Origin of the sequence: Pseudomonas sp. HY7a-MNA-CIBAN-0227, assembly GCF_040310325.1 — a bacterium.
Taxonomy (GTDB): domain Bacteria; phylum Pseudomonadota; class Gammaproteobacteria; order Pseudomonadales; family Pseudomonadaceae; genus Aquipseudomonas.
This window is the reverse complement of record NZ_JBEOPT010000001.1, coordinates 1-230,686: the sequence shown is the minus strand read 5'-3', so window position 1 is coordinate 230,686 and position 230,686 is coordinate 1. Positions and strand designations below refer to the sequence as shown.

201 protein-coding genes, 1 tRNA gene, 1 other RNA gene and 3 pseudogenes (1 of these 206 cut by a window edge) are annotated in these 230,686 nt (G+C 59.8%); 101 read left to right on the top strand and 105 right to left on the bottom strand.

The features are described from left to right. On the bottom strand, positions 1–727 hold the 5' portion of the coding sequence (locus AAEZ06_RS01035) for a 2-hydroxyacid dehydrogenase (RefSeq protein ID WP_149410916.1). It extends 242 nt beyond the left edge of the window; the window shows 727 of its 969 coding nt (coding positions 1–727); it begins with the start codon at positions 725–727; its stop codon lies off the left edge, out of view. An 84-nt stretch (positions 728–811) separates the two neighbouring features. On the opposite strand from AAEZ06_RS01035, the gene AAEZ06_RS01030 reads away from it, so the two are divergent. The 7 genes from AAEZ06_RS01030 (at position 812) to AAEZ06_RS01000 (ending at position 11,456) form a co-directional block, all read left to right on the top strand. After that, positions 812–1,444 (top strand): LysE family translocator, encoded by a 633-nt coding sequence (locus AAEZ06_RS01030; RefSeq protein WP_149410917.1) that lies wholly within the window; start codon positions 812–814, stop codon positions 1,442–1,444. Between the two features lie 131 nt (positions 1,445–1,575). Continuing rightward, a complete protein-coding gene (locus AAEZ06_RS01025; RefSeq protein ID WP_149410918.1) occupies positions 1,576–3,258 on the top strand; it encodes a fatty acid--CoA ligase in 1,683 nt (560 codons plus the stop codon). Positions 3,259–3,592: 334 nt separating this feature from the next. Beyond that, a complete protein-coding gene (locus tag AAEZ06_RS01020) occupies positions 3,593–5,452 on the top strand; it encodes a DUF1302 domain-containing protein (RefSeq protein WP_149410919.1) in 1,860 nt (619 codons plus the stop codon). Positions 5,453–5,495: 43 nt separating this feature from the next. Next, the gene (locus AAEZ06_RS01015) at positions 5,496–6,860 is read left to right on the top strand and encodes a DUF1329 domain-containing protein (protein WP_350612500.1); all 1,365 of its coding nucleotides are present in this window, start codon (positions 5,496–5,498) and stop codon (positions 6,858–6,860) included. 190 nt (positions 6,861–7,050) lie between these two features. After that, a complete protein-coding gene (locus AAEZ06_RS01010; protein ID WP_350612498.1) occupies positions 7,051–9,789 on the top strand; it encodes a winged helix-turn-helix domain-containing protein in 2,739 nt (912 codons plus the stop codon). 54 nt (positions 9,790–9,843) lie between these two features. After that, entirely contained in the window at positions 9,844–10,485 is a 642-nt protein-coding gene (locus AAEZ06_RS01005; protein WP_149410922.1) for an MBL fold metallo-hydrolase, read from the top strand. 200 nt (positions 10,486–10,685) lie between these two features. After that, positions 10,686–11,456: a YiaD family glycine zipper/OmpA-like lipoprotein gene (locus AAEZ06_RS01000; RefSeq protein WP_350612496.1), complete on the top strand. Its 771-nt coding sequence runs from the start codon at positions 10,686–10,688 to the stop codon at positions 11,454–11,456. 55 nt (positions 11,457–11,511) lie between these two features. On the opposite strand, the gene AAEZ06_RS00995 is transcribed toward AAEZ06_RS01000, so the two are convergent. The 4 genes from AAEZ06_RS00995 to AAEZ06_RS00980 form a co-directional block, all read right to left on the bottom strand. Then, entirely contained in the window at positions 11,512–12,093 is a 582-nt protein-coding gene (locus AAEZ06_RS00995) for a BON domain-containing protein (RefSeq protein ID WP_149410924.1), read from the bottom strand. After that, positions 12,090–12,683 carry a phosphoheptose isomerase gene (locus tag AAEZ06_RS00990; protein ID WP_133099833.1) on the bottom strand — a complete coding sequence of 198 codons (594 nt, stop codon included), beginning with the start codon at positions 12,681–12,683 and terminating at the stop codon, positions 12,090–12,092. The genes AAEZ06_RS00995 and AAEZ06_RS00990 overlap by 4 nt, the downstream gene beginning before the upstream one ends. Positions 12,684–12,788: 105 nt before the next feature. Further along, the gene (locus AAEZ06_RS00985; protein ID WP_133099832.1) at positions 12,789–13,160 is read right to left on the bottom strand and encodes a YraN family protein; all 372 of its coding nucleotides are present in this window, start codon (positions 13,158–13,160) and stop codon (positions 12,789–12,791) included. Continuing rightward, complete coding sequence (locus AAEZ06_RS00980; protein WP_149410925.1) at positions 13,160–14,971, bottom strand: penicillin-binding protein activator; 1,812 nt, start codon at positions 14,969–14,971, stop codon at positions 13,160–13,162. The genes AAEZ06_RS00985 and AAEZ06_RS00980 overlap by 1 nt, the downstream gene beginning before the upstream one ends. A gap of 186 nt (positions 14,972–15,157) precedes the next feature. On the opposite strand from AAEZ06_RS00980, the gene rsmI reads away from it, so the two are divergent. The 18 genes from rsmI (at position 15,158) to lpxC (ending at position 34,705) form a co-directional block, all read left to right on the top strand. Next, positions 15,158–16,063 carry a 16S rRNA (cytidine(1402)-2'-O)-methyltransferase gene (gene rsmI / locus AAEZ06_RS00975; protein WP_178114381.1) on the top strand — a complete coding sequence of 302 codons (906 nt, stop codon included), beginning with the start codon at positions 15,158–15,160 and terminating at the stop codon, positions 16,061–16,063. Between the two features lie 94 nt (positions 16,064–16,157). Continuing rightward, positions 16,158–16,511: RNase P RNA component class A (gene rnpB, locus AAEZ06_RS00970), an RNA gene on the top strand. A 355-nt stretch (positions 16,512–16,866) separates the two neighbouring features. Continuing rightward, positions 16,867–17,322 (top strand): division/cell wall cluster transcriptional repressor MraZ, encoded by a 456-nt coding sequence (gene mraZ, locus AAEZ06_RS00965; protein WP_003171868.1) that lies wholly within the window; start codon positions 16,867–16,869, stop codon positions 17,320–17,322. Then, the gene (gene rsmH, locus AAEZ06_RS00960) at positions 17,319–18,266 is read left to right on the top strand and encodes a 16S rRNA (cytosine(1402)-N(4))-methyltransferase RsmH (RefSeq protein WP_371923849.1); all 948 of its coding nucleotides are present in this window, start codon (positions 17,319–17,321) and stop codon (positions 18,264–18,266) included. The genes mraZ and rsmH overlap by 4 nt, the downstream gene beginning before the upstream one ends. Then, positions 18,263–18,556 carry a cell division protein FtsL gene (gene ftsL, locus AAEZ06_RS00955; protein WP_133099829.1) on the top strand — a complete coding sequence of 98 codons (294 nt, stop codon included), beginning with the start codon at positions 18,263–18,265 and terminating at the stop codon, positions 18,554–18,556. Before rsmH ends, ftsL begins: the two co-directional genes overlap by 4 nt. Next, positions 18,556–20,298 (top strand): peptidoglycan D,D-transpeptidase FtsI family protein, encoded by a 1,743-nt coding sequence (locus AAEZ06_RS00950; RefSeq protein WP_178114386.1) that lies wholly within the window; start codon positions 18,556–18,558, stop codon positions 20,296–20,298. Before ftsL ends, AAEZ06_RS00950 begins: the two co-directional genes overlap by 1 nt. Beyond that, positions 20,298–21,761 carry a UDP-N-acetylmuramoyl-L-alanyl-D-glutamate--2,6-diaminopimelate ligase gene (locus AAEZ06_RS00945; RefSeq protein WP_149410927.1) on the top strand — a complete coding sequence of 488 codons (1,464 nt, stop codon included), beginning with the start codon at positions 20,298–20,300 and terminating at the stop codon, positions 21,759–21,761. The genes AAEZ06_RS00950 and AAEZ06_RS00945 overlap by 1 nt, the downstream gene beginning before the upstream one ends. Then, on the top strand, positions 21,754–23,124 hold the full coding sequence (locus AAEZ06_RS00940; protein ID WP_149410928.1) for a UDP-N-acetylmuramoyl-tripeptide--D-alanyl-D-alanine ligase: 1,371 nt from the start codon (positions 21,754–21,756) through the stop codon (positions 23,122–23,124). The genes AAEZ06_RS00945 and AAEZ06_RS00940 overlap by 8 nt, the downstream gene beginning before the upstream one ends. Continuing rightward, positions 23,124–24,206: a phospho-N-acetylmuramoyl-pentapeptide-transferase gene (gene mraY, locus AAEZ06_RS00935; RefSeq protein ID WP_133099825.1), complete on the top strand. Its 1,083-nt coding sequence runs from the start codon at positions 23,124–23,126 to the stop codon at positions 24,204–24,206. Before AAEZ06_RS00940 ends, mraY begins: the two co-directional genes overlap by 1 nt. Before the next feature lie 5 nt (positions 24,207–24,211). After that, positions 24,212–25,558 carry a UDP-N-acetylmuramoyl-L-alanine--D-glutamate ligase gene (murD, locus tag AAEZ06_RS00930; protein ID WP_149410929.1) on the top strand — a complete coding sequence of 449 codons (1,347 nt, stop codon included), beginning with the start codon at positions 24,212–24,214 and terminating at the stop codon, positions 25,556–25,558. Continuing rightward, positions 25,555–26,778 (top strand): putative lipid II flippase FtsW, encoded by a 1,224-nt coding sequence (gene ftsW / locus AAEZ06_RS00925; protein ID WP_149410930.1) that lies wholly within the window; start codon positions 25,555–25,557, stop codon positions 26,776–26,778. Before murD ends, ftsW begins: the two co-directional genes overlap by 4 nt. After that, positions 26,768–27,838, top strand: coding sequence for an undecaprenyldiphospho-muramoylpentapeptide beta-N-acetylglucosaminyltransferase (gene murG / locus AAEZ06_RS00920; protein ID WP_149410931.1), 1,071 nt, complete (start codon positions 26,768–26,770; stop codon positions 27,836–27,838). Before ftsW ends, murG begins: the two co-directional genes overlap by 11 nt. Continuing rightward, on the top strand, positions 27,831–29,288 hold the full coding sequence (gene murC / locus AAEZ06_RS00915) for a UDP-N-acetylmuramate--L-alanine ligase (RefSeq protein WP_149410932.1): 1,458 nt from the start codon (positions 27,831–27,833) through the stop codon (positions 29,286–29,288). The genes murG and murC overlap by 8 nt, the downstream gene beginning before the upstream one ends. Next, positions 29,285–30,253: a D-alanine--D-alanine ligase gene (locus AAEZ06_RS00910; RefSeq protein WP_149410933.1), complete on the top strand. Its 969-nt coding sequence runs from the start codon at positions 29,285–29,287 to the stop codon at positions 30,251–30,253. The genes murC and AAEZ06_RS00910 overlap by 4 nt, the downstream gene beginning before the upstream one ends. Before the next feature lie 4 nt (positions 30,254–30,257). Next, a complete protein-coding gene (locus AAEZ06_RS00905; protein ID WP_149410934.1) occupies positions 30,258–31,124 on the top strand; it encodes a cell division protein FtsQ/DivIB in 867 nt (288 codons plus the stop codon). Between the two features lie 15 nt (positions 31,125–31,139). Further along, the gene (ftsA, locus tag AAEZ06_RS00900; protein WP_133099818.1) at positions 31,140–32,399 is read left to right on the top strand and encodes a cell division protein FtsA; all 1,260 of its coding nucleotides are present in this window, start codon (positions 31,140–31,142) and stop codon (positions 32,397–32,399) included. Positions 32,400–32,484: 85 nt separating this feature from the next. Continuing rightward, entirely contained in the window at positions 32,485–33,681 is a 1,197-nt protein-coding gene (gene ftsZ, locus AAEZ06_RS00895; protein WP_350612488.1) for a cell division protein FtsZ, read from the top strand. 112 nt (positions 33,682–33,793) lie between these two features. Next, entirely contained in the window at positions 33,794–34,705 is a 912-nt protein-coding gene (lpxC, locus tag AAEZ06_RS00890) for a UDP-3-O-acyl-N-acetylglucosamine deacetylase (protein ID WP_029297841.1), read from the top strand. A 53-nt stretch (positions 34,706–34,758) separates the two neighbouring features. Here the strand turns inward: lpxC and AAEZ06_RS00885 are convergent, their stop codons facing one another. The 7 genes from AAEZ06_RS00885 to AAEZ06_RS00855 form a co-directional block, all read right to left on the bottom strand. Next, positions 34,759–36,261, bottom strand: coding sequence for a sensor domain-containing diguanylate cyclase (locus AAEZ06_RS00885; protein WP_149410936.1), 1,503 nt, complete (start codon positions 36,259–36,261; stop codon positions 34,759–34,761). Between the two features lie 87 nt (positions 36,262–36,348). Further along, complete coding sequence (locus tag AAEZ06_RS00880; RefSeq protein ID WP_149410937.1) at positions 36,349–37,842, bottom strand: sensor domain-containing diguanylate cyclase; 1,494 nt, start codon at positions 37,840–37,842, stop codon at positions 36,349–36,351. 105 nt (positions 37,843–37,947) lie between these two features. After that, positions 37,948–39,270 carry an OprD family porin gene (locus AAEZ06_RS00875; RefSeq protein ID WP_149410938.1) on the bottom strand — a complete coding sequence of 441 codons (1,323 nt, stop codon included), beginning with the start codon at positions 39,268–39,270 and terminating at the stop codon, positions 37,948–37,950. A 315-nt stretch (positions 39,271–39,585) separates the two neighbouring features. Further along, the gene (locus AAEZ06_RS00870) at positions 39,586–40,950 is read right to left on the bottom strand and encodes a heavy metal sensor histidine kinase (RefSeq protein ID WP_149410939.1); all 1,365 of its coding nucleotides are present in this window, start codon (positions 40,948–40,950) and stop codon (positions 39,586–39,588) included. Next, positions 40,940–41,617, bottom strand: coding sequence for a heavy metal response regulator transcription factor (locus tag AAEZ06_RS00865; protein ID WP_133099812.1), 678 nt, complete (start codon positions 41,615–41,617; stop codon positions 40,940–40,942). Before AAEZ06_RS00865 ends, AAEZ06_RS00870 begins: the two co-directional genes overlap by 11 nt. A gap of 9 nt (positions 41,618–41,626) precedes the next feature. After that, positions 41,627–44,722: a multidrug efflux RND transporter permease subunit gene (locus AAEZ06_RS00860; RefSeq protein ID WP_350612484.1), complete on the bottom strand. Its 3,096-nt coding sequence runs from the start codon at positions 44,720–44,722 to the stop codon at positions 41,627–41,629. After that, on the bottom strand, positions 44,719–45,885 hold the full coding sequence (locus tag AAEZ06_RS00855) for an efflux RND transporter periplasmic adaptor subunit (protein WP_149410941.1): 1,167 nt from the start codon (positions 45,883–45,885) through the stop codon (positions 44,719–44,721). The genes AAEZ06_RS00860 and AAEZ06_RS00855 overlap by 4 nt, the downstream gene beginning before the upstream one ends. 215 nt (positions 45,886–46,100) lie before the next feature. Here AAEZ06_RS00855 and AAEZ06_RS00850 point away from each other — a divergent pair, with 215 nt between their 5' ends. Then, the gene (locus AAEZ06_RS00850) at positions 46,101–46,343 is read left to right on the top strand and encodes a hypothetical protein (protein WP_149410942.1); all 243 of its coding nucleotides are present in this window, start codon (positions 46,101–46,103) and stop codon (positions 46,341–46,343) included. 108 nt (positions 46,344–46,451) lie between these two features. Here AAEZ06_RS00850 and AAEZ06_RS00845 read toward each other — a convergent pair whose 3' ends face one another. The 5 genes from AAEZ06_RS00845 to AAEZ06_RS00825 all read right to left on the bottom strand — a co-directional run bounded on the left by AAEZ06_RS00845 (position 46,452) and on the right by AAEZ06_RS00825 (position 51,047). After that, complete coding sequence (locus tag AAEZ06_RS00845; RefSeq protein ID WP_149410943.1) at positions 46,452–47,195, bottom strand: YkgJ family cysteine cluster protein; 744 nt, start codon at positions 47,193–47,195, stop codon at positions 46,452–46,454. Between the two features lie 107 nt (positions 47,196–47,302). Further along, complete coding sequence (locus AAEZ06_RS00840; protein WP_149410944.1) at positions 47,303–47,785, bottom strand: GNAT family N-acetyltransferase; 483 nt, start codon at positions 47,783–47,785, stop codon at positions 47,303–47,305. 3 nt (positions 47,786–47,788) lie between these two features. Further along, entirely contained in the window at positions 47,789–48,691 is a 903-nt protein-coding gene (locus tag AAEZ06_RS00835; protein ID WP_149410945.1) for a chemotaxis protein CheV, read from the bottom strand. A 193-nt stretch (positions 48,692–48,884) separates the two neighbouring features. Next, complete coding sequence (locus AAEZ06_RS00830; RefSeq protein WP_350612480.1) at positions 48,885–49,859, bottom strand: 2-hydroxyacid dehydrogenase; 975 nt, start codon at positions 49,857–49,859, stop codon at positions 48,885–48,887. Positions 49,860–50,078: 219 nt separating this feature from the next. Further along, positions 50,079–51,047, bottom strand: coding sequence for a LysR family transcriptional regulator (locus AAEZ06_RS00825; RefSeq protein ID WP_133099804.1), 969 nt, complete (start codon positions 51,045–51,047; stop codon positions 50,079–50,081). Positions 51,048–51,228: 181 nt separating this feature from the next. Between AAEZ06_RS00825 and AAEZ06_RS00820 the strand changes: the two genes are divergently transcribed. The 4 genes from AAEZ06_RS00820 to AAEZ06_RS00805 are packed head-to-tail and all read left to right on the top strand — an operon-like array spanning position 51,229 to position 55,995. Beyond that, entirely contained in the window at positions 51,229–52,740 is a 1,512-nt protein-coding gene (locus AAEZ06_RS00820) for an efflux transporter outer membrane subunit (protein WP_149410947.1), read from the top strand. Positions 52,741–52,750: 10 nt separating this feature from the next. Further along, positions 52,751–54,934, top strand: a complete 2,184-nt coding sequence (locus tag AAEZ06_RS00815) for an FUSC family protein (protein ID WP_149410948.1) — start codon at positions 52,751–52,753, stop codon at positions 54,932–54,934. Beyond that, a complete protein-coding gene (locus tag AAEZ06_RS00810; protein WP_149410949.1) occupies positions 54,924–55,124 on the top strand; it encodes a DUF1656 domain-containing protein in 201 nt (66 codons plus the stop codon). Before AAEZ06_RS00815 ends, AAEZ06_RS00810 begins: the two co-directional genes overlap by 11 nt. 10 nt (positions 55,125–55,134) lie before the next feature. Then, complete coding sequence (locus AAEZ06_RS00805; protein ID WP_350612479.1) at positions 55,135–55,995, top strand: efflux RND transporter periplasmic adaptor subunit; 861 nt, start codon at positions 55,135–55,137, stop codon at positions 55,993–55,995. A 29-nt stretch (positions 55,996–56,024) separates the two neighbouring features. On the opposite strand, the gene AAEZ06_RS00800 is transcribed toward AAEZ06_RS00805, so the two are convergent. The 16 genes from AAEZ06_RS00800 to yaaA form a co-directional block, all read right to left on the bottom strand. Continuing rightward, entirely contained in the window at positions 56,025–56,420 is a 396-nt protein-coding gene (locus tag AAEZ06_RS00800) for a nuclear transport factor 2 family protein (RefSeq protein WP_149410951.1), read from the bottom strand. Between the two features lie 54 nt (positions 56,421–56,474). Continuing rightward, positions 56,475–57,287, bottom strand: a complete 813-nt coding sequence (locus tag AAEZ06_RS00795) for an SDR family oxidoreductase (RefSeq protein ID WP_149410952.1) — start codon at positions 57,285–57,287, stop codon at positions 56,475–56,477. A 20-nt stretch (positions 57,288–57,307) separates the two neighbouring features. Next, complete coding sequence (locus AAEZ06_RS00790; RefSeq protein ID WP_133099795.1) at positions 57,308–57,772, bottom strand: multidrug transporter; 465 nt, start codon at positions 57,770–57,772, stop codon at positions 57,308–57,310. A gap of 204 nt (positions 57,773–57,976) precedes the next feature. Further along, positions 57,977–59,428: a mannose-1-phosphate guanylyltransferase/mannose-6-phosphate isomerase gene (locus tag AAEZ06_RS00785; protein ID WP_149410954.1), complete on the bottom strand. Its 1,452-nt coding sequence runs from the start codon at positions 59,426–59,428 to the stop codon at positions 57,977–57,979. A gap of 218 nt (positions 59,429–59,646) precedes the next feature. Continuing rightward, positions 59,647–60,300, bottom strand: a complete 654-nt coding sequence (locus tag AAEZ06_RS00780) for an alginate O-acetyltransferase AlgF (protein WP_350612478.1) — start codon at positions 60,298–60,300, stop codon at positions 59,647–59,649. A gap of 14 nt (positions 60,301–60,314) precedes the next feature. Next, positions 60,315–61,517 carry an alginate O-acetyltransferase gene (locus tag AAEZ06_RS00775; protein WP_350612477.1) on the bottom strand — a complete coding sequence of 401 codons (1,203 nt, stop codon included), beginning with the start codon at positions 61,515–61,517 and terminating at the stop codon, positions 60,315–60,317. Between the two features lie 11 nt (positions 61,518–61,528). Beyond that, complete coding sequence (locus tag AAEZ06_RS00770) at positions 61,529–63,061, bottom strand: MBOAT family O-acyltransferase (protein WP_133099790.1); 1,533 nt, start codon at positions 63,059–63,061, stop codon at positions 61,529–61,531. A gap of 98 nt (positions 63,062–63,159) precedes the next feature. Further along, positions 63,160–64,269, bottom strand: coding sequence for a mannuronate-specific alginate lyase (locus tag AAEZ06_RS00765; RefSeq protein WP_178114388.1), 1,110 nt, complete (start codon positions 64,267–64,269; stop codon positions 63,160–63,162). A gap of 14 nt (positions 64,270–64,283) precedes the next feature. Then, positions 64,284–65,759 (bottom strand): alginate O-acetyltransferase, encoded by a 1,476-nt coding sequence (locus AAEZ06_RS00760; RefSeq protein WP_149411061.1) that lies wholly within the window; start codon positions 65,757–65,759, stop codon positions 64,284–64,286. 11 nt (positions 65,760–65,770) lie between these two features. Continuing rightward, entirely contained in the window at positions 65,771–67,348 is a 1,578-nt protein-coding gene (gene algG / locus AAEZ06_RS00755) for a mannuronan 5-epimerase AlgG (RefSeq protein ID WP_371923850.1), read from the bottom strand. Between the two features lie 14 nt (positions 67,349–67,362). Beyond that, positions 67,363–68,850, bottom strand: coding sequence for an alginate export family protein (locus AAEZ06_RS00750; RefSeq protein WP_350612474.1), 1,488 nt, complete (start codon positions 68,848–68,850; stop codon positions 67,363–67,365). Next, entirely contained in the window at positions 68,847–70,247 is a 1,401-nt protein-coding gene (gene algK / locus AAEZ06_RS00745; protein WP_350612472.1) for an alginate biosynthesis TPR repeat lipoprotein AlgK, read from the bottom strand. The genes AAEZ06_RS00750 and algK overlap by 4 nt, the downstream gene beginning before the upstream one ends. 9 nt (positions 70,248–70,256) lie before the next feature. Continuing rightward, a complete protein-coding gene (locus AAEZ06_RS00740; RefSeq protein ID WP_350612470.1) occupies positions 70,257–71,426 on the bottom strand; it encodes a PilZ domain-containing protein in 1,170 nt (389 codons plus the stop codon). Positions 71,427–71,475: 49 nt separating this feature from the next. Further along, positions 71,476–72,957: a mannuronan synthase gene (gene alg8, locus AAEZ06_RS00735; protein ID WP_178114382.1), complete on the bottom strand. Its 1,482-nt coding sequence runs from the start codon at positions 72,955–72,957 to the stop codon at positions 71,476–71,478. A gap of 101 nt (positions 72,958–73,058) precedes the next feature. Then, positions 73,059–74,375, bottom strand: a complete 1,317-nt coding sequence (locus tag AAEZ06_RS00730) for a nucleotide sugar dehydrogenase (RefSeq protein WP_149410964.1) — start codon at positions 74,373–74,375, stop codon at positions 73,059–73,061. 821 nt (positions 74,376–75,196) lie between these two features. Next, on the bottom strand, positions 75,197–75,976 hold the full coding sequence (yaaA, locus tag AAEZ06_RS00725) for a peroxide stress protein YaaA (protein ID WP_350612467.1): 780 nt from the start codon (positions 75,974–75,976) through the stop codon (positions 75,197–75,199). Between the two features lie 120 nt (positions 75,977–76,096). Here yaaA and AAEZ06_RS00720 point away from each other — a divergent pair, with 120 nt between their 5' ends. The 5 genes from AAEZ06_RS00720 (at position 76,097) to moaE (ending at position 80,243) form a co-directional block, all read left to right on the top strand. Next, positions 76,097–77,221 carry a polysaccharide deacetylase family protein gene (locus tag AAEZ06_RS00720; protein WP_350612465.1) on the top strand — a complete coding sequence of 375 codons (1,125 nt, stop codon included), beginning with the start codon at positions 76,097–76,099 and terminating at the stop codon, positions 77,219–77,221. A 347-nt stretch (positions 77,222–77,568) separates the two neighbouring features. Then, a complete protein-coding gene (locus AAEZ06_RS00715) occupies positions 77,569–78,963 on the top strand; it encodes a PhoH family protein (protein ID WP_149410967.1) in 1,395 nt (464 codons plus the stop codon). A 115-nt stretch (positions 78,964–79,078) separates the two neighbouring features. Further along, entirely contained in the window at positions 79,079–79,552 is a 474-nt protein-coding gene (gene moaC / locus AAEZ06_RS00710) for a cyclic pyranopterin monophosphate synthase MoaC (protein WP_350612463.1), read from the top strand. Then, positions 79,549–79,791: a molybdopterin converting factor subunit 1 gene (gene moaD, locus AAEZ06_RS00705; RefSeq protein WP_149410969.1), complete on the top strand. Its 243-nt coding sequence runs from the start codon at positions 79,549–79,551 to the stop codon at positions 79,789–79,791. Before moaC ends, moaD begins: the two co-directional genes overlap by 4 nt. 2 nt (positions 79,792–79,793) lie before the next feature. Beyond that, positions 79,794–80,243, top strand: coding sequence for a molybdopterin synthase catalytic subunit MoaE (gene moaE, locus AAEZ06_RS00700; RefSeq protein WP_149410970.1), 450 nt, complete (start codon positions 79,794–79,796; stop codon positions 80,241–80,243). Between the two features lie 68 nt (positions 80,244–80,311). On the opposite strand, the gene AAEZ06_RS00695 is transcribed toward moaE, so the two are convergent. The 3 genes from AAEZ06_RS00695 to AAEZ06_RS00685 all read right to left on the bottom strand — a co-directional run bounded on the left by AAEZ06_RS00695 (position 80,312) and on the right by AAEZ06_RS00685 (position 83,816). Beyond that, positions 80,312–81,448 (bottom strand): NAD(P)/FAD-dependent oxidoreductase, encoded by a 1,137-nt coding sequence (locus tag AAEZ06_RS00695; protein ID WP_149410971.1) that lies wholly within the window; start codon positions 81,446–81,448, stop codon positions 80,312–80,314. 139 nt (positions 81,449–81,587) lie between these two features. Further along, positions 81,588–83,063 (bottom strand): ATP-dependent RNA helicase RhlB, encoded by a 1,476-nt coding sequence (rhlB, locus tag AAEZ06_RS00690; RefSeq protein ID WP_350612460.1) that lies wholly within the window; start codon positions 83,061–83,063, stop codon positions 81,588–81,590. 96 nt (positions 83,064–83,159) lie between these two features. After that, the gene (locus AAEZ06_RS00685; protein WP_149410973.1) at positions 83,160–83,816 is read right to left on the bottom strand and encodes an alpha/beta hydrolase; all 657 of its coding nucleotides are present in this window, start codon (positions 83,814–83,816) and stop codon (positions 83,160–83,162) included. A gap of 460 nt (positions 83,817–84,276) precedes the next feature. On the opposite strand from AAEZ06_RS00685, the gene AAEZ06_RS00680 reads away from it, so the two are divergent. The 9 genes from AAEZ06_RS00680 to AAEZ06_RS00635 all read left to right on the top strand — a co-directional run bounded on the left by AAEZ06_RS00680 (position 84,277) and on the right by AAEZ06_RS00635 (position 92,721). Next, on the top strand, positions 84,277–85,305 hold the full coding sequence (locus AAEZ06_RS00680) for an amino acid ABC transporter substrate-binding protein (protein WP_133099771.1): 1,029 nt from the start codon (positions 84,277–84,279) through the stop codon (positions 85,303–85,305). Positions 85,306–85,377: 72 nt separating this feature from the next. Then, positions 85,378–86,559 carry an amino acid ABC transporter permease gene (locus AAEZ06_RS00675; protein WP_149410974.1) on the top strand — a complete coding sequence of 394 codons (1,182 nt, stop codon included), beginning with the start codon at positions 85,378–85,380 and terminating at the stop codon, positions 86,557–86,559. 10 nt (positions 86,560–86,569) lie between these two features. Then, positions 86,570–87,667 carry an amino acid ABC transporter permease gene (locus AAEZ06_RS00670; RefSeq protein WP_350612457.1) on the top strand — a complete coding sequence of 366 codons (1,098 nt, stop codon included), beginning with the start codon at positions 86,570–86,572 and terminating at the stop codon, positions 87,665–87,667. A gap of 27 nt (positions 87,668–87,694) precedes the next feature. Beyond that, positions 87,695–88,459 (top strand): amino acid ABC transporter ATP-binding protein, encoded by a 765-nt coding sequence (locus AAEZ06_RS00665; RefSeq protein WP_350612455.1) that lies wholly within the window; start codon positions 87,695–87,697, stop codon positions 88,457–88,459. Between the two features lie 305 nt (positions 88,460–88,764). Next, on the top strand, positions 88,765–89,424 hold the full coding sequence (locus AAEZ06_RS00655; protein ID WP_149410976.1) for a FadR/GntR family transcriptional regulator: 660 nt from the start codon (positions 88,765–88,767) through the stop codon (positions 89,422–89,424). Continuing rightward, the gene (locus AAEZ06_RS00650; RefSeq protein WP_350612452.1) at positions 89,414–90,739 is read left to right on the top strand and encodes a CynX/NimT family MFS transporter; all 1,326 of its coding nucleotides are present in this window, start codon (positions 89,414–89,416) and stop codon (positions 90,737–90,739) included. Before AAEZ06_RS00655 ends, AAEZ06_RS00650 begins: the two co-directional genes overlap by 11 nt. A gap of 154 nt (positions 90,740–90,893) precedes the next feature. Beyond that, complete coding sequence (locus tag AAEZ06_RS00645; protein WP_149410978.1) at positions 90,894–91,364, top strand: nuclear transport factor 2 family protein; 471 nt, start codon at positions 90,894–90,896, stop codon at positions 91,362–91,364. 36 nt (positions 91,365–91,400) lie between these two features. Further along, complete coding sequence (locus AAEZ06_RS00640; RefSeq protein ID WP_149410979.1) at positions 91,401–91,700, top strand: GIY-YIG nuclease family protein; 300 nt, start codon at positions 91,401–91,403, stop codon at positions 91,698–91,700. A gap of 85 nt (positions 91,701–91,785) precedes the next feature. Beyond that, positions 91,786–92,721: a glutathione S-transferase family protein gene (locus tag AAEZ06_RS00635; protein WP_149410980.1), complete on the top strand. Its 936-nt coding sequence runs from the start codon at positions 91,786–91,788 to the stop codon at positions 92,719–92,721. A gap of 876 nt (positions 92,722–93,597) precedes the next feature. Here AAEZ06_RS00635 and AAEZ06_RS00630 read toward each other — a convergent pair. Next, positions 93,598–93,948, bottom strand: a complete 351-nt coding sequence (locus tag AAEZ06_RS00630; RefSeq protein WP_149410981.1) for a glutaredoxin family protein — start codon at positions 93,946–93,948, stop codon at positions 93,598–93,600. Next, complete coding sequence (gene yejK / locus AAEZ06_RS00625; RefSeq protein ID WP_149410982.1) at positions 93,948–94,952, bottom strand: nucleoid-associated protein YejK; 1,005 nt, start codon at positions 94,950–94,952, stop codon at positions 93,948–93,950. Before yejK ends, AAEZ06_RS00630 begins: the two co-directional genes overlap by 1 nt. 395 nt (positions 94,953–95,347) lie before the next feature. On the opposite strand from yejK, the gene AAEZ06_RS00620 reads away from it, so the two are divergent. Next, positions 95,348–95,629, top strand: a complete 282-nt coding sequence (locus AAEZ06_RS00620; RefSeq protein WP_133099761.1) for an HU family DNA-binding protein — start codon at positions 95,348–95,350, stop codon at positions 95,627–95,629. Between the two features lie 166 nt (positions 95,630–95,795). Here the strand turns inward: AAEZ06_RS00620 and rlmF are convergent, their stop codons facing one another. From rlmF to AAEZ06_RS00595, 5 genes are all read right to left on the bottom strand, one after another. Continuing rightward, positions 95,796–96,818 (bottom strand): 23S rRNA (adenine(1618)-N(6))-methyltransferase RlmF, encoded by a 1,023-nt coding sequence (rlmF, locus tag AAEZ06_RS00615; RefSeq protein ID WP_350612449.1) that lies wholly within the window; start codon positions 96,816–96,818, stop codon positions 95,796–95,798. Positions 96,819–96,998: 180 nt separating this feature from the next. Next, positions 96,999–99,845 carry a valine--tRNA ligase gene (locus tag AAEZ06_RS00610; protein ID WP_350612447.1) on the bottom strand — a complete coding sequence of 949 codons (2,847 nt, stop codon included), beginning with the start codon at positions 99,843–99,845 and terminating at the stop codon, positions 96,999–97,001. A 188-nt stretch (positions 99,846–100,033) separates the two neighbouring features. Continuing rightward, the gene (locus AAEZ06_RS00605) at positions 100,034–100,423 is read right to left on the bottom strand and encodes a DNA polymerase III subunit chi (RefSeq protein ID WP_149410985.1); all 390 of its coding nucleotides are present in this window, start codon (positions 100,421–100,423) and stop codon (positions 100,034–100,036) included. Between the two features lie 7 nt (positions 100,424–100,430). Next, entirely contained in the window at positions 100,431–100,859 is a 429-nt protein-coding gene (locus AAEZ06_RS00600; protein WP_149410986.1) for a DNA polymerase III subunit chi, read from the bottom strand. 164 nt (positions 100,860–101,023) lie between these two features. Beyond that, entirely contained in the window at positions 101,024–102,514 is a 1,491-nt protein-coding gene (locus AAEZ06_RS00595; RefSeq protein WP_350612444.1) for a leucyl aminopeptidase, read from the bottom strand. Between the two features lie 282 nt (positions 102,515–102,796). On the opposite strand from AAEZ06_RS00595, the gene lptF reads away from it, so the two are divergent. From lptF to tadA, 10 genes are all read left to right on the top strand, one after another. Next, positions 102,797–103,915, top strand: coding sequence for an LPS export ABC transporter permease LptF (gene lptF, locus AAEZ06_RS00590; RefSeq protein ID WP_149410988.1), 1,119 nt, complete (start codon positions 102,797–102,799; stop codon positions 103,913–103,915). Continuing rightward, the gene (lptG, locus tag AAEZ06_RS00585) at positions 103,908–104,987 is read left to right on the top strand and encodes an LPS export ABC transporter permease LptG (RefSeq protein WP_149410989.1); all 1,080 of its coding nucleotides are present in this window, start codon (positions 103,908–103,910) and stop codon (positions 104,985–104,987) included. Before lptF ends, lptG begins: the two co-directional genes overlap by 8 nt. Before the next feature lie 153 nt (positions 104,988–105,140). Further along, positions 105,141–106,940: a translation elongation factor 4 gene (lepA, locus tag AAEZ06_RS00580; protein ID WP_350612441.1), complete on the top strand. Its 1,800-nt coding sequence runs from the start codon at positions 105,141–105,143 to the stop codon at positions 106,938–106,940. A gap of 5 nt (positions 106,941–106,945) precedes the next feature. Further along, positions 106,946–107,800 (top strand): signal peptidase I, encoded by an 855-nt coding sequence (gene lepB / locus AAEZ06_RS00575; protein WP_149410991.1) that lies wholly within the window; start codon positions 106,946–106,948, stop codon positions 107,798–107,800. Between the two features lie 199 nt (positions 107,801–107,999). Then, positions 108,000–108,689 carry a ribonuclease III gene (gene rnc / locus AAEZ06_RS00570; RefSeq protein ID WP_149410992.1) on the top strand — a complete coding sequence of 230 codons (690 nt, stop codon included), beginning with the start codon at positions 108,000–108,002 and terminating at the stop codon, positions 108,687–108,689. Next, positions 108,682–109,584, top strand: a complete 903-nt coding sequence (era, locus tag AAEZ06_RS00565; protein ID WP_133099750.1) for a GTPase Era — start codon at positions 108,682–108,684, stop codon at positions 109,582–109,584. The genes rnc and era overlap by 8 nt, the downstream gene beginning before the upstream one ends. A 160-nt stretch (positions 109,585–109,744) precedes the next feature. Continuing rightward, the gene (recO, locus tag AAEZ06_RS00560; protein WP_149410993.1) at positions 109,745–110,434 is read left to right on the top strand and encodes a DNA repair protein RecO; all 690 of its coding nucleotides are present in this window, start codon (positions 109,745–109,747) and stop codon (positions 110,432–110,434) included. 52 nt (positions 110,435–110,486) lie between these two features. Then, positions 110,487–111,230: a pyridoxine 5'-phosphate synthase gene (gene pdxJ, locus AAEZ06_RS00555; protein WP_149410994.1), complete on the top strand. Its 744-nt coding sequence runs from the start codon at positions 110,487–110,489 to the stop codon at positions 111,228–111,230. 103 nt (positions 111,231–111,333) lie between these two features. Next, positions 111,334–112,713 carry a multicopper oxidase family protein gene (locus tag AAEZ06_RS00550; protein ID WP_350612437.1) on the top strand — a complete coding sequence of 460 codons (1,380 nt, stop codon included), beginning with the start codon at positions 111,334–111,336 and terminating at the stop codon, positions 112,711–112,713. Next, positions 112,713–113,210 (top strand): tRNA adenosine(34) deaminase TadA, encoded by a 498-nt coding sequence (gene tadA / locus AAEZ06_RS00545; RefSeq protein ID WP_149410996.1) that lies wholly within the window; start codon positions 112,713–112,715, stop codon positions 113,208–113,210. The genes AAEZ06_RS00550 and tadA overlap by 1 nt, the downstream gene beginning before the upstream one ends. Before the next feature lie 117 nt (positions 113,211–113,327). Here the strand turns inward: tadA and cmoB are convergent, their stop codons facing one another. The 6 genes from cmoB to AAEZ06_RS00515 form a co-directional block, all read right to left on the bottom strand. Then, on the bottom strand, positions 113,328–114,284 hold the full coding sequence (gene cmoB, locus AAEZ06_RS00540; RefSeq protein ID WP_350612434.1) for a tRNA 5-methoxyuridine(34)/uridine 5-oxyacetic acid(34) synthase CmoB: 957 nt from the start codon (positions 114,282–114,284) through the stop codon (positions 113,328–113,330). Beyond that, positions 114,281–115,024 carry a carboxy-S-adenosyl-L-methionine synthase CmoA gene (gene cmoA, locus AAEZ06_RS00535; RefSeq protein ID WP_350612432.1) on the bottom strand — a complete coding sequence of 248 codons (744 nt, stop codon included), beginning with the start codon at positions 115,022–115,024 and terminating at the stop codon, positions 114,281–114,283. Before cmoA ends, cmoB begins: the two co-directional genes overlap by 4 nt. 200 nt (positions 115,025–115,224) lie before the next feature. Next, positions 115,225–115,869 (bottom strand): lysoplasmalogenase, encoded by a 645-nt coding sequence (locus AAEZ06_RS00530; RefSeq protein WP_149410999.1) that lies wholly within the window; start codon positions 115,867–115,869, stop codon positions 115,225–115,227. A 1-nt stretch (position 115,870) separates the two neighbouring features. Further along, on the bottom strand, positions 115,871–116,263 hold the full coding sequence (locus AAEZ06_RS00525) for a protease inhibitor I42 family protein (protein ID WP_350612430.1): 393 nt from the start codon (positions 116,261–116,263) through the stop codon (positions 115,871–115,873). A gap of 208 nt (positions 116,264–116,471) precedes the next feature. Further along, entirely contained in the window at positions 116,472–118,892 is a 2,421-nt protein-coding gene (gene lon / locus AAEZ06_RS00520) for an endopeptidase La (RefSeq protein WP_149411001.1), read from the bottom strand. Positions 118,893–119,014: 122 nt separating this feature from the next. After that, positions 119,015–120,004: a GntR family transcriptional regulator gene (locus tag AAEZ06_RS00515; RefSeq protein WP_149411062.1), complete on the bottom strand. Its 990-nt coding sequence runs from the start codon at positions 120,002–120,004 to the stop codon at positions 119,015–119,017. Between the two features lie 346 nt (positions 120,005–120,350). On the opposite strand from AAEZ06_RS00515, the gene AAEZ06_RS00510 reads away from it, so the two are divergent. From AAEZ06_RS00510 to AAEZ06_RS00470, 9 genes are all read left to right on the top strand, one after another. After that, entirely contained in the window at positions 120,351–121,694 is a 1,344-nt protein-coding gene (locus AAEZ06_RS00510; RefSeq protein ID WP_149411002.1) for an amidase, read from the top strand. Between the two features lie 11 nt (positions 121,695–121,705). Next, positions 121,706–122,584, top strand: a complete 879-nt coding sequence (locus AAEZ06_RS00505) for a polysaccharide deacetylase family protein (RefSeq protein WP_003234086.1) — start codon at positions 121,706–121,708, stop codon at positions 122,582–122,584. A 29-nt stretch (positions 122,585–122,613) separates the two neighbouring features. Further along, positions 122,614–123,954 carry an MFS transporter gene (locus AAEZ06_RS00500; RefSeq protein WP_350612426.1) on the top strand — a complete coding sequence of 447 codons (1,341 nt, stop codon included), beginning with the start codon at positions 122,614–122,616 and terminating at the stop codon, positions 123,952–123,954. 12 nt (positions 123,955–123,966) lie between these two features. Beyond that, the gene (locus AAEZ06_RS00495; RefSeq protein ID WP_149411004.1) at positions 123,967–124,728 is read left to right on the top strand and encodes an SDR family NAD(P)-dependent oxidoreductase; all 762 of its coding nucleotides are present in this window, start codon (positions 123,967–123,969) and stop codon (positions 124,726–124,728) included. Between the two features lie 127 nt (positions 124,729–124,855). Beyond that, positions 124,856–125,605: an SDR family NAD(P)-dependent oxidoreductase gene (locus tag AAEZ06_RS00490; RefSeq protein WP_149411005.1), complete on the top strand. Its 750-nt coding sequence runs from the start codon at positions 124,856–124,858 to the stop codon at positions 125,603–125,605. Between the two features lie 13 nt (positions 125,606–125,618). Continuing rightward, on the top strand, positions 125,619–125,921 hold the full coding sequence (locus AAEZ06_RS00485; protein WP_149411006.1) for a hypothetical protein: 303 nt from the start codon (positions 125,619–125,621) through the stop codon (positions 125,919–125,921). Between the two features lie 98 nt (positions 125,922–126,019). Beyond that, positions 126,020–127,000, top strand: a complete 981-nt coding sequence (locus tag AAEZ06_RS00480) for a CobW family GTP-binding protein (protein WP_149411007.1) — start codon at positions 126,020–126,022, stop codon at positions 126,998–127,000. Then, entirely contained in the window at positions 126,997–128,169 is a 1,173-nt protein-coding gene (locus tag AAEZ06_RS00475) for an ABC transporter substrate-binding protein (RefSeq protein WP_149411008.1), read from the top strand. The genes AAEZ06_RS00480 and AAEZ06_RS00475 overlap by 4 nt, the downstream gene beginning before the upstream one ends. A 206-nt stretch (positions 128,170–128,375) precedes the next feature. Continuing rightward, positions 128,376–130,712 carry a putative bifunctional diguanylate cyclase/phosphodiesterase gene (locus AAEZ06_RS00470; protein ID WP_149411009.1) on the top strand — a complete coding sequence of 779 codons (2,337 nt, stop codon included), beginning with the start codon at positions 128,376–128,378 and terminating at the stop codon, positions 130,710–130,712. 117 nt (positions 130,713–130,829) lie between these two features. Here AAEZ06_RS00470 and AAEZ06_RS00465 read toward each other — a convergent pair whose 3' ends face one another. Together AAEZ06_RS00465 and AAEZ06_RS00460 are read right to left on the bottom strand one after the other, a co-directional pair. Then, positions 130,830–133,241 (bottom strand): glucose/quinate/shikimate family membrane-bound PQQ-dependent dehydrogenase, encoded by a 2,412-nt coding sequence (locus AAEZ06_RS00465; RefSeq protein WP_149411010.1) that lies wholly within the window; start codon positions 133,239–133,241, stop codon positions 130,830–130,832. Between the two features lie 415 nt (positions 133,242–133,656). Continuing rightward, positions 133,657–135,687, bottom strand: a complete 2,031-nt coding sequence (locus AAEZ06_RS00460; protein WP_350612421.1) for a TonB-dependent receptor — start codon at positions 135,685–135,687, stop codon at positions 133,657–133,659. A gap of 220 nt (positions 135,688–135,907) precedes the next feature. Between AAEZ06_RS00460 and AAEZ06_RS00455 the strand changes: the two genes are divergently transcribed. After that, positions 135,908–136,141, top strand: a complete 234-nt coding sequence (locus AAEZ06_RS00455) for a VF530 family protein (protein ID WP_149411012.1) — start codon at positions 135,908–135,910, stop codon at positions 136,139–136,141. Positions 136,142–136,157: 16 nt separating this feature from the next. Further along, positions 136,158–136,775 (top strand): annotated as a pseudogene (locus AAEZ06_RS00450) (Pr6Pr family membrane protein); the annotation flags it as partial. 73 nt (positions 136,776–136,848) lie between these two features. Here AAEZ06_RS00450 and AAEZ06_RS00445 read toward each other — a convergent pair. The 4 genes from AAEZ06_RS00445 to AAEZ06_RS00430 form a co-directional block, all read right to left on the bottom strand. Then, positions 136,849–137,616, bottom strand: a complete 768-nt coding sequence (locus AAEZ06_RS00445; RefSeq protein ID WP_350612419.1) for a siderophore-interacting protein — start codon at positions 137,614–137,616, stop codon at positions 136,849–136,851. After that, on the bottom strand, positions 137,613–138,185 hold the full coding sequence (locus AAEZ06_RS00440) for a PadR family transcriptional regulator (RefSeq protein ID WP_149411014.1): 573 nt from the start codon (positions 138,183–138,185) through the stop codon (positions 137,613–137,615). The genes AAEZ06_RS00445 and AAEZ06_RS00440 overlap by 4 nt, the downstream gene beginning before the upstream one ends. Before the next feature lie 191 nt (positions 138,186–138,376). After that, positions 138,377–141,466, bottom strand: coding sequence for a transglycosylase domain-containing protein (locus AAEZ06_RS00435; RefSeq protein ID WP_350612416.1), 3,090 nt, complete (start codon positions 141,464–141,466; stop codon positions 138,377–138,379). A 277-nt stretch (positions 141,467–141,743) separates the two neighbouring features. Then, on the bottom strand, positions 141,744–142,202 hold the full coding sequence (locus tag AAEZ06_RS00430) for an REP-associated tyrosine transposase (RefSeq protein ID WP_149411064.1): 459 nt from the start codon (positions 142,200–142,202) through the stop codon (positions 141,744–141,746). Between the two features lie 649 nt (positions 142,203–142,851). Between AAEZ06_RS00430 and AAEZ06_RS00425 the strand changes: the two genes are divergently transcribed. After that, positions 142,852–144,273: an amino acid permease gene (locus tag AAEZ06_RS00425; protein ID WP_149411016.1), complete on the top strand. Its 1,422-nt coding sequence runs from the start codon at positions 142,852–142,854 to the stop codon at positions 144,271–144,273. 64 nt (positions 144,274–144,337) lie between these two features. On the opposite strand, the gene AAEZ06_RS00420 is transcribed toward AAEZ06_RS00425, so the two are convergent. From AAEZ06_RS00420 to AAEZ06_RS00385, 8 genes and pseudogenes are all read right to left on the bottom strand, one after another. Continuing rightward, a complete protein-coding gene (locus AAEZ06_RS00420; protein WP_350612414.1) occupies positions 144,338–145,462 on the bottom strand; it encodes an OpgC family protein in 1,125 nt (374 codons plus the stop codon). A gap of 230 nt (positions 145,463–145,692) precedes the next feature. Further along, positions 145,693–145,977: a putative quinol monooxygenase gene (locus AAEZ06_RS00415; RefSeq protein WP_149411018.1), complete on the bottom strand. Its 285-nt coding sequence runs from the start codon at positions 145,975–145,977 to the stop codon at positions 145,693–145,695. 45 nt (positions 145,978–146,022) lie between these two features. Beyond that, on the bottom strand, positions 146,023–147,642 hold the full coding sequence (locus AAEZ06_RS00410; protein ID WP_350612412.1) for an FMN-binding glutamate synthase family protein: 1,620 nt from the start codon (positions 147,640–147,642) through the stop codon (positions 146,023–146,025). Between the two features lie 40 nt (positions 147,643–147,682). After that, a pseudogene (locus AAEZ06_RS00405) lies at positions 147,683–147,841 on the bottom strand (LuxR C-terminal-related transcriptional regulator); the annotation flags it as partial. A 70-nt stretch (positions 147,842–147,911) separates the two neighbouring features. Further along, positions 147,912–149,321 carry an ATP-binding protein gene (locus AAEZ06_RS00400; protein WP_149411021.1) on the bottom strand — a complete coding sequence of 470 codons (1,410 nt, stop codon included), beginning with the start codon at positions 149,319–149,321 and terminating at the stop codon, positions 147,912–147,914. Between the two features lie 2 nt (positions 149,322–149,323). Then, on the bottom strand, positions 149,324–151,129 hold the full coding sequence (locus AAEZ06_RS00395) for a DAHL domain-containing sensor histidine kinase (RefSeq protein WP_350612410.1): 1,806 nt from the start codon (positions 151,127–151,129) through the stop codon (positions 149,324–149,326). 10 nt (positions 151,130–151,139) lie between these two features. Continuing rightward, positions 151,140–152,084 carry a cytochrome-c peroxidase gene (locus AAEZ06_RS00390; RefSeq protein ID WP_350612754.1) on the bottom strand — a complete coding sequence of 315 codons (945 nt, stop codon included), beginning with the start codon at positions 152,082–152,084 and terminating at the stop codon, positions 151,140–151,142. A gap of 69 nt (positions 152,085–152,153) precedes the next feature. Then, a complete protein-coding gene (locus AAEZ06_RS00385) occupies positions 152,154–154,028 on the bottom strand; it encodes a putative bifunctional diguanylate cyclase/phosphodiesterase (RefSeq protein ID WP_149411023.1) in 1,875 nt (624 codons plus the stop codon). A 262-nt stretch (positions 154,029–154,290) separates the two neighbouring features. On the opposite strand from AAEZ06_RS00385, the gene nosR reads away from it, so the two are divergent. The 4 genes from nosR to AAEZ06_RS00365 all read left to right on the top strand — a co-directional run bounded on the left by nosR (position 154,291) and on the right by AAEZ06_RS00365 (position 157,751). After that, a complete protein-coding gene (gene nosR / locus AAEZ06_RS00380; RefSeq protein ID WP_149411024.1) occupies positions 154,291–155,637 on the top strand; it encodes a response regulator c-di-GMP phosphodiesterase, NosR family in 1,347 nt (448 codons plus the stop codon). 530 nt (positions 155,638–156,167) lie between these two features. After that, positions 156,168–156,584: an NUDIX hydrolase gene (locus tag AAEZ06_RS00375; protein ID WP_350612407.1), complete on the top strand. Its 417-nt coding sequence runs from the start codon at positions 156,168–156,170 to the stop codon at positions 156,582–156,584. 25 nt (positions 156,585–156,609) lie between these two features. Next, a complete protein-coding gene (locus AAEZ06_RS00370; RefSeq protein ID WP_149411027.1) occupies positions 156,610–157,248 on the top strand; it encodes a LysE family translocator in 639 nt (212 codons plus the stop codon). Further along, complete coding sequence (locus AAEZ06_RS00365) at positions 157,245–157,751, top strand: GNAT family N-acetyltransferase (protein WP_350612405.1); 507 nt, start codon at positions 157,245–157,247, stop codon at positions 157,749–157,751. Before AAEZ06_RS00370 ends, AAEZ06_RS00365 begins: the two co-directional genes overlap by 4 nt. 3 nt (positions 157,752–157,754) lie before the next feature. On the opposite strand, the gene metR is transcribed toward AAEZ06_RS00365, so the two are convergent. Further along, a complete protein-coding gene (gene metR / locus AAEZ06_RS00360; RefSeq protein WP_133099722.1) occupies positions 157,755–158,672 on the bottom strand; it encodes a transcriptional regulator MetR in 918 nt (305 codons plus the stop codon). A 182-nt stretch (positions 158,673–158,854) separates the two neighbouring features. On the opposite strand from metR, the gene AAEZ06_RS00355 reads away from it, so the two are divergent. The 5 genes from AAEZ06_RS00355 (at position 158,855) to AAEZ06_RS00335 (ending at position 162,401) form a co-directional block, all read left to right on the top strand. Next, entirely contained in the window at positions 158,855–159,874 is a 1,020-nt protein-coding gene (locus AAEZ06_RS00355; RefSeq protein ID WP_149411029.1) for an alpha/beta fold hydrolase, read from the top strand. Positions 159,875–159,934: 60 nt separating this feature from the next. After that, positions 159,935–160,588 (top strand): DsbA family oxidoreductase, encoded by a 654-nt coding sequence (locus tag AAEZ06_RS00350; protein ID WP_149411030.1) that lies wholly within the window; start codon positions 159,935–159,937, stop codon positions 160,586–160,588. A gap of 105 nt (positions 160,589–160,693) precedes the next feature. Further along, entirely contained in the window at positions 160,694–161,614 is a 921-nt protein-coding gene (locus AAEZ06_RS00345) for an arginase family protein (protein ID WP_149411031.1), read from the top strand. Continuing rightward, a complete protein-coding gene (locus AAEZ06_RS00340) occupies positions 161,611–161,991 on the top strand; it encodes a DMT family transporter (protein WP_149411032.1) in 381 nt (126 codons plus the stop codon). The genes AAEZ06_RS00345 and AAEZ06_RS00340 overlap by 4 nt, the downstream gene beginning before the upstream one ends. Before the next feature lie 17 nt (positions 161,992–162,008). Next, entirely contained in the window at positions 162,009–162,401 is a 393-nt protein-coding gene (locus AAEZ06_RS00335) for an EamA family transporter (RefSeq protein WP_371923851.1), read from the top strand. 64 nt (positions 162,402–162,465) lie between these two features. On the opposite strand, the gene AAEZ06_RS00330 is transcribed toward AAEZ06_RS00335, so the two are convergent. Next, the gene (locus AAEZ06_RS00330) at positions 162,466–163,230 is read right to left on the bottom strand and encodes a MipA/OmpV family protein (protein ID WP_350612401.1); all 765 of its coding nucleotides are present in this window, start codon (positions 163,228–163,230) and stop codon (positions 162,466–162,468) included. A 229-nt stretch (positions 163,231–163,459) separates the two neighbouring features. Between AAEZ06_RS00330 and AAEZ06_RS00325 the strand changes: the two genes are divergently transcribed. From AAEZ06_RS00325 to AAEZ06_RS00300, 6 genes are all read left to right on the top strand, one after another. Further along, a complete protein-coding gene (locus AAEZ06_RS00325; RefSeq protein WP_149411035.1) occupies positions 163,460–164,164 on the top strand; it encodes an MtnX-like HAD-IB family phosphatase in 705 nt (234 codons plus the stop codon). Then, on the top strand, positions 164,157–165,551 hold the full coding sequence (locus AAEZ06_RS00320) for an aspartate aminotransferase family protein (RefSeq protein ID WP_149411036.1): 1,395 nt from the start codon (positions 164,157–164,159) through the stop codon (positions 165,549–165,551). Before AAEZ06_RS00325 ends, AAEZ06_RS00320 begins: the two co-directional genes overlap by 8 nt. Then, entirely contained in the window at positions 165,548–166,435 is an 888-nt protein-coding gene (locus AAEZ06_RS00315) for an alpha/beta hydrolase (RefSeq protein ID WP_350612399.1), read from the top strand. Before AAEZ06_RS00320 ends, AAEZ06_RS00315 begins: the two co-directional genes overlap by 4 nt. A 65-nt stretch (positions 166,436–166,500) precedes the next feature. Beyond that, positions 166,501–167,625 carry a GNAT family N-acetyltransferase gene (locus tag AAEZ06_RS00310; RefSeq protein WP_350612397.1) on the top strand — a complete coding sequence of 375 codons (1,125 nt, stop codon included), beginning with the start codon at positions 166,501–166,503 and terminating at the stop codon, positions 167,623–167,625. After that, complete coding sequence (locus AAEZ06_RS00305) at positions 167,625–169,403, top strand: sensor histidine kinase (protein ID WP_350612395.1); 1,779 nt, start codon at positions 167,625–167,627, stop codon at positions 169,401–169,403. Before AAEZ06_RS00310 ends, AAEZ06_RS00305 begins: the two co-directional genes overlap by 1 nt. Continuing rightward, complete coding sequence (locus AAEZ06_RS00300; protein WP_350612393.1) at positions 169,393–170,790, top strand: sigma-54-dependent transcriptional regulator; 1,398 nt, start codon at positions 169,393–169,395, stop codon at positions 170,788–170,790. Before AAEZ06_RS00305 ends, AAEZ06_RS00300 begins: the two co-directional genes overlap by 11 nt. A 35-nt stretch (positions 170,791–170,825) precedes the next feature. On the opposite strand, the gene AAEZ06_RS00295 is transcribed toward AAEZ06_RS00300, so the two are convergent. The 11 genes from AAEZ06_RS00295 to AAEZ06_RS00245 all read right to left on the bottom strand — a co-directional run bounded on the left by AAEZ06_RS00295 (position 170,826) and on the right by AAEZ06_RS00245 (position 183,225). Next, a complete protein-coding gene (locus tag AAEZ06_RS00295; RefSeq protein WP_149411041.1) occupies positions 170,826–171,164 on the bottom strand; it encodes a GlpM family protein in 339 nt (112 codons plus the stop codon). Positions 171,165–171,173: 9 nt separating this feature from the next. Continuing rightward, positions 171,174–172,514 carry a two-component response regulator AauR gene (gene aauR / locus AAEZ06_RS00290; RefSeq protein ID WP_350612391.1) on the bottom strand — a complete coding sequence of 447 codons (1,341 nt, stop codon included), beginning with the start codon at positions 172,512–172,514 and terminating at the stop codon, positions 171,174–171,176. After that, positions 172,511–174,412 carry a two-component sensor histidine kinase AauS gene (gene aauS / locus AAEZ06_RS00285; RefSeq protein ID WP_350612389.1) on the bottom strand — a complete coding sequence of 634 codons (1,902 nt, stop codon included), beginning with the start codon at positions 174,410–174,412 and terminating at the stop codon, positions 172,511–172,513. Before aauS ends, aauR begins: the two co-directional genes overlap by 4 nt. A gap of 165 nt (positions 174,413–174,577) precedes the next feature. After that, entirely contained in the window at positions 174,578–175,312 is a 735-nt protein-coding gene (locus AAEZ06_RS00280; protein WP_133099706.1) for an amino acid ABC transporter ATP-binding protein, read from the bottom strand. After that, positions 175,309–175,980, bottom strand: coding sequence for an amino acid ABC transporter permease (locus tag AAEZ06_RS00275; RefSeq protein ID WP_133099705.1), 672 nt, complete (start codon positions 175,978–175,980; stop codon positions 175,309–175,311). The genes AAEZ06_RS00280 and AAEZ06_RS00275 overlap by 4 nt, the downstream gene beginning before the upstream one ends. Further along, positions 175,980–176,726, bottom strand: coding sequence for an amino acid ABC transporter permease (locus AAEZ06_RS00270; protein WP_149411044.1), 747 nt, complete (start codon positions 176,724–176,726; stop codon positions 175,980–175,982). Before AAEZ06_RS00270 ends, AAEZ06_RS00275 begins: the two co-directional genes overlap by 1 nt. Before the next feature lie 193 nt (positions 176,727–176,919). Next, positions 176,920–177,846 (bottom strand): glutamate/aspartate ABC transporter substrate-binding protein, encoded by a 927-nt coding sequence (locus tag AAEZ06_RS00265; protein ID WP_350612386.1) that lies wholly within the window; start codon positions 177,844–177,846, stop codon positions 176,920–176,922. A 327-nt stretch (positions 177,847–178,173) separates the two neighbouring features. Next, positions 178,174–179,712 carry a glycerol-3-phosphate dehydrogenase gene (gene glpD / locus AAEZ06_RS00260; RefSeq protein ID WP_149411046.1) on the bottom strand — a complete coding sequence of 513 codons (1,539 nt, stop codon included), beginning with the start codon at positions 179,710–179,712 and terminating at the stop codon, positions 178,174–178,176. A gap of 220 nt (positions 179,713–179,932) precedes the next feature. Then, positions 179,933–180,688 (bottom strand): DeoR/GlpR family transcriptional regulator, encoded by a 756-nt coding sequence (locus tag AAEZ06_RS00255; protein ID WP_133099701.1) that lies wholly within the window; start codon positions 180,686–180,688, stop codon positions 179,933–179,935. A gap of 95 nt (positions 180,689–180,783) precedes the next feature. Beyond that, positions 180,784–182,289, bottom strand: coding sequence for a glycerol kinase GlpK (glpK, locus tag AAEZ06_RS00250; protein WP_149411047.1), 1,506 nt, complete (start codon positions 182,287–182,289; stop codon positions 180,784–180,786). A gap of 78 nt (positions 182,290–182,367) precedes the next feature. Further along, on the bottom strand, positions 182,368–183,225 hold the full coding sequence (locus AAEZ06_RS00245) for an MIP/aquaporin family protein (RefSeq protein WP_149411048.1): 858 nt from the start codon (positions 183,223–183,225) through the stop codon (positions 182,368–182,370). A gap of 383 nt (positions 183,226–183,608) precedes the next feature. On the opposite strand from AAEZ06_RS00245, the gene ybaK reads away from it, so the two are divergent. Further along, positions 183,609–184,079 carry a Cys-tRNA(Pro) deacylase gene (gene ybaK, locus AAEZ06_RS00240; RefSeq protein WP_133099698.1) on the top strand — a complete coding sequence of 157 codons (471 nt, stop codon included), beginning with the start codon at positions 183,609–183,611 and terminating at the stop codon, positions 184,077–184,079. Between the two features lie 22 nt (positions 184,080–184,101). Here ybaK and AAEZ06_RS00235 read toward each other — a convergent pair whose 3' ends face one another. Together AAEZ06_RS00235 and argF are read right to left on the bottom strand one after the other, a co-directional pair. Continuing rightward, positions 184,102–185,208: an ABC transporter ATP-binding protein gene (locus AAEZ06_RS00235; RefSeq protein ID WP_149411049.1), complete on the bottom strand. Its 1,107-nt coding sequence runs from the start codon at positions 185,206–185,208 to the stop codon at positions 184,102–184,104. Further along, on the bottom strand, positions 185,205–186,125 hold the full coding sequence (argF, locus tag AAEZ06_RS00230) for an ornithine carbamoyltransferase (RefSeq protein WP_350612382.1): 921 nt from the start codon (positions 186,123–186,125) through the stop codon (positions 185,205–185,207). Before argF ends, AAEZ06_RS00235 begins: the two co-directional genes overlap by 4 nt. Before the next feature lie 467 nt (positions 186,126–186,592). Here argF and AAEZ06_RS00225 point away from each other — a divergent pair, with 467 nt between their 5' ends. Then, positions 186,593–188,701 (top strand): molybdopterin oxidoreductase family protein, encoded by a 2,109-nt coding sequence (locus AAEZ06_RS00225; protein WP_350612380.1) that lies wholly within the window; start codon positions 186,593–186,595, stop codon positions 188,699–188,701. Between the two features lie 117 nt (positions 188,702–188,818). Continuing rightward, positions 188,819–189,160 carry a Grx4 family monothiol glutaredoxin gene (gene grxD, locus AAEZ06_RS00220; protein WP_133099694.1) on the top strand — a complete coding sequence of 114 codons (342 nt, stop codon included), beginning with the start codon at positions 188,819–188,821 and terminating at the stop codon, positions 189,158–189,160. 172 nt (positions 189,161–189,332) lie between these two features. Here grxD and bfr read toward each other — a convergent pair whose 3' ends face one another. Beyond that, the gene (gene bfr, locus AAEZ06_RS00215) at positions 189,333–189,803 is read right to left on the bottom strand and encodes a bacterioferritin (RefSeq protein WP_149411052.1); all 471 of its coding nucleotides are present in this window, start codon (positions 189,801–189,803) and stop codon (positions 189,333–189,335) included. 199 nt (positions 189,804–190,002) lie between these two features. Continuing rightward, positions 190,003–190,221 carry a bacterioferritin-associated ferredoxin gene (locus tag AAEZ06_RS00210; protein WP_133099692.1) on the bottom strand — a complete coding sequence of 73 codons (219 nt, stop codon included), beginning with the start codon at positions 190,219–190,221 and terminating at the stop codon, positions 190,003–190,005. A gap of 324 nt (positions 190,222–190,545) precedes the next feature. Here AAEZ06_RS00210 and AAEZ06_RS00205 point away from each other — a divergent pair, with 324 nt between their 5' ends. Next, positions 190,546–191,148: a peroxiredoxin gene (locus tag AAEZ06_RS00205; RefSeq protein WP_350612377.1), complete on the top strand. Its 603-nt coding sequence runs from the start codon at positions 190,546–190,548 to the stop codon at positions 191,146–191,148. Between the two features lie 66 nt (positions 191,149–191,214). Here the strand turns inward: AAEZ06_RS00205 and rnt are convergent, their stop codons facing one another. Next, a complete protein-coding gene (gene rnt, locus AAEZ06_RS00200; RefSeq protein WP_149411053.1) occupies positions 191,215–191,886 on the bottom strand; it encodes a ribonuclease T in 672 nt (223 codons plus the stop codon). After that, entirely contained in the window at positions 191,883–192,929 is a 1,047-nt protein-coding gene (gene pyrC, locus AAEZ06_RS00195) for a dihydroorotase (protein ID WP_149411054.1), read from the bottom strand. The genes rnt and pyrC overlap by 4 nt, the downstream gene beginning before the upstream one ends. A gap of 156 nt (positions 192,930–193,085) precedes the next feature. On the opposite strand from pyrC, the gene AAEZ06_RS00190 reads away from it, so the two are divergent. The 3 genes from AAEZ06_RS00190 to AAEZ06_RS00180 all read left to right on the top strand — a co-directional run bounded on the left by AAEZ06_RS00190 (position 193,086) and on the right by AAEZ06_RS00180 (position 196,618). Beyond that, positions 193,086–193,994, top strand: coding sequence for a flagellar protein MotY (locus AAEZ06_RS00190; protein ID WP_350612375.1), 909 nt, complete (start codon positions 193,086–193,088; stop codon positions 193,992–193,994). Positions 193,995–194,122: 128 nt separating this feature from the next. Then, entirely contained in the window at positions 194,123–195,340 is a 1,218-nt protein-coding gene (locus AAEZ06_RS00185) for an argininosuccinate synthase (RefSeq protein ID WP_133099687.1), read from the top strand. 645 nt (positions 195,341–195,985) lie between these two features. Beyond that, on the top strand, positions 195,986–196,618 hold the full coding sequence (locus tag AAEZ06_RS00180; protein ID WP_149411805.1) for a response regulator transcription factor: 633 nt from the start codon (positions 195,986–195,988) through the stop codon (positions 196,616–196,618). Positions 196,619–196,695: 77 nt separating this feature from the next. On the opposite strand, the gene AAEZ06_RS00175 is transcribed toward AAEZ06_RS00180, so the two are convergent. The 8 genes from AAEZ06_RS00175 to metG all read right to left on the bottom strand — a co-directional run bounded on the left by AAEZ06_RS00175 (position 196,696) and on the right by metG (position 203,665). Then, positions 196,696–196,878 (bottom strand): PA3496 family putative envelope integrity protein, encoded by a 183-nt coding sequence (locus AAEZ06_RS00175; protein ID WP_149411806.1) that lies wholly within the window; start codon positions 196,876–196,878, stop codon positions 196,696–196,698. A gap of 107 nt (positions 196,879–196,985) precedes the next feature. Further along, on the bottom strand, positions 196,986–197,624 hold the full coding sequence (nth, locus tag AAEZ06_RS00170; protein ID WP_149411807.1) for an endonuclease III: 639 nt from the start codon (positions 197,622–197,624) through the stop codon (positions 196,986–196,988). Between the two features lie 25 nt (positions 197,625–197,649). Then, positions 197,650–198,156, bottom strand: a complete 507-nt coding sequence (locus AAEZ06_RS00165) for an Rnf-Nqr domain containing protein (RefSeq protein ID WP_256666153.1) — start codon at positions 198,154–198,156, stop codon at positions 197,650–197,652. Beyond that, entirely contained in the window at positions 198,149–198,760 is a 612-nt protein-coding gene (locus AAEZ06_RS00160; protein WP_149411809.1) for an RnfABCDGE type electron transport complex subunit G, read from the bottom strand. The genes AAEZ06_RS00165 and AAEZ06_RS00160 overlap by 8 nt, the downstream gene beginning before the upstream one ends. Beyond that, the gene (locus tag AAEZ06_RS00155; protein WP_149411810.1) at positions 198,757–199,743 is read right to left on the bottom strand and encodes an RnfABCDGE type electron transport complex subunit D; all 987 of its coding nucleotides are present in this window, start codon (positions 199,741–199,743) and stop codon (positions 198,757–198,759) included. Before AAEZ06_RS00155 ends, AAEZ06_RS00160 begins: the two co-directional genes overlap by 4 nt. Beyond that, positions 199,730–200,938 (bottom strand): electron transport complex subunit RsxB, encoded by a 1,209-nt coding sequence (gene rsxB, locus AAEZ06_RS00150; protein WP_149411811.1) that lies wholly within the window; start codon positions 200,936–200,938, stop codon positions 199,730–199,732. The genes AAEZ06_RS00155 and rsxB overlap by 14 nt, the downstream gene beginning before the upstream one ends. Then, a complete protein-coding gene (locus AAEZ06_RS00145; RefSeq protein WP_149411812.1) occupies positions 200,935–201,513 on the bottom strand; it encodes an Rnf-Nqr domain containing protein in 579 nt (192 codons plus the stop codon). The genes rsxB and AAEZ06_RS00145 overlap by 4 nt, the downstream gene beginning before the upstream one ends. Positions 201,514–201,613: 100 nt before the next feature. Then, positions 201,614–203,665 (bottom strand): methionine--tRNA ligase, encoded by a 2,052-nt coding sequence (gene metG, locus AAEZ06_RS00140; protein WP_350612370.1) that lies wholly within the window; start codon positions 203,663–203,665, stop codon positions 201,614–201,616. A 171-nt stretch (positions 203,666–203,836) separates the two neighbouring features. Between metG and apbC the strand changes: the two genes are divergently transcribed. Then, the gene (apbC, locus tag AAEZ06_RS00135) at positions 203,837–204,931 is read left to right on the top strand and encodes an iron-sulfur cluster carrier protein ApbC (protein WP_149411814.1); all 1,095 of its coding nucleotides are present in this window, start codon (positions 203,837–203,839) and stop codon (positions 204,929–204,931) included. Positions 204,932–205,416: 485 nt separating this feature from the next. Here apbC and fdxA read toward each other — a convergent pair whose 3' ends face one another. Together fdxA and mutS are read right to left on the bottom strand one after the other, a co-directional pair. Further along, positions 205,417–205,740, bottom strand: coding sequence for a ferredoxin FdxA (gene fdxA / locus AAEZ06_RS00130; RefSeq protein ID WP_149411816.1), 324 nt, complete (start codon positions 205,738–205,740; stop codon positions 205,417–205,419). Positions 205,741–205,882: 142 nt separating this feature from the next. After that, the gene (gene mutS / locus AAEZ06_RS00125; protein WP_350612367.1) at positions 205,883–208,474 is read right to left on the bottom strand and encodes a DNA mismatch repair protein MutS; all 2,592 of its coding nucleotides are present in this window, start codon (positions 208,472–208,474) and stop codon (positions 205,883–205,885) included. A 198-nt stretch (positions 208,475–208,672) separates the two neighbouring features. Here mutS and AAEZ06_RS00120 point away from each other — a divergent pair, with 198 nt between their 5' ends. The 6 genes and pseudogenes from AAEZ06_RS00120 to recX all read left to right on the top strand — a co-directional run bounded on the left by AAEZ06_RS00120 (position 208,673) and on the right by recX (position 212,759). Further along, positions 208,673–209,407, top strand: coding sequence for a LexA family transcriptional regulator (locus AAEZ06_RS00120; RefSeq protein ID WP_149411892.1), 735 nt, complete (start codon positions 208,673–208,675; stop codon positions 209,405–209,407). 588 nt (positions 209,408–209,995) lie between these two features. Next, positions 209,996–210,340, top strand: coding sequence for a phage holin family protein (locus tag AAEZ06_RS00115; protein ID WP_149411893.1), 345 nt, complete (start codon positions 209,996–209,998; stop codon positions 210,338–210,340). 58 nt (positions 210,341–210,398) lie between these two features. Then, positions 210,399–210,565, top strand: a pseudogene (locus AAEZ06_RS00110) (lysis protein); the annotation flags it as partial. Positions 210,566–210,646: 81 nt separating this feature from the next. Continuing rightward, positions 210,647–211,147: a CinA family protein gene (locus AAEZ06_RS00105; protein WP_149411894.1), complete on the top strand. Its 501-nt coding sequence runs from the start codon at positions 210,647–210,649 to the stop codon at positions 211,145–211,147. An 83-nt stretch (positions 211,148–211,230) separates the two neighbouring features. Continuing rightward, positions 211,231–212,283, top strand: coding sequence for a recombinase RecA (recA, locus tag AAEZ06_RS00100; RefSeq protein ID WP_149411895.1), 1,053 nt, complete (start codon positions 211,231–211,233; stop codon positions 212,281–212,283). Between the two features lie 8 nt (positions 212,284–212,291). Further along, positions 212,292–212,759 (top strand): recombination regulator RecX, encoded by a 468-nt coding sequence (gene recX / locus AAEZ06_RS00095; RefSeq protein ID WP_149411896.1) that lies wholly within the window; start codon positions 212,292–212,294, stop codon positions 212,757–212,759. A 65-nt stretch (positions 212,760–212,824) separates the two neighbouring features. Here the strand turns inward: recX and AAEZ06_RS00090 are convergent, their stop codons facing one another. Continuing rightward, positions 212,825–213,934 (bottom strand): LOG family protein, encoded by a 1,110-nt coding sequence (locus AAEZ06_RS00090; RefSeq protein ID WP_149411897.1) that lies wholly within the window; start codon positions 213,932–213,934, stop codon positions 212,825–212,827. Positions 213,935–214,330: 396 nt separating this feature from the next. Further along, positions 214,331–214,771 carry a PA3611 family quorum-sensing-regulated virulence factor gene (locus tag AAEZ06_RS00085; RefSeq protein WP_149411898.1) on the bottom strand — a complete coding sequence of 147 codons (441 nt, stop codon included), beginning with the start codon at positions 214,769–214,771 and terminating at the stop codon, positions 214,331–214,333. 193 nt (positions 214,772–214,964) lie between these two features. On the opposite strand from AAEZ06_RS00085, the gene AAEZ06_RS00080 reads away from it, so the two are divergent. Continuing rightward, complete coding sequence (locus tag AAEZ06_RS00080) at positions 214,965–215,675, top strand: tRNA-uridine aminocarboxypropyltransferase (protein WP_149411899.1); 711 nt, start codon at positions 214,965–214,967, stop codon at positions 215,673–215,675. A gap of 51 nt (positions 215,676–215,726) precedes the next feature. Here AAEZ06_RS00080 and AAEZ06_RS00075 read toward each other — a convergent pair whose 3' ends face one another. Then, on the bottom strand, positions 215,727–215,933 hold the full coding sequence (locus AAEZ06_RS00075) for a hypothetical protein (RefSeq protein ID WP_350612362.1): 207 nt from the start codon (positions 215,931–215,933) through the stop codon (positions 215,727–215,729). A 7-nt stretch (positions 215,934–215,940) separates the two neighbouring features. Between AAEZ06_RS00075 and erdR the strand changes: the two genes are divergently transcribed. After that, positions 215,941–216,591, top strand: coding sequence for a response regulator transcription factor ErdR (gene erdR, locus AAEZ06_RS00070; protein ID WP_149411900.1), 651 nt, complete (start codon positions 215,941–215,943; stop codon positions 216,589–216,591). A 75-nt stretch (positions 216,592–216,666) separates the two neighbouring features. Further along, a complete protein-coding gene (locus AAEZ06_RS00065) occupies positions 216,667–217,029 on the top strand; it encodes a diacylglycerol kinase (protein WP_149411901.1) in 363 nt (120 codons plus the stop codon). 6 nt (positions 217,030–217,035) lie between these two features. Here the strand turns inward: AAEZ06_RS00065 and AAEZ06_RS00060 are convergent, their stop codons facing one another. Continuing rightward, the gene (locus tag AAEZ06_RS00060; RefSeq protein ID WP_178114442.1) at positions 217,036–217,962 is read right to left on the bottom strand and encodes a LysR family transcriptional regulator; all 927 of its coding nucleotides are present in this window, start codon (positions 217,960–217,962) and stop codon (positions 217,036–217,038) included. 120 nt (positions 217,963–218,082) lie between these two features. Between AAEZ06_RS00060 and fpr the strand changes: the two genes are divergently transcribed. Continuing rightward, entirely contained in the window at positions 218,083–218,862 is a 780-nt protein-coding gene (fpr, locus tag AAEZ06_RS00055; RefSeq protein ID WP_149411902.1) for a ferredoxin-NADP reductase, read from the top strand. Positions 218,863–218,949: 87 nt separating this feature from the next. Here fpr and tsaA read toward each other — a convergent pair whose 3' ends face one another. The 6 genes from tsaA to rimO all read right to left on the bottom strand — a co-directional run bounded on the left by tsaA (position 218,950) and on the right by rimO (position 223,850). Beyond that, positions 218,950–219,645 (bottom strand): tRNA (N6-threonylcarbamoyladenosine(37)-N6)-methyltransferase TrmO, encoded by a 696-nt coding sequence (gene tsaA / locus AAEZ06_RS00050; RefSeq protein ID WP_149411903.1) that lies wholly within the window; start codon positions 219,643–219,645, stop codon positions 218,950–218,952. A 52-nt stretch (positions 219,646–219,697) separates the two neighbouring features. After that, positions 219,698–220,468, bottom strand: a complete 771-nt coding sequence (locus tag AAEZ06_RS00045) for an SDR family oxidoreductase (RefSeq protein ID WP_149411904.1) — start codon at positions 220,466–220,468, stop codon at positions 219,698–219,700. Between the two features lie 130 nt (positions 220,469–220,598). Continuing rightward, the gene (locus AAEZ06_RS00040; protein WP_133099659.1) at positions 220,599–221,060 is read right to left on the bottom strand and encodes a YehS family protein; all 462 of its coding nucleotides are present in this window, start codon (positions 221,058–221,060) and stop codon (positions 220,599–220,601) included. An 80-nt stretch (positions 221,061–221,140) separates the two neighbouring features. Beyond that, entirely contained in the window at positions 221,141–221,851 is a 711-nt protein-coding gene (locus tag AAEZ06_RS00035) for an rRNA pseudouridine synthase (protein ID WP_149411905.1), read from the bottom strand. 71 nt (positions 221,852–221,922) lie between these two features. Further along, positions 221,923–222,396 carry a GNAT family N-acetyltransferase gene (locus tag AAEZ06_RS00030; RefSeq protein WP_149411906.1) on the bottom strand — a complete coding sequence of 158 codons (474 nt, stop codon included), beginning with the start codon at positions 222,394–222,396 and terminating at the stop codon, positions 221,923–221,925. 113 nt (positions 222,397–222,509) lie between these two features. Next, positions 222,510–223,850, bottom strand: coding sequence for a 30S ribosomal protein S12 methylthiotransferase RimO (gene rimO / locus AAEZ06_RS00025; RefSeq protein ID WP_149411907.1), 1,341 nt, complete (start codon positions 223,848–223,850; stop codon positions 222,510–222,512). A 302-nt stretch (positions 223,851–224,152) separates the two neighbouring features. On the opposite strand from rimO, the gene AAEZ06_RS00020 reads away from it, so the two are divergent. Then, entirely contained in the window at positions 224,153–226,054 is a 1,902-nt protein-coding gene (locus AAEZ06_RS00020) for a potassium transporter Kup (RefSeq protein WP_149411908.1), read from the top strand. A 77-nt stretch (positions 226,055–226,131) separates the two neighbouring features. Here the strand turns inward: AAEZ06_RS00020 and AAEZ06_RS00015 are convergent, their stop codons facing one another. From AAEZ06_RS00015 to AAEZ06_RS00005, 3 genes are all read right to left on the bottom strand, one after another. After that, entirely contained in the window at positions 226,132–227,412 is a 1,281-nt protein-coding gene (locus tag AAEZ06_RS00015) for a virulence factor family protein (RefSeq protein ID WP_350612356.1), read from the bottom strand. Then, positions 227,412–230,054 (bottom strand): bifunctional lysylphosphatidylglycerol flippase/synthetase MprF, encoded by a 2,643-nt coding sequence (gene mprF, locus AAEZ06_RS00010; protein ID WP_149411910.1) that lies wholly within the window; start codon positions 230,052–230,054, stop codon positions 227,412–227,414. The genes AAEZ06_RS00015 and mprF overlap by 1 nt, the downstream gene beginning before the upstream one ends. A 268-nt stretch (positions 230,055–230,322) precedes the next feature. Beyond that, positions 230,323–230,399: transfer RNA gene (locus AAEZ06_RS00005), tRNA-Met, on the bottom strand. Between the last annotated feature and the right edge of the window lie 287 nt (positions 230,400–230,686).

The window sequence follows — 230,686 nt, the reverse complement described above, 5'->3', positions numbered from 1 at the left end:
CGATCAAGCCACCGCGCGCGGTATTGACCACGAACGCGCCGGGCTTGAGCAGCGCCAACTCCCGAGCGCCGATGAAGTGGCGGGTATGTTCGTTGAGGGGGCAGTGCAGCGTCAGGGCGTCGACTTGGGACAGCAGCTCATCCAGAGGCACCCGGTCGGCGCGGGCCGGACGCCCCGGTATTGCTCCCAGCACCACGCGCATGCCGAAGGCTTCGGCCAGGCGCGCCACGGCACTGCCCAACTCACCGTGACCGAGCAAACCGAGGGTTTTACCTTCCAGCTCGACGATCGGGTGGTCCAGCAGGCAGAACTGTTTTGCCTGCTGCCAGCGACCGGCGCTGACGTCCTTTTGATAGTCCTGCAAGCGCGTGGCGAGGTTGAGCAAAAGCATGATCGTGTGTTGCGCCACCGAAGGTGTGCCGTAACCCTGGCAATTGCTCACGGTAATGCCCTGGGCGCGGGCGGCGGCGAGGTCGACGTTATTGGTGCCGGTGGCGGCGATCAGGATCAGCTTCAGGTCGGGGCACGCTGCCAGGGTCTCGGCGTTGAGCAGGATCTTGTTACTGATTGCCACCTGAGCGCCGTGCAGGCGCTCGACAACTTGCGCAGGCGAGGTCTGTTCACAGAGTTGCAAGTCGCTGAAGGTTTTTCGCAACCCGCTCAGGTCAAGGTCTCCAAGGTCCAGGGAGCTGTAATCGAGAAAGACGGCGCGGCGATTGTTCGTCATCAACTGTACCTTTTGCGGCAGGGTTCAAAGGCGTAATCTGCCGAGCCTATCAGATGAAATAATCAGTTACTTCCTGGAGTGTGCATGTACCTCACCGAGTTCTTGACCGTCGCCCTTATTCACCTGCTGGCGGTGGCCAGCCCTGGGCCGGACTTTGCCGTGGTGGTGCGCGAGAGCGTGACCCATGGCCGGCGTGCCGGGACATGGACGGCGTTGGGTGTTGGTTCAGCGATTTTCCTGCATGTAGGCTACTCGTTGCTCGGTATTGGCTTGATCGTGTCCCAGTCCATCGTGCTGTTCAATGCGCTGAAATGGGCAGCAGCAGCTTACTTGCTGTACATCGGTTTCAAAGCCTTGCGTGCCCAACCGGCCAAGCCTGCGAGCGAAGACGATCTGCACCGTGAAGCGGGCGAGCGCACTGCGCGCGGGGCGTTTACCTCGGGATTTGTCACCAATGGCCTGAACCCCAAGGCCACGCTGTTTTTCCTGTCGCTGTTCACCGTGGTTATCAATCCCCACACGCCGTTGGCGATCCAGGCCGGTTATGGGGTTTATCTGGCAGTGGCGACGGCGATCTGGTTTTGCCTGGTGGCAATGCTGTTCAGCCAGCAGCGGGTGCGCGCCGGGTTTGCCCGCATGGGCCATTGGTTCGACCGGACCATGGGCGTAGTGCTGATTACCATTGGTGTGAAGCTGGCGTTTACCGAGATGAAATGAGGCGGTTGATGGCGCAAGGCTAGTATCCACAGGGTTCTGCAAATCATTCCTTTGGCTGATTTGAGCGGCGCGCAAGGTCTCTAAAGTGCAAATCCTTTAGCCCAGACCGTGCAGTCAGAAAAGGGATTCGTATGTTGCAGACTCGTATTATCCCGCCCGCCGAAGGCGCCTACCAATACCCGCTGTTGATCAAACGCCTGTTGATGTCCGGCGCCCGCTACGAGAAAACCCGGGAAATCGTCTACCGCGACAAGCTTCGCTACACCTACCCAACCCTTATTGAGCGGGTTGCCCGCCTGGCCAACGTGCTGACCGAAGCCGGGGTCAAGGCCGGTGACACCGTGGCGGTGATGGACTGGGACAGCCATCGTTACCTGGAATGCATGTTCGCCATCCCGATGATTGGCGCGGTGATCCACACCATCAACGTGCGCCTGTCGCCGGAACAGATTCTCTACACCATGAACCACGCCGAGGACCGCTTTGTGCTGGTCAACAGCGAGTTCGTCGGCCTTTACCAGGCCATTGCCGGGCAGTTGACCACCGTCGATAAAACCCTGTTGCTGACCGATGGTGCGGAAAAAACCGCCGACCTGCCCAACTTTGTGGGCGAATACGAGCAATTGCTGGCCGCCGCCAGCCCGCAATACACCTTCGAAGACTTCGACGAGCACTCGGTCGCTACCACCTTCTACACCACCGGTACCACCGGCAACCCGAAAGGGGTGTATTTCACCCATCGCCAACTGGTCCTGCACACCATAGGTGTGGCGACCATCATGGGCAGCGTCGACAGCGTGCGCCTGCTGGGCACCAACGACGTCTACATGCCCATCACGCCGATGTTCCATGTGCATGCCTGGGGCCTGCCGTACGTTGCCACCATGCTCGGCCTGAAACAGGTCTATCCCGGACGTTACGACCCGGAATACCTGGTGGAGCTGTGGCGTAAGGAGAAGGTCACGTTCTCCCATTGCGTGCCGACCATCCTGCAAATGGTGCTCAACGCCAAGGCCGCTCAGGGCGTGGATTTTGGCGGCTGGAAAATCGTCATCGGCGGCAGCTCTCTCAACCACTCGCTGTATGAAGCGGCCAAGGCTCGCGGCATTCAGTTGACCGCCGCCTACGGCATGTCCGAGACCGGCCCGCTGGTGTCGTGCGCGCACCTCAACGATGAGTTGATCGCCGGCACCGAAAACGAACGCACCACCTACCGCATCAAGGCCGGTGTGCCTGGCCCGTTGGTGGAAGCGGCGATCATCGACGGCGACGGTAACTTCCTGCCGGCTGACGGCGAATCCCAGGGCGAACTGGTGCTGCGGGCGCCGTGGCTCAGCGAAGGCTATTTCAAAGAACCGGAGAAGGGCGCCGAGCTGTGGGCCGGCGGCTGGATGCACACCGGTGACGTGGCAACCCTTGACGCCTTTGGCGTAATCGACATTCGTGACCGCATCAAGGACGTGATCAAGACCGGCGGCGAATGGATCTCTTCGCTGGCTCTTGAAGACCTGGTCAGTCGCCACCCGGCGGTACGCGAAGTAGCGGTGGTGGGGATTGCCGATCCGCAGTGGGGCGAGCGCCCGTTTGCCTTGCTGGTGGTGCGTGAGGGGCATGGAATTGGCGCACGTGAACTCAAGGAACACCTCAAGCCGTTTGTCGAGCAGGGCCATCTGAGCAAGTGGGCGATCCCGAGTCAGATTGCCATTGTTACGGAAATTCCCAAGACCAGTGTTGGCAAGCTCGACAAGAAACGTATCCGCATTGACATCATTGAATGGCAAGCTAATAACAGCACCTTCCTCTCCACCCTTTGATGCCCTTTGCCGTGCTCTTCGGAGCACGGCAAAGCTCTATCACAAGCCTTCGCCTTGTCATTTGCCGATTTTCAGCCATCCTCTCTCGCGTCAGCCCTCGCTGACATGGTGAAAGGACTGCGGCAGACGGGTTGGTGATGCAAATCACACTTTAGAGGGATCAAGCGGTACCCCCTGCTGGCTATAGTCCTTCCCAGAGTTTTTCAAGGGTGCAGCGCTGCGGGCCATGGAGGTTCGACGGTCGTCCGGCATTGGAATCGTTGTATTCCGGCCGTTACAAGCATGTTTTGAAAGGGCTCACTGCCATAACAATAATGCACATGGAGTAGCGTCGATGACCTCAGTAAACCAGTTCTGGCGCCGGGCGAGATTGCCCCTGGCTGTCAGTCTTGCCTCGACCCTCGCCGGGCCCGCATTCGGCGTCAGTTTCAACATCGGTGAAATCGAAGGCAGCTTCGATTCGTCCCTTTCCGTGGGGGCCAGTTGGTCCACGGCCAACGCCAACAAAGACCTGATCGGTGCCAACAACGGTGGCAAGGGGTTGTCGCAAACCTCCGATGACGGCCACTTGAACTTCAAGCGCGGTGAAACGTTCTCGAAGATCTTCAAGGGCATTCATGACCTGGAGCTGAAATACGGCGACACCGGTGTGTTTGTGCGTGGCAAGTACTGGTACGACTTTGAACTCAAGGATGAAAGTCGTCTGTTCAAGGACATCAGCGACAACAACCGCAAAGAGGGCGCCAAGTCTTCTGGCGGACAGATTCTCGATGCGTTCGTTTATCACAACTATGCGATTGCCGATCAGCCGGGTTCCGTGCGTTTTGGTAAGCAGGTGGTGAGCTGGGGTGAGAGTACTTTCATCGGCGGCGGCATCAACTCCATCAACCCGATCGACGTGTCCGCATTCCGTCGTCCGGGAGCCGAGATCAAGGAAGGCCTGATCCCGGTCAACATGTTCTACGTGTCGCAAACCCTGACCGATAACCTGTCGGCGGAAGCCTTCTATCAGTTGGAATGGGACCAGACGGTTACCGATAACTGCGGGACGTTCTTCTCCCAGCCGGATGTGGTGTCCGATGGTTGCGACAATAATCTGCGGGTGCTGAACAAGCGTTCGACCATACCTGGCGCCGCTTTGCCGACCCTCAACGCTCTCGGCGTGGACGTGAATAGCGAAGGTGTCCTGGTGCGTCGTGGTCCTGACCGTGATGCGCGCGATAGCGGCCAGTTCGGCGTGGCCATGCACTACAACTTCGAACCGCTGGACACCGAGTTTGGCGCGTACTTCATGAACTACCACAGCCGTGCGCCGATCTTCAGCGCGCATGGTGCTCCAGCATCGGCCTTCACCCGGCCACTGGGACCTTTGGCTGCATTGCGGCCGTTGATTGTCGCGGGCAGCTCCAACTACTTCATCGAGTACCCTGAAGATATTCGTCTTTACGGCTTGAGCTTCTCCACCACGCTGCCTACCGGCACCGCCTGGAGTGGTGAGTTGAGCTATCGGCCAAACGCGCCGGTCCAGCTGAGTACTACCGACATCCTCTTCGCCGGCGTCACACCGATCCCGGGTTATGGCAATGCCTCGGTATTGAAAGGCAGCCCAGGCCAGGACCTGCACGGTTACAACCGCAAGGAAGTCACCCAGTTCCAGACCACGTTCACGCATTTCTTCGACCAGGTCATGGGCGCCAGCCGCCTGACCACCGTCGGCGAAATCGGTGTGACGCATGTGGGTGGATTGGAAAGCAAATCCGAGGCCCGTTATGGCCGCGACCCGGTGTTCGGCCCCGGCACCCTGCCTGGTGGTTTCTGTAATGCCCTCAACAACTCCACCGCAGCGGGCGCAGGGCTGCCGAACGCAGCCGGCCTGAACACCAACTGTAACAACGACGGCTTCACCACAGCGACTTCCTGGGGCTACCGCGCTCGGGCCATCTGGGAATACCCGGACGTGTTTGCTGGGGTCAACCTCAAGCCAAGCGTGGCCTGGTCCCATGACGTCAAGGGTTACTCCCCTGGCCCTGGCGCCAACTTCGAAGAGGGTCGCAAGGCTGTCAGCCTGGGTGTCGATGCCGAGTACCAGAACACCTACACCGTCAGCCTGAACTACACCAACTTCTTCGGTGGCGACTTCAGCACTGTGGATGACCGCGACTTTGTCGCACTCAGCGCCGGCGTGAACTTCTAAGCACACTCTTTCAAGCAGCATGTATTTTCAGGAAGACCAGAACATGAAAATAACCAAAAGTCTGTTGCACGTGGGTGTGCTTGGGCTGTCGATAATGGCCGGCAGCGTCATGGCGGCGGTGTCGGCGGATGAAGCCGCCAAGCTGGGCACGAGCCTGACCCCGATGGGTGCGGAAATGGCCGGTAACGCGGCGGGTACCATCCCGGCCTGGAAGCCGTTGGCGACCAATGCCGGTGCTGTGGACGCGCGGGGATTCCTGGCCAACCCTTACGCCAGTGAGCAACCACAGTTCACCATCACCGCGCAGAACGTCGAGCAGTACAAGGACAAGCTGGCGCCGGGGCAGTACGCGATGTTCAAGCGCTACCCGGAATCCTTCAAGATGCCGGTGTATCCGTCCCATCGCGGCGCGACCGTGCCGGCAGAGGTGTTCGCCTCTATCAAGAAAAATGCTACCAGCACCAATCTGGTGTCCGGCGGCAACGGCCTGGAAAACTTCGAGAGCGCCGTGCCATTCCCGATTCCCAAGACTGGCGTTGAGGTGATCTGGAACCACATCACCCGCTACCGCGGCGGCAGTGTGACGCGTCTGGTGACCCAAGCCACGCCACAACCCAACGGCTCCTACAGCCTGGTGTACTTCCAGGACCAGTTCGTGTTCCGCGACAAGATGAAGGACTACGACCCGAAAAATCCGGGCAATATCCTGTTCTACTTCAAGCAGAAAGTGACCGCGCCGGCGCGTTTGGCTGGTGGTGTGCTGCTGGTGCACGAGACCCTCGACCAAGTGAAGGAGCCGCGTTCGGCGTGGGTCTACAACGCCGGTCAGCGTCGTGTGCGTCGGGCGCCGCAAGTGTCCTATGACGGGCCGGGTACTGCTGCTGATGGCCTGCGTACTTCCGATAACCTCGATATGTACAACGGTGCCCCGGATCGCTACGACTGGAAACTGGAAGGCAAGAAGGAAATCTACATCGCCTCCAACAGCTACAAGCTCGACGATCCGAAGCTCAAGTACGCCGACATCATCAAGGCCGGCCATATCAACCAGGACCTGGCTCGTTACGAGCTGCGCCGGGTCTGGCATGTGGTTGCTACCCTGAAGGAAGGCCAGCGTCACATCTACGCCAAGCGTGACTTCTACATCGACGAAGACACCTGGCAGGCAGCCGTGATCGATCACTACGACGGTCGTGGCCAACTGTGGCGTGTGGCTGAAGCTCATGGCGAGAACTACTACGACAAGCAAGTGCCGTGGTACGCCCTGGAAACCCTCTACGACCTGCAGTCTGGGCGCTACCTGGCCCTGGGTATGAAGAACGAAGAGAAGCAGGCCTATGATTTTGGCTTCACCGCCACCACCAGCGACTTCACCCCTGCGGCATTGCGCCAAGAGGGTGTTCGCTAACGTGCTCTAAACGAGGCCGCATCCTCGTAAAACGCCCCGACTGGTTCGGGGCGTTTTTTTTGCAGCTCTGAATATTTCTTGTTGTAGTTTTTTTCAGACAATTGTTGCAAAGATCTACAAAGCTGCAGCTTTTACCGCTAGTCTGCGGACATCTGCAATGCCGACCACAGCCTATTACAAGAGCCCGGCGATGACTGATCTGTCCCGAATTCAAGGGCCTGCCAGCGCGGTAATCCCGTCCCTGGAAGCGCGCTTCTATCGACCCCCACTGCCGGATGGCTATGTGTTGCGCCCTCGCCTGTGCGAACGGCTGAGCGCTGGCCTGCATGGGCGCTTGTTGCTGGTCAGCGCACCGGCCGGGTTCGGCAAGAGTTCGCTGGCGGTGGAGTTCTGCCAGAGCCTGGCGCCCCACTGGCAAAGCCTGTGGCTGGGGCTCAGCTCGCGTGACAGTGATCCGGGGCGTTTCCTTGAGCGTCTGCTCGATGGCTTGCAACAGTATTTCCCGCAATTGGGCGCCCAGGCCCTGGGCCTGCTGAAAATGCGTCAGCGCCATCAACCGTTCGCCTTTGAAGAATGGCTCGATGGCCTGCTCGATGAGCTGACGGTCCACTTGTCCACCCGTAAACCTCTGTTGCTGGTGCTGGATGACTACCATCTGGCCCAGGGCCCGGTGCTCGACCGTTGCCTGCAATTTTTCCTCAATCATTTGCCCGATGGCCTGCTGGTGCTGGTTACCAGTCGCCAGCGTCCGGATTGGCACCTGGCGCGCTTGCGCCTGTCCCGGCATTTGCTGGAGTTGCATGAGCAAGACCTGCGCCTGACCAACGATGAGTCCCTGGCCTTGCTCGACCGGCACAGCAGTTCATTGCGCGGCGAGGCGCTGGACAACCTGATCCGCCGCAGCGAAGGCTGGGTTGCTGGCCTGCGCTTCTGGTTGCTGGCGGCTTCCGAAGCCGGTAGCGACGGCGCCTTGCCCCAAGGCTTGCACGGCGGGGAAGGGCTGATACGTGATTACCTGCTTGAAGAGGTGATCGACTGTCTGCCGCCGGAGGTGCAGGGGTTTCTCTACGACACTGCGTCCCAGGAACGCTTTTGCAGCGAACTGTGTGACGCTGTGCGTGAAGCCCACGATAGCGCCGAGATCCTGCGTTACCTGCAAGCTCATCAGGTATTCCTGGTGCCGCTGGATGAGCAGGGCCACTGGTTCCGTTATCACCATCTGTTCTCCGACCTGTTGCGTACCCGGCGTGCGACCAATGCGGTGTTGCCGGCCGCCACTCTGCACCTGCGGGCATGTCGCTGGTTCAATACCCAGGGCTTGCTCGATGAGGCCGTGGAGCAAGCGTTGCGCGCCGGCCATCTGGATGTGGCGGCGAACCTGGTGCAAAACCTTTCCGAAGAACAACTGTTGGCCGAACAGAACGTTGGCATGCTCCTGCGCTGGAAGATGGACTTGCCCGACAGCTTGCTGATCAGCACGCCGCGCTTGATCGTGCTTTATAGCTGGACCTTGGGGCTTGCTTGCCAGTTGGATGCGGCGCAAGAGTTATCCAGCCACCTCAGCCGATTCCTGCCAGCACCGTCGGCCACCGCGCAGAAGTCGATGCTTGCCCAGTGGTTGGCGCTTAGCGGGATCATCGCCCGTGGGCGCGGTAACCGCGAGTTGACCCAGCTGTATTGCAACGAGGCATTGGAAAGCCTGCCGCAGAAGCGTTATGGCCAGCGGCTGATGTGCCTGTCGACGCTGTCCAACCTGGCCATCGTCGACGCCGACCTATGGCGCGCCCGTGGTCTGAATCGCGAGTCCCTGGAGCTGGCGCAACGGGTTGGTAATCCGCTGTTTGAGGCCTTGGCCCACTACGACCGCGCGCGCGTGCTGCAGGCGCGCGGCGAAATCCTGCGCTCTTTGGATGAGGTGCGCCAGGGCCTGCAGCGTCTGCAAGGCTTGGCACCCCAGCGACTGTATGCAGTGCGCGCGCGTCTGGCGTTGTACGAGGGATATCTGTTGCTGATGCGCTGCCAGCCTGAGGCAGGCCTGTTGCGCCTACGCGCTGGACTGGTCGAGGCCCGTGCCTGCCGGGATATCAGCGTGCTGATCGGCTATTGCGTAATCGCCAATCTTGAAGGCCATCGGGGGGATTTCCCCAAGGCCTTTGCCGAACTGGCCGAGGCTGAACGGCTGATGCATATCTGGGATGTGCCGCCGATCTACTACCTGGCGATGATCACCCTGATCAAATGCGAATTGTGGCTGGCCCAGGGTCGCACCGACCTGGCCGAAGCCTGGCTGACACGCCTGGGACAAACCTATAACGGTGGACAGGCTGCGGCGGCGCCGGAGTTTCATCCACACCTGCCACAACATATCGAGCTGCAACAAGCTGCACTGGACGCGATTCGTCATCAGCCCGCTGCCTCGCTCCAAAGGCTTGACGAACTGGCACAGCGGGCTCGACAGGACGGCCGACAGATGATCGATCTCATGGCACTGACCCAGCAGGCGCTGTTGCTGCTGGAGTGTGGTCAGGAACCTCTGGCCCGCCCGGTGTTTGCCCAGGCACTTGAAGCGGCCGCCGGAGGCGCATTGCAGCCCTTCCAGCCACTGTTTAAGCGTTATCCCGACTGGGCGCGGGAACAACTCGGCTACGCCCCCCATGACCTGCTGAACCAAAGCCTGCTGGCGTTATTGCCGGCCATCGTCCCTCGCGAACCCATCGAGGCTGCACACACCTGTGAAACCCTGAGTGTGCGAGAGCTGGCGGTGCTGCACCTGATCGCGCAAGGGTGCTCGAACCAGGAAATCAGCAATCAGCTGTTTATTTCCCTGCACACGGTCAAGACCCACGCCAGCCATATCAACAGCAAGCTGGGGGTTGAGCGCCGCACGCAGGCTGTGGCGAGGGCGCAGGAGATGGGGTTGTTGGGGTAGGTGTCGTGCATTTTGTGCCAGAATCGCCTCATCACAGCATACCGAGCCAACCCGATGTCCCAAGTGCCCGCCCTGATCCGCGAAACCTTCCCCGTCGGCCCGTTGCAGTGCAACTGCACCATCATCGGCGACCCCATCACTAAAAAGGCCATCGTGGTTGACCCAGGGGGCAACCATGAGCTGATCCTGGCGCGGCTCGATGCCTTGGGCCTGAAAGTGGTGAGCATCATCCATACCCATGCTCATCTTGATCACTTCCTGGCTTCCGGTCAGTTGAAGGAAAAGACCGGCGCCACGCTGCACCTGCACAAGGAGGATCAATTCCTCTGGGACAACCTGGAAATGCAATGCCAGATGTTTGGTGTGCCCTACACGCCGGTACCTTCGCCGGACCGCTGGTTGGCCGACGATGAGGAGTTGGCCTGTGGCTGCGGTGTGGCCTTGCACACGCCTGGGCATACACCGGGGTCCATGAGTTTCTGGTTTGCCGATGCCAAGTTGCTGATCGCCGGGGACACGCTGTTTCGGCGCGGCGTCGGGCGCACGGATCTGTGGGGTGGAGATCAGGCGACCATCGTGCGGTCCATCAAACAACGGCTTTACACCCTGGATGAGGACGCGACGGTGGTAACCGGCCATGGCCCGGACACGCGACTGGGGGATGAAATGCGTGAGAACCCCTTTGTCAGGGCTTGATGTTGAGAGGCGTTGTAGCAAAAAGGCAGGTCCGATTTTGTGAGCTTCTGCTACGGTTTCTGTAGCCACGCTTGCCCTGATTTTTTGTTACAGGACCGGAGCCGAACACGGAATTTTTACCGTTTGTCGTGTTCAAACCTCGACACAGGTCCATTGCCAATGTCCTCTGCATCATAGAATGCAAAAGTAGGAGCTTCTCCATGTTCACTTCGCGTCGTCTGCTTGTTGTTGCTACGGCTGTAGCCTTGTTGTCGGGCTGTGCTTCACCCAATCCTTATGATGGTAGCCAGGGACAGGCGAACGAGGGTTCGCAAGGCATGAGCAAAACCGCCAAGTACGGCGGGCTTGGCGCACTGGCTGGTGCGTTGGCCGGTGCGGCCATTGACCATAACAACCGTGGCAAGGGTGCGCTGATCGGCGCCGCCGTCGCCGGTATCGGCGCTGCAGGTTATGGCTACTACGCTGACCAGCAGGAAAAGAAACTGCGCGAAAGCATGGCCAATACCGGTGTCGAGGTTCAGCGCCAGGGCGATCAGATCAAGCTGATCATGCCGGGTAATATCACCTTTGCCACCAACCGTGCCGACATTGCTCCCAGCTTCTACCAGCCCCTGAATAACCTGGCGAACTCCTTGAAGGAGTTCAACCAGAACCAGATCGAAATTGTCGGCTATACCGATAGCACCGGCACTCGTCAGCTCAACATGGACCTGTCCCAACGTCGTGCGCAAAGCGTGGCGACCTACCTGACCTCCCAGGGTGTCAGCGGTGCCAACCTGTCGGCCCGTGGTGCCGGCCCGGATAACCCGATTGCCAGCAACGCCGACGTCAATGGCCGCGCGCAGAACCGCCGTGTCGAGGTCAACCTCAAGGCGATTCCTGGCCAGCAGTACGGCCAACCGGCACAGCAGCAACAAGCGCCGCAGCAGAACAACCAGTTCCAGGGCAATCCAGTAACCGCAAGCCAATAAAAAGGGCGCCGTGCAATCAATGCACGGCGCCCGTTTTCGTTGCGGCCCGGTTACATCAATCGATGTACTCGAACAACTTTACAATTTTCTGAACCCCGGATACGCCCTGCACCAGGTTGGTGGCGCGAGTGGCTTCCTGCTGGGTCAGCAGGCCCATCAGGTAAACGATGCCGTTATCGGTGACGACCTTGATCCGTGAGCCGGGAATCGCGCTATCGGTCAGCATCTGTGTCTTGATCTTGGTGGTCAGCAGCGCATCGCTGCTGATTGCCAGGAGCGTGATGGGTTGCAGTACCTGCAGCTCGTTGTGGACCTTTTTGACCCGTTGCACGGTGGAGGCCGCTTGCTCAGCCTGTGCCTTGAGGTCGGTGCGCGGAGTTTGTCCGGCGAGCAGCACCACACCGTTGAAGCTGGTCACGACAATGCGCGACGCGCCGTTGCCCAGATCCGGGCTGGCCTTGGCGACGTTGACGGCGACCTTGGTTTCGATCAACGAGTCATCGATCTTGCTGCCGAACGTACGGGTGCCCTTGTCATCGTTGATCGGTGTGTCGCGGCTCGCGGTGATTACCGAGCTGCAGCCGCTGATGCCGAGGCACAGCGTAAGGGCCAATAGGCTGAGACGGTTAACGGTCATTCTTCACTCCCAAACAGTTGGCTGTCGATCAGATCGCACAGGCAGTGGATCGTCAGCAGGTGGACTTCCTGAATACGTGCGGTGACATTGGCCGGGACGCGGATCTCCACGTCTTCGGGCAACAGCAGCGAGGCCATACCGCCGCCATCACGGCCGGTCAATGCTACGACAATCATTTCACGATCATGTGCGGCCTGGATCGCTTGAATAATGTTCGCCGAGTTACCACTGGTGGAAATCGCCAGCAGTACATCGCCCGGTTGGCCGAGGGCGCGAATTTGCTTGGAGAAGATTTCGTTGTAGCTGTAGTCGTTGGCGATCGAAGTGATCGTCGAGGTGTCGGTGGTCAGGGCGATGGCCGGCAGGCTCGGGCGCTCACGCTCAAAGCGGTTAAGCAGCTCGGAAGAGAAATGCTGGGCGTCGCCGGCCGAGCCGCCGTTGCCGCACGAAAGCATTTTGCCTTCGTTGAGCAGCGCGTTGACCATGACTTGGCTGGCTTGCTCGATGTGCGGTGCAAGTACGTCCATCGCCTGTTGCTTGGTATCGATACTGGCCTGGAAAAGCTGGCGAATTCGGGATTGCATGTCCATCTGTGTGACCTTAAGTAGCGCGGCTGTTTGGCACAAGAATGTGCAGCCCGCAAAGCAAAGAGCAAAAGTGTGCGGTGAAGATGTTCGGCCCGGCCTGAGTGCTGGTCAGCCGTCAAACGCGTTGCGCAGCCAGTTCAGATCGGCGGTTCCGTGCGGGGTGCTTTCTATGGCGACCACATCGAAACGGCAGGGGTAATCGGCCCAGCGACGCTCGCTCAGCAGGAAAAACTGCGCGGCGAGTATCAGCTTTTGACGCTTGCGCCCGTCGATACTGGCGAGCGCGCCACCCCATTGTGCGTGTTTTCTGTAGCGGACTTCGACGAATACTACTGTATCGCCGTCAAGCATGACCAGATCAAGCTCGCCGCGTTTGCACAACCAGTTCTGCGCCACCAGCCGCAGGCCCTGTTGTTGCAAGTGTTTGAGAGCTTGAAGTTCGGCGTCCTTGCCGCTTTGTGCGCTTGACCGCTGGGGCATCAGCGCGGGGTATCGGGCAGGCGTTGAACCTGGCCACTGACGAACTGTGCCCATGGCATCTGGCGTTCGACCCGCTGAGTCGGGGTCATGCCCAGGCTGCCGGAGAGGCCGTCAATGCGAGTATCCGGCAGTGCCTTGAGCTGACCCAGGCGTGGGGCCAGGCGGTAGGCGTCAACGCCCATTGCGTAGAGTCGGCCCAGGCTGCCGTTGGCCTGTGGCCATTGTGCGGCGACCTGATTGCGCAACGGGTCAGTGGTATTGAGCAGCCATGGCGTTTCGCAGAACAGAATGCCGTTCATGTCGAGGTACTGGTTCTTGTCGCCACTGGCGCTGAACACGTGGGAGGTGGCATACACCGGAACATCACCTGCGTACTGGAAGTTCAGGGTCGGCTTGATCTGCTGGGCTTGCTGCGGTGTTACGGCCAGGAAGATGAACTCGATGTCCTGGCGGCGCGATGGCTGCGCGGAAACATCGGTGCCGACGGTGCTTTGCAGGCTCTTGGCGCGACCTTCGCTTTGGCGCAACTGGAACAGATCGGCAATCTGCTGGGCCAGGGCGACCGGCTGGTCAACGTGTTCGACACCGATCACGGTGCCGCCATTGGCTTCCCAGTCCTGGCGGAAGGCCTTGAATACACGGTCACCCCATTCGCCTTTCGGCACCATGGCGGCTGCGCGGTGCAGGCCGTCGGCGCGGGCGCGGCGGGAGACTTCGCGGGCTTCGTCCTCGGCAGCCAGACCGAACTGGAACAGTTGCGCAGGACCTTGGTCACCCTCGCTGTAGTTCAGGGCGAGGGTAGTGATAGGTAATTGCGGGCGAGCATTGAGTTGCTTGACCAGCGGTTTCTCCAGCGGGCCGATCACTAGTTGCACACCGGCAGCCTGGGCCTTGCTGTAGAAATCATCGATGGAGGTCAGGCGCGAGCTGTCGTAAAACTCGATGATCGGTGGTTTTTGCCCGGCTTGTTCAGCCTGGTAGTGCGCAGCCATGAAGCCTTCGCGCAGAGCCTTGGCTACTGCGGCCAGCGGACCTTCCTGGGGCAGCAGCAGGGCGATTTTGTTCAGGGGCTGGCTGGCCAGTTCCTTGAGCTTGGTCAGCGGCAGCGGCAGTTGGATTGCAGCAGGGTGGCCAGGGTTCTGGGCGCGCCATGTGTCGATGGCGGCTTGCTGTTGTTCCAGAGTGCCGGCGCTCTTGACTGCAAGGGCGAGGCTGATCCAGCCGTCGAGCGTTGGGTTATTGGTCGCTTGCAGTTGCTCTGCAGGCAAGGCAGCAATCAAGGTCCAGATGGCTTCATGGTTGCTGCTGGCGGCGTCGCCGCTGAGCAGCGGGGCCATGTCGACACGCTCGCGAGCGGCGGCCAGGGTCTGGCCATCAGCTTCATAAGCGCGTGCATGCACGGTGCCTGTACGGATCTGTTGTTCCGGCGGCAGCTCCTTGAGGTTTTTCAGGCTCAGATGGTTCAGGGCCGTCAACGCCGCCTTGGGCTGGTTGCGAGTCATGGCCAGTTCTGCCGCCAGGGTGCTGGCGAACACCTGTCCCGCAGGCTTGAGGCTATCCAGTGGCACTTGCGCAAGGATCTGCGCGGAACGTCCGGGATTGTTCTGGTGAAAAGCCAGGTCCGCCGCGCTCAGGCGCAGCAGCGAGGCTTTTTCAGGCGTCTTGGCCGAAGCGGCCTGTTCGAGCAGTTGCTCGATACTGGCATCCGGAGTCCGTGGGAGGTCGCCAAGGCTGGACGAGGGCGAGCTGGCGCAAGCGGCCAACAGGGCAGCGAGGCAGAGGGCAGAGAACAGCCGCAGACAAGCGATCATGTAAGTGTTCCTGATACCGATCAAATTAGCGTGGAATTGTACCCAAGCACTGGCCGGGGCGCGATGTTACTGGCGTGAAACCGTCTATTTAGATCGTGTAAATATTGCCGGGCACTACCAAAGTCAACAAACAGGCCGGCCGCGAGCGATCCCGGTGGCGCATTTTTTTGACGTCTACGCGCTACAATGTGGCTTTTGCCAATCATCGAGGTGTGCGCTTTGACTGCTCCAGGTCCTTTGAATTCCACTGCTGGCTCGCTTTTTGTGGTGGCGACGCCCATTGGCAATCTGGACGACATCAGTGCACGGGCATTGAAAGTGTTGCGTGAAGCCAAACTGATTGCCGCTGAAGATACTCGCCACTCCCTGCGTTTAATGCAGCATTTCGGTATTTCCACACCGCTTGCGGCTTGCCATGAGCACAACGAGCGTGAGGAGGGTAGCCGCTTTATCACCCGACTGCTGGCTGGCGATGATGTGGCGCTGATCTCCGATGCCGGCACGCCGTTGATCTCCGATCCTGGCTACCACCTGGTGCGTCAGGCGCGGGCTGCTGGTATCAATGTAGTGCCTGTTCCGGGAGCGTGCGCGCTGATTGCGGCATTGTCTGCGGCCGGTTTGCCGTCGGACCGCTTTATCTTTGAAGGCTTTCTGCCGGCTAAGGCCGTAGGGCGACGGGCGCGTCTTGAATTGTTGAAGGAAGAGCCGCGCACCCTGATCTTCTATGAAGCCCCACACCGCATTCTTGAATGCCTGCAAGATATGGAGCTGGTGTTTGGTGGTGAGCGCTTGGCGTTGCTGGCACGGGAGCTGACCAAGACTTTCGAAACCCTCAAGGGCCTGCCGTTGGAAGCGTTGCGCGCGTTTGTCGAGGGTGACAGTAACCAGCAGCGCGGCGAATGCGTGGTGCTGGTGGCGGGTTGGTCGGCACCGGAAAGCGAAGATGCTGTCGGTAGCGAGGCGATGCGGGTCCTGGATTTGCTGCTTAAAGAGATGCCCCTCAAGCGTGCAGCCGCCCTGGCGGCGGAAATTACCGGCGTGCGCAAGAATGTGCTTTATCAAGCCGCGCTCGATAAGCAGAAGAGTGAATAGTTCCGCCGTTTAACCTGCGATACGTCGGAAGATGATGGCACTGCTGGCTTTAAAGCTTGTTCTGAAGGGCCCGTGCCGTTAATCTTCGCGGCGGAGAGTCGATTGGACAGTCGCTGCCCTCTATGAAAATTAGGGGGGGGAGGAAAGTCCGGGCTCCATAGGGCGAAGTGCCAGGTAATGCCTGGGAGGCGTGAGCCTACGGAAAGTGCCACAGAAAATAACCGCCTAAGTACTTCGGTGCCGGTAAGGGTGAAAAGGTGCGGTAAGAGCGCACCGCACGACTGGCAACAGTTCGTGGCTAGGTAAACCCCACTTGGAGCAAGACCAAATAGGGTTCCAAGGCGTGGCCCGCGCTGGAACCGGGTAGGTTGCTAAAGATGTCCAGTGATGGCCATCGTAGACGAATGACTGTTCAAGACAGAACCCGGCTTATAGATCGACTCTCCACCTTTTTCCCCTCTGTCCGACTCTCGGGCAGAAACCTGGTAGTAACGCAAGAATCCCTCCCTGCCAAATCGTTGGCAGATGCGTCTTCGTAATACCGAAAAAATCTTACTCTTAATAAATTACTTTAACTTCAATCTCTAGTTCTTTGAGTCACTTGTGGTTGTTGAGTCAAAACCGCCTTGGAACTCTCGTTTCTCTTCCTTTTACCTTCCTAAATCTCCGTTCTGTAAGGCTTTTCCTTTAATCCGCGCCTTGACGGTGTGGTAGGCGCATTCCTATAGTGTGCGCAAGTGGCGGAAAGTGGCACAAAGTGGGTTTTTTGAACGTAAAACGCTAAAAATGGGAGAAGCGCATCTGTGTTTCGCGGAGCTAACGCTATCAGTCTCGATGCAAAAGGCCGTCTCGCTATGCCGAGCCGGTATCGTGACGAGCTTATTTCGCGAAGTTCCGGACAGTTAATCATCACTATCGATGCCGTTGACCCTTGTTTGTGCGTTTACCCACTCGACGAGTGGGAACTGATTGAAACCAAGTTGCGTGCCCTGCCTTCATTGCGTGAAGAAAACCGCCGTCTGCAACGTTTGCTGATTGGTAATGCCGTCGACCTTGAGCTCGATGGCAGTGGTCGTTTCCTGGTCCCACCGCGTCTGCGCGAATACGCCAAGCTGGATAAGCGCGCAATGCTGGTAGGCCAACTGAACAAGTTCCAATTGTGGGACGAGGATGCCTGGGATGCTGTTTCTGCAGCGGACCTGGCTGCTATTCAACAACCGGGCGCCATGCCTGATGAACTGCGTGATTTGATCCTGTGACTATTGATAGCGGCTTTAACCACATCACCGTACTGCTTGACGAAGCCGTCCAGGCTCTCGCCGTACGCCCTGATGGTTGCTATTTAGATGGCACATTCGGGCGTGGCGGGCACAGCCGCTTGATACTCAGTCAGCTCGGTTCCGACGGGAAACTCCTCGGGTTCGACAAAGACCCTCAAGCGATTGCCACCGGGCAAGCGCTAGCGGCCGAAGACGGCCGCTTTGTCGTTGTGCAGCGCAGTTTTGCCGAGCTCGGTGCGGAAGTCGCTGAGCGTGGCATGGCAGGTAAGCTGGCCGGGGTCCTGCTGGACCTGGGCGTGTCGTCTCCACAGCTGGACGACCCTGAGCGCGGCTTCAGTTTCATGAACGACGGCCCGCTGGACATGCGCATGGACCCGACCCGTGGTGTCAGCGCCGCGCAGTTCATCGCCACCGCTCCAGTGGAAGAAATCGCCCGTGTGTTCAAGGAGTACGGTGAAGAGCGTTTCTCCGGTCGCATGGCCCGCGCCGTGGCCGAGCGCCGGGTAATCCAACCGTTCGAACGCACCGCCGACCTGGCCGAAGTGCTGAAAGTTGCCAACCCTGCGTGGGAAAAGGGCAAGAACCCGGCCACCCGCGCTTTCCAGGGGCTGCGCATTCACGTCAACAACGAATTGGGCGATCTGGAGACCGGCCTCGAAGCTGCTCTGGAATCCCTGGAAGTGGGTGGTCGCCTGGTGGTGATCAGCTTCCACTCCCTGGAAGACCGTATCGTCAAGCTGTTCATGCGTCGTCTGGTCAAGGGCGAAACCGATAACCTGCCGCGCAACCTGCCGGTACGTTTCGAAGCCTTTGTGCCGAAAATAAAAATCCATGGCAAAGCGCAGTTCGCCTCCGAAGCCGAACTCAAGGCCAACCCACGTGCTCGCAGCGCTGTCATGCGCGTCGCGGAGAAGCTGCGGTGAGCAAGCTCTTCGCCAAGCCCCTTCCGGGCGGCAGCTTCTTTATGTTGCTGCTGTTTATCGGCGTGCTGGTGTCCGCGATTGCGGTGTCCTATAGCGCCCACTGGAACCGCCAATTGCTTAACTCCCTGTACGGGGAGTTAAGCGTGCGCGACAAGGCGCAGGCAGAGTGGGGCCGGTTGATTCTTGAGCAAAGCACCTGGACGGCCCACAGCCGGATCGAAGTGCTGGCCGCCGAACAGCTGAAGATGCGCATTCCGGGCGCTGCAGAAGTTCGCATGGTGGCGCCATGATGAAACTCGAAGGCGCACTCTACCCATGGCGTTTCCGTGTGGTGCTGGGTTTGCTGGCACTGATGGTCGGCGCGATTGTCTGGCGCATTGTCGACCTGCAAGTGGTAGATCGCGACTTCCTGATCGGTCAGGGCGATGCCCGCAGCCTGCGTCATATTCCGATTCCTGCGCACCGCGGGCTGATTACCGACCGCAACGGCGAGCCTCTGGCCGTTAGTACGCCGGTGACCACCTTGTGGGCTAACGCCAAGGAACTGCAAGTCGCCAAGGACAAATGGCCGGAACTGGCCACCGCCCTGGGCCAGGACCCGAAAGCCCTGAAGGAACGCCTGGAAGCCCAGGCCAATAAAGAATTCATCTACCTTGTTCGAGGGCTGACCCCTGAGCAAGGTCAGCAGGTGCTCGACCTGAAAATCCCTGGTGTCTATGGCATCGAGGAGTTTCGGCGTTTCTATCCGGCCGGTGAAACCACTGCCCATATGGTTGGCTTCACCGACATTGATGACCACGGCCGCGAAGGCGTGGAACTGGCCTACGATGAATGGCTGGCCGGGGTCCCCGGCAAAAGACAGGTCATCAAGGATCGGCGCGGCAGACTGATCAAGGATGTCCAGGTCACCAAAAACGCCAAGGCCGGTAAGCCCTTGGCGTTGTCGATTGACCTGCGCCTGCAATACTTGGCCAACCGCGAGCTGCGTAACGCCATCATCGAGAACGGCGCCAAGGCCGGCAGCCTGGTGATCATGGACGTGAAGACCGGCGAGATCCTCGCCATGGTCAACCAGCCGACCTACAACCCCAACAACCGTCGCAACCTGCAACCGGCGATGATGCGCAATCGCGCCATGATTGACGTGTTCGAGCCGGGCTCGACCATGAAAGCTATCTCCATGAGTGCCGCTCTGGAAACCGGACGCTGGAAGCCCAGCGACAAGGTCGAGGTTTATCCGGGCACCCTGCAGTTGGGCAAGTACACCATTCGTGACGTGTCCCGCACCGAAGGTCCGGTACTGGACTTGACCGGCATCCTGATCAACTCCAGTAACGTCGGCATGAGCAAGGTCGCCTTCGATATTGGCGGTGAAGCCATTTACCACCTGGCCCAGAAGGTCGGCCTCGGTCAACCTACCGGCCTGGACTTCCCGGGTGAGCGCGTCGGTAACCTGCCGAACTACCGCGAATGGCGCAAGGCCGAGACCGCCACGCTGTCCTACGGCTACGGACTGTCGGTGACGGCGATCCAGTTGGCCCATGCCTTTGCCGTGTTGGCCAACAACGGCCGCATGGTGCCGCTGAGCCTAATCCATGTCGACGAAGCGCCAAAGGCGACTCAGGTCATCCCGGAAAACGTCGCCAAGACCATACAAGGCATGCTGCAACAAGTGATCGAGGCGCCGCGCGGTGTGTTCCGTGCCCAGGTACCGGCGTATCACGTGGCCGGCAAGTCCGGTACCGCCCGTAAAACTTCGGTCGGCATCAAGGGCTACGCAGAAAACTCTTATCGCTCGCTGTTCGCTGGCTTCGGCCCCATGAGCGACCCGCGCTACGCCATCGTTGTGGTCATCGACGAACCGAGCAAGGCCGGCTACTTCGGTGGCCTGGTCTCGGCACCGGTATTCAGCAAAGTGATGTCCGGCACCCTGCGCCTGATGAACATCACGCCGGATAATCTGCCGCCTACTCAACAAGCGAACGCCGGACCACCGGCCGCTGCTGTAAAAGCCAATGGAGGGCGCGGCTGATGTCTCTTAGCCTGAACAAAATTTTTGCCCACGCTGGCCGCGATCTGCTGATTCGCGAATTGACTTTGGACAGCCGTAACGTACGTGCCGGCGACCTGTTCCTGGCGGTGCCAGGCGGCAAGTTCGACGGCCGCTCCCATATCGCCGACGCCTTGCAGCGTGGTGCGGCAGCAGTGGCCTATGAAGTCGATGGTACTACCGTACTGCCAATTACCGATGTGCCCTTGATTCCGGTCAAGGGCCTGGCGGCGCAGCTGTCGGATATCGCCGGACGCTTTTATGGCGACCCGAGCCGTACCCTGAACCTGATTGGTGTCACCGGTACCAACGGCAAGACCAGCGTGACCCAATTGGTCGCCCAGGCTCTAGACCTGCTAGGCCAGCACTGCGGCATTGTCGGTACCCTGGGCACTGGTTTTTATGGCGCGCTGCAAAGCGGCCTGCACACCACGCCCAACCCGATTGCCGTCCAGGCGACCCTCGCCGACCTGAAAAAGGCCGGTGCCAAGGCGGTTGCCATGGAAGTATCGTCCCACGGCCTGGATCAGGGCCGGGTCACCGCCCTGGCCTTCGACGTGGCGGTGATGACGAACCTGTCTCGCGATCACCTGGATTACCACGGCACCATGGAGGCTTACGCTGATGCCAAGGCCAAGCTGTTTGCCTGGAATGACCTGAAGTGCCGGGTAGTCAATCTGGATGATGAATTCGGTCGGCGGTTGGCAGCACAAAAAAGTGAAGCACGCCTGATCAGCTACAGCTTGGAAGATTCCAGCGCGTACCTTTATTGCCGCGAAGCCCGGTTTGACGACGAAGGCGTGCGCGCCACGCTGGTGACGCCTCAGGGTGAGCACCACTTGCGCAGCACCTTGCTGGGTCGCTTCAACCTGAGCAATGTCCTCGCTGCCATCGGCGCCTTGCTCGGTCTGGATTACGCCCTGGACGAAATCCTGCGAGTGCTGCCCAAGCTCGAAGGGCCAATTGGTCGCATGCAGCGCCTCGGCGGCGGCACGCAGCCGTTGGTGGTGGTCGATTACGCTCACACTCCCGATGCCCTGGAAAAAGTCCTGCTGGCCCTGCGCCCCCACGCCAAGGGCAAGTTGCTGTGCCTGTTCGGCTGTGGCGGTGACCGCGATCGCGGCAAGCGCCCATTGATGGCCGAAGTGGTGGAGCGTTTGGCCGATGGCGTGCTCGTCACCGACGACAACCCGCGCAGCGAAGCACCGAGCCAGATTTTCGACGATATCCGCGAAGGATTTGTCGACGTCGCGAAAGTGACCTTTGTTGCCGGCCGCGGCGCCGCCATCGCCCAACTGATTGCCAGCGCCGGCGCTGACGATGTGGTGGTGCTCGCCGGTAAAGGCCACGAGGATTACCAGGAAATCAACGGCGAACGCCATGCCTTCTCCGATCTGGTAGAAGCCGATCACGCCTTGACTGCGTGGGAGGTGGCCCATGCTTAAAGCGCTCAAACTCAGCGAACTTACCCAGATTTTGTCGGCTCGTGTGCTGTCGGCCGATTGCAGCTTTGACGGCGTCAGCATCGACAGCCGGGCGATCAAGCCTGGGCAACTGTTCGTCGCCTTGGCCGGTCCTCGCTTCGACGGCCATGATTACTTGAATGACGTTGCTGCCAAAGGCGCTGTCGGCGCCCTGGTACAACATGAAGTCGCTGATTCGATGCTGCCGCAGTTGCTGGTGGCCGACACTCGTCTGGCCTTGGGCCAACTGGGTGACCTGAACCGCGCCGCCTTCGGCAATCCTGTCGCGGCCATTACCGGCTCCAGCGGCAAGACCACCGTCAAGGAACTGCTGGCCGGCATCCTGCGCACGCGCGGGCCAGTACTGGCCACTCGTGGCAACCTGAACAATGATTTCGGCGTCCCGCTGACCCTGCTCGAACTGGCCCCGGAACACACGGCGGCGGTGATCGAGTTGGGGGCTTCGCGCCTTGGCGAAATCGCCTACACCGTGGCCATGACCCGGCCCCATGTCGCCGTGATCAACAATGCGGGCACTGCCCACGTTGGCGAGTTCGGCGGCCCGGAGAAAATCGTCGAGGCCAAGGGTGAAATTCTTGAAGGCCTGGATGCTTCCGGCACCGCGGTGCTGAACCTTGATGACAAGGCTTTTGAGATCTGGCGTGTACGCGCCGCCGGTCGCAAGGTCTTGAGCTTCTCGGTGCGTAATGCCGCCGCCGATTTTCACGCATCAGGTATCACCGTCGACGCACGGGGCTGCCCGGCTTTCACCTTGCATAGCCCGCAAGGCGATGAACACGTGCAGTTGAATCTGCTGGGCAACCACAACGTCGCCAACGCACTGGCCGCTGCTGCTGCCGCTTACGTATTGGGCGTCTCGCTGTTCGGTATTGCTACCGGCCTTGGCGCGGTGCAACCGGTCAAGGGCCGCACCGTTGCGCAGTTGGCAACTAACGGCATGCGCGTCATTGATGACACCTACAACGCCAACCAGTCCTCGATCTGTGCCGCCATCGACCTGCTGACCGGCTTCGAGGGTCGCAAGGTGCTGGTTCTTGGCGATATCGCCGAACTGGGCGACTGGGCTGAACAAGCTCACCGCGAAGTCGGCGCTTATGCCGCAGGCAAAGTGGATGCGCTGTACGCCGTGGGATCGAACATGGCCTACGCCGTGAACGCCTTCGGGCCGGGCGCGCAGCACTTCGCTACTCAGGCCGAGCTGATCCAGGCGCTGAACGCCGCAGAACAAGACAAACACACCACTATTTTGATCAAGGGATCGCGCAGCGCGGTGATGGAAAACGTCGTCGCGGCCTTGTGTGGCTCAAGTATGGAGAAACATTAATGCTGCTGCTGCTGGCTGAGTATCTGCAACAGTTCCATAAAGGCTTCGCGGTCTTTCAGTACCTGACCCTGCGCGGGATTCTCGGGGTGCTGACCGCGCTGTCGTTGTCGCTGTGCCTGGGGCCCTGGATGATTCGCACCCTGCAAAGCCTGCAGATTGGCCAGTCGGTCCGTAGCGACGGCCCTCAGTCGCACCTGGCCAAGTCCGGCACTCCGACCATGGGCGGCGCTCTGATCCTCTCGTCCATTGGCATCAGCACCCTGCTGTGGGCTGACCTACATAACCGCTACGTCTGGGTGGTGCTGCTGGTGACCCTGCTGTTTGGCGCCATCGGCTGGGTCGATGACTATCGCAAGGTGATCGAGAAGAACTCCAAGGGGCTGCCAAGCCGCTGGAAGTATTTCTGGCAATCGGTGTTCGGTCTCGGCGCGGCGATCTTCCTTTACATGACCGCACCAAGCGCGGTGGAAACCACACTGATCCTGCCGATGCTCAAGGACATCAGCATTCCCTTGGGCGCAGGCTTCGTGGTGCTGACCTACTTCGTGATTGTCGGCTCCAGCAACGCAGTCAACCTGACTGACGGCCTCGACGGCCTGGCGATCATGCCGACGGTGATGGTGGGCGGCGCCCTGGGCATCTTCTGCTACCTGTCGGGTAACGTGAAATTTGCTGAATACCTGCTGATCCCATATGTCCCGGGGGCCGGTGAGCTGATTGTGTTCTGCGGCGCGCTGATCGGCGCCGGCCTGGGCTTCCTGTGGTTCAACACTTACCCGGCACAAGTCTTCATGGGCGACGTCGGCGCACTGGCGCTGGGCGCCGCACTGGGCACCATCGCTGTGATCGTCCGTCAGGAAATCGTCCTGTTCATCATGGGCGGTGTCTTCGTAATGGAAACCTTGTCAGTAGTGATCCAGGTGGCCTCCTTCAAGTTGACCGGTCGCCGTGTGTTTCGCATGGCGCCGATTCACCACCACTTTGAACTCAAGGGCTGGCCTGAGCCGCGTGTGATTGTCCGTTTCTGGATCATCACCGTGATTCTCGTACTGGTCGGCCTTGCCACCCTGAAGCTGAGGTAGAACGAGTGTCTCTGATCGCTTCTGACCACTTCCGCATCGTTGTCGGCCTCGGCAAGAGCGGCATGTCCCTGGTTCGCTTCCTGGCGAACCGGGGCACGTCGTTTGCCGTGGCCGATACGCGGGAAAATCCACCGGAGCTGGTCACGCTGCGCCGTGACTACCCGCACGTGGAAGTGCGTTGTGGCGAACTGGATGTCGAGTTTCTCTGCCGTGCCGACGAACTCTACGTGAGCCCCGGCCTGGCGTTGGCGACTCCAGCCCTACAAGCGGCAGCGGCCCGTGGCGTGAAGCTGTCCGGCGATATCGAGCTGTTCGCGCGTAACGCGAAGGCACCGATCGTGGCCATCAGCGGTTCCAACGCCAAGAGCACTGTTACCACCCTCGTCGGCGAAATGGCGGCTGCGGCCGGCAAGCGTGTGGCCGTGGGCGGCAACCTTGGCACCCCGGCGCTGGACTTGCTCAGCGACGACGTCGAGCTGTACGTGATGGAGTTGTCGAGCTTCCAGCTGGAAACCACCGACCAACTGGGCGCCGAAGTGGCCACCGTGTTGAACGTCAGTGAAGACCACATGGACCGCTACAGCGGACTGCCGGCGTATCACCTGGCCAAGCACCGGATCTTCCGTGGTGCGCGGCAAGTGGTGGTCAACCGCCAGGATGCCCTGAGCCGTCCGCTGATTGGCGAAGGTTTGCCGTGCTGGACCTTTGGTTTGAGCAAGCCGGACTTCAAGGCTTTCGGCCTGCGGGAAGAGAATGGCGAGAAATACCTGGCCTTCGAATTCCAGAACCTGATGCCGGTGCGTGAGTTGAAAATTCGTGGCGCCCATAACCAGTCCAATGCTCTGGCGGCGCTGGCCCTGGGGCATGCCGTCGGTTTGCCGTTCGACGCCATGCTCGAAAGCCTGCGCACCTTCACCGGTCTCGAACACCGCTGCCAGTGGGTTCGCGACCTGGATGGCGTGAGCTACTACAACGATTCCAAGGCCACCAACGTCGGTGCCGCACTGGCCGCCATCGAAGGCCTGGGTGCTGATATCGAAGGCAAGCTGGTGCTGATCGCCGGCGGCGACGGCAAGGGTGCCGACTTCAAGGACCTCAAGGCTCCGGTGGCTGCTCATTGCCGCGCCGTCGTCCTGATGGGCCGTGATTCGGACCTGATCGCCACTGCCCTGGGCGAAGCGGTGCCACAGGTTCGCGCGCAATCCCTGGATGACGCCATCGCCCAATGCCGAGCCCTTGCTCAGCCGGGTGATGCAGTGTTGCTGTCGCCAGCGTGCGCCAGTTTCGACATGTTCAAGAACTACGAAGAGCGCGGCCAGTTGTTCGCCCGCGCCGTGGAGGCCTTGGCATGACGCTCGATCTGCGCAACATCATCAAGCCATACCCGTCGCCGCTCATTACCGGGCGTGGCATTGATCTCGACTTCCCAATGCTCGTCGGGTGCCTGGCGTTGCTGGGCCTTGGCCTGGTGATGATCACTTCGGCGTCCTCGGAAGTGGCCGCCGTTCAGTCGGGCAACACCCTGTACCACATGCTCCGCCACCTGATTTACCTGGTGATCGGTTTGGGCGCGTGCATCGTCACCATGATGATCCCCATCGCCACCTGGCAACGCCTGGGCTGGCTGATGCTGATCGGTGCCTTCGGCTTGTTGGTGATGGTGATCGTCCCCGGCATTGGCCGCGAAGTGAACGGTTCGATGCGCTGGATCGGTTTCGGTGCGTTTAACGTGCAGCCGTCGGAAATCGCCAAGGTGTTCGTGGTGATCTACCTCGCCGGCTACCTGGTGCGGCGACAGAAGGAAGTGCGCGAAAGCTGGATGGGCTTCTTCAAGCCCTTCATCGTGCTGCTGCCCATGGCCGGCCTGTTGCTGATGGAGCCGGACTTCGGTGCCACCGTGGTGATGATGGGTGCGGCGGCGGCGATGCTGTTCCTGGGTGGAGTGGGCTTGTTCCGCTTTGCCTTGATGGTCGGGCTGGCAGTAGCGGCGGTGACGATCTTGGTTCAGGCGCAACCCTACCGGATGGCCCGTCTGATCACCTTTACCGACCCCTGGTCCGACCAGTTCGGCTCCGGCTACCAGTTGACCCAGGCCTTGATCGCCTTCGGTCGCGGCGAGTGGCTGGGCGTGGGCCTGGGCAACAGCGTGCAGAAACAGTTCTACCTGCCGGAAGCCCACACCGACTTCGTATTCTCGGTCTTGGCCGAAGAGCTGGGCGTGGTTGGCTCCCTGGCTACCGTCGCACTGTTCGTCTTCGTCTGCGTGCGGGCCATGTACATCGGCCTGTGGGCCGAGAAAGCCAAACAGTATTTCGCCGCTTATGTGGCGTACGGGCTGGCGTTCCTGTGGATCGGCCAGTTCCTGATCAACATCGGCGTGAACGTCGGCCTGTTGCCAACCAAAGGTCTGACGCTGCCGTTCCTCAGTTATGGCGGTAGTTCGCTGGTTATTTGCTGCGCCTGTCTGGGCTTGTTGCTGCGTATCGAGTGGGAGAGTCGAACCCATTTGGGCAGTGAGGAGATGGAGTTCAGCGAAAGCGACTTTGCCGAGGAGCCGACCCATGGGCGCTAACGTGCTGATCATGGCGGGCGGCACCGGCGGCCACGTGTTTCCGGCGCTGGCCTGTGCCCGTGAATTCCAGTCGCGCGGTTACAGCGTGCATTGGTTGGGGACCCCGCGCGGGATTGAAAATGAATTGGTACCCAATGCCGGGTTACCGCTGCATTTGATCAACGTCACCGGCCTGCGGGGCAAGGGCAAATTGTCCCTGCTCAAGGCGCCGTTTGTGTTGCTTAAGGCCGTATGGCAAGCACGCAAGGTGATCCGTGAATTGAAACCGGTCTGCGTGTTGGGCTTTGGCGGTTATGTGACGGGGCCTGGTGGTGTCGCGGCCAAGCTCGCTGGCGTGCCGGTGATCGTCCACGAACAGAACGCCGTCGCCGGGACTGCAAATCGCCTGTTGGTGCCGTTGGCTGCTCGGGTCTGCGAAGCGTTCCCCAATACCTTTGCTGCATCGGACAAACGCCGCACCACCGGCAACCCAGTACGTACCGAACTGTTTATGGAAATCTCCCGTCAGGCCCTGGCCGGGCGCAAGGTACATCTGCTGATTCTGGGCGGAAGCCTGGGGGCCGAGCCGCTGAATAAATTGCTGCCTGAAGCCCTGTCGCAGCTCCCGGTGGAACTGCGTCCCGAGGTCTTCCATCAGGCGGGCAAGAATCACGATGAAGTGACCGCTGGGCGTTACCGCGATGCAGGTGTCGAGGCCAACGTACAGCCTTTCATCAAAGACATGGCCCAAGCCTATGGCTGGGCCGACCTGGTGGTCTGTCGCGCAGGTGCGTTGACCGTCAGTGAACTGGCTGCCGCCGGTCTGCCGTCCTTGCTGGTGCCTTTGCCCCACGCCATCGACGATCACCAGACCCGCAACGCCGAATATTTGGCCGGGGAGGGCGCTGCCTTCCTGCTGCCGCAAAGAACGACTGGCGCCGCCGAATTGGCCGCACGCCTGACCGAGGTTTTGATGCAACCGGAACGACTCAATAGCATGGCGAGCACCGCAAGCCGCCTGGCCAAACCTGATGCAACCCGCAACGTGGTCGATATCTGCCTGGAGGTGGCCCATGGTTGAGAATCAAAAAGCCATGCCGCAACCGGAAATGCGCCGCATCCGTCGCATCCATTTCGTGGGCATCGGCGGCGTGGGCATGTGCGGGATTGCCGAGGTGCTGCTGAACCTGGGCTACCAGGTGTCCGGTTCCGACCTGAAAACTTCGCCGGTCACTGAGCGCCTGAAGTCTTTCGGTGCGCAGATTTTTATCGGCCACCGTGCCGAAAACGCCACCAATGCCGATGTGCTGGTGGTGTCCAGCGCTGTGAACACTTCCAACCCGGAAGTGGCCGCCGCCCTTGAGCGCCGCATTCCCGTGGTGCCTCGCGCCGAGATGCTGGCCGAGCTGATGCGCTACCGCCACGGCATTGCCGTCGCCGGTACTCACGGCAAGACCACCACCACCAGCTTGATGGCCTCGGTATTCGCCGCTGGCGGCCTGGACCCGACTTTCGTGATCGGTGGCCGGCTGAATGCAGCGGGCACCAATGCACAGTTGGGTACCAGTCGCTACCTGATTGCCGAAGCCGATGAAAGCGACGCCAGCTTCCTGCACCTGCAGCCGTTGGTGGCCGTGGTCACCAACATCGACGCCGATCACATGGCGACTTACGACGGGGACTTCAACAAACTGAAGAAAACCTTCGTTGAATTTCTCCACAACCTGCCGTTCTACGGTTTGGCGGTGGTGTGCCTGGACGATCCGGTGGTGCGCGAGATCCTGCCGCTGGTCAAGCGTCCGACCTTGACCTACGGCTTCAGCGAAGACGCCGACGTGCGCGCCATCAATGTGCGCCAGCAAGGCATGCAGACCTTCTTCACCGTGCTGCGCCCTGATCGCGAGCCGCTGGACGTGTCGGTGAACATGCCTGGTAACCACAACGTGCTCAACTCCCTGGCAACCATCTGTATTGCTAGCGACGAGGGTGTCAGCGATGAAGCCATCGTCGAAGGCCTGTCGTGCTTTGAAGGTGTGGGCCGGCGTTTCCAAGTCTACGGCGAGTTGCCGGTGGAAGGCGGCAACGTGATGCTGGTGGACGACTACGGTCACCACCCAACCGAAGTCGCCGCTGTGATCAAGGCCGTGCGTGGTGGCTGGCCGGAACGCCGCCTGGTGATGGTCTACCAGCCGCACCGTTACAGCCGTACCCGCGACCTGTACGACGACTTCGTCAATGTATTGGCCGATGCCAACGTACTGCTGCTGATGGAAGTCTATCCGGCCGGTGAAGAACCGATCCCTGGTGCCGACAGCCGCAAGCTGTGCAACAGCATTCGTCAGCGCGGGCAACTGGACCCGATCTACATCGAGCGCGGTGTCGACCTGGCGCCTATCGTCAAGCCGCTGCTGCGTGCTGGTGACATCCTGCTGTGCCAGGGCGCCGGTGATATCGGCGGCCTTGCCCCTAAATTGCTCGCCAGCCCGCTGTTTGCCGGCGCCGTGGCCGCACCACAGGGGAAGTCGAAATGACTACTGACTACGGCTCCCTGTTCTCCACCATCAAGCCAGCGGACTTTGGTCGTGTGGCTGTGCTGTTCGGCGGCAAGAGCGCTGAGCGTGAAGTGTCCCTCAAGTCCGGCAATGCCGTGCTGGAGGCGCTGCTCAGTGCTGGCGTGAACGCGTTCGGTATCGACGTGGGCGACGACTTCATGTCGCGCCTGCAGGCCGAAAAGGTTGATCGCGCCTTCATCATTCTTCACGGCCGTGGCGGTGAAGACGGCAGCATGCAGGGCCTGCTGGAGTGCCTGGGTATTCCTTACACCGGCAGCGGCATTCTTGCTTCGGCGCTGGCCATGGACAAGCTGCGCACCAAGCAAGTGTGGCACAGCCTGGGCATTCCGACGCCGCGTCACAGTGTTCTGCGTAGCGAAGAAGATTGTATTTGTGCAGCCAAGGAACTGGGCCTGCCTTTGATCGTCAAACCAGCCCATGAAGGTTCCAGTATCGGCATGGCTAAAGTGAACTCAGCCGCCGAATTGATTGACGCATGGAAAGCGGCCAGTACCTACGACTCGCAAGTGTTGGTGGAACAGTGGATCTGCGGTCCCGAATTCACCATCGCGACTCTTCGTGACCAGGTATTGCCGCCTATCGCATTGGGCACGCCCCACACCTTTTACGACTACGACGCCAAGTACCTGGCTTCCGATACCCAGTACCGGATTCCGTGTGGCCTCGATGCAACCAAGGAACAGCAATTGATGGACCTCACGGCGAAAGCCTGTGAGGCGCTGGGTATCGCCGGTTGGGCGCGGGCAGACGTGATGCAAGATGACCAAGGGAACTTCTGGTTCCTCGAAGTCAATACCGCACCAGGGATGACCGATCACAGCCTGGTACCCATGGCAGCTCGTGCGGCCGGATTGGATTTCCAGCAGTTGGTGCTGGCCATTCTGGCCGCCAGTGTCGCCAGTAACGAAGAGCCGAGAGATTAAGACCATGCAAGGCGCATCGCTTCGACATCAGCAACCCGCTCCCGGCCGCAAGCCGGTGCCGCGTGGTGCCAGCCGAATGGTGGCTAAAGAGCCGATGTCGGCGCGCCTGCCGAAAGCCAACTTTGGTTTTCTCAAGGCCCTGTTCTGGCCGGTGCTGTTGGTGGCGTTGGGTTTCGGTACTTATGAAGGTGCCCAGCGTCTGCTGCCTTACGCCGACCGGCCGATCACCAAGATCAGCGTGCAGGGCGACTTGAGCTACATCAGCCCTCAGGCGGTACAGCAGCGGATTGCGCCCTATGTGAGCGCGAGCTTCTTCACGATCGACCTGGCTGGCATGCGTGCGGAGCTAGAGCAAATGCCCTGGATTGCCCACGCCGAAGTGCGTCGAGTGTGGCCGGACCAAGTGACGATTCGCCTGGAAGAGCAACTGCCGGTGGCCCGTTGGGGCGAAGAAGCGCTGTTGAATAACCAGGGCCAGGCTTTTAATCCGCGCGAACTGGCCAATTACGAGCACCTGCCGAAGCTGCTCGGGCCACAACGGGCGCAACAACAAGTGATGCAGCAGTACCAGGCCTTGAGCCAGATGCTGCGGCCACTGGGTTTCTCCATTGCGCGACTGGAATTGCGCGAGCGGGGCAGCTGGTTTTTGACCACCGGGGCAGGCAGTTCCGGCCCGGGCATCGAGTTGTTACTGGGACGTGACCACTTGGTGGAGAAGATGCGCCGTTTTATCGCCATCTATGACAAGACACTGAAAGAACAGATTACGAACATTGCGAGCATCGACCTGCGTTACGCCAACGGCCTTGCCGTTGGCTGGCGTGAACCGGCTGCGCCCACGGCAGCGCAGCCCGCTGTCGCGAAGAATTAAGAAGAGGCAGGACCCATGGCAAACGTGCAAAGCGGCAAAATGATCGTCGGTCTCGATATCGGCACCTCCAAGGTGGTGGCGCTGGTAGGCGAGGTTGCGGACGACGGCACGCTGGAAATCGTCGGAATCGGCACGCATCCGTCCCGTGGCCTGAAGAAGGGCGTGGTGGTCAACATCGAGTCCACTGTGCAATCGATCCAGCGCGCCATCGAAGAAGCGCAGTTGATGGCCGGCTGCCGAATTCACTCGGCGTTCGTCGGTGTTGCCGGCAACCACATCCGCAGCCTGAATTCCCACGGCATCGTGGCGATTCGCGACCGTGAGGTCAGCGCTGCTGACCTGGAACGGGTACTTGACGCGGCCCAGGCCGTGGCGATCCCGGCCGACCAGCGGGTGCTGCACACCCTGCCGCAAGACTATGTGATCGACAATCAGGAAGGTGTTCGCGAGCCCCTGGGCATGTCGGGCGTACGTCTGGAAGCCAAGGTCCATGTAGTCACCTGCGCCGTAAACGCTGCACAGAACATTGAAAAATGCGTGCGCCGCTGCGGCCTGGAAATCGACGACATCATTCTCGAGCAACTGGCCTCCGCGTATTCGGTCCTGACCGACGACGAAAAAGAACTGGGCGTATGCCTGGTGGACATCGGCGGCGGCACCACCGACATTGCGATCTTTACCGAGGGTGCGATCCGTCACACCGCAGTGATCCCGATTGCCGGTGACCAGGTGACCAACGATATCGCCATGGCGTTGCGCACACCGACCCAGTACGCCGAAGAAATCAAGATCCGTTACGCCTGCGCCCTGGCCAAGCTGGCCGGCGCTGGTGAAACCATCAAGGTGCCGAGTGTTGGCGACCGTCCGCCGCGCGAACTGTCGCGCCAGGCGTTGGCTGAAGTGGTCGAGCCGCGCTACGACGAACTGTTCACCTTGATCCAGGCTGAGCTGCGCCGCAGCGGCTACGAAGATTTGATCCCGGCCGGCATCGTGCTGACCGGTGGCACCTCGAAGATGGAAGGCGCGGTGGAACTTGCCGAAGAAATCTTCCATATGCCAGTGCGCCTGGGCGTTCCCCATGGCGTCAAGGGCCTGGGCGACGTGGTGCGCAACCCTATTTATTCCACCGGCGTGGGCTTGCTGTTGTACGGCCTGCAAAAGCAGACCGACGGCATTTCCCTGTCGGGCATTGGCAGCCGCGAAAGCTACAGCAACGACGAGCCGAAAACGCCGTTGTTCGAGCGCCTGCAAGCCTGGGTGAAAGGTAACTTCTAGATTTACCGTGACACCGTTTCACTGTTGTAGATGCATCGATGCAAGTAGTAGGCGAAAAAACTAGAGAAATGAAAGGAGAGGGAACATGTTCGAACTCGTAGACAACATCCCGCAAAGCCCGGTCATCAAAGTGATCGGTGTTGGCGGTGGCGGCGGCAACGCAGTCAACCATATGGTCAAGAGCAACATTGAAGGCGTCGAGTTCATCTGCGCCAACACTGATGCCCAGGCGCTGAAAAGCATCGGCGCACGCACCATCCTGCAATTGGGCACAGGCGTGACCAAGGGCCTGGGCGCTGGCGCTAATCCGGAAGTCGGCCGTCAAGCCGCCCTGGAAGACCGTGAGCGTATTGCCGAAGTGCTGCAGGGCACCAACATGGTGTTCATCACCACTGGCATGGGCGGCGGTACCGGTACCGGTGCTGCACCGATCATTGCCGAAGTGGCCAAGGAAATGGGCATTCTGACTGTCGCGGTTGTGACACGTCCGTTCCCGTTCGAAGGTCGCAAACGCATGCAGATCGCCGATGAAGGCATTCGTCTGCTGTCCGAAAGCGTCGACTCGTTGATCACTATTCCCAACGAGAAGCTGCTGACCATCCTCGGTAAGGACGCCAGCTTGCTGTCGGCTTTCGCCAAGGCCGATGACGTACTGGCTGGTGCCGTTCGCGGTATCTCCGACATCATCAAGCGTCCGGGCATGATCAACGTCGACTTTGCCGACGTACGTACCGTGATGAGCGAAATGGGCATGGCGATGATGGGCACTGGCTGCGCCAGCGGTCCCAACCGTGCACGTGAAGCTACTGAAGCGGCCATCCGCAACCCATTGCTGGAAGACGTGAACCTGCAAGGCGCACGCGGCATCCTGGTGAACATCACCGCCGGTCCTGACCTGTCCCTGGGTGAGTACTCCGACGTGGGTAGCATCATCGAAGCCTTCGCTTCCGAGCACGCCATGGTCAAGGTCGGTACCGTTATCGATCCAGACATGCGCGATGAACTGCACGTGACCGTAGTTGCTACCGGCCTGGGTGCAAAAATCGAGAAGCCTGTGAAGGTTATCGACAATACCGTTCATACCGGCCACAACAGCCAGTCGGCTGCCGCTTCTGCGCCTTCGCGCCAGGAACTGCCGTCGGTGAACTACCGTGACCTGGATCGTCCGACCGTGATGCGCAACCAGGCTCAGGCCGGGGCTGCGGCGTCGACTCGCTTGAATCCGCAAGATGACCTGGACTACCTGGACATCCCGGCTTTCCTGCGTCGTCAGGCCGATTAATGGAATGTATCAGGGCTATGAAGGTGATTGGTGTTCAGCAAAGGTCTGGTCTGCTATTATCGCCAGCCTTTGTTGATACCAGTTCGCAATTTGCGCTGAAGCGGTCCAAGCCATGATTAAACAACGCACCCTGAAAAATATTATCCGTGCCACAGGTGTAGGTCTGCACTCCGGGGAGAAGGTATACCTGACCCTCAAGCCTGCGCCTGTCGACACCGGCATCGTGTTTGTTCGTGCCGACCTGGACCCTGTCGTGCAGATTCCTGCTCGCGCGGAAAACGTTGGCGAAACCACTATGTCGACCACATTGGTCAACGGTGACGTCAAAGTAGACACGGTGGAGCATTTGCTCTCGGCCATGGCTGGCCTGGGCATCGATAACGCCTACGTCGAGCTCTCCGCGTCCGAAGTCCCAATCATGGATGGCAGCGCTGGACCCTTCGTATTCTTGATTCAATCTGCCGGCCTGGAAGAACAGGACGCAGCCAAGAAGTTCATTCGCATTCTGCGGGAAGTGACAGTAGAAGACGGCGACAAGCGCGCCACCTTCGTCCCGTTCGAAGGCTTTAAAGTGAGCTTTGAGATCGATTTCGATCACCCGGTATTCCGTGACCGCACCCAAAGTGCAAGCGTGGATTTTTCCAGCACTTCGTTTGTAAAAGAAGTCAGCCGCGCCCGTACCTTTGGTTTCATGAGTGACATCGAGTACCTGCGCAAGCACAACCTCGCACTCGGCGGTAGCGTTGAAAACGCCATTGTGGTCGACGCGGATGGTGTACTGAACGAAGACGGTCTTCGTTATGAAGACGAATTCGTGAAGCACAAGATCCTCGATGCAATCGGTGACCTCTACCTGCTGGGCAATAGCCTGATAGGCGAGTTCAAAGGCTTCAAGTCGGGCCATGCACTGAACAACCAGCTCCTGCGCAAGTTGATTGAGCAGAAAGACGCTTGGGAAGTCGTGACCTTCGAAGATGCCAGCACCGCACCGATCTCTTACATGCGTCCCGTTGCGGCGGTGTAAGTAACAACTCTCTTTCCTTTTGTTTTTAAAGGCTGCCTGCGGGTGGCCTTTTTTTACGCCTGCGAATCGGCCTCGACGATACGGTTGCGACCGCCGTGCTTGGCCTCATAGAGGGCGCGGTCGGCACTGAGCAGCAGTTCTTCCAGCGATGCTGCGCTCCTTTTGTTCCAAGTGCTGAGGCCGATGCTCACGGTTATCGGCTGGGTATCTGCGGCCAACCGTGGCAAATACTCGATGCTGCTGCGGATATGCTCAGCGATCACCCCTGCACCACTGCTGTCGGTGTGGGGCAGAATCACAGCAAATTCCTCACCACCATAGCGGGCGGCCAAATCGGCCGGGCGCCGGATGTTGCTGTCGATCACCTGTGCCACGGCGCGCAAGGCTTCGTCGCCACCTTGATGGCCATGACGGTCGTTGAACGCCTTGAAGTGGTCGACGTCGATCATCAGCAACGCCAGGGGTTCGTTGGAGCGTTGCGCGCGCTCCCATTCCAGGCGCAGGCGCTGGTCAAGCGTGCGGCGGTTGGCCAGGCCGGTGAGGGCATCGGTGGCTGCCAGTTCTGACAGCACGCCTTCGGCGCGGTATCGCCGACGCAGTTCCATGCACAGCATCCAGGTCAGCCAGAGCAAGCCGAGACATAGCACGCCAGTTGCGCTGCTGATCAACAGCGCGGCACGTTTCCAGGGGGCGAAGATTTCATCGGACGACAACGCGACGGCGACGATCAGCGGCAAGGTGCCGACATTGGAGAAGGTATAGAGGCGCGGGTGGCGGTCGACGCTAGAGATGCCGGTGAAGCTGCCGTTACGTTCGCGCAATATGCGCGCAACGTTTGGTCGCGCGCTGAGGTCCTTGTCGATCATGTCCTGTTCCAGCAACGGCTGTTGGGCCAACAGAATGCCCTGGTGATTGATCAGGTTGATGGTGCTGTTGCTGCCAATATTGAGGCTGTTGAACAACTGGGCGAAGTACGACAGGCGCATGGAGGCTACCGCCACCCCGAGGAATCGCCCGTCCGAGGCGGACACCCGGCGACTGAAGGCGATGCGCCATTTGTCCTCGCACACACTGCAGGCCATAAAGGGGCGACTGATAAACAGCCCGCTGTCGGGATTCTGCTGGTGGGTCTGGAAATAGTCGCGGTCGGCGAAGTTGCCGGGCATGGGTGCCAGCAACGAAGAGTCGGCGATCACCTCGCCAGCCTTGTCCAGCAACAGGATGTCGCCCTTGTACGGCGCTGCCGCTGACCGGTCGAACAGTACCAAATGGCGGATGTTCGCCGACACATCCTGCAAGTCGCTGCGTTCGGTGGCGGCAATCAGGCCTTTGAGGGACATGTCGTAGAGCTCGACGTTACGCAGCACGTCGGCGTCGATCAGTTGGGTAATGTTACTCGCTGTGCGCTTGGCCGCCTGCAGGGCGTTGGCGTGTTCGCGAATCAGCAGGATGGTGACGATGGCCACAATCAGCAGGACCGTGAGGCCGCTGCCCAGGATCAACAGGAACTCCGGGCGGCGGCTAGGACGTGGTAGACGGGCAATGCTTGGGCTCATCAGGCGTACTTCTGCTTCGAGGATGCCTTTAGCGTAGTTCCTGATACATGCCCATGTGTGAACGTTCCTGTTGCATGGCAACGATCATCACAGACCCTGGGCGTCGACGATGCGATTTCGCCCTGTGTGCTTGGCCTCATACAGCGCCCGGTCGGCACAGAGCAGCAGTTCTTCCAGAGAGCCATGGCTGTTTTTGTCCGCGACGCTGATGCCGATGCTCACCGTGATCGGCAGGGTATCCCCAGCCACCCGAGGCAGGTGTTCGACGGCGCTGCGTATATATTCAGCAATGACTCCGGCGCCGTTGCTGTCGGTATGAGGCAGGATCACTGCAAATTCTTCGCCGCCATAACGGGTAGCCAGGTCAGCGGGGCGCCGCACACTGCTGGCAATGGCCTGGGCCACGTTGCGTAACGCTTCATCGCCGCCCTGATGGCCATGGCGGTCGTTGAAGGATTTGAAATGATCGATATCGATCATCAACAGCGCCAGCGGCTCCCCCGAACGTTGCGTGCGATCCCACTCCATACGCAGGCGCTGGTCCAGGGTGCGGCGGTTGGCCAGGCTCGTCAGGGCATCGGTGGCGGCCAGTTCCGACAGCACTTTTTCGGCGCGGTAACGGCGGCGCAACTCCAGGCGCAACATCCACGTCAGCCACAGGAGGCCTACGCACAACACTCCGGTGGCGCCACTGACCAGCAGCGCCGCGCGTTTCCAGGCGGCAAACACGTCCTCGCTGGACAACGCCACGACGACGATCAGCGGCAGCCGGCCGACGTTGGTGAAGGTGTACAGGCGAGGTGTGCCGTCGAGGCTGGAGACCCCACTGAAACTGCCGCTGCCTTCGCGCAGCATTCTTTTAAAGTTTGACCGTGAGCTGAGGTCTTTGTCGATCATGTCGCGTTCCATCAAGGGTTGCTGGGCGAGAAGAATGCCGTTGCTGTTTAGCAGGTTGATGGTGCTGCCACTGCCGATCGTGAGGCTGCTGAACAACTGATCAAAATACGCCAGGCGCATGGTGGCCACCGCTACCCCTGAAAACTCGCCATTGACCCCTTGCACCCTGCGGCTGAACGCGATGCGCCATACCTGCTCGCAGTCGCAGGGGACCTTGAACGGGCGGCTGATAAACAGCCCCGCATCGGTGCTCTGTTGATGGATCTGGAAATAATCGTGGTTGGCGAAGTTACGGGGTGTGGGGGTGAGCATCGATGAGTCGGCGGTTACTGCTCCGCTCTTGTCCAACAGGAGGATTTCGCCCTTGAAGGGGGCTGCCGTTGATTGGTCGAACAGTACCAAGTGACGGATGTCCGCCGACACCTGCGCTAAATCTTTGCGCGACGTAGCCGCGATCAGGCCTTGCAGGGCCAAGTCATAGAGTTCGACGTTACGCAGCACATCGGCGTTGATCAGTTGGGTGATGTTACTGGCTGAGCGCTTGGCCGCCTGCAGGGCGCTGGCATGCTCGCGAATCAACAACACAGCGATGATGACGATGATCAGCGTGACGGTGAGGCCACTGCCCAGAATCAGAAAAAGCTCCGGGCGTGCAGGACGACTATAGGTAGGGCGTTGATTCATCGGACTGACTTCGGCGACGACGATGCTGGCAGTCTAATTCGAAGCCGTGTGAATTAAGTCATTACCGGTGAAAGAAAGATTAGCGTGGTGGCGCTTTCGGTGGTTTCAAAACACATCAATCGGGTAATCCACAATCACCCGGTATTCATCCACGTCCCGGTCCACGGCCGAGTAGCCGTTGCTGCCACGGTTGGTCGCCCACTGCAGGCGCACGGCCAGATCCTTGGCTTTACCGCCTTGCACCACGTACTTCAAATCGATGTCCCGCTCCCAATGCTTGGCGTTCTTGCCATCGGCGCTGTACCAGGAGGCATAGCCACGGCTGTCGGGATCAACCTTGGTCAGGTCGGTCTTGCCGCTGGAGTAGGACACGGCCGAAGTCAGGCCCGGCAGGCCAAGGCCGACAAAATCGTAGGCGTACTTGAGCTTCCACGAGCGCTCGTTAGGGCCGTTGAAGTCCGAGTATTGCTGGGAGTTGTCCAGGTATACGCTGTCGCCCTGGGTGATGTAGTCGAACGGCGTATTGCCGTTGACCCGCTGGTAGGCAGCGGTGACGCTGTGATTGCCGACGCCGACAGTGAAATGCAGGCTGTAGGTGTTGTTGTCGATATTGCCCAGCAGGGCGTTGCCGGTGTCTTGCGTATGGTAGTAGTGCAAGCCGGGGTTAAGGCTTACCAGGTCGTTGACCGCGTAGGTGTAGTCCAGGTCGTAGTAGTACTGGTTCCATACGTCCTTGAGTTCGGAGGCGTAGAGGCTGCTGGTCAACCCAGGAACGCCGCTCCAGGCCACGCCGGCCCAGTTCAGATGCTGGCTGTCGTCGCCGCCCTGCAATGCGCCATAGCTGGTGCCGATGCGCTGGTGGCCGCTCTGGTTGTAGAGCTTGGTAAAGCTGGCCTGGCCGCCTTCGATCATCAGCCCGTCGAAGCTGTGGTTGGTCAGGCTCAGGCCACGAAAGGTCTGGGGCAGCATGCGTGTCATGCCGCCGGCGATCACCGGGTTGTTGAGGAACAGGTCGCCGGCTTTCAACTCGGTGTCGAAGGCGCGCATTTTCAGGGTGCCGCCCGCGGTGGAAAACGAGCCGGGTGCCTTGCCGTTGCCGCTGCCGTAAGGGAGGATGCTGGAGCCGTCGGTGCCGCCACCGCCGTCGAGCTTGAGGCCGAGCATAGCGTGGGCATCAAGGCCGAAACCGACGGTGCCTTGGGTGTAGCCGGATTCGAAGATGCCGAGAAACCCCTGGCCCCACTCCTTGCTGTCATCGGTGTGAGTGTCGCGACGGTCGCGGTTCATGTAGTAGTTGCGAGTGTTGATTTTGAAGCTTGAGCCTTCGACGAAACCGTCGGTGGGCGTGGTGTCTGCCGCGTGGGCGAAAGGGACGATAGTGGCAGCAATTGCGAGGAATAATGGGGTTAACGTCAGCGAGGTTTTCACCTGGTTGGAGCTCCTTTGGGTCAATCGAAACCGGCTAATGTTGTTGGGTTTGCCTGGCCTTTTTTACGGTCAAAAAAAAGCCGCTGAAGTCAGCGGCTTTAGGACAGATTCCCAGTGTAGAGCCCTGGAAATAAGTCGAGGGAAATCTGGGGAGGGCGGGTCAGCTGTCTTTGCCGTCGCGCTCGTCGATGCGATAAATTAGCGCAGGTGAGTGGCGGTATACAGAGTGTAACAAGATAATTACCATTGCCAAAATCGCAACAGTTGAACGAGGGCAGAGCTTTTGTAGCGAGCAGGCAAGCTTCCTCTCCACTGTTAGACCGGCAAGGTTATTCCGAAGGTATTGCCGCTGCTGTCACTGCGCACAAACACATCCCCGCCATGCATCAACGCAATCGCCTTGACGATGGCCAACCCCAGCCCATGATTGGCGCCGCTGTTGCTGCGCGAAGCATCCACCCGATAAAAGCGCTCAAACAAACGAGGCAAATGTTCGTTGGCAATCACCTCGCCAGGGTTGGTCACGCCAATCGCCACCTGATGCTCCAGCACCTCGATCTTCACTTCGATCATCTGCCCCGGCGCCGTGTGCTGCACAGCATTGCTCAGCAAGTTAATCAGCGCCCGGCGCAAGTGGGCCTTTTCGATATGCACTTGGGCGTCGCCGGTCACCTGCACCTGCACCTGGGCGTCTTCAAGGATGAAGTCCAGGTAATCCAGAGTGGTGGCGACTTCATCGGCCAACGAGCTGCTGATCAGCTTGGTGGCTTTGCTACCCTGGTCGGCGCTGGCCAAAAACAGCATGTCGTTGATGATCGAACGCAGGCGTTCCAGCTCTTCCAGGTTCGATTGCAGCACCTCGAAGTAATGCTCCGCCGAGCGCCCGCGGGTCAGGGCGACCTGGGTCTGGCCAATCAGGTTGGTCAGCGGCGAGCGCAGCTCATGGGCGACGTCGGCGTTGAAGGATTCCAGGCGTGAGTAGGCCTGTTCCACCCGCTCCAGGGTGGAGTTGAACGAGTTGACGAACTGCTTGAGCTCCGGCGGCAGCGGCGACAGTTGCAGGCGCCCGGAGAGTTTCGGCGGCGCCAGTTTTTGCGCTTCATCCGAGAGTTTGATCAGCGGCTTGAGGCCGATGCGCGCCACCCAGAAGCCGAATACTGACGCCAGCAGCACCCCGACAAACGCCAGGCTGACCAAGGCCGTCAGCAAGTGATGCTGGGTGGCACGGAAGTTCTCGGTGTCGATGGCGATCATGAAGCGCAGCGGCGGGCGCTGGTCCTTGGCGGGAAACTGGCTGACCAGCACCTTGAACGGGTAATCATGGCCCGGCAGGTACAAGTCGCGTTTGCCGGTCGGGCCCTCGGCGAAGGTGCGAATCTGCGCATCAGCGTTGCCATATTCGTAGGCCGGATCACTGCTCACCACCCAGAAACGGATGCGCTTGTCTTCCTCCCCCAACAGCTTGAGCTTGCTGTTGATCTTCACCCAGTGGTCCGGCGTACCGTAGCGCCCCAGGGACGATTCCAGCACGCTGTAGCGCGCATCCAACTCGGCGCCCGGCAACAGGTCCAGGCCCTTGTCCACCTGCTGATACAGCGCACCGCCGATCAACAGGAAGATCAGCAGCGCCACGAGGGTGAACATGCCGCTCAGGCGCAGGGCGATCGAGTTAGTCGACACCGCGGTTCTCCAGCACGTAGCCCATGCCGCGAATGGTGTGCAGCAGTTTCTGTTCGAACGGCCCGTCGAGCTTGGCCCGCAGCCGCTTGATCGCTACTTCGACGACGTTGGCGTCGCTGTCGAAATTGATGTCCCAGACCATTTCCGCAATCGAGGTCTTGGACAGAATCTCGCCCTGGCGCCGCGCCAGCACGCTGAGCAACGAGAACTCCTTGGCGGTCAGGTCCAGGCGAATGCCTGCGCGGCTGGCCTTGCGGCTGATCAGGTCGATCCACAGGTCGGCGATGGTGACTTGCACCGGCTCATGGCCGCCACTGCGTCGGGTCAGGGCTTGCAGGCGTGCCACCAGTTCCAGGAAGGAGAAGGGTTTGCCCAGGTAATCATCAGCGCCTTCACGCAACCCGCGAATGCGGTCTTCCACCCGCTCGCGCGCGGTGAGCATGATCACCGGGGTCTGCTTGCGGGCTCGTAGCGCGCGCAATACGCCGAAGCCGTCCAGGCCCGGAAGCATCACGTCGAGCACGATTACTGCGTAGTCACTTTCCAGGGCCATGTGCAAACCCTCGACACCCTCCCGGGCAACATCGACCGTATAGCCTTGCTCGGTCAGGCCGCGATGCAGGTAATCGGCGGTTTTTTCTTCGTCTTCAATAATCAGGACGCGCATGACCCCGCCTCAGTGTGTGGTCGCCAGCCCGAGAGCCGGTTTGGGTCTATGAAAGAATTTCTCAAGGTACAAGTATATGACCGGCGTGGTGAACAGCGTCAGCGCCTGGCTCACCAGCAGCCCGCCGACTACCGCGATCCCCAGTGGCTGGCGCAACTCGGCGCCGGGACCGGAACCCAGCATCAGCGGCACGGCGCCCAACAGCGCGGCGAGGGTAGTCATGATAATCGGCCGGAACCGCGTGACACAGGCTTCATAAATCGCTTCATCGGCCGGCAACCCGCGCACGCGCTGGGCTTCCAGGGCAAAGTCGATCATCAGGATGCCGTTCTTCTTGACGATGCCGATCAGCAACACCAGGCCAATCAGCGCCATGATCGAAAAGTCCTGGCCGAACAGCCAGAGCATGATCAGCGCGCCCAAACCGGCGGAGGGCAGGGTGGAGATGATGGTCAGCGGGTGCACGAAGCTTTCGTACAACACACCCAGGATGATGTAGACCGCCACCAGCGCCGCCAGGATCAGCCACGGCTGGCTGGCCAGCGAGCTTTGGAACGCCTGGGCCGCGCCCTGGAAGTTACCGATGATGCTGGCTGGCATGCCGATCTCGTTCTTCGCCTGGTTAAGCATAATCACCGCATCGCCCAAGGCCACGCCGGGCGCCAGGTTGAACGACAGGTTGGCGGCCGGGAACATGCCGTCATGGCTGATGGACAACGGCCCGACAGTCGGCGGATCGACCTTGGCTACCGCCGACAGCGGCACCATCTCGCCGCTGAGCGGTGAGCGCAGGTAGAAGTAATTGAGGCTTTCGGCCTTGCCTCGTTGCTGGGTGTCCAGTTCCAGTACCACCTGATATTGGTTGATCTCGGTCTGGAACTCATTGACCTGGCGTTGTCCGAAGGCGTCATACAGCGCCTGGTCGACATCGGTGGCGGTCAGGCCGAAGCGTGCGGCGGCCTGGCGGTCGATACTGATGTGGGTGATGCTGCCGCCCAGTTGCAGATCGTTGGATAGGTCGCGGAACGCCGGGTTGGCCCGCAGTTTTTCGGTCAGGCGCTGGGTCCAGGTATTGAGTGTCGGGCCGTCATTGCTCTTGAGCACATATTGGTACTGGCTGCGGCTGGGGCCGGAGCTGAGGTTGATGTCCTGGCCGGCCCGCAGGTAGAGGACGATGCCCGGGATCTTCGCCAGCTTCGGGCGAATGCGGTCGATGAACTGGCTGGCGGTCACATCGCGGTCACCACGGTCTTTGAGGGCGATCCAGAAGCGGCCGTTGGCGATGGTCTGGTTGCTGCCGGTCACGCCTACGGAGTGGGAGAAAGTCTGCACCGCCGGGTCCGCTTCGACAATCTCGGCCAGGGCCTTGTGCTTGGCGATCATGTCGGGGTAAGACACGTCCGCCGCTGCTTCGCTGGTGCCCAGGACAAAGCCGGTGTCTTGCACCGGAAAGAAGCCCTTGGGGATAAACACGTAACCGGCGACGGCCAGGCCCAGCGTCACGACGAAGATCCCCAGCATCAGCCGCTGATGGGCCAGGGCACGGCGCAGGTTTTTGGCGTAACCCGCCAGCAGGCGTTCGCCGAAGCCGGGTTTGTCGTGGGGGTGATGAGTTGGGGCGCGCATGAACAGCGCTGCCAGGGTGGGCGCCAGGGTCAGGGACACCACCACCGAAATCAGGATGGTCGAGGTGGCGGTCAGGGCAAACTCTTTGAACAATCGCCCGACCACGCCGCCCATGAACAGCAGCGGGATAAACGCCGCCACCAGCGAGAAGCTGATGGACACCACCGTAAAGCCAATCTCGCTGGCGCCCTTGATGGCCGCCTCGCGTTTGTCCAGGCCAGCCTCCAGATGACGGTGAATGTTTTCCACCACCACAATCGCATCGTCCACCACAAACCCCACGGCGATGACGATGGCCACCAGGGTCAGGTTGTTCAGGCTGAACCCCATCACATACATCAAGGCAAAACTGGCAATCAGCGACACCCCGAGCACACTGGAAACAATCATCGTCGCCGACCATTGGCGCAGGAACAGCGCCATCACCGCCACCACCAGCAACACGGCGATCAGCAGGGTGACTTCCACTTCATGCAAGGACGCGCGGATGGTCTTGGTGCGGTCCGACAGCACACTGACCTCCACCGACGCCGGCAGCATGGCTTCCAGGCGCGGAAGTTCCGATTGGATACGGTCTACGGTTTCGACGATATTGGCGCCGGGCTGGCGGGAAATCACCAGGTTGACCCCCGGCGTATCGCCGGACCAGGCCTGCACGTAGGCGTTTTCCGAGCCGTTGATGACTTTTGCTACATCGCGCAACTGAACCGGTGCACTGTTTTTGTAGGAGACGATCAGTTCGCCGTATTCCTCGGGGTGGAACAATTGGTCGTTGGTCGACAGGGTGGACACGCTGTTCTGCCCGTACAACGCGCCCTTGGCGAGGTTCAGGCTTGATTGCTGGATCGCCAGGCGAATGTCCGCCAGGGTCAGGCCGATGGCCGCCAGTTTGTCCGGCGATGCCTGCACGCGAATCGCCGGGCGTTGCTGGCCGGTAATGTTGATCTGGCCGACGCCATCGATCTGGCTGATCTGCCGCGCCAGCAGGGTTTCCACGTAGTCGCTCAGTTCGGTGCCGGGCATGTTATTGGAACTGACGCTGAGGATCAGCACCGGGCTGTCCGCCGGGTTGACCTTCTTCCAGGTCGGCAGGTTCGGCATGTCGCTGGGCAGCTTGCCGGACGCGGTATTGATCGCCGCCTGCACTTCTTGCGCAGCCGTGTCGATGCTCTTGTCGAGGGTGAATTGCAGGGTCAGCAGGCTTGAGCCCAAGGCACTGCTGGAAGTCATTTGGGTCATGCCGGGGATGGCGCTGAACTGCACTTCCAGTGGCGTGGCCACCGAGGACGCCATGGTGTCAGGGCTGGCGCCGGGCAGTTGGGCGCTGACCTGGATTGTCGGAAATTCCGCTTCCGGCAGTGGCGCGATGGGCAGGCGCGGGAAGGCAATCAACCCCAGCAGCACCAGGGCGAAGGTCAGCAGCAGGGTGGCGACCGGGTGGTCGACGCACCAGGCAGACACCGAGCCATGGCCCTTCATGGCTGTGCCTGCGCGTCGGCTGTCTGGATCACTTGCGGCGGTTCCTTGAGAACTTCAACCTGAGCCCCGGCCTTGAGCCGCGACTGACCATCGCTGACCAGCACATCACCGGCCTGCACGCCCTTGAGGATGTTGAGGTCGCTGTTCTGATAAACCACCTGCACCGGCACGACGTCGACCTTGTCACCGTTGATCCGGTACACGAAGTGCGAGTCCAGGCCGCGCTGGACTACGGTTGGCGGCACCACCAGAGCGTTCTTGTCGAGGGCGGTCTGGATCTTCACGGTCACCAGTTGCCCTGGCCAGAGTTTTTGCGTGGCGTTGTTGAACTCGGCCTTAGCGCGAATAGTGCCGGTGGTGGCGCTGATTTGGTTGTCGATCAGGCTCAGGTAGCCTTCGCCCAGCAGGTCACCGGTCTGGCCGTCGGTATCGGCGCCCATGTAGGCGTCGACACTGGCTGGCTGCTGCGCGGCGATCAAACCTTGCAAGGTCGGCAGCATCTGTTGTGGCAGGGAAAACTCCACGGCAATCGGGTCGATCTGGGTGACCGAGAACAGGCCTTGGGTGTCGCTCATGCGCAGGAAATTGCCTTCATCTACCGTACGAATACCGACGCGTCCGCTGACCGGCGAGCGAATCTGCGCGTACGACAACTGCACCTGAGCCGAATCAATTGCCGCCTGATTACCCTGGGCGGTGGCTTTCAACTGGTTGACCAGAGCCTGTTGCTGATCGTAAGTCTGCTTCGATACACCGTCGTCGACGCTCAGCAGCTTGTAGCGCTTGAGGTTGACCAGGGCTACTTGCAGCTGCGCCTGGCTTTCACCCAACTGCGCACGGGCCTGGTCGAGGCTGGCACGGATCGAGCGATCATCAATGGTCGCCAGTAAATCGCCGGCCTTGACCCGTTGGCCTTCCTTGACCAGGAGTTTGGTAAGAATGCCGTCGATTTGCGGGCGAATGACCACGCTATGCAGCGAAAGCACCGAACCGATACCGCTGACGAAGCGCGGGATGTCCTGTTGCGCGACGCTGATCACTCGAACCGGAATCGCCGTGGGCGCGATCAGCCTGGTCTTGGCTGGTCGGGTCAACACCCAGGCGACGATAGCCAGTACTACGAGGACGCCGACGATCAAGGCGGTTTTTCGTTGAATTCCCATGGGGTGATGGCGCCCGGACAGAAGATCGGAAGAATAAAGGTTCTTTATAGCCCGCTAACCCGGTCAGCAAAGTGACTGCTAACTGACGGTGCTGTCAGTAAAGAGCGACCATTCGTACAGGCAGTGGTTAAAGATCCCGGGCGCGCAGGTATACTGCCCGGCGGTGTGGTCCGCAAGCCGGGCCCACGTCATCTTTTGTACTCCCCGGAGCTTCCATGAATTCCCCGACACAACCTCCTGTTGAAAGCGTCGACATCGACGAACAGGCCAACCCTGACAGCGTTGATGGCGAAGCCAAGGCCGAGATCCCAGCCTTCAAGTTCCCGTTCAAACCGGGCGAATTGGCCGAGGCAAAGAAAGCCAGCCAACCTTGGTACAAGAACGGCGCCAAGAACGGTCATACCAAGAGCCCTGGCGTAGCTCCGCCCGGCACCCGTCGCTCGATGGGCAAACGCTAAGTTTTTTTGCCTTCGCAGGAGCACCGGGTAACTAAATGCATCGCTAGCGTTTGCCCGACCGGCGTATCACCGGCATTGGCGATGAAACCATCAGCCTCGCTGAAAGACCTAATCTGCCCGCAACGAAATAAACGCATAGTTGACTGGTACTTCAGTCGCAATCCGAGCCCCGGCATCCAGCAACTGCTCGGCAATATCCAACCCGGACACATGGAACACCCACTCATTGGCCATGGACGGCTGTTCAGCCGCCAACTCGAGCGCCTGGGCAAACGCGTCCATGTCCGGCAGGTAAGCGGTAAAACCATCGCCCTTGAGCGCAGTGGTGTGAATCCCCAGCAAGGTGCACACCGCTTCCTTGGCCTGGATATCGTCGCGGTCGGCCTGGCGTGAGCGGCGGATCAGCTCGGCCAGTCCCTGGTCCACCAACTCGCCACCGACAATCAGCGCCGGGCCCTGTTCCCAGGATTCGGGCGGGCAGTCCTTGGCGGCGGGGTTGAGCGGGATGTGCGGGTTGATCTCCATGGGGTAGATCCGGCAGACCAGTGGCCGGCGCTCATAGATGCGGCACAGCTTGTCTTCGTCAAGATTCCGGCAGGGACCGACGTTATAGGCAGCAAAGGTAATCGCCACATGCGCCTGGGCATTGCCGCTGGGGACAACACAGGAACGGCGTTGGGCATGTTCGCGTTGTTGTTCCGGCAGGCCCAGGCCATTGCCGAGGAAACCCTCCACCAGAACGATGACGTTACCGCCGTCCGCCGCCCACTGCCTGGCTTCGTCGAGGGTCAGGGGCACATGATGGTCAGTGCAGCATTTGCCGCAGCCGACACAGGAAAAGTGGGTGGTCATGAGGGTTCGGTCACCAGGCCAGGTTCAGGGGCTCACTTGGACGGTGACGGGTTTACACCTCTGTCCAGCGTCCAGGCCTTGTCCGAAGCAAGTTATGCGCCAGGCCTTTATTCCTCAGGGAGGAGGTCTCGCAGCACGAACACCATGCTCGCGCTTTCATACAGGCGCCGGGCCCGCACATTGGTTTCCAGCACCTTGAGATCGACGAAGCCTTCTCGGCGCTGCTGAAACACCTGGAACACCTGCTGCAACAAGGCCCGGCCCAGGCCCTGGCCTTGAGCGTTGGGATGGATCACCAGATTCTTGATATAGGCGCTGGTCCAGCATTGCGCCACGCCGACGATGCCGCTGGCGTTACTGGCGACGATGCACAGGGTCGGGTCGAACTCGGCGTCGGTGACGAACTGTTGGCACCACTGCTCAAGGGGGGCAACCCGACCACCGCCCTGTTGATAACCCAGGAGCAGCACGGCGTGGATCGCCGGGGCCAGTTCTTCGTGGTAGTGCTCCAGGCGAATATCTGCAGGCCATTGCGGCGCGGGCAGGGCGCCACGCAAGTCTCGGCGCAGCAACTGGAAATACTCGCCCATCGGTCAGAGGCCCTGTTGCGCCACGGTCTGCGCGGCGACCACCAGGCATTTGGTCAGCTCCGGCGAGGAAAACTTGGTCAACACCGCGTTGGCCCCGGCCAGTCGGGCTTTTTCGCTGTTCATGGCGCTGTCCAGGGAGGTGTGCAGCAGCACATAGAGGTCCTGGAAGTCCGGGGTTTCCCGCAGGGTGCGGGTGAAGGCATAACCGTCCATCTCGGACATTTCGATGTCCGATACCACCACGTTGATCTGTTCGGCGGTGCCTTGCAGCTCCAGCAGGCGATCAATGGCTTCCTTGGCACTGCGGGCGGTGTGGCAATGCAGGCCGAGGTTGCGCAGGGTATGTACCGATTGTTGCAACGCCACCTGGCTGTCATCAACTACTAGGATTCGTGCATGGCCCAGCACTTCGGCCTCTTCCATGCTCAAGTCGGTGGGCGCTACTTCAATCTGCACCGGGGCAATGGCGTGGATGACTTTTTCGATGTCCAGCACCTGCACCAATGCCCCGTCGACCTGGGTCACGCCGGTAATGAACGAACGGCTGCCACCGGAACCAAAGGGCGGAGGACGAACGTCGGTGGTCAGGCAGTGGACGATCCGGCTTACCGCTTGTACGTGCAGGCCTTGTTTGGAGCGGCTGACGTCAGTGACGATCAGGCAGCCGCCATCCGGGTCTTCCAGGGGCATTTCCCCCAGGGCCCGGCTCAGGTCGATCACCGACAACGCCGCGCCGCGCAGGGTGGCGATGCCTTTGACGTGAGGGTGAGACTCCGGCAGCTTGGTCAGCGGCGGGCAAGGGATGATTTCACTGACTTTCAGCAGATTGATGGCCATCAGCTTGCCGCTGCGCAAGGTAAAAAGCAGAAGTGAGAGTGAGTCTGCGCGGGCTTTGGTGGTGGACATAGAAACCTTCTGTGGATCAGGGATGACGATCTATAGGGGGTTATCGACTTGAGTGGCCCATGCTTTAGCATTAAAAGCGGGAGCTACTGGAACCCCGCAGTTGTCGAGCCCCAGCGAGGCTACGACGCACGCACCACCGCAATCATCGCACCCGACGCAAGCTGCTACGAGAGTAGCAGCGCTTCGAGGGAGCTTAGCCCTTCCACACCTGCGGGTTGACCAGATCTTGCGGGCGCTCGCCCAGCAGCGCGCTGCGCAGGTTATCCAGGGCGCGGTTGGCCATGGCTTCGCGGGTTTCATGGGTGGCCGAGCCGATATGCGGCAAAGTCACTGCGTTGCTGAGTTGGAACAACGGCGACTCGGCCAGCGGCTCCCGCTCGTAGACGTCCAGCCCGGCGCCGCGAATTCGCTGGTTTTGCAGGGCTTCGATCAGCGCGGGTTCGTCCACCACTGGGCCACGGGAGATATTTACCAGGATCGCGCTGGACTTCATCAGCCCCAGCTCGCGATGGCTGATCAAGTGTTTGGTCTTCTCGCTCAACGGCACCACCAGGCAGACAAAATCTGCCTCGGCCAGCAACTGGTCGAGGCTGCGAAATTGCGCGTCCAGCTCTTGCTCCAGCGCGGTCTTGCGGCTGTTGCCGCTGTAGAGGATCGGCATATTGAAGCCCAGGCGGCCACGACGGGCGATGGCCGCGCCGATATTGCCCATGCCGACTATTCCTAAGGTCTTGCCGTGCACATCACAACCAAACAACGGCGCCCCGACACTGGCTTTCCACTGGCCGGCCTTGGTCCAGGCGTCCAGCTCGGCCACTCGGCGGGCGCTGCTCATCAGCAGGGCGAAGGCCAGGTCGGCGGTGCTTTCGGTGAGCACGTCGGGGGTGTTGGTGAGCATGATCCCGCGTTCGTTGAAGTAGGCGACGTCGTAGTTGTCATAGCCCACCGAGACGCTGGAGACCACTTCCAGCTTTGTCGCACCTTCCAACTGTGCCCGCCCGAGCTTGCGGCCCACCCCGATCAGCCCGTGGGCGTGGGGTAGGGCTTCATTGAACTGGGCATTGATATCGCCGAGCTTGGGATTGGGGGCGATAACCTCGAAGTCCTGTTGCAGGCGCTCGATCATTTCGGGAGTGACACGGCTGAAAGCGAGAACGGTCTTTTTCATGGGAGGCGGGCTCATCAATACGGCTGAGAATGCCAAGCACGCTAACATTTATCCGGGCACTGCAAAACCACCGCAGGTGCGAGGAATAGGTGTTAAGACGAAAACTCAAGCAGTTGTCGAGCCCCAGCGAGGCTACGTCGGCCACACCACCGCCCCCAGAACCGAGCCGCTCCCAACGCAGCCTCGTTTCACTCGACAGCTGCTACAGGGGGTTGTGGATCAGTTACTCAAACGCGCCCCACCCAAACTCCCACTCAACTCATACGCCGCCAACTCCGCCTGGTGGGCCGCCAGAATCTCCGGCAACGAGCCGCGCAGGTATTCCACCCACGTCTTGATCTTCGCATCCAGGTACTGGCGCGATGGGTAGATGGCGTACAGGTTCAGCTCCTGGGAGCGGTAGTTGGGCATCACCCGCACCAATGTGCCGTTGCGCAGCCCTTCAATGGCCGCATACACCGGCAACAGACCTACACCCATGCCACTGATGATGGCGGTTTTCATCGCGTCGGCGGAGTTCACCAGAAAGGGTGACCGGTTGATGTTGACGCTCTCCTGGCCGTCCGGGCCGTTGAAGGTCCATTTGTCCAGTTGGATCACCGGGCTCACCAGGCGCAGGCAGGAATGGTTAAGCAAGTCGCCGGGCCGTTGCGCGCAGCCATTGGCTTTGACGTAGGCGGGCGAGGCACAAGCGATGCTGTAAGTTATCCCCAAGCGCTGGGACACAAAACCCGAATCCGCCAGTTCGCTGGCGAGCACGATGGACACGTCATAACCCTCGTCCAGCAGGTCCGGCACGCGGTTGGCCAGGGTCAGGTCGAAGGTCACGTCCGGGTGAGTGCGGCGATAGCGGGCGATGGCATCGATCACGAAGTGCTGGCCGATGCCGGTCATGGTGTGCACTTTCAACTGTCCGGAGGGCCGCGCGTGGGCATCGCTGGCTTCGGCTTCAGCTTCCTCGACGTATGCCAGGATTTGTTCGCAGCGCAATAAATAGCGCTTGCCAGCCTCCGTCAGGGCGATGCGGCGGGTCGTACGGTTGAGCAGGCGGGTTTGCAGATGGGCCTCAAGGTTTGAGACCGCGCGCGAGACGTTGGCCGTGGTGGTGTCCAGTTGCACGGCGGCGGCGGTGAAGCTGCCGGCCTCGGCCACGCTACTGAACGCGCGCATATTTTGCAAAGTATCCATGGGGTGCTCTCAAGGGAGATGGCAAATTGTGACACGAAGTTGCAGGGGCCAGTGATCCCTACTAACGGATTATCGCCTGAATGGTAATAAAGATTCACAGGAATCCCACCTTATCGCCATCCAGATGGCCCCCTAGAATTGCACCACCTTCCCCGCAACACCCTCTCAGGAATTCGCAGCAGTGCCGCGTCGCATCAACAGAGAGCTGAAGACTCTCAGTGTTTGGGTTTTATCGTTAGCAATCAGCGGCTGCATCGGAACCGGGGGCATTGCTCCCCAAGGTCAGTCCCTCGCCGCCAACACCTTGGTCACCGACGAAGCGATCCGCAGCGCCGCCCAGGATGCCCACTGGCCCACCGCCCAATGGTGGCAGGCCTACGGCGACCCCCAGCTCAATCGTTGGATCGACCTCGCCGTGCAAGGCAGCCCGAGCATGGCCATGGCTGCAGCGCGGGTTCGTGAAGCGCGGGCGATGGCCGGGATTGTCGAGTCGGCCGAGTCGTTGCAGATCAATGGCGACGCAACCCTCAAGCGCCACAGTTGGCCCAGCGATCAGTTCTACGGCCCCGGTAAATTGGACAATTCCACCACCTGGGACAACAGCGCCGCCCTGGGCTTCAGTTATGCGCTAGACCTCTGGGGCCGGGAAAGCAACGCCAGCGAGCGCGCCGTTGACTTGGCCCATATGAGCGCCGCCCAAGCGCGACAGGCCCAGCTGGAATTGCAGAACAACGTGGTACGCGCCTATATCCAGTTGTCCTTGCACTACGCCCAGCGCGATATTGTCGCCGCAACCCTGGCCCAGCAACAGCAGATCCTGGAGCTTGCGCAAAAGCGCCTGGCCGGCGGTATCGGCACCCATTTCGAAGTCAGCCAGGCCGAAACGCCGTTGCCGGAAACCCATCGGCAGCTGGATGCCCTTGATGAGGAAATTGCCTTGAGCCGCAACCAATTGGCGGCGCTGGCCGGCAAAGGGCCAGGTGAAGGCGCGCAGTTGCAACGCCCGACCTTATCGCTGGGCGCGCCGCTGAAATTGCCTTCGAGCCTGCCCGCCCAATTGCTCGGCCAACGTCCGGACGTGGTCGCCAGCCGCTGGCAAGTGGCAGCCCAGGCTCGGGGCATCGATGTGGCCCACGCCGGCTTCTACCCCAACGTCGATCTGGTGGGCAGCCTCGGTTACGTCGCCACGGGTGGCGGGGCTCTGGCGTTCCTGACCGGCAAGAAACTCAACTACAGCGTCGGCCCGGCCATCACCTTGCCGATTTTCGACGGCGGCCGCCTGCGCTCGCAACTGGGAGAGGCCAGCGCCGGTTTTGACATCGCCGTGGCGCGTTACAACCAGACCCTGGTCAACGCACTCAAGGGCATCTCCGACCAGTTGATTCGCCGCGAATCCATGGACAAGCAGCAAGGCTTTGCCGCTGAGTCGGTGGCTTCGGCGCAGAAAACCTACGACATCGCCATGATCGCCTACCAGCGCGGCCTCACCGATTACCTCAACGTGCTGAACGCCCAGAGCCTGTTGTTCCGCCAACAGCAGATCCAGCAACAGGTCCAGGCCGCGCGCCTGAGTGCACACGCCGAACTGGTGACCGCGCTGGGCGGTGGCCTGGGCGCAGGCAACGACGTGCCTGAGCCGAGCAAGACCTTACCGAGCAAGACCCCGGCGGCACTGGCCGTCTTTGATCACTAATCAGGTTCCCATGACTCCCTTGCCTGCACCGCTGCGCTGGCTGCATTCCCTGGAATGGCGACGTGGCTTTTTCGACTGGGCACGCAGCGATGGCGTGACCTGGGTGTATATCTTCAAAGTGTTGATCGCTGCGTTCCTGACCCTGTGGCTGGCCATGCGCCTGGAGCTGCCGCAACCGCGCACGGCGATGATCACCGTGTTTATCGTGATGCAGCCGCAAAGCGGCCAGGTGTTTGCCAAGAGTTTCTATCGCTTTCTCGGCACCCTTGCGGGCTCTGCGGTGATGGTGTTGTTGATCGCCTTGTTTGCGCAAAACACTGAGTTGTTTCTCGGCTCACTGGCAATCTGGGTCGGCATCTGCTCGGCCGGCGCGGCCCGTTATCGCAACTTTCGCGCCTATGGTTTTGTGCTCGCCGGCTACACGGCGGCAATGGTTGGCTTGCCTGCGCTGGCTCATCCGGACGGTGCCTTTATGGCGGCGGTCTGGCGAGTGTTGGAAATCTCCCTGGGGATTCTCTGTGCCACGTTGATCAGCGCCGCGATCCTGCCGCAAACCGCCAGCGCCGCCATGCGCAACGCGCTGTATCAGCGCTTCGGGGTGTTTGCGCTGTTTGTCACTGACGGTTTGCGCGGGCGCAGTCAACGCGAGGGTTTTGAAAGCAGCAACGTGCGCTTTATCGCCGAAGCCGTGGGCCTGGAAGGGCTGCGCAGCGTCACCGTGTTTGAAGACCCGCACATGCGTCGGCGCAACGGTCGGCTCAGTCGCTTGAACAGCGAATTTATGGGCATCACCACCCGCTTCAACGCGCTGCATCAGTTGCTGGAACGCCTGCGTGCCCACGATGCTGATCATGTAGTTGCTGCGATCAAACCAGGCTTGCAGGACTTGGCCGAGTTGCTCGACGGTTTCTCCGGCCGTGCCCTCACCAGCCCCGACGCCGCGCGGCTTGTCAGCCAATTGACCGCCTACAAGTCAGACCTGCCGGCCAAGGTGCGCAGCCTGCGTACGACCTTCCAGGAAAGCGCGCCGAGCGACGCCGAGCAGCTGGATTTTCATACCGCCTATGAACTGCTGTACCGCTTTGTCGATGACCTGCACGGTTATGCGCAGACTCACGCGTCCCTGGCCGATCACAGCCATGCGCGTGAACACTGGGACGAACCCTACACCCCGCAAACCAACTGGCTGGCCTGCGCTGCATCGGGTATTCGCGCCGCCTTTATTCTGGTGGTGCTGGGCAGCTACTGGGTGGCCACGGCCTGGCCCAGCGGCGCCACCATGACCCTGATCGCGGCGGCCACCGTGGGCCTTTCGGCTGCGACGCCGAACCCCAAGCGCATGGCGTTTCAAATGGCTTGCGGTACGTTGATCGGTGCCTTGGTGGGCTTCGTCGAGATGTTTTTCGTATTTCCCAGGATCGACGGCTTCCCGTTGCTGTGCGTGATGCTCGCACCGGTGATCATGCTGGGCGCGTTCCTTTCATCGCGGCCGAAATACGCCGGCGTTGGCCTGGGGTTGTTGATCTTCTTCAGCACCGGCTCGGTGCCGGACAACGTGACGATCTATAACCCCTACACCTTCATCAACGACTACATCGCCATGATCATCGGCATGCTGGTGTGTGCCGCCGCCGGGGCGATCATCCTGCCGCCCAACAGCCGCTGGTTGTGGCGCCGCCTGGAGCAGAACCTGCGCGAGCAAGTGGTGTACGCCATCAGCGGCAAGCTCAAGGGGATGGCGTCGAGTTTCGAAAGCCGCACCCGCGACCTGCTGCACCAGGCCTATGGCCTGGCCGCCGGCCAACCTCAGGTGCAGCGCGACCTGCTGCGCTGGATGTTCGTGGTGCTGGAAGTTGGCCACGCCATTATCGAGTTGCGCAAGGAACAGGCGATCTTGCCGATCCACCCGGCCTACGCCCAATCCCAGCCGTGGCGCCAGGCGATCCGGGTGATGGGGCGCTCGCTGATGCGGTTGTTCCTGCAACCCAGCCACAGCAATCTTGAACGTGGTTTGATCGCCGTGGACCACGCCATCAGCCGCGTCCAGGCGACCGACGAACCCTTCGCCCCGCACTTCGACACCTCGGCCCTGCGCCGGGTGAAAAGCTACCTGCACTTTATCCGCACCTCCCTGCTGGACCCGCAATCGCCCCTGGCTGCTCTCAAGCCCTCCGGAGTCGTCAATGCCTCGTGAAATCGCCTTCCACGGCATCTACATGCCGACCATGACCCTGATGTTTTTCATCGCTGCGGGACTTGCCTGGGCGCTGGATCGCTTCCTTGCCGGGTTCGACGTGTACCGTTTTTTCTGGCACCCGGCGCTGCTGCGCCTGAGCCTGTTTGCTTGTCTTTTCGGCGCTCTGTCGCTGACCGTCTACCGTTGAGAATGCCCCGATGAAAAAGTTTTTCAGCCTGCTCGCGACCCTGCTGGTACTGGCCCTGGCGATATGGATTGGCCGCACGCTGTGGGTGAACTACATGGAGACACCCTGGACCCGCGATGGCCGGGTGCGCGCCGATATCATCAATGTCGCCGCCGACGTCACCGGCGAAGTAGTCAACGTCCCGGTGCGCGACAACCAGTTGGTGAAAAAGGGCGACCTGCTGATGCAGATCGACCCCGAGCACTACCGGATCGCCGTGAAACAGGCGCAATCGTTGGTGGCCTCGCGCAAGGCCACCTGGGAGATGCGTAAGGTCAACGCCCACCGCCGCGCCGATCTTGACGCCCTGGTGATCTCCAGGGAAAACCGCGACGACGCCAGCAACATCGCCGACTCGGCCCTGGCCGACTATCAACACGCCCAGGCGCAACTCGAAGCGGCCGAACTGAACCTCAAGCGCACTCAGGTGCTGGCGGCGGTGGACGGTTATGTCACCAACCTCAACGTTCATCGCGGCGACTACGCGCGCATCGGCGAAGCGAAGATGGCAGTGGTGGACATGAACTCGTTCTGGGTCTACGGCTACTTCGAGGAAACCAAACTGCCTCACGTGAAAGTGGGCGACAAAGCCGACATGCAATTAATGAGCGGTGAAACCCTCAAGGGCCACGTGGAGAGCATCTCCCGTGGTATCTACGACCGCGACAACCCGCAAAGCCGCGAGCTGATCGCCGACGTGAACCCCACCTTCAACTGGGTGCGCCTGGCCCAGCGGGTGCCGGTGCGGATTCACATAGATGAGGTGCCCGAGGGCGTGCTGATGGCGGCGGGGATTACGTGTACGGTGATCGTCAACCAGGCACAGAACTAACTCCCTGTGGTGAGCGGGCTCGCCACAAGTCAGCAAAACGTCTCGTGCAGATGGCGCCAAAGCAGCGCGCCGCTTGCCTGCTTTTCAAACACAACGGTGGCGCGACGATCCGTCTGGGTGGCGCTGTCATCAATCTGGTGTTCCCGATAGGACACGATGGCGCCACGGGCATGGCGGTCAATGCCGGTCAGTTCGCTGAGGGTGATTTTCAGCCCAGGGCGCTGGCCGCCAAGGCGGCGGAACAGTTCGCTGACGGCGGTAACGTCCATGCGGTTGCCGGTGGAGGGCGTAATCATGCTGAAGTCGGGCGAGAAGCGCGCCAACAAGTTGCCCAGTGTTCCTTCAGGAGCAACGCCTGCGAACCATTGTTCGATCTCGACGTGGGTCTGGATCACTTCTTCGAAAAAATCGCTGTAATCAATCATTGAGGGCTCGGTACAGTTTTTGGGAGATTCGGGGCAATAGTTCTGCTGCAGTGATTACAACACCCCACCCAACCCGAATCGCTTTTTCAACACGCTCTCCAGCAAACCCTTGGGCAGTAACGCCGCCATCAATGGCAATGCCCGGCTGCCATTGCCCGAGCGCAGCAGGCGCGGTGGTTCACTTTGTTGTACGGCCTTGAGCACCTGCGCCGCAAACTCGCGGGCCGGGGTCGGCCTGTCCTGGGAAGCTTTTGCCCTGGCGCGGATGCTGTCGCGCAGCGGCCACCAGGGCGACTGCTCGTTAATCAACAACTCGGCCTGAGTACCGGCATTTTTTGCGAAGCTGGTATCGATGGCACCGGGCTGGACTTCCATCACCCGCACGCCGAACGGTGCCAGCTCCATGCGCAGGGCGTCGCTCAAGGCGTGGACGGCGGCTTTGGAGGCGCAGTAGGCGCCGGCAAACGGCGTGACCAACACGCCTGACACGCTGCCGATATTCACCACCAGCCCTTTGCTGCGGCGCAACACGGGGAATAGCGCCTGGGTTACGCCGACGATCGAGAAGACATTGGTCTCAAATTGCTGCTGCATCGCCTGGGTGCCGCCGTCGAGCAGCGGACCCATGGCGCCGTAGCCAGCGTTGTTGATCAACACATCAAGCTCGCCCACTTGCCCGGCCAATTGCTGCAGGGCAGCACTGTCGTTGACGTCTAGTTGCACTGCGTTAAAGCCCGCGGCGGCGAGGACGGCGACGTCTTCAGGGCGGCGGGCGCTGGCCCATACTTTATAGCCGGCAATCTTGAAGGCATCAGCCAGGGCGCGGCCGATGCCGCTGGAGCAACCGGTGATGAGCACGTTGGGCATGAATCAGTCCTTTGTCGTTGTTAGTCGGAGAAGCTGCCTTGCAAATGCTCGGCGCGAAACTCCAGGGTTTGTGGGCGGTAGCCGGGACGCAGTGGGGGCACGGGCAGGCAATCGTCCCAAGTGGCGCCGGCCTGCAATTCGCCGGGGCCGCGATAACGTGGGGCGGCGTAGACGTTGTCCGCCAGGTTCACTGTGTCTCCTGGTGCATAGGCTGCGACACGCCAGCGCAATTCGGTGAGAGGCACGTCGTTGCCGTTGTTCAGCTTAAGTTGCAACGGACGATCTGCCGGGCAGCTTTGCGGCGCATAGCTGATGCGCAATTCCAACCGCGCCAGTTGCTGCGCCTCGCGGTTGTCCAGCCACACCACCCACACCGCCACCAGCCCCAGGCCGACCGCTGCTGCCAAAGACACCGGCAACGCCCTGGCCGGATAGCGTAGCAGCAGGATCAGCCAGGTGATGATCAGCAAAACACCAAAGAACATGATGACAACCTCGCAAACAGATAAACCATCCTACCCGTGGCTGGGTGAGGTTGCCTATCTGATGATGGGGTGGTGTTCTTTCGGGCGCTGGCTTGCCTGCGATGACGGCCTCAAAGGCACCGCCGATCCCAAGAAAAAGCCCCCACCCAACCGGCTGCGGATAGGGGACGCAGTCGGCTGGACGGGGGCTTCTTGTGCTGCTTTTTACTGCGCGATGGTTTTCACCGACACGCCACGCTCAATCGGCGTCGAGCGACCATATATATCTTCAAACCGCTCGATATCGTCTTCACCCAAATAACTACCCGACTGCACCTCGATAATCTCCAAGGGGATTTTGCCCGGATTACGCAAACGGTGTACCGAGGCAATCGGGATGTAGGTGGACTGGTTTTCGCAGAGCAGGAACACGTTCTCGTCACAGGTGACTTCGGCAGTTCCGCTGACCACGATCCAGTGTTCGGCGCGGTGGTGGTGCATCTGCAGCGACAGGCACGCACCCGGCTTGACCGAGATGTGCTTGACCTGGAAACGCCCGCCCATGTCCACCGAGTCGTAGGAGCCCCACGGACGGTAGACCTCGCAGTGGTTCTGGGTTTCGCTGCGGCCCTGTTCGTTGAGGGTGTTGACCATCTGTTTGACGCCCTGGACCTTGTCCTTGTGGGCAATCATCATCGCGTCCTTGGTTTCCACCACCACGATGTTTTCCAGGCCGATCACCGACACCAGTTTGCCGTTGCCGTGGATCATGCAGTTGTGGCTGTCCTGGATAACCACATCGCCCTTGCTGACGTTGCCGTTGGCGTCTTTTTCATTCACGTCCCACAACGACGCCCAGCAACCCACATCGCTCCAGCCGGCGCTCAGCGGCACCACGCAGGCGCGCTGGGTTTTTTCCATGACGGAGTAGTCGATGGAGTTGTCCGGGCAGCAGGCGAAGGTGGCATCGTCGATGTCCACGGTGTCGGCTGTCTGGTTGCTGCGCTCCAGGGTCAGCAGGCAGGTGTCGTAGATGTCCGGGTCGTGCTTTTTCAGCTCTTCGAGGAAGCGGCTGGCGCGGAACAGGAACATGCCGCTGTTCCAGAAGTAACCACCGCTTTTGACGAACTCGGTGGCGCGTTTTTCATCAGGTTTTTCGACGAACTGCTGCACGCGGCTGACGCCTTCGGGCAGCAGCGAATCGTTGGTGGACTTGATGTAGCCATAGCCGGTTTCGGGACGGGTGGCCGGTACGCCGAACAACACCATCTCGCCACACTCGGCCGCCACGGTGGCCAGGGCCAGGGCGCGTTGCAGAGCTTTCTGGTCGTCCAGGACGTGGTCGGCGGGCAACACCAGCATCAGCTCGTCGCGGCCTTCGTTGATCAGCATCATCGCGGTGAGGGCCACGGCCGGCGCAGTGTTGCGGCCGAAAGGCTCCATCAGGATGCGCTGGGTTTCCAGCTTGCGGACGGACAACTGTTCGTTGACGATAAATCGATGGTCCTTGTTGCAGACCACGATGGGCTGCTCCATGCCGTCGAATACCAGGCGTTCCAGCGTTTGCTGGAACAGCGTTTGCTCACCGGTCAGGGCCAGGAATTGCTTGGGAAACTGTTTGCGCGAAAGCGGCCAAAGACGTGAGCCGCTACCACCGGACAGGATGACTGGAATCATGGTGTTTCTCCTTGAATCGATATGAGTTAGAGCTACTGCGTTCTGTCGTTTCACTCTTGTTTTTGTCTCGGTCCAGGCTGATCGCTATCTCTGTAGGAGCGAGCTTGCTCGCGGTGGATGTCAACGATGACGCGGGGCACCAAAATAAACGCGGTGCCCTTGAGTTCATCGCGGGCAAGCCCGGCTCCTACAGGGGGAGCGTCAATGTGGAAATATAATTAGCGAGTCGACACTGGGCGTTTCACCCACACTGGCGACAGGCTGGAACCGCTGCCGGTGATGTACAGCACCGCCGCTTCACCGCGCTCCAGGGCTACTGGTTTGACGTCGCCGACTTTCTTGTCGCCTTCATACAGCGCCAGGCTGACCTTCACCGGGTTGATCTCGCGCTCGCCACGGCTCTTGGCGGCTACGGCCTTGACCACGTCGGTCTTGCCATCGGCAGTTTTCAGGGTCAGCGACTTGTCACTGAGGTTCTGCACGCGCACCAGGGATTTCTGTTTGTTCTTGAACGGCGGCTCTTCGATCAGTTGCGGCTGGCCGCTGCCGTTGTTGACCAAGGTGTAGTAGTGATCAGCGGCCAGTTTGACCGGCAGGGTCGCGCTGCCGACCTTGGCGCTGTAGTCGCCGCCCGGCATGAAGCTGAATTCGCTGCTGCCCAGCGGGGCGATGTCGCTCAGGTTGGCGGTGCCGACGGTGGCGCTGACTTCCTGGTTGCTGGCGTTGAACAAGCGCACAAAGCTGGAGCCTTTCGGTGCGACAGGACCGTAGAGCGCGGCGTCGCCAGCGAAGGCGGTCATCGACAAGAAGCTCATGCCGGCCACCAGTGCAAAGGACTTGGCGAGACGACGAGGAGTAGTAGTGAAAGTCATGTGAGTTACCTCTTTCAGTTTTGCGCCCGGTCGGGCGTCTCGGATTTTTGGGTGTTTAGTTGGGTGTTTAATTGAGTGTTCAGTGCCATGTTCTGTTGGCGTGTACCGGCTTCTTTAAGCTGCGCAACCCACTGCGGGTCGGCATCGCCGATTTCGTTGTTCACAGGCAGATAACGTTCCGGAAACTCCCAGATCAGCACTTGTGGCGGGCTGTTCTTGAAGTCGTCGCTTTTCAAATAGCTGAGCATCGGCAGGATCGGGCCGTGGCCGTCTTCGGAGTAATTCACCACGTCGCTGCCCAGGGCTTGTTTCAAGGCACCGACGAAGTTCCAGTTGGGGTTGGCGCTGTAGCTGGTGCCCACCAGGGCCACCGGCATTTCACTGTCGGCGAACAGGGCGTCGTCGCCATCGGCCTTGGTTTGCACGGCGTGAGTCACGCGTTTCTCCAGAGGCTCCTGGGGCGGCATCAAGTTTTCGAACAGTGGGTCCAGGGGCAGGAACAAGCGCAGGTCGCCCTTGTGCGGTTCGGTTTTCTCGGCTTCGGTGACAAAGCGCTGGGGCTCGCCGCTGAGGGGGGTCTTGTCGGTGATAGCCTTGGCCAACTGCTGCGCGGCGACCTGGGCGCCGTCGGGCGTCCAGTGGGTGTCGGTGCGCAGGAACACCTGATGGCCGTTGTGCTTGGCCTGTTGCAGCGGGCCCAGCAGGTCGGGAGCGATGATTTTGTCGGCAGCGACGCGAGCATGAAAATCCTTGTAGAGACCTTCATGAATACTCGCCGGGCGCACATCACCCAGGTGTTCCGGGTACAGGCGCACCTTGGCCGGCACAATCGCCATCACCAGTTGAATGCCTTTGGCCTTGAGGGTCTGGCGCACGCCTTCTACCAGGGCGTAGTTGCCTTGCAGGTTCTGCTCTTCGTTGACGGCGGGGTTGAATTCCTCGTCGCTGTACAACCAGTGATCGCGACCCAGCACCACGCCGGGACGACCTTCGTTGAACAGCTTGTAGTCCAGCGCCGCCCACAGGTTGGTACCCAGGCGCTTGATCGGGAACTCTTCGTCGTAATGGGTCTCGACGGCCTTGGCCCAGCGGCCGTTAAGCACCGTGGCATCGGCGTTGGTGCTGAAGCCCAGAAAACTGCGCATCGACCAGGCGCCCAATGCGAGCAGCACGGCCATGAACAGGCTGATATAGAGGACGCGTAATGAACGGGTCATGGTCGGCTCCCTCAGAACTGGAAGTAAAGGAACGGCGAGAAACTCTGCGCCGAAAGTTTGAGAATCGAGGCCACGAACAACAACAGCACTAGGGCGCGCATGGCGTAGCGTGGCCAGGCGGCGGCCCAGTAGGCCGGTTGCACCTGGGCATTACTGCCGACGGTGTAGCCGGGTTCCTGGATGCTGCCGGGGTTTTCGCCGGGTACGGCCTTGATCAGGCTTGGATCTGCAGGCTTGGTTTTTTGTGCCGGACGGTTGCTGTAGAAGTCCCGCAGGCCAAAGAACGCCAGCGTTGCATAGGCCACCACCATGGTTGCCACTTGCAGCCCGGTGAGGTTGGCGCGGTTGAGTTCCGACAGCGACCATTCGCCGAAGCTGAACATGGCGCCGTACATGCGACCGGCGACGTGCAGGTTTTCCGAGCGGAAGATCACCCAGCCCATTACCACCAGCAGGAAGGTCAGCGCCCAGCGAATCGGGTTGAAGCTGCGCGGTGAGGTGTCGAGGCCGATGGCTTTTTCAATCGCCAGCCACATGCCGTGCCAGGCGCCCCAAACGATGTAGGTGATGTTGGCGCCGTGCCACAGACCGCCGAGCAACATGGTCAGGAACAGGTTGCGGTAAGTGGTCAACGTGCCTTTGCGGTTACCGCCCAGGGTGATGTACAGGTAGTCACGCAGCCAGGTGGACAGGCTGATGTGCCAGCGCCGCCAGAACTCGGTGATCGACTGGCTGATGTAGGGCTGCTTGAAGTTTTCCATAAAGCGGAAACCCATCATCAGACCCAGGCCGATGGCCATGTCGCTGTAGCCGGAGAAGTCGAAGTACAGCTGCGCGGTGTACGCCAGCGCGCCGAGCCAGGCGTCGCCGGTGGTGGGGTTTTGCAGGGCGAAGCAATGGTCGGCGACCACCGCCAGGGTGTCGGCGATAAACACCTTCTTGATGAAACCCTGCATGAACCGCGTACACCCCTCGGAGAACTTGTCGAGGGTGTGGGTACGGTTGTTGAACTGGTCCGCAAGGTCTCGAAAGCGCAACACCGGGCCGGCGATCAGGTGCGGGAAGATCGCCACGAACGCCGCAAAGTCGATGAGGTTGTGGGTCGCTGGCGTGTCGCCACGGTAGACGTCGATGATGTAGCTGATGGACTCGAAAATGTAGAACGAGATCCCGATCGGCAACAGTACATGGGTGAGGATAAAGGGAGAAAGACCGACTGAGGTCATCATCGCGTTGATGCTGTCGACCCCGAAGTTGGCGTACTTGAAGTAGCCGAGGATGCACAGGTCGACCGCTACGCCGAGCAACAGCCAGCGCTGGGCCGGCTTGGTGCGCACGCCTGCCGCACCGACCTTGAGGCCGATCCAGTAATTCCACAGCGTGACGGCGGCAAACAGCGCCAGGAAGTCCACTCGCCACCAGGCGTAGAACACATAACTGGCAATCAGCAGCAGCAGATTGCGATAGCGTTGCCCGCTTAAGTAGTACAAGCCGAGAAAGATCGGCAAGAACAAAAACAGGAACACATTGGACGAGAAAACCATCCCGATCTCTCCATGTTTAACCAACAGTCAAGGGCCAACGGCCCCCCCAGACCCCCCGTGAAAAACCGGACGGTTTTATGCGTGATCAGCCCGGTGTATCAGCTGCCTTTGTCGCCTTTTTCATGCGCCGGGTCGTAGACCTTGGTTAGGTCACCCCCGAGGCGGAACGTCTTGAACGGCTGCATCCCGTGCTTGCGCTCAAGCACTTCGGGCGGGCAGGTGTAGAGGCTGCAGAACGGTTCCAGCCAGGCAAATTTCATGTCCTGCTTCAGGTCTTTCATGTCCTGTTTCTCGCCGTTCTTCTTCTCGAAGATCTGCGGGTCCTTGACCCCGGCCAGTACCTTGTCTCCCAGGCGTTTGAGTGCGCCGTTGTTTTCCGACCGCACATCCACGCCGTTGACCAGGGCGAAACTGGCAATCATCGACAGCGGTGGCAGGGCGTAGTTGTGGTACGCCAACGCTCGTTGTTGACGCTTCAATTCGTTGGGCAGGAAACCTTGATCGTCCACTTGATTGGCGCCGACCTTGTATTCCTTCACCGCCCAATCAAACAGGTCGCGGCGGTTGGTGGCGATGGACGTTGCCATCACCGACCAGGCGGCCCAGTAGGAGTGGTTGTTGGTTTTCTCAAGCGGCAGGTTGTCCCAGTCGCTGACCACCTGATCGGCCATTTTGCTGAACCAGGCTTCGATCAACTGCGACTCCTGCTGACGGTTTGCCAGCGGGTGTGAGTCGGAAAACTTCAGGCGGATATAGGCCGAAGCCATGCTGCCCAGTGCCCATTTGCGCATGGACTTGCCGGTGTGGTTGAAGTCCTTGGACATCAACGCATCGGCCTTGGCCCAGCCGGTCAGCCAGTTGAGCGTGCATTCCAGCTGTTCCGGACGGCCGTCGCGCATGAACTGCATCACCCGTTTGCTGGTGTCACGTTCCAGCGTGGTGATGTCGGCGGTGGTGTCGCGAAAGGCTTTTTCCGATTGCACGTTCAGGGTCGAGCGGGCCTTGTCGGAGCCTTCGTATTTGCTACGAAATTGCAACGGGCCGGTGTAAGGCGTCGGCATGGAATCGCAGCCGTCCTTGAAGTCACCGGTCTTGAATTTTTCCACCGGCGCGAAGTAGCCCTGAGGCGGGCGCAGTGGGGCGGCGGCGTTGACGGAGCCGGCGAAGATCGCCAGGCCCAGCAAGGTCGGCGTCAGTAGTTTTCGAATTGGCATAAGTAACCTCATTGCACGACTTTCTCTAAGGGCAACTGGGCGGTGTTTTGCCCGGCGCCAGGGAATACGTTGCGTGTGCAAATTTTCGCTTCGACTTTCTGCGCAGCAGCGCCCGCTTCGGGGCCCTGTACTTCCACGGCCAGCAGGGTTTGCGTGGCCCAGTCTTCATCGGTGCGCAGTTCAAAGGCGAAACGCCCGTCTGTATCGGATGTTTCGGGTTTGTCGATTTTGATGTCCTCGTGGCGCCCGTTCATGTACCAGAGGGTGGCTTGCAGGGTTTTCACCGAGGGATCGGCGAAGCGGATGTCGACCTGGTGGTTGCTGTTGCGCAGGTCCATGTTCTTGCTGTTGACCATCAATTCATTCTTGCCGGGCTTGAGCGTGGTGCTGGCGCTCATCTGCGCGGTCTTGCCTTCACAGCCGTTGTCCAGCAGCGACATCATCTGGCGGTAGGTGGTTTCCTGATCCAGGCGGTACAGCGGCGAGAATTCCCAAATGAGGATCTTCGGTGGCGACTTCTGGAACTCTTCGCTGCCCAGGTACTGGATCATCGAGCCTTCCAGGCCACCGCCGGGGAAGGCGACGTTGAGGATGTCGGCGCCGATTTCTTCTTCAAGGAAACCGGCGAAGTTGTAGTTCTTGCCGCTGTGGCTGGTGCCCACCAAGGTGATCTGCGGGTTGCCGGAATCACCGAACAGGTCGCCGTCGCCCGCTTCGCCCTTGGGCTCTGTGGTGAACTGGTCCATGTACTGGATCGCGTAGCTGGTACCGCACAGTTGCCCGGCCATGTTGTGCAGGGTGCCGGTCTTGCCCATGCGGCCAGACTTCTTGGTCTGGAATTCACGCTTGGGAATGTCGGCAAAGGCGGCCATTTGCTTGACTTGTTCGCCGACAATTTTTGCCGTGCGCTGGGCGCCGTAAGGAGTCCAATGCTGGTCGCCACGGAAGTAGAAATCGTGGGCCGGCAGTTCGTCGGGCTGCCCTGGTGATAAATCTTCATTGGTCAGCGACGACAGGTCCGGCACCACATAACCCATCTTGGCAAAACGGCCGAGCATGGTTTTGTAGTTGCCCAGGGCCTTGTCGAAATCGAACTTGGCTTTCTCTTCGGCATTGAGCTTGTTGCGGTTTACCAGGCCACGGGTTGGCTGGTAGACCACCACCAGTTCCACGCCTTTGCTCTTGAACGCATCGTGCAGTAGTTGCATGCGTTTGTAGCCGGCGGGGCTAGTGTTGAACTCGGTGCGCAAATCTTCCTGGGTCCGGAACAGCCAGTCGCCCTGGGCTTGCACCAGCGTGGTGAAGTTCTGCTGATAGCGGGTGGTGTAGTTCTTGGCGTCGTGGGCTTCGGGGCACAGGTTGCAGCACGGGTCGGCGGTGAACGCCGGTGCCTTGACCTCATCGGCGCGCACGCCTTGGCTGGCAGCCAGCAGGCCGAGGGTCAAACCCGAGAGGCTGAGCAGTTTGATCATGTGTGGGTGCATAAGGGTCATCCTCAGTCCTGCAATTCGGTCTGGCGTTCGACAGGGTCGATCAGCACGGCTTTCTGCTGGCGTACCAGCAGGTCGAGAATTTCATCCTGGCGCTCGCCGAGAATCCCCGAGAAGCTGATACCGCTGGATTTGGTCGGGGCGAGCATGGACACGCGAAACAGCTCGATGCTCAACGGTGAGTCGATGGACAGCGGCCCGCTGCCGTTGGCGGCCAGTTCACCGCCGACCACGATCAGCGAGACCTTGGTGTCGAACGGGTCGAGATCGAAGTCGCGGTCGGTGTTGGTGAGGTCCTTGATGTGCCCGTAGACCCCGGTCAACCCATTGGCCATGGCGATGTTTTCGTACAGACGAATGTTCACGCTGTTACGAATCCGGATGCCGTGGCGGCGGTTACTGATCACCTTGTTGCCCCACAGCAGGTTGTCGCCGCTCTCATAGAGCGTGATGCCGTCGGTGTGGTTTTGGTAAATCTCGTTGTCGGCGATCACGTTATTGACGCTGTTACGGTCGATCACCAGGCCCGAGAGCTTGTTGTCGTAGCTGCGGTTGTTGAAGATGAAACTGTCATTTACTTCCCGGGAAATGATGATGCCGTGCTTCTTCTTGGTGCCGTAGACGGTGTTGTCGGTGATGATCAGACCGTGGGAACGGTCGTGGGGGTCAATGCCGTAGACAAGGTTGTCCTTGTAGGTATTACCCTTGATCACAAAGCCTTCGGTCTCGTAGCAGTAGAAGCCGTACCACATGTCCGAGAACTCGGAGCCGATGATCCAGCCGGTCGGCTCTTTACGCTTGAGCACCTTGGCCATGTTCGGCGTGTACTGGGAAATACTCACCCCGTAGGACTTGCTGTTGGCGTAGCCGAAGCTGGCCATCTTGCTGTTGACGATGTAGGTCTCGGTGCCGCCCCAGGCCAGCAGGAACGGGCGAAATTCCTTGGACGACTGGAAGGTCGCCGGGCCGTTGCTTTTCTCGCGCCAACCGGTGATTTTGGTGTCGCGCACAAACAGCTTGCCGTCGTTGACCAGGAACGAGCCGGCTTCCTGGGACAGGCGCAACTCTTGAGTCTGCTTGTCGATTTCGAGGATGCCTTTGTTCCCGACCACAATCGGTAACCTGGCCAGGAACACGCCCGGCGAGGTTTCGCTGAGGTACTGCTTGGGCACTTTCTTGAGCAGGTCCTTGAGGTTCATGTAGCCGTCGTCGATAAAGATCGCCTGGGGAATGCCGTGCTGGCGCACCACCCATTCGGCCATCTTGTTATCGCCGCCGATAAAGTCCTTGAGGGCGTCTTCCTGCATCATCCGGCGCACGCTGACCTTGCCGACCTTACTGCGCACGATTTTTTTTGCAGCGGCTTCTGCGGTGTAGCCCGAGACGTCCGGCAGCGCAGGCTTGGGCATCTCCAGCGGCGCAGTCGGCGGGCTGGTGATGGTGTAGGTCTTGGCCTGTTGCAGTTCCTTGGCGATGGTCGGCGCTTTGACTGCCGGCTCTGCATTGGCCATGGCCGAAGCGCTGGCCAGCAGCATCGCTGCGACCAGCAGGCTGACCGAGCCTTTGAGGGCTTGAGGGTTCATTGCGCAGGCTCCCATCAGAAGCGCCAGATCACGTCGACAAAGGCGCGGTGCATGTACGAGTCGACTTGTTTGCCGTAGGCATCGCCCGGTTTGAACACACCACCACGAAAGCGCACCAGGGCCGACGGTTCGTCGATCGACTGGCTGAGCGCGGCCGGCAGCAGGCCTTTCTTGAAGTACTTGGTGACCACCAGGTCCACCTCTTGGCCGAGGTCTTTCTTGCCGTCTTCCAAGGGTAGGGACGAGGTGGAGAGCACGGCGCCGGTGACGTCGTCGGTGTTGTTTTGCACCGCGTCGATGCCGTTGCTGCCCACTGGCTTGTTGCCGTCCACGCGCCAGAACTTGTGGTAGACCAGGCTGGCGTCGTAGTCGTCGCGCAGTTGCCAGGAGCCGAATAGGGTGGCGGTCTGCACGTTGTTCATCTCGCCGCGAAATGCCTCACCGAAACGGTGTACGCGAGATTGGGTGCCGGTGTAGTTGGAGCGGTTGCTCTGCAGGCCGTTCTGTTCGTAGTTGGCGCTGGCACGGGCATAGGCCGCACCGACTTGCCACTGCGGGTCGAGGCGCAGGCGCACACCCAGGTCGGTTGCCCAGCCGTCGACGTCGTCGCTGCGTTTGGCGGTGGCCGGGCGGGTGCCGTCGGCGTTCAAGGCGTTGACGGTGTCGCGATCGCCCTTCATGCCGGTGATGCTGGCCCAGTAGTTGACGGTGTTGGTGTTGCGCCAGTTGTAGGCGTCGCTGTTGGCTTCGATGCCGAGCCAGGTCAGGTCGCCGTTTTCGCGCTTGTCCAGGGAGTCAGCAGCTACGCCCGGTTCCGGGAAGTCGAGCTTGCCGTCGTCATGGGTGTGATGGCCGCGCAGGCCGATCCACTGCCCCGGCGTCCATTGATAGGCCGCGTCGGCGTAGAGGTGCTGGCGGTCCTTGTCCTTGGGCGCCAGTTCCTTGAGGTCGGTGCGGTATTCGCTGAAGCGTTCGGCAGCGCCGACATTAGCCCGCAGCAGGGTGGTGTCGAAGGTCCAGTTCAGCGCTTCGATGTTGGTGTCGCGCCACTGGCCGTCGTCGTTGCGCAGGCGTTGGCGCCCGAGTTTCAGTTGCTCGCCGGGGTAGGGCGTAAAGCCGCTATAGCCGATCCAGAACTCGCGCAGGGCCAGGTAGTTTTTCTTGGTCTTGCGGTCGTCGTTGCTCGACTGCTCAGTGGCGTCGGCGTCGGACTGTTGCAGGGTATCAGTCTCGATGATGTCGCTGGCCGCTACCGCCTGACCCATGGCGTAGGCGCTCCAGTTGCCGCTTTCACCGTAGACCCACGGGCGCAGGTCGAGGCCTATGCCGTTGACGTCGCCCTCTTTCTGCGTGCCCAGGTCGCGATCGTCTTCGGACTGGCCAGTGACTTTGACTTCCAGGCCGAAGTTCTTTTCTTCGGTCAATGCGGCCAGGGTCGGGCACGACCACAGCAGTGCGAAGGTCAGGCCAATACCGGCCTTGACGAATGGATTGAGCTTCATAGGGATTCCTCGCCGTCTTCTTCTTGCAGGGCGTGCAGTTGCAGCGTGTTTTGACTCAAGGCGCCGCGGGCGGCCTGTTCTTGTTGCAGCAGGCGCTGGCCTTCGGCACGCAGGGCTGGCGGCAGTTGCGTGTCCAGCTGCGCGGCCAGTTCAGTGGCTTGCGGTGTGTCCTGTGCCTTGGCCAATTGGCTGAAGACCCAGGCGTTGAGGGGATCGGGCTTGGTGCCCTTGCCCTGGGAAAATAGCTGGGCAATAGCGAAGTCGGCACTGTTCTGGCCGTTGCGCGCAGCGGTCAGCAGGTGGTCCAGAGCTTTTTGCGGATAGACCTGGCCCAGGTAGCCACGGCGGTAGATCTGGCCGAGGTAGTAATCAGCGGCGACTTCGCGGCCGACAGCTTTCTGGAAGTGCGCTTCGGCGGCCTTGGCATCGGCCGGTACCCATTTGCCTTCGTAGTAGAGCTTGCCCAGCAGCAGTTCGGCGCGGGGCTGGTCGGCGGCGCTACCGTTGTCCAGGTACTTCATCATCTGGTCGACATCGCCCAGTTCGGGGAAGTCGTAGAGCAATTGCGCCAGGCTGACCCAGGAGGCCGGGTAGCCAGGGGCGATTTTTTCCAGCAGCGCTTGCGCGGTTTTTTCGTCGGTCTTGCCCAGGCTCGCATCACCCAGCACACGGGCTACGCTGTCCACCCGTTGGGCGGTGACGGTGCCAAGGCTGAAACCTGCTTGCATCTGCTTGAGCAGTTCAGCTTGTTGTTCAGGCTGGTCGCGTTTCTGGTAGACGGTGGCCAACTCGACGTAGCAGATGTCGGTGGTGCTCAGTGCCGCCTTGCAGATGGTTTCCACTTCGTCCAAGTGCTGGTCGTACGTGCCCTGGGTGCGGTACAGCAGCACCTGGGCCAGACCCGCTTCTGGGTAACCGGCGGTGCGCCATTTGCTGATTTGCTGCTGGGCGTTGATGTTCGGGAAACTGTGGGGATATTGCAGGTACAGCATCGCCAGGGGGATCAGGGTGTTGCCTTCGCCATTGGCAAAGGCTTTTTTCAACAGGCCTTCAGCTTCGTGTTGCTCGGCCTCGGTGGAACCGGGCTTGGCTACCAACAGGCGACCCAGGCGAGCCTGGGCGCGGGGCGAGATGTCGGCCGCCGCGCGGTAGGTGGCTTCGGCCTGTTTTATTTGCGCAGGGTCGCGGGTGCCTACCTGGATATCAGCCAAGCCCACTTGGGCTTCGCTGTAGCCCAGGTCGGCCAGTTGCTGATAGTTCTGCGCAGCCATCGCCGTGTCGCCACGCTTGAGGGCTTCATTGGCCAGGCGCTGGTCGGGCAGGCCGGCGCAACCGGCGAGCGCGATGGCCAGGGCCAGTGGTACCGGCAGGAGTCGAAGTGGGCTAGTCACAGGCATGTCCTCTGCTTAAAGACCGGCGGCCATGGCTTTGTCGATCAGCCAGTTCAGGGATGGGCCACGGTCGCTGGTCACTTCCACCGGCCGGCCGGCGTAGGCGCTGTCCAGCGGAGCGTCGGGCTTGATCTGCACACGAATGTCGGAGGACAGGTCGGCGCTGTTGAGGCTGGTGCTGCTGACGATGGTGCCGGTGCGGGTCTGTTCTTCGTCGGCGACCTGGAAACTCACCGGCGTACCTGGGCGCACATCACCGAACTGGCGATAGGAGAAACGTGCCTCGACGTTGGCCTGGCTGCCACGTGGCACCAGTTGGAAGATCACGTCGCCCTTGCTGGCGTACTGACCATCAGCCACCAATTGCTGAGCCACGATGCAGTCGCACGGGGAGGTCAGGGTGCCGGTCATTTGCTTGCCGAACAGCTCTTCAACCTTGGCCGGTTGCAACTGGTCTTCGTCCAGATGGCCCTTGAGCACGTCGAGCATGCTGGTGCTGAAGGTGGCGAGTGGCGCGCCTTTGGCCGCCACCGCATCGCCTTTGATCAGGCTTTGCACGGTGCCGTCGCGAGGCATCGTGATGTTCATGCCGGGCACGCTGACCAGGCCAGCCTGGGCGTGGCTGACGAAGTACATGCCGTACACCGACTTGAAGATGAAACCGAAAGCGGCCAGGCCGACGAGGAAGATCGCCAGGCTGAAAGTCACGGCCCGCAGGCGACCGAAGGCACTCATGCCGCTGCCGCCGTCCTTGACCTTGCGCGCCTTGGTGAAGTTGTCGCGCTGCAGGGTGGCGAGCACGTCGCCCATGGTCACGATGTCACCGGACAGGTGCGAGGTGATCAGGTGACGCAGGGTGGAAATATCTTGCGGCTCCAGGTTCTGGAACTGGCAGCCGGTGCGGCCGGTCTGGCGATCGTAAGAGCGAATCAGCAGCTCGACGTCCATCGCTAGGCCAAGGTTGTCGATGACGAACTGCAAGCGACCCTTATGCACATCGCCGACTTTCAGCGGTTGCTGGGCGGCGTTGAAGGCCAGGCCGCCAGCAGACAGGTCGATGACCCGCACTTCCATGGGCGTGCGGTCGGCGCCGAAGAAGCGCAGCTTGGCCGGGATTTTGACCCGGGCGTGTTGGCGCTGGGCTTCGGACTCGTGAACAACATTGGCGTTTACTGGAGAATTCATTGGGCTATTCATGGCGGTGTAATTCCTAGTTAATTCAGGCTTGGCAGGGTCAGACCATCATCAGCAACACAGCAACGAAGATGCTGCCGGCGGAGAAGGTCATGGTCCGAGACGACCAGGTGTTGAACCAACGTTGAAAGCTGGCCAAATCGCGGGTCAGTTTGGTGTCCTGGCGGGTCCAGGACTGTTGATCGAGGCGGAAGAACACGTAGATTTTTACCAGCGCGCCGACGATCTGGTTGTAATAGAGAATCACCGGGTAGGCCGGGCCGATCTTGTGGCCGGAACACGACAGCAGCAGGGTCAGGATCAGGCGGGTGATGCCGATCCACAGCAGGTAGGCGAGGATGAACGCGCCGCCGTATTTGAAGCTGGCGATGATCGCTACGGTCAGGCCCAGCAAGGATGTCCACATCGACACGCGCTGGTCGAACAGCACCACGCTGGTGAACGCACCGAGGCGTTTCACACCCAGGCCCAGGGCCCGGGAGTTCTGCCGCAGGTTGTTGCCGTACCAACGGAACATCAGTTTGCGGCTGGCCTTGATAAAGCTCTTTTCCGGTGGATGCTCGACGGTGTTGATCGCCGCATCCGGCACGTAGAAGGTGTCGTAGCCCAGGCGCATCAGGCTGAACCAGCTGGACTTGTCATCGCCGGTCAAGAACTTGAAGCGGCCCAGGCGCCAGTGTTGCAGCGAGTCGCTTTCGACGTCGGCGATAAAGCTCGGGTCGGTGACGACGCTGGCGCGGAACACCGACATGCGCCCGGTCATGGTCAGCACGCGCTTGGACAGGGCCATGGAACACATGTTGATGTGGCGCTGGGCGAAGCGCAGTTTGTGCCACTCGCTCATGATGTAGCCGCCGCGCACTTCGCAGAACTCGTTGGTGGTCAGGCCGCCGACATTGCCGAATAGCTGGAACCACGGCACGGTCTTGCGCACGACGCCTTCGGCGAGCACGGTGTCGCCGTCGATCACTGCAACCACGGCGCGGTCGTCCGGCAGGTGGCGGGAGATGGCGCGGAAACCGTAGGCCAGGCCGTCACGCTTGCCGGTGCCGGCGATGCGCACGAAGTCCAGCTCAACGTGGGCCGGTGGGTTCATCTTTTCCCAAAGGCTCTTGACCAGCAGCTCATCGGACATTTCCACCAGGGAGCAGACCACGGTGGTGGGGAAGCCGCATTCGATGGCTTCGCGGATCACCGAGCGGTAGACCTGGGCAGTGGTCAGCGCATCGATACGAAAGCTGGTGACCATCAGGAATACGTGAGACGGGTCTGCCGACTTGCCCAATTTGCGCACTTTGCGCCGCAGGTGCGGGTAGACCACGTAGAGAAACAGCATGCCGCGCACAAAGTGCGTGGCACCCATGGAGTAGCGCCAGATGCCGACGGCGCCAATCAGGAATATGAAGTCCTTGGACTCGGAGTCGAAGATGGTCGCCGGCAATGCCAGGGCCAGGCCCATCAACAGGCTTAAAAACAAAAGCCAGCCAGCGGATTGAAGTAGCACGTGTTTTAGCTTGGACATAAGCGTCATCCGAAGGTGAAGGAGGCTTCAAGCCGCAAGCTACAAGCTGCAAGTGAAGCGCTTTTAACTTGCCGCTTGAAGCTTGCAGCTCGCTGCTGCTCTTACCAGCAAATACCTTCGGTACGGCCACTCACGCTGGTGGCTTTGGACATGAAACCGACCAGGTCGACCACTTGCTTGCCGTGGGGCGCGGTCTGGGCCAGGGCGCGGAATCTCTCGTCGCGGTTGCCGAGGACGATTACGTCGCAGTTGTTGATCACGTCGTCGAAGTCCGAGTTGAGCAGGGACGACACGTGGGGGATCTTCGACTCGATGTAATCCTTGTTGGCGCCGTGGACACGGGCGTACTCGACGTTACTGTCGTAGATGCTCAGGTCGAAGCCCTTGCCGATCAGCATTTCCGCCAGTTCCACCAGGGGGCTTTCGCGCAGGTCATCGGTGCCGGCCTTGAAGCTCAGGCCCAGCAGGGCAACCTTGCGCTTGTCGTGGCCGGAGATGATGTCGAAGGCGTTCTGCACCTGGGACTCGTTGCTGCGCATCAGCGAGTTGAGCAGTGGTGCTTCCACGTCCAGGGAACTGGCGCGGTAGGTCAGGGCGCGCACGTCCTTGGGCAGGCAGGAGCCGCCGAAGGCAAAGCCCGGACGCATGTAGTACTGGGACAGGTTGAGGGTCTTGTCCTGGCAGACCACTTCCATCACTTCGCGGCCATCGACACCCACTGCCTTGGCGATGTTGCCGATTTCGTTGGCGAAGGTAACTTTGGTCGCATGCCAGACGTTGCAGGTGTACTTGATCATCTCGGCGACGGCGATGTCCTTGCGGATGATCGGCGCGTCGAGCTCTTCGTACAGCGACTGCAGGACATCGCCGGAGGCTTTGTCGAATTCGCCGATGACGGTCATCGGTGGCAAGTCGTAGTCGGCGATGGCGGTGCTTTCACGTAGGAACTCAGGGTTGACCGCGACGCCGAAGTCGACGCCGGCTTTCTTGCCCGAGCAGTCTTCGAGTATCGGGATCACCACATTGGCCACGGTGCCCGGCAATACGGTGCTGCGCACCACGATGGTGTGGCGGGTGGTCTTGTCTCGCAGGACAAAACCGATCTCGCGGCACACCGCTTCGATGTAGTTGAGTTCCAGGTCGCCGTTCTTCTTGCTCGGCGTGCCGACGCAAATCATCGACAGGTCGGTATCGCGGATTGCGTCGGCGAAGTTGGTGGTGCCGCGCAGTCGGCCGGTTTTAATACCCTGGCTCAACAGTTCGCCCAGACCCGGTTCAACGATGGGGGATTTACCCGCATTGATCAGGTCGATCTTATCCTTGGAGATGTCTACGCCAATGACCTCATGGCCCCGTGCAGACAGGCAACCGGCACATACTGCGCCAACGTAACCCAAACCAAATATGCTGATGCGCATCGCATTTACCTCTGTGTTAATCATGCCATTAGATGGCCGGAGTTCATGTTTTAAGGCGTCACTCATGCACTAGGAAATGCAGCGAATAGACGCCCCATTGCCACGTACAGGCATATTAAAAATCGAGTGACCAACTAATGCACTCAAGTTGTGCGCAACTTGGCCTTGTTATTGGGGCTTGCCCTGAAATGCAGCCAGGCTTCCTTTTGGAATGCCTGGTGCCAGTGCCGCAAGGTTTCGATATTGACTATTAGGTCTTTAATATCAGAGCCTTGGGTTGTCTCACTGGCTCATACAGGTAAGCTCAGCCTTGGCCTTGTAGGGGATGGCTGTGAAGCCTTATCGCCCGTCCTCAACTAATCAGTTGATGGTTTGACCATCGAGCCAAAGTGTATGTGACAACTTTGCTACTTCCGTTGGTCGCTGTGTAAGTAATCTCGTACAAGGAAAGAGATAATCGTTACCGGTGGTATGAGCGGTGCTTTAGGACATAGTTCCTGGCCGCTCATCCTGTTTCCGGAAATTTCTTGAAATATTGAGAAAGATGGCACTGGTAGTGGAGTGATAGCACTTGCTGCTTTAGTCAGTAGTTGCAGGGAGTTGCGGGGTTTAAATGGTTTTGTGCCACTACTGATTTAAAAAAGTGGTGCCACTACAAAAAAAACTGACGAATGTCGAGTGAAAGAATCGTTATAAATTCTGAAGAATAATTTTTGACGCCAAATAAATGACGATTTTTCGCGACGGAAAGGGAGAGGAGAGGCTTTTGTGGAGAGGGCGCTTACCCGCTCTCCACAAGTTGTGCGTTGTCGGGGGTAGCCTTATTCTGGTGCGTGGTCGCGCAAAAACACCAGGTTATCCGGCTTGGACTGCTCGGCATTGAAGCGATAACCCTGGGCATCAAACTGCTTGAGCAAGGCCGGGTCGTTGATGCGTTCTTCAATCACAAAGCGGCTCATCATGCCTCGGGCCTTCTTGGCGTAGAAGCTGATGATCTTGTACTGACCGTTTTTCAGGTCCTTGAACTCGGTGTTGATGATCCGTGCGTTCAAGGCCGGGCGCTTGACCGCCGAGAAGTACTCGTTGGAGGCCAGGTTGAGCAAAACGTCATCGCCCTGTTCGACCAAGGCTTCGTTGAGCCACTCGCTGATACGGGTGCCCCAGAAGGCGTACAGGTCCTTGCCACGGGCGTTGGCCAGTTTGGTGCCCATCTCCAGCCTGTAAGGCATCATCAGGTCCAGGGGGCGCAGCAGGCCGTACAGGCCGGAGAGCATGCGCAGGTGATCCTGGGCGTAGGCGAAGTCGGCGTCCTTGAAGGTCTCGGCATTCAGGCCGGTGTAGACGTCGCCCTTGAACGCCAGCAACGCCTGTTTGGCGTTGGCCGGTGTGAAGGCTGGGGTCCAACTGCCGAAGCGTGCCGCGTTAAGGCCGCCAATCTTGTCGGAAACGTGCATCAGCTCGCTGATCTGCGCTGGGCTTAGCTCGCGCAATTGCTCGATCAGCTCCTGGGAGTGGTCGAGATATTGCGGCTGGGTAAAGCGCGGGGTCACCGGCGGTAACTCGAAATCGAGGGTTTTGGCTGGGGAAATCACCATCAGCATGAAGTCGTCTCCTGTAATCGTCGGGGGATTCTAGGGGCTGGGGCGGTTTGACTCCACCTATGATGCTGATAGGGGCTGATCGGCTATAGTGCCCGACGACTCTGGAGATGGAGACCCTCTGTGCGAATTGCGCTTTTGTTGTCAGCCTGGCTGGTGTGTCTGAATATCCAGGCGGCACCGGTGGATGTGGCCAGCCTGGACCGCAGCACCTGGCCCGAGAAATTGAGTAGCCCGGCGCTGTTCGATGTGGCATCCCGGGCGGAAATCCTGATGTTCGCCCGTGCCTTGCTGGTCAGCGAGGCCCTTGATGAGCCTGCCCTCAAACAGCGCCTGGGCCTGAAGATCATCAACCTGGGGTCCATCGACGACCTGCGCCGCCAGCTGTGGCAACGGCTGCTGGAAAACTACACGTTCGCCCAGCAAAGCTGTGAGCAGGACGCCTCGTTCTGCTACCTGGTGGAAAGCATGGACGACCTGCGTGAGCAGGCCAGCAAGTTCGAGGTCAGCGACAGCTCCTTCTACATAGGCTGGGCCGCGCCAAGCCGGGCTTTCCACGAGCGTTATCTGGATGAACAACTGCGAAAGGCCGCGCTGTTCCCGCAAATCAGCAGCGAAGTGGCGCGCTTCGGCGACCATGAGCGTAACGGCAATGAGCTGAACGACCGCCTGTTTTTGTTGACCTTCGACGGCGGCCCGGCGCCGACCAGCGGCAATACCGATTGGCTCGCCGACTACCTGCGCAAACAGAAAATGAACGCCACGTTTTTCGCCCTCGGCAACAGCCTGCAGATGCGACTGGAGAAAAGTTCGTCTGCCGATGTGCAGGCGCTTTATCAGGGCCAGTGTGTCGGCATCCAGGGCTGGCAGTACCGCTCCCACAGTCATTGGGTCGACTGGCAAAGTTCGATCACCCGCAGTGCCACGCTGGTGCAGAACCTGTTGCCGGAAAACTATGTGCCGTTGTTCCGGCCGCCGTATGGCCAGCGTCGCGCTGATGCCCAGGGTTTTTTCCAGTCTCAGGGGCTGCAAGTGGCGTTGTGGGACATCGATTCGGAGGATGAGGCGGGCAAACTCAAGGCCGATGAGTCCGGCCAGCGGGTACTGACGTTGATGCTGCTGTGGCGCCGTGGGGTGATTGTGTTCCATGACACTCAGGACAAGGCTCGAGTGGCGCTGCCCTGGCTGTTGCAGGCGACGGCTGAAAGTGGACTCGGCTGGCAGGATTGTCGCGAAGCGTTTCGCTGAAACGACAAGATGCCCGGCCCTGTTGGGGATGAGGGTTTTTCGGGGCGAAAACGGAAGAAATTTCGATACAGGCGGACTTCTGACTTTAACGGTGCATCGGACGCTCGCCTAGTGCTATTCGTCATCCTGAAAAATAAACTTCAAAAAAGCGTCAAAGTGCTTTTTTCTGTCATGGGTTTTGCGGTATTACGAAGACAGACAGCCGAAACCTGCAACACAGGTGGCGTCTTCCAAGACTCCTCTTGTGTGCAACGCACTTGACGTCCCTCAGGTGTGTTCGGTGGTCGAATCGAGGCGCAGCACTGTCACGGTATTGCGTCGACTGGCTCCCACAAAGGTGACCGAGTATGGATGATCATGGACGTAACCCTTCTTCCAACCAGCCAATCCTTTATGTGCTTGATACCAACGTATTGATCCACGATCCAAACGCGCTGCTTAATTTCGAAGAACACCACGTCGCCATCCCGATGATCGTGCTTGAGGAACTCGACAAACTTAAAAGCGGGCCTCACAGCGTTGCCGCCGAATGTCGCCAGGCCATCCGCTTGATCGACAAGACCCTGGGCGAAGCGTCACCCGCCGACGTCGAGGTGGGCGTACCGATCCAGCGCGGTAAAAGTGGGCCCAAGGGCTTGCTGTCGATTCTGATGAACAAGCGCAGCGAGCCCAACATCCTGTTGCCGGAAAATCTGAACGACAACAAAATCATCAACCAATTGATCGACCTGCACGCACGCGACAAGGACCTGCGTCTGGTGCTGGTGACCAAAGACATCAATATGCGCCTCAAGGCACGAGCGTGTGGGATCGCTGCCGAGGACTACAGTACCGATCAACTGGTCGACGATGTGTCGATGTTGTCCCGTGGTTATCACAACATGACCGGCTCGTTCTGGGATCGCGTCAGCAAGGTCGAAACCCGTCAGGACCATGGCCGCACCTGGCACCAGGTACAACTGATCGACAACCTGCCGGCCGTGCACATCAACGAATTCATCATCGACGAACAGGGCTTTGTCGGCTGGATCAAGGAGATCCAGGTCGATAAATTGCTGATCCTCGACCTGCATCAGGAACCCCTGTTGCACCAGGAAGCCTGGGGCCTGAAACCGCGTGACATTTACCAGAGCCTGGCGCTGTATGCCCTGCTCGATCCGGACATCCACCTGGTCAACCTGACCGGCGCCGCAGGCTCGGGGAAAACCATCCTCGCCCTGGCCGCCGCCATCGAGCAGACCATGGTCACCAAGCGTTATCGCCGCATCATCGCCACCCGCAGCGTGCAGGGCCTGGACCAGGAAATCGGTTTCCTGCCCGGCACCGAGGCGGAAAAAATGGAGCCGTGGCTGGGGGCGATCACCGACAACCTCGAAGCCTTGCACATGGATGACGAAAACACCCATGGCAGCGTCGACTACATCCTCAGCAAAGTGCCGTTGCAGTTCAAATCCCTCAACTACATCCGGGGTCGCAGCTTCCAGCAAAGCCTGATTTTGATCGATGAATGCCAGAACCTTACGCCGCACCAGATGAAAACCATCATCACCCGTGCCGGCGCTGGCTCTAAAGTGGTGTGCCTGGGCAACCTGGCACAAATCGACACCCCTTACCTGTCCGCGACCAGCTCCGGGCTGACCTACCTGACGGAACGCTTCAAGGACTTCCCCAACGGCGTGCACATCGCCCTGCAAGGGGTTCCACGTTCGATTCTGGCGGAATACGCCGAATCCCATCTGTAACACCAACTGCAACCGGGCGACGATGCTGTCGCCCGATTTCTACTGCGACATAAACGCGCGTACGCAAAATTGACCTACAGGTTTACAATCCCTGCTTCTGATCAGGAGTATCCCTGTGCTAACTCATCTCGATTCCCAAGGACGCGCCCACATGGTCGACGTCACTGAAAAAACCGTGACGTTCCGTGAAGCGGTGGCCGAAGCGCGGGTGCGTATGCTGCCCGGCACCCTGAAAATGATCGTCGACGGCGCCCACCCCAAGGGCGACGTGTTCGCCGTGGCGCGGATCGCCGGGATCCAGGCGGCGAAGAAGACCAGTGATTTGATCCCCCTGTGTCACCCGCTGATGCTCACTGGCGTCAAGGTTGAACTCAGTGCCGAAGGCGACGACGCGGTACATATCGTCGCCCGCTGCAAGCTGTCCGGCCAGACTGGCGTGGAGATGGAAGCGCTGACCGCGGCCAGTGTCGCTGCCCTGACGATCTACGATATGTGCAAGGCCGTGGACCGTGGCATGACCATCGAAAGTATTCGCCTGCTGGAAAAACTCGGCGGCAAAAGTGGGCATTTCAAGGCGGATGAACAATGAGTATCACAGTGCTGTTTTTTGCCCGCTACCGCGAAGCCGTGGATCTGGACTCGCTGGAGGTCGAAGGCGATTTTGCCACGGTTGAGGCCGTGCGCCAGGCGTTGGCAGCAGATCCCGAATTTGAAGTGCTCAACGAAACCGGTTTGATGTGCGCTCGCAATGAAGAGCTTTGCTCGCTCGACGAGCCGCTGGCTGACGGCGATGAAGTGGCCTTTTTCCCCCCAGTGACCGGAGGCTAAGCATGGCGATTCGTGTGCAGGCCCAGCCCTTTGATCCAGGCGCGGAAGTCAACGCCATGCACGCGGCTAACGTTGGTGTTGGCGCGGTGGTGAGTTTTGTCGGTTACGTGCGCGACTTCAACGACGGCCTCGATGTGGCGGGAATGTTCCTGGAGCACTATCCAGGCATGACCGAAAAGGCCCTCGGCAAGATCGCCGTGGAGGCTGAACAACGCTGGCCGTTGCTCAAACTGGAAGTGTTGCACCGCATCGGCGCCTTGGAGCCCGGCGAACCTATTGTTTTCGTTGCCGCTGCCAGTGCTCATCGCCAGGCGGCCTTTGATGCCTGCGCGTTTGTGATGGACTACCTGAAGACGCGTGCGCCGTTCTGGAAGAAAGAAAACACCAACGAAGGGGCGCGCTGGGTGGAAGGGCGCGACAGCGATCATGCTGCGGCCGATCGCTGGAAATAAATAGTGGGTGCTGTACTTGTGGTGAGTGGGCTTGTTGTGTCGATCCGACAAGCCCGTTCGCCACAGGGTTATTCTGAGGTTTTCAGCCTGTGTGGCGACAACATCGCCTCCGTCAACCCAAACCCTGCCAGTGCCTGCGGCAACTTCTCACCCCGCACTAGCGCCGCACTGGCCTGACCCATGGCTGGCGATGTTTGAATCCCATAACCACCCTGAGCGGCAACCCAGAACAACCCCTCCACCTGCGGATCAAACCCGCACACCAGGTCCCCATCACTGACAAAACTGCGCAACCCGGCCCACGTTCGTGTCGGGCGGCGGATAGTCAGGGTGGTGGCTTCTTCGATCTGATAGATGCCCATGGCAATGTCCAGCTCTTCAGGCTGCACATCATGGGGCTCGACGGGGTCGGCATTGGCCGGTGAGCCGAGGAACATGCCCGCGTCGGGTTTCATATAGAACGAACCGTCGAGGGCCGCCAACTCCGGCCAGGAATGGATGTCTAGTTCGGGAGGAGGCGCGAAGATGAATGCGCTACGCCGCTTGGGTTGCAGGCCGATTTTTCGGGCACCGGCCAGTTCGCCGAGAGTATCGGCCCATGCGCCAGCGGCATTGATAATAACCGGGGCGCTGAAGCGTTGTTGTGAGGTGCGGATCAGCCACTGACCCTGGCTGTCGCGGGTCAGTTGCAGCACCTCATTGTCGGTGTGGATTTCACCGCCATTGCGCCGAATGCCACGCAAGTAACCCTGATACAGCGCGTCGGTATCGATGTCACAGACCGTCGGATCGTAAATTCCTCCATGGACCTTCTCCCGGCGCAGGATCGGCATCATGGCCATCGACTCCTCGACGTCGAGCAGCTGTGTTTCGGGCACCAGGGCCTTAGCACTCAGGTATTGGCGCTGCAACTCAGCGGGATCGCCAATCAAGTCCACCAGCAATTCACCACGAGGCGTGAGCAGTGGATGCTCGGCGAAACCTGTGGGCGGGTGATCGAAGAAGGCGCGGCTGCCGAGGGTGAGGGCACGCACTTGGGGCGTACCGTAGGCAGCGATATACAGGGCGGCCGAGCGGCCGGTGGAGTGGTAACCCGGCAGCGATTCGCGCTCCAGCACGATGACGCGGGCATGTTGCGACAGCCAGTAACCGGCGGAGGCCCCAGCGATTCCACCGCCGATAATGATGTAGTCGGCCTGGTTCATGTGTTCCTCCTTGAAGGCTCTTCTGTAGGAGCGAGCTTGCTCGCGAAAAACTCAAGGGCACCGCGTTTATCCAGGATGCACGCGTTATCGTTAACGTTTTTCGCGAGCAAGCTCGCTCCTACAGAAAGCGGCGTAGTCCTTAAGGGCGTTTGCGCTCTACGGCTCGCAACAAATGCGTGGTCGGCGTTTCGCAACTGATCTTGCGGCCCAGCAGGGTTTCGATCGACGGCAACTGATAGGAGTCATCTTCACCGGCAAAGCTGATGGACACGCCTGCGGCACCTGCGCGACCGGTACGGCCGATGCGGTGTACGTAGTCGTCCGGTACTTCCGGCAGGGTGAAGTTGATCACGTGGCTGATGCCTTCGATATGAATCCCACGGCCAGCCACGTCGGTGGCTACCAGCACGCGAATCTTGCCTTCGCGAAAACCTTCCAGCGTCTTGATACGCTTGTGCTGCGGTACGTCGCCGGACAATTGCGCAGCGTTGACGCCGTCACGCACCAGGCGCTCTTCGATGCGCCGCACTTCGTCCTTGCGGTTGGCAAAGACCATGACCCGTTCCCAGCCGTTGTCGTTGATCAGGTTGTAGAGCAACTTGTACTTGTCGGCGCCGGCAACGGCGTAGATGTGCTGTTCGACGTTTTCGCTGGCAACGTTCAGCGCTTCGATCTCGACGATGGACGGCTCAGTGGTCCACTGCTTGGCGAGGTTCATCACGTCTTCGGTGAAGGTCGCTGAGAACAGCAGGGTCTGGCGTTCGTCTTTCGGCGGGGTCTGGCGAATGATCTGACGCACTTGCGGGATGAAACCCATGTCGAGCATGCGGTCGGCTTCGTCCAGCACCATCACTTCGACCATGTCCAGGTGCACGTCGCCGCGCTGGTTGAAGTCCAGCAAACGGCCCGGTGTGGCTACCAGGATGTCGCAGTGGCGCGCTTCCAGGTGCTTGAGCTGTTTGTCGAAGTCCATGCCGCCCACGAACGTCATGACGTTGAGGCCGGTGTACTTGGTCAGGTCGGCGGCGTCCTTGGCGATCTGCACCACCAGCTCCCGGGTCGGGGCGATGATCAGCGCACGGGGCTCGCCCATGTAGCGCTCTTTGGGCGGCGGGGTTTGCAGCAGCTGAGTGATGATCGAGATCAGGAACGCGGCGGTCTTGCCGGTGCCGGTCTGCGCGCGACCGATGGCGTCTTTACCCGCCAGGGTGAAACCCAGTACTTGCGCCTGGATCGGTGTGCAGTACGGGAAACCCAGATCCTGGATGGCGTGCATCAGTTCCGGGGCGAGTTTGAAGTCGTGGAAACGGGTTTTGCCTTCCTGTGGTTCGACTGCGAAGTCTTCTAGTTTCCAGGGAATGACCATAGGTTTGGGCGCTCGCTCGCGGCGAGGCTTCTCCTGGAGTGGCTTCTCAGCGGGCTGTTCTTGCGCTGTTTCAATCGTGGCGGGTGTGGTCACCGGCTCTTTTTTTGGCGAGGCAACAGGTGCGGTCCGGCCAGGCTGCTGACCGTCATTGCGGCTGCCTTGAACGTGGGCGTGGGCACTGGAACCAGGCGCGAGCTGCTCAGCCTCGCTTTTACCGAACATTTTCTTGAGTGCTTTGAGCACGGTCATCTCATCAATTGGTTAAGGAATGTACGCCGGCCAGTGTAATGCAAGAATCGGGCGCGGCGTAGTGCGTTGGTCATACGGCTACACAATGTGTGGTTTTCAGCCCAAATGAGTGGTCAACCAGGCACCGATATCGCGTATCTCCTCGGGTAACACTTCGTGGCCCATTGGGTATTCCTGCCATGTCACGGTGACACCACGGGACTTCAAGTGCTCATAGGCGCTGCGGCCCATGGCGTTCTGTACCACGTCGTCGTACTGACCATGTAGGCACAGCACGGGAATACGCTGTTGGCTGGCAGATAATTGCAGCTCGTCGCTGAAGGTCGGTGCGTAAGTGGAGAGGGCAAGTACGCCACCCAAGGCACCCTGCCATTTCAGGAAGGCTGCGTGTAATACCACTGCGCCGCCTTGGGAAAAACCGGCGAGAAAAATTCGCGAAGGGTCTATTCCGCTGGTTTTTTGCTCTTCGATCAAGTCGGTGACCATTTTCGCCGACTCATCAAGCTGTTCGCGGCTGATGGCCCGGGCCGGGCTCATGGCCAGAATGTCGTACCAACTGGGCATTTCATAGCCGCCGTTGATGGTCACCGCGCGAGTCGGTGCCTGGGGCAAAACGAGGCGTGTGGTCAGCAATGTTTCCTGCAGGGCTTCGGCTACCGGCAGAAAGTCGTAGCGATCGGCACCCAGGCCATGCAACCAGATAACGCAGGCGTCTGCGGGCTTGGCGGGCTGAAGAATCAAGGGTTCGGTCATGTCTGCTCCATTAATGTGCGCTCGCTCCGATTGGGTGCGTCGGGACGGTGCGCAGTCGGTTAATCAGTTAAGAAGATGTCGCAAGGTTGAATCTTTTGCTCTTGACCTGCGGCTGAATCGCTTTAGCCGTCACTGTGGTACGGCGCTTGCTATGCAGAAGCTGAGGTCAGCTCTCTCTTACGGCGGTAACACTATCAGTCACAACCGTATGGGGGATAGCAAGACCATTGATGGACGTTTGCCACTGCCTGTTACGGGCTTCGCAAACATGAAAGGGCTATCGCCCGTTCGGCTGTTTAGTGAGGGCAAGACGATCCATTGATGGACTTTCTCCTACTGGACTTATAGCGACAGCCTGATGCCGTTTGACCCCAAAAAAAGCCAACACGGGTCGATTTCGCCTCAAAAGGGTGCGGCAGGGCTCAAGCTCCGACACAACAAGAGCAAACTGGAGGTTTGAATGAAGGTATTGAAATCCACCCTGGCCATCGTGACCGCGGCCGCCGTATTGGGTGTCAGTGGTTTCGCCCAGGCCGGCGCCACTCTGGATGCCGTGCAGAAGAAAGGCTTTGTGCAATGTGGCGTGAGCGACGGTTTGCCGGGCTTCTCGGTACCGGATGCCAGCGGCAAGATCCTCGGGATCGACGCTGACATTTGCCGTGCCGTGGCCGCTGCCGTTTTCGGCGACGCAACCAAGGTCAAATTCAGCCAGTTGAATGCCAAGGAGCGTTTCACCGCGCTTCAGTCCGGCGAAGTTGACGTGTTGTCGCGTAATACCACCTGGACCAGTTCCCGGGATTCGGGCATGGGCCTGGTGTTCGCTGGCGTGACTTACTACGACGGCATCGGCTTCCTGGTAAACAACAAGCTGGGCGTGAAAAGTGCCAAGGAACTGGACGGCGCGACCATCTGCATCCAGGCCGGTACCACCACTGAGCTGAACGTTTCCGACTACTTCCGTGGCAACAACCTCAAGTACACCCCGATCACCTTCGACACCTCCGACGAAAGCGCCAAGTCGCTGGAATCCGGTCGTTGCGACGTGTTGACCTCGGACAAATCCCAGCTCTACGCACAACGCAGCAAGCTGGCGTCCCCTGGCGACTACGTGGTTCTGCCGGAAACCATCTCCAAGGAGCCTCTGGGCCCGGTCGTGCGTAAAGGCGACGAAGAGTGGTTCAGCATCGTCAAGTGGACCCTGTTCGCCATGCTCAACGCCGAAGAAGCCGGTATCACTTCGAAAAACGTTGAAGCCGAAGCCAAATCCACCAAGAACCCTGACGTCGCTCGTCTGCTGGGCGCCGACGGTGAATACGGCAAGGACCTGAAGGTTCGCAAGGACTGGGTCGTGCAGATCGTCAAGCAAGTGGGTAACTACGGCGAAGTGTTCGAGAAGAACCTGGGCAAGAACACCCCTCTGGCTATCGACCGTGGCTTGAACGCGCTGTGGAACAACGGCGGCATTCAATACGCACCACCTGTGCGCTGATCGCTGATGGTTCTATCACCCGGTGGGCCAACCGCCGGGTGATGTTCTGTACCATTATTTCTGGGGCACTTCATGCAAAATCAAATCGGCGCACCAAAGCAGAAGCTCAGCTTCAGCGATCCAAAAGTGCGTGCGTGGCTATTTCAGATCATCACCATTGTCGCGGTGGTCTCGCTGGGCTGGTACCTGTTCAACAACACGCAAACCAACCTTCAGCACCGGGGCATTACCTCGGGTTTTGACTTCCTTGAGCGCAGTGCCGGCTTCGGCATCGCTCAGCATCTGATCGACTACACGGAATCGGACAGCTACGCCCGGGTCTTTGTGATCGGCCTGCTCAACACCTTGCTGGTGACCGTTATCGGCGTGGTCCTGGCGACCCTCCTCGGTTTCATTATTGGTGTGGCGCGGCTGTCGCCGAACTGGATCATCAGCAAACTGGCGACTGTGTATGTGGAAGTGTTCCGCAACATCCCGCCGCTGCTGCAAATCCTGTTCTGGTACTTCGCGGTGTTCCTGACCATGCCGGGGCCGCGTAACAGTCATAACTTCGGTGACACCTTCTTTGTCAGCAGTCGTGGCCTGAACATGCCGGCCGCCATTGCGGCGGACGGATTCTGGCCGTTCGTGGTCAGCGTTGTGGTGGCGATCATCGCCATCGTGCTGATGACCCGCTGGGCCAACAAGCGCTTTGAAGCCACTGGCGTGCCGTTCCACAAGTTCTGGGTGGGCCTGGGCCTGATCCTGGTGATGCCTGCATTGTGCGCGTTGTTGTTCGGTGCACCGGTGCATTGGGAAATGCCGGAACTCAAGGGCTTCAACTTCGTTGGCGGCTGGGTGTTGATTCCAGAACTGCTGGCGCTGACCCTGGCCCTGACGGTGTACACCGCGGCGTTTATCGCCGAGATCGTGCGCTCCGGGATCAAGTCGGTCAGCCACGGCCAGACCGAAGCAGCCCGCTCCCTGGGCCTGCGCCCTGGCCCAACGTTGCGCAAAGTCATCATTCCGCAAGCGTTGCGGGTGATCATTCCGCCGCTGACCAGCCAATACCTGAACCTGGCGAAAAACTCGTCTCTGGCGGCCGGTATCGGTTACCCGGAAATGGTTTCGTTGTTTGCCGGCACGGTGCTCAACCAGACCGGCCAGGCCATCGAAGTCATTGCTATCACCATGAGCGTGTACTTGGCGATCAGCATCAGCATTTCCCTGCTGATGAACTGGTACAACAAGCGCATTGCGCTGATCGAGCGGTGAGGAAACGCCCATGAGTACGCATACTTTCAAACCCGATATGCCGCCACCGAGCAAAGTTTTCGGGCCGATGGCGTGGATACGCGCCAACATGTTTTCCAGCTGGCTCAATAGCCTGCTGACGCTGTTGGCGTTCTACCTGATCTACCTGGTGGTGCCACCGATTCTCAGCTGGGCAATCATCGACGCTAACTGGGTCGGTACTACCCGCGCCGACTGCACCAAGGAGGGCGCCTGCTGGGTGTTTATCCAACAGCGCTTCGGGCAGTTCATGTACGGCTACTACCCCAGCGAGTTGCGCTGGCGTGTGGACATGACTGTGTGGCTGGCCATCGTTGGCGTGGCGCCGCTGTTTATCTCGCGCTTTCAACGCAAGGCAGTCTACGGCCTGAGTTTTTTGGTGCTGTATCCGATCATTGCCTACTTCCTGCTGCATGGCGGGATCTTCGGCCTGACCAACGTGGCGACCAGCCAATGGGGCGGCCTGATGCTGACTCTGGTGATCGCCACCGTCGGTATCGCCGGGGCCTTGCCGTTGGGCATCCTGCTGGCGTTGGGGCGACGCTCGAACATGCCGGCGATTCGGGTGGTCTGCGTGACCTTCATCGAGTTCTGGCGCGGCGTGCCATTGATCACCGTGCTGTTCATGTCTTCGGTGATGTTGCCGCTGTTCCTGCCTGAAGGCATGGGCATCGACAAGTTGCTGCGGGCCTTGATCGGCGTGATCCTGTTCCAGTCGGCCTATGTCGCTGAAGTAGTGCGCGGTGGTTTACAGGCGATTCCCAAGGGTCAGTACGAAGCGGCTGCGGCGATGGGCCTGGGCTACTGGCGCAGCATGGGCCTGGTGATCTTGCCCCAGGCGTTGAAGATGGTGATTCCGGGCATCGTCAACACCTTCATTGCGCTGTTCAAGGACACGAGCCTGGTGATCATCATCGGCCTGTTCGACTTGCTCAACAGCGTCAAGCAAGCCGCCGCTGACCCGAAATGGTTGGGGATGGCCACCGAAGGCTACGTGTTCGCGGCCCTGGTGTTCTGGATTTTCTGTTTTGGTATGTCTCGCTATTCCATTCATTTGGAACACAAGCTGGACACAGGCCACAAGCGCTAAGGCTGTACCTAATTTAGGAATTAAGTGATGAGCGAAGCGATCAAACAGCCTGCAAGCCCTGAAGGCATTATCCAGATGCAGGGCGTCAACAAGTGGTACGGCCAGTTCCATGTGTTGAAAGATATCAATCTCAACGTCAAGCAGGGCGAGCGTATCGTGCTGTGTGGCCCGTCGGGTTCCGGCAAGTCCACCACCATCCGCTGCCTTAACCGCCTGGAAGAACACCAGCAAGGCCGCATCGTGGTCGATGGCGTGGAGCTGACCAACGACCTCAAGCAGATCGAAACGGTCCGCCGTGAAGTCGGCATGGTGTTCCAGCACTTCAACCTGTTCCCGCACCTGACCATCCTGCAAAACTGCACGCTGGCGCCGATGTGGGTGCGCAAGATGCCCAAGCGCAAGGCTGAAGAAATTGCCATGCATTACCTGGAGCGCGTGCGCATTCCGGAGCAGGCCTACAAGTTCCCGGGGCAACTGTCCGGCGGCCAGCAACAGCGCGTGGCGATTGCCCGGGCGCTGTGCATGAAGCCGAAAATCATGCTGTTCGATGAGCCGACGTCGGCACTCGATCCGGAAATGGTGAAAGAGGTGCTGGACACCATGATCGGCCTGGCTGAAGACGGCATGACCATGCTCTGCGTAACCCACGAGATGGGCTTTGCCCGTACTGTGGCGAACCGGGTGATCTTCATGGACAAGGGTGAGATCGTTGAACAGGCGGCGCCGAATGACTTCTTCGATAATCCGCAGAATGATCGGACCAAGTTGTTCTTGAGCCAGATTCTGCATTGATCTGTGGATGATACTTAAAAGTAAACCCGGCCTAGTGCCGGGTTTATTGTTTGGGGCTCAGGAAACCGTGAGGTTTTCATGTTCCTTGTGCTCGGTGTATTTGAAGGTTCCCCGCACTTCTGGAATTCCCCGCCAGAAAGATCATCGATACGCCGCTCCATGCCTTTGACGCTAATGGTTGCGCAGCGACCCTTGAAACCCGTCATGGCGTTGTCACGTAAACAACCCTAGTACGTTGCCCTTGTAGGTAAGTCTGACTACCATGCAGGGAAATTCATCCTATGATTGGATGAAAGGCGAATCCTATGACAGACATTGCTCCACTGATAAAACGCTCCCTGGTTGATCAGGCCCTGGAGCAACTGCGCCAGCGTATCAACCAGGGGAAATGGGCGATCGGCGAGCGCCTGCCTACCGAACCCGAGCTGTCCGCCGAACTGGGCATCAGCCGCAATACCGTGCGCGAGGCCATGCGCGTGCTGGCGTTTTGCGGGTTGATCGAGATTCGCCAGGGCGATGGCAGTTACCTGCGCTCAATGACCGACCCGCTGGGGGCGATGAAAGCCTTGTCCCACTGCTCTCTGGCCCAGGCCCAGGAGACGCGGCAGATTCTCGAAGTCGAAGCCATAGGCCTGGCTGCGCTACGCCGTACCGATGAAGACCTACACGCCCTGCGCCTGGCATTAAGCGCCAGCGGCGAGCATTACCACGGCGATCTGGAGCACTACATCAGCTGCGATCTGGTGTTCCACAAACGCCTGGTGGACGCCGCCCACAACCCCGCCTTGAGCGAGCTGTACCAGTACTTCTCCAGCATCGTCGGCGCCCAGTTGCGCCAAACCCTCAATATCAAACCTCGCCGCCAATCGGTGTTCGACCTGCATGCCGAGCTGCTCGATGCGGTGGAGCAACAGGACCCGGAACGTGCCAAGGCCCTTTGCCGGCAGTTGATCAATGAACCTTGAAGCCGAGAACATCATGTTCAGTACAGAAAAGCGCCGTACAGAAAAGCTCCGGCCTGAAAATACCCCGCGCAAGGCCGAGCTGGAAGAGCTGCTGATCGATGCCGAAGCCGATGATGACGAGGTTCAGCACAATCATCCGCTGGTGAGTCGCCCCTGGCTGTTGCTGCTGGGCTTGATCCTGGTGGCGCTGAACTTGCGTCCGGCGTTGTCGAGCATGTCGCCCTTGCTCAGCGAAGTGTCCGTCAGCCTCGGCCTGTCGGCGGCCAAGGCTGGTCTGCTGACCACTTTGCCGGTGTTGTGCCTGGGGCTGTTCGCGCCGCTGGCGCCAATCCTCGCCCGGCGTTTTGGTGCCGAGCGGGTGGTGTTGGGGATTTTGCTGACCCTGGCTTGCGGCATCATCCTGCGCAGTTCCTTCGGCGAAGTCGGATTGTTTGCTGGCAGCCTGCTGGCCGGCGCCAGCATCGGCATCATCGGCGTGCTATTGCCCGGTATCGTCAAGCGTGACTTCGCCAAGCAGGCGGGAACCATGACTGGCGTCTACACCATGGCCCTGTGCCTGGGGGCGGCGCTGGCGGCCGGTGCCACTGTGCCGTTGAGCCAGTATTTTGGTGATAGCTGGGCCATCGGCCTGGGTTTCTGGATTCTTCCGGCGTTGGTGGCTGCACTGTTCTGGCTGCCCCAGGTTGGCCAGAAACACGGCGCCCACCACGTGGCCTATCGCGTGCGCGGCTTGCTGCGTGATCCGCTGGCCTGGCAGGTGACGTTGTACATGGGGCTGCAATCGTCCCTGGCCTACATCGTATTTGGCTGGTTGCCGTCGATCCTGATCGGTCGTGGCTTGACGGCGACCCAGGCAGGCCTGGTGCTTTCAGGTTCGGTGCTCGTGCAACTGGCCAGCTCCCTGGCGGCGCCTTGGTTGGCTACGCGCGGCAAGGACCAGCGCCTGGCTATCGTGGTGGTGATGCTGCTGACCCTCGGCGGCCTGTTCGGTTGCCTGTATGCACCGCTGGACGGTTTGTGGGGCTGGGCGATTCTGCTGGGCCTGGGGCAGGGTGGTACGTTCAGCCTGGCGCTGACTTTGATTGTGCTGCGCTCGCGGGACTCCCACGTGGCGGCCAACTTGTCGAGCATGGCCCAGGGATTTGGCTACACCCTGGCGTCCCTCGGCCCCTTCGCGGTCGGCCTGGTGCATGACTGGACCGGCGGCTGGGCGGCCGTGGGCTGGATTTTCGCGGTGATCGGTCTCGGTGCGATCATTGCGGGCCTCGGCGCCGGGCGTGCGTTGTATGTGCAAGTCACCAGCGAGAAGCTCTGAACCTACAGATAGACCACTTCCAGTGGCGCCTATGCTCGCAGTTGCGGCATGGTGCCTTATGGCCTTACCCGCGGCATTCCCGCCATAAATGCCGATAGTGTTCCAGGTGCTTGCGCACTATCTTACGTAGCCGCCACCCTTTCGGAGCCTGCCCATGAGCGACGCCCATAACGCCCTGATCACTGAGTTCTACAGCGCTTTGCAGCGGTTGGATGCTGAGGCCATGAGCGCTTGCTACACCGATGATGTGGTGTTCAGCGATCCGGCATTTGGCGAGTTGTGCGGGCGAGATGCAGGGGATATGTGGCGCATGCTGACCACACGGGCCAAGGATTTTTCCCTGACCTTCGACGGGGTACATAGTGATGAAATCACCGGTAGCGCCCATTGGGTGGCGACGTATCTGTTCAGCCAGACCGGCAATACAGTGGTCAACGTCATCCAGGCGCGCTTTGTCTTTCGCGATGGCAAGATCTGCGAACACCACGATCACTTCGACTTGTGGCGCTGGTCCCGCCAGGCTCTCGGTACCAAGGGCCTGCTGCTGGGTTGGACGCCGCTGGTGCGCAATGCGGTGCGTGCCCAGGCGTTGAAAGGGTTGAAGGCGTTCCAGGCCAGTCGTTGATAAGATTGGCGCTCTTTTCGTTTGCCAGAACAGTCTGTGAATAGTCCTTCTACCTGTGCTGAAGTTGAGCCAGCAGCGCCCAAAACGTGGTTCGTCTACTTGGTGCGCGCAGCCAATGGCTCGCTGTATTGCGGGATCAGCAATGATCCGCTGCGCCGCTTTGCCTCGCATCAGAGCGGCAAGGGCGCACGGTTTTTTCTCTCCAGCCCGGCGGTGGCGCTGGTCTACACCGAGGTTTGTTCCAGCAAGAGCGAAGCCCTGCGTCAGGAGCGGCTGATCAAAAAGCTGAAAAAAAGCGCCAAGGAATGCCTGGCGGCCAGTGGCTTATCAATTTGACTGATAAGTTCCCATCAGGCAGATGGGTAGGCTGTCTGGTTTTCTCACGCTAAGCTGCAAGTCCACTCGTTTAGCGGATTCCAGCATGTCTGAGTTGATTCTTCACCATTACCCGGCATCCCCATTCGCGGAAAAAACTCGTCTGATGCTGGGCTTCAAAGGCCTTTCCTGGCGGTCGGTGCATATCTCGCCAGTGATGCCCAAGCCCGATCTGACCGCCCTGACCGGTGGCTACCGCAAAACCCCGGTGTTGCAGGTTGGGGCCGATATTTACTGCGATACCGCGATGATTGCCCAGCGCCTGGAACAGGCAAAAGCCACCCCGGCGCTCTTTCCTGAAGGCCAGGAGATGATTACCCAGACCTTTGCTGCCTGGGTCGATTCGGTGGTGTTCGCCCATGCCGTCAGCCTGGTGTTCCAACCTGAGTCGGTGGCGGTGCGCTTTGCCAAGTTACCGCCGGAAGCGGTCAAGGCATTTGTCGCCGACCGGACCGCGTTGTTCTCCGGTGGCGCGGCCGTCCGTGTGCCTGCCGAGCAGGCGCGCCATCAATGGCCAGCCATTATGGCGCGCCTGGAGCAACAGTTGCAGCGTGAGCAGGGGGACTTCCTGTTTGGCGAACCGTCGATTGCCGACTTCGCCATGGCGCATCCGTTGTGGTTTCTCAAAGCGACGGCCGTGACATCGCCTCTGGTCGACGTTTATCCCGCCGTATCTACCTGGCATGCACGGGTCATGGGGTTTGGCCATGGTTCGGCGACTGAAATGAGCGCCGAGCAAGCCCTGGAGGTGGCACGAAACGCCACGCCAGCAGCATTGCCGGATGAGTTGTTCGAAGAGCCGAATGGCTTCAAGGCCGGCCAGCAGGTAACCATCGCTGCGACCGACTATGGCGTCGACCCTGTGGCGGGTGAGTTGATGTTCGCCGGTCGCGAGGCGTTGATCCTGCGCCGTACCGATGAGCGTGGCGGCACAGTGCATGTGCACTTTCCACGATTCGGGTTTCGCATTCAGGCTCAGTAGGCAGGCGGTTTAATGTAGGCGCTGGCTTGTCGGGTCGTCGCATAGGGATCTATGTATTGTTGCGGACAGGATTCTGGGGTTGTGGGCAATAGGTTGGGTTGGGCTGGGTGGGTACATATCCGTTATTTTGGTTGGGGCTGATTAGGGTTACGCCCTTACGGCGTGTCACTTTCGAAAAGCCGGAATGCCGGCCCAGACGAAAGTAACCAAAGCGCTCTTGCCCCACCACTCGGTGCCTCGCTTAGGCTCGGCATGCCTTCTCTGCGGCATTGCTCCGTGGGCCGCCGCGATGGGCCATCCTTGGCCCAGCGCGGCTAAACCGGCGTCCTGCCGGTTTACCCACGGATCAATGCCTGCGTTCAGCCAGCGTGGTTTAACGGGGCGCCTTAGATCAAAAGCAAAAGCACGGCGGCCTGGTAGCCGACCTGAGTGGTGAAAAGCAAGAGCAGATCCCATGCCCACTGCCCACTGTAGGAGCGAGCTTGCTCCGGGCGGCGTTCCGACGATGGTCGTTAACGATGACATGGGCTTCCTGGATGAATGCGGTGCCCTCAGGTTCTTCGCGAGCAAGCTCGCTCCTACAGAGAAGCGGATCGACCCCGGCACTAGCTTTTGCTCTGCTTTTGATCAGGCTCTGGATCTGCCTGCCCATAAAACCAGAGGCCGAACGCAGGTATTGCGCAGTGGGTAAACCGGCAAGGATGCCGGTTTAGCCGCGCTGGGCCAGGGGGTAACCCTAAGCCGCCGTTACCGCAGCAACGGATATGTACTCAAACCTGCCCCAAAATATCAGCATCAACAACCTCAAGAGAGGTGTAGATACCAACGGCCATCGCAGGCAAGCCAGCTCTCAGACAAATCCGTGTGCGGCTCTGGTTATTTGAGCGCCGCCATGATCGCATCCGGGTTGTAATCGCGAATCAGCGTGCCATTCACGTCCACAAACGGAATCCCACCACCGCCCAGGGCCTCATAGGCCTTGCGCGCCTGGGCGTCCTTTTCGATATCGACGACCTTGTAGGGAATGCCCTTCTGATCGAGAAAACGTTGTGTCTGCTTGCAGTAGCCGCACCAGTCGGTGGCGTACAACACCACCTTGGCGTTGACCCTGACCTGCTCTGACACTACCTGCGATGGGTTGAATACCCGCTCGATCTTGCCCCAGTTCTGGAAAACCACAACCACCAGCAACACCAGCAGAACTTTCTTCAGCGCACCACCCAGCATCAGTTACGGCGCTTGAGCTGGTCAGTCAACTGGGTCGGCAGGCCCTTGATGATCAGGGTGCCAGCGGCTTCGTCGTATTCGATCTTGTCGCCCAGCAGGTGCGCTTCAAAGCTGATGGACAGGCCTTCGGCGCGCCCGGTGAAGCGGCGGAACTGGTTAAGGGTGCGTTTGTCGGCCGGGATTTCCGGCGACAAGCCGTAATCCTTGTTGCGGATGTGATCGTAGAAGGCTTTCGGCCGTTCTTCGTCAATCAGCCCCGACAGTTCTTCCAGGCCCATGGGCTCGCCAAGCTTGGCCTGGCTGCTGGCGTAGTTCACCAAGGTCTTGGTTTTCTCGCGAGCGGATTCGTCCGGCAGGTCTTCGCTTTCAACGAAGTCGCTGAAGGCCTTGAGCAGGGTGCGGGTCTCGCCCGGGCCGTCGATACCTTCCTGGCAGCCGATAAAGTCGCGGAAGTACTCCGAGACCTTTTTGCCGTTCTTGCCCTTGATAAAGGAGATGTATTGCTTGGACTGCTTGTTGTTCTGCCACTCGGACACGTTGATCCGCGCAGCGAGGTGCAGTTGGCCCAGGTCCAGGTGGCGCGAGGGCGTCACGTCCAGCTCATCGGTCACCGCCACGCCTTCACTATGGTGCAGCAGGGCGATGGCAAGGTAGTCGGTCATGCCTTGTTGATAGTGGGCAAACAGCACATGGCCGCCGACGGAAAGGTTGGACTCTTCCATCAGCTTTTGCAGATGCTCGACCGCCACGCGGCTGAACGCAGTGAAATCCAGGCCACCGTCGAAATATTCCTTCAACCAGCCGCTGAACGGGTGCGCGCCCGACTCGGCATGGAAAAACCCCCAGGCCTTGCCTTGTTTGGCGTTATAGCTCTCGTTGAGGTCGGCAAGCATGTTCTCGATGGCAGCCGACTCGGCAAGCTCGGAGTCGCGGGCGTGGAGAATTGCAGGGGTGCCGTCGGGTTTTTTGTCGATCAGGTGGACGATGCAATGACGGATCGGCATAGGCTTCTCGGCTGGTTGAGTGGGAGTGGTTGGCCTCCCGGAAAAAGTCGCCAGTGTACCGCACCCGCTGGTCGCGGCGGTGTCCGAAGGGTACTTCGGGAGTCGTCCGACGACCCATATGTGTTTTTTTCACGATTTAGAACGATAAAGCTGACCAAATGGGTAGGTAGAGGCGGATATTTCCCCGTCTCTGTGCTAGTTTTGCCCCGTCTTACGCGATGTCTCGGCGTTAAGCGTGCATTCAGCATTTGTCAGGTCGAACCAAACCCCGTTTCAGGCATCTATAACCCCGATCTTCGTGGTTATAGCCTCGGGTGCCAGGCCTTACGGTCGGGCTCGATGGCTGACACTGCACTCTGCAATCCACATGAATTTGATAGGGAAGGAACACCACAATGGCTATTACTAAAGACCAACTGATCGCTGATCTGGCTGAAGCTGTAGACGCACCGAAAACTACCGTGCGCGCACTTCTGGACCAACTGAGCCAGATCGTTGCTGACCAGCTGGAAAACGGCGGCGAAATCACTCTGCCAGGCGTTGGCAAATTGAAAGTGACCGAGCGTCCTGCCCGTACTGGCCGTAACCCTTCGACTGGCGCTGCCATCGAAATCGCTGCAAAGAAAGTTATCAAGCTGGTTGTGGCCAAAGGCCTGACCGACTCGATCAACAAGTAAGACGCAGCAAAAAAAACCGTGCTCCGGAGCGATCCGGGCACGGTTTTTTGTTGCCTGCGATTTTGTTTTAACTGTAGACGCGAGGGGGACGCCTAGTTCTTGCTCGTGAAAAACGCCAGGATAGCGCGGGCATTCCGGAGAAGCGCGGAGCCCTTGCTCCTTGGGTTTAGTCTTTACGGGCCCAGCGCTGACGCCAGGTCTGCTGCTCGGATTTGGTCTGGAAGGTCCAGGCAACGAAGCGGCTCTGTTTCTGCCCCTGAGACATTTCCACCACCTGGCTTTCCAGCACTCCGGCCTTTTTCAGCGCGGTCTGGATTGCTGGCAGGTTGGATGCTTTTGATACCAGGGTGCTGAACCACAACACCTTTTGCTGGAAGTTCGCGCTCTCGGCGATCAACTGCGTGACAAACCGTGCTTCGCCGCCTTCACACCACAATTCGGCCGATTGGCCGCCGAAATTGAGCACAGGCAGTTTGCGTTTCGGGTCGGCCCGGCCCAGGGCGCGCCATTTGCGCTCGCTGCCTTTGGTCGCTTCATCCATGGAGGCATGGAACGGCGGGTTGCACATGGTCAGGTCAAAGCGCTCGCCCGGCTCCAGCAGGCCCAGCAGGATGTGCTTGGGGTTGCTTTGCAGGCGCAGTTGGATGGACTTGTTCAGCCCGTTGGACTGCACAATGGCCTTGGCAGCGGCCACGGCTGTCGGGTCGACTTCCGAACCGAGGAAGTGCCAGCGGTAATCGCTATAGCCGATCAACGGGTAGACACAGTTGGCGCCCATGCCGATGTCCAGCACCTTGACCGGCGCGCCACGGGGGATCACGCCCTCGTTGACGCTGGCCAGCAGGTCGGCCAGGAAGTGTACGTAGTCGGCACGCCCAGGAACCGGTGGGCACAGGTAATCAGCCGGGATATCCCAGTGATTGACGCCATAGAAGGACTTGAGCAACGCCCGGTTGAACACCCGCACCGCATCTGGGCTGGCGAAGTCGATGCTTTCCTTGCCGTAGGGGTTGAGGATCACGAACTTGGCCAGTTCTGGCGTGGTCTTGATTAGCGCCGGGAAGTCGTAACGGCCCTGGTGGCGGTTACGCGGGTGCAGGCTGGCCTTTTCCCGTGGAACGACGGCCTTGGCCGGGGTTACGGGTTTAGGCTTCTTGCGCGGTGCTTTGGGTGTGCTGGGGGTGGTCATGGCTGCGTCGATTCTGGGTTTGCTTCAAGAGTGGCGGGTATTGTCACACATTCCAGGGTCGATTTCGGTCAAATGTGGGAGCCTGCTCCCACATTGATCGGGTTTTCAACAGGAAATATCGGTGTTCTGCCGGGCCAAAAAAAAGAGACCCGAAGGTCTTTTTTTTACACGGGCTCCACCTTACAGGCTGGAAATCCGCGCATGTTGTTCCGCCAACTTGCCCAACGCCTGTTCGGCTTCGGCCAGCTTGGCGCGTTCCTTGTCGATGACTTCAGCCGGAGCCTTATCAACGAAGGCAGCATTGGACAACTTGCCGCCAACCCGCTGCACTTCGCCTTGCAGACGCAGGATTTCCTTGTCCAGGCGCGCCAGCTCAGCCGCTTTGTCGATCAGGCCGGCCATGGGCACCAGCACTTCCATCTCGCCTACCAGTGCGGTAGCCGACAGCGGTGCTTCGACGCCAGCCGCTAATACGGTGATCGATTCCAGCTTGGCCAGCTTCTTGAGCAGTGCATCGTTCTCGGTGAGGCGACGCTGATCTTCGGCACTGACGTTCTTCAGGAACAAGGTCAGCGGCTTGCCAGGACCAATGCTCATCTCGGCGCGAATGTTGCGGGTGCCGAGCATCAGCGTCTTGAGCCATTCGATATCGTCTTCAGCCGCCTGATCAATGCGCGCTTCGTTGGCCACCGGCCAAGGTTGCAGCATGATGGTCTTGCCTTCGATGCCAGCCAGCGGCGCCAGGCGCTGCCAGATTTCCTCGGTGATGAACGGCATGAACGGATGGGCCAGGCGCAGTGCCACTTCCAGAACGCGCACCAGGGTGCGACGGGTGCCACGCTGACGTTCGATTGGCGCGTTCTCGTCCCACAGCACTGGCTTGGACAGCTCCAGGTACCAGTCGCAATACTGGTTCCAGATGAACTCGTACAAGGCCTGGGCGGCCAGGTCGAAGCGAAACTGGTCGAGTTGGCGGGTCACTTCGGCTTCGGTGCGCTGCAGCTGGGAGATGATCCAGCGATCCGCCAGGGACAGCTCGACTTCTTCGCCGTTCTGTCCACAGTCTTCGCCTTTATCCAGTACGTAGCGGGCGGCGTTCCAGATCTTGTTGCAGAAGTTGCGATAGCCTTCGACGCGGCCCATGTCGAACTTGATGTCGCGACCGGTGGACGCCAGCGAGCAGAAGGTAAAGCGCAGAGCGTCGGTGCCGTAGCTGGCAATGCCGTCGGCGAACTCGTCGCGGGTCTGCTTTTCGATCTTTTTCGCCAGTTTTGGCTGCATCAGGCCCGAGGTGCGTTTTTGCACCAGGGTTTCCAGGTCGATGCCGTCGATGATGTCCAGTGGGTCAAGGACGTTGCCCTTGGACTTGGACATCTTCTGGCCCTGGCCGTCGCGTACCAGGCCGTGGACGTACACGGTCTTGAACGGTACTTGCGGCGTGCCGTCTTCGTTCTTCACCAAGTGCATGGTGAGCATGATCATCCGGGCGACCCAGAAGAAAATGATGTCGAAGCCGGTAACCAGCACGTCGGTGGAGTGGAATTTTTTCAGGAACTCGGTCTGCTGCGGCCAGCCCAGGGTGGAGAAGGTCCACAAGCCCGAACTGAACCAGGTGTCCAGTACGTCGTTGTCCTGTTGCAGCGCAATGTCCGGGCCGAGGTTGTGCTTGGCCCGCACTTCGGCTTCGTCGCGGCCGACGTAGACCTTGCCCGACTCGTCGTACCAGGCCGGAATGCGGTGGCCCCACCACAGCTGGCGGCTGATGCACCAATCCTGGATGTCACGCATCCACGAGAAGTACATGTTTTCGTACTGTTTAGGCACGAACACAATACGGCCGTCTTCCACTGCCGCAATCGCAGGTTCAGCCAGAGGCTTGGTGGAGACATACCACTGGTCGGTCAGCCAAGGCTCGATGATGGTGCCGGAGCGGTCGCCTTTTGGCACTTTCAGGCCGTGGTCGTCGACGCTGACCAGCAGGCCCGCTGCTTCGAAGGCTGCAACTATCTGCTTGCGCGCTTCAAAACGGTCGAGGCCGGCGTATTGGGCCGGGATCTTGCCGTCGATGCTTTCGTTTAGTTTGCCGTCGAGGTTGAACACCTGACAGGCCGGTAGTACAGCGGCGTTTTTGTCGAAGATGTTCAGCAGCGGCAGGTTGTGGCGCTTGCCGACTTCATAGTCGTTGAAATCGTGGGCCGGGGTGATTTTCACGCAGCCGGTGCCGAATTCTGGGTCGCAGTAGTCGTCAGCAATGATCGGGATGCGACGGCCAACCAAAGGCAGGTCGATGAACTTGCCGATCAGTGCTTTATAGCGTTCGTCTTGCGGGTTCACGGCCACGGCGGCGTCGCCGAGCATGGTTTCCGGACGAGTGGTAGCGACGATCAGGTAGTCGTTGCCTTCGGCGGTCTTGGCGCCGTCGGCCAGCGGATACTTGAGGTTCCACAGGAAACCTTTCTCGTCGTGGTTTTCCACTTCAAGGTCGGAAATCGCCGTGTGCAGCTTGGTGTCCCAGTTGACCAGGCGCTTGCCGCGGTAGATCAGGCCGTCTTCATGCAGGCGCACGAAGGCTTCTTTCACAGATTCCGACAGGCCGTCGTCCATGGTGAAGCGCTCGCGGCTCCAGTCGACGGACGAACCCAAGCGACGAATTTGACGGCTGATGTTGCCGCCGGATTGATCTTTCCATTCCCAGATTTTTTCCAGGAATTTTTCGCGGCCCAGGTCGTGACGGCTCTGGCCTGCGGCTTCCAGTTGGCGTTCCACCAGCATCTGGGTGGCGATGCCGGCGTGGTCGGTGCCCGGTTGCCACAGGGTGTTGCGGCCCTGCATACGGCGGAAGCGGATCAACGCATCCATGATCGCATTGTTGAAGCCATGGCCCATGTGCAGGCTGCCAGTGACGTTCGGTGGCGGAATCATGATGGTGTAGGCATCGCCCGCGCCTTGCGGAGCGAAATAGTTCTCGGACTCCCAGGTCTTGTACCAGGAAGTTTCAATAGCGTGCGGCTGGTAGGTCTTATCCATGCGCGGCGGGACCCTAGTTGGCATTTATTCAGGAAAGCCGACAAGTATAACGGGGGATAGGGGAGAGGGGTAGGAGCGAGCTTGCTCACGAAAAACCTGAGGGCGGCGCGTTCATTCTGAACGCCCGCGTTATCGTTCACGACCTTCGTCGGAACGCCGCAGGAGCAAGCTCGCTCCAGGGGAACTGCTTAATTTTGATACTGGCTGAGCAACCGCTCCATTCGCGCATCCAGCCGACGCTTGATCTCGGTTTCGATATGCGGGGCGAAGTCGTCGATCACGTCCTGCATGATCAACTGCGCCGCGGCGCGCAGTTCGTTGTCCAGGTGCAGCAGAAGGGCGTCGGGCGTTTTTTCGGCAGCAGGTTCGGGTACCGCTTGTACAGCAGGCGTTTCGACAGGCTCTGGCGCGACAGGTTTGCCACCGACCATATCGAGCAACAGGGGAATTTGTACGTCGCCAGTGACGGCATCAGTCAAAAGCGGCGGCTGCAGATTGTCTTCACCGAGCAACTGGCGGATCGACTCAAGGTCATCCAGCAGATGGTCAGACGTTTTTAGCGGGTTTGGAGTGTCCATCGTGTGCTCAGAGTCGCTGTAACCGGTGATCTTGCAGAGAATAGCCCTGTTCGCGATAGAAGCGGAAACTCTCCCGCGCGGCCTGACGAATAGCTGGGTCTTCCACCACCACTTCTGCCACACGGGCGAAACCCTTGGCGAAGGCCGGTACTTTCAGGTCCAGGTTGACCAACAGGTCATGATGATCGCCGCAGCTATCTCCCAAGCCAAGTACTACCAGGCCATCGGGCTCTGATTCGGCGGGCCCATGAGGCACGAAGCTTTCGCCCTTGAAGCGCCACAGGCGGGCGTCAAGGTCATCACGCTGGGCGGCATCGATGCAATGCAGGTAAATGCGGTGGCCCATGCGCCAGGCTTTTTCGGTGAGTTTGCAGGCAAAGTCCAGGCGTGCCGAAGGATCGGCGCTGGGCAGGATATAGAAGTCGACTTGGGTCATTGCGGTTCCTGAACCCTGGCCGGCTAGTATGGAGCCGACCCGGGAATTGTAGGAGCGAGCTTGCTCGCGAAAAGCCTGAGGGCGCCGCGTGCATTCAGAATGCCCGCGTCATCGTTGACGATCTTCGTCGGAGCGCCGCCCGGAGCAAACTCGCTCTCCAGGGCTTAGGCCTTGGCGCGATCCAGCAGGTATTGGGTCAGCAGGGGCACCGGACGGCCAGTGGCGCCCTTGTCCTTGCCACCGCTTGTCCAGGCCGTGCCCGCGATGTCCAGGTGGGCCCAGTTGAAGTTCTTGGCAAAGCGCGACAGGAAGCAGGCTGCCGTGATGGTGCCGGCTTTTGGGCCGCCGATGTTGGCGATGTCGGCGAACGGGCTGTCCAGCTGCTCCTGGTACTCATCGAACAGCGGCAACTGCCAGGCGCGGTCGTCGGCTTGCTTGCCGGCGCTGAGCAGTTGCTCGATCAATTCGTCGCTATTGCCCAGCAGGCCCGAAGTGTGGGAGCCCAGGGCAACGATGCACGCACCGGTCAGGGTGGCGATGTCGATCACCGCTTGTGGCTTGAAGCGTTCGGCGTAGGTCAGGGCGTCGCACAGCACCAGGCGGCCTTCGGCGTCGGTGTTGAGGATTTCCACGGTCTGGCCGCTCAAGGTGGTGACGATGTCGCCCGGACGCGCTGCGCCGCCGCTTGGCATGTTCTCGGCGCAGGCCAGGATGCACACCAGGTTGATCGGCAGCTTGAGTTCGAGCACGGCGCGCAGGGTACCGAAGACACTGGCGGCGCCGCCCATGTCGTACTTCATCTCGTCCATGCCCAGGCCAGGCTTGAGGCTGATGCCACCGGTGTCGAAGGTGATGCCTTTACCCACCAGGGCGTACGGCTTCTCGGATTTCTTGCCGCCGTTGTATTGCATCACGATCAGGCGTGGCGGCTGGTCGCTGCCCTGGCCCACGGCGTAGAACGAGCCCATGCCCAGTTCCTTGATCTTCTTCTCATCGAGGACTTCGACTTTCAGGCCCTTGAATTCCTTGCCCAGCGCCTTGGCTTGTTCGCCGAGGAAGGTTGGGTGGCAGATGTTCGGTGGCAGGTTACCCAGGTCACGGGTAAACGCCATGCCGCCGGCGATGGCCTGGGCGTGGGTCACGGCGCGTTCAACTTCCGCCTGGGCGGCCTTGATGGTCAGCAGGGTGACTTTCTTCAGGGCACGGGGTTCGGTTTTCTGGCTCTTGAACTGATCGAAGACGTATTCGCCGTCCAACAGGGTTTCTGCCAGCAGACGGGTCTTGCCGTAGCTGTCGCGGCCCTTGACCACGATTTCGTCCAGTGCCAGTGCTGCATCGCTGCCGCCCAGGCCCTTGAGGGTATTGAGAATGGCGCTGATGACCTTGCGGAACGGACGGTCGCCCAGTTCGGCGTCCTTGCCCACGCCCACCAGCAATACGCGGTCGGCTTTGAGGTTAGGCAGGCTCTGCAGCAACAGACACTGGCCGACCTTGCCGGCCAGGTCGCCGCGCTTGAGCACGGCGCTGATGGCGCCACCGCTCAGTTCGTCCAGTTGTTTGCCGGCAGCGCCAAGCTTGCGGCCTTCGCCGACGGCGACCACGAGGGTGGCGGTTTTCAACGTTTCGGGGCTAACGCTTTTTACAACCAGTTCCATTTTCGGGTCCCTTATAAAGGTCAGTGAGCCTGGAGTCTGTACTCCGGCTTATAAGCTTGGCGGCCTGTAGGCCGCCTGCGACAAAGGCCGCAGTTTGAACCTCGCGGTCTTCGCCTGACAACCCTTGCCGGCAGCTTTGTGCGCCTGCTTGAGCATGTGCAGTGACAGGCGCGGACAATCCCATGATAATGCGTCATCTTTTTAGCCGGCCCGTGCCAATGGGTCGACTCGTTATACTTGCTTGTTTGGCCGCCTTAGCCTGACAACCCTGGAGTGTCTGGTTTGATCGTCTTCCGTTATCTGTCCCGCGAAGTCATGTTGACCCTGAGTGCCGTAAGCGCGGTATTGCTGGTCATCATCATGAGTGGTCGCTTCGTTAAATACCTGGCCCAGGCTGCCTCGGGCGCCCTTGATCCGGGCTCGCTGTTCCTGATCATGGGCTTTCGCTTGCCGGGTTTCCTGCAGCTGATTTTGCCGTTGGGCCTGTTTCTCGGGATTCTGCTGGCCTATGGCCGGCTGTATCTGGAAAGCGAGATGACCGTGCTCTCGGCCACCGGCATGAGCCAGCAGCGTCTGCTGGCCATGACCATGGTCCCGGCCACCGGCGTCGCTTTGGTGGTGGCCTGGCTGAGCCTGAGCCTGGCCCCCCAGGGCGCCATGCAGTTCCAGTTGCTGCTCAATAAACAGGACGCCATGACCGAGTTCGACACCTTGGTACCGGGTCGCTTCCAGGCGCTCAACGATGGTACTCGGGTGACCTATACCGAGACGTTGAGCGACGATCGCGCGAACCTGGGTGGCGTATTCATTTCCGAGAAGCGCCTGAGCCAGGACAAGAAAGACCGTGGTATTTCTGTGCTGGTAGCTGACTCGGGCCGCCAGGAAGTGCGCCCAGACGGCAGTCGCTACTTGATTCTGGAAAACGGCTATCGCTACGACGGTAACCCTGGCCAGGCGACTTATCGCGCCATTAAGTACGACACCTACGGCGTGATGCTGGCCAAGCCGGATATCAGCAGCGAAGTCACCGACCGCGACGCCATCCCGACCCTCGACCTGATCGGCAATAAGGAGCTGCGGGCCACCGCCGAGCTTCAATGGCGCCTGTCGTTGCCGCTACTGGTGTTTATCGTGACCCTGATGGCCGTGCCGCTGTCGCGCGTCAATCCGCGCCAAGGGCGCTTCCTCAAGCTGTTGCCGGCGATCTTGCTGTACATGGCTTACCTGACGATCCTGATTTCCGCCCGTGGCTCCCTGGAGAAAGGCAAGCTGTCGCCGACCCTGGGCTTGTGGTGGGTTCACGGAATCTTCCTGGCGATTGGGCTGTTGCTGCTTTATTGGGAACCGTTGCGGTTGAAGATGGCGAGTCGCCGCAGCATGAAGGAGTTGGCTCGTGGTTAAGCTCGACCGCTACATAGGTAGCAGCGTACTGATCGCAATCCTCGCGGTACTGGGGATTATTCTGGGACTGGCGTCGTTGTTCGCCTTTATCGACGAAGTCGGCAGTGTCAGCGACACCTACACTGTGACTGACGTGCTGAGCTATGTGGCGCTGACGGCGCCTCGTCGTCTCTACGACATGATGCCGATGGCCGCGCTGATCGGTTGCCTGATCGGCCTCGGTAGCCTGGCCAGCAACAGCGAGCTGACCATCATGCGCGCGGCGGGTGTTTCCATCGGTCGCATCGTCTGGGCGGTTATGAAGCCGATGCTGGTGTTGGTGCTGGCCAGCGTCCTGGTCGGTGAGTATGTGGCGCCACCTGCTGAAGCGCTGGGTCAGGCCAATCGCGCCCTGGCCCAGGGCTCGGGTGATGCCCAGAGCTCCAGGCACGGCCTCTGGCACCGCCAGGGTGATGAATTTATCCACATCAACGCCGTACAGCCTGGCGGCTTGCTGATTGGTGTCACCCGTTATCACTTTGATAAAGAACGGCACATGTTGTCGTCCAGCTTTGCCAAGCGCGCACAGTTCGGCCAGGATCACTGGCAGTTGACCGACGTGACCACCACTTACTTTCGTAATGTTGGCATGGGCACCCAGGCCAGCACTGAAGTGATCAATGTGCCGACAGAGCGTTGGGACATTGCCTTGAGCCCGCAACTGCTCAATACCGTGATCATGATCCCGGAAAGCCTGCCGATCACCGGTTTGTGGGGCTATATCCACTACCTCAAGGATCAGGGCCTGAACAACGGCCGCTACTGGCTGGCGTTCTGGGTCAAGGTATTGCAACCGGTAGTGACGGCCGCCCTGGTGCTGATGGCGATCTCCTTTATCTTCGGCCCGCTGCGTTCGGTAACCCTCGGTCAGCGTGTATTCACAGGCGTACTGGTGGGCTTTACCTTCCGTATCGCCCAGGATTTGCTGGGGCCGTCGAGCCTGGTTTTCGGTTTCTCACCGTTATTCGCGGTGCTGGTGCCGACCACTATCTGCGCCTTGGCCGGGTTCTGGCTGTTACGCCGAGCCGGTTGATCCTGCGCTTATGAACAAAAAAATGCCCCGATTGCGAGATCGGGGCATTTTTGTTCTTGGTCACTGTTGGTGACGTCACGCCCGGGCATCAGGTACAATTCCCGGCTATTTTTCAGCGGGCAGTCTGCCTGCAGCCTTTTTGAGTGTTGATCCGTGAGTGATTTGAGTCATATCCGCAATTTCTCCATCATCGCCCACATTGACCATGGTAAGTCGACGCTGGCCGATCGATTCATCCAGATGTGCGGCGGCCTTGCCGAGCGTGAAATGGAAGCCCAGGTACTGGACTCCATGGACCTCGAACGCGAGCGCGGGATCACCATCAAGGCCCACAGCGTTACTCTGTATTACACCGCCCGCGATGGCATCAAGTACCAACTGAACTTCATTGACACCCCAGGCCACGTTGACTTCACCTACGAAGTCAGCCGGTCGCTGGCGGCCTGTGAAGGCGCGTTGCTGGTTGTAGACGCGGGGCAGGGCGTGGAAGCCCAGTCCGTGGCCAACTGCTACACCGCCATCGAACAAGGCCTGGAAGTCATGCCGGTGCTGAACAAGATCGACCTGCCACAGGCCGATCCAGACCGCGTGAAAGAAGAAATCGAGAAGATCATCGGTATCGATGCCACCGATGCCGTCGAGTGCAGCGCCAAGACCGGCCAGGGCGTCGACGAAGTGCTCGAACGCCTGGTTCACACCATTCCCGCTCCTACCGGCAACTACGAAGATCCGCTGCAAGCGTTGATCATCGACTCCTGGTTCGACAACTACCTGGGCGTTGTTTCCTTGGTACGCGTGCGCCACGGCCGTGTGAAGAAGGGCGACAAGATCCTGGTCAAATCCACCGGCAAGATCCACCTGGTGGACAGCGTTGGTGTATTCAACCCGAAACACACCGCGACCGTTGATCTGAAAGCTGGTGAAGTAGGCTTCATCATCGCCGGCATCAAGGACATCCACGGTGCGCCGGTCGGCGACACCCTGACCTTGAGCTCCACCCCTGATGTCGACGTGCTGCCGGGCTTCAAACGCATCCAGCCGCAGGTCTACGCCGGCCTGTTTCCGGTCAGCTCCGACGACTTCGAAGACTTTCGCGAAGCGCTGCAAAAGCTGACCCTCAACGACTCGTCGTTGCAGTACACCCCGGAAAGCTCCGATGCCCTGGGCTTTGGCTTCCGTTGCGGCTTCCTCGGCATGCTGCACATGGAAATCATCCAGGAGCGCCTGGAGCGCGAGTACGACCTGGACCTGATTACCACGGCGCCAACGGTTATTTTTGAGCTGTTGCTCAAAACCGGTGAAACGATTTACGTTGATAACCCGTCCAAGCTCCCGGATCTGTCTGCCATCGAAGACATGCGCGAACCGATCGTGCGGGCCAATATTCTTGTGCCGCAGGAACACCTGGGCAACGTTATTACCCTGTGTATCGAAAAGCGTGGCGTGCAGCACGACATGCTGTTCCTCGGTACCCAGGTGCAAGTGACCTACGATTTGCCGATGAACGAAGTGGTCCTGGACTTCTTCGACCGTCTCAAATCCACCAGTCGCGGCTATGCTTCGCTGGATTACCATTTCGATCGTTATCAATCAGCTAATCTGGTGAAGCTGGACGTGCTGATCAATGGTGACAAGGTCGATGCCCTGGCGCTGATCGTGCACAAGGAAAACGCGCACTACAAAGGTCGCCAGTTGACCGAGAAGATGAAAGAACTGATTCCGCGCCAGATGTTCGATGTCGCGATCCAGGCCGCCATTGGCGGGCAGATCATTGCACGGACCTCCGTCAAAGCTCTCAGAAAAAACGTACTGGCCAAATGCTATGGCGGTGACGTCAGCCGCAAGCGCAAGCTGCTTGAAAAGCAAAAGGCCGGTAAAAAACGCATGAAGCAAGTGGGCAACGTGGAAATTCCACAAGAAGCCTTCCTTGCGGTGCTCAGGTTGGATAGTTAGGTCCTATGTCACTAAATTTCCCGCTGTTGCTGGTCATCGCCGTTGCCGTTTGCGGTCTATTGGCGTTGCTCGATCTGCTTTTCTTCGCCCCGCGTCGGCGGGCGGCTATCGCGTCCTATCAGGGCAGCGTCAGCCAGCCCGATGGCGTGGTCATCGAGAAACTCAACAAAGAGCCGCTGCTGGTTGAATACGGCAAGTCGTTCTTCCCGGTGTTGTTCATCGTGCTGGTGTTGCGTTCGTTTCTGGTGGAGCCGTTTCAGATTCCTTCGGGATCGATGAAGCCGACCCTGGATGTGGGTGACTTCATCCTGGTGAACAAGTTTTCCTACGGGATTCGCTTGCCGGTGCTCGACAAGAAAGTGATCGAGATCGGTGATCCGCAACGCGGCGATGTGATGGTGTTCCGCTACCCAAGCGACCCGAACGTCAACTACATCAAGCGTGTGGTGGGCCTGCCGGGTGATGTGATTCGCTACACCAGCGACAAGCGCCTGTTCGTCAACGGCGAGTCGGTGGCGGAAAAACTGATCGGTTCCGAACCGAACACCTTGGGCAGCGCCGAGCTGTACCAGGAAAAACTCGGAGTGGTAGAGCACGAGATCCGCAAGGAAATGAGCCGCTACCGTTCCCCGCCCGACAATCAATGGACAGTGCCTGCAGGGCATTACTTCATGATGGGCGACAATCGTGACAACTCCAATGACAGCCGCTACTGGGACGATCCGAACATTCCCAAGGAGCTGCTGGGCATGGTCCCCGACCAGAATATCGTCGGCAAGGCCTTTGCGGTCTGGATGAGTTGGCCGGAACCCAAGCTCAGCCACCTGCCGAACTTCTCGCGGGTGGGGCTGATCAAGTAATCCATGCGGCGCTGTGAACACAGCGCCGAATGCTTTTCTGGGCCTTGGACAAATCGTCCGGTCCTGTGCAGCACCTACGCGGTGCTGCACACAACAATAGCCAGGATGTAAATTTGAACACAGCGTTAATCGTCGATGGCCGCCGGTGCCTCGCCCTTCAAGTGGTGAAGTTCGGCCACGAACTGAATGTGGGTAAACCGTGAGCGTTTCTTTAAGCAGTCTCGAGCGTCAGCTCGGTTACACCTTCAAGGACCAGGAATTGATGGTCCTTGCCCTGACACACCGCAGTTTTGCCGGGCGTAACAACGAGCGCCTGGAATTCCTCGGTGATGCCATCCTTAACTTTGTTGCCGGTGAAGCCCTGTTTGTTCGCTTCCCTCTGGCCCGTGAAGGCCAGTTGTCGCGCCTGCGCGCGCGCCTGGTGAAAGGCGAAACCCTGGCCGTGCTGGCCCGGGGTTTCGATCTGGGCGAATACTTGCGCCTAGGCTCCGGCGAGTTGAAAAGCGGCGGTTTCCGTCGCGAGTCGATTCTGGCCGACGCCCTTGAAGCGCTGATCGGGGCGATCTACCTCGATGCAGGCATGGACATGGCCCGCGAGCGGGTACTGGCCTGGCTGACCTCGGAGTTCGACAGCCTGACGCTGGTGGACACCAACAAAGATCCCAAGACCCGCCTGCAAGAGTTCCTGCAGTCGCGCGGGTGTGAGCTGCCACGTTACGAAGTGGTGGATATCCAGGGTGAGCCTCATTGCCGAGTTTTCTTCGTCGAATGTGAAATCACCTTACTGAATGAAAAAAGCCGAGGTCAGGGTGTGAGTCGTCGTATTGCCGAACAGGTAGCGGCCGCCGCAGCACTGATAGCCCTGGGCGTGGAGAATGGCCATGACTGATTCAACCGCAACTCGCTGTGGCTATGTTGCCATCGTCGGCCGCCCCAACGTGGGCAAGTCCACGTTGCTGAACCACATCCTCGGGCAAAAGCTGGCGATCACTTCGCGCAAGCCCCAGACCACCCGGCACAACATGCTGGGAATCAAGACCGAAGGCAACATCCAGGCGGTCTATGTTGATACCCCTGGCATGCACAAAGGCGGCGAGAAAGCCCTAAACCGCTACATGAACAAGACCGCTTCGGCGGCGTTGAAAGACGTCGACGTGGTGATCTTCGTGGTCGACCGCACCAAGTGGACCGACGAAGACCAGATGGTCCTCGAGCGCGTGCAGTACGTCACCGGCCCCTTGATCGTCGCGTTGAACAAGACCGACCGTATCGAAGACAAGGCCGAGCTGATGCCGCACCTGAGCTGGCTGCAGGAACAACTGCCGAACGCCCAGATCATGCCGATCTCGGCCCAGCATGGGCACAATCTCGAAGCCCTGGAGCGGGTGATTGCCGGGTATCTGCCGGAGAACGAGCACTTCTTCCCGGAAGACCAGATCACCGACCGCAGCAGCCGTTTCCTCGCCGCAGAACTTGTGCGCGAGAAAATCATGCGCCAGATGGGCGCCGAGCTGCCGTACCAGATCACCGTGGAAATCGAAGAGTTCAAGCAGCAGGGCAAGACCCTGCATATCCACGCGCTGATCCTCGTCGAACGTGACGGCCAGAAGAAAATCATCATTGGCGACAAGGGCGAGCGCATCAAGCGCATTGGCACCGAAGCGCGCAAGGACATGGAATTGCTGTTTGATTCCAAGATCATGCTCAACCTGTGGGTCAAGGTTAAGGGTGGTTGGTCCGATGATGAGCGGGCATTGCGCTCCCTGGGTTACGGCGACCTGTAATACGCTGCTTCCCCCTGTAGGAGCGAGCTTGCTCGCGAAAAACGTTAACGATGACGCGTTCTTTCTGAATAGGCGTGTCGTTCTCAGGTTCTTCGCGAGCAAGCTCGCTCCTACAGTGATGCCCATCGCTTTGAAGACCGTGTTCCCTCAGCGAGCCCCCATGTCTCAATCCCCACCCACCGGCCAGCCCGCTTACGTCTTGCACAGCCGTGCCTACCGTGAAAACAGCGCGTTGGTGGACTTCCTCACGCCACAAGGTCGCCTGCGGGCGGTGTTGCGCAGTGCGCGGGGCAAGGCGGGGACGCTGGCGCGACCATTCGTGGCCCTGGAAGTGGAGTTTCGCGGACGCGGCGAGCTGAAAAACGTCGGCCGCATGGAAAGCGCCGGGGCTTCCAACTGGCTCAATGGCGAAGCGCTGTTCAGCGGCCTCTACCTCAACGAACTGCTGATTCGCCTACTGCCCGCTGAAGACCCGCACCCCGCTGTTTTCGATCACTACGCCGCCACCTTACTGGCCCTGGCCGAAGGCCGCCCCCTGGAGCCGTTGCTGCGGGCTTTCGAGTGGCGCCTGCTGGACGACTTGGGCTACGGCTTCGAACTGAGCCAGGACCTGCACGGCGACCCCATCGCCGCCGACGGTATGTATCGCCTGCAGGTGGACGCGGGTCTAGAGCGGGTCTACCTGCTGCAACCCGGCCTTTTTCAGGGCACTGAGCTGCTGGCCATGGCCGAGGCCGACTGGACCGCTCCCGGCGCCCTGTCTGCCGCCAAGCGTCTGATGCGCCAGGCCCTGGCCGTGCACTTGGGTGGTCGGCCGCTGGTCAGTCGCGAGTTGTTTCGAAAGCCCTGACATCCCCGTGTATGCTGTGCAGCGATTCCTTCCCTCTTCAGGAGCGCTTTTCGTGACCACCAGCAATCGCATTCTTCTCGGCGTGAACATCGACCACGTAGCCACCCTGCGCCAGGCACGGGGCACCCGTTACCCTGATCCGGTCAAGGCCGCGCTGGATGCCGAGGAAGCGGGCGCCGACGGCATCACCGTGCACCTGCGCGAAGACCGCCGGCACATCCAGGAGCGCGACGTGCTGCTGCTCAAGGACGTGCTGCAAACCCGCATGAACTTCGAAATGGGCGTCACCGAAGCAATGATGGTGTTCGCTGAGCGTATTCGTCCGGCGCATATCTGCCTGGTCCCGGAAACCCGTCAGGAATTGACCACCGAAGGCGGCCTGGACGTTGCCGGCCAGGAAGCACGGATCAAGGCGGCGGTTGAGCGCCTGGCGACGATCGGTTGTGAAGTCTCGTTGTTCATCGACGCTGATGAGCGGCAGATCGAAGCCTCCAAACGTGTCGGCGCCCCGGCCATTGAGCTGCACACCGGCCGTTACGCCGACGCCACTACGCCGACCGAAGTCGCCGATGAGTTGCAGCGCATCGTCGACGGCGTGGCCTGTGGTCTTGCCCAAGGCCTGATCGTTAACGCTGGCCATGGCCTGCACTACCACAACGTCGAAGCGGTGGCTGCGATCAAGGGCATCAACGAGCTGAACATCGGCCATGCCCTGGTGGCCCACGCGCTGTTCGTCGGTTTCAAAGGCGCGGTCGCCGAGATGAAAGCCCTGATTCTGGCTGCTGCCAAGGCCTGAAAACGCCACTGCGGCAACCCGCGCCCTTACTGTTTCGCATTTGCGGGTGTATCGTATTTGCCCTTTGCGGGTCTCGGACCCGCGGTAGATACGTGAGGTTGTTGTGTCCCTATCCTTTTCCCGTCGACAAATCCTCGGTGGTCTTGCAGGTTGCGCAGTGGTTGGCGTCGGTGCCGGTGGCGCCTATCGCTACTGGCTGGGGAAAATGGCAGACGCCGAGGCGGGTCACGATTACGAGCTGATCGCAGCACCCCTGGATGTGGAATTGGTACCCGGGCACAAGACCCAAGCCTGGGCCTTTGGCCCATCGGCGCCGGGCACCGAGTTGCGGGTGCGTCAGGGCGAATGGCTGCGGGTGCGCTTTATCAACCACCTGCCGGTTGCTACCACCATCCACTGGCACGGCATTCGCCTGCCGCTGGAAATGGATGGCGTGCCCTACGTTTCGCAACTGCCGGTGTTGCCGGGCGAGTATTTCGATTACAAATTTCGCGTGCCCGACGCCGGCAGCTACTGGTATCACCCTCATGTGAACAGCAGTGAAGAGCTGGGCCGTGGCCTGGTGGGCCCGCTGATCATCGAAGAGCGCGAGCCCACCGGTTTCAAGCACGAATGCACCCTGAGCCTGAAAAGCTGGCACGTGGACGAAGAGGGCGCCTTTGTTGCCTTCAGCATTCCCCGTGAAGCAGCCCGTGGTGGCACCGCCGGGCGCTTGTCGACCATCAATGGTGTGTCCCAGGCAGTGATCGACCTCCCGGCCGGGCAGATCACCCGTGTGCGGCTGCTCAACCTCGACAATACCCTGACCTATCGCCTCAACATCCCCGGAGTTGAAGCGCAGATCTATGCGCTGGACGGTAACCCCATCGAGCCCCGGCCCTTGGGCAAGGAATACTGGCTGGGGCCGGGCATGCGCATTTGTCTGGCAATCAAGGCACCGGCTGCTGGAGAAGAATTGTCGATCCGTAACGGCCCGGTGCGCCTTGGCACGTTCCGTTCGGTGGTCAACACTGACGCGCCCACCGAGTGGCCGCCCGCGCTGCCGGCAAACCCGATTGCCGAGCCGGACCTGGCCAATGCCGAGAAACTCAACTTCAATTTCGAATGGGTGGGTTCGGTGTCGGTGAATGTCGACAATAAGCCGCCAAGCCTGTGGCAGATCAACGGGCAGGCCTGGGATATCACCGACAAGACCTGCGCCGACCGCCCGATTGCCAAGCTTGAAAAGGGCAAGAGCTACATTTTCGAATTGAAGAATATGACCCAGTACCAACACCCGATCCACTTGCACGGCATGAGTTTCAAGGTCATCGCCTCGAACCGGCACAAGGTCATCCCGTACTTCACCGACACCTACCTGCTGGGCAAGAACGAACGCGCCCGCGTGGCCCTGGTGGCGGATAACCCTGGTGTGTGGATGTTCCACTGCCATGTGATCGACCACATGGAAACCGGCCTGATGGCCGCCATCGAGGTGGCGTGATGCGCCAGATTCGCCCAATGGCGATTATTGATCGTAGCCGCGACCAGGACTTCATGCGCGAAGCGCTGACCCTCGCCGCCCAAGGCGCGGCGCTCGGCGAAGTGCCGGTGGGCGCGGTGTTGGTGCAGGACGGTGAAATCATTGGCCGAGGCTTCAACTGCCCTATCAGTGGCAACGACCCCAGTGCGCATGCCGAGATGGTCGCCATCCGCGCGGCTGCCCAGGCGGCGAGCAATTACCGCCTGCCGGGCAGCACCCTCTACGTGACGCTGGAACCGTGCAGCATGTGCGCCGGCTTGATCGTCCATTCGCGTATTGCGCGGGTGGTGTACGGTGCGCTGGAGCCAAAAGCCGGGATCGTGCAAAGCCAGGGGCAGTTCTTTACCCAGGGTTTTCTCAATCATCGGGTGCTGTTTGAAGGCGGGGTGCTGGCTGAGGAATGCGGGACGGTGTTGAGTGAGTTCTTCAAGGCGCGAAGAGCCAACCCCCCCGGTTGATCGTTATATTCTCGTAGCAGCTGCCGAGCGCCAGCGAGGCTGCGTCGGCAGTACCCATTAATGCGCGGTACTCGCCACGCAGCCTCGCTCCGGCTCGACAGCTGCTACGGGGGGAGATTACTTGCGGGCGACGATAACGGCGCGCATCGGCGCCGGCAGCCCTTCGATAGTCTTGCTGTGATCTTCGGGGTCGAGGAAGTCGCTCAGGGACTGAAACTTCATCCACTGCGTGCCACGTTGTTCCTCGACTGTGGTTACGCTCACATCCACACAGCGCACATCACTGAAGCCAGCACGGCGCAGCCACAGCATCAGCGCCGGCACCGACGGCAGGAACCACACGTTGCGCATCTGCGCATAACGGTCTTCCGGCACCAACACTTGCTGCTGATCGCCTTCAATCACCAGGGTTTCCAGCACCAACTCGCCGCCCTTGACCAGGCAGTCCTTGAGCGCCAGCAAATGCTCGATGGGTGAACGACGGTGGTAAAACACACCCATGGAAAATACTGTGTCGAAGCCTTCTATGTTCGGCGGCAGGTCTTCGAAGGGAAACGGCAAGTGCCAGGCATTCGGCGCGCACAGGTAACGCTGCACCGCCTGGAACTGGCAGAAGAACAGCCAGTTCGGGTCGACGCCAATCACGCTGTCGGCTCCGGCACCCAGCATGCGCCACATGTAATAGCCGTTGCCGCAACCGACATCGAGGATGCGCTTGCCCTTGAGGTCCAGGTGCGGGGCCACTCGTGACCACTTCCAGTCCGAGCGCCATTCGGTGTCGACATGCACGCCAAACAGGTCGAAAGGCCCTTTGCGCCACGGGCATAGGCCCATCAACGCGGTACGCATTTGTACGCGGGTTTCGTCGTCGCAATCAGTGTCGAGGATCAGGCCGTTCAGCAGGTCAATTTCGCTGGGCATGATCTTCGGCAACGCATCCAGCGCACCTTGCCAGCGCTCCAGGTCGCCATGACCCTTTTCCATCTTGCTATCGAGTTGCGCTTGCAGGCCTTGGGCCCATACAGCCAGGGGAGTGCCGACCAGGTGGCGGGCGAGGGGAGACAGATCAATCATGGCAGGGCAATCAACGAGGCAAAGTTAAGACACTGGAACCACGGCACGACTTTCGAGAACCCGGCGGCCAGCAGGCGTTCGCGGTGTTCTTCGAGGCTGTCGGGCTTCATGATGTTTTCGATGGCGCTGCGCTTCTGGGCGATTTCCAGTTCGCTGTAGCCGTTGGCGCGTTTGAAGGCGATGTGCAGGTCGGTCAGCAGTGCGTGTTCTCCAAGGTCGTTGAAACGCAGCTTTTCCGAGAGGATCAGCGCACCACCAGGCAGCAATGACTGACGAATTCGCCCGAGCAATGCCAGGCGTTCTTCGGGGGCGATAAATTGCAGGGTGAAATTCAGCGCCACCACCGAGGCCGGCTGGAATTGCAGCGCGAGGATATCGCCCTCGATCACCTCCACCGGCAGCAATTCCTGGAACATCGAGTCCTGGCCGTTAAGGTATTCCCGGCACCGTTCGACCATCGCCGCTGAGTTATCCACAGCGATCACCCGGCAACCGTCGGTGCGCACGTGACGGCGCAGCGCCTGGGTCACCGCGCCGAGGGACGAACCCAAGTCGTAGAGCACGCTACCCGGCTGGGCGAACTGTGCTGCCAGCACGCCAAGGTTCTCGACAATGGTCGGGTAACCGGGCACCGAACGCTTGATCATGTCCGGGAACACCCGCACCACGTCTTCGTTGAAGGCGAAGTCCGGCACTTGGGGCAAGGGCTGGGCGAATAGGCGATCGGGTTCTTTGCTCACGGCTGTTCCGGCGACGAAGGGGGAAAAGCGGGCATTTTAGCCAAGTTGGCTTTGGGATGCGCGGGTTGTCTGATGGAACGCCGACGCGGTAATTCCCCACTGCCCCTGTAGGAGCGAGCTTGCTCGCGAAAAACGCCAACGATAACGCGGGAATCTGGATTAACGCGGTGCTGCTGCGTTCTTCGCGAGCAAGCTCGCTCCTACAGGGGGGCGGGTTGTTTCTGATGAAAGGCGGAGGCGGTAATTCCCCACTGCCCCAGCCAGTAGCTGATGATCAGCAAATACGGCGCTGCCTCAAACGTCACCACAAAGCGATTGATCCCGATCAGCGTGTCAGAAAACACAAACGCCGCCGCGCCCACCGCCGCCAGTTGCGCCGAGCGCTTGGGCACGTCGCTGCCCAAGCGTGCCAGCGCCCGCCAGAGCATGGCGCTGATTACCAAGGCGTAAATCACCACAGGCACCAGCAATGGCCCCAGGCCATGGGAAATCAGAATACTCAGCAAGATCGCGCCCACTACCAGCGCCAACACCAACGGCAACAGTGCCGGGCGGCGGCAATCGCTCAAGTAGGCTTTCAAATACGCCAGGTGGGCGAACAGGAAGGCGCCGAGGCCAAAGATGAACAGGTCGCCGGGCCACGCCAGCAGCACATCACCCACCAGGGAAAAAATCAGGCCCAGGCTGATCCAGCGTCGATAGTCGCTGGGCGGCGCGTCATGCAGCCAGCCCAGCAGCGCCAGCACCGGCAAGGGTTTGACCAACAGACAGAGCAGGGTGGCGTGGGTGTTCAGGCCGTACATGAAAGTGGCGGCACCCATCAGCGCGAGAATCAGCCAAGGCATATCAGTTCACCGTAATGGCGCAGTCGAAGGTGTCTACCGGGTTTACTTCCGGGGCCCAGGGTTGCTGGGAGGTCAGGCGTAAGCGGCCTTCGCCTGCGGCAACGGCCTGGAAGCGCCAGGTGGATTGCCCGGCTGCGCCCACCACTCCGGCGTTTTCCGGGTTGCTGTAGACCTCGGGACTGAGGCTGCGCAGCACGCCGCCAGCCGAATCCTGGATGGCCCAGCGGTAACCGGTGGTGGGGTTGCTGGGTAAGGTGAGAATCAGGGTTTGCCCGGTTTTGAGTTGGAGCGGGCAGGCGCTCTGTTTTTCCAAAGTGACGTTTTGCTTCGGTGCACTGGCGCACGCGGCGAGCAAGGCAAGGCTCAGGGGAAGCAGCAGACGGGCAGCGGTCATGGGGGCTCCATTCATTCACGACGAAGGGCGAGCATAACCGAAGATGAGACAAGGTGTGACAAGAGGGAGGTCCGACAGGCCGCTTTCCTGTAGCAGCTGTCGAGCCCCAGCGAGGCTGCGCCAGGCGCGACGCGGTGTCGTGCCTGGCTCGGAGTCGGTGGTGCTGCCAACGCAGCCTCGCTGGGGCTCGACAGCTGCTACGAGTTACTTAGAACAACACCTTCGCCACGTCCGCAAACCGCTTGGCGAAGTGCACCGTCATGCCTTCCTTCAGGTACTCCGGCAACTCTTCAAAACTGCCGCGGTTGGGCTCCGGCAAGATCAGCTCGTGAATCTTCTGGCGCCGCGCCGCAATCACCTTCTCCCGAACCCCGCCAATCGGCAGCACATGCCCGGTGAGCGTCAACTCGCCAGTCATGGCAACGCCTTTTTTCGGCGGCTGGTTGCGGGCGAGGGACAGCAGCGCACTGGCCATGGTCACTCCGGCGCTCGGGCCGTCTTTGGGCGTTGCGCCTTCCGGTACGTGAAGATGGACGAAAGCCTCGTCAAAAAACTTCGGATCACCACCAAACGACTTGAGGTTGGCGCTGATGTAGCTGTAGGCGATCTCGGCGGATTCCTTCATTACGTCACCCAGTTGCCCGGTGAGTTTGAAACCGCGATTGAGGGTATGAATGCGCGTCGCCTCGATCGGCAAGGTGGCGCCGCCCATGCTGGTCCAGGCCAGGCCGGTGATCACACCGGTGCCCGACAGCACTTGCTCGTTGCGAAACACCGGCATGCCCAGCGAGGTTTCCAGATCCTTGTTGCCGATCTTGATCACTAACGTGGGCTCATCCAGCAGCTTGACCACCGCCTTGCGCACCAGTTTGCCCAGCTGTTTCTCCAACTGGCGCACTCCGGCTTCCCGGGCGTAGCCATCGATCACTGCACGCAGGGCGCCGTCGCTGATGGACAGGCTGGTCTTAGCCACACCGGCTTTTGCCAGCTGCTTGGGCCACAGGTGACGCTTGGCGATGGCGATTTTTTCTTCGGTGATATAGCCCGACAGGCGAATCACTTCCATCCGGTCCAGCAACGGGCCAGGGATTGAGTCCAGGGTGTTGGCGGTGCAGACGAACAGCACTTTTGACAGGTCCAGGCGCAGGTCCAGGTAGTGGTCGAGAAATTCCACGTTCTGTTCCGGGTCGAGGGTTTCCAGCAGGGCCGAGGCCGGATCGCCCTGGTAGCTCTGGCCCATCTTGTCGATCTCGTCGAGCATGATCACCGGGTTCATCACTTCTACATCTTTAAGCGCCTGCACCAGCTTGCCGGGCATGGCGCCGATGTAGGTGCGGCGATGGCCCTTGATCTCGGCCTCGTCACGCATTCCGCCGACGCTGAAGCGGTAGAACGGCCGACCCAGTGATTCGGCGATGGACTTGCCGACGCTGGTCTTGCCCACGCCCGGCGGCCCAACCAGCAACACGATGGAGCCGGCGACTTCGCCTTTATAGGCGCCGACGGCAAGGAATTCGAGGATGCGGCTCTTGATGTCGCCCAGGCCAGCGTGGTGTTTATCCAACACCTTGCGAGCGTGCTTGAGGTCGAGTTTGTCCTTGCCATACACGCCCCACGGCACCGAGGTGGCCCAGTCCAGGTAGTTGCGGGTGACCGCGTACTCCGGCGAGCCGGTTTCCAGGATCGACAATTTGTTCAGTTCTTCATCGATGCGCTTTTGCGCCTGGGCCGGCAAAACCTTGCCTTCCAGGCGCTGCTGGAACTGCTCGACATCGGCACTGCGATCATCCTTTGTAAGACCAAGCTCCTGCTGGATGACCTTGAGCTGTTCCTTGAGGAAGAACTCGCGCTGGTGCTCGCCGATCTTGCGGTTCACTTCGGCGGAGATTTCTTTTTGCAGGCGCGCGACTTCGACTTCCTTGCGCAGCATTGGCAAGACTTTTTCCATGCGTTTGAGCATGGGCACGCAGTCCAGCACTTCCTGCAATTCGTTACCGGTGGCCGAGGTCAACGCGGCGGCGAAATCGGTCAGTGGCGACGGATCGTTGGGGCTGAAGCGGTTGAGGTAGTTCTTCAACTCTTCGCTGTACAGCGGGTTGAGTGGCAGCAGTTCCTTGATCGCGTTGATCAGCGCCATGCCATAGGCCTTGACCTCGTCGGTCGGCTCGCTCGGCTGGTGTGGGTATTCGACTTCCACCAGGTACGGTGGGCGGTGGTGCTTGAGCCAGGTGCGAATCCTCACGCGGGTCAGGCCCTGGGCGACGAATTGCAGCTTGCCGTTTTCGCGGCTGGCGTGGTGGACCTTCACCAGAGTGCCGTACAGCGGCAGGCTGGAGGTGTCGAAGTGCCGCGGATCGTCAGGGGGCGTGTCCATGAAAAACAGGGCAAGGGAATGGTGATCGGATTTGCTCACCAGCTCCAGGGTTTCGGCCCATGGCTCTTCATTGACGATCACTGGCAGCACTTGCGCCGGGAAGAAGGGCCGATTGTGGATCGGGATGATGTAGACCTTGTCCGGCAGGTTTTGCCCAGGCAGGGCCAGGCCGGTGTTGGTGGAGGCGTGTTCGGCGTTTTCCGGATCGGCGTAGTCGTTGAGGTCGATATCAGGGAATTCTTGCTGGTCGCTCATGGGGCACCTGCATGGGGAAGTATGCAGGTTAGATGGGGCAGGTCAGCAGTGGTTTCAATGGTGGGGCGTTGTTAGCAACAAATTGCATGGTATTTGCTGCGACACATTTTGATCGGGTACATTCAGCTGATTTTGTTGAGGTAGCCTGGCAGCGGCTGTTCCGGCAGCACCGACAACACCTTCAAGCGCTGCAACATCCGCTGTCGGGCCCGTTGCAGGTGCTCGCGCAGGTTTAGCGCGGCGGCGTCGAACGCGCCGTGCAGCAGTAGCTCCAGGATCAGCCGGTGCTCGGCCAGCATCGCCGGATCGGCGCCGATACCCAACAGGCTGTAGAAGATCCGGCTGATGATCATCGGGCTCTGGCCCTGGCGGATCAGCGCGGCGATCTTGCGGTTTTGCAGGCCCGCCAGGCAGTGCTGGTGCAGATCTTCTTCAAGTTGTTCGATTTCTTCCAGGCTGCAATGGTCGCTGTTTTGCGCATCGATCACCCGCTGCAGCATGGCCTCCAGCATCTCGCGAGCAAGGCCCGGCGCGCTCTGGCGCAAGGCTTCGGGTTCCAGGCAGGCCCGCAACTCGTAGTCTTCGGTGACCTCCCGGGCGGTCAGCGGCCCGGCCAGCCATTGGGAATAGGGTTCCTTTTCCACCAGGCCGCGGTCTCGTAGGCGCATCAGTGCTTCACGCACCACCGCGCGGCTGACACCGTAGTGTTCGGCCGCGGCTTGTTCATCGAGGCGGTAATGACCAAAGGCAATGCAGGTGGACAGAGCCGCACCGATCTCCTCGACGATTCGCTCGCCCAGGGGCCGGGTGTCCATCAGTTCGGCCTCACCGTTAAGGCCCAGGTGCGCATGGCTCAAGGGCAGGCGCAGTGGCTCCATGTCCAGGCCATCGGGGTTGATCAGGTAGCCACGGCCATCGAAACGGCAGATCAGTCCTTCTTCATGCAGCAGGTCCAGGGCCTTGCGCACCGGGACGCGACTGGTGCCGAACAACTCGGCCAGCGGCGCTTCCAGCAGTACTAGGCCGTGGCGGGCGGTGCCGTTGACGATGGCGTCGCGCAATACCTGGTGGATCATCGCGTAACGGGAAGCCGAGGTTGACACTGCTTTCATCGGGTTCTCTGGAGCAAACGGGTCGGTGGCCTCGGATTCTCTCATAGATGTGCCTGTCACTCTGCGCCACGTCGGTGGCACTTTTTTGGGGCCTTGCAGGTAAGAATGTTACTTTTCTGCACCAAAATGTACTTATTAATAAATAATACATTATTTGAGTCTGGGGTGTTTCCGCAGGCCTGTGGGATTTTTGTTGCGGGGTTAAACCCATCTATCCCGTATGTCTGGGAGATATTCCTGATTCCCCTGAAGCGCTGTGTATCTCCATGTGACTGAGATTGGCACGAAAGCTGCCTTTGTAAAATGTATATTTTATTAATATGTACATTTATAAAGGGTCCTTCCTATGTCAGACGCCACTTCATTGGCCGAGGACTTCGCCAGCGGTCGCAGCGACCCGGTGCAAGCCCTCGAACAGGCACTCGATCAGGCGAGCCAAGTCCCAGGTGTATTTATCTCGCTGACCCCGGAGCGCGCCCTGCGGGAAGCCCAAGCGTCGGCCGCCCGCTGGCGCGCTGGGCAGCCGTTGAGTGTGTTCGATGGCGTGCCGTTGGCCTGGAAGGACCTGTTCGATGTGGCAGGCAGCGTTACCACTGCCGGTGCTGCATTTCGTCGTGATGCACCCGAAGCCCTGCTCGATGCGCCAAGCGTGGGCCTGTTGTGCCGCGCTGGCATGATCAGCGTCGGCAAGACCAATCTCAGTGAGCTGGCCTATTCCGGCCTGGGCCTGAACCCGCATTTCGGCACGCCCCACAACCCTCACGGCACCGATCAGCCACGCATTCCCGGTGGTTCGTCCTCAGGTTCCGCAGTGGCGGTGGCCGCCGGCATCGTGCCAATTGCCATGGGCACCGACACCGCCGGCTCGATCCGCATTCCCGCGGCCCTCAACGGCCTGGTGGGGTATCGCAGCAGTTGCCGGCGCTACAGCCGCGACGGTGTTTTTCCCCTGGCACATACCCTCGACAGCCTCGGCCCGTTGACCCGCAGCGTGCGTGATGCGCTGGTCATCGACGACGTGCTCAATGGTCGTGATAACCAGCAGCCGCGCAACGTACGCAGCATCAAAGGCCAACGCTTCTGGATAGAGCAAGGCGTGCTGGAGGATTCCGGGGTCGAACACAGCGTGCGTGAGAACCTTCAGCATTGTGTTGCGCAACTCCAAGCGAGCGGTGCGGTGCTGGACGTGCGTCCCTCAAAGACCTTTCAAACCACCCTTGAGCTGATCCAGCACCAAGGCTGGCTCGGCTCCTTTGAGGCCTTCGCCCTCCACGAAGCGCTGCTCGACAGCCCTGACGCAGCTCAACTCGACCCCCGCGTGCGCCGTCGCCTTGAAGCTGCTCGCACGCTGCCGGCCAGTCAGTTGCTCGGCCTGTATGACGCTCGTCGCCGTCTGCAACAGCAACTGATCGACGAACTCGACGGCGCCATCCTCATCACCCCCACCGTGGCCCATGTCGCCCCGGCTCTGGCACCGCTGGAAGCCGACGATCAACTGTTCGTCAGCACCAACCTTGCCACCCTGCGCCTGACCATGCCCGGCAGCCTGCTGGACATGCCCGGCGTGACCCTGCCCAGCGGCCGCGATGCACTGGGCCTGCCCACCGGCCTCTTGCTCAGCGCGCCCAGCGGCGAAGACGCACGCCTGCTCAGGGCTGCCCTGTCAGTCGAAACAGCACTCATTCTTTAAGGAGACACATCATGGCTAAAGACATCCTCTGTGCATTTGGCGTCGACGTCGACGCGGTCGCCGGCTGGCTCGGTTCCTACGGCGGCGAAGATTCCCCTGACGACATTTCCCGTGGCCTGTTCGCCGGTGAAATCGGCGCGCCGCGCCTGCTCAAGCTGTTCGAACGTTACGGCTTGCGCACCACCTGGTTTATCCCTGGCCACTCGATGGAAACCTTCCCCGAGCAGATGAAAGCGGTAGCCGACGCCGGCCACGAAATTGGTGTGCACGGCTACAGCCACGAAAACCCCATCGCCATGACCGCCGAGCAGGAAGAAATCGTCCTCGACAAGTCCATTGAACTGATCACCCAGGTCACCGGCAAACGGCCCACCGGCTATGTCGCGCCGTGGTGGGAATTCAGCAAGGTGACCAATGAGTTGCTGCTGAAAAAGGGCATCAAGTACGACCACAGCCTGATGCACAACGACTTCCACCCGTACTACGTGCGCAAGGGCGACAGCTGGACCAAGATCGATTACAGCCAGCACCCCGACACCTGGATGAAACCCTTGGTGCGTGGCGAAGAAACCGACCTGGTGGAGATCCCGGCCAACTGGTACCTCGACGACCTGCCGCCAATGATGTTTATCAAAAAGGCCCCCAACAGCCACGGCTTCGTCAACCCGCGCCACCTGGAAGAGATGTGGCGCGACCAGTTCGACTGGGTCTACCGCGAACACGAACATGCGGTGTTCACCATGACCATCCACCCCGACGTTTCCGGCCGCCCACAAGTGCTGTTGATGCTGGAACGGTTGATCGAACACATCCAGAGCCATGCCGGTGTGCGCTTCGTCACCTTCGACGAAATCGCCGATGACTTTATCCGCCGCCAACCCCGTACCTGACCCTTTGCCACCCCATCGAGGCGCGATTCATGTCTATCTACAACAAGCTTGATTTGACTGGCTGGAAACCCCGGCAACTGACGCCTAAGGAAGTGCGCTTCGCCACCTGGATCGCGTTTTTCGCCTGGGTATTTGCGGTGTACGACTTCATTCTGTTCGGCACCTTGCTTCCTGAGATTGGCCGGCATTTCGGCTGGGGTGAAGTGGAGCAGGCTGAAATCGCGACCTGGGTGGCGGTGGGCACCGCCGTCGTTGCACTGGCCATCGGCCCGCTGGTGGACAAACTGGGGCGGCGCACGGGGATTATCTTCACCGTCGCAGGTTCTGCCTTGTGCTCGGCGCTGACCGCCATCGGCGGCGCGTGGGGTAAGTCACCGTTGATCTTTATTCGCTCGTTGGGCGGCCTGGGGTATGCCGAGGAAACGGTCAACGCCACCTACCTGAGCGAGCTGTACGCCGCGTCGGATGATCCGAAACTGGCCAAGCGTCGTGGCTTTATCTATAGCCTGGTGCAGGGCGGCTGGCCGGTCGGCGCGCTGATCGCGGCGGGGTTGACTGCGTTGCTGCTGCCGGTCATTGGCTGGCAGGGCTGCTTCATCTTCGCGGCGGTCCCGGCCATCGTGATTGCGATCATGGCCCGCAAGCTCAAGGAGAGCCCGCAGTTCCAGATCCACCAGCGCATCACCCAACTGCGTAAAAGCGGCGCGGTGACTGAGGCGAAAAGCGTTGCCGTGACTTACGACGTCGACTACGACGAACACAGCAAGGCAGGCCTGAAAGCCGCGTTCCGTGGCCCGGCACGTCGTGCAACGTTGGTGATTGGCGCGGCGATCCTGCTCAACTGGGCGGCGATCCAGGTATTCAGTGTGCTCGGCACGTCAGTGATCGTCAGCGTGCACCACATCTCGTTTGAAAACTCGCTGATCATTCTGGTGCTGTCGAACTTGGTGGGTTACTGCGGTTACCTGAGCCACGGCTGGATGGGCGACAAGATTGGTCGGCGCAATGTCATCGGCCTGGGCTGGATGCTCGGCGGGCTGGCGTTTGCCGGCATGCTGTATGGCCCGAGCAATATGCCGATGGTGGTTGGGCTGTATAGCCTGGGCCTGTTCTTTCTGATCGGGCCGTACTCGGCGGCGCTGTTTTTCATCAGTAAAAGCTTTCCCACCAGCATCCGCGCTACCGGTGGCGCGATCATCCATGCCATGGGGCCGATTGGTGCTGTAGTCGCAGGTTTCGGTGCGACGCAGGTGTTGTCCGCCGGCGGTGACTGGCAGACCTCGGCCCTGTATTTCGGCGCGCTGCCGTGCTTTCTCTCTGGCGCGCTGATGTTTGCCGCGCGCCATGTGCGTCCGGAAACCGTTAAGTAAGGAGTCAGTTAGATGCTTCGTAAAGTTGCCTTGATTACCGGTGCCGCCAGCGGCATCGGCCAGGCCCTCGCGTTGGCCTATGCCCGCAGCGGCGTAGTAGTGGTTGGCGGGTATTACCCGGCCGACCCCCATGACCCGCGCGAAACTGTAGCCCTGGTGGAAGACGCCGGTGGCGAATGCCTGATGCTGGCGCTGGACGTGGGCGATACCGCCTCCGTCGATGCCCTGGCCGAGCAAGCCATCCAGCACTTCGGCCGCCTTGACTACGCCGTCGCCAACGCCGGCCTGCTGCGCCGCGCGCCGCTGCTGGAGATGACCGACGAGCTGTGGAACGAAATGCTCAATGTTGACCTGACGGGGGTGATGCGTACCTTCCGCGCGGCGACAAGGCATATGCACGAGGGCGGGGCGTTGGTGGCGATCTCCTCGATTGCCGGTGGTGTGTATGGCTGGCAGGAGCATTCCCATTACGCGGCGGCCAAGGCTGGGGTGCCGGGGTTGTGCCGTTCGCTGGCGGTGGAGCTGGCACCGTTGGGGATTCGCTGCAATGCGGTGATTCCGGGGTTGATCGAGACGCCGCAGTCGCTGGACGCGAAGAACTCCCTGGGACCGGAAGGTCTGGCGAAAGCGGCGCGGGCGATTCCATTGGGCCGGGTAGGGCGGGCGGATGAAGTCGCGTCACTGGTGCGGTTCTTGACCAGCGAGGAATCGAGTTACCTGACCGGGCAGAGCATTGTGATTGATGGTGGGCTGACGGTGCGCTGGCCGGATTAATACATTACCTATTTGTAGGCGATGGGGCTGTTGTGGCAAGCGGGCTTACTGTGGCGATCCGACAAGCCCGCTCGTCACAGGGAATGCAATCAGCCATAGATTTAGTGTGACTAACCAGGAGTTCAAAATGCCCCAACTGCATAACCGCCGCGCCGTGATTACCGGCGCTGCCAGCGGCATCGGTGCCGCCATCGCCCGCGCCTACGCTATTGAAGGCGCACGTCTGCTGCTGGCCGACCGCGACGGCTCACGGCTGGCAGAAACCGCCCGAACTTGCCGCGACCTGGGCGCCGAAGTCTTCGAGTGCGTGGCCGACGTAGGCACTGTCGAAGGTGCCCAGGCCAGCGTCGATGCCTGCGTCACCCACCTGGGCGGCATCGATATCCTGGTCAACAACGCCGGCATGCTGACCCAGGCCCGCTGCGTCGACCTGAGCATAGACATGTGGAACGACATGCTGCGTGTCGACCTCACCAGCGTCTTCGTCGCCAGCCAGCGCGCCTTGCCGCACATGCTCGCCCAGCGTTGGGGGCGGATCATCAATGTTGCCTCGCAACTGGGCATCAAGGGCGGCGCCGAGCTGACCCATTACGCGGCGGCCAAGGCAGGTGTGATTGGCTTCACCAAGTCCCTGGCCCTGGAAGTGGCCAAGGACAACGTGCTGGTCAATGCTATTGCCCCTGGCCCGATTGAAACGCCCTTGGTCGGTGGCATCAGCGACACCTGGAAACGCGCCAAGGCCGCCGAGTTGCCCCTGGGCCGTTTTGGTCTCGCGGACGAAGTGGCACCCACCGCCGTGCTGCTCGCCAGCGAGCCCGGTGGCAACCTATTTGTCGGCCAGACCCTGGGCCCGAACTCCGGCGACGTCATGCCATGAGCGAGCAATAACCATGTGCGGACTCTGCGGACTGCTGGGTGAAGACCTGCACTGGAGCGATCCCCTGGGCGATGAGCTGCCTCGTCGTCGCGAACGTTTGCGCCGGATCGCTGCGATCAATCAGGTGCTGGCGGTGTTTCGGCTCAAGGTCGAAGACTTCCAAGGTGCGTCCTACCTGCTGCTGGGCGCCACTGGAAAACAGGAACTGGCCAGCGGCCTGGATCAATTGTGGCGGGCGGCAGAAACCATGCTCGGCCGACCGCTGGACCCCCTCGACCCGCGCCTGCTAGACCACCTGGAGCAACAGGACGCCTAGTTCTTGCTCACGAAAAACTCAAAGGCCCCGCGTTTACTCAGACAGTACGCGTCATCGTTAACGACCATCGCGAGCAAGCTCGCTCTACAGGTGAACCTATGAGTATCGCCCTCAACGTCATCACCGGCTTTCTCGGCAGCGGCAAGACCACCTTGCTCAAACGCCTGCTGCAAGGCGAAAGCCTGGGCGACACGGCGTTGCTGATCAATGAGTTCGGTGACGTCGGAATCGACCATCTGCTTGTGGAGGAAGTGGCGCCAGACACGGTGTTGCTGCCCAGCGGTTGCGTCTGCTGCTCCATTCGTGGCGAGTTGAAAGACGCCCTGCTCGGGTTGTTGCAACGCCGCGAGCGCGGTGAGATCCCAGCCTTCAAACGGGTGATTCTGGAAACCACCGGCCTGGCTGACCCGGCGCCGATCCTCGCCACCTTGAACAACGACGTGCAACTGCGCGGGCGCTTTCATATTGGTCTGGTGGTGACGTTGGTGGATGCCAGGCACGCCGCGTTGCAAGAGCGCCTGCACCCGGAATGGTTGGCGCAGGTGGCGGCGGCGGATCGCTTGTTGTTGAGCAAGACCGATCTTGTCGACGACTGTGATCAGTTGCGCAAACACTTGCAGGCCCTGAATGCAGGCACGCCGATCCTTAACACCCATGAGGTCGACAGCGGCGATCAACTGCTGCTCGGTGAAGGGTTGCGCAGTTCGACACCCGCATTGGAAGTCAGCCGCTGGAAGCTGCATCAGGCCTCATCGACACCTTCGACCCATGGCGCGGCGCAAGTCTGCTGCCTGACCTTAGACCAGCCACTGGACTGGGTCGGCTTCGGGGTCTGGTTATCGATGCTGTTAAGATGCCACGGCGAACGTATTCTTCGCGTCAAAGGACTGCTCAACGTGAACGCAAGCTTGGCCCCTATCGTCATTCATGGCGTGCAGCATTGCCTGCATGCCCCGGTCCACTTGCCCGAGTGGCCGGGTACGGATCGCCAATCGCGCCTGGTGTTTATCTTGCGCGGCCTCGATCCGGCATTGTTGCGCCGCTCCTTTGAAGTCTTCTCTCGACGGTTCGCCGCATGATTACTTTACGTGTCCTCGGCACTTCGGTGACTTTGCTTGAAGCCTTGCGTGTACGCGCCGAACAGGATCTGGGCATTCGCCTGGTCTACCAGGTGCACGACGTCGAACAGGCCCAGCGCATCGCCGTGATGCAGCCCGACAGCTACGACCTGTACGACCAGTGGTTTCACAACGTCGACTTCGTCTGGCCGGCGCGGGCGATCCAGCCCATCGATACCCGACGTATCGCCCTGTGGCATGAAATCAACGACCTGCCCAAGCGCGGTCGGTTGTCGGCCGGCGACCGCCTCGGCAGCGGCAGCGTGCCCAGCGAGCGCTTGTTTGTACAGCACGACGGCAGCCTTGGCAGCACCGTTACCGAACGCATCAGCATGCTGCCCCTGACCCACAACGTCGACAGTTTTGCTTATCGCCCTGAGCGTCTGCCCGAGGGTTTTAGCCGTGCCAATGAAAGTTGGGGCTGGCTGCTCGACCCGGCCTGGAGTGCCCGCGCCGCGCTGCAAAGTGATGCTGCCATTGGCGCTCTGGATGCTGCGCTGGCGGTGCAGGGTGCTGGCCTTGCGAGCTTCAAGGACATCGGCAACATGAGCATCGAAGAGATCGATGTGCTGGCCGATATCCTGGTGCGCAAACAGAAGGAAGGCCACTTCGCCGCTTTCTGGTCCGATGATGAAGAAGCGGCGCAATTGATGCTCAGCCCCAGCATCGATATCCAGAGTCTGTGGTCACCCACTTTGATGCGCCTGCATCGGGCCGGGGTCAAATACCGTCTCGCGGTACCCAAGGAAGGCTATCGCGCCTGGTTTGGCGGCCTGTCCCTGTCGCGCCATGCCAAGGGGCCGGTGCTGGACGCCGCCTACGCCTATCTCAACTGGTGGCTCTGCGGTTGGCCCGGCGCGGTGATGGCTCGCCAGGGTTATTACATCGGTAACCCGGCTCGCAGTCGCGACCACTTGAGCAGCGCTGAATGGGACTACTGGTACGCAGGCCTGCCGGCCCGCGAGGAACTGCTGGGCAGCGATGGTTTGCCGCTGATCGACATCGGTGAAGTGCGCGATGGTGGCTCCTACGAGCAGCGCATGGGGCATATCGCGGTGTGGAACTCGGTGATGGATGAACACAACTACCTGGTGCGGCGCTGGGGCGATTTCATGCGGGCACGGATGTAAGTAGGCAGCGATCTGTCGCCAAATTAATGACAGTAAATCTCCCGTGTGTATTAGGTTTACTTCTGCTCGCTGACAGCTAATCTGGATCGATCAAATGTTCTTAATGAAAAGACATTTACTTGACGGCAGGTCTGTAGTCGCGAGGGACGCGTATGACGACGGGACGTTTCGGCTGGAGGGGACAGGCGCTGCCAGAGGGGAGGCGGATGAGGTGGCGCCACTCGTTTCAGACACGACTTGCCGCGGTGTTGGCCTTGCTGCTGTTGGTGGTGGTGGGTGCGGTGTATTTCGCGGTGAAGGCGGCCACCACTAGCGCCGTGGAAAACCAGGCTCAGGTGCAACTGGAAACCGGCAGCCGAGTGTTCGAACGCCTGCTGGACTTGCGCGGGCGCCGTCTTCAATACGGCCTGGACTGGCTCACGGTAGACGCGCAATTTCGCCAGGCTGTCGCCGAGGGCCGCACGGCAGACATCCTTGCTGCACTGCAGCGCCATGGCACCGGCATCCGCGCCAGCGAGGTGTTTGTGCTGGGGCTCGATGGGCAAGTTATCGTCAGTACCCTGCAAGGCGTTCCCCAGGGGCAGGCCTTTCCCTTTACCGATGCGTTGCGCCGGGCGCGGCGCAGCTCCCTGCAAATGTTGATCGTTGCTCTGGCCGGTCAGCCTTATCTGCTGGTCCAGGAAGAAGTCGTTGATTCACTGCCCATCGCCCGCGTGGTCATGGGCTTTGCCATGGACGAGATTTTCGCCAGCGAACTGCGCTCCATGAGCAACCTGGAAGTGTCGTTCATGACGCTGCAGAACGACCAGCCCGGTACGCTGTTCAGCACGCAGCCAGCGGCCGACCGGGCAAGCATCATCAGCATGCTGCAAGGTTCACGGATCAACCCGATGGCGCAGATGAGCCTGTTTCACGGCCAGCGCTTTCTCAGCCAAACCTTGCTATTGGCCAATACCGGTGACGGCGGGCAGGTGATGGTGCTGCTGCAAAGCCCTCTGGACCACGCATTGCAATCCTTCGCGCCCCTTGATCGGCAATTTCTCGGCATCGCGTTGGCGGCGTTGCTGGTGTCACTGGTCTGGGCGTTGTTCATGGCGCGGCGGGTGTCGCGCCCGCTCAATGCGCTGGTGCAAGCTGCCGAACGCATCGGCGCTGGCGACTATCGCTCGCCGGTGGTGGTGCGTAGTAACGATGAGTTTGGCCTGCTGGCCCGGGCCTTCAACGCCATGCAAAGTGGCATCGCCGTGCGCGAACGACAGTTGGCCCACAACGCCTTGCACGACCCGCTGACCGGCCTGCCCAACCGCGCGCTGGCCATGGAGCGCTTGGGCAGCGCCATCAGCGCCCGGCGGCCGGTGGTGTTGCTGTACCTGGGCATTGAAAATTATCGGGTGATCAACGAGGGATTTGGCCCACAGGGTGTCGAAGAAATGATGCGCGAAGCCAGCCGCTGCCTGCTGTCGAGCCTGTCAGCCAGCGATACGGCAGCGCGGATCACCGGCAGCGAATTCTTGCTGTTGCTGGAAAACACCGAGATCGACCGCGCCGTGGCTCGGGCCGACCGGTTGTACGGCCTGTTGACGGAGCCGCAGCGCATTGGTAACGATGAGCTCAGGCATGAAGTGAGTATCGGCATCGCCGCTTATCCTGCCGATGGCCAGCAGGTCGAGGAGCTGATCAGCCGCGCGGCCATTGCTCGCCACGATGCGGCGGCATTGCCTGGCCACTTGCAGATCTACCAACAGGACCGCGACCTGGCCCATCAGCGCCAGATCAGCCTGATCCGCGACCTGCGCCGGGCGGTGGTCGAGCGCGAGCTGTTCCTGTGTTATCAGCCCAAACTGGACTTGAACCACGGCCATGTGCGCCAGGCCGAAGCGTTATTGCGCTGGCAGCACCCGACCCTGGGCCTGGTCTCGCCCGCTGAGTTCATTCCCCTCGCTGAGCGCACCGGTAGCATGTCCAGCCTGACCCACTGGGTGATAGAAGAGGCCATTCGCCAACTGGCCGAGTGGGACCATCGGGGCCTGCAGGTGCAGTTGTCGGTGAATATCTCGGTGGATGACCTGGCGGATGATGGTCTGGCGCTGCGCGTCACCGATTTGCTGGGGCAGTACTCGGTATTGGCCGAGCAACTGATTTTCGAAATTACCGAAAGTGCGATCATGCACAACCCGGAGCAGGCGCTGCGGGTTCTGGAGCAACTGCGTGGTTGTGGTATCAGCCTGTCGGTGGACGACTTCGGCACTGGCTACTCGTCCCTGGCTCAACTGCAACGCTTGCCGGTGCAGGAACTGAAAATCGACCAGTCCTTCGTGCGTAATCTGGACAGCGCCAGCGGCGATGGGGTAATCGTGCGCTCGACCATCGAGATGAGCCACAACCTGGGGCTCAAGGTGGTGGCCGAAGGGGTGGAGTTCGAGCCCAGCCTGAAACTGCTCAGGCAATGGAAGTGCGACACCGCCCAGGGCTACTTGATCAGCCGACCGTTGAATGCCATGGCGTTTGAGATCTGGATGCGCCGCGAGCATATGCAGGTGTAACGGCACACAATCGACCCGTGGCGAGGGAGCTTGCTTCCTCGCCACAGGGGGGTAGGGCAAGCACAAAAAAAGGCGGCTACCCTGAGGTAGCCGCCTTTGTTTTACCGCCAGTCCCGCTTAATCCGGCAGTTTAAACGCCATCACATAGTCACCCTGCTTGGTGCCCAGGGAGCCGTGACCGCCGGCCATGACCAGCACGTATTGCTTGCCGTCCTTGCCGGTGTAGGTCATCGGTGTGGTTTGGGCGCCTGCTGGCAGGCGGCCTTCCCACAACTGCTTGCCGTTTTTCACGTCATAGGCACGCAGGTACTGGTCGAGGGTACCGCTGAGGAAGGCCACGCCACTGGCAGTGGTGAAAGGCCCGCCCATGCTTGGTACGCCCATGCTCAACGGGAGCGGAACCGGCGAGTTGTCACGCACGGTGCCGTTCTTGTGCATCCAGATGGTTTTGTGGGTGGTCAGGTCGACCGCCGCCACGTAACCCCAGGCAGGTGCCTGGCACGGCAGGCCGATCGGCGACAGCATCGCTTCCAGGACGACGCCATACGGAGTGCCTTTGTTTGGCTGCACGCCTTCGGTTTCGCTGACCCGTGGGCCCTGGGCGGCGATTTTTTCCGCCGGGATCATGGTCGACTTGAACGCCATGTAGCTTGGGTTGACGAAGGCGATCTGACGCACTGGGTCAACCGAGATGCCGCCCCAGTCGAACACACCAAAGTTGCCTGGATAAACGATCGAGCCTTGCAGCGACGGCGGAGTAAACGGGCCATCGTAGCGCAGGGACTTGAAGTCGATCCGGCAGAGCATTTGGTCGAACGGGGTCACGCCCCACATGTCACGCTCCTTGAGGGGCGGTGGCATGAAGTTCAGGTCCGACTTGGGTTGGGTTGGTGAGGTGTGATCGCCAGCCACAGCGCCTTGCGGCACAGGGATTTCATTGATCGGCACCACTGGCTCGCCGGTCGCACGGTCCAGCACGTAGATGCTGCCTTGCTTGGTCGATGTCATGACGGCTTGTTTCACGCCAGCGGCGGTCTTGATGTCGATCAGGCTTGGCTGGCCGCCCACGTCCATGTCCCACAGGTCATGGTGCGTGAACTGGTAGTGCCAGCGCACGTGGCCGGTGTCGATGTCCAGGGCAGTGAGGCCGGCGGCATGCAGTTCCGAGGCAGGAGTGCGATAGCCACCGAACTGGTCCGGGGTCTGGTTGCCCATTGGCAGGTAGAGCATGCCGAGCTTTTCATCGACTGCGAACATCGACCACATGTTGGGCGAGTTGCGGGTGTAGGTCTTGCCTTCGGCAATCGGCGTGGTGTCGTCCGGATTGCCGCTGTCCCAGTTCCACACCAGCTTGCCGGTGTGTACGTCGAACGCGCGGATCACGCCGCTTGGCTCGTCGATGGAAACGTTGTCGGTAACGTGACCGCCAATCACCACCAGGTTTTTGGTGACCGCAGGTGGCGAGGTGGAGTAGTAACCACCGGGTGCGAAGGTGCCGATGTTGGCGCCCAGGTCGACCTGGCCCTTGTCGCCGAAGTCTTCGCACATCTTGCCGGTGTCGGCGTTCAGGGCGATCAGGCGGGTGTCGGCGGTCGGCAGGAAGATCCGGCGTGGGCAAGCGTTGGCGGTCGGCGCAGCAGCGTCGGTGGCCGGGCTTTGCTCGGTGGCGGCATAGGCGGCGTCATCGTGATACGAAACGCCACGGCAGGTCATGTGCGCCCAACCCTTGAAGTTCTCGGCTTTTTGCGTCGAGAGCTTCGGATCGAAACGCCAGATTTCCTTGCCAGTGTCCGGATCAAGGGCAATCACCTGGCTGTGGGGCGTGCACACGTAGAGCATGCCGTTGACTTTCAGCGGGGTGTTTTCCGCGGTGGTTTCACCGGGATCGCCTGGGCCAGGAAGATCGCCGGTGCGATAGGTCCAGGCTGGTACCAGCTTGTGAGCGTTTTGCGGGGTGATCTGCGCCAGCGGCGAGTAACGGTCACCGAAGGCCGAGCGGCCGTAGGAATTCCAGTCGCCATCGGGTTGGGTCGGCGCGGCGTTGGCCATGCCCGGTACCGCATCACGGTCCAGTTGGCCTTTGATTTCACCAGGGTTGGTGAATTGGCTGGCCAAGGCGGCGGCGCCGGCCAACACCACGGCCACGCTCAGCGCGCCGGTGCCCAGCGGGGCCGTTTGGCCACGCAGCAATGGGCGACGGAACCACGGCAGCAGCATGACGATGCCCAGTGCAAACAACAGGGCCAGGCGCGGCACCAGTTGCCACCAGTCCAGGCCGACTTCCCATAGCGCCCAGACGGTGCTGGCAAACAGCACCAGCGCGTACAGGCCCAGGGCGGCGCGACGTGTGGCCAGCAGCAGGATGCCGGTCAGGGTGAGGCCAATACCGGCCAGCAGGTAGTACAGCGACCCGCCGAGCAGACTCAGCTTGATACCCCCGGCCAGCATGGCCAGGCCCATTATCAGCAGCAAAATCCCCAGCAGCCTGGGCAGCAGGCGGCTTGGACTCGAAGCACCATCAGCGCTCATAAGTGTGTTCTCCGTGACGTTCAAATGTTTCAAATGTTGTAGTCCCGTGCATGTTCACTGTAGATGACGATTCAGCACGGGCTTGGTTCAGCTTTAAAAAGCTCTGTTTGGCTTTTTTTCTCCAAAAAGCGCGCAAAACACTGCTCGCGAGTTATTCGATGGCGCTCTGTCTTTGAAAGACAGCGCTGTCCAGGGGCTGGATACATCGTTCAGGGGGCGACATCGAAAGGGATAAACCGCGTTCAGAAAGGTGGAGCAGGGTGATGAAACGTTTCAGTTTGTTGCCAGCAAGGATAAAGCGCCTGCTCTGGGAGAGAAAGGGGCATTCGCAAGATGGATCGTTTCGGATTTGGTAACAGTGAGGTGAAAGGTTGATATTTGTGGCGAGCGGGCAAGCCCGCTCGCCACAGTGGGTTTAGAAGGTAGTACGCACGCCGAACTCAACACTACGTCCTGGCGCTGGCGCAATATCGCGCAGGATTGAGCTGGCATAGCGCACGGTCTGGTTGGTCAGGTTTTCGCCGTTGACGAAGGCCAGCCACTGGCTACCACCGACATTGAAGCGATAGCCGGCGCTGGCACCCAGGGTGGTGTAGCCGTCGGTGCCGCTTTCGTTGTCGGGCACCCGGCCTTGGCCTGCGGCGTGTTCGATGTCGATCCGTGCCTGCCAGCGGTCCAGTTCCCATAGCAGGCCGCTGTTCAAGCGCAATGGCGCAATGCGCGGCAAGGCTTCGCCGGTATCGAGGTTGGTGGCGCGGGTGTAATCACCCGACAGTTCCAGGGCGAACTTGCCGTAGGCACCTTCGCCCAGCTTCCAGTGATCCTGGGCTTCAAAACCGGCGAAACGGGCGCGCACGCCGGAGTATTTGTACTCAGGGATGCCGCCAGCGTCTTCCTCGTCTTCGTCGTTCAAGGTCCGCCCACTGCCCAGCAAGCCGATGTAGTTGGAGAAGTGGCTGTAGAACACCCCGAAGCTGCCCTTGTGGGTGCCGTTGTCAAAGCGCAGGGCCAGGTCGCTGGAGACGGCTTTTTCTTTCGACAGGTTGGCGTCGCCCACTTCATACGTGCCGGTGGCAACGTGGGCACCGTTGGCATACAGCTCGTAGAAGGTCGGGGCGCGTTCGGTGTAGCTCAGGGTGGCGGCCAGGGACCAGATCGGCGTTAGGGTATACACCGCGCCGGACGACAGGCTGCCGGCGGTGAAGCTGTTGGAACTGTCGGCACTGGCGAAGCGCTCGTTGCCTTTGCCGTCCGGGTCGACCGTGGTGTGTTCCAGCCGCCCGCCCAGGCTCAGTTTCAGGCGTTCGGTGGCCTGCATTTCTTCGAGGATAAACAGCGCGCCGGCATTGGTGTCGGTTTGCGGTACGAAGGCTTCTTCGCCCAGCGCGGAAAACTCATTGCGACTGACCTGGGCGCCAATCACCCCGTTGAATGGTCCGATGGGCAGGTGCCGCGCCTCGATCCGCGCCTCATAACCCTTGTTCTTGAAGGTGGTGCCGGTTTCGCCACCTTCGATTTCCCGATGTTCGTAGTCGGTGTAACCGGCATCGAGTTTCACCGAAGTGAAGGGGCCTTGCAGGTTACGGATCTCGGATGCGAAGGCGTAGTGATCCTGCTTCATGCGGATGCGCACGTCCTGTTCGGCGGGCGAGCCGTAGTTGCTGTCGTAGTTGCTGTAGGAAAGCCCAGCGTAACCATCGTCCCAGGTGTAGGAACCGCCGAGCGCACCGCCGTCCTGACGCCCGTCGCTGTTGCCCAGCCGGCCGCGCTTGCCATCACCATTATCACTTGGCGCGGCGTGGCGGCTGCGGGCGTAGCCTGGGATTTTCAGGTCGTTGAATTGCCGGGAGTTGGTGTCCAGGTGCAAGGCGAAGCTGCCGTTGCCGGCTTCCAGTTTGCCGGCGCTGCTGCGGGTGGTGTCGGCGCCGCCGTAGCGCAATTCACCGGCACCGTGGATGCCTTCGATGGCTTCGGTGGGGATGCGGTTGTCGAAGGTGTTGACCACGCCACCGATGGCACTGCCGCCGTAGAGCAGGGCGGCCGGGCCACGGACAATTTCGATGCGCTCGACGTTGACCGGGTCCAGCGGTACAGCGTGGTCATAGGACAGAGACGAGGCATCCAGCGCGCCAACGCCGTTACGCAGGATGCGAATGCGGTCACCGTCCTGGCCCCGAATGATCGGACGGCTGGCGCCCGGGCCGAAGTAGGACGACGACACGCCGGGCTGCTTGTTCAAGGTTTCACCGAGGCTGCCTTTTTGTTGCAGGGTCAGGTCGTCGCCTTCCAGCACGGTGGTGGGCGAGGCGAGTTGTTCGCTGCCCAGCGGGTTGCCGGTGATGACTTGAGGTTGCAGCTCCAGGGCATGGGCTTCGCTGCTGATCAACAGCGCGGCAGCTACGGGGGTAAGGCGCCACAGCAATGGACGGGGAGATGAGCTAGACATCGGTTATTCCTTGGCAAGCGGCGCACATACGCACGCCCTGAGTCGAAAAGAGAAGGATGAAGACGGTAATTTTGATAGCTATAGTTATAATATAACATTACTTTTTTCTCTGAGGATGGGAACTTTTTTCAAGGGCTATAGTGAAGGCATCGCTTCCACCGGCATCGCCCCTCGGCTAAGGTGCGCGGCTTCATTCTTGAATTCTTGGCAAAGGCCCGGCATGACTGCACAAAATAACGACCCCCTGCACGGCGTCACCCTGGAACAGGTTCTCACCGCACTGGTGACTCACTATCAATGGGAAGGGCTGGCCGAGCGCATCAACATCCGCTGTTTTTCCAGCGACCCGAGCATCAAGTCGAGCCTGTCGTTTTTGCGCAAGACGCCATGGGCACGGGAGAAGGTCGAAGGGCTGTACGTCAAGCTGATGCGCACCAAACGTCCGCAGGATTGATGGCGTGAGTGGCAGGTTGCCTGGCTATGTGGCAGTGGCGGCACTCACCGGTTGGACGGGCCTGGTGATTCAGCAGTACCTGATTTTTTATTCCCGTTGGACTTCAGGCGCCAGCTTGCTGGGCGGCCTGGTCAACTTCTTCAGCTTCTTCACTGTGCTGACCAACATCCTGGCGGTGGTGGTCTTGAGTTATGCACGGGTGAATCATCCTTCAGCCGGTCGACGGTTTTTCCTGCAGCCTGCGGTGAGCAGCGCGATAGCAGTGAGCATCGTTGTGGTGGGTTTGGCCTACAACCTGTTGCTGCGACATTTATGGCACCCGCAGGGTTTTCAGTTCATCGCCGACGAGTTGCTGCACGACGTGATGCCCCTACTGTTTCTTGGCTATTGGTGGTTCGGCGTGCCCAAAGGCACCTTGCGCCTCAAACACATTGGCCTGTGGGTGATCTACCCCCTGGTGTACTTTGCTTACGCGCTATTGCGCGGGCATTTGCTGGGGCAGTATCAGTACCCGTTCATTGATGTGGATACCCTGGGTTATCCACAGGTGTTTGTGAATGCCGGGGCGATATTGCTGGGATTTGTGGTGATTGCCTTGGCGATAGTCGGGCTGGACAGGGTCGCTAAATCACCGCAGGGCTTATGTGGCAGACTTGCCAGTCGCCACCTTTATTTGATCTTCATTGTGGTTGAGTCCGGCTTACGCTTTATTCGTCTTCGCTGCTGTTGGCACGCCAGTACCCGACGGCCTTGACGAACGAGTCATCGAGCTTGTGCTCATCGAGCAGCACCCGGCGAACTTGCCGCGACAGCTTGGTTTCTGTTGCCACCCAGGCATACAACGATCCGTCCGGTACGCGCAATTGCTGGACGGTGGCGAGCAAGTTGTCCACACCGCGTAGAACCCAGATCACCTCCACATCTGCAGCACTCTCCAGTGTTTGTCGTTCAGCCGCATTGGCCACTTCAATCACCGCCAGCACCTCGCGCCCTGCTGGTAATTCTTCCAGGCGCCGGGCAATGGCCGGCAGGGCGGTTTCATCGCCGATCAGCAAGTAGCTGTCGAAGATGTCCGGCACGATCATCGAGCCTCGAGGTCCGCCGATGTACAGGTGTTGGCCGACCGCTGCCTGTTCGGCCCAGGTCGATGCGGGGCCATCACCGTGCAAGACGAAGTCGATGTCCAGTTCGCCAATGGCCAGGTCGAACCGCCGCGGGGTGTAGTCGCGCATGGCCGGTTGTGGCCCGTCGCCCTTGATACTGAAGGTCGGGCTTTGCAGCGCCACGTACTCGGCGGCGGTCTGCGGGAACAGCAGCTTGATGTGATCATCACTGCCCAGGCTGACAAACCCTGCCAGTTGCTCACCGCCGAGGGTAATCCTGCGCATGCGCGGGGTGATATCGACCACCCGCAGCACGTCCAGGCGACGGCGTTTTATCTCGTGGGTGACGCGGTGGATGACGGGTGTGTTCATGGATTTTCCCCCTGTACAGGTTGGACGACCGGGCCGTCGACGATGGCGTGGGCGGTGCCGTTGAGCAGGCCCGCGACGCGGGTGATTTCTTGCGCGCTCCAGCGCCCGTGATGCAGTTGCAGGGCATGGCGCAGGTTGTGTACCGCCTCGTGAATTTCCGGCGGCCGGTCATGGCCGCGCAGCGAACGCTTGCTGACATCGATGCGCATGCGTACGCCGTCCAGTGCAACGGCTTGTTCACTTAAAGAAAGACGTCCAGCGTCGGTGATTGTGTAGCGTTTTTTTCCGCCATCGACGTCGCCGGTGATCAATTCGCTTTCTTCCAGGAACGTCAGGGTTGGGTAGATCACCCCTGGGCTGGGGCTGTAGGCGCCGTCGAACAAACCTTCAATCTGGCGGATCAGGTCGTAGCCGTGGCACGGCTGCTCGGCAATCAGCGCTAGCAACAGTAGTTTCAAATCCCCCGGTGCGAAGACCCGTGGGCCACGACCACCGCGTTCGCGGCCTGGGCGTTTCTCGAAGCCATCGCGGCCGTCACCGGGTTCACGGTGGGAATGAGGGTCTCTCATGGTCATGCTCTCTGCGTATTAGTTAGACATAACTTAAGATATATCTTACTGGCTGAGCAAGATCCATTCCGACGAACGGTTTTCCGACAGGGTCGAGCCAGGTACGGTGATTAGATTGTCCGCAAACGCAAATAACTATTGAATAGAGTAACTATTGTTCCAGGACGTGAATGTCTTCACTTTTGCTATGTTCAGGGCGCCTGACACGCGGTGTGCTCGCCAGGTTGCAGGTAAGGCGTCAGGAGGGGCGCCATGCCCTTAAGTACCTGTACGGGCAGTGCCGAGGTGAACGTGAAGGTTTGCGCCGAGCTGCCTGGCACAAACGCCGTCAGGGTGCCGAAGTGCTGCTCGCCAATGTAGAACACGAAGGTGGCGGTGCGATTGATGGACTTGGAACTGAGAATGCGTCCACCGGCACCGATGGCTTCGATGCGGTTGTCACCTGTGCCGGTTTTACCGCCCATGGTCAGGGGCGTGCCATCCGCCAGTTTGAAACTGCCGGAAACCCGTTTCGCGGTACCGGCGTCCACCACTTGCGATAGCGCTGCGCGCAAGGCGCTGGCGACGTCGCTGGGCATCACCCGTTTACTGCGATTGGGGTCATTGATCAAGCGCGTTTCATAGGGAGTGCCTGCAGCAAAATGCAGGCTGTCGATGCGCAGTGTCGGCTCGCGCACGCCATCGTTGAGGATAACTCCCACCAGTTCCGCCAGGGCGGCCGGGCGATCACCTGAGCTGCCAATCGCGGTGGCGAGGGACGGCACCAGGTGGTCGAAGGGGTAGCCGACGGCCTGCCAGCGTTGATGAATATCGAGAAACGCTTCGATCTCCAGCATGGTGCGGATACGACTGTCCCGGGCGCTTTTGTGCCGGCTCTTGAACAGCCAGCCATAGACTTCCTGACGCTCATACTCGCTGGCGGCGACGGCCTGGGTGAAGGTGGCGTCGGGGTTGTTCAACAAGTAGCCGAGCAGCCACAAGTCCAGGGGGTGGACCTTGGCGATGTAGCCTTGGTCCGGCAGGTCGTAGGCACCGGGGCCGTAGTTTTGATAGAGCTTTTCCAGGCGCTCATCGGTGAGTTTTTCCGGGGCCTTGGTGCTGGTCAAATGGGCACGGACAAAACTGTTGAAACTCTTTTGACTGGCCTGGGGCAGCAGGTAGCGGTGCACGGCGGCCAGGCGGATGGCGGTGGGGTGCAGGCTGTCGAGGAAGGTGTCGAGCCGGGCCTGGGTGTCCTTGTTGCGGTACTTTTTCCAGAAGCGCAGTAGGAACGAGGTGCCTTCGCGGTCGGCAAATTTCGCCAGGTATTCCTGACGGCGCGGGTCGCTGTCGTCCTTGAGCAATTGGGCACTGCTGCCTGGTGCCTGGTAGGTGCTGTAGCGCACCAGGTCGCGCATCAGGCGAATGAAGGGCAGGTTGATCGATTCGCGCAGTGCTTCACGCAGGGTAGGGTTACGGCCGTTGTCTTCGTTGCGAAAGTTATGGAAGCGATGCAAGCCTCCACCGGTGAAAAAGCTTTCGCCGGGGTTGGCGGAATACTGCCGGTTGAGTGCCGCGTCGAGCATTATCGGCAGGCTTTGATCGGTGTTTTGCGCCAGGTAATCCAGGGCCCAGCGGGACAGGCGATCCTGGTCGCCGACCTCGACTTTCTGCAACGCGGCAGGCGTTTGGCCGGCATAGCGGTCGTGCAGTTCGCTGATGATTTGCAGGTAGGTAGTCAGCACCCGCAGCTTGGCGGTGGAGCCCAACTCCAGCTTGCTGCCTTCGTTGATGTCAAAGGGCTGGTCGGTGCTGTCGGTCTGCACCCGTACACGGGCGCCGTCGGCTGTCATCTCGTACAAGGTGAAGCTGTAGCGTACCTGGGCGGTGCTGGCGGGGGTCAGCAGGCGCGGGCCGAGCAGGCCCAGTTGGCCAGCGAAGGCCGGGTCGGCCAGGTGCTTGAGGTAGGCGGTGGCCTGGGTTTGCAGGTCACTTTGCAGGGTGCTGGTGGCGGACAGGTCAAGGCGGTCCAGGTCGTACAGAGGCCGCTTGAGCAGCGCGGCCAGGCGGCTGCGGGCGACGCTGATGCCCTTGTTGGTTTCGATGGGTTGGATCGTGGGCTGTTGCTGCCAGTCGCGGTAACTTACTTTGCTGGCCAGGGCGGCAGCGGACAGAGCCGGGTCGATCACGTTGTTTTGCGCCAACAGGCGGATATGGCTGTCGGTGAGGTCGGTCAGCTCCGCGCGGCCCTTGGACAAATAGTGGGAGGGCCGGCGCTGGGCGATCATCAGCGATAACACTTCACGCAGGGCCAGGGCTTTTTGCGTCAGGTTTTTTGGGTCTGTGCTGGTCAGGAGGGCATTGCTCTGGTTGAAGTCGGCGCCGTACCAGACACGTAGCCCTTCGGCCATGCCATGGACCTCGCCGTGGCCCGGAACGGCGGACAGCGGCACGCTATTGAGGTAGTCGCGCACGATGTTCTGCCGCGCCTGTAAGGTGCCCGGGCCGTCCTGGTAGGTGCGCACGCTGGCGGAAATCATCTGGCGAATTTTCTCGCCACCGGACAGGGTTAGGCCGTCAGGAGAGTGGCGGTACTTTTCCAATTGTGTGGCCAGGGTACTGCCGCCCGCCGTCTGGCCAGGTAGGTGCAGCAGCTTTGCCACCTGGGACCAGGCCGCCCTGGCAAAGCGAGGCCAATCCACGGCGGGGTTGGCCTGGGGCTGGGCGGGGTCCAGCAGGTCCCGGTTTTCGATAAACAGCAGGCTGTTGACTACCACCTGCGGAATGGCCGCGAAGGTCGGGTAAAACTGTTGGGGATAACTGAAACGGTACAGCGGTTCAGCGCGGCAATCGGTGATCGACAGGCCTGCCTGGATTTTTTCGGGGTAGGGCACAAACAAGCCGTGGCGGGTGTAGTCCATCAGGGCCTCGGAGAAGCGGGCCTGATTCTGTATCACATAGTCGCGCTTGAGCAGGCGCGGCAAAAAATCACCGAGCGCGCTGTAGCCCAGACGCTGGTCGAAGGGGCCTGCACCGGGGTAGACGATGGCATCGCTGGGGCCGGGTTGCAGGTCGTACGTCAAGTTCGCCGCGACCCGACTGAACTCTCGGGCTTGCCACTTGGACGTACGCATTTCCCGAGAGACGGCGAAACCGAGGGCGATCAACCCGATCACCAGCAACAGCCACAACAGCCGCCATCCCAGCCACCGCTGGCGGGGGCTTTGTGGCAATGGCTGTTCACCCGTGCTGTCGGTTGGCACCGCAGTCTTGGTCGAACCGGTTTGCCATAAAGCGCCCATAGTCGATTGATCCATTCACGCAGATTGATCGGACTTGCCTGAAGCTTAGACGGTGGTGGGCATGTAGGAAGGATTTGTGTAGGCAATCGATAGTTGAGGTGAGTGCTTGTTGTGGCGAGTGGGCTTGCCCGCGCTGGGCGGCGAAGCCGCCCTAAAACCGGCCATGGAGATCTGCCTGGAAAAACGCAGTGACTTTATTGGGTCTGCTACGCAGCCCAACGCGGGCAAGCCCGCTCGCCACAACAGGCCCTTTTGCCAACAGGGGTAGATGTCTGGCTCAGAGCCAAGCGGCGTCCCAGAGTGGATAGTCGCCAATATTTTCCACCAGTCCAGCGCGAAGTGGATTGGCGATGATGTAGCGGGCAATCGGGCAAAGGTCTTCTTCTGCTCGAACCGCACGATCGTGATAGCCCCGTTGCCAGAAAGCACCTGAGCTGCCGCAAGCACGGTTGATGGTCAGCGTACTCCGGGACTTGGTTCTTCCCATTACCTGAGATAGCGGCGCTTCTTGCAGTTCAAATAACCAGTGAAAGTGATCCGGCATGACGACCCACGCCAATGAGTTGACCAAGCCCAGGTCATGGCTTTGCTTGAGTTCGGCAACCAGCAACCTTCCCAGGTGAAAGTCGCGAAACAGTGGCCGTCTGTCATGAACCACGACAGTGATCAGGTAGGCGCGACCTGATTGTGAATATCGGCCACGGCGTAGCAGGTGAGAGTTGGGGTGATGGGGCAATCCTTTGCTCCTTTGAATGGATGAGTAGCCCATTGACGCTAGCACCTGGCAGCGGAGGGCGATCGTGAGATCAATGTGCGGATATATCTGTGATCAGACTCTTGTGACTAGCAGGCTGGCTCTTGTGGCAAGCGGGCCTGTTGTGGCGAGCGGGCTTGCCCGCGTTGGGTGGCGAAGCCGCCCTAAAACCGGTCATGGAGATCTGTCTGGAAAAATGCGGTGACTTTATTAGGACTGCTACGCAGCCCAACGCGGGCAAGCCCGCTCGCCACAACAACTCGGTGACTGGCTACAGAAGGTCCGTCCTAGAGCCTTCTTTCCAGGCAAATACACCCAAGGTAGGGGCATGACGGTGCACCATTGCTGTGCAATACTCGCCGCCGTTTATTGAGGGTGATTTCTGCATCCTCCAGGCAATGACCCTTCGTATAGGGGGCTTTTGCCAAGAGTTCTAGCTGAATTTTACTGTTTATAGAGTGAAAAGCCCTGCTCATGGCTTTTTATACTGCACGCCCGCTGAGCTGGCCGGTTTACTCGGCCAGGCAGGTTCGCCCAAAAGGTGAGCCTGGCAGGAAGGCGTCATGGCGACCTGCTGTGACGTCGAACGCTCGGTGATTCATATCCAATAACAACATGAGGTTGTACTCCTATGCCCGCTGGCAATCACCTGCCCCACGGCGAGACCGCTTCGGGCGGCCCGCTTAAACGCGAATTGGGCGAACGGCATATTCGCCTGATGGCGCTCGGCGCCTGTATCGGTGTCGGCCTGTTTCTCGGATCGGCCAAGGCCATCGAAATGGCCGGCCCGGCGATCATGCTGTCTTACATCATTGGTGGCCTGGCCATCCTGGTGATCATGCGCGCCCTCGGCGAGATGGCTGTGCATAACCCAGTCGCCGGCTCGTTCAGTCGTTATGCCCAGGATTACCTCGGCCCGCTGGCGGGCTTTCTCACCGGCTGGAACTACTGGTTCCTGTGGCTGGTGACCTGTGTCGCAGAGATCACTGCGGTGGCCGTGTACATGGGCGTCTGGTTCCCCGATGTGCCGCGCTGGATCTGGGCCCTGGCGGCCCTGATCAGCATGGGCACCATCAACCTGATCGCGGTCAAGGCCTTTGGTGAGTTCGAATTCTGGTTCGCCCTGATCAAGATCGTCACCATCATTGCCATGGTCATCGGCGGCATTGGGGTGATCGCCTTCGGCTTCGGCAACGATGGCGTGGCGTTGGGGATTTCCAACCTGTGGGCCCACGGCGGCTTCATGCCCAATGGCGTGCAGGGCGTGCTGATGTCCCTGCAAATGGTGATGTTTGCCTACCTGGGCGTAGAGATGATCGGCCTGACCGCCGGTGAAGCGAAGAACCCGCAGAAGACCATTCCCAATGCCATCGGCTCGGTGTTCTGGCGCATCCTGTTGTTCTACGTGGGTGCGTTGTTCGTGATTCTGTCGATTTACCCGTGGAATGAAATCGGCACCCAGGGCAGTCCGTTCGTGATGACGTTCGAGCGCCTGGGCATCAAGACCGCCGCAGGCATCATCAACTTCGTGGTGATCACTGCCGCTCTGTCGTCCTGTAATGGCGGGATCTTCAGCACCGGGCGCATGCTCTACAGCCTGGCGCAGAACGGCCAGGCTCCAGCAACGTTCGGCACCACTTCCAGCAATGGCGTACCGCGCCGTGCGCTGCTGTTGTCGATTGTGGCCTTGTTGCTGGGCGTGCTGCTCAACTACCTGGTACCGGAAAAAGTCTTCGTCTGGGTCACCGCCATCGCTACTTTTGGCGCGATCTGGACTTGGGCGATGATCCTCCTGGCCCAGCTCAGGTTCCGCCAAGGCCTGAGCCCGGCTGAACGAGCCGCCTTGAAGTACCGCATGTGGCTGTACCCGTTCAGCTCCTGGCTGGCGCTGGCGTTCCTGGTATTGGTGGTGGGCCTGATGGCGTACTTCCCGGACACCCGTGTTGCGCTGTATGTGGGCCCGGCGTTCCTGGTGCTGCTGACGGTGCTGTTCTACGCGTTCAAGCTGCAACCGATCAACACCACCCAAGGCGCGGTGCGTTCAGCGTCCTGACCCACACGTGAGTCACAAAAAAGCCCCGGTCAGATGATCGGGGCTTTTGTTTTTGCGGCGATGATCAGGCCGTTGTGGCCCGTGCCGGTTGCGTCAAACGCTTGTTCAAGTCCAACCAGGCGCCGAGTAAGGCCATCAAGCCGGCACCTACCAGCGCGGTGAATATCTGCATGGCGAAGGCATCGCCGGTCATGGCGTTGACCATATCTGCCAAAGGCGCCAGCAACACACCCAGGCAAAACACTTCCAGGGAGTAGCGTCCCATCCGGCTGGTTTGTTGCGCCAGCCAGTTTTGCGTCCACTCGCGACCGGGCAGCAGCTTGGCGGTGACGTAGGCCAGGGCCAGGAAGTGCAGCAGGCGCACTGGCGACAGATCGGTCTTGCTGATGGGGTACAACACGTCGCTCAACACGCTGGGCATGAATGCATCGTGAATGTGCGGCCAGCGCCAGGAGACAGTGATGATCCCGGTCACCACTACGTAGCTGGCCGCCGCGATAAACAATGGCTGGCGCGACAGCGGGCGGGTTTGTGGCAAGCGTGGCCGCTGCCCGTGAATCGCCGCAGCGCCGCCGAGCACAAACAGCAACTGCCAGGTGACCGGGTTGAAGTACCACACGCCGTCGGCAATCGCCGCCAGGTTCCAGCCAAGCCTTGGCGCCAGCAGGTACACCGCCAGCGACACCGCCACCACCGCCCAGGTCTTGCGCACCAGCAATGGCAATACCAGTGGCAGGCCAGCCAGCAGCACGATATAGAGCGGTAACGGGTCCATGAGGTTGGGTTTGAAACGCAGCAGCAACTCATCCGTCAGGGCTTGCTGAGGGTTGGTGATGAAGTGGGTCAGGCCCATTTCCTGGACCAGGTCGCGGGTTTCTACATGGCTGTTGGCAAAGAACACGATGCCCATCAGCATCGCCAGCAGGAAGATGTGCACCACGTACAGCACCCAGGCGCGCCGAAGGATTTTCACGCAGGCGATCCAATAGCCTTCGCGCTGCAGGATCTTGCCGTAGACCAGCACTGCTGCGTAGCCAGCGAGGAACACGAAGATTTCCGCTGCATCGCTGAAACCGAAGTTACGCAGGGTGATTTGACCGAGGGGGTTGTGGGGGACGTGATCCCAGAAAATGAAGATCAACGCCAGGCCCCGAAAAAAGTCGATGCGCGGGTCGCGTCCGTTAAGCATGGCAGCGGGCTCTTGAATAGATGGTTTAGTAATTGACAAGCGGACGGCGGCGATCGCTCACACCGCACGTCGGGCGCAGGTTGGCGCTATTTATAAGCAATTGCAAAGCTTAGGTTTTACTGGATGTCTCATTGCTTCGACTAAACATCGATGATCACCAGCGTACTGTGGCTGCCCGCGAGGAATAACCGGGACGCGCAATAGCCGGGTTCAGCGGGAAGTGGGTGTTGTTAAAAAGCGTCCATCAGCAGCACTCGGCAGGGCTTGGCCTGATAGGCATTGATCTGCGGCACCAGCCGGGTGAAATGCTCAGTCTGGCAGTGGGTGTCCAGCGCGGCCTGGTCGGGCCATTGCTCGATAAAGATAAAGTGCCCCGGGTCTTTCTGGTCGACGAACAGATCGTAGGCAATGCACAGCGCCTCCAGGCGGGTTTTTTCCACTAGCTCCAGGTACCAGGGGTGCACGGTGTCGAGGTGTTCGTGTTTGATGAAGTCTTCGGCAATCACTTTCAACATGGGTCAGTCCTTTGGGAGGCGCCGTTTCCGGCGCCTGGATCATTTTTAAGCGGCAGCCACTTCATGAGGTTCGAAGCTGTCGGCACGTGCCATCTGCCACATCCGTGAATAAAACTCGCCGTTCACTTCACCGGTGAGCAACTCACCGGGTTTGAGGAACACGTGCAGTTGCGAGAACAGCTTGATCTCGGTGGCCGACATGCGTCGCACCAAATGCTTGGCTGACAGTTGCGACGGGTGATCCAGCCCCGCGGCGGCAAGCATTTCCGCCAGGGCCTTGAGGGTGTTGCGGTGGAAGTTGAACACCCGCTGGGCCTTGTCCGGCACCACCAGCGCCCGTTGGCGCAGTGGGTCCTGGGTGGCGACGCCGGTGGGGCATTTGTTGGTGTGGCAGCTTTGTGACTGGATGCAGCCGATGGCGAACATGAAGCCCCGCGCCGAGTTGGCCCAGTCGGCGCCGATGGCCAGGACGCTGGCGATGTCGAAGGCGCTGACGATCTTGCCGCTGGCACCGAGTTTGATCTTGTCCCGCAGGTTCAGGCCCACCAGGGTGTTGTGTACGAACAGCAAGCCTTCACGCAGCGGCACGCCGATGTGGTCGGTGAACTCCACGGGCGCAGCACCTGTGCCGCCTTCCTTGCCGTCGACCACGATAAAGTCCGGCAGGATGCCGGTTTCCAGCATGGCCTTGGCGATGCCCATGAATTCCCATGGGTGGCCCAGGCAAAACTTGAACCCCACCGGTTTGCCGCCGGACAGTTCACGCAGTTGCGCGATGAACTGCATCAGCTCAATGGGGGTGGAAAACGCGCTGTGGCGCGACGGTGAGATGCAGTCCTCACCCATCATGATGCCGCGGGTCTCGGCGATTTCTCGGGTGACCTTGTGCTTGGGCAGAATCCCGCCGTGACCAGGCTTGGCGCCCTGGCTCATCTTGATTTCGATCATTCGCACTTGCGGGCTCTGTGCTTGCACGGCGAAGCGTTCCGGGTCGAAGCGGCCGTCGCTGGTGCGGCAACCGAAGTAACCGCTGCCCAGTTCCCACGTCAGGTCGCCGCCGTTTTCCCGGTGATAGGCGCTGATGCTGCCTTCGCCAGTGTCATGGGCAAAGTTGCCCAGCTTGGCGCCCTGGTTTAGCGCGCGAATGGCATTGGCGCTCAGGGAACCGAAACTCATGGCCGAGATGTTGAACACCGATGCCGAATACGGCTGCTTGCATTGCGGGCCGCCGACTATCACGCGAAAGGCGCTGGGGTCGCTCAACGGCGCCGGGCGCATGGAGTGGCCGATAAATTCGAAACCGGACTGGTACACGTCGATCAGCGTGCCGAAGGGTTTGTCGGCGCTTTCATTCTTGGCCCGCGAATACACCAGCGAGCGCTGGGCCCGGGAGAAGGGCAGGGCATCACTGTCGGATTCCAGCAGGTATTGGCGGATTTCCGGGCGAATAGCCTCCACCAGGTAACGAATATTGCCCAGGATCGGATAGTTGCGGCGCACCGCGTGGGGGCTTTGCAGCAGATCGAAGATGCCAATCAGGCTGAGCACACCGGTGATCAGGGTGATGGGCCACAACCATTCGTGTTGGATAAAGGGGATGCTGGCGAGGGTGAAAATGACACAGACAGCAAAAAAGGCGTAACGGCTTAGCAACGACAGGCTCATTCTGTTTTCCTTGGTTCGGACTCATCAGGCATACGGTTTTTCAGGCGTTCTGTGCCTGGAGAAAAATCGATAACAGCTCGGACCGGGATTTGATCCCTGGCTTGCTGTACAGATGCCTTTTATGGGCTTTCACGGTTTCAATACAGGCTTGCAGCTTACGAGTGATTTCCTTGCTGGAGCAACTGCCAAGCATGACCCTACATCTCTTTTTGTGAGCGCTGATACCTATGCCCATCGCAGGCAAGCTCGGCTCCCACATTAGATCTTCATCAGCTTGTAGATAGAGGGTATTGCTCCACCGCCGTCTGCCGGATCGGCAATATCACCCGAAACGTAGTGCCCTTGCCCACTTCGCTGGTCACCGAAATATCGCCGTGGTGTTTCTTGACGATGCCATAGGACAGCGACAGCCCCAGCCCTGTCCCTTCCCCCACCGGCTTGGTAGTGAAGAATGGATCAAAGATTTTCTGCACACTTTCTGGCGCAATCCCGCAGCCGTTGTCCGCGACTTCCAGCCAGACCCGATCGCCCTCGGTGCCATTGCTGATGGTGATGGTGCCGCGCTCCGGGCCCATGGCCTGGGCGGCGTTGATCACCAGGTTCATCACCACCTGATTGATCTGTGAAGCCAGGCATTCGATGTCCGGCAACGGCTGGTAGCGTTTGACCACATCCGCCTTGTACTTGAGTTCGCTGGCGACAATGTTGAGGGTCGAGTCGATGCCCTGCTGCAGGTTTGCCCATTGCCATTTGTCGTCGTTATCAACCCGGGAGAAATCCTTCAGGTCCTTGACGATTTGCGCCACACGGCCGATGCCTTCCTTGGTTTCGCGGATCAGAATCGGGATGTCTTCCTTGAGAAACTCCAGGTCCATGCCTTTGCGCAGGGTTTGCAAGTGCTCAAGGCATTCCCCTGGCGCCAGGGCTTCTTCGGCCTGTTGATAGGCGTCGAACATTTGTTGTAGCTGCTTGAAATAGCCGTCCAGGGTGCCTAGGTTGGAGGAGATAAACCCCACCGGGTTGTTGATTTCATGGGCTACGCCCGCTGCCAACTGCCCCAGGGACGCCAGCTTTTCCGACTGCACCAGTTGGCTTTCCAGCTGCTTGCGCTCGTCGATTTCCAGTTGCAGTGCATGGCTGCGTTGCTCCACCAACTGCTCCAGGTGACTGGTTTGCAGGCTGGCACGACGGGCCATTTCCCATTTGGCGGCCAGGGTGTTGGCCATTTGCTGGACTTCGATGTTGTCGAAGGGTTTTTTCAGGATCAGCAGGCGGTCGTGGGCCTGCAGGCGAAACAGTAGCTCTTCCCAGGAATAATCCGAGTACGCGGTACACACCACTACTTGCAGGTCCGGATCGACTTTCCACAGTTCTTCGATGGTTTGTGCACCGTCCCAACCCTGAGGCATGCGCATGTCGACAAACGCCAGGGCATAGGGGCGATCCTGCTCCATGGCCGCGCACAGCCGTTGCAGGCCCTCCTGCCCGCCGTAGGCCGAGTCCAGCTCAAAGGCCTGGACCTGGGCCTGGGGTTTGACGGTGCCGCCGAACAGTGCGGCTTCCATCTCATCGAGTTCCAGGTTCTGCTCCACGGGCGGGGTTAGGATCTTGCGAAAATCCTCGTGAATCGACGGTGTGTCGTCGATCAGCAGAATGCGCCGGTTCGGCAGTTGATTCATGGTCAGGTCTCTGCGCGGTCAAGGGGGATGTGCAAGGTGAACAGCGCGCCTTTGCCGGGCCCATCGCTGTGGGCGCTCAGGCGGCCTTTCATTTCCAGGGCGGCCAGTGCGCAGCTGTGTAGGCCGAAGCCGTGACCTTCCTTACGGGTGGTGAAGCCGTGGGTGAAGATCCGCGTCATGTTCTCGGCCGGGATGCCTTCGCCTTCGTCCTTAACGCTGATCTGCAAGGTGCCGTCATCCAGGGGGAGGATCGACAGGGTCATCTGCCGTGGTCGGTCGGCGAGGTTGGACATGGCGTACTTGGCGTTGCTGATCAGGTTGACCAGAATCAGCAGCAGACGATGCTTGTCGACCATGATCTCTGGCACTTCGTGGTAGTCCTTGACCACCGTCACATGGTGGCGGCTCAGGGCCCCTGAATTCATGCGCAGGGCGTCTTCCATCAACGCGCTGATGTGCACCGGTTCCAGCAGGCTGGAGGCGCCGGCATAGGACTGCTGGGTGGAGACGATGTCCTTGATGTGATCGACGCTCTTGCTCAACTGCGCCAGTTCGTCGGCGATGCCTTGCTGTTCGACGGCGATGGCGTCCACCAACTGGTTCAGGTAACCGGGCAACAGCTTGCCTTTTTCATCCTCGGTGATGAAGGTGCCCAGGTCATGGCGGTGCTCGTTGATCAGTTGCATGGCCTTGCCCAGCCCCAACGCCTTGCTGGTGCGCAGCTTGCGGGCCACCAGGTCGGCGGAGATGTTCACGCTGTTGAGCACATTGCCGACGTTGTGCAGCACGTTGGTGGCGATTTCCGCCATGCCGGCCTGGCGAGCGCTGTCCAGCAGTTCGCTTTGGGCGTCCTTGAGTTCCTGGGTTCGTTCTTCGACCCGTTGTTCGAGGCTTTCGTTGACCGAGTGCAAGGCACGATTGCCCCGGTTGATCTCGGCGAAACTGCGCAACAGGCGAACCGCCAGGTAGAGCAGCAACACCACCAGCAAGGTCGAGAATACCAGCAGGTAGCGGTGGTATTTCTGGTCGACCAGGTCGGCGGCCTGCTGGTCCTGGTTGAGCTGGTTGGTCAGATCGTCCAGGTGCACGGACAGCGGAATTGCGGCGATACGCTCCAGCAAGTCGTTAACCAGCGGTTGCTCGCGCAAAATCAGTGAGATGTGGTTGCTGAGGATCTCCACCGGTGCCTGGAATTCCTCGGGCAGTCGCTCCTTGTTAAGCACCAGCTTGTTCAGCCCGACGAGGATATCGGCCGCCTTTTCGTCGCTGGTTACCTGGGCGAATTCCAGGCTGCTGAGCAGCAGGTCATAGGTGTCGGTGGCGACGTTTTGCAGTGCCAGTTTCTCACTGTCATCCAGGCGGGCGAACTGCTCCTGGATGTCGTCCTCGGCGGTCGGCAGAAACGCCAGTGAGTTGCGCAGCAGCGCATTGTGTGACTTGAACTGGTCGACCAGCCGGGCCTTTTCCTGGATCGCCAGGCGATAGGCATCCTCGATTGCATTCCAGCGGGCGAGGTCCGCATGATTGTGTTGCGACTCTCTCGCCTCAAGGCTCGCCCACAGGCTGGTCATCTCGGTGAGGGGCGCCACCAGCGGGTCATAGTTGTGGGTCAGGGCAATTCGTGCCTTGAGCACCTCACTGTCCCATTGCGCGTTCAGTTGCTTGATATGGCGAATCAGGTCCCGTGACTGGGTGTAGCTGGTGGTCTGGTCCATCGAGGTTTTGACGTACAAAAACAACAGGGTCGAGGCCAGCACCAGGGTTATGGCGCTGAGCAGAAGCTGGCTGGCGCGGCGGGATATTTTCATAAAGGCCTGTTCATAACGGTTTGCCCGCCCATTCGCCGGTCAGCGTCTTGAGAAATTGGATGATAAGGGTTTTGTCTTCAGTCGAAGGCGTGCGTCCCAACTGGTACTTGAACATCACGTCGACCGCCTCTTCCAGGGTCCTGGCCGAGGCATCGTGAAAATACGGGGCGGTGACGGCCACGTTGCGCAGGCTCGGCACCTTGAATACGTTGCGATCCTCGTCGTCCTTGGTCAGCAGGTAGCGCCCCAGGTCGGTTTCGCTGGGGGTGCCCCGGGCTTTGAAGTAGTCGCCCATCACGCCGAACTTCTGGTACATGTTGCCGCCGATGTTGATCCCCTGATGGCAGGCGATGCAGCCGTAGTCCTTGAAGCGTTGGTAGCCGTATTTTTCCTCGCGGGTGAGGATCTCGGTGTTGCCCAGCAGGTACTGGTCAAAGCGCGAATTGGGTGTGAGCAGGGTGCGCTCATAGGTGGCCAGGGCATTTTGCACGTTGGCCGCCGTGATGCCATCGGGGTAGGAATGGGTGAATGCGCTCTGGTAAACGGGCAGGGCGGCCAGGGTTTCGACCACCTTCTCCCAGTCGCTGCCCATCTCCATGGGGCTGGTGACCACCTGTTCAATCTGCTTCTCCAGGGTGTCCACCCGAGCGTTCCAGAACTGTTTGAAGTTCAGGCTGGCGTTAAACACGGTTGGCGTGTTGAGCACCACCGGCTTGCCGTCGTAACCCAGGGAAAACGCCTTGTTGTCGGCGCCACCCGTTTCCAGGTGATGACAGCTGGCGCAGGATAGGGTGTTGTTGACTGACAAGCGGTTTTCGTTGAACAGTTGTCGCCCCAGTTCGACCCGCGCCGCATCCAGAATGGGCATGGCGGGCAGCGGTTTCAGAGCCTCGTCCAAGGGCGCCGCAACCGCCGGCCCGCAACTGCCCAGCCATAGGCCCAAGGCAAGGCTGATCCTGTGTGACGGCCGATAACAATGAGGGTGTGGTGCTTCGCTCAACGTGAATTCCTTGTGAGCAGGGGGTTATTGATTGGGCATGAGGGTGCGTTTTCCAGTTTCCAACAGCCGGGCAAAGTCCTCTGCGGCGATAGCTTTGCTGAACAGGTAGCCCTGGCCTTCTTCGCAGTGTTTGGCTAGCAGGACGTTCAGTTGTTCGACGGTCTCCACCCCTTCGGCGATAACGGTCAGGTCCAGGCTCTTGCCCAGGCTGATAATGGCACTGATCAACTGCAAGTCCTGGTCGTTTTCCCCCAGGCCGCGAATAAACGATTGATCGATCTTTAGCACATCAATGGGGAAACGACGCAGGTAACTGAGGCTGGAGTAGCCGGTGCCGAAATCATCGATAGCCAGGCGCACGCCCATGGTCTTGATCGACCGCAGGGTGTTCACGGTGTCGTCGACGTTTTGCATCAACACGTTCTCGGTAATCTCCAGTTCCAGCAAGGCGGGCGCCAGGCCAGTCTGTTCGAGGATGGCGGCGAGGTTGGCGACAAAATCCCGCTGGCGGAAATCAATGGCCGAGATATTTACCGAAATACAGATCGGCGCCAGGCCCTGGTCTTGCCAGCGTTGCGCCTGCTCGCAAGCCTGACGTAGCACCCATTGGCTCATGGGGATGATCAGGCCGCTGTCCTCGGCCACCGGAATGAACGCCGACGGGTAGATCCAGCCATGGTCGGGTTGATGCCAGCGAATCAAGGCCTCGGCGCCGACGATCCGTCCGGTCTTCAGGTTCAGTTTCGGCTGGTAGTGCAAGACAAATTCTTTGCGCTCCAGGGCCAGCCGAATCTCGGCCTCCAGGGTTTGTTGCTGGCGGGCGATCAGGTTCATGTCGTCGATGAAGAAACTAAAGTCGTTGGGGCCGTGATCCTTGATGTTACGCATGGCGGTTTCGGCTTTCTTGATCAACTCCATGGCGCTGAAACTGTCATTGGGGTACACGCTGATGCCCAGGCTGGCCGTGATGCTCAGGTCATGGCCGGCCACATGGCGGGTACTGCTGATAGCTTTGAGCACTTTCTCGGCAATGATCTGGGTCTGCTGGGGGTGATGAACGTCGTTGAGGATCATCACGAACTCGTCGGAACCGTAGCGGAACACCGAGTCGGACTCGCGCACCGTCGCCACCAGGTCCCGGCTGACCTGCTGCAGCACCTCATCACCCACCGGATGACCGAGGGCGTTATTGATGCGCTTGAAGCGATCCAGGCCGATAAACATCACCGCCAACTGGGTATCGTGACGCCGACACAGGGCGATGGCCTGGGTCAGCCGGTCACCCAGCAGGGTGCTGTTGGGCAGGCCGGTGAGGCTGTCGTATTGCAGCAAGTGCGAGACCTTGAGCAGTTCCTGAACCCGTTCCTCGATGGTGCGTTCAAGGCTCAACAGCTTGAGAGCGGCGTCCTGCGCCAACTGCCATTTCCAGGTCAGGGCACTGGCCATCTGGCGGATTTCCAGGTTATCGAAGGGTTTTTTCAGAATCAGCAACTGATCGTCGAACTTCAGGCGCGCTTCGATGGCTTCGAAGGAATAGTCGGAATAGGCGGTACACAGGGCGATTTGCAGGTTGGGGTCGACGTTCCACAGCTGTTCGATGGTTTCCAGGCCATCCCAACCCGGCGGCATGCGCATGTCGATGAACACCAGGGCGTAGGGTGAAACGTCGGCCAGGGCCTGAATTACCAGGCCGAGGGCTTCCTGACCCTGGTAGGCGGAGTCCAGCAGGTAGGTCTGGCGCAACGCAGGTGCGGTGCCAAACAGCGTTTCCTCGATGCTGTCCAGGGACTGTCCGCCGTTGGCGTCGGCACAGAGTATCTTGCGAAAGTCTTCGTGGATCGATGCTGTGTCATCGACGATCAGGATCCGTCGATTGGCCCGCCCTGAACGCGGGTTCATGGGTGGTACCCGGAGGCGCGCGACTGCATATTCTGGCGCATGTGGCTTCCTTACCTTAATGACTGTATGGCTGTGCGCGGGCGCTTATCGGCTTCTTGCCCTAAGCGTAGTAGGCTCCTTGAATAAGTCGGCAAGTTGGCGTCAAATCGACGTCAGTTTCCCCGGTGAGCCATCTAGCGCCCATTGGCGCCCGCAAGTACAGCGGTTGATCAACACAGGGTCACAATGGTTCAAATTGGTATTATTGGAAGGAGGTGTCGCCATGGATGAGCAGTTCGCTACGACGTCCCCTTACAGACCCACCGTTTTGCTGGTCGACGATGAAGAGTCGATCCTCAATAGCCTGCGCCGCCTGTTGCGTGGCCAACCCTACGACGTGTTGCTGGCTGGCAGTGGTGCCCAGGCCCTGGATATCATGGCCGCCCAGCCTGTCGACCTGGTGATGACCGACGCCCGCATGCCGGCGATGGACGGTGCGATGCTGCTGGCCGAAACCCACCGGCTCTATCCGACCACCACCCGCATCCTGCTGACGGGCTATGCCGACCTGACGATGATCATCAAGGCGATCAACGAAGGGCAGATCCACCGCTACATCAGCAAGCCCTGGAATGACGAGGAAATGCTCCTGACCCTGCGTCAGTCCCTCGATCACCAGCACTCCGAGCGTGAAAGGCTGCGCCTGGAGCAACTGACCCGCGAGCAAAACGACCAGTTGAAGGGCCTCAACGCCACCCTGGAAAAGCGCGTGGTGGCCCGTACGTCCGAGTTGCAGCAGACCGCCGACATGCTTGACCTGGCCTACGATGAGCTCAAGCGCAGCTATGTCACCGGCACCGAGGTGTTTTCCTTGCTGGCCAACCTGCGTCTGCCCAAGGAGAAACAGACCAACCGCCAGTTGATCGAGTTGATCCGGGTTTATTGCAAAGCCCAATCGATGGACGAGGCCAGTGTTCGCGACCTGACCATGGCTGCGGCGCTGTACAACATCGGAAAATTGAGCTGGAGCGACAGCATGATGATCGCCCCGGCCGACCAGCTGCACAGCACCGACCGCGAGCGTTATCGGGCCTATCCCACGCAAAGTGAGTCGCTGCTGATGACTCTGGAGCCGATGAAGGATGCAGCGCGGCTGATCCGTCATCACCAGGAGCGCTGGGACGGCACCGGCTTCCCCGATCATCTTAAGGGCGAGGCGATTCCATTTGGCTCTCGGCTGCTGAAACTGGCAGTGGACTTTATCGAGTTGCAGCGCGGGTTGATCCTCGAACGGCAGATGAACAGCGACGAAGCACTGTTGTACATCCGCAAATACGCGGGTCGACTCTATGACCCGGACCTGGTGGAAGATTTCGTTCAGGCCTGCGCGGCGTTCCTCAGTGATGTGACATTGGGCGATCCAACGGTCAAAGTGCTCACTACCCGTGAGCTGGCCGAAGGCATGATCCTGGCGCGTAACCTCAACGCCGATAACGGCATGCTGCTGCTCAACGCAGGCAAGGTGCTGAACCTGCCGCTGGTGGACAAGCTGATTGCCTTCGAGGCGATGGAGGGGGCCAAGTACAGTGTATTTATCAAGGAACCCGAAGAGGCAGTGATCCTGGGATAAGTGGGATCGAGTGTGGGCTGGGGGGTCTATCCGTTATTTTGGTCAGGGCGGATTAGGGTTACGCCCTTACGGCGTGTCACTTTTGGAAAAGAGCCCCAAAAGTAACCAAAAGGGCTCTTGCCCCACCACTTGGTGCCTCGCTGTGGCTCGGCATGCCCTCTCTGCGGCATTGCTCCGTGGGCCGCCGCGATGGGCCATCCTTGGCCCAACACGGCTAAACCGGCGTCCTGCCGGTTTACCCACGGCTCAATGCCTGCGTTCAGCCATCGTGGTTAACGGGGCGCCTTAGATCAAGATCAAGATCAAAAGCACGGCGGCCTGGTAGCCGACCTGAGTGGTGAGAAGCAAGAGCGGATCGACTGCCACTGTAGGAGCGAGCTTGCTCGCGATGGTCGTTAACGATTACACGGGCTTCCTGGATGAACGCGGTGCCTGTAAGCCCATCGAAGGCAAGCCATCTCCCACATTGGATTGCAGTACGCCGGATACTCATGTGATCCTTGCGCCTTTGCTTTCAAGGCTCACCTCTCATGACCTCCACCACCATTCGCATCGCCGCCGCCCTGTTGATCGGCAGCGACGGCCAAACCCTGCTGGTGCGCAAGCGCGGCACCCTGGCCTTCATGCAGCCGGGCGGCAAGATCGACGCCGGGGAGCAGCCGGCCGAAGCCCTGGCTCGTGAGCTGCACGAAGAGTTGGGGCTGCGCATCGATCCGGCAGAGGCTGTGTACCTTGGCCACTTCTCGGCACCGGCGGCCAATGAGCCGGGTTTCGTCGTGGAAGCCGAGCTGTTTCAGGTCAACATTGATGTGGCCGTAACCCCCGCTGCCGAGATTGAGGAAGTACGCTGGATCGACCCGGCTGGCGACGGTGACCTGCTGTTGGCACCCTTGACACGTGACCTTATCCTGCCGTTTTATCGTTCATCGCTGGCCACAATCGCCTGAAGCGCCAGGCTCGAAGGACTGAACCGTGATTCCCCTCAACGAACTGTTGATTTTCGCTGCTGCCTCCTTGCTGCTGGTGCTGACGCCCGGCCCGAACATGATTTATCTGATCTCCCGTTCGATCTGCCAGGGCCGCAAGGCCGGGGTCACTTCGCTGCTGGGGGTGGTCGCCGGATTTTTTGTTCATCTGTTTGCGGCGGCAGTCGGTTTGACGGCGGTGTTTCTGGCGGTGCCAATGGCCTATGAAGCGCTGAAATGGGCCGGCGCCCTGTACCTGCTGTGGCTGGCCTGGCAGGCGGTCAAACCGGGCGCTCGCTCACCGTTCGAGGCCCAGCAACTGCCGCCGGACTCGTCACGCAAGCTGGTGACGATGGGTTTTCTGACCAGTGCACTGAACCCGAAAATCGCCGTGTTCTACCTGTCGGTGTTCCCGCAGTTCATCTCCCCGGAGCACGGCTCGGTGTTCACCCAGAGCCTGGTGCTGGGGATCACCCAGATCAGCGTCAGCTTCACGGTCAACCTGCTGATCTCGTTGTTCGCCGCGACCATCGCCGGCTGGTTTATCAACAATCCAACCTGGCTGTCGGTGCAGCGTTATTTTATGGGTTTTGTCCTCGCGGCCCTGGCGATTCGCCTGATGCTTGAGCAGCGTCGCGGCGCATGATTATTCAGCGGCTGGATGCCAACCACGCGCAGGCCTATCGGGCGTTGATGCTCCAGGCCTATGAAACTTATCCACAGGCGTTTACCTCCAGCGTCGCCGAGCGTGCGGCATTGCCGTTGAGCTGGTGGCAGAAGCGACTGGAGAGTCCGCTGGATCGGGTGCTCGGCGGGTTTGCAGGGGATCAGTTGGCGGGCATTGTTGGCCTGGCGTTCGAACCCAGGGAAAAAGCCCGGCACAAGGTGACGCTATTTGGCATGTACGTCGCCGAAGGTTTCCAGCGGCGTGGGCTGGGCCGGCAATTGGTGGAAGCAGCGTTCGTTGAGGCGCGTCATCATGCCGGGGTAAAGTTGATCCAACTGACCGTCACCGCCGGCAATGACGCGGCGTTTGCGCTTTATCAGCGATGCGGTTTCGTGCAGTACGGGCTGGAGCCGTTGGCGGTGCGGGTGGGGATCGAGTATTTCGACAAGATTCACCTGTGGCGCGAACTGTACGGCGACTGAATTTCAGCGAACCGCGCTCACCCCATCCAATGTCGAAAACGACGTGTCCTTGGCCGTCAGCAAGAAGTCACGCATATACGGCGCATCCAGCATGTCGGCGCGGATACCCGCATACAGCGTGGCAAACAACCCTTTTTCCCCCAGCCGCTTGGCCTTCACATAACCCCGTGAGCTGTATTCATGCAGCGCCCAATGGGGCATGCCGCACACGCCGCGACCGCTGGCCACCAGTTGCATCATCATCACCGTCAGCTCCGACGTGCGGACCTGGGCTGGTTCCACGTCGGCCGGCTCCAGGAAGCGGGTGAAGATGTCCAGCCGATCCCGTTCCACCGGGTAGGTGATCAGGGTTTCGTTAAGCAAGTCCTCAGGTACGATGTAGGGCTTGTTCGCCAGCGGGTGCTGGTTGGCCACCGCGAGCATGGCTTCGTAGGTGAACAGCGGCACATAGGTAATGCCCGCCAGCTCCAGCGGGTCGGAGGTCACCACCAGGTCCAGGTCGCCACGAGCCAGGGCCGGCAGTGGCGCGAAGGCGAAACCAGAGGCCAGGTCCAGCTCGACTTCCGGCCAGGCATCGCGGAACTGGTCGATGGTCGGCATCAGCCATTGGAAGCAGCTGTGGCATTCGATGGCCATGTGCAAGCGCCCGGCAGTGCCGCCGGCCAGGCGCGCGATATCGCGCTCGGCGCCACGCAGCAAGGGCAGGGTGGCGTCCGCCAGTTGCAGCAGGCGCAGGCCGGCGCTGGTGAAACGCACCGGCTTGGTCTTGCGCACAAACAACTGCATGCCCATGCGCTCTTCCAGTTCCTTGAACTGGTGGGACAGCGCGGACTGGGTCAGGTGCAGGCGCTCAGCGGCTTCCACCAGGCTTTCGGCCTCGCGCAAAGCGTGCAGGGTCTTGAGATGACGGATTTCGAGCATGGGCTCTCCATGAGAATAACTTGTGACAAATTCGGATGGGTTGAGTTTGTCTCATGTTGCGTTAGCTGTCGACACCGACCGCTGGGCGCTCTTCATCAAACTGTCACGTAACTGTGGCAGCGCGCTTGAACAAACTTCATCAGACTCGGGCTCTACTGGGGTTCTGCGTTTCGGTGTTTTTCATGCGCGTGTTGCTATTTCTGGCCGCTCTCTTGTTCGGCCTGCCGTCTTTTGCGGCTTCTCGATGTGATGTCAATGTCCCGACGGAACACGTCGATCTGGAACAGGTCAGCCTGGCCTACCAGAGCATCGGTCGTGCTTCCGATCCGGCGTTGTTGCTGGTGATGGGCCTGGGCGGGCAATTGATCCACTGGCCGGACGAAGTGGTAGTTGCCCTGTGTCAGCAAGGCTTTCGGGTGATTCGCTACGACAACCGCGACGTCGGCCTGTCCACTTGGCGCCAGGCGCCTGCCAGTGCCAACCTGACCTTTGAAGTGCTGCGCTACAAATTGGGCCTGCCGGTGGCGGCGCCCTACACCCTGACAGACATGGCCGACGATGCGCTGGGCTTGATGGATGCATTGCAGGTCCGGCAGTTCCATGTGCTGGGCGCGAGCATGGGCGGGATGATCGCCCAGCACCTGGCGGCCATGGCGCCTGAGCGGGTGGAAAGCTTGACGCTGATCATGACCAGCTCCGGGGCCGAAGGCCTGCCTGCGCCCAATTCGGCGCTGGTGCAATTGCTTTCGCGACGTGGCGCGCCCAATCGCGAAGCTGCCCTGGAGCAGCAGGCCGATTTACTGGCGGCGCTGGGCAGCCCTGAGGTCACGGATGATCGTCAGGCTTTGCTGCACCAGGCGGCGCTATCCTACGACCGGGCGTTCAACCCGCAAGGGGTGAAACGTCAGATCATGGCGATCCTCGCGGAGCCGAGCCGGGTGCCGCTGCTCAACCAACTGCGTGTGCCGACCCTGGTGGTCCACGGCACCGCTGACCCGTTACTGCCAGTGATGCACGGCGTGCACCTGGCGGCGCACATTCAGGGCAGCCAGTTGCGACTGATTCCCGGTTTGGCCCACCGTTTCCAGGAGGCGTTCAAGGCGCCGTTGCTGGGGGCGGTGTTGCCGTACTTGCAAGCCCATCGCGAAGACGCGGCGCATTGGGCCCAGATCGAGCCGGTGGCGCCTTCGAAGCTTTTGTGAGGCTGGCGCGGGGTGTATGGTGCGACCTTTGCGGCGCGTTTTAGCCAGCGAGGTTGCGTTATGAGTACTCCCCTGAAAATCGATTTCGTCAGCGACGTGTCCTGCCCCTGGTGCATCATTGGCCTGCGCGGCTTGACCGAAGCCCTGGACCAGTTGGGTGTTGAGGTGCAAGCCGAGATCCACTTCCAGCCCTTCGAGCTGAACCCGAACATGCCTGCCGAAGGGCAGAACATCACCGAGCACATCACCGAGAAATACGGCTCCACCGCTGAACAGTCCCAGGCCAATCGGGCGATGATCCGCGACCGTGGCGCAGAGGTTGGCTTTGCCTTCCGTACCGACGGCCAAAGTCGCATCTACAACACCTTCGACGCCCATCGCCTGCTGCATTGGGCCGGGCTTGAAGGGTTGCAGTACAACCTCAAGGAAGCGCTCTTCAAAGCTTACTTCACCGACCAGCAGAACCCTTCCGATCACGCCACCCTGGCGCTGATTGCCGAAAGTGTTGGCCTGGACCTGCAACGTGCGGCACAGATTCTGGCGTCGGATGAATACGCCGCCGAGGTTCGCGAGCAGGAGCAGTTGTGGGTGTCCCGCGGTGTGACTTCGGTGCCGACCATTGTCTTCAACGATCAGTACGCGGTCAGCGGTGGGCAACCGGCCGAAGCCTTTGTCGGCGCGATTCGGCAGATTCTCAGCGAGGCCAAAGGCTAACCCCTGGCCCGTCCCTTGCATTCACCCTGCAAAGCCCATTCGGCTGGTGTTCATGAGTGATGAGCCCAGTGTCTGAATGGGCACTGCCATGGGTGAAACATTACCTTGAACATTCTTGACCTCGACCACAGCCTCACGGCCCAGGCACCGATTGCCCGGCGTCTTTCCAGCGGCCAGGCGACACGCATGGACCTGCTCGACCTTGGCCCGAAACTGCGCCTGTGGTCCACCGAAAAAACCTATAAGCGCTTCGCCGAACGCCTGGTACAACGGCCCCGGCCCATCGATGCGCGGCCGGAAATTTTCTTTGTTGGCTCCGGCGATTATCACCATCTGACCCCCGCGTTTCTCGCCGACTTGAAAGAGCCGGTCAGCCTGATCCACTTCGACAACCATCCCGATTGGGTCCGCTTGGCCCCGCGTCGACACTGCGGTTCCTGGGTTAACCGGGCGCTGAAGATGCCGGCGATCAAACGCATCGTCACCCTCGGCCCGTGCAGCGATGACCTGCATAACCCGCAACTGCGTGGCGGTAACCTTGGCGCCCTCAAACGCGGGGATTTGCAGCTGTTTCCCTGGCAGCACGCGCCCTCGAAAGTCTGGGGGCGAGTGGGCGATGGCGCCGGTCACCAGCAACAGGAAAATCACTTGCACTGGCGCAACCTGGCCGAGTTGGATTGGGTGCAGTTCCTCGAGCAGATGATCGCCAGTCTGCCCACCGAGGCGATCTGGATCACCATCGACAAGGATGTGTTGGCCAGCGAAGACGCCGCCACCAACTGGGACCAGGGCGGCATGCGCCTGACCCACCTGCTGCAAGCCTTGCGGGCGTTGGCGGCGAGCAAGCGGATCATCGGCATCGATGTCTGCGGCGAGTTTGCTCAACCGGCCTTCAGCAACGCCTTCAAACGCTGGGAAGCCAAGTCCGACCAACCGCCCGCCGAGCGCTGGAGCGAGGAGGATTTGCTGCGCAACTCGGCCACCAATGAAGCGTTGATTAACCTGTTCGAGGAGCTGTTCCCGTGACCCTGACCGTGGTGTTGCTGGTGGCCTTTTCCATCGTCCTCGATGTGATTGGCCAATTGTGTTTCAAACTGGGCCTGGACCGTTTGCCAGAACTGGACGGTGGTTTTCGCCTGACTGCCTTCTGGGGCCAGGTGTTTAACGCGCCGTTGCTGTGGGCCGGGATCGGCGCCTATGTCATCGAGTTTTTCGTCTGGCTTGAGGCCTTGTCCCGTGCGCCGTTGAGCTTGTTGTTTCCGGCGGCGGCGCTGGCATATTGCGGGGTGGTGTTCGCCGGGAAAATGATCCTCGGCGAGACCGTCAGCCGCCGTCGTTGGATGGGCACGTTGGTCATTACGGCCGGCGTGATGCTGGTGGCTATTGCAGGGACTCAATCATGAATTCAGAAAATATTTCCATGAGCCCGGTCGGCTGGCTGCATGGGCGCTTGGGCACCGTGGTGCTGTGGGCGTTGCTGATTTGCACCGAAAGCGCCGGGCAGCTGTTTACCAAGATCGCCGGTGATCAACTGGGACAGATGGATTTTACCGTGCAATGGCTGTTGGCCGTGGCCGGCAATCCGGGAATCCTCGCGGCGATTGCCTGCTACATCGGCGCGTTTTTCGTGTGGATGCTGATTCTGCGGCGCAGCAGCCTGTCCCTGGCGTTTCCGCTGAGTTCGCTGGTGTTTGTGGTGGTGCTACTCGGCTCGTGGCTGGGCCTGGGCGAGCACATCAGCGTGCTGCACTGGGTGGGCGTGGTGGTGATTATTGGCGGGATAGCGTTGTTGGCCGAGGGTGAAGAGAACTGACCAGTCCGTTGGTTGACGCGAACCCTGTGGCGAGCGGGCTTGCCCGCTCGTCACAGAGGTGTGGTCAATCAAATGTGTAGCTGATCGCCGTCTGCACCTGCCCTTGGTTCACCTCGCCGGTCTGCCTGACGATGCTGCTGTCCGCCGCCGAGCCCACCAGATGTACCCAACTGGCGCTGGTCAGCAATGACCATTTTGGCGCCAGGGGAAACTTGAAGCTCTGGGTCAATGTGAGGTTCTGGAAACCGCCGCTGGCGTTATAAGGCCCAATCCCCGACGCCGCCGCTTCATGATCATCAACGCCGAAAAACGTCTGCGCCTGGCGATCATCGGCAAAGCGCGCCATCAGGCCGCTGCTGCCAATGATCCCGCCGCCCAGCGGATAACCCAGCTCACCGCCGACCTTGCCCAACACGCCGCTCTGCTCGCGAGCGCCGCCCACGGCTCGGCCCAGTTGGGCATAGACCCGCCAGAAATCGGCCGGCGCGTACTGGATAAACCCTCCCACTTCGGCCATGTCCGACACATCCCGCAAGCCCTGCAACGAACCATTGGCGGTACGCCCCGGCAGATAATTGAGGTAAGGGCCGACGCTTAAACCGTTGCGGTTGAAGGCGCTCCAGGTCAGGCCGTCGTCGGTGCCCAGGCTGACATTCCCCCAATCCAGGTCGAAGTAGGGAACGGGTACCGTTTCATGGCGGCTGCCGCTGGGTTCGCGCGGTTGATAGCTGACGCCCAGGCCGGCTTCGCCGGTGATCCCTTCGGCCAATGCCGAACAGGCGCACAGACCGAGCACGCCTGCGAGTACAGATGAAGTAACCCTGAGCATGGTGCCTTTCCCTTCTCTGAACATGCGCGTATGAACGCGCAGGCGTGAGGGCTTGTGCAAGCACTCATGTTGTTTGTAGCAACCTACAAAAATTGTAGCTAGGTCGATACATTTTCTGCCTCGAATGCCGCAAGAGCCCAGCCCTGCTGGGCTTTAATCAGTTGGCACACTCCCTGCTCTATCCCTCTGCAAGCGCAACAGCGCGCTCCTACTTCATAGGTAAATGCAGATGATTGACTGGCATATCGTGTGTGACTTCGACGGGACCATCACGCCCACCGATGTCATTGACAACGTCCTCCAACGCTTCGCTGATCCTTCGTGGGAAACCATCGAGCAGCAATGGCTGGATGGTCATATCGGTTCCCGCGAATGCCTGAGCCGCCAACTGGCGCTGATCAAGGCGACGCCTGCCGAGCTGCTGGCGTACTTCGACAGCGTCGAGATCGACCCGGACTTCCCCGACTTCGTCGACCACGTCATCGGCCTGGGCGCCTCCCTCGAAGTGGTCAGCGACGGTATCGAACAAGGCATCGCGCGGATTCTGTCGCGCAACTACGTGACCTTGCTGCCGATCCTCGCCAACCGCTTGCGCCAGGTCGACCAGAACAGCTGGCGCATCGACTTCCCGTATTCCAGCGATGCCTGCCGTGCCGCCTCCGGCAACTGCAAGTGCAAATCCACGCCGCGCAACAAGCGGGTGTTGGTGATCGGCGACGGACAGTCCGATATGTGCGTGGCTTCCACTGCCGACTTCGTCTTCGCCAAGAGCCGCCTGGCCGAGCATTGCCAGCGCAACCAGATTCCTTACGCACGCTTCGACACCTTTGCCGAGCTGCCTGCATTGCTGGCCAAGCTACCCCAGGGCATCGCCGCCAACACTACTTCCTTCAACTCGTCTTCCGACAATCAGGAACTCTTCCATCATGTCTGATATCCGTATCGCTACCGCCGAAGACCAGGTGCTTCTGGATAAAGAAGCCAAGTACTGCTCCTACGGCGACACCGTTCACTACATCGACCCGCCGCGTATTTTTAGTCGTTGCGAAGGCTCCTATGTCTGGGACACCGAAGACCAGGCCTACCTCGACCTGCAAATGTGGTACTCAGCGGTCAACTTCGGTTACGCCAACCCACGCCTGAACAACGCGCTGAAACAGCAGATCGACACCCTGCCGCAGATCGCCAGCCAGTACCTGCACAAGGGCAAGATTGAGCTGTCAGAAATGATCGCCGTCGACGCCAAGAAAAAATTCGGCCTGGACGGGCGCGTGCACTTCAACGTCGGCGGCTCGCAGTCCATCGAGGACTCGCTGAAAGTGGTGCGTAACGCCACCAACGGCAAGAGCATGATGTTCGCCTTTGAAGGCGGCTACCACGGCCGTACCCTCGGCGCTTCGTCGATCACCTCCAGCTACCGCTACCGTCGCCGCTACGGCCACTTCGGCGAGCGCGCCAATTTCATTCCGTTCCCGTACCACTTCCGTGGCCCCAAAGGCATGACCAAGGAAGAATACGGCAGCCACTGCGTGCAGCAGTTTGCCCGTCTGTTCGAGACCGAATACAACGGTGTATGGGACCCGAAAGTCGGCCAGTGCGAATACGCAGCTTTCTACGTCGAGCCGATTCAGGGCACCGGTGGCTACGTGATCCCGCCGATGAACTTCTACAGCGAACTCAAACATGTGCTGGATCAGCACGGCATCCTGATGGTGGTCGACGAAATCCAGATGGGTTTCTGGCGCACCGGCAAGCTGTGGTCCATCGAGCACTTCGACGTCAAACCGGACGTCATTGTGTTCGGTAAGGCCTTGACCAATGGCCTCAACCCACTGGGCGGCATCTGGGCCAAGGAAGCATTGATCAACCCGAAAATATTCCCGCCAGGCTCGACACATTCCACCTTCGCCTCCAACCCGTTGGGCACGGCGGTGGGCCTGGAAATGTTCAAGATGACCAGCGAAGTCGACTACGGCGCGATGGTCATGGCCAAGGGCAAATACTTCCTCGATGGCCTGCAAGAGTTGCAGAAGCGCTTCCCGATCATCGGCGATGTCGACGGCCTGGGCCTGGCCCTGCGCTGCGAAATCTGCGGCCCGGACGGTTTCACTCCGGACAAGGCAGCGCTGGACTACATGGTCGACGAAGGCATGAAGGGTGACATGGTGGTTGACGGTCAGCGTTTGGGCTTGATCCTCGACGTGGGCGGCTACTACAAAAACGTGATTACCCTGGCGCCGTCCCTGGAAATCAGCTACCCGGAAATCGACCTGGGGCTGAAGTTGCTTGAGCAGTTGCTGAATCGGGTAATGAAGCGGTGAACCGCGCTGAGATCGATCTGGGCGAAGGTGACTCAGGCTTCGTTCTCGGCAACGGTCCGGTTGGGGTTCTGTTGATTCACGGCCTGACCGGCACCCCGACGGAACTGCGTCGGGTGGCCCAGGGCCTGGCCAAGGACGGGACGTGCACGGTGTACGTGCCGACCCTGGCCGGGCATTGCGGGGGCAACAGCGACCTGCAGGCCACCGGCTGGCTGGACTGGTACGAAGGCGTGCGCAAAACCTTCGTCGGTGTGCGGCAGCACCACGACCAGGCGTTCGTCGGCGGCCTGTCCATGGGCGCGGTGATGTCGATGTACCTGGCCTCGGAATTTGCGGGCCAGGTGACGGGGTTGTTGATGTACTCCACGACGTTGAAGTACGACGGCTGGAGCATCAACAAGCTGGCGTTCCTCACGCCGTTGCTGATGAAGATCCCATTCGGCGTGCATCTGTGCAGCTTCGAAGAGAAACCGCCCTATGGCATCAAGAACGAACGCCTGCGGGCCATCGTCGAACGGCAGATGAAGGCGGGGGAGAGCAGCCAGGCTGGTTTGTTGACCATGGAAGGGGTGACGGTGCGCGAGCTGCACCGGATGAATGCCGTGGTCAAAAAACGTATGCCGTCGATCAAGACGCCGGCGCTGGTGCTGCATTCTGTCGAGGACGACATTACTAGCCGCTGGAACGCCGATTATGTGGAGCGCCATCTTGGCGGGCCGGTGACCAAGATCCTGCTGGATAACTGCTACCACATGATCACCGTCGACCTGCAATACCGTCGGGTGATCGAGTTGAGTGCTGACTTTATCCAACAGCATGCCGCCCTTGTAAACGCGAGCTTGCTCGCGAAGGTCGTTAACGATAACGCAGGCTGCCTGGTTTGACGCGGTGCCTTCAAATCCATCGCGAGCAAGCACTAGACGTCCCCCTCGCGACACAAGGAAAATCCGTGATTAACGCCCAAGCCTTTTCGACTATTCGGGCCATCGAGCGCTGTGCCTGGAATGACTGCTTTCCCGGTGCCCTGGAGGATTGGGATTACTACGTCGCCGTGGAAAGCGCCGCCATTGATGATTTTCAGTGGCGTTACCTGGCGGTGTTCGAGGCCGGGACGCTGGTAGCAGTCGCCCCGGCGTTCATCACCCATTACCGCCTCGACACCACTGTGTCGGGCATCGGCAAGCGCTTTACCCAGCGCCTGGATCGATTGTGGCCGGGCGTCTTGCGCCTGGGCCTGTACGCCATTGGTTCGCCCGTGGCCGAGCAGTGCAATACCGGCATTGCCAGTCATATTCCTGAGTCGCGGCGCCAGGCGTTACTAGAGCAGTTGCTGGTAGCCGCTCGGCGGGATGCCGATGATTTCGACATTGGCCTGCTGGCGGTCAAGGATGCACCGACCAAGGATGAACACTGGTCCAACAGCTGCAAGGCGGCAGGCTTTCAACGGATGCCAAGCTTGCCGTCGGCCTCGTTGCCGGTGCCCTACGGCTCGGTAGATGCCTACCTCGGCTCCTTGGGGAAATCCACCCGCAAGGACCTGCGCCGCAAACTGCGGGCGCCGGGGCCACGGGTCGAGTGGCGGCGCAATATCGATGATGTGTTGCCCGAAATCATGCGCCTGTACGAAGCCACCCTGGCCCGCGCCGACCTGCAGTTCGAGCGTTTACCTGCGGGCTATTTCACCGCGATCCTCGAACAGCTTGAAGAGCGGGCGGTCTGTGTACTTTACTGGGTGGACGAGCAACTGGTGGCGTTCAACCTGATCCTGCTGGACCAGCATCGCCTGATCGACAAGTTTTTTGCCCACGACCTGGCCCGTAGCCGTGAGCACAACCTGTACTTTCGCAGCTGGCTGACCAACGTCGACTACTGCATTGCACACAATATTGCGGTGTATGAGTGCGGGCAGGCCGGTTATGCCAGTAAGCTGCGCCTGGGCTGCGAGTTCCAGGGCAATAGCGTGTTCTTCCGTCATCGCAACTGGCTGCTCAACACCTTGCTCAACGTCGTAAAAGTGTTTATTCGCCCGGACCGTTCCGACCCTGCCATGGCTGCTGCGATAAGCGAAACCTGATGATCAACAAGACCCGCCGAAAAGCCCGCCCCTTTGCCATTTCGCGCTGGAGCGTCCAGCGCAAGCTGGTCCTGGCGTTCTGGCTGGTCAGCGTTATTCCGACCATGATTGCCGCCGAGCTGGCCGCCACCACCCTGTCGCAGATTTTCGACAGCAACGTGCGCATCTGGCTGCAGGAGTCGACCCGTATCGTCAAGGATGAGATCGGCGACATCCTTCACGACAACGCACGGGTTGCGCAGTTGTTCCTGCGCTACATCCGCCCGCCGTCGACCCATCAGGACCAGCGCCACGACAAACTCACCGCCGACATCGCCAGCGCCACCGACATCGACGTGGTGGCGCTGATCCGCAGCAGCGATCACAAAGTGGTATACAGCACCGCCTCCGACGATGTGATCAGCCAGATCAGCCTGGCGCCGAATGCGGTATTGCAGACGGTTCAGGTCGGCGGTGTGCCCATCGGCGCGGTGATCTCCACGTTTGAAACCACTCAGGACGGGGTTGATTACAAACTGTTGGTCGGTACCTACCTGGACAGCAGTTTTCTCACCAGCGTCGCCGAGGTGCATTCCCTGGACTTGCGGCTGTACCTGGGCAACACCGCCGGCTTCTCGGAAATCTTTTCCACCCAGCGCTTCGAAGATCATCCGACCCAGATCCCGAAAACCATCGAAGCCCTGCTGCGCAGCACCAGGCAGCCCAGCGAGCAGTTCACCAGCAACTACAGCGGCCTGTACTGGCCGATCTTCAACGACACCGGCGAGTTGCAGGGCGTGATCTTCAGCGGCCTGCTGCGCCACACCAGCCTGGTAGGACTGGTCAACCAGAGCAACCTGTTCGTGCTGATCTTCCTGCTTAGCTCGGCGCTGTCCCTGGGCACAGGCTGGCTGGTCTCCCAGCGCCTGACCCGCCCGTTACGGGATTTATCCCAAGGGGTCAGCGCGGTGATTTGCGGCGATTATCAACATCGCGTCGCCGTCAGTGGCGGTGACGAATTGGCCCAGTTGAGCAGCACCTTCAACCACATGACTGAACGCCTCGGTGAACTGCACCACCTGGAAGCCCAGCTGCGCCGACGTGATCGCCTGCATGCCCTGGGTGAAGTGGCGATGGGTCTGGCCCATGAAATCCGTAACCCATTGGGGATTATCAAGACTGCCACGCAGCTGCTGCACCGCCGCGCCGACTTGGCAGACACCGACAAGCGTCACCTGGAATACGTGATCAGCGAAGTCAGCCGGATCAACGACTTGATCACCGACTTCCTCGACTTCGCTAAACCCAGCGAGCCGTTGCGCAGCGTGCAGTTGGCCCGTCCGTTGGTGGAAGAAATCCTCGGGTTTTGTGCCCCAGAGTTGTCCACCCACACCATCGACGCCCACATCGACGACCAGGCCCCTGGCGCGACGATCTACGTTGATACCAAGCAACTCAAGCAGGCCTGCCTTAACCTGATCCTCAACGCCATCGACGCCATGCCCGAAGGTGGGCGCTTGACTGTGGGCATCAGCACTGTGGGCGACAATACGGTGATCAGCATCGCCGATACCGGCCAGGGCATCCCCGCCGAGATGGTCGAACGGATCTTCACGCCATTCGTCACCACCAAGGCATCGGGCACCGGACTGGGCCTGGCAAAAGTGTTCTCGATCATGGAGAGTCATGACGCCAGCATCGAATGCGTGAGCGAGAAAGATGCCGGCGCCACCTTCAGTCTGTACATTCCGGCTAACGGTGAAGACGAAGGCGATGATGAGGATAGTCATGACGCATAACGTATTAGTGGTCGACGACGAGCCCAAACTCTGCGACCTGCTATCCTCGGCCCTGAGCCAGAACGGCATCCAGGTATTCACCGCCGGCAACGGCCTGCACGCCCTCAAGGTGCTGGAGCAGGAAGACATCGACCTGGTGATCAGCGACTGGCGCATGCCCGGCATGGACGGGCCGGCGCTGCTGGCTGAGATCAAAGTGCGCTACCCGCAGTTGCCGGTGATCGTCATGACCGCCTACAGCACCGTGAAAAACGCCGTGCAATCGATGCGCAACGGTGCCTACGACTACATCGCCAAGCCCTTCGATATTGACGAGCTGGACATCACCGTGGCCAAGGCCCTGCAGTTTCGCGACATCATGCGCGACAACGCGCGGATGCGTGCCGAGCTGGATGAACATCAACAATTCGATAGCCTGGTGGGCGACAGTCCGGCCTTTCGCCGTGTGTTGCAGGCGGTGGATTCGGTGCGCGAGAGCAACGCGACCATTTTGCTGACCGGCGAAAGTGGCACAGGCAAGGAAATGGTCGCCCGGGCCATCCACAAACATGGCAACCGCGCCGACAAGCCGTTTGTGGCGGTCAACTGCGCGGCGATTCCCGAAGGCTTGCTGGAAAGCGAAATGTTCGGCCATCGCAAGGGCGCCTTTACCGGCGCTGTGGCGGATCGGGTCGGGCGTTTTATGCAGGCCGACAAGGGCACGCTGTTTCTCGACGAAGTGGGCGACATGCCCCTGGCGTTGCAGGCGAAGATCCTGCGGGCCTTGCAGGAGCGAGTGATCGAGCCGGTGGGCGACCCGCGCGAGCGCAAGGTCGATGTACGGGTGATTGCCGCTACCAACAAAAACCTGCTGGAGGCGGTGGCCAACAAGGAGTTTCGCGAGGATCTCTACTACCGCCTCAATGTGTTTCCAATCCCCTTGCCAGCCCTGCGCGAGCGGGTGGAAGACATCGCGCCCCTGGCCCGGCATTTCGCCCAGACCTTGAGCGCCACCGCAGGCAAACGCATCACCGGCTTTAGCCCCGAAGCGTTGCAGGCCATGGCCGCCTATGCCTGGCCGGGCAATATCCGTGAACTGCAGAACTGCGTGGAGAGGGCGACTATTGTGGCGGCCAGCCCGGTGATTGAAGACATCGACTTACCGACGTATCTGTTTGCCTCAAGGCCTTCGGACAATAGCGTCGGGGCGATACTCAGCGACGGGCCAGGGGTGCCCCAGGACTTGGATGCGGCGCTGGCGCAAGTGGAGAAGGCCTATATTCTGGCTGCATTGCAGGAGAGCAATGGCGTGCAGGCAGCGGCGGCCCAGAAGATCGGCATCTCCGAACGCAGCTTTTGGTATCGGTTGAAGAAGTTGGGGATTCAGGTGGACAAGATCGTTCGCTGAAGATCGTTCCCATGCTTTGAACTGACCCCGCAAAGTCAGGCGTGAATGCGGACCCACACCGTCACCAACACCGTCGCCGCCATCAACCACGCCACCGCGGCGACAGCCAGCGATGCCTCCAGCCGCATCCGGTCCACCATCACATACAACGTCGCCAGGTACACAAAGTACGGAATGATCGACCACATCCCAAACACGATGGTGGTCTTCAAGTCATCCACCGACCGGCCTTTGCCGACGATGTAATGGGCGATCAGTGCAAAGGTCGGAAACAGCGGCACCAGGCCTGCGATGTAATAGTTTTTGGTCTTGGCCAGCGCTGCGAGAATCAGCACCACGCCAGCGCCCAAGGCGGCTTTAAATACTAAATCCACAACGCGCTCCTAGTGGCTCAGACCGTATTTCTTGACCTTGTCGAAGAGGGTGGTCTTGGCCATCCCCAGTTCCTGGCTGGCCTGGGTCAGGTTGCCCCCGCTGCGTTGCAAGGCGTCGCTGAGCAGGTTGCGTTCAAAGGCTTCCACCGCTTCGGTAAAGGCCAGGCCGTGGTTGTCGCTGCTGGCGCCGCTTTTCTTGAAGGCCGGCAGCCCCAGGGCGAAGCGTTCGGCGACGTTGCGCAGTTCGCGCACGTTGCCTGGCCAGTCGTGGCTCATCAGGTTGGACAGGGTCTGGTTGTCCAGGTCCGGCACGGTACGGTCGAAACGCAGGGACGACTGCTGCAGGAAATGCTCGAACAGTTGCAGGATGTCTTCCCGGCGCTCACGCAAAGGCGGCAGTTCCAGGGTCACCACATTCAGGCGGTAATACAGGTCGCTGCGAAACTGGTTGGCGCGGCTCAGCTCATCGAGGTCGGACTTGGTGGCGGCGATCACCCGGCAATCCACCGCCACGCTCTGGTTCGAGCCCAGGCGTTCCAGGGTGCGCTCCTGCAAGACCCGCAGCAGTTTGATCTGCAGGTTCAGCGGCATGCTTTCCACTTCATCGAGGAACAACGTGCCGTTGTGGGCATGTTCGATCTTGCCGATACGGCGCTTGCCGGCGCCGGTAAAGGCGTTGGCTTCGTGGCCGAAAATTTCGCTTTCGAACAGGTTCTCCGGCAGGCCACCGCAGTTCAACGCGACGAATTGTTGGGAATGGCGACGGCTGAAATCATGCAGGCAGCGAGCGACCAGTTCCTTGCCGGTTCCGGTTTCACCTTCGATCAGCACGTTGGCCGAGGTGTCGGCGACGTTGGCGATCAACTCCCGCAGGTTCTGCATGGCGGGTGAACGGCCGATGATCCGGCCTTCCAACGAGTCGCGCTCGGCCAGTTGCCTACGCAGCGACCAGACCTCCCGTGCCAGCCCGCGTTGCTCCAGGGCGCGTCGGGCGACGTCCACCAAGCGCTCGGGGGAGAAGGGTTTCTCCATGAAGTCATAAGCGCCATCGCGCATCGCGCCGACAGCCATGGAGATATCGCCGTGACCGGTAATCAGCACCACCGGCAGGCTTTTGTCCAGGGCCTTGAGGCGGGTCAACAGCTCCAGCCCATCAATGCCGGGCAGGCGAATATCGCTGATGACAATGCCAGCGAAATTTTCGCCGACCCGGGTCAGGGCCTCTTCGGCGCTGCCCACGCCAACGCTTGGAATGTCCTCCAGGGCCAGGGCTTGCTGGCAGCCGAGCAACACATGGGGATCGTCTTCGACGATCAGGACGGTCAGGTCGGTGTTTAGGTCGGTGTTCATTTCGACTCGGCTTGATGAGGGCTCGCCAGGGGCAAGCTCAGGACAAAGGCAGTACCGCCACCGGTCGGGTGCTCGACGGCGAGGTTGCCGCCGGTGGCCGCTGCGAGGCTGGCCGAAAGGGTCAGGCCCAGGCCCAGGCCCAGCTCGCCGGGTTTGGTGGTAAAGAATGGTTCGAACAAATGCTTGCGGGCCTCGGGGTCGATACCGTGACCGTTGTCGCGTACCCGCAGGCGGTATTTACCGTCAACGGTCTTGCCTTCCAGCCACAGCTGCGGGGCCGGTTGCGCCTGCATGGCGTCCAGGGCGTTGCCGATCAGGTTAACCAGAATCTGCTCCAGACGGGTCTGGTCGATCAGCAATTGCACGCTGGAGAAGTCGCGGTGCAGGGTTATCGGCAGGCTGTCCAGGCGACTGCCCAGCACCTGGAAGGCGGCATCCACCGCCTTGCCCAGGCTGGCTTCACCCTGGTCGTCACCGCGCCGAGCAAAGGAGCGCAGGCTGGCGGTGATGCGACCCATGCGGTCGATCAGTTCGTTGATGGTCTTGAGGTTGGCGCTGGCGGTATCCAGGGCACCGCGCTCCAGAAAGCGCACGGTATTGCCGGATAAGGTTCGCAGGGCCGCCAGCGGTTGGTTCAATTCATGGGCGATGCTGGTGGACATCTGGCCGATGGCTGCCAGTTTTCCGGCCTGGACCAGCTCGTCCTGGGCTCGGCGCAGGGTTTCTTCGGCCTGGCGCCGTTCGCGAATCTGCGCCTTGAGCCGCTCGTTGCTGGCGCGCAGGTCGGTGGTGCGCTCGGCAATCCGTCGTTCCAGTTGGTTGTTGGCTTCCTGCAAGGCTTCCCGGGCGGCGAGGCGGGTGGCGATAACCTTGCGCCGCTCATTCCAGGCGATCAGCAGGAAGGCCACCAAGGCAAAGGCCACGGCCACAAGAATGCCTTGATTGACTGCTGCCTGGCGCAGATCTTTCAGGGGCGTGAGCAGGGTGAAGTTCCAGGGCGTGTCGCTCAGGGGCCGGGTCTGGGCCAGGTAGCTGACTTCCTTGTCGTCGGCCACCACCTCGCTGTTGGCCGGGAAGGTCAGTTTTTCCGTACCTTCGTTCAGTTGCTCGCGGGCCAGGGGTTGCAGTTCGTTGAGGGTTGCCCAGTAATATTGCAGGCTGCGGGCCAGGCGTTCCTTGGTGTCTTCGCTCAGGGGGCGTAGGGCCTTGAGGCGGCGGGCCGGGTCGCTGGACAGGATAATGATGCCGTTCTCGTCACTGACGAAGGCTTCCAGGCGCGCCCGCTGCCAGCGTTCTTCCAACGCTTCCAGGCGAACCTTGACCACCGCTACGCCGATGATCTTGCCGTGTTCTTCCAACCCATGGGCCAGGTAGTAGCCGGGTTCGCCATTGGTGCTGCCGATGCCATAGAAACGGCCGGGCTGGCCGCGTACGGCATTCTGGAAGTAGGCGCGAAAGGACAGGTCTTCGCCCAGGTAACTGTCGACATCGCGCCAGTTGCTGGTGGCCAGCACGCGGCCGGTGGTGTCCATCACATAAATGGCCCGACTGCGGCTGCGCCGGTTCAGGCCTTCGAGGTAATCGTTGACCTTCTGCCGGTGTTCTGGATTCGGGTCGGCCAGCAGCCTGGAGACGCTGGACTCCAGCTCCAGCAGGCTGGGCAGGTAGGTGTATTTGCTGATCTCACTCTCGACGGTTCGTGCGTGCAGTTCCAACTGGCGCTCGCCGTTCTCGCTCAGGGCACGGATCCCATAGTATTCGCTGGTCCAGAAGCCGATATAGCCCAGGCCGATCATCAGCAGGATGATCAGCGGTGGCAGGAACAATTGGCGAATCAGACGAGGCTTCACGGCAAGGGATGGCGGCGCGGCGCGATAGAGAGTGGGGTCGCATTTCATCACAGATGCCTTGGGTCAGCTACCGTTCGCCTGGCTTCTGTAGGAGCGAGCTTGCTCGCGAAGAATTCAAGGACACCGCGTTTATCCAGGATGCACGCGTTATCGTTGAGGTCTTTCGCGAGCAAGCTTGCTCCTACAGGGAGGGGCGAGTTGCGGCTTGGCTTTTTAGTGCTGCAGGATTTTCTCAAGGAAGTGCTGCGCACGTTCGGAGCGGGCGCTGATGTCGCCGAAGAACTCTTCTTTCTGGCAGTCTTCGATGATCTTGCCCTGGTCCATGAAGATCACGCGGTCGGCCACCTTACGGGCGAAGCCCATTTCGTGGGTCACGCACATCATGGTCATGCCTTCCTGGGCCAGTTGCACCATCACGTCCAGTACTTCGTTGACCATTTCCGGGTCCAGGGCCGAGGTCGGTTCGTCGAACAGCATGACGATCGGGTCCATGGCCAGGGCGCGGGCAATCGCCACACGTTGTTGCTGGCCGCCGGAGAGCTGGCCAGGGTGCTTGTGGGCATGGGCCGACAGACCGACGCGCTCCAGCAGTTGCAGGCCTTTCTGGGTGGCTTCTTCCTTGCTGCGACCCAGCACCTTGATCTGCGCGATGGTCAGGTTTTCGGTGATGGTCAGGTGCGGGAACAGTTCGAAGTGTTGGAACACCATGCCCACGCGCGAACGCAGCTTTGGCAGGTTGGTCTTCGGATCGGCGATGGAGGTGCCATCGACGATCACGTCACCCTTCTGGAACGGTTCCAGGGCGTTGACGCACTTGATCAGGGTGGACTTGCCCGAGCCGGAAGGCCCGCACACCACGATCACTTCGCCTTTCTTGACCTCGGTGCTGCAATCGGTCAGCACCTGGAAGTCGCCATACCACTTGTTGACGTTCTTGATAGAGATCATACGGCAAACCTTTTTTGCAGACGCTTGACCAGCAGCGAGGCGGCAAAGCTGATGATGAAGTAGACGACACCGGCGAAAATCAGGAACTCATTGGAACGACCGATGATGTCGCCATTGGCTCGCGAAGCATTGAGGAAGTCCACCAGGCCGACGGTGTACACCAGCGAGGTGTCCTGGAACAGGATGATGCTCTGTTGCAGCAACAGCGGCGTCATCTTGCGAAACGCTTGGGGCAGGATGATCAGTCGCATGGTCTGGCTGTAGGTCATGCCCATGGCTTGCGCGGCGGCCATCTGGCCCTTGGCGATTGACTGCACGCCGGCCCGCACGATTTCGCAGAAGTACGCCGCTTCGAACATCATGAAAGCCACGACGCAGGAAGTGAACGCACCGATCGGCGTGTCTTCGCCGGTGATCCAGCGCAGCACGAACGGTACCGCCAGGTAGAACCAGGTGATCACCAGCAGCAGCGGGATCGAGCGGAAGTAGTTCACATAGGCGCCGGCCACGCGAGACATCAGCTTGCTGGAGGACAGGCGCATCAGCGCCAGGATCGTGCCGAGGACAATCCCGCCGACCACGCCCATGACCATCAGTTGCAGGGTCATGACCATGCCGTTCCACAAACCTGGAATAGCCGGGATGATGCCGCTGAAATCGAAGTCCATTATTTACCCCCCACGGAAATCAAGCCGGGCACTGCGACTTTCTTCTCGATCACGCGCATCAGCAGCATCAGGCTCATGTTCAGGGTGAAGTAGATCAGCGTGGCCAGGGTGAAGGCTTCAAACAGGTTGGCCGAGAACTCGGCGGTTTGTTTGGTTTGCGCCAGCAGTTCCATCAGGCCGATCAGGGACGCCACGGAGGAGTTCTTGAAGACGTTGAGGAATTCCGAGGTAAGCGGTGGAATGATGATCCGGTAAGCCTGGGGCAGCAGCACGTTCCAGTAGACTTGCGGCAGCTTGAAGCCCATGGCTCGGGCAGCAGACTCCTGGCCTGGTGGCAGCGCCTGGATGCCGGTGCGCACTTGTTCGCACACACGGGCGGCGGTGAACAGGCCCAGGCACACGACAACGCTCAGGTAGGCCGAGGTGGTCGGGTTGAGGTCTTGTTTGTACCAGTCTTGCAGGTTCTGCGGCAGCAGGTCGGGCACCAGGAAGTACCAGATGAACAGCTGAACCAGCAGCGGCACGTTACGAAACAGTTCCACGTAGCAGGTCGCGATGCCCGATACGATGCGGTTAGGCACGGTGCGCATGACGCCGAGTATGGAGCCCAGCAGCAAGGCGATGATCCACGCGACGATGGCGATGGCGATGGTCCAGCCCAATCCGGAGATGTACCAGTCGAGATAAGTCTCGCTGCCCACGCCGGTGGACTTGAAGAACACGCTCCAGTCCCAGTTGTAATTCATTAGGGTCTCCCCTCAAGTTCGATCGATGTACAAGCACCCGCTTGGGAAAAATCCATTCCCGCCCGACGTTGATCGTCAGGCACACACGATCGGCTCGAAAACCACCAGGTCGAGTGTTCCAAAAAAAGCCAGCAGGTAGTAACAGACGCCTGAGGGAGGTTTGGCCCCCTCAGGAGATAAGGTTAGTTCGGAATCAGGACTTTTTTTCGGCCGTCTTGTCGTCAGCCGCTTTGTCGGTCGGATTGGCGATCAGGGCCTTGAGCTCGTCGCTCATAGGGAACATCAGGTTCAGGCCTTTTGGCGGGATCGGCGAGCTGAACCACTTGGTGTAGATAGTGTTGATCGCGCCCGACTTGTAGGTCGCGACGATCGCGTCGTCCACAGCCTTCTTGAACGGAGCGTCGCCCTTGCGGACCATGCAACCGTAGATTTCGTAGGATTGCGCAGTGCCGGTCACTTCCCAGTCGGTTGGCTTCTTGGCCTTGGCCATTTCGCCAGCCAGCAGTGCGTCGTCCATCATGAAAGCAACGGCACGGCCACTTTCCAGCATCTGGAAGGATTCACCGTGGTCCTTGGCGGAGATGACGTTCATGCCCATTTGCTTGTCGGCGTTCATGGACTTGAGGATGCGCTCGGACGTGGTGCCGGCGGTGGTCACCACGTTCTTGCCCTTGAGGTCAGCGAAATCCTTGTAGGTCGAGTCCTTTTTGGACAGCAGACGGGTACCGATTTCGAAGATGCCGACGGAGAAGTCGACTTGTTGCTGACGCTCTACGTTGTTGGTGGTGGAGCCGCACTCGACGTCCACGGTGCCGTTCTGCACCAGCGGGATACGGGTTTGCGAGGTGACCAGGTTGTATTTGACCTTGAGGTCCGGGATGTCGAGGTCTTTCTTGATGGCCTCAACGATTGCCAATTGGATGTCGTGGGAGTAGCCCACTGGCTTGCCGGATGCGTCCGCAATGTAGGAGAACGGAATGGAAGCGTCGCGGTGGCCCAGAGTGATGGTGCCGGACTCTTTGATTTTCTTCAGTGTGCCGGTGAGTTCGGCGGCGAAAACTGGAGTGCTAATCAGAGCTGCAGCGATAGCTGCGCCCAAAAGATGGGGAACGATGCGCATCAATACTTCCTCGACATTTGTTTTTTTTATGAAGCCGGTTAAGACGGCCATTTTTATATACACAGCTACAGCGAATGCCTATGACGGCTCCTGAGGCATCTCAGGCAATTGCACCAGAAGTGTAGAGCATGAGTCGTGCCAGGCTCGATATAAAAGGTTAACTATTTGATTTATAAGTAGATTGATTTTATATGAGCGGATTTTTATAGTGTCGCGATCCGGCAAACCGAATGGTTCGGCTTATGGTGTTCGGAAAACCGAATCCCTGGAAAGGTATGAAAAAGCCCCTGAACCTTTCGGTGCAGGGGCTTGGTGACGGTCGATCAATCAGGCCGCTTCAATCTTGCTGCGGTTCTGCTCCACCTTGGTCAGGTAGCGCTGCACGCTTTCCTGTTCTTGCGCGGTGGTGAACAGGCCCAGCTTGCTGCGGCGCCAGAGGATGTCCTGCGGGTGCAGGGCCCATTCTTCGGCACACAGGTAGTCGACTTCCCGGGTGTACAGGCCGCCACCGAGGTGGTCGCCCAGGTCGGCCAGCGATTGCACGCCTTCCAGCAGGCGCCAGGTACGGCTGCCATAGGTGGTGGACCAGCGTCGGGCGATCTCGCTGGGAATCCAGTCGAACTTGCTGCCGATAGCCTCGGCCAAGGCTTCTGGCGTAGTCATGTCTTCGCCGCCGGGCAGGGTCGCCTTGGCGGTCCAGCTTGGTTTGATATTCTTGAAGTACGGGGCCAGCTGCGCCAGCGCCGACTCTGCCAGTTTGCGGTAGGTGGTCAGCTTGCCGCCGAACACCGACAGCAGTGGCGCCTCATCGGTACCGCCGGACAGAGCCAAGGTGTAGTCGCGGGTCACGGCCGACGGGTTGTCGGATTCGTCGTTGCACAGCGGACGCACGCCGGAATAGGTGTGGACGATGTCGTCGCGGCTCAGTTGTTTCTTGAAGTGGGCGTTGACCACTTTGAGCATGTAGTCGGTTTCACCCTCGGTAATCGCCACTTTCGCGGGATCGCCGGTGTACTCGCGGTCGGTAGTACCGATGATGGTGAAGTGGCTCAGGTACGGAATGGTGAAGACGATGCGCTGGTCTTCGTTCTGCAGGATGTGCGCATGGGCGCCTTCATACAGCTTCGGCACGATCAGGTGGCTGCCCTGGATCAGGCGGATACCGTAGGGCGAATCGAGCTTCAGGTCATCCTTGATGAACTTGGCGACCCATGGGCCGGCAGCGTTCACCAGCGCCTTGGCGCGGATCGAAAACAGGCTGCCATCGGCGCGTTCCAGGTGCAGGTGCCACAGGCCCTTGCAGCGACGGGCGCTGACACAACGGGTTTGGGTGTGGACGTGGGCACCTTTTTCCCGCGCGGCCATGGCGTTGAGCACCACGAGGCGTGCGTCGTCGACCCAGCAGTCGGAGTATTCGAAGCCTTTGGTGATTTCGCTTTTCAGCGGGCTGTCCGGGCCGAACTTGAGGCTTTTGGAACCTTCGAGTTTTTCCCGTTTGCCGAGGTGGTCATAGAGGAACAGACCGGCTCGAATCATCCAAGCCGGACGCAGGTGCGGGCGGTGCGGCAAGACAAAGCGCATTTGCTTGACGATGTGCGGGGCCTTGGCCAGCAGCACTTCCCGTTCAGCCAGGGCTTCACGCACCAGACGGAACTCGTAATGTTCAAGGTAGCGCAGGCCACCGTGGATCAGCTTGCTGCTGGCGGAGGAGGTGTGGCTGGCCAGGTCGTCCTTTTCGCAAAGGAATACTGACAAACCGCGACCGGCTGCGTCTGCTGCAATGCCGACGCCATTGATCCCGCCGCCAATAACGGCAACGTCATAGACTTCGGCAAGCGGTGGAGCAGGCAAGGTAGAAGGGGTCATCGGCTGGCCTCACGATCTTTTTTTCATATTTGAATTCGAACATTAATGTTCATTTTCGAAAATGGTAGCTCATAAACGCGGGCACAGCCAGCCAACTTCGATTGAAAATACTGATCGAAGGGTGGGGAAAGGAAAATTTGTGAACACTGCGATGGGTGTGTGAGTTGCTGCGTTGGCGAGCGGGCAAGCCCCCTCGCCACAGAGAGGTATGGGGTGTTGCTTAAACCACTTCCAGGCGAATCTTGTTCTGATTGAGCAGTTGCAGCAACGCCGGTACCGGCTGCTGATCGGTGACCAAACAATCAATCAAACTGATCGGTCCCAGGCGAATCATGGCATTGCGCCCGAATTTGCTGGAGTCCGCCGCGAGGATTACCTTGCGTGCATTGGCGATGATCGCTTGGGAAACCCGCACTTCCTGGTAGTCGAAGTCGAGCAGGCTGCCGTCTTCATCGATGCCGCTGATGCCCACCAAGGCAAAGTCGACCTTGAACTGGTTGATGAAATCGACGCTGGCCTGGCCCACCACGCCGCCGTCACGACGCACGTTGCCGCCGGTCAGCAGCACGTCGAAGTCGTCCTTGGCGCTGAGCATCATGGCGACGTTGAGGTTATTGGTGATGATTTTCAGGTGGCTGTGATTGAGCAGCGCCTTGGCGATGGATTCGGTGGTGGTGCCGATATTGATAAACAGCGAGGCGTGATCGGGGATTTGCGCGGCAATGGCTTCGCCTATGCGCTGTTTCTCGTCGCGCATCTGATCGGCACGCATAGCGTACGCGGTGTTTTCAACGCTGGAATCATAGGCCGCGCCGCCATGGTAGCGGCGCAACAGGTTAGCTTCCGCCAGTTGATTGATATCACGGCGGATGGTTTGCGGGGTGACAACGAACAGCTGCGCCATTTCCTCGATACTCACATAGCCGCGTTCGCGGACCAGTTCGAGGATTTGCTGCTGGCGGGGAGGCAGATTCATGGGGCGTCCTTTGGGCTGCCGTACAAAAGTGGCCCATGATGACGCAGGAATCTGCTCCCTGCCAGTTACAACCCTATATGGGTCCAGCGCTTGGCTTATTCGGCGCCTTCGTGGGGTTCCCAGTCGCGGGTGCGGCTGACGGCTTTTTTCCAGCCGGCGTAGAGTTTTTCCTTCACTGCGTCTTCAAGCTGCGGCTCGAATTCGCGCTCAATTACCGCCTTGCCGCGCAACTCGTCCAGGCTGCCCCAGAAGCCACAAGCCAGGCCAGCCAGGTAGGCGGCGCCCAGTGCGGTGGTTTCGCGCATTTGCGGACGTTCCACCTGAGTGCCGAGAATATCGGCCTGGAACTGCATCAAGAAGTTGTTCGCTACCGCGCCGCCGTCCACCCGCAGGGATGTGAGGCGTTCGCCGGAATCCTGCTGCATGGCGTCGAGTACGTCGCGGGTCTGGTAGGCAATCGACTCTAGTGCTGCACGAATGATGTGATCCACTCGTACGCCACGGGTCAGGCCGAACAGCGCACCACGGGCATAGGGGTCCCAGTACGGTGCGCCCAGGCCGGTGAAGGCCGGGACCAGGTACACGCCGTTGCTGTCTTTGACTTTGCTGGCGAAGTATTCGGTGTCATGGGCGTCGTTGATGATTTTCAGCTCGTCCCGCAACCATTGCACTGTGGAACCGCCATTGAACACGGCGCCTTCCAGGGCGTAGGCCACGTCACCACGGGGGCCGCAAGCGATAGTGGTGAGCATGCCGTGCTTGGACTTGACCGCTTTGTCGCCGGTGTTCATCAGCAGGAAGCAGCCGGTGCCGTAGGTGTTTTTCGCCTGGCCTGGTTCTACGCACATCTGGCCGAACAGTGCTGCTTGCTGGTCGCCGGCGATACCGCCGATAGCGATGCCGCTTTTGGTGTGACCATAAATCTCTGAAGAGGATTTCACTTCAGGCAGCATTTCGCGGGGGATATCGAGGATATCCAGCATCTTCGCATCCCACTCAAGGGTGTGGATGTTGAAGAGCATGGTGCGCGAGGCGTTGGTGTAGTCGGTGACGTGGGTCTTGCCGCCGGTAAATTTCCAGATCAGCCAGCTGTCGACGGTCCCGAACAGCAGCTCGCCGTTGCGCGCGCGTTCGCGGCTGCCTTCGACGTTGTCGAGGATCCACTTGAGTTTTGTGCCGGAGAAGTACGGGTCTGTGACCAGGCCGGTGATGTCGCTGATGTATTGCTCATGGCCGTCGCGCTTGAGCTGTTGGCAAATTTCGGTGCTGCGGCGGCACTGCCAGACAATGGCGTTGTAGATCGGGCGGCCGGTGACCTTGTCCCAGACCACGGTGGTTTCACGTTGGTTGGTGATGCCGATGGCGGCAACCTGGTCATGGTGCAGGCCGGCTTGTGCCAAGGCTTCGACCATTACCGCGCTCTGGGTGGCGAAGATTTCCATCGGGTCATGTTCGACCCAGCCAGGTTGGGGGTAATGCTGGGTGAATACACGCTGGGCAGTGCAGACCACGTTGGCGTCACGATCAAAAATGATCGCCCGGGAACTGGTCGTGCCCTGATCGAGGGCAATGATGTAGTTCTTATTCTGAATGTCGGTCATGTCGATTGCCTTGGACGGAAAAAAGAAGTGAGTAAGTAGCCTGGGATGCAAAGGGCAGTAAGACTCAGGCTAGCGTTTTCAGGACGTTCGGGTTTTACCGCTGGCGGCGGCGGTATCAGTTGCATCAGTTGTAGCAGGTGCGGCGTTGGGCAGGTGCCGGGCAATCAACCCGCGATAAGCCGCAGCGCCGAGGCAGGCACCGACAATCGGTGCAAAGATCGGAATCAGGAAATAGGGAATGTCGCGCCCGCCGGTGAAGGCCATTTCACCCCAGCCGGCGAAAAAGGTCATCAGCTTGGGGCCGAAGTCACGAGCCGGGTTCATCGCAAACCCGGTCAGCGGGCCCATGGCGCTGCCAATCACGGCGATTAGCAAACCGATCAGCAGCGGGGCCAGAGCGCCGCGCGGCAAGCCGTTGTTGTCATCAGTCAGGGCCATGATCACGCCCATCAGGATTGCGGTGATGACCATTTCAACCAGGAAGGCCTGAGCGGTAGTCAGCAGTGGATGAGCGTAAGTGGAGAACACCGACGCCAACTCCAGGCTGGCCTGGGAGCCACGGATCATATGGTGGGTTTGTTCGTAATCGAAAAATAGATTGCTGTAGAGCGTGTAAACCAACGCGGCGGAACAGAAGGCGCCAGCGACTTGGGCGATGATGTAGAACGGCAGTTTGCGCTTTTCAAAATCGGCAAAAATACACAGGGCGATGCTGACGGCTGGATTGAGGTGAGCCCCGGAAATGCCGGCGCTTAGGTAGATCGCCATGCTGACGCCGATCCCCCAGATGATGCTGATTTCCCACAAGCCAAAACTGGCACCCGCGACCTTGAGCGCGGCAACACAACCGGTACCAAAGAAGATCAGCAGCGCAGTCCCCAGGAATTCGGCCATGCATTGGCTTGAGAGTGAAGGCTGTTGAAGAGCAGTTGTCATTGAAAACCTCTGTTTTTGTTGTTGTCTGGCGCTTTGCCTCACGGAGGCTCTTTGCAAAAGAAGCGCGATTTTCACCGTGGCGAGGATCTCCATCCTGTTCGCGGCTTACTGCTTGGATACTGAGGCGCTATTCCTACAGCATTCGGAAACGAAAAAATATAGACAAGAAACACGGCTGTCAAAGGTCGAAAGTGAACTGTCAGTCATTTTCTAACTATTGGTCTCGTGAATGATCGTGGCGAATACGTGGTCAGGCTCGCCCAAAGTGCTGTCAGGATTTGCGCGGGTGAGCCGCAGAGCGCTTCGGACTAGAGCCTTTTGCGGTGGCATGGCCTAGAATTGACCATCAGTTTTTCCACGTTTGCCCCAAGCCTGGAGCTCTCATGACGCCTGCATTGGACCTGTTGAAAAAAGTTCGTGCCGAACATCGCATTCACAGTTACGAACATGACCCCAAGGCGGCCTCTTATGGCCTGGAGGCCGCAGAGAAATTGGGACTTGATCCGGCACAGGTGTTCAAGACCCTGCTTGCCAGCAGCGAAAAAGGTGAGTTGTTGGTGGCGGTGGTGCCAGTCGTCGGAAGTCTGGATTTAAAAGCGCTGGCTCAGGCTGCGGGGGTGAAAAAAGTCGAGATGGCTGATCCTGCAGCGGCGCAACGATCCACTGGTTATTTGCTGGGCGGGATCAGCCCACTGGGGCAGAAGAAGCGCTTGCGCACTTTTATCGATGTGACGGCGCAGCCGTTCGCGACGATTTTTGTCAGTGCGGGGAGGAGGGGGCTTGAGGTGGAGTTGGCAGCGGCAGCGTTGGCCGAGCATACCCAGGCCAAGTTCGCGGAAATTGGCCGGGCTTGATGCTTTCTGTAAGAGCGAGCTTCTACACGGTGCTGTAGCGCCGCACACCTGAGTCAACCTGAGGAATGTGCGCCGCCGTGCTGCCCGACGCCTGGAACAGCACCAGATGTTCAGCTGCCACGCGAATGCCAACCTCGGTACCGACTTGATGGTCAGCATGGCTGGGGAAAATCGACTCCAGCTGTGCGCCGGTTGGCAGTTGCAGGCGATACAAGGTCGACGCACCGAGGAAGGTCTTGCCGACGATTAGCGCTTTTAATGTGCTGTCTGGTGCATAGACGATGTCATCCGGGCGCAGCAGCACATCCACCGCGCCGCCAATCGGCCAGGTATAGGCGCGGTTGCCCTGCAGTTCACCCAGCTCGGTGGTCACCGATTCCGGCGTGTTCAACTGGCCACGAATGAAGTAACCCTGGCCAATGAAGCTGGCGACAAAGGGCGTCAGCGGCTCATGGTAGAGGTTGTAGGGCGTATCCCATTGTTCCAGGCGGCCTTCCTTGAACACACCGACATGGTCGCTGACCGCGAAGGCTTCTTCCTGATCATGGGTCACCAGAATCGCACTGGTGCCTCGAGCCTTGAGGATATCGCGCACTTCATGGCTGAGCTTGCGCCGCAGTTCGCCGTCGAGGTTGGAGAACGGTTCATCCAGTAACAGCAGTTGCGGTTCGGGGGCCAGTGCCCGGGCCAGAGCTACGCGCTGTTGCTGGCCGCCGGACAGCTCGTGGGGGAAGCGCTTGCCCAGGCTCTTGAGGTTGACCAGCTCCAGCAGTTCTTCAACTACTCGCGTTTTTTGCGGGTGCTTGCGAATGCCAAAGGCGATGTTGTCGGCCACGCTGAGGTGAGGAAACAATGCGTAGTCCTGGAAAACCATGCCGATGCGACGTTTCTCCGGCGCCAGGGTAAAGCCGGCGCTGGAGATGACTTCACCGGCCAGGCTGATTTCCCCTTCGTGCACCGGCTCAAAGCCGGCAATCGCCCGCAGAGTGGTGGTCTTGCCGCACCCTGAGGAGCCCAGCAGGCAACCAATGTCGCCGGCGTTGAGGTGCAGATTGAGGTTTTGCACCACCCGTTGGCCCTGATAACCGCAGGCCAGGTTGCGCAGATTAAGCAGTAATGGCTGGCTCATGCGTGGTGGTACGCAGGCGGGACCAGGAGTTCCAGCAAGGCCTTTTGGGCGTGCAGACGGTTTTCCGCCTGGTCCCAGGCCACCGAGCGTGGGTCATCCAGTAGGTCGAGGCTGATTTCTTCGCCACGGTGGGCGGGCAGGCAGTGCATGAACAACACGTCCGGCGCCGCGAGGTCGAGCAGGGCGCGGGTAACCTGGAACGGCGCGAACAAAGTCAGGCGCTTGGCGGTTTCGTCTTCCTGGCCCATGGAGGTCCAGACATCGGTGCTGACCAGGTGCGCGCCGACTACGGCGTCCTGCGGATCGCGAACGATCTGCACACGGCCGTCGGCCTTGGCGAGGAATTCGGCAGCGGGCTCAAAGCCTTCAGGGCAAGCGATGCGCAGGTGGAAGTCGAACTGGATCGCCGCTTCTATATAGCTGTTGCACATGTTGTTGCCATCGCCGATCCAGGCCACGGTCTTGCCCTGGATCGAACCGCGATGTTCGAGGAAAGTTTGCATGTCGGCCAGCAACTGGCACGGGTGCAGGTCATCGGACAGGCCGTTGATCACCGGTACCCGGGAGTTGGCAGCGAACTCGGTGAGGGTGCTATGGGCGAAGGTGCGGATCATCACTGCATCGAGCATGCGCGACATGACAATGGCGCAATCGCTGATCGGCTCGCCACGGCCCAACTGGGTGTCCCGAGGCGACAGAAAAATAGCCTGGCCGCCGAGCTGGATCATGCCGGCTTCGAAGGACAAACGGGTGCGGGTCGACGACTTCTCGAAGATCATCCCGAGTACGCGGTTTTTCAAAGGCTCGAACAGTACACCGCGATTACGCAGGTCTTTAAGCTCAATGCCTCGACGGATCACACTGACCAGCTCTTCGGGCGTGCAATCCATCAGGGAGAGAAAGTGCCTTGCGCTCATCATTAACTACCTTTTTGCAACAGACCGCAGATGCTCAAAGCCTGGTTTATTTTGAAAACGGGCGAGACCTGCGGCGAAAGCCGCACAGGGCGACGAAATAGGGGGAGGCGCGATATTGACATTAAATGTCGCGCCTTACCAATAGGCTACGGTTTTTAGGGGTGTTCAAAGGAGCGGGGATAGCGCTTTTGAAGCCTGTTTCCTGACAGCAGCGGGTCATTTGTACACTGGCGTCGCGCAACTTTGCAATGCGCGAAGGCGGGCGCGGGCCAGGCTGCGTCGGTTTAAGTGGCTGAAGAGGGATATGTCGGACGTTTTTGAAACGTTTTCTAATGCTTCGCCATGGCCTGGCCTGATGCCCTTCGATTCACGCGACGAACGTTGCTGGCGCCGTTGTCAGTGGCGGGCCATATTTTTAGCCAAAGCGCTCACCTCGACGACGCTGCCCCCAATAAAAGAGACTGGCTATGACCAAGACTCTCCATCACCGTGCCTGCCATCTGTGCGAAGCCATCTGCGGCCTGACCCTGGAAACCACTCAGGGAGAAGATGGCAGCATGACCATCACCTCAATCAAGGGCGACCCACTGGACAGTTTCAGTCGCGGTCATATCTGCCCCAAGGCTGTGGCCCTGCAAGATATCCAGAACGATCCGGACCGCTTGCATCAACCGATGCTGCGGGTCGGTAGCGAATGGCAGCCGATCCCCTGGGATGAGGCCTTCGCCCTGGTGGCCGAGCGGCTGGCGGGGATTCAGGCCCGTCACGGGCAAAATGCGGTCGCGGTGTACCAGGGTAATCCCAGCGTGCATAACTATGGCTTGATGACCCACAGCAACTATTTCCTTGGCCAGTTGAAGACACGCAACCGCTTTTCCGCCACCTCGGTGGACCAGTTGCCTCATCACCTGACCAGTCACCTGATGTACGGCCATGGTTTGTTGCTGCCGATTCCAGACATCGATCACACCGATTTCATGCTGATCCTCGGCGGTAACCCGTTGGCGTCCAACGGCAGCATCATGACCGTGCCAGATGTGGAAAAGCGCCTGAAAGCCATCCAGGCCCATGGCGGTAAAGTGGTGGTGGTCGACCCGCGCCGCAGCGAGACAGCGGCGATGGCTGACCAGCATCTGTTCGTTCGTCCCGGTGGCGATGCGGCGTTGTTGTTCGGGCTGCTCAATACGCTGTTTGCCGAGAACCTGACCCGTGACAGCCACCTGCCGATAGACGGGCTGGATGAAGTGCGTCGCGCCATTTCAGGCTTCACGGCCGAGGCGATGAGCCGCCCGTGCGCGGTGCCGGCCGAGCAGATTCGTCAGCTGGCGCGGGATTTTGCGGCAGCGGACAAGGCCGTCTGTTATGGCCGCATGGGCGTCTCGACCCAAGCGTTCGGCACGTTGTGCCATTGGCTCGTGCAGTTGATCAACCTGGTTACCGGCAATCTTGACCGCGTAGGTGGTGCGTTGTGCACCGAACCTGCGGTGGACCTGGTGGCGGCGACCTCTGGCGGGCATTTTAATCGCTGGCAGAGTCGCGTTTCCGGGCGTCCGGAGTACAGCGGCGAGTTGCCGGTGTCGGCACTGGCTGAAGAAATACTCACCGAAGGCGAAGGGCAAATCCGCGCCCTGGTAACGGTAGCGGGCAATCCGGTGTTGTCCACACCCAACGGGCGGCAACTGGAGCAGGCCTTGGATGGTCTTGAGTTCATGGTCAGCATCGACTTCTATATCAACGAAACCACGCGCTATGCCGACCTGATCCTGCCGTCCACCTCGGCCCTGGAAAACGATCATTACGACACCACTTTCAATATGTTCGCGGTGCGCAATGTCACGCGGTTCAATCGCGCGATTTTGCCCAAGCCCGAGGGCGCGCTGCATGATTGGGAAATCTTTGTTGGCTTGGCCCAGGCGTTTGCAGCGAAAACCGGCAACGTACTCAAGCCGACCATGGCGCCGTCGCAGATGATCGACTTCGGCCTGAGGGCCGGTGCCTACGGTGATACTTCCAGCCACAAGTTGTCGGTAGCGGCGTTGGCCGATCATCCCCATGGCCTTGACCTGGGGCCGCTGAAAGCCAACCTGGCTGCTCGACTGAAAACGGCCAATCTCCGGGTACAGGCGGCGCCAGCGGTGATTCTCGCGGACCTGGTGCGCTTTGCCGCGCAGCCACTGCCTGCGGTTGATGAGTTACTGCTGATTGGTCGTCGTCACGTGCGCAGTAATAATTCGTGGATGCATAACTACCATCGCTTGGTGAAGGGCAAGCCTAGGCATCAGTTGCTGATGCATCCCGATGACCTTGCCAGCCGCCAGTTGAGTGACGGTCAGCGGGTTCGCGTGAGTTCGCGCATTGGCATGATTGAAGTGGAAGTAGTGGCCAGCCTGGACATGATGGCGGGTGTGGTCAGCTTGCCTCACGGTTGGGGGCATGGTCGCCCCGGGGTACAGATGACCATCGCCAGCGGGCAGCCAGGGGCGAGCGCCAATGACCTGACGGATGAGCGGCAGTTGGATGAGCTGTCGGGCAATGCGGCGTTGAACGGCGTGCCGGTGCAGGTGGTTGCGGCGTGACAGTGGAGGTGGGGTGGTGACTTGTCCGTCGGGGAGTCCGAGCACCACGCCAGGCTTTGCGTTACAATGCGCCACCGTGCCGACCCGTGAGTCGCAAAGTTCCAGCCGAGGTGCTCCATGGATATCATCGAAACGATTAAAGAGCAGATTGCCAGCAACACGGTTCTGCTTTACATGAAAGGTTCGCCGAATGCCCCCCAGTGTGGCTTTTCCGCGAAGGCCGCCCAGTCCGTGATGGCTTGCGGTGAGAAGTTTGCTTACGTGGATATCCTGCAGAACCCGGAAATCCGCGCCAACCTGCCGAAGTACGCCAACTGGCCAACCTTCCCGCAGCTGTGGGTCGGCGGTGAGCTGGTCGGCGGTAGCGATATCATGACCGAGATGGCGGCTGACGGTTCGTTGCAGACCACTATCAAGGCGGCTGTTGAAGCGGCTGCTGCAAACAAGACCGAAGCCTGATTTGTTTTAGGCGCCGGCAATAAAAAAGCCCCGCTTCTCCATAAGAGAGCGGGGCTTTTTAGTGGCTAACTTGTGGGAGCGAGCTTGCTCGCGAAGAATTTATAGGCACCGCGAAACACCAGATGCGCTGCGTTATCGTTAACGCTCTTCGCGAGCAAGCTCGATCCTTGGGTTATTCACCCATCTGCGATTGCAGATAATTCTCGATCGTTACTTTGTCGATCAGGCCGACTTGGGTTTCCAGCCAGTCGATGTGCTCTTCCTGGTCTTCAAGGATATCTTCCAGCAACTCGCGGCTGCCGAAGTCGCCCTTGGTTTCGCAATGAGCGATGGCGGCCTTCAGGTTGGTGTGGCTCTTGCGCTCGAAGTTCAGGTCACAGGTAATCATTTCCTGGGAGTGCTCACCGATGTGCAGCTTGCCCAGGTCCTGGACGTTCGGCAGGCCTTCCAGGAACAGGATGCGCTTGATCAGTTTGTCCGCGTCCTTCATGGCTTGGATCGATTCTTTGTACTCGTGCTTGCCCAGTTTTTCCAGGCCCCAATCTTCATACATGCGCGCATGCAGGAAGTACTGATTGATCGCGACCAGTTCATTGGCAAGAATTTTGTTGAGATGCTGGATGACTGTAACGTCGCCTTTCATGATGGGGTCCTGCCCTATATTCGCTGTATATAGGCAGGAGTTTGAGCGGCGCAATGATTACTGTCAAACCTAAGTTATTGAATAATATATGAAAATTAATCGGAATAAGAATGTTTTTGTTCCGCGTCTTGACGGTAACTGATTGAATTGCGGGCATAAAAAAACCGGACACTAAGTCCGGTTCTTTAAAACACGCCAATTATGCGTGTGTAAATTCTGCAGAGTAGGGGATCGCAGCCTGGGCGCTTTGCAGCTTCGTCAGGGTTTCCCGTACCACTTGCTTGGCCAGGCAGGCACATTTGCCGCATTGGCTAGCAACGCCGGTGGTTTCACGCACTTCTTTGTAGCTGCAGCAACCTTCGTAGATTGCTTCGCGGATTTGTCCGTCGGTGACGCCAGTGCAGAGGCAGACATACATAAGGGAGAACCATCGCGGGTTTGAGGCTTAAGTGCGATAGATCTTAATGTTAACGAGAATGATTGTCAAAATAGTTTCTATCAGCTCCTGGCTAGAGCGCTCCCTTACCGATGAACGGTTTGTGCGCAGGGCGTTTTGCCATCATTCTGCCCGCGCAGGGGATTTGGAAAATCCACTAAGGACAGCTCAAAGTGGCCGTGTATGATGGTCGGTCTTCACGAAGCGTGATCGCGTCACAGTCCTGTCGTTTACCCAAGGCAGACTGGAGCGGGTCCTTTTTTACTTCAATCATGCTTTTATCAGCACTGCATCAGGAGATATCCAATGAGCGTACTCGTCGGCAAACCGGCCCCGGATTTCGATGTACCTGCCGTCCTCGGCAATGGCGAAATCGTTGACAGCTTCAAGCTGTCTGAAGCCATCAAAGGCAAATACGGCCTGGTGTTCTTCTATCCGCTGGACTTCACCTTCGTCTGCCCATCGGAGCTGATCGCTCTGGATCACCGCATGGACGATTTCAAGGCGCGTAATGTTGAAGTGGTAGCCGTTTCCATCGACTCCCATTTTACCCACAACGCCTGGCGCAACACTGCCATCAATGATGGCGGCATCGGCAAAGTCAAATACACCATGGCTGCCGACATGAAGCACGACATCGCCAAGGCCTACGACGTTGAGTCCGAAGGCGGCGTAGCGTTCCGTGGTGCGTTCCTGATAGACGACAAGGGCGTTGTCCGCTCGCAGATCATCAACGACCTGCCGCTGGGCCGTAACATGGAAGAGCTGATCCGCCTGGTTGACGCGCTGCAATTTCACGAAGAGCACGGTGAAGTCTGCCCTGCCAACTGGAAAAAAGGCGACAAGGGCATGAACGCTTCGCCAGAAGGCGTTGCTGCTTACCTGACCGAGAACGCTAACAAGCTGTAATCGCCACGTTAGCGGCAAAAAAAACCGGCCTGATAGGGCCGGTTTTTTTATGCGCGGGATTTAACCTCAGTCGTTGAAGTCTTCCCACCCACCCATCTGTTTCCAGCGGTTGACGATGCCGCAGAACAGGTCGGCGGTCTTCTCGGTGTCGTAGCGGGCCGAGTGGGCTTCACGGCCGTCGAAGTCGATACCGGCGGCCTGGCAGGCTTTTGCCAGCACGGTTTGGCCATAGGCCAGACCTGCCAACGTTGCGGTGTCGAAACTGGAGAACGGATGAAACGGGTTGCGTTTCATGTCCAGGCGCGTCACGGCGGCGTTGAGGAAGCCCAAGTCGAAGCTGCTGTTGTGGCCTACGAGGATGGCGCGTTTGCAGCCATTGGCCTTCAATGCCTTGCGTACACCGCGAAAAATATCGGTCAGCGCGGTTTCTTCGCTGACGGCCATGCGCAGCGGATGATCGAGCTTGATCCCGGTGAACTCCAGGGCGGCCGCCTCGATGTTGGCGCCTTCGAACGGTTCGACGCGAAAGAAGTGGGTGTGTTCCGGAAACACGAAACCCTGTTCATCCATGCCAATGGTGACGGCAGCAATTTCCAGCAAGGCGTCGGTGGCGCAGTTGAAACCGCCGGTTTCTACATCAATGACCACTGGCAGGTAGCCACGGAAACGCTCGGCCATCGGGTGACGGGAACCACCACCACCGTGTTCCTGGTCGTCGTCGAAATGGTCTTCACTCACGGGTGTTCCTCCAGCAGGCGCCAGCGCAGTGTTTCACCGGCGCGCAGCGGGATTACGGTCAGCTCGCCAAATGGCAGGCTGGTTGGGGCGGTCCAGTCTTCACGAACCAGGGTAATGCGGTCGGTATTCGCCGGCAGCCCGTAGAAGCGCGGGCCATTGAGGCTGGCGAAACCTTCAAGCTTGTCCAGGGCGTTGCGTTGCTCGAACGCCTCGGCGTACAGCTCGATTGCGGCATAGGCGGTGTAGCAGCCGGCACAACCACACGCCGCTTCCTTGGCGTGCTGGGCGTGGGGCGCGGAATCTGTGCCGAGGAAGAACTTCTCGCTGCCACTGGTGGCGGCATCGAGCAGTGCGACCTGATGGGTGTTTCGCTTGAGGATCGGCAGGCAGTAGAAGTGCGGCCGAATCCCGCCCACCAGCATGTGGTTGCGGTTGTACAGCAAGTGATGCGCGGTGATGGTCGCACCGACGTTGGCCGAGGCCTCGGTGACGAACTGCACGGCATCAGCGGTGGTGATGTGTTCGAACACGACTTTGAGAGTCGGGAACAGCTCGACCACGCGACGCATATGCTCGTCGATAAAGATCTTCTCGCGATCGAATACGTCGACATCACCACGGGTGACTTCGCCGTGGATCAGCAACGGCATGCCGACCTCGGCCATGGCTTCGATAGCCGGCAGGATCTTATCTATGCTGGTCACGCCAGAATCTGAGTTGGTGGTTGCGCCGGCCGGGTACAGCTTGGCGGCGTGGACAAAGCCGCAGGCCTTGGCCTCGCGAATTTCTTCGGGCTGGGTACGGTCGGTCAGGTACAGCACCATCAACGGTTCGAAGCGGCTACCGGCCGGTCGTGCAGCGAGAATGCGCTGGCGATAGGCGTCGGCTTCCGCGGCGTTACGCACCGGAGGTACCAGGTTAGGCATGATGATGGCGCGGCCAAACGTACGCGCTACATCGGCCACGGTTTGGGGCAACGCTGCACCATCGCGAAGATGAATATGCCAGTCGTCGGGACGCAGCAGGGTCAGGCGGTCGGACATTGGGGATTCCAGGCGGGTCAATCTGGTGGGAATGCTACCGGAAAAGACTCTTGCAGGCACTCGCTATCAAGTTTTGCAGGATGCGACCGATATCCCTGGGTATGCCTTAACGATGTATGACGCCTTGATGTGTTGTAGAAACCAATGGAGCCTCCCGTGCGCCAGCATTATCTAGCCCTGCTCAGTGTGTTCGCCAGCTTGCCCGCGATGGCCCTCACGTTCCAGACCCGTCTGGAGAATATTGAGTGGAAGGTAGAAGGCGACAAATTCGAGTGTCGCTTGAGCCAGCCGATCAGCGATTTTGGTTCTGGCGAGTTCGTGCGCCGTGCGGGCGAGCAGGCAACATTTCGCCTGAAAGCCTATAACGGCTCCCTGGGCGCAGGTTCCGCGACACTATTAGCGGCAGCAGCGCCGTGGCAGCCGGGGCGCGGTGATATCAATCTGGGAGCAGTGCGTGCCGGTAGCGGTGATGTGCTGTTCAACAGCTCCCAAGCCCAGGCCGGGCGTTTGTTCAATGGCTTGCTCGATGGCCGCAGCCCGACGGTACGCCACTACGGCCGCGATGGGGGTTACTCCGAAATACGTCTATTGCCGGTGAAGTTCAACAAAGCCTACAGCGACTACCAGTTGTGTACCGCGAAACTGCTGCCGATGAATTTCGAGCAGGTCAAACAGGCCGAGGTAGGTTTTCCCGGTGGTGGCATCGATCTGGACGCCGCTGCCAAGGCCAAGCTGTTGGTGATGCTGGAATTCATCAAGGCCGATCCGACCGTCAATCATATCGAGTTGGACGGCCACTCGGACAACAGCGGCAATCGCCTGACCAATCGTGACCTTTCAAGGCGTCGCGGCCTGGCGGTGATGGACTTTCTCAAGGCCAACGGTATCCCTGAATCGCAGATTGTCCTGCGTTTTCACGGTGAACGTTACCCGCTGGCACCGAACACCAATCCAGGCAACCGGGCGAAGAATCGCCGGGTCAATATTCATCTGGAGCGGGTGCCGGCTCCCGAGAAGCCGACGCCCCAGGCGAAGGCCCCGAGTAGCGCCGCCACCACCTCCTGAGGTGCGGCTATTAGTCGCTCGCCCGACAGAATCTGTCGCTTTATCTTCATTTGCTGTCGCGCCCCTGTAAATTCACGGTTTTGATCGGTAGAATCGACGCCTTTCCGTAAAACCCGTGGAGTGATGGCATGGCCGACGTAAACAAGGTCGTTCTCGCGTATTCCGGCGGCCTGGACACTTCGGTGATCCTCAAGTGGCTGCAGGATACTTATAACTGTGAAGTGGTGACCTTCACCGCTGACCTGGGTCAGGGCGAAGAGGTCGAACCTGCACGTGCCAAGGCGCAAGCCATGGGCGTGAAAGAGATCTACATTGACGACCTGCGCGAAGAGTTCGTCCGCGATTTCGTCTTCCCGATGTTTCGCGCCAACACCGTCTATGAAGGCGAGTACCTGCTGGGTACCTCCATTGCACGTCCGCTGATTGCCAAGCGCCTGATCGAAATCGCCAACGAAACCGGCGCTGACGCCATTTCCCATGGCGCCACCGGCAAGGGCAACGACCAGGTGCGTTTCGAACTGGGCGCCTATGCGTTGAAGCCTGGTGTGAAAGTGATTGCCCCTTGGCGCGAATGGGACCTGCTGTCTCGTGAAAAGCTGATGGACTACGCTGAAAAGCACAACATTCCGATCGAGCGCCACGGCAAGAAGAAGTCCCCGTACTCGATGGACGCCAACTTGCTGCACATCTCCTATGAAGGCGGCGTGCTGGAAGACACCTGGACCGAGCACGAAGAAGACATGTGGAAATGGACTGTCTCCCCGGAGAACGCGCCTGACACTGCACAGTACCTGGAGCTGACCTACCGCAACGGCGACATCGTCGCGCTGGACGGCGTCGAAATGACCCCGGCCACCGTATTGGCGACCTTGAACCGTATCGGTGGCGAACACGGTATTGGCCGTCTGGACATCGTCGAGAACCGTTACGTGGGCATGAAGTCCCGTGGCTGCTACGAAACCCCGGGCGGCACCATCATGCTGCGTGCTCACCGCGCCATCGAGTCCATCACCCTGGACCGTGAAGTCGCTCACCTCAAAGACGAGTTGATGCCCAAGTACGCCAGCCTGATCTACACCGGCTACTGGTGGAGCCCTGAGCGTCTGATGCTGCAACAGATGATCGACGCTTCCCAGGCCCACGTGAGCGGTGTTGTGCGCCTGAAACTGTACAAGGGTAACGTCATCGTCACCGGGCGCAAGTCGGACGAGTCGCTGTTCGATGCCAATATCGCCACTTTTGAAGAAGATGGCGGCGCCTACAATCAGGCAGACGCGGCCGGCTTCATCAAGCTCAATGCACTGCGCATGCGCATTGCAGCCAACAAGGGCCGTAAGTTGTTCTGAAATATTTGAGCTGTTGTGAAAAGGTCCCTTGTTTAAGGGGCCTTTTTTTTACTGAAAATTATTGGGAGTCTGAACTTTGTTTATCGTGTTTTATTGATAGAGAGGAGCCAGTGCGTCGCATCGGTTTTATTTTTAAATACTGGTTTGGCAACTCTGTCTATGTGTCGCTACGTTTAGTTCGCCTGGCTTGCTGTAGGAAATATTGAGGTATTGAAGTTTAGATGTCTTCTTCATGATGTCGGAAAAATTAATAGGTGTGTGGTATTGGCTTATACGTCAGATCTACAGGGGTATTAACGGCTAACTTCTCTTGAGAGCATTTGCAACGTTAATGCTCTGCGCGTCAGCAGCGTAAGGTTAAAGGCAAGCAAGGGGCATTGCCTGGAACTCGTGTGCGGTATGGTTACGCTGAACCCCTTTGCGTAGGAGTATTTCACTCAAAATATGTTTGCCTACGGAATGTTCTGAAAGGCCAAATAACATGCGATACACCCTTGCTGACGTTTTTTTGTAGGCTAAATCCTATCTCCTTGTGGGGTGGGTCTCTGATTGCTGTTGCTTGGGGGGGAGAGCTATGCCAAGGATGAAACGACTAGGCTATTGTGCGGGCTCTAAATAACTCGAACAGCGAAATTGGACTTGCCCATGAATAAAGTGCTGATCGTGGATGATCATCCCGTCATTCGTCTTGCTGTACGTATGCTAATGGAACGTCATGGTTATGAGGTCGTCGCCGAGACCGACAACGGTGTCGATGCTTTGCAACTTGCCCGCGAGCATATGCCTGACATCGTCATACTTGATATTGGTATTCCCAAACTTGATGGTCTGGACGTTATTTGCAGATTGTCCTCCACTAAACAGGCTCAGCCCTTCAAGGTGCTGGTGCTGACATCTCAGGCCCCAGGCCACTTCTCCATGCGTTGCATGCAGGCAGGCGCTGCGGGCTACGTGTGTAAACAGCAGGATCTGACCGAGCTCTTGAGCGCTATCAAGGCCGTGCTGTCTGGCTACAGCTATTTTCCCAACCAGGCACTCAACTCCGTGCGATCCACGTTGGGTAGCGCCAGTGAGGCGCAGATGGTCGAGCGTCTTTCCGGGCGGGAAATGATGGTGCTGCAGCAACTGGCCCGGGGCAAGACCAACAAGGAGATCGCCGATGGAGTGTTCCTGAGTAACAAAACCGTGAGTACCTACAAAACGCGCTTGTTACTGAAGCTCAATGCGCGGTCCCTGGTTGACCTGATCGAGTTGGCTCAACGCAACGGCCTGGTCTAGCAGACGCAAAGCCCCGGGCCTGCAAACGGGAGAAAAAAGCCTCCGCAAGGGAGGCTTCTGCTCATGACCTGTCGTAATTAGAGATCGAAATCGTAATCAGCCAGTTGCTTTCGCAAGCGTCGCTCTTCCAATAGGTTATCGATGGTGCGGCGTTTGCTCAGATTGGTCTTGGCCACTTCTAGCGGCGCTTCCGTTGCCTCATCAGATTCCGCGGCAACAAAGTCGTCTTCTGCATCCAGTTGTTCCTTGCCAGTGCTCATAAGGTTAACTCCAGGCTAAGACTGCCGTTGGCGCTCCTTATAACGATAAACGTCGACCGGGTAAAAAAGATTTTTTCAATCGACTGATCAATAAAGGTAATAGTTACTCAATCGTCGGAAGTCTTTTCCTTGTATTCGCACAGATCCTCGATACGGCAGCTGCCGCAGCGGGGCTTGCGGGCTTGGCAGACATAGCGCCCATGGAGAATCAACCAGTGGTGGGAATCGAGCAAGTAAGGCTTGGGTATAAACTTCATCAGCTGTTTCTCTACCTCCACCACATTCTTTCCGGGTGCCAACCCGGTGCGGTTGCTGACGCGGAAGATATGGGTGTCCACCGCCATAGTCAGTTGGCGAAACGCCGTGTTGAGCACAACGTTGGCGGTCTTGCGTCCCACTCCTGGCAGGGCTTCGAGGGCTTCGCGGGTTTGCGGCACTTCACTGGCGTGAAGCTCCACCAGCATGCGGCAGGTCTCTATGACGTTTTTCGCCTTGCTGTTGTACAGACCGATGGTCTTGATGTACTCGGACAATCCTTCAACCCCAAGGGCGTAGATGGCTGCCGGGGTGTTAGCCACTGGAAACAATTTGGCGGTGGCCTTATTGACGCCGACATCCGTTGACTGCGCCGACAAAATCACGGCAATCAGCAACTCGAACGGCGAGGAGTAGGCCAGTTCGGTTTTCGGTTCTGGATTGTCTTCGTGAAATCGACGAAAAATTTCCAGGCGTTTTGCAGCATTCATGGGGCGAGCGGTTCCTTGCAAACGGTCAATGTGGTTTTGAGTGTTGGCCCCAGGCCTGCCACCCGGCGAGCAGCAATCCGAGCAGGATAAACCCTCCCGGTGCGAGTGTGGCGAAGGAGCTGCCACCCAATAAAGGGCGTAATAAGCCCAGGGCTGCCAGCAGCAGGCCAAATATGCCGAACAGTTGAAGGTGCGCCTTGACCTGGTCGGTCTGGAAAAAGCCGGTGGACTCAAGCAGCACACACTGAACGCTGATCAGTGCCAGGTAAATGCCCAGGTCCCGAGACAGGCTCAATGCAAAGGCCTGCAAGGCCAACTGCACGCAACTGACCCAGGTCGCGGCCAGCAATGAACTAGCGATCAGTTGCAGTCGGCCATTCAGGCGGTTTCGCACCAACCCCATGCTCAAGCCGTACATTGTCACAATCAACACCGCCAGCACCCAGAAGCTCAGAGCCTTGGGCAGTGTGTCGCTGACACCTATCAGCGGCGCAAGCATCAATGAGCCGGCCAGACCGCCAGATTTAGTCACGGGCAGGTACCTCCAGCAGGTGCTGACGATGTTCATCAAAGTAACGCAAGGCATCGTGGACCGCGTTGATCACTGCGCGGGAGGTAATGGTTGCGCCGGCCATTTGATCGAGTTGCCCGTTGTCTTTCTTCAAGGCCCAGGACGAATCCTGCGGGTTGCTGCGCGAAAGTCCCTGGAACGCCGAAAGCCAGGGATTCCCGGCCTCAGAGATATGTCCACCCAGGCTTGGGGTTTCCGACTGTTTCAGGGTTTTCACTCCCAGCAGTTTCCCGTTGCTGGCGATGACGATCAACAGTTCGATGCTACCGCCGTAGCCGGTGGTTTGAGAACGCAGCAACACGGCGCTGGGTTGCCCTGACAAGGTGGCGAGGTATCCATTGAGCAGTTGGCTGTTGTTCAGTACCAATGGCTTCACTGCCAGCGGATGCTCCAGTGGCTGGTTGTCGTAACTTGAGATGGGCAAGGCGTCCAGAAAGACTCGGCTTTGCAGCTCGCGTTGCTGCGAGGCGATGCGACTGGAGGTCAGTTGCTGCACGGCCAGGGTCAGGGCTGCCCCCGTCACGGCGACCAACAGCACGATCAAGAGTCCTCTGGCGGACTTCATACGTCCACCGATTGCGGTTTGGGCGTCGCCAGGCGTTCCAGCGCTGGCACCGCCAGATTCATCAGCAGCACGGCAAACGCCACACCATCAGGGTAACCGCCCCACGTACGAATCAGATGCGTCAGCAACCCCACGCCGGCACCAAAAAGTAAACGCGATCGCGGGCTTTTGGCGCCCGATACCGGCTCGGTGACTATAAAAAATGCCCCGAGCATGGTCGCGCCAGAGAACAGATGAAACAGCGGCGAACCATGGGAGTCGGACCCGGAGCCGTTCCAGAACAGCAGGCTGATCACGAACAGGCTGGCGAGCATGCCCACTGGCGCGTGCCAACTGAACACCCTTCGCTGCAGCAGAAAAAGCCCTCCAATGAGAAATGCCAGGTTCACCCATTCACTGCCTTTGCCGGCGATATGGCCGAAGGCCGGGCTGCTGGCGAACAGCTCGTCGATGGTCAGGCTTTTATTGATGCGCAGGGCATCCAGCGCCGTCGCCTGGGCCCAGGCATCGGGGGTATTCCCCTGCATACCGAACACCTGTTGCAGGCCGGCCAGCAGGTCCAGGCCTTGGGAGGCTGGCCAGTGGGTCATCGGTTGAGGAAAGGCCACCAGCATCAACGCATAACCGACCATGGCCGGATTGAAAGGGTTCTGGCTGGCGCCATACACGTGTTTGCCCAACAGTAATGCACTGCTCACAGCCGCTACACATAGCCACCACGGACAATAAGGCGGTAGCGCCAGGGCCAGCAAGGTTGCGCTCACCAAGCCGCTGAGATCGCTGGCGGGAATGCCGAGGCGGCGACCGCGTAGGCGATGGACCCCGGCTTCTACCGTCAACGCACAAATGCAGGCCAGCAGCAGATTGATCAACACCCCCCAGCCGTACAGCCAGAACAGCACCAGCAAGCCGGGTACCGTTGCCAGCAGCACGCGTTTCATCGCTTGTTGCTGGCGGTCGTCGACGGTTTCAAGTGCTGACATGGGCGTCCACCAGCCGTTGGGCTTCGTCGAGGTGTTGCCGGGCGACCGCCAGCTCGGTTTCGCTGGTGGCAGGTTGGCGCTCCAGTTTGCTCAGGTCCGCACGGGCATAGGCCAGAGCGGTTTTCAACTGGCGAAGCTGGCTGTCGATAGGGCGCTTTTCGATCCGTTGCAAATCGGGTCGTGGCTGTTCGCTGCCTTCCTCTGCGTGGTGCAAGGCCTGTTCGGCGGCCGTCAGCGCGGCACTCAATGCGGCCAGCTGCTGGGCGTCGGCGTGGTTGTCCTGGGCCTTTTTCAATTCTGCGCGGCGCATTGCGAACTGGATTTTGGCGCGCTTGAGGTCTGGGTCCTTATGCGTTGCAGGTGCCGCAACGACTGGGATACTGACTTCGAGCGAGGACAATTCCTGTTCGGCGACTTCGAATTGCTGCTGCAGGATGATCAGTTGCGACTGCTGCTCAAATGTCGGCGGATGACCAAAGGCTTTCAGGGACTTGTTGAGCTGGGACCGGCTCATGGCCAGGTTGATCTTGGCCTTTTTCACCGCCGCGTCCATCGCCGCGGCTTTTTGTGCGCGAACCCGCTCAATGGCCGCCTGGACAGGGTTGCTGCTCACTTCATCCACAGGTGCAGGGCGTTTGGTGCGAGCCAGACGTTCAGCAAGCTTGTGCTCTTCTTCGCGCTGCAGGCGTGCATTGCGCTGTTCGAAGCGGCGTCGGGTGTGGTCGCGCTTGGTGCTTCGGGCCTGACGCTCCTCGGCGGTGGTCGCCAGGTCGCCGACAACCGGCAGTACCGTGGCCAGGTGCAGCGGCTGCATTTCGATACAGTCAACCGGGCAGGGCGCGACACACAGGTCGCAGCCGGTGCACTCGTCGATGATCACCGTATGCATCAGCTTGGCGGCGCCGACGATGGCATCTATCGGGCAGGCCTGGATGCACTTGGTGCAGCCGATACACTCCGCTTCGCGGATAAAGGCGATCTGCGCCGGCGCTTGGCCTCGGGAACTGTCCAGTTCCAGCACGGCCACGTTTAACAACTGCGCCAGCCCTGCGATGGTTTCCTGTCCACCTGGCGGGCACTTGTTGATGGCTTCGCCCTGGGCGATGCCTTCGGCGTAGGGTTTGCAGCCGGGGTGTCCGCATTTGCCGCACTGGGTCTGCGGCAGCAAAGCGTCGATACGTTGGATCAGGCTCATGGTTTGATCATTGCGTTGAAACCCAGAAAGGCCACGGCCATCAGCCCCGCGCTGATCAGTTCGACCGGCAAGCCCCGAAAGGGCAGCGGGATATCGTTGCTGACTATGCGCTGGCGCAGGTCATTGAACAGGCTCAGCACCAGCCAGAAACCCAGGCCGGCGCCCAGGCTCAGGGCGCTCATGTGCGCCAGGCCTTTATCGTCCTCGGTACCCAGCAACACCACGCCCAATACCCCGGCATTCCCCAGCAGCAACGGCCACAGGCCATCGAACGACAGCTTGGGTAGCTGGTGGGATAGCACGCTCAGCAGCGGCTTGATCAACAACACCGTGACCGGTAAAAAAATAAACAGTCGCAGGGATGTCAGCGCCAGTGGCTGCAAAAGATAGTGATCAAGCAGATAGCCCAGAATGCCACTTAGCAGCATCAGCACGGTCGTGGCCACGCCCAGGGCATGCACTCGCTTGAGTGAATCCGCACTGGAGGCCAGCACCGGATCGACAGCCAGCGGCATCTGCAACACGAAGTTGCTGATCAGGGCCGTGCTGACAAGGGTGAGAAGCATATCGGTCATGGTCATGCCGGGCTAAGCAAGCAGAATCCGATTATCCGGCAAGCGAGAAGGGGGCACTAGCCCTGTGGCGAGCGGGCTTGCCCGCTCGCCACAGATGGTTTTACTTGATGCGTTGGCCAGGCTTGGCGCCACTGTCCGGGCTGAGCAGGTAGATTTCTTCACCACCAGGGCCGGCCGCCATCACCATGCCTTCGGAAATGCCGAAGCGCATTTTCCGTGGCTTGAGGTTGGCGATCATCATGGTCAGGCGACCTTCCAGCCTGGCCGGGTCCGGGTAGGCACTCTTGATTCCGGAGAATACATTGCGCTGCTCGTCACCGATGTCCAGGGTTAGGCGCAGCAGCTTGTCTGCGCCTTCAACGGCTTCGGCCTTGAGGATCAGCGCGACGCGCAGGTCGACGGCGGCAAAGGCGTCGAAGTCGATCTCTGCCGACAGCGGATCTTTCGCCAGCTCACCGTTGCCTTTTGGGGCTGTCTCGCCGGTATCGGTCTGGCTGGCCGCAAGGTCTTCTTTCGAAGCGTCGGACATGGCCTGGACCTTGACCGGATCGATGCGGGTCATCAGCGGCTTGAACTCATTTAGCTGATGGTCGCTGAGCAGGGTGGCGTGGTCATTCCAGGTCAGCGGCGCGACGTTGAGGAACGCCTCGGCATCGGCAGCCAGCAACGGCAGCACCGGCTTGAGGAAGATCACCAGTTGGCGGAACAGGTTGACGCCTGTGGCGCAGATCGCCTGGACTTCAGCCTGCTTACCTTCCTGTTTGTTCAGCGACCACGGCGCCTTGTCGGCGATCCAGGCGTTGGCGCGGTCGGCCAGTCCCATGATATCGCGCATGGCGCGGGCAAAGTCACGGGCTTCATAGGCTTCAGCGATGCTCGGTGCGGCGGCCAGGAATGCATCGGTCAGTTCTGGTGCGGCATTCTCTGCCACCAGCACACCGGCATTGCCCTTGTGGATAAAACCGGCGCAACGGCTGGCGATATTGACAACCTTGCCCACCAGGTCCGAGTTGACCTTCTGTACGAAGTCTTCCAGGTTCAGGTCCAGGTCATCGACGCCACGGCCCAGCTTGGAGGCGTAGTAATAGCGCAGGTATTCCGGCGACAGGTGGTCCAGGTAGGTCCGTGCCTTGATAAAGGTGCCACGGGACTTGGACATCTTCTGGCCGTTGACCGTCAGGTAGCCGTGGACATTGATGGCGGTCGGCTTGCGGTAGCCCGAGCCTTCGAGCATCGCCGGCCAGAACAGGGCGTGGAAGTTGATGATGTCCTTGCCGATGAAGTGATACAGCTCGGCGGTGGAGTCCTTGCCCCAGAACGCGTCGAAATCCAGTTCAGGACGACGGGCGCAGAGGTTCTTGAAGCTAGCCATGTAGCCGATGGGTGCGTCCAGCCAGACGTAGAAGTATTTACCGGGCTCATCGGGGATTTCGAAACCGAAGTACGGCGCATCGCGGGAGATGTCCCACTGTTGCAGGCCGGCATCCAGCCATTCGGCGATCTTGTTGGCCACGGCGTCCTGCAAGGTGCCGCTGCGGGTCCAGGTTTGCAGCATTTGCTGGAAATCCGGGAGCTTGAAGAAGAAGTGCTGGGAATCCTTGAGCACCGGAGTGGCGCCAGAGATCGCCGACTTCGGATCTTTCAGGTCGGTAGGCGCGTAGGTGGCGCCACATTTTTCGCAGTTGTCGCCGTACTGGTCTTCGGTGCCGCACTTCGGGCAGGTGCCCTTGATGAAGCGGTCGGCCAGGAACATTTTCTTTTCCGGGTCGAAATACTGGGTAATCGAGCGCGTGGCAATGTGCCCGGCGTCCCGCAACCGCAGGTAGATCTGGCTCGACAACTCACGGTTTTCTTCGGCGTGGGTCGAGTGGAAGTTGTCGAAGTCCACCAGGAACTCGGCAAAGTCGGCGCTGTGTTCAGCCTGCACATTGGCGATCAGTTGTTCCGGGGTAATGCCTTCCTTCTCGGCGCGCAACATGATGGCCGAACCGTGGGCGTCGTCCGCGCAGACATAAATGCATTCATTACCGCGATGCTTCTGGAAGCGCACCCACATATCGGTCTGGATGTACTCAAGCATATGGCCAAGATGGATAGAACCATTGGCATAGGGCAGGGCGCTGGTGACGAGGATCTTGCGTGGCTCGGACATGGGGCTCGGCTATTTGATGAAACGGAGGTCGGCCACTATAAAGCGCTGGGCAATTTATTTCACCCCGTGGCGTTGTTTCAGCGTTTTCCATCACCGCGAAAGCAACCCGCTCAAGGGGTAGAACGGTTAGGATAACCACCTGTTTTAGTCTGTCTTTTTCGGGAGTAGCTCATGAGCGCCGTCAATCGCGCAGCGGTGGAAGCCGTTCTTCGCCTGTACACCGACCCCTACCTGAACCAGGACCCGGTCAGCGCCGGCTGTGTCCGCGCCATCGACGTCCAGGGCGATCAGGTCACGGTCCAGCTTGAGCTGGGTTACGCCGCAGGCCTATTCAAGAGTGGCTGGGCGCAGATGCTGCAAATGGCTATTGAAGGCATGGACGGTGTTCGCACGGCCAGGGTCGATATCCAGTGCGTGATCGCCCCGCACAAGGCCCAGGCGCAGATTCCGGGCCTGGCCAACGTCAAGAACGTGGTGGCCGTGGCTTCCGGCAAGGGTGGTGTGGGCAAATCCACCACGGCCGCCAACCTGGCCCTGGCCCTGGCCCGTGAAGGCGCACGGGTGGGGATTCTCGACGCCGATATCTATGGGCCTAGCCAGGGCGTGATGTTCGGCATCGCCGAAGGCACCCGGCCGAAGATCAAGGACCAGAAGTGGTTCGTGCCGATCGAGTCCCACGGTGTGGAAGTGATGTCCATGGCTTTCTTGACCGACGACAACACGCCGATGGTCTGGCGCGGGCCGATGGTGTCCGGCGCCCTGTTGCAACTGGTCACGCAGACCGCCTGGGGCGACCTGGACTACCTGGTGGTCGACATGCCGCCGGGTACCGGTGATATCCAGCTGACCCTGGCGCAAAAGGTGCCTGTTGCCGGTTCGGTGATCGTTACCACGCCCCAGGACCTGGCGTTGCTGGATGCCAGGAAAGGCGTGGAAATGTTCCGCAAGGTCAACATTCCGGTGCTCGGCGTTGTGGAGAACATGGCGGTGCACATCTGCTCCAACTGCGGCCATGCCGAACATCTGTTCGGTGAAGGCGGCGGTGAAAAGCTCGCCACCCAGTATGGTGTTGAGCTGCTGGCCTCGCTGCCGCTGTCCATGGGCATTCGTGAGCAGGCCGATGGCGGTAAGCCTACCGTGGTTGCCGAACCGGATGGCCCGATCGCCATGGTTTATCAGGAACTGGCCCGGCACGTGGGCGCGCGGATCGTCTTGCAGGAAGCAGGCGCCCAAGCGATGCCGACCATCACTGTCAGCGACGACTGATTCACATGAAGGTAAAAAAGCCTCGACTGTGTCGGGGCTTTTTCTTGCCTGTGTCATGCACTGGGTGGAGTTTGCATAGTTGTTGGTGTAAGCATTCACTTACTTTTTCGTAAGCGTTTGGTTTTTTTACCAGGGATGGATGGCTTTAATGATTTTGTTTGGTTTTTATCTTGTTGAAAAATAACAACTATTTATTCTGATCTTGATCGGCTGGCCGGTAGTTCAGCCGGTTGCATACCGTTGAACTTCATCGGGAACTCTCTAATATCAGCCCTGTGTCCACGGATTGACACGGTCATCAAGGAATGATGATTCAAGGAACATCGCAGGATGCGATTCATCAGGATGATGAAAAGGAACACAGGGACTAGGGAAAAAATGTGGGCGGGTCAAACCGCCCCTTTTTTTTGCCCGCAGAAAAGTAACAGCCTGTTCCTGAAATGCAAAAAGGCCCGCAAGGGGCCTTTTGGGGGGCTGCGACGCTATCAGCGTTCGAGATCTTTGATCTTGCCTTTCACGCCATCCCACTCTTCTGCATCGGGCAGGGATTCTTTCTTTTCAGTGATGTTCGGCCAGACTTCCGCCAACTCGACGTTCAACTGAATAAATTCCTGCATGCTTTCCGGGACTTCGTCCTCGGAGAAAATCGCGACGGCCGGGCATTCTGGTTCACACAGGGCGCAGTCAATGCACTCATCCGGGTGGATTACCAGGAAGTTCGGGCCTTCGTAAAAGCAGTCCACCGGACAGACTTCTACGCAGTCGGTGTACTTGCATTTGATGCAGTTGTCGGTGACGACGAAGGTCATTTCTAATTTTCTCCTCAGGCGGCGGCAGCGAAGCCCCTTGCAGCAGGGCTCGCGAGGTTTGAGAGCGATAGTCTGCAGACCAGGCTAAAAGCCCGCAGCATCCCAAACCGCGCGAGATTCTATCAGTTTGCAAGCGTCTGCGTTAGACCCGTGTCTTCAGTGCATAGAGCATTTCCAGTGCTTTTCGCGGACTCAAGTCATCTAGATCAAGCTTTGCCAGCTCATCCAACACCGGATGGGGCAGGCTGGCGAACATGTCGCTCTGTTGCGGAATCCCAGGCTTGTTTGCCGCCTTTGTCGGACTGGCCACGGCAATCTCGTGGGGTAGGGCGGCGGCTTCCAGGCGGCTCAAGTGCTCGCGGGCACGGGTGATGACTTCGCTCGGCACCCCGGCCAGTTGAGCTACCGCCAGGCCGTAACTCTGGCTCGCCGGCCCTGGCAATACATGGTGCAGGAACACGATGCGCTCGTTGTGCTCGGTCGCATTGAGGTGCACGTTGGCCACCAGTGGTTCGTTTTCCGGCAGCACCGTCAGTTCGAAGTAATGGGTGGCAAACAACGTATAAGCCCGTAAATGTGCCAGCCGCTCGGCCGCTGCCCACGCCAGGGACAAGCCGTCGAAGGTGCTGGTGCCGCGCCCCACTTCGTCCATCAGCACCAGGCTGCGGTCGGTGGCGTTGTGCAGGATGTTGGCGGTTTCGCTCATTTCCACCATAAAGGTCGAACGGCCACCGGCCAGGTCATCGCTGGAACCGATCCGGGTGAAGATCCGGTCTACCAGAGACAACTCGCAACTGGCCGCCGGCACGAAGCTGCCGATATGGGCCAGCAACACGATCAATGCGGTCTGGCGCATGTAGGTGGATTTACCGCCCATGTTCGGACCTGTGATCACCAGCATGCGGGTATCGTCGTCCAGCGACAGGTCGTTGGCGACGAACGGCGTGGTCAGCACTTGCTCAACCACCGGGTGACGCCCCTGGACAATGCGCATGCACGGCTCGCTGACAAAACGCGGGCAGTTCAGGTCTAGGTTCAGCGCACGCTCGGCCAGGTTGCTCAGCACATCCAGTTCCGCCAGGGCGGCGGCGGTGTCCTGCAGCGGTGGCAGCCGGCCAATCATGTCTTCGAGCAACGCTTCATAGAGCATCTTTTCCCGGGCCAGGGCGCGGCTCTTGGCCGACAGCGCCTTGTCTTCAAAGGCCTTGAGTTCCGGGGTGATGAAGCGCTCTGCACCTTTAAGGGTCTGGCGCCGGATATAGTCAGCCGGGGCCTGCTCGGCCTGTTTGCTGGGCAACTCGATAAAATAGCCGTGGATGCGGTTGTAGCCGACCTTCAGATTGGCCAGGCCGGTGCGGGCTTTTTCGCGCGTTTCCAGGTCGATCAGGAACTGCCCGGCGTTTTCGCTTAGCGATTGCAGTTCGTCCAGCTCGCTGTCGTAACCGGTTTTCAGCACTCCACCGTCGCGGATCACTGCGGGCGGGTTGTCGTTGATGGCGGTTTCCAGCAGTGCAGCCAGCTCCGGATAAGTGCTGGTGGTCACGGCCAGTTGCCTGAGGTGCGGCGCGTCCAGGTCTGTCATCGCCACTTGCAGCTCAGGCAGGGCGCCAAGGGCGTCACGCAGGCGTGCCAAGTCACGAGGGCGGGCGTTACGCAAGCCAATCCGTGCCAGGATTCGTTCGATATCGCCGATTTCCTTGAGCTGCGGTTGCAGCTTTTCAAAACCATAGCCGTCCAGCAGGCAGGTAATGGAGGACTGGCGCGCTTGCAGCACGGTCAAATCCCGCAGCGGACGGTTCAACCAGCGGGTCAGCAGACGGCTGCCCATGGCGGTCTGGCAACGGTCGACGACCGATTGCAGCGTGTTATCACGACCACCGGCCAGGTTGGTGTCCAGTTCCAGGTTGCGACGGCTGGCGCCATCGAGCACAACGGTCTCGTCCAGGCGCTCATGGCGCAGCCTGCGCAGGTGCGGCAGGGCGGTACGCTGGGTTTCCTTGGCATAGCTGAGCAGGCAACCTGCGGCACCGATGGCCAGGGTCAGGTTTTCGCAACCAAAGCCCTTGAGGTCTTGCACGGAGAACTGCTGGCACAGACTTTTCAATGCTGAGTCGCGCTCAAAATCCCACGGCGCACGACGCTTGGTCCCACGGCGTTTTTCCGCCGGCAGGTCTTTGGGCCAGTCATCCGGAATCATCAGTTCCACCGGGTTGACGCGCTCCAACTCCGCCAGCAGGTTTTCCCAGCCCTTGATCTCCAGTACGGTGAAGTTGCCGCTGGTGATATCCAGCACGGCCAGACCGAACAGCCGCTCGTCCCCTAGCACCGCTGCGATCAGGTTGTCCCGGCGCTCATCCAGCAGCGCCTCATCGCTCACCGTCCCCGGTGTAATGATGCGCACCACCTGACGATCCACCGGCCCCTTGCTGGTCGCCGGGTCGCCGACCTGCTCACAGATCACCACCGACTCACCCAGCTTGACCAACTTCGCCAGGTAGCCTTCCGCGGCATGGTAAGGAATCCCACACATCGGAATCGCTTGCCCGGCCGACTGCCCGCGCGCCGTCAGGGTAATGTCCAGCAACTTGGCGGCCTTCTTCGCGTCTTCGTAGAAGATCTCGTAGAAATCGCCCATGCGATAGAACATCAACTGATCAGGGTGCTGGTTTTTCAGGCGCCAGTACTGCTGCATCATTGGGGTGTGGGAGGACAGGTCGGAAGTGTTTTTACTCATCGGATACTTAGCGAGTTCGTTGAAAGTGATGGGGCAAAGGGGGCGCTTGGCCCAGCATTTTTTGCGATGGGCGCAAGGTTAACACGCAAGGTCAGGGGTCTGCAGTTCACAAGCGGCCAGGTATAAATGCATTTTTTATGCATTAAATATGCTAGATAGCATTTGCCATCCACCAAAACTACCTTCAGTATCCGCTTTATGCAAAAACGCAACGTTTCCATTGTCTTAAGAGAGCTGCTGGATCGCGACGGGATCTCCCCCACGGAGCTTCACCGGCGTACTGGCGTGCCTCAATCCACACTGTCACGGATTCTCAGCGGCAAGATCGTTGACCCGTCGGACAAGCACATCTCCCGCATCGCCGAGTACTTTCGCGTCAGCACTGACCAACTGCGCGGGCGCGCAACGTTGGCGCCTGCGCGGGGAGACGAGCGTGACCCGATGCATTCGGAACTCAAGGACATAAGCCTGTGGGACGACGATACCCCCATCAACGATGACGAGGTGTCGATCCCCTTTCTGCGCGAGGTTGAATTGGCTGCTGGATCAGGAAGATTCGTCATCGAGGAAAGCGAGAAGGCCAGCCTGCGTTTTGGCAAACGCAGCCTGCGCCACAATGGTGTGCAGTTCGACCAGGCTAAATGCGTGACGGTACGCGGCAACAGCATGCTGCCGGTGTTGCGAGACGGCGCGACGGTGGGGGTCAATGCCGGCAAGTGCGGGATTGGTGACATCGTTGATGGTGACTTGTATGCCATCAATCACAACGGTCAATTGCGGGTCAAACAGCTCTATCGCTTGCCTTCGGGGATTCGCCTGCGCAGCTTCAATCGCGACGAGCATCCGGACGAGGACTACAGCTTCCAGGAAATCCAGGAAGAACAGATCAGCATCCTCGGCCACGTTTTCTGGTGGGGCATGTACGCTCGTTAACCCTCTTCTGTAAGACAAAACCCGCCACCGAGCGGGTTTTTTTCACCTGCGCAAAACTGCCAATCCCCTTGCTTGCGGGCCTTAATACATCTGCGCATTAAATTTTGGAAATAAATGCATTTGTGCATTGACTGTATATGCATACATGCATATTCTTTGTCTCAAGCCAGCCAACAAGGCTTGGTGGAGGTGGCAAGGAAGCCGCCAAGGAAGACAGGGAAAGCACGTAATACCGGCATGGACGCCACCGAGCGGTGGCACGGATGCCAGGCAACACCGGCAAGGAAGCCGACGCTCTTTAGTTTCACGGTTTTACAACAGGCAGCGATGAATCGGCCTTAACGGTTCAGAGGGTTGGCAACTGACCCGGGTGTGCAGCGTAAAGCACCAAAAGCAGTTATCCGGCAGACAGGGATCGTGGTCGGAAAAACATTCAGGAAAGATCCGTACCGCGCCAGTAGCGCCCAAGGACCGCATTACTGAAAAGCCCGGGTAACCGGGCTTTTCAGTAATGCCTACCTACATATGCACACCGATTTATCAAACAACCGGCGACCTGCCGGTATCACTCATTCCAGGAGGCGTGACATGACAAGCGAGCAGCAAGTGTTAGCGGAAATGCCTATCTGGCTGGTCGTTGTATTGGCGGTAATAGGCGGCGTTTCCGGAGAAATGTGGCGCGCCGATAAAGAAGGCGCCCGCGGTTGGGCACTGGTCCGACGCCTGGCCCTGCGCTCCGGGGCCTGCATGGTCTGCGGGGTTTCGGCATTGATGTTGTTGTACGCCGCCGGCATGTCGATCTGGACCGCTGGTGCCATTGGTTGCCTGACGGCCATGGCCGGTGCGGACGTGGCTATCGGGCTTTATGAGCGTTGGGCGGCCAAGCGGATCGGGGTGAATGAGCCACCCAACCGCCATCCGGACCAGCAGTGATCGTTGCAAGAAGCTACTTGATGACACGTATCGAAAAACCTTCACAACTACTGTTCGCTGCTCAGTGCCTACCACCACCATCCCCGGCGGGGTGGTTCATGGAGCCCCGCGGCCCGACTTGCCCCGGCGCATGCTCAACGAGTTATCAGCAGCACCGCTGCCGGCGATAACGGACTGATTGCACTGCGGGCCTGCCAGGCTTATGGGCGGACCATCGTTCGTTAGCATCTTGTTCCAGTCTGCATCTTGCATGGGCGATACGCTCCTGTAGGGTAGGCATTCGCCCGCCCGCTCCTGGAGACGATCGTGAAGGAAATTACCCAACTTGCCGCTGAACTGGGCCGATGTTTGCAGGTGCTCAATGCCTATGTCACCACTGCCGAGTCCTGCACCGGCGGCGGTATTGCCGAAGCGATCACGCGTATTCCAGGAAGCTCGGCCTGGTTCGAAGCGGGGTATGTCACCTACTCCAATCGACAAAAAAACCGCCAGCTGAATGTGCCGCAAGCACTGTTCCCCAAAGTCGGCGCCGTCAGCCGTGAAGTGGTTGAGGCCATGGTCAAGGGCGCCCAGGAGAAAAGCCTGTCGCGTTTTGCTGTAGCCGTCAGCGGCGTGGCGGGGCCCGATGGCGGTTCGCTGGACAAACCGGTGGGCACCGTATGGCTGGCCTGGGGTGTTGGCGAGGACGTCACGGCCGAGTGCCAGCATTTTCCTGGCAACCGCGATGAGGTTCGCCGACAAACGGTAAAGGCCGCTTTAGAGGGGTTGTTGCGACGAGCTGCAGTAGAAATAGAAAATCAGGGGTAGGCGATCCCGGATCTTTGTGGAACAATACTGTCTACTTATACAGGTGTTGGCCGCCAGGCCTTATTGATTACGTGAGGACTTTAATGGACGACAACAAGAAGAAAGCCTTGGCTGCGGCCCTGGGTCAGATCGAACGTCAATTCGGCAAGGGTGCCGTAATGCGTATGGGCGATCATGACCGTCAGGCGATCCCGGCTATTTCCACTGGCTCTCTAGGTCTGGACATTGCGCTCGGCATTGGCGGCCTGCCAAAAGGCCGTATCGTTGAAATCTACGGTCCTGAATCTTCCGGTAAAACCACTCTGACGCTGTCGGTGATTGCCCAGGCGCAAAAGATGGGCGCCACCTGCGCGTTCGTCGATGCCGAGCACGCCCTGGACCCTGAATACGCTGGAAAACTGGGCGTCAACGTTGACGACCTGTTGGTATCTCAACCGGATACCGGTGAGCAGGCCCTGGAAATCACCGACATGCTGGTGCGTTCCAATGCTGTCGACGTGATCGTTATCGACTCCGTGGCGGCCCTGGTACCAAAAGCTGAGATCGAAGGCGAAATGGGCGACATGCACGTCGGCCTGCAAGCCCGTCTGATGTCCCAGGCCCTGCGTAAAATCACCGGTAACATCAAGAACGCCAACTGCCTGGTGATCTTTATCAACCAGATTCGGATGAAGATCGGCGTGATGTTCGGCAGCCCGGAAACCACCACCGGTGGTAACGCACTGAAGTTCTACGCTTCGGTCCGTCTAGACATCCGCCGTACTGGCGCGGTGAAGGACGGCGACGAAGTGGTCGGTAGTGAGACCCGCGTCAAAGTCGTGAAGAACAAGGTGGCTCCGCCGTTCCGTCAGGCCGAGTTCCAGATTCTCTACGGCAAGGGTATCTACCTGAACGGCGAAATGATCGACCTGGGCGTGCTGCACGGCTTCGTTGAAAAATCCGGTGCATGGTATGCCTACAACGGTAGCAAGATCGGTCAGGGTAAGGCCAACTCGGCCAAGTTCCTGGCAGACAACCCGGATATCGCTGCGACTCTTGAGAAGCAGATCCGCGACAAGCTGCTGACTCCGCCAGCCGATGTCAAAGCAAACTCGACCAGAGAAACCGCTGACGACCTGGCCGACGCTGACATCTGAGCTAAACGATGACCGTCGTACTGGATACACTTGTCGCCGTTCGGCGCACTGCAATGGACCTGCTCGCGCGACGTGAGCACGGTCGAGTCGAGCTGACGCGTAAACTGCGTCAGCGCGGCGCTTCTCCCGAGATGATCGACACAGCTCTTGACCGTTTGACGGAAGAGGGACTGCTTTCGGAAGCCCGTTATCTTGAGAGTTTTGTTTCCTATCGAGCCCGTTCTGGTTACGGCCCTGCGCGGATTCGCGAGGAGCTGAGCCAGCGTGGCCTGCAACGTGCTGATATCGATCTCGCCTTGCGTGAGTGCGGTATCAGTTGGCAGGCACAACTGGAAGACACTTGGCGGCGCAAGTTTGCCGGACATCTGCCGATTGATGTCCGCGAGCGTGCGAAACAGGGACGTTTTCTGAGTTATCGTGGATTCTCGATGGAGATGATCAGCCGCCTATTGAGTGGTCGGGAGATGGACGACTGAGTGTTGATAGATGCATATAAAAATGGCTCGCTATGAAAATAGCGGGCCATTTTTTGCTTCTGATTTTACGCGGGCTCTTGTACCCGTTGTTGCGTCTTCCCCTGAGCCTCGGCCCAGTTCTCCGGTAAGTTGATGTAGTCCACCAACTCCCGCAGTCGACCCTGGTAGCGGCCATTAAAATTGAATGCCAATCGCGTCAGGTGGCTGAAGTGCGATTCATCGTGTTCCTCGCCCGCGTAGGCGTGCTGATGGAAGTCATCACTGAGTCGCAGGTCCGCAAAGGCTTCTTGGATATGCGCTAATGCGCGATCACTCAGGGGATGATTCATTCGGATCACAAACTGACGCTTCAGCCAGCGGGTGGAGTGGAAGTTGGCGTAGAACTGGTTGATTTCATTTACCGCCTCCTCGGCGCTGTACACCAGGCGAACCAGTTTGAGATCGGTGGGCAAGATATAGCGATTGGCTTCCAACTGGCTGCGGATAAAGTCCAGGGCGCCTTGCCAGAAACCGCCACCCGGTGCATCCAGCAGCACCACGGGAACCAGCGGGCTCTTGCCGGTCTGGATCAGGGTCAAGACTTCCAGTGCTTCATCAAGGGTGCCGAAACCACCTGGGCACAGCACCAACCCATCGGCCTCCTTGACGAAGAACAGCTTGCGGGTAAAGAAGAAGTGGAAGGACAGCAGGTTTTCCGTGCCATCAATGGTCGGGTTGGCATGCTGTTCGAAGGGCAGGGTGATATTGAATCCCAGGCTGTGCTCCAGGCCGGCGCCTTCGTGGGCGGCGGCCATGATGCCGCCACCGCCGCCGGTGATGACCATCAGGTCTGAGCGTGCGAGGGCCGCGCCAACTTCGCGAGCCAATGCATAGAGCGGGCTTTCCACAGGTGTGCGCGCCGAGCCGAACACAGTGACCTTGCGCCGGCCCTTGAACTGTTCCAACACCCGAAAGGCGTGGTCCAGTTCGCGGATTGCCTTCAAGGTAATCTTGGCATTCCAGCGGTTGCGGTCATCCTGCGCCATGCGCAGCACGGTAAGGATCATGTCGCGATAAAGAGGAATGTTCGGGCTGCTGGGGGCAATCAGGTTGAGTTGCGCTTCGACCTGCTGCGTGAGGTCGGTCCCGTTGTCTTGAAAATGGCGGATCAGAAGGTCATTCGGTTCGTAAGGCATTCAACTTATCCTTCTTCACAGAACCCTGGGTGCCTACGAGAAATTCGTTGGCGCCACGACACTTGCATGTGTCGCTGCCTGCCTCGGCGGCGTTGCCGGGCACTACACGGGGTTCGTCGGGCCTCTGGTAGCGGAGGTGGGCGAAACCGGCTCTGTATATTCCCTGTGATTAAAAACCTTTGCACTGCAAGTCATGCGAGGGCAACCCTCTTTTGCCCTGGAAATGCTACAGGGTGGAGTGTAAACCGGACGGTGCAGGTCATCAGTCTGATTTGATCATGAGCCCATAAAGTCTTGGCTGGCAATAGCTTATTGGGTATTGGTCAGGGAAACGGGGGGCATTACAGGAGGGTGTATTGCGCGCCGCTGATCAGCCGCGCGCGACAGTAGAGCGTCTTACTTTTTCTTCTTTGCAGCGGCCGGTGCCGGGCAGTCAGCCTCTTGGAACTTCACCGAAGCCACCGGGCGATTGGACTTGTTCTCGGTAATTTCGTAGCGCATCACGGCGCCCTTGGCCATCAGCTCGCGATAACCCTTGTTCAAGCACACGCTTTGGCCCAGCTGGAAATACACTGCCTTGGGGTTGGCGCGCATTTGCTCAGCACGGTCAGGCATTACGCTGAGATGATCAATCAGTTGTAGCCCTTCTACGGTGTAGGCCACTTCCAGGGTTTTCTCATCAATCTCCCTTGGCAGGTCTTTGTTACTTTCCGCCGCGACGCTTTGTAGCTTCTTGTTCAGTTGAGCCTCCAGCAAGGACGCAGCTTGGGCGCCTACAGGCAAAACCAGCGCGAGGGCGATGGACGGGGCAACAAAACGCGACATAAGACGCAGCATCAAACTCTCCTGATTCGGTTACTGGTGCTATGACCAGCCACTGCGCTATGCGTTCAGTGGCGCGCGATTATAGGGGCGCCTTGGGGCCACGGCCAGGCGTATTGAACGGGCAAGGCTCTGGTAAACTGCGGCGACTTTCGCCTTCCTGAGTTCTATTCGTGTCGATTTTTTCATGTTTACGGCGCCGCACCCGATGAGTCATGCCGTCTCCCGCTTGCGCGCCCAGCGCCTGGCTCGCGCCATCAAACCGTTTGTCGCCCGGGGTTCACGTGCCGAGCGGTGTCCCGGCTGCAGGGTGATTCCAGAATATTGCCTGTGCGCCTGGCGCCCGAAAGTGAACGCCAAATCCGCCATGTGCCTGCTGATGCATGATGTGGAGCCGCTCAAACCCAGCAATACTGGCTGGCTGATTGCCGATGTGATTGACGACACCAGCGCATTTCCCTGGTCGCGCACCGAAGTTGAGCCGCAGTTGCTGAGTTTGTTGGCTGATCCGCAGTGGCAGCCTTACATCGTTTTCCCTGGCGAATTTGTCGCCCCGGAGCGTGTGGTTAACCAGGTCAAGCTGGAGCAAGGCAAGCGCCCGCTTTTCATTCTGTTGGATGGCACGTGGAGTGAAGCCCGCAAGATGTTTCGCAAGAGCCCTTACCTTGAACACTTGCCGGTACTGAGCCTGGAGCCTGAGCAACTGTCGCGCTACAAGCTGCGTCGCTCCAAGCGGGATGACCATTTCTGTACAGCCGAGGTGGCCGCCTTGTGTCTGGAACTGGCCGACGATCAGTTGGCCGGCGAAGTACTGGACGCCTACCTGGATGTTTTTAGTACCCACTATCTGGCGGCCAAGTATCAATTGGCACTGGACCCGACAGACATCGTCCATACTCGCTTGACACCTTATCTATAGCCGTCATGGCCAGACGACATTTGCATGATGGCACTGTGAATGGCGCGCCCGTTAAAGTGCCCTCAGGCGTAGTGCTTGACCACCCAGGCTACGCTGGGCATGCTTGGCGCCGATTAGGGCGCCGCCGTGGATTTGAGACGTCGCTTTTTTGCGTTTTTGACGTTGAACGCGCTCTGTGGTGACCGCTGCCTGGCGGTCACCTTGTGTTGCGTTGGCGAGCACCGAACCCATCGGTGTTCCCATAAAAAACAGGATCATTTAAAAAATGGCCACATACGAAATCCTGATTGCCGATGACCACCCTCTCTTTCGCAGCGCGTTGCACCAAGCCGTCACGCTGGGCCTGGGGCCCGATGTGCGATTGGTCGAGGTCGCCAGCATTGCTGAACTGGAAACCCGCCTCAGCGAAAAGTCTGATTGGGACCTGGTGCTGCTGGACCTGAACATGCCCGGTGCGTATGGTTTTTCAGGGCTTGTGCTCTTGAGAGGGCAATACCCGCAGATTCCCGTGGTGATGGTCTCGGCCCAGGAAGAGGCGGCAGTGGTGGTGCGTTCCAAGGAATTTGGTGCCAGCGGTTTCATTCCCAAATCCAGCTCCATGGAAGACATTCAGAAAGCTGTACGCAGCGTGCTGGACGGTAATGTCTCGTGGCCGCCGCAGGCATTCGAAGAGGTCAATATTTCCGATGCAGCCAAGGCCGCTCGCGATGGCCTGGCCAGCCTGACGCCCCAGCAGTTTCGGGTGCTGACCATGGTCTGTGAAGGCCTGTTGAACAAGCAGATTGCCTATGAGCTGAGCGTGTCCGAAGCGACCATCAAGGCTCATGTGACGGCTATTTTCCGCAAGCTTGGGGTGCGTACGCGGACCCAGGCGGCTTTACTCTTGCAACAACTTGAGTCAATTTCGAAAGATTGAGGCTTGATCCGTTCACGTTTTTTTGACTTTGCGTGCTCTAGCTTCCCCACTCCTTTTTGTTCAGTTGCCTACTCTATGTCGCCTTTCAAAGGTCAAACCGGTCTAAAACGTATCCTTAACGCCAGCGGTTACTCGTTCGATGGCCTGCGTGCGGCGTTCACCGGCGAGGCGGCGTTTCGTCAGTTGGTGCTGCTCAACGTCATCCTGATTCCGTTGAGTTTCTTTCTGAATGTCAGTCGTGTAGAGCGTGCGCTGCTAATTGCGGTCTGCCTGTTGGCGCTGATCGTCGAATTGCTCAACTCGGCAGTAGAGGCGGCGATTGATCGGATTTCCCTGGATCGCCACCCCTTGTCGAAGAACGCCAAGGACATGGGCAGCGCGGCGCAGTTCGTGGCGTTGACCATGATCACGGCCGTGTGGGCCGTGATTCTGATCTGACAAAAGTCAGGCAATACTCGGCAGCACGATCTCGTCGCTGCGCTGAATCCCGGCGGTGAAGGCGCGGCACAGTTCCAGAAACTCACGCATTGCTGAGGTCTGGTACTTCTGCTTGTGCCAGATGAAGTAGAACTGCCGCGCCAGGTCCAGGTCCGGGGTTTCCACTGGTACCAGGCTTCCGCGGCGAAATGCATCGCGCAGCGCCAGCCGGGAAATGCAGCCAATCCCCAGTCCCGACTCCACTGCGCGCTTTATGGCCTCGGTGTGTTCCAGTTCCAGGCGAATATTCAAGGCGCTGCGGTGATGACGCATGGCCTGGTCGAAGGTCAGGCGGGTACCGGAGCCTTGTTCGCGCAGGATCCAGGCCTCCTGAGTCAACTCTTTCATGCTCGCCTGGCCGCGCAGGGCCAAGTGATGCTGTGGGGCGCAGAACACCACTAGTTCGTCTTCGACCCAGGTTTGCACCTCGATGTCCGGGTGGCTGCAATCACCTTCGATTAGACCCAGATCAATTTCGTAATGCGCAACCTGATGCACAATATGTGCAGTGTTCTGCACATGCAGCTTCACCTGACTCTCGGGGTGCTGCTGCATGAAGCTACCGATCAGCAGCGTGGCGAGATAATTGCCGATGGTCAGCGTGGCGCCGACAGCCAGGGAGCCAACGCCGGACTTGCCGTTGAGCAGGTCTTCGATCTCCTTGGCCTGGTCCAGAAGGGCCACGGCCTGAGGCAGAAGCTGGTGCCCGAGGGCATTGAGGCTCAGGCGTTTGCCGGCGCGATCGAACAATTGGCAGCTGGATTGACGCTCCAGCTCGGTGATTGAGGTGCTGGCGGCGGATTGGGATAAGGCCAGAAGGCCAGCAGCGCGCGAGACGCTTTCCTGCTGGGCGACGGCGACGAAGACTTGCAGTTGACGTAGAGTAAATCGCATATCTATATAACCGATAACCCTTATCTTAATAATCCAGTTAACAGATATTGTCACCGCCATTAGAATGCTGTGCAATTGCGCATCTATTGGTGCAGACAAATTTCCAGGAGTCCCCCGTACATGAGCAACATGAACCACGAGCGTGTCCTCAGTGTTCATCACTGGAACGACACTCTGTTCAGCTTCAAGTGCACCCGTGATCCGGGCCTGCGCTTCGAGAACGGTCAGTTCGTGATGATCGGCCTGCAACAACCCAACGGCCGCCCGCTCATGCGCGCTTACTCCATTGCCAGCCCGAACTGGGAAGAGCATCTGGAGTTCTTCAGCATCAAGGTCCCGGATGGCCCGCTGACTTCCCAATTGCAGCATTTGAAGGAAGGCGACGAGATCATCGTCAGCAAAAAACCGACTGGCACCCTGGTGCTGGACGATTTGAAGCCGGGCAAACATTTGTACCTGCTCAGCACTGGTACCGGCCTGGCACCGTTCATGAGCGTGATCCAGGACCCGGAAACCTACGAGCGCTTTGAAAAAGTGATCCTGTGCCACGGCGTACGTTACGTCAACGAAGTCGCTTACCGTGAATTCATCACCGAGCACCTGCCGCAGAACGAATTCTTCGGCGAGGCCCTGCGTGACAAGTTGATCTACTACCCAACCGTGACTCGCGAGCCGTTCGAGAACGAAGGCCGCCTGACCGACCTGATGCGCAGCGGCAAGCTGTTCAGAGACATTGGCCTGCCTCCGATCAACCCCCAGGACGACCGCGCCATGCTGTGCGGTAGCCCGAGCATGCTTGATGAGACCAGCGAAGTATTGAACAGCTTCGGCCTGAAAGTTTCGCCACGGATGCGTGATCCGGGTGACTACTTGATCGAGCGTGCATTCGTCGAGAAGTGACTTCGGGTCACTTGTAGGCGCGAGAGTCGTACATGAAAAAGCCCGCGTTGCCTTCCCAGGCAACGCGGGCTTTTTCGTTTCCGGGGTTTACTCGGCCGCGACCACTTCCAACACACAAATCATCCCAGCCTCTGGATAGTGCCAACGCACATCCACATCCCAGAACTGCGCGCCATACTCCCGCTCTGACGTGGGAACCTGGTACGCCGGCCGTGGGTCTTGCGCCAGACACTGTTCAATCAACGCCACCAATGGCTCGTCAAGGCGCTGAGCATGGTCGTGTGCCTGTTGCAGGGCAGACTTCAGCCATTGCACGGGAATCAGCTGCGGCGCAGCGCTGGCGATGCTATTGGTCGCTGTATCGATAATGTCGGCGTAGGGCACATAAGGCTTGATGTCGAGAACCGGCGTACCGTCCAGCAGGTCGATGCCGGATATCCACAGGCGATTGGCTTCCACCTTGTCCAGTTTGACCACCGATTGCCCAATACCGTTGGGCCGATGGGTAGCGCGGGTAGCAAATACCCCCATGGACTTGTTGCCGCCCAGGCGCGGCGGGCGGACTTTCAGCCGGGGTTTGTCTTCCAGCGCCTGGTGGAACAGGAACAGCAACCACACATGACTGACCTGCTCCAGGCCTTGTACCGCTTGCCCCTGATCGAACGGCGCCACCAGCTCCAGAACGCCACGGGCGGCGGGGGCCAGTTGCGGTTGGCGGGGAATGGCGAACTTCTCCTTAAAGCAGGAACGGACGAAGCCGACGGGCGAAACACTGTAGGTCATGGTCTGGGGTCGAAGCGGGGTGAGGCGGGCATGATAACCCGAGCCGCCGGCTTCAGAGACTGAACCCGCCATCCAGCGGAATAATATTGCCGGTCATATAGGCACCGGCCGTGCTCGCCAGACTGATCGCCAGCGCCGCCATCTCTTCCTCACGGCCCCAGCGCTTCATTGGGATCAGCGCCGTGTCTTCAGCCAGGGCCTGCTCATCGTTGCCGATATGCTGAGTCATCTTGCTCGGAAAACGCCCTGGGGCGATCACATTGACGTTGATGTGCTGGCTCACCAACTCCCGCGCCAGAATCCGCGACAGCTGGTGTAGGGCAGCCTTACTTGGCCCATAGGCATATGCCTGCTCGCCAAACGAGGAGATCCCGGCGACCGAGCCGATATTGATGATCCGCGCCGGGTTGGCCGCCGACCCCGCCTTGCGCAGCAGTGGCAGCAATTGCTGGATGCAGTTGAACACCGAAGTCACGTTCAATTGCATTACCTTTTCCCAACCCTTTACCGGGTAGCTTTCCAGCGGTGCGCCCCAGGTGGTGCCGGCGTTATTGACCAGAATATCCAACTGGCCGATTCGCTCGCCCAGGTGCGCTGCCAATCGTTCGACACCTTCTTCATGGGCCAGGTTGGCGGCCAAACCATGGCACTCACCAAAAGTACTCAACTCGATTGCGGTTTGCTCGCAGGCCTCGGCGTCACGGGCGCAGACGTAGACAATGGCGCCGGCATCGACAAAGGCCTTGGCGATCATCTTGCCGATACCACGGGTGCCGCCGGTCACCAGGGCGGTGCGGCCTTGCAGGGAGAAGTAAGGGTGCATGGGCGATCCTGAGCGAAAGGGGAGAGGACTCACCCTAGTCGCCAGCCGCTGGAAGCGGAGCCACTATTTTTTAACGGAATGGAGGGTCATGCCTGCCTGCGGGGCCCGAAGGCCGCCGCAAGCCCATCAATCAGGTGCGCACGCGCAGCGTCAGGCCCTTGAGGAAGTTGCGCAGCAACTGATCGCCACAGGTGCGGTAGTTGGTGTGGCCGAACTTGCGAAACAGCGCGCTCAGCTCAGGCTTGGACACCGGGAACTCGGAGGCCTTGAGGATCGCGTGCATGTCGTCTTCCTTCAGTTCGAAGGCCACACGCAGTTTCTTCAGGATAATGTTGTTGGTTATCGGCAGGTCGATTGGCTGCGGTGGACGGCTTTCATCCTTGCCACGCTTGAAGATCACCAGGCCATCGAGGAAATGGGCCATGACTTCGTCCGGGCAGAACACGAAGCCTTCTTCCTCGTCCTTTTTGAGGTAGGTGAGCAGGTCTTCCTTGGTAACGTCCATGCCGCCGAGTTTGATGATCTCGACAACTTTGTTGTCGTTGATGTCGAGCATGTAGCGCACGCTGCGCAGTACGTCGTTGTGAATCATGTGGGCAATCCTGGTCATTCAACTGTGAACACCGCCCAGGAAGGCGGTGTCGAGAGGTTCGGAGGCAAAAAAGAGAGGGGTTAAAACTTCTCTTTGCCGGACAGATAGCGCCATTGGCCCACCGGCACCTTGCCGATGGAGACTCCGCCAATGCGGATGCGTCGAATGGCGACGACCTTCAGGCCAACGGCTTCGCAGAACAAGGCAATCACACCCGGTTGCGGATTTTTCAACGCAAAGCGCAGGCGGTTCTCGTTCTGCCAACTGGCTTTCACCGCTGGCAACTCCTTGCCTTTGTAAGTCATGCCATGGTTTAGGCGGTTCAGGCCATGGGCAACCATGTCGCCGGACACTTCCACCACGTATTCCTGTTCGATCTTGTTGGCATCGGCCGTCAGTTTGCGCAGGATTTTCCAGTCCTGGGTAAACACCAGCAGGCCGCTGGCATTGGCTTGCAGGTCGGAACTGGCGCTCAGGCGCAGAAAGTGCCCCTTGAGCGGCCGTTTACCGTAGCGGTGTTCTTCGGAGAGGGTCTCGGCGCTGATGGTCTGCATCGCGCTTTCGGCATCTACACCCGTCGGTGCATGCAGCAGGATCGTCACCGGTTCAGGGGCCGTGGCCTTGGCTTCTGGATCAAGCTCGATCTTTTGCGTCGTGACTTTGAACTGCGGCTCGTCGATCACTTCGCCATCCACCGAGACCCAGCCGCCTTCGATAAACAGCTCAGCCTCCCGACGGGAGCAGCCGACCAGTTCGATGAGGCGTTTGGAGAGGCGTGTGGGGTCAGTCATGACATGGGCCGTAGCAAAAGGGGGCAGCTATTGTACCTGTGTGGCGCCGGTTAATCCCGGCTCCATTTCATTTAGCCTCGGCGGGCCTGTTGCTGATCCTGGCGCAAACGCATGTGCAACAACGGATAAGGTTGCCCCATACCGTCATGCTCCGTACGTCCGATCACTTCGAAACCCTGTTTGAAGTAGAAACCCAGGGCTTGCGGGTTCTGTTCGTTGACGTCCAGTTCCTCGGCATTCATTGACTCAATGGCATAGCGCAGCAACTGTCGGCCCAGGCCTTGCCCGCGGTGTTGCGGATCAATGAACAGCATCTCGACCTTGCCCACCGCCACTCCGGCGAAACCGGTGATGCGCTGGCGCGAGTCCTTGGTGCAGATCAGCATCACTGCATCCAGGTAGCGGGTCAGCACCAGGTTTTTCAGCAGCTCGATGTAACTGTCCGGCAGAAAGTCATGGGTAGCGCGCACCGATGCCTCCCAGATGCGGGTCAACTCCTGATAATCGCTGGATTTAGGTGTATGGATAACCGAATGCTGACGCATGCCCGCAGCCCCTTGCCAATGATTGGCACTGATGGCAATACGATAGACCTAAAAAAGCCCCGCATCTTGTCAAAGAGCAGGGCTTTTCAATTTTTCACACCATGCTTGCAAAATTAGCCGCGCTTTTCAGCCCACAAGTCGTACTCGTCGGCATCGGTGACCGTGCACCAGACCTTGTCACCGGGCTTGAGGCCGCTGGCATCATTGATAAATACGTTACCGTCGATTTCCGGGGCATCGAAGAAGCAGCGGCCGACTGCGCCTTGTTCGTCGACTTCGTCGATCAGCACTTCGATTTCCTTGCCAATGCGCAGTTGCAGGCGCGCCGAGCTGATGGCCTGTTGATGGGCCATGAAACGCTCCCAACGGTCTTGCTTGACCTCATCCGGAACAATCGCCGCGTCCAGCAGGTTGGCCGGGGCGCCTTCCACCGGCGAGTACTGGAAGCAACCAACGCGGTCCAGTTGGGCTTCGGTCAGCCAGTTCAACAGGTACTGGAAGTCTTCTTCGGTCTCGCCGGGGAAGCCGACGATGAAGGTGGAGCGAATGATCAGTTCCGGGCAGATTACGCGCCAGTTCTTGATCCGCGCCAGGGTCTTGTCTTCGAAGGCCGGGCGTTTCATGGCCTTGAGGATTTTCGGGCTGGCGTGCTGGAACGGGATGTCCAGGTACGGCAGGATCTTGCCGGCGGCCATCAGCGGGATCAGTTCGTCAACGTGTGGGTACGGGTAGACGTAATGCAGGCGCACCCACACGCCTAGGCTGCTCAAGGCTTCACACAGTTCGGTCATGCGGGTTTTCACCGGCGCGCCGTTCCAGAAACCGGTGCGATACTTGACGTCGACGCCGTAGGCGCTAGTGTCCTGGGAGATCACCAGCAACTCTTTGACGCCAGACTTGACCAGACGCTGGGCCTCGTCCAACACGTCGCCCACTGGGCGGCTGACCAGCTTGCCGCGCATCGACGGGATGATGCAGAAGCTGCAGCTGTGGTTGCAGCCTTCGGAAATCTTCAGGTATGCGTAGTGGCGCGGGGTCAGCTTGATGCCTTGAGGCGGTACCAGGTCGATCAACGGGTTGTGATCCTGGCGCGGCGGCACTACTTGGTGCACGGCGTTGACCACTTGCTCGTACTGCTGCGGGCCGGTTACGGCCAACACGCTGGGGTGTATGTTGCGAATGTTGCCTTCTTCCACGCCCATGCAGCCGGTGACGATGACCTTGCCGTTTTCCTTGATGGCTTCACCGATCACTTCCAAAGACTCAGCCTTGGCCGAGTCGATAAAGCCGCAGGTGTTGACCACCACCACGTCGGCGTCCTGGTAGGTGGACACGATGTCATAACCTTCCATGCGCAGTTGCGTGAGAATGCGCTCGGAGTCGACCAGGGCCTTTGGGCAACCCAGGGATACAAAGCCAACCTTGGGGTTGGCCTTTGCGATGGTGGTGGACATGTCTAACCTCGGTATTGAATGACGCTGCCAGTCGTGCACGACAAGGCGGCGGACGGGCGCTTGATGCGCCTCTGATCAAAAAGTGCGCAATTCTAGCGACGGGCAACGCACTTGACCAGCTTTATGCAGGGAAATGCGACGAGTGCTGCGCTATGCTTCGCGCCGTTGCACTTGGATGAATCTGGGTGGTCAACAAATCGTCTGTAACTAGAAGTAAAACAGCGCATTCTGTGGACAGCTTAGGTGCCCGTACATAGGCGCGCTGTTTATAAAAGGCCTTAGGTCAAGGGCAGGAGTGATTGATGGGTCAGGCAAGTAGTCAGGCAGCAGGTGCCGAGCAATCCAACGCAAAGCCGATCGGTATGCTGGTGGCGGCAGTCGGGGTGGTCTACGGGGATATCGGCACCAGCCCGCTCTACACCCTTAAAGAGGTGTTTTCCGGGGCGTACGGGGTTCAGGTTAATCATGACGGTGTCTTCGGGATTCTGGCGCTGATTTTCTGGTCGCTGATCTGGGTCGTTTCGATCAAGTACGTATTGTTTATCCTGCGGGCCGACAACCAGGGCGAGGGCGGTATCATGGCCCTGACGGCGCTGGCCCGGCGGGCAGCGGCACCTTATCCGCGATTGCGTTCGGTGCTGGTGATTCTCGGCCTGATTGGTGCAGCGCTGTTTTACGGCGACAGCATGATCACCCCGGCAATCTCGGTGCTGTCAGCGGTAGAAGGCCTGGAGCTGGCCTTTGACGGTATTGAGCGTTGGGTGGTGCCGTTGTCGCTGGTGGTACTGGTCGGGCTGTTCCTGATCCAGAAACATGGCACCGACCGCATCGGCAAGCTGTTTGGGCCGGTGATGGTGCTGTGGTTTCTGGTGCTGGCCGGCTTGGGCATTCATGGGATCGTCCAACACCCCGAGGTGCTCAATGCGCTGAACCCGGTATGGGGGGTGCGTTTCTTTATCGTCCATCCGGGCATGGGCGTGGCGATCCTCGGTGCTGTGGTGCTGGCGCTGACCGGCGCTGAAGCCTTGTACGCCGACATGGGCCACTTCGGCCGCAAGCCGATTGCTCGGGCCTGGTTCGCGCTGGTGCTGCCGGCATTGGTGCTCAACTACTTTGGCCAGGGCGCGTTGTTACTGGAAAACCCTGAAGCGGCACGCAACCCGTTCTATATGCTGGCGCCAAGTTGGGCGCTGATTCCGCTGGTGGGCCTGTCGACACTGGCTACGGTGATCGCATCTCAGGCAGTGATTTCCGGTGCATTCTCCCTGACCCGTCAGGCGATTCAGTTGGGTTACATTCCGCGTATGCATATCCAGCACACGTCCAGCGCCGAACAGGGCCAGATCTATATTGGCGCGGTGAACTGGTCGCTGATGGTCGGGGTGATCCTGCTGGTGCTGGGCTTCGAGTCGTCTACCGCGTTGGCATCGGCGTACGGTGTGGCGGTGACCGGCACCATGTTGATCACTAGCATTCTGGTGTCGGCGGTGATGCTGCTGCTGTGGAAATGGCCACCGGTCCTGGCAATCCCTGTATTGGTCGGTTTCCTGCTGGTAGACGGGCTGTTCTTTGCCGCCAACGTGCCGAAGGTCCTCCAGGGTGGTGCCTTCCCTGTTCTTGCGGGGATTGTGCTGTTTATCCTGATGACCACCTGGAAGCGCGGCAAAGAGCTGTTGGTGGACCGTCTGGATGAAGGCGGGCTACCGCTGCCGATCTTTATCAGCAGTATCCAGGTACAGCCTCCTCATCGAGTGCAGGGCACCGCGGTGTTCCTGACGGCGCGACCTGATGCCGTGCCTCACGCCTTGCTGCATAACCTGCTGCATAATCAGGTGCTGCATGAGCAGGTGGTGTTATTGACGGTGGTCTACGAAGACATCCCGCGTGTGCCGGCCCAGCGCCGCTTTGAAGTCGACTCCTACGGCGAGGGCTTCTTCCGGGTGATCCTGCACTTTGGTTTCGTCGATGAGCCGGACGTGCCCGAGGCGCTGAAACTGTGCCATCTGGACGACCTGGACTTCAGTCCGATGCGCACCACCTACTTCCTCAGCCGCGAGACGGTCATCGCCTCCAAGCTTGAAGGCATGGCCCGTTGGCGCGAAGGGCTGTTCGCCTTCATGCTCAAGAACGCCAACGGCAACCTGCGCTTCTTCAAGCTACCGGTGAACCGGGTGATCGAGTTGGGTACCCAGGTAGAAATGTAAGCCCAACAAAAAGCCCCCGTTGCCTTGCGGCAGCGGGGGCTTTTTTGTGGGGCTGCGAGTGCATTCCCGGTTTCGGGTTACTCGGTCTTGCCCTGGCGCTTCTCTATGATATCCACCAGGCGCTGGGCCAGAGCCGGGTAGTTCTCGTCGAAGTGATGGCCGCCCGGCAGTTTCATGGCTTCGCCCACGGCGGTCTTGTCGGTGCAGCCGCTCTCGTCGACTTCTTCGGCGCCGTAGATGCACACCACCTTGGCTGCCGGCAGCTTGGCCATTTCCGGGCCGGTGGCTGCTTCTTTGCCGGCATTACCCAACCAGCCTTCGACTTCGATTTCGAAGCTGCCGGTACGGGCAAAGGCCAGCAGGATGATTACGTCGACCCGCTGCTGCTCGGCTTGCGGCAGGCGGTTGTAGATGGCCGGCAAGACGTCGGCGCCGAATGAGTAGCCGGTCAGCACGAAGCGCTTGGTGCCCCATTTCTGCCGGTAGTGCTGCATCAGTTCGCCGAGGTCTTTGGCGCTCTGTTCCGGGGTTTTGTGCTGCCAGTAGTAACGCAAGGTGTCGATGCCAACCACTGGGTAGCCGATCTTGGCCATTTCCCCGGCCACGTCGCGGTCCAGGTCGCGCCAGCCGCCATCGCCAGACAGGAACAGCGTGACGGTGTCCTTGGTCTGGCCGGCAGGTACTTCCACCACCGGGATCGCCAGACCGCCGTTGTCCGAACCGACCAATTGCTTGCGCAGTTCGTTGTTCAGTACTTGCGGGTAGTGAATGTCGTAGTCGCTGATACTGGTGGTGGCACGCGGTGTATCGCGTACGAAACTGGCGCTTTCATCGTCAGGGTTGTCGTTCCACGCCACCAGCCAGCTGCCGTGGGCGGCAGTCTTGGGTAGCGGGTCCTTGCAGCCTTCCTGGACCAGGGCGAAGCCGACGGAGATGGCATTGGCCTTGTCGTCGTTCTGCACGGCCAGCCAGCGCCAGGCTAGCGCTGCGCCAGGGCCGATGCCGCTGACGAGTGTCGCCGGGCCCTTGAGCTGGCTCAGGGCGGTTTGCAGGGCTTGTTCCTGCAGCTTGCAGTCGTCCTTGGGCAGGATCACCTGGACGATCTGTGCGGCGCCGCCCTGGCTGAGAGCGATCAGTTGATTGTCGGTAAGGGTTTCGTCGGCCATCACCGCGACGGCTACCCGTGCTTTCGGTGTGGTGCTCGGTGTTACGCGGGTCATGACCGAACCGTCGGCCTGGGGCAACTGCTCCAGGGTCGGCTGCGGGGCAGGGCGGTTCCAGAACCAATAGCCGCCACCCAAGACTAGGGCGAGCAGCACTACAAAGGCCAATACATACCGCCAGGAGCGTCGAATCATCAGCGTTTCACCAATCCAGTCAAGCCACCCGCAATCAGGGCGGCGGTATCGGCCAGTGCCACCAGCGGATCAAGTCCTGCGGGCACGGCCATGTAACGGGGTTCCCAGTCGGGCTGGAACTTGTCTTTGAAGCGGCGTAAACCTTGGAAGTTATACAGTTGCTCGCCACGGCGGAACACCATCGAGCCCAGGCGTTGGGTCAGGGGCGCGCCACGACGTGGTTGCAGGCCCGACAACGGCACCATGCCGAGGCTGAAGCGGCCGTAGCCATGGTTCTTATAATGCTGAATCAGGCCGACCATCATGAACTCCATGGTCAGTTTCGGCGCGTCGGGGTGGGCGCGCATCAGGTCGAGGCTGGCCAGGTCATGGCTATACGTCTCAAGCAAGTTGGCGAAGGCCACCGGGTGCCCTTCGAAGCGAATGATCGCGATGCGAAAGTGCTTGAGATAGTCGTTACTGAATCGTCCCAGGGAAAAGCCTTTTTCCCGCACGTTCTTGCCGGTCAGCCAAGCGTCGGAGATGACTTTCAGCTCATCCATCGGCGCCTGGCCCGGATCAAAGATCTCCAGGGACAGGCCGTCCCGGGTCCCTCGGTTCCAGGTGTAGCGCAGGTCTTTCATCTCTTTGCCCTTGGCTTCCAGGTCAAAGCGTTTCAGGTCGACCCGGGCTTCTTCGCCCAGCTTGATCGCGGTCAGACCGATGTCCATGTAGTAAGGCAGGTTCTCGGCACGGACCTGATAGAACACCGGGCGCGCGTGGTGAATGTCACACAGGTCGCGGAACTGCCAGATCATCTCGGCCCGTGGCTGGGTGGGGCCGATCGGATCATAGAGGGCCACCAGGCTGCGGCCGCGACGGGCGTACATCAGGAACGCCTCGTCATTGGGGTGAAACAGCAGCGCCTTGTCACCGGTCAGCGCCAGGCCACCGTCGGGTTGCGCCGAAGCCATCAGGATTTTGGTGGCGCGCTCCAGTTCGTCGGGTGTCGGCAGGTGGATCACCGGGCGTGCGGTGCGCAGCAGCCAGGTCAACGAAACAATCACCAGTACTACGGCGGCGCCCAGCAGCGAGCGCAGGCCACGCGGGGCGTTGGCGTCGAGGGTGAACTGCCACCACAGCTGATGGCTGTAAGGTACGTCCTGATAAGCAAACAGCAATAGCCAGATAGAAGCACCGAGCACGCAGACGCTGGCCACCAGGTACAACGGCGAGAACGGTAGTTCGGTCAGGCGGCTGGCGCGATAGAAGGAGCGTCGAAAGATGGCCAGCAGCACGGCGGTCATGGTCATCAGACTGGCTTCTTCCCAATCGAAGCCCTTGAGCAGGGAGAGCAGGGCGCCCACCAGCAACAGCACCATGGTCAGCATCCAGGCCGCCGACAAACGTCGACGCAGGCCCTGGGCCAGCAACAGACAGAGCACGCCGATCAGGCTGGCGCCGAAGTGCGAGGCGTCAATCAGACGGTGGGGAATCAGGAAGCCGATGTTTTCCAGGCGTGAGTCGATTTCCGGGGTGGCGCCGGAGAACAGCAGTACCACGCCGGACAAAAAAACCAGTACCGCCAAAACCGGTGCGGCCAGGCCCGAAGCGACCCGCAGGCTTTGTTGCGTCTGGAATAGGCGCTGGGCTTCATTGACCAGCAGGAATACGCAGGCGATCAACAGCGGCAGCACCACATAGATCATCCGGTACAGCAGCAGGGCGGCGGCCAATGGCGCTGCACCGAGCTTGTCGGCGAAGGCCGCCAGCAGAATCGCTTCAAAAACCCCTACACCACCCGGTACATGGCTAAGTACGCCGGCGGCGAGGGCCAGCAGGTAAACCAGCAGGAACGGACCAAAGGGTGGTGCTTCCGGCAGCAACAGATACAACACGGTGGCGGCAGCGGCGACGTCCAGGGCGGTGATGATCAATTGCAGGAAAGTCAGGCGGCGGCCGGGCAGGCGCAGGGTGCGGCGTCCGACCTTGACCAGCAGGTTGTCTGGATAAGGTTGCTCCGCCAGCCGGCGGCGATAAATACCGATGCACAGCGCTACCGACAACAGCAGAACGGCGCCGGCAATACCGCCGAGCAGGCTGGCGGGTAAATGAAGCGCATTAGAGGCGGCGGGCAAGTTGCTCAGGGTGGCCAGGGCGGCCAGCGGGGGCAGGGCGCAACCCAGGGCCAGGCTGGCGAACACCGTCATACGGGCAACTTCTGAAGCGCCGATGCCGTGCCGCGCATACAGCCGGTAACGCACCGAACCACCCGACAACATCGACAGGCCAATGGCATTGCCGATGGCGAATGCGGTAAAGCCGCCGTAGGCCAATGTTTTAGCGGGCAGCTTCACACCGGCATAGCGGGCGCCGGAAAACTCGTAGCCCAATAGAATAATAAAGCCGGCGATAGCGGCGGCGAATGCACCCAGCAGGGAAGGCTTGGGCACTTGCAGGATTGAGTCATGCAGTGCGTACAGGTCCAGCTCAAGCAGCAGGTGGCGACAGGCAATCAAGGCAATCGTGAACAGCAACAGCGTGACAGCCAATCCTATGGGGTGGCGGTACTTGCTCAACAGATCCAGCCAGCGCAAACGGGTGGGGGGGATCGGTTGTGTCGCTGTGACAGTGTCTTGTGGTTCAGACGAGTTGGCGCGCATCAATCACCTCGTGGATTGTGCGCGACAGGATGGGGGTATCCAGCCAAGTTACCAATCCCTATGGACAAAATAATTACAAATATTAACGCGGTTCACCGGGTCCGGCGACAGCGCGCATTAGTCTTAGAGAGTAGTCAGCATAGCTTGCTATGGAATGGACTCCACAAACCGCATCCGGTTTCATGAAGGATGCCATGCCATTGTTTCAAAAGAACTTTTTCACCGGATACAAAAAAGGCCACTCTTTCGAGTAGCCTTTTTTGATGTTTGGTTGCGGGAGCCGGATTTGAACCGACGACCTTCGGGTTATGAGCCCGACGAGCTACCAGACTGCTCCATCCCGCGTCTGTGTGGCGGCATTCTACAGAGCAGCGGCGAGGTGTCAACCGTTAATTGGTGGATGGGTCAAATAAGTGCGAATTAGTCGGTGATTGTCATCTACGAGCGGTAAGTGCTCGATGGGTAAGGTTTTTTGTAGGACAAGAAGGGAGGGGGCGACTGCGAAGGTAAAGTAGATGCGCACAAAAAAGGCCACTCTTTCGAGTAGCCTTTTTCGATGTTTGGTTGCGGGAGCCGGATTTGAACCGACGACCTTCGGGTTATGAGCCCGACGAGCTACCAGACTGCTCCAT

Coding starts and splice junctions, on each gene's coding strand:
- AAEZ06_RS00795 (WP_149410952.1), bottom strand. CDS start 57,287: ATGCCCAACGTGCTCATCACCGGTTGCTCCAGCGGCATCGGCCGCGCC.
- AAEZ06_RS00840 (WP_149410944.1), bottom strand. CDS start 47,785: ATGGGCGAGTATTTCCAGTTGCTGCGCCGAGACTTGCGTGGCGCCCTG.
- AAEZ06_RS00305 (WP_350612395.1), top strand. CDS start 167,625: ATGATCAACAAGACCCGCCGAAAAGCCCGCCCCTTTGCCATTTCGCGC.
- AAEZ06_RS00865 (WP_133099812.1), bottom strand. CDS start 41,617: ATGCGCGTCCTGATTATTGAAGACGAAGAAAAAACCGCCGATTACCTG.
- fpr (WP_149411902.1), top strand. CDS start 218,083: ATGAGCAACATGAACCACGAGCGTGTCCTCAGTGTTCATCACTGGAAC.
- AAEZ06_RS00205 (WP_350612377.1), top strand. CDS start 190,546: ATGAGCGTACTCGTCGGCAAACCGGCCCCGGATTTCGATGTACCTGCC.
- fdxA (WP_149411816.1), bottom strand. CDS start 205,740: ATGACCTTCGTCGTCACCGACAACTGCATCAAATGCAAGTACACCGAC.
- AAEZ06_RS00280 (WP_133099706.1), bottom strand. CDS start 175,312: ATGATCTCTATCAAGAACGTCAACAAGTGGTATGGCGACTTCCAGGTG.
- AAEZ06_RS00475 (WP_149411008.1), top strand. CDS start 126,997: ATGATTACTTTACGTGTCCTCGGCACTTCGGTGACTTTGCTTGAAGCC.
- AAEZ06_RS00185 (WP_133099687.1), top strand. CDS start 194,123: ATGGCCGACGTAAACAAGGTCGTTCTCGCGTATTCCGGCGGCCTGGAC.
- AAEZ06_RS00645 (WP_149410978.1), top strand. CDS start 90,894: ATGAGCGACGCCCATAACGCCCTGATCACTGAGTTCTACAGCGCTTTG.
- AAEZ06_RS00035 (WP_149411905.1), bottom strand. CDS start 221,851: ATGACTGACCCCACACGCCTCTCCAAACGCCTCATCGAACTGGTCGGC.
- AAEZ06_RS00990 (WP_133099833.1), bottom strand. CDS start 12,683: ATGGACATGCAATCCCGAATTCGCCAGCTTTTCCAGGCCAGTATCGAT.
- AAEZ06_RS00675 (WP_149410974.1), top strand. CDS start 85,378: ATGCAAAATCAAATCGGCGCACCAAAGCAGAAGCTCAGCTTCAGCGAT.
- rhlB (WP_350612460.1), bottom strand. CDS start 83,063: ATGACCGTGCTCAAAGCACTCAAGAAAATGTTCGGTAAAAGCGAGGCT.
- AAEZ06_RS00145 (WP_149411812.1), bottom strand. CDS start 201,513: ATGACCGATATGCTTCTCACCCTTGTCAGCACGGCCCTGATCAGCAAC.
- AAEZ06_RS00015 (WP_350612356.1), bottom strand. CDS start 227,412: ATGATTCGACGCTCCTGGCGGTATGTATTGGCCTTTGTAGTGCTGCTC.
- glpD (WP_149411046.1), bottom strand. CDS start 179,712: ATGACCCCTTCTACCTTGCCTGCTCCACCGCTTGCCGAAGTCTATGAC.
- AAEZ06_RS00445 (WP_350612419.1), bottom strand. CDS start 137,616: ATGAACACACCCGTCATCCACCGCGTCACCCACGAGATAAAACGCCGT.
- AAEZ06_RS00600 (WP_149410986.1), bottom strand. CDS start 100,859: ATGACCCAAGTCGACTTCTATATCCTGCCCAGCGCCGATCCTTCGGCA.
- AAEZ06_RS01000 (WP_350612496.1), top strand. CDS start 10,686: ATGTTCACTTCGCGTCGTCTGCTTGTTGTTGCTACGGCTGTAGCCTTG.
- cmoB (WP_350612434.1), bottom strand. CDS start 114,284: ATGATTGATCTGTCTCCCCTCGCCCGCCACCTGGTCGGCACTCCCCTG.
- rsmI (WP_178114381.1), top strand. CDS start 15,158: ATGTGGCTTTTGCCAATCATCGAGGTGTGCGCTTTGACTGCTCCAGGT.
- AAEZ06_RS00365 (WP_350612405.1), top strand. CDS start 157,245: ATGATTATTCAGCGGCTGGATGCCAACCACGCGCAGGCCTATCGGGCG.
- AAEZ06_RS00455 (WP_149411012.1), top strand. CDS start 135,908: ATGACTGCACAAAATAACGACCCCCTGCACGGCGTCACCCTGGAACAG.
- AAEZ06_RS00635 (WP_149410980.1), top strand. CDS start 91,786: ATGTCTGAGTTGATTCTTCACCATTACCCGGCATCCCCATTCGCGGAA.
- AAEZ06_RS00785 (WP_149410954.1), bottom strand. CDS start 59,428: ATGATTCCAGTCATCCTGTCCGGTGGTAGCGGCTCACGTCTTTGGCCG.
- nth (WP_149411807.1), bottom strand. CDS start 197,624: ATGAATGCTGCAAAACGCCTGGAAATTTTTCGTCGATTTCACGAAGAC.
- AAEZ06_RS00495 (WP_149411004.1), top strand. CDS start 123,967: ATGCTTCGTAAAGTTGCCTTGATTACCGGTGCCGCCAGCGGCATCGGC.
- AAEZ06_RS00980 (WP_149410925.1), bottom strand. CDS start 14,971: ATGATCGCTTGTCTGCGGCTGTTCTCTGCCCTCTGCCTCGCTGCCCTG.
- AAEZ06_RS00780 (WP_350612478.1), bottom strand. CDS start 60,300: ATGACTTTCACTACTACTCCTCGTCGTCTCGCCAAGTCCTTTGCACTG.
- AAEZ06_RS00485 (WP_149411006.1), top strand. CDS start 125,619: ATGTGCGGACTCTGCGGACTGCTGGGTGAAGACCTGCACTGGAGCGAT.
- AAEZ06_RS00425 (WP_149411016.1), top strand. CDS start 142,852: ATGCCCGCTGGCAATCACCTGCCCCACGGCGAGACCGCTTCGGGCGGC.
- AAEZ06_RS00680 (WP_133099771.1), top strand. CDS start 84,277: ATGAAGGTATTGAAATCCACCCTGGCCATCGTGACCGCGGCCGCCGTA.
- AAEZ06_RS00350 (WP_149411030.1), top strand. CDS start 159,935: ATGAGTACTCCCCTGAAAATCGATTTCGTCAGCGACGTGTCCTGCCCC.
- recX (WP_149411896.1), top strand. CDS start 212,292: ATGACCGTCGTACTGGATACACTTGTCGCCGTTCGGCGCACTGCAATG.
- AAEZ06_RS00985 (WP_133099832.1), bottom strand. CDS start 13,160: ATGCCCCAGCGGTCAAGCGCACAAAGCGGCAAGGACGCCGAACTTCAA.
- AAEZ06_RS00080 (WP_149411899.1), top strand. CDS start 214,965: ATGAGTCATGCCGTCTCCCGCTTGCGCGCCCAGCGCCTGGCTCGCGCC.
- AAEZ06_RS00850 (WP_149410942.1), top strand. CDS start 46,101: ATGAATTCCCCGACACAACCTCCTGTTGAAAGCGTCGACATCGACGAA.
- lpxC (WP_029297841.1), top strand. CDS start 33,794: ATGATTAAACAACGCACCCTGAAAAATATTATCCGTGCCACAGGTGTA.
- AAEZ06_RS00515 (WP_149411062.1), bottom strand. CDS start 120,004: ATGAAAGCAGTGTCAACCTCGGCTTCCCGTTACGCGATGATCCACCAG.
- AAEZ06_RS00655 (WP_149410976.1), top strand. CDS start 88,765: ATGACAGACATTGCTCCACTGATAAAACGCTCCCTGGTTGATCAGGCC.
- moaD (WP_149410969.1), top strand. CDS start 79,549: ATGAGTATCACAGTGCTGTTTTTTGCCCGCTACCGCGAAGCCGTGGAT.
- AAEZ06_RS01005 (WP_149410922.1), top strand. CDS start 9,844: ATGTCCCAAGTGCCCGCCCTGATCCGCGAAACCTTCCCCGTCGGCCCG.
- AAEZ06_RS00620 (WP_133099761.1), top strand. CDS start 95,348: ATGGCTATTACTAAAGACCAACTGATCGCTGATCTGGCTGAAGCTGTA.
- AAEZ06_RS00610 (WP_350612447.1), bottom strand. CDS start 99,845: ATGGATAAGACCTACCAGCCGCACGCTATTGAAACTTCCTGGTACAAG.
- AAEZ06_RS00630 (WP_149410981.1), bottom strand. CDS start 93,948: ATGCTGGGTGGTGCGCTGAAGAAAGTTCTGCTGGTGTTGCTGGTGGTT.
- pyrC (WP_149411054.1), bottom strand. CDS start 192,929: ATGTCCGACCGCCTGACCCTGCTGCGTCCCGACGACTGGCATATTCAT.
- metG (WP_350612370.1), bottom strand. CDS start 203,665: ATGTCCGAGCCACGCAAGATCCTCGTCACCAGCGCCCTGCCCTATGCC.
- AAEZ06_RS00770 (WP_133099790.1), bottom strand. CDS start 63,061: ATGGTTTTCTCGTCCAATGTGTTCCTGTTTTTGTTCTTGCCGATCTTT.
- AAEZ06_RS00120 (WP_149411892.1), top strand. CDS start 208,673: ATGCAAAAACGCAACGTTTCCATTGTCTTAAGAGAGCTGCTGGATCGC.
- AAEZ06_RS00945 (WP_149410927.1), top strand. CDS start 20,298: ATGTCTCTTAGCCTGAACAAAATTTTTGCCCACGCTGGCCGCGATCTG.
- AAEZ06_RS00465 (WP_149411010.1), bottom strand. CDS start 133,241: ATGAGCGCTGATGGTGCTTCGAGTCCAAGCCGCCTGCTGCCCAGGCTG.
- AAEZ06_RS00480 (WP_149411007.1), top strand. CDS start 126,020: ATGAGTATCGCCCTCAACGTCATCACCGGCTTTCTCGGCAGCGGCAAG.
- recO (WP_149410993.1), top strand. CDS start 109,745: ATGTCTCAATCCCCACCCACCGGCCAGCCCGCTTACGTCTTGCACAGC.
- ybaK (WP_133099698.1), top strand. CDS start 183,609: ATGACGCCTGCATTGGACCTGTTGAAAAAAGTTCGTGCCGAACATCGC.
- rsxB (WP_149411811.1), bottom strand. CDS start 200,938: ATGAGCCTGATCCAACGTATCGACGCTTTGCTGCCGCAGACCCAGTGC.
- AAEZ06_RS00115 (WP_149411893.1), top strand. CDS start 209,996: ATGACAAGCGAGCAGCAAGTGTTAGCGGAAATGCCTATCTGGCTGGTC.
- AAEZ06_RS00460 (WP_350612421.1), bottom strand. CDS start 135,687: ATGTCTAGCTCATCTCCCCGTCCATTGCTGTGGCGCCTTACCCCCGTA.
- AAEZ06_RS00835 (WP_149410945.1), bottom strand. CDS start 48,691: ATGTCCACCACCAAAGCCCGCGCAGACTCACTCTCACTTCTGCTTTTT.
- AAEZ06_RS00790 (WP_133099795.1), bottom strand. CDS start 57,772: ATGTTCTTTGGTGTTTTGCTGATCATCACCTGGCTGATCCTGCTGCTA.
- recA (WP_149411895.1), top strand. CDS start 211,231: ATGGACGACAACAAGAAGAAAGCCTTGGCTGCGGCCCTGGGTCAGATC.
- AAEZ06_RS00320 (WP_149411036.1), top strand. CDS start 164,157: ATGTCTGATATCCGTATCGCTACCGCCGAAGACCAGGTGCTTCTGGAT.
- AAEZ06_RS00885 (WP_149410936.1), bottom strand. CDS start 36,261: ATGAGCCCAAGCATTGCCCGTCTACCACGTCCTAGCCGCCGCCCGGAG.
- AAEZ06_RS00335 (WP_371923851.1), top strand. CDS start 162,009: ATGAGCCCGGTCGGCTGGCTGCATGGGCGCTTGGGCACCGTGGTGCTG.
- AAEZ06_RS00075 (WP_350612362.1), bottom strand. CDS start 215,933: ATGATCCTGTTTTTTATGGGAACACCGATGGGTTCGGTGCTCGCCAAC.
- AAEZ06_RS00400 (WP_149411021.1), bottom strand. CDS start 149,321: ATGAATCAACTGCCGAACCGGCGCATTCTGCTGATCGACGACACACCG.
- rlmF (WP_350612449.1), bottom strand. CDS start 96,818: ATGACCACCCCCAGCACACCCAAAGCACCGCGCAAGAAGCCTAAACCC.
- AAEZ06_RS00670 (WP_350612457.1), top strand. CDS start 86,570: ATGAGTACGCATACTTTCAAACCCGATATGCCGCCACCGAGCAAAGTT.
- AAEZ06_RS00950 (WP_178114386.1), top strand. CDS start 18,556: ATGAAACTCGAAGGCGCACTCTACCCATGGCGTTTCCGTGTGGTGCTG.
- murG (WP_149410931.1), top strand. CDS start 26,768: ATGGGCGCTAACGTGCTGATCATGGCGGGCGGCACCGGCGGCCACGTG.
- AAEZ06_RS00020 (WP_149411908.1), top strand. CDS start 224,153: ATGGGTCAGGCAAGTAGTCAGGCAGCAGGTGCCGAGCAATCCAACGCA.
- AAEZ06_RS01010 (WP_350612498.1), top strand. CDS start 7,051: ATGACTGATCTGTCCCGAATTCAAGGGCCTGCCAGCGCGGTAATCCCG.
- AAEZ06_RS00330 (WP_350612401.1), bottom strand. CDS start 163,230: ATGCTCAGGGTTACTTCATCTGTACTCGCAGGCGTGCTCGGTCTGTGC.
- lon (WP_149411001.1), bottom strand. CDS start 118,892: ATGAGCGACCAGCAAGAATTCCCTGATATCGACCTCAACGACTACGCC.
- rimO (WP_149411907.1), bottom strand. CDS start 223,850: ATGTCCACCACCATCGCAAAGGCCAACCCCAAGGTTGGCTTTGTATCC.
- ftsW (WP_149410930.1), top strand. CDS start 25,555: ATGACGCTCGATCTGCGCAACATCATCAAGCCATACCCGTCGCCGCTC.
- AAEZ06_RS00605 (WP_149410985.1), bottom strand. CDS start 100,423: ATGGACACTCCAAACCCGCTAAAAACGTCTGACCATCTGCTGGATGAC.
- AAEZ06_RS00860 (WP_350612484.1), bottom strand. CDS start 44,722: ATGAAGGGCCATGGCTCGGTGTCTGCCTGGTGCGTCGACCACCCGGTC.
- AAEZ06_RS00880 (WP_149410937.1), bottom strand. CDS start 37,842: ATGAATCAACGCCCTACCTATAGTCGTCCTGCACGCCCGGAGCTTTTT.
- metR (WP_133099722.1), bottom strand. CDS start 158,672: ATGCTCGAAATCCGTCATCTCAAGACCCTGCACGCTTTGCGCGAGGCC.
- AAEZ06_RS00815 (WP_149410948.1), top strand. CDS start 52,751: ATGACTCCCTTGCCTGCACCGCTGCGCTGGCTGCATTCCCTGGAATGG.
- AAEZ06_RS00730 (WP_149410964.1), bottom strand. CDS start 74,375: ATGCGCATCAGCATATTTGGTTTGGGTTACGTTGGCGCAGTATGTGCC.
- AAEZ06_RS00715 (WP_149410967.1), top strand. CDS start 77,569: ATGGATGATCATGGACGTAACCCTTCTTCCAACCAGCCAATCCTTTAT.
- AAEZ06_RS00500 (WP_350612426.1), top strand. CDS start 122,614: ATGTCTATCTACAACAAGCTTGATTTGACTGGCTGGAAACCCCGGCAA.
- AAEZ06_RS00040 (WP_133099659.1), bottom strand. CDS start 221,060: ATGATTCACAACGACGTACTGCGCAGCGTGCGCTACATGCTCGACATC.
- ftsA (WP_133099818.1), top strand. CDS start 31,140: ATGGCAAACGTGCAAAGCGGCAAAATGATCGTCGGTCTCGATATCGGC.
- AAEZ06_RS00750 (WP_350612474.1), bottom strand. CDS start 68,850: ATGAAGCTCAATCCATTCGTCAAGGCCGGTATTGGCCTGACCTTCGCA.
- AAEZ06_RS00440 (WP_149411014.1), bottom strand. CDS start 138,185: ATGAGAGACCCTCATTCCCACCGTGAACCCGGTGACGGCCGCGATGGC.
- AAEZ06_RS00905 (WP_149410934.1), top strand. CDS start 30,258: ATGCAAGGCGCATCGCTTCGACATCAGCAACCCGCTCCCGGCCGCAAG.
- tadA (WP_149410996.1), top strand. CDS start 112,713: ATGCGCCAGATTCGCCCAATGGCGATTATTGATCGTAGCCGCGACCAG.
- AAEZ06_RS00355 (WP_149411029.1), top strand. CDS start 158,855: ATGCGCGTGTTGCTATTTCTGGCCGCTCTCTTGTTCGGCCTGCCGTCT.
- AAEZ06_RS00225 (WP_350612380.1), top strand. CDS start 186,593: ATGACCAAGACTCTCCATCACCGTGCCTGCCATCTGTGCGAAGCCATC.
- AAEZ06_RS00830 (WP_350612480.1), bottom strand. CDS start 49,859: ATGAAAAAGACCGTTCTCGCTTTCAGCCGTGTCACTCCCGAAATGATC.
- AAEZ06_RS00385 (WP_149411023.1), bottom strand. CDS start 154,028: ATGAACCCGCGTTCAGGGCGGGCCAATCGACGGATCCTGATCGTCGAT.
- AAEZ06_RS00995 (WP_149410924.1), bottom strand. CDS start 12,093: ATGACCGTTAACCGTCTCAGCCTATTGGCCCTTACGCTGTGCCTCGGC.
- mutS (WP_350612367.1), bottom strand. CDS start 208,474: ATGAGTAAAAACACTTCCGACCTGTCCTCCCACACCCCAATGATGCAG.
- AAEZ06_RS00760 (WP_149411061.1), bottom strand. CDS start 65,759: ATGCACCCACACATGATCAAACTGCTCAGCCTCTCGGGTTTGACCCTC.
- AAEZ06_RS00175 (WP_149411806.1), bottom strand. CDS start 196,878: ATGAGCACTGGCAAGGAACAACTGGATGCAGAAGACGACTTTGTTGCC.
- AAEZ06_RS00180 (WP_149411805.1), top strand. CDS start 195,986: ATGAATAAAGTGCTGATCGTGGATGATCATCCCGTCATTCGTCTTGCT.
- tsaA (WP_149411903.1), bottom strand. CDS start 219,645: ATGACCTACAGTGTTTCGCCCGTCGGCTTCGTCCGTTCCTGCTTTAAG.
- AAEZ06_RS00210 (WP_133099692.1), bottom strand. CDS start 190,221: ATGTATGTCTGCCTCTGCACTGGCGTCACCGACGGACAAATCCGCGAA.
- AAEZ06_RS00245 (WP_149411048.1), bottom strand. CDS start 183,225: ATGACAACTGCTCTTCAACAGCCTTCACTCTCAAGCCAATGCATGGCC.
- mprF (WP_149411910.1), bottom strand. CDS start 230,054: ATGCGCGCCAACTCGTCTGAACCACAAGACACTGTCACAGCGACACAA.
- yejK (WP_149410982.1), bottom strand. CDS start 94,952: ATGCCGATCCGTCATTGCATCGTCCACCTGATCGACAAAAAACCCGAC.
- AAEZ06_RS00270 (WP_149411044.1), bottom strand. CDS start 176,726: ATGAATTACAACTGGGACTGGAGCGTGTTCTTCAAGTCCACCGGCGTG.
- AAEZ06_RS00420 (WP_350612414.1), bottom strand. CDS start 145,462: ATGCTTAACGGACGCGACCCGCGCATCGACTTTTTTCGGGGCCTGGCG.
- era (WP_133099750.1), top strand. CDS start 108,682: ATGACTGATTCAACCGCAACTCGCTGTGGCTATGTTGCCATCGTCGGC.
- AAEZ06_RS00255 (WP_133099701.1), bottom strand. CDS start 180,688: ATGAATCTGCCTCCCCGCCAGCAGCAAATCCTCGAACTGGTCCGCGAA.
- algG (WP_371923850.1), bottom strand. CDS start 67,348: ATGAACCCTCAAGCCCTCAAAGGCTCGGTCAGCCTGCTGGTCGCAGCG.
- AAEZ06_RS00940 (WP_149410928.1), top strand. CDS start 21,754: ATGCTTAAAGCGCTCAAACTCAGCGAACTTACCCAGATTTTGTCGGCT.
- AAEZ06_RS00855 (WP_149410941.1), bottom strand. CDS start 45,885: ATGGGAATTCAACGAAAAACCGCCTTGATCGTCGGCGTCCTCGTAGTA.
- AAEZ06_RS00740 (WP_350612470.1), bottom strand. CDS start 71,426: ATGAATTCTCCAGTAAACGCCAATGTTGTTCACGAGTCCGAAGCCCAG.
- apbC (WP_149411814.1), top strand. CDS start 203,837: ATGAGCGCCGTCAATCGCGCAGCGGTGGAAGCCGTTCTTCGCCTGTAC.
- AAEZ06_RS00525 (WP_350612430.1), bottom strand. CDS start 116,263: ATGACCGCTGCCCGTCTGCTGCTTCCCCTGAGCCTTGCCTTGCTCGCC.
- AAEZ06_RS01015 (WP_350612500.1), top strand. CDS start 5,496: ATGAAAATAACCAAAAGTCTGTTGCACGTGGGTGTGCTTGGGCTGTCG.
- AAEZ06_RS00810 (WP_149410949.1), top strand. CDS start 54,924: ATGCCTCGTGAAATCGCCTTCCACGGCATCTACATGCCGACCATGACC.
- argF (WP_350612382.1), bottom strand. CDS start 186,125: ATGAGCGCAAGGCACTTTCTCTCCCTGATGGATTGCACGCCCGAAGAG.
- aauR (WP_350612391.1), bottom strand. CDS start 172,514: ATGAACACCGACCTAAACACCGACCTGACCGTCCTGATCGTCGAAGAC.
- lepB (WP_149410991.1), top strand. CDS start 106,946: ATGTCACTAAATTTCCCGCTGTTGCTGGTCATCGCCGTTGCCGTTTGC.
- grxD (WP_133099694.1), top strand. CDS start 188,819: ATGGATATCATCGAAACGATTAAAGAGCAGATTGCCAGCAACACGGTT.
- AAEZ06_RS01020 (WP_149410919.1), top strand. CDS start 3,593: ATGACCTCAGTAAACCAGTTCTGGCGCCGGGCGAGATTGCCCCTGGCT.
- algK (WP_350612472.1), bottom strand. CDS start 70,247: ATGCCTGTGACTAGCCCACTTCGACTCCTGCCGGTACCACTGGCCCTG.
- AAEZ06_RS01025 (WP_149410918.1), top strand. CDS start 1,576: ATGTTGCAGACTCGTATTATCCCGCCCGCCGAAGGCGCCTACCAATAC.
- mraY (WP_133099825.1), top strand. CDS start 23,124: ATGCTGCTGCTGCTGGCTGAGTATCTGCAACAGTTCCATAAAGGCTTC.
- AAEZ06_RS00490 (WP_149411005.1), top strand. CDS start 124,856: ATGCCCCAACTGCATAACCGCCGCGCCGTGATTACCGGCGCTGCCAGC.
- nosR (WP_149411024.1), top strand. CDS start 154,291: ATGGATGAGCAGTTCGCTACGACGTCCCCTTACAGACCCACCGTTTTG.
- AAEZ06_RS00415 (WP_149411018.1), bottom strand. CDS start 145,977: ATGTTGAAAGTGATTGCCGAAGACTTCATCAAACACGAACACCTCGAC.
- AAEZ06_RS00155 (WP_149411810.1), bottom strand. CDS start 199,743: ATGTCAGCACTTGAAACCGTCGACGACCGCCAGCAACAAGCGATGAAA.
- AAEZ06_RS00510 (WP_149411002.1), top strand. CDS start 120,351: ATGTCAGACGCCACTTCATTGGCCGAGGACTTCGCCAGCGGTCGCAGC.
- AAEZ06_RS00435 (WP_350612416.1), bottom strand. CDS start 141,466: ATGGGCGCTTTATGGCAAACCGGTTCGACCAAGACTGCGGTGCCAACC.
- AAEZ06_RS00800 (WP_149410951.1), bottom strand. CDS start 56,420: ATGATTGATTACAGCGATTTTTTCGAAGAAGTGATCCAGACCCACGTC.
- AAEZ06_RS00505 (WP_003234086.1), top strand. CDS start 121,706: ATGGCTAAAGACATCCTCTGTGCATTTGGCGTCGACGTCGACGCGGTC.
- moaE (WP_149410970.1), top strand. CDS start 79,794: ATGGCGATTCGTGTGCAGGCCCAGCCCTTTGATCCAGGCGCGGAAGTC.
- AAEZ06_RS00235 (WP_149411049.1), bottom strand. CDS start 185,208: ATGAGCCAGCCATTACTGCTTAATCTGCGCAACCTGGCCTGCGGTTAT.
- AAEZ06_RS00910 (WP_149410933.1), top strand. CDS start 29,285: ATGACTACTGACTACGGCTCCCTGTTCTCCACCATCAAGCCAGCGGAC.
- murC (WP_149410932.1), top strand. CDS start 27,831: ATGGTTGAGAATCAAAAAGCCATGCCGCAACCGGAAATGCGCCGCATC.
- AAEZ06_RS00470 (WP_149411009.1), top strand. CDS start 128,376: ATGAGGTGGCGCCACTCGTTTCAGACACGACTTGCCGCGGTGTTGGCC.
- AAEZ06_RS01030 (WP_149410917.1), top strand. CDS start 812: ATGTACCTCACCGAGTTCTTGACCGTCGCCCTTATTCACCTGCTGGCG.
- erdR (WP_149411900.1), top strand. CDS start 215,941: ATGGCCACATACGAAATCCTGATTGCCGATGACCACCCTCTCTTTCGC.
- AAEZ06_RS00160 (WP_149411809.1), bottom strand. CDS start 198,760: ATGAAGTCCGCCAGAGGACTCTTGATCGTGCTGTTGGTCGCCGTGACG.
- AAEZ06_RS00530 (WP_149410999.1), bottom strand. CDS start 115,869: ATGCCTTGGCTGATTCTCGCGCTGATGGGTGCCGCCACTTTCATGTAC.
- AAEZ06_RS00065 (WP_149411901.1), top strand. CDS start 216,667: ATGTCGCCTTTCAAAGGTCAAACCGGTCTAAAACGTATCCTTAACGCC.
- AAEZ06_RS00595 (WP_350612444.1), bottom strand. CDS start 102,514: ATGGAACTGGTTGTAAAAAGCGTTAGCCCCGAAACGTTGAAAACCGCC.
- AAEZ06_RS00395 (WP_350612410.1), bottom strand. CDS start 151,129: ATGAAAATATCCCGCCGCGCCAGCCAGCTTCTGCTCAGCGCCATAACC.
- AAEZ06_RS00375 (WP_350612407.1), top strand. CDS start 156,168: ATGACCTCCACCACCATTCGCATCGCCGCCGCCCTGTTGATCGGCAGC.
- AAEZ06_RS00845 (WP_149410943.1), bottom strand. CDS start 47,195: ATGACCACCCACTTTTCCTGTGTCGGCTGCGGCAAATGCTGCACTGAC.
- AAEZ06_RS00695 (WP_149410971.1), bottom strand. CDS start 81,448: ATGAACCAGGCCGACTACATCATTATCGGCGGTGGAATCGCTGGGGCC.
- AAEZ06_RS00060 (WP_178114442.1), bottom strand. CDS start 217,962: ATGCGATTTACTCTACGTCAACTGCAAGTCTTCGTCGCCGTCGCCCAG.
- bfr (WP_149411052.1), bottom strand. CDS start 189,803: ATGAAAGGCGACGTTACAGTCATCCAGCATCTCAACAAAATTCTTGCC.
- AAEZ06_RS00775 (WP_350612477.1), bottom strand. CDS start 61,517: ATGACCCGTTCATTACGCGTCCTCTATATCAGCCTGTTCATGGCCGTG.
- AAEZ06_RS00805 (WP_350612479.1), top strand. CDS start 55,135: ATGAAAAAGTTTTTCAGCCTGCTCGCGACCCTGCTGGTACTGGCCCTG.
- yaaA (WP_350612467.1), bottom strand. CDS start 75,976: ATGCTGATGGTGATTTCCCCAGCCAAAACCCTCGATTTCGAGTTACCG.
- AAEZ06_RS00685 (WP_149410973.1), bottom strand. CDS start 83,816: ATGACCGAACCCTTGATTCTTCAGCCCGCCAAGCCCGCAGACGCCTGC.
- AAEZ06_RS00825 (WP_133099804.1), bottom strand. CDS start 51,047: ATGGATACTTTGCAAAATATGCGCGCGTTCAGTAGCGTGGCCGAGGCC.
- AAEZ06_RS00045 (WP_149411904.1), bottom strand. CDS start 220,468: ATGCACCCTTACTTCTCCCTGCAAGGCCGCACCGCCCTGGTGACCGGC.
- alg8 (WP_178114382.1), bottom strand. CDS start 72,957: ATGTCCAAGCTAAAACACGTGCTACTTCAATCCGCTGGCTGGCTTTTG.
- AAEZ06_RS00275 (WP_133099705.1), bottom strand. CDS start 175,980: ATGGACTTCGATTTCAGCGGCATCATCCCGGCTATTCCAGGTTTGTGG.
- AAEZ06_RS00410 (WP_350612412.1), bottom strand. CDS start 147,642: ATGAGCCTGTCGTTGCTAAGCCGTTACGCCTTTTTTGCTGTCTGTGTC.
- aauS (WP_350612389.1), bottom strand. CDS start 174,412: ATGAAATGCGACCCCACTCTCTATCGCGCCGCGCCGCCATCCCTTGCC.
- ftsZ (WP_350612488.1), top strand. CDS start 32,485: ATGTTCGAACTCGTAGACAACATCCCGCAAAGCCCGGTCATCAAAGTG.
- AAEZ06_RS00300 (WP_350612393.1), top strand. CDS start 169,393: ATGACGCATAACGTATTAGTGGTCGACGACGAGCCCAAACTCTGCGAC.
- AAEZ06_RS00030 (WP_149411906.1), bottom strand. CDS start 222,396: ATGCGTCAGCATTCGGTTATCCATACACCTAAATCCAGCGATTATCAG.
- glpK (WP_149411047.1), bottom strand. CDS start 182,289: ATGACCGACATTCAGAATAAGAACTACATCATTGCCCTCGATCAGGGC.
- AAEZ06_RS00665 (WP_350612455.1), top strand. CDS start 87,695: ATGAGCGAAGCGATCAAACAGCCTGCAAGCCCTGAAGGCATTATCCAG.
- AAEZ06_RS00090 (WP_149411897.1), bottom strand. CDS start 213,934: ATGCCTTACGAACCGAATGACCTTCTGATCCGCCATTTTCAAGACAAC.
- AAEZ06_RS00265 (WP_350612386.1), bottom strand. CDS start 177,846: ATGCGCATCGTTCCCCATCTTTTGGGCGCAGCTATCGCTGCAGCTCTG.
- AAEZ06_RS00085 (WP_149411898.1), bottom strand. CDS start 214,771: ATGCTGCGTCTTATGTCGCGTTTTGTTGCCCCGTCCATCGCCCTCGCG.
- AAEZ06_RS00325 (WP_149411035.1), top strand. CDS start 163,460: ATGATTGACTGGCATATCGTGTGTGACTTCGACGGGACCATCACGCCC.
- AAEZ06_RS00650 (WP_350612452.1), top strand. CDS start 89,414: ATGAACCTTGAAGCCGAGAACATCATGTTCAGTACAGAAAAGCGCCGT.